Below are 230,686 nucleotides of genomic sequence, written 5' to 3' on the forward strand. Positions count from 1 at the left end.
GATAAAAGCGGAAAGCAACTTTAATTCTCAAAATGTGCTAGATCGTTATATCTTATCAAAACTAAAAATATCAGTAGAAAAAATCCAGTATGGGCTAGATAATTTTGATACTCAAATAGCTTATAATAATGTCGGCAATTTTTTTGAAGTATTAAATAATTGGTATATTAGAAGAAGTAGGAATCGTTTTTGGAAAATTGAAAAAGATCAAGATAAAGAAAATGCTTATAATACCTTATATAGTTGTCTTGAAATAATGTCTATTGCTCAATCTAGTTTACTACCATTAATTTCTGAGGAAATTTATTTAGGACTTACAAGGCTAGAAAAGCAAGGAGGCAGTGTTCATTTAGCGGATTTTCCTAAACTTGATATGATAGAAGTCGATTATGATTTAGTCAGCATCATGGATCAAGTATTAGATATTTGTAGTAATGCTTTATTCATTAGAAGTAACGAAAATATCCGGGTTCGTCAACCACTTAGCAGTTTAACGATCATTAGTAAAAATAATGAATTACTAGTAAAATTTGAAGAATTAATTAAAGATGAGATTAATGTTAAAAAGGTAATTTATAAAGATGATGTAGAAAATCATGCTGATTACAAATTATCTATTAACTTCCCTAATTTAGGAAAACGTCTACCTCATAAAGTCAAGGATATCATAATAGCTTCTAAAAACCATCAGTGGCAACTGATGAATGAGCATCTAGTAATAGCGGGAGAAACATTAAATCAAGGTGAGTTCTCTCTAGTTTTAGAACCTAAAAATGTTAAAGGTACAAAGTCTTTAGCTAATAATCATGGACTAATATTACTGGATTTAGAAATAACAAAAGAACTATACGAAGAAGGTATTGCAAGAGATTTAGTACGCTTTATTCAACAAACGAGAAAAGATGCCAATTTTGCCATGAATGATAGAATCTTCCTAGAAGTCATAGGCAAACCGGATGTTATGCAAATAGTTGAGCAACATAGTACATTCATTCTTGAGCAAACCTTAAGTGAATTTGCTAGCGATTTCACGCTAGAATATATGACTAATGTTGAATTAAATTCAGACATAATAACTATAAGGGTAGCAAGAGTTTCTAAGTAACCTCAAATATAGTCAATTCAGGAGAATTGGATAGCAAGAACGATGGAGCGAAGCCTATAGATAATAGGAGAGTGATCGAAGACGACGTCACTAAATTCTCATCAATGAACTATATAAAACTTGTAAGATTTGTTAAAATAGGTAAGGAAAATGGCTGAACGCTTAAAGCATGATCAAATCTTTCGTAAAGCTATGGAAAATCCACTAGTAGCACATGAATTTTTTGATGCCCATTTACCTAAACATATTAAGGATTTAGTAGATTTCACTAGCCTAGAAATGGACAATACAACTTTTGTTGAACCAAATTTAAGAGATACTATCTCAGACGTGTTGTTTTATACTAAATTTGGTAAGCAAGATGGTTATCTGTACCTGCTCGTCGAGCATCAAAGCAGCCCTGATCATTTCATGGCTTTCCGTCTCTTCAAATATATGATGAATATTTGTGACAGATATTTAACTGAAAATCCTAAAACCAAAACTTTACCGTTAGTCTATCCGTTAATATTTTTAACGGCACAAGAAAATATAATGTGTCTCGTAATTTGTGGAGTTTATTTGACAATAGTAAATTAGTTAGGGATATTTGGGCAAATGATTATCAACTAGTAAATGTGCATGATATTGCTGATGAGGAACTGAAAAAAAGAGTGTGGTCAGGTATTCTTGAATTTTTTATGAAACATATAAAAAAACGTAATCTATTAAAGAAATGGCAGGAAATAGCCAATATTTTACCTGAATTTACCAAAGTGACTATCGGCTATAACTATATTGAAATGATTCTTTCTTACACTTTGACAAAAATAGATCAATCGGATAGAATAGAGTTAGAAAAATTATTAACAAGTAAGTTAAATTAGGAAACAGGTACAAAGCTTATGGGTAGTTTGGCACAACATTGGGAACAAATAGGTGAAGCTAGAGGTGAAGCTAGATTAGTAAAAACGATGATAAAAAGTGGTAGTTCTATTGAAGAAATCTCTAGAATGACAAAATTATCTATTACCAAAATTAGAGAGCTATTAAAAATAAATACTTAAAGCAGCTTCCTTAATTATGACGACCTGATTTTGAAATGACACTGGCTTGCTTTCATCAGCAACAAGCGGCTTAAATTAACTGACTTTAAAAATACAGTCTAGCTTGATTTAATTGACTCTCAAAATTTCTTGGCTCACATTAATTGATTCTATATTTTCATCGGCTCACTTTATTTAGCTCTATCAAGTTGAGATTAGGTAAAAAAGTTAGAGGTTATATTCTTTTATGAACATATTTGCCGGGGGCAAGTTCGATGGATTTTAAACTACCATAATCTATCGATTTTATTAACTCACCACTATTATCTTCTAACCAAGTAAGCCAGTAAGACCACCATGATCCTTGATGCTCGTCAGCATTAATAAACCATGATTCACTAGTAGAGGCTATGTCTTTATTAGTTTTATAATTATATTTAGACGTTGCAGGAGGATTAACCACACCTGCAACATGTCCAGAACTTGTAAGACAAAAGGTTTTGTTACCTTTTAATAGTTTTAATCCTTCATACACCGATCGCCACGGAGCTATATGATCGTCATTTGCAGCAAGGAAAAAAGAATTACAGTCAATCTTGCTCAAATCAACTGGCGTACCAAATAATGATAAGTTACTCGGTTCTTTCAATAAATTATTTAGATACATATTACGTAAGTAATAGCTATACATATTAGTTGGTAAATTCGTTGGATCAGCATTCCAATATAATAAGTCAAATGCTATTGGAGTTTGACCAAGCAGATAGTTATTAACAAAAAACGACCATACTAAATCATTAGCTCTTAGCAAACTAAAGCTATTCGACAAATAACGACCATCAAAATATCCTTTAGAATTCATTTCTTGTTCGATCATGGCAATCGATGACTCATTGACAAAAATACTTACTTCTCCAGGATTTTTAAAGTCTAAAAGGGCAGTAATAAAGCTGACACTATTAATATAATTTAAATTATTTGCCTTCAGATAAGCAATGGCAGTCGCAAGAAAAGTTCCACCAATACAATAACCAATAGCATTAATATGGTTATATCCAAACTGCATTATATATTCACAAGCTTCTAAAACTCCTTCTTTTACATAGTCCTCAAAACTTTTATCAGCTAGAGTTTCATCGGGATTAACCCAAGAAACCATATATACTTGAAAATTATGTTCGACAAGAAACGCTACCATTGAATTATGTTCAGATAGATCAAGTATATAGTATTTATTAATACAGGGTGGAATTATAAGTAATGGTATTGCCCGTGTTTTTTGCTTAGGTTCATAACATATTAACTGTATTAATTGATTCTGAAAAACAATTTTTCCTTTAGTAGTAGCTATATTTTTGCCAAGTAAAAAAGCATTATTATCGGTAGTTTTTATATTGAATATATCACTAGAATTTCTTATATCTGCAAGAAAGTTTTCTAAGCCTTGAACAAGATTTTGACCACCTGTTTCCAAAATTTTACTAAGAACTATCGGGTTGCCAAAAGCAAAATTTGAAGGAGAGAAGGCATTAATAAATTGATGCGTCATAAATGCCAAATGTTGTTTAAGGTCAGGTGCTAGTTCATATTGTTCGATATTATCCTGTAACCATTCTGAAGACATTAAATAGAATTGCTTAACAAAATCAAAATACGCATTATCCTGCCAAGCTAAATCCTTAAACCTTCTATCTTTACTATTTGGTGAAAAAAGAGGAGTGGTTGATTTCCCTACAAATTTCTCTACTGAATTTATGACAAGATTCTGAAATTTTTCAACGTACTGAATATTTAGCTGCCAAAATTTTTCAGGATTTTTTATAAATTGTTCACTTAAGCTTGATAATATAACTTTATTTTTATCCATATCAATAAGAGATGCAGGGATCATATTCCCCCTACCCTGCATAAGACAAAGTATTATCTCTTGGTATTTATCACTAACTTTTTTTATATTTTTGATTATTTCATCACTAGAAATATTATCCATTATACCCAATTCCAATTCTTCAAGTCATTTGAGTATATAATATATACTATAAATTTCTAACACTAAGTGTTTTAAGAAAAAATTATTGGCTTATAGCTAAACCGAAAAAATTTTAGCCAAAAACCGTCATTGCGAGGAGACCGTAGGTCGACGAAACAATTGTAAGTTAAAAGTATGATCTAGATTGCCACGCTCACGTACGTTCGCTCGCTAATAGACGGTTTAAGCCTTACAACAACACTTCACAATAACGGTTTTTTAACTTTCAACAGTTGTACCTGGATTGCCGCGTCGCCGCTTTTTCACGACTTCTCGCAATGACGATTTTTGGCTAAAACCTTTCCAGTTTAGCTATAGCAATATTTCAAGTGGATATACCAAGCATCTCCCAAATTTTATCAATCTTTTCCACAACTTCGCTAGTCATTTCTATTTTCTTACCCCAAACTCTATTAGTTTCTGGGGCTATTTTATTAGTTGCATCTATTCCCATTTTACTACCAAGGCTAGACACAGGTGAGGCAAAGTCAAGATAATCTATTGGTGAATTATCGATAAAAGTAGTATCCCTAGAAGGATCTACCCTAGTCGATATTGCCCAAACCACTTCCTTCCAGTCACGAATATCTATATCATCATCTACCACAATAATAAATTTTGTATACATGAATTGTCTTAAAAATGACCAAATCCCCATCATTATTCTTTTTGCATGACCTGCATAAGCCTTACGAATAGATACCACAGCAACTCTGTAAGAACAACCTTCAGGTGGCAACCAAAAATCAACAATCTCTGGAAATTGCTGTTGAATTATCGGAATAAACATTTCATTTAATGCTTCACCAAGTATAGATGGCTCATCTGGGGCTTTACCAGTATAAGTACTTAAATATATAGGTTGCTTTTTCATGGTAATAGTCTTAACATTAAATACTGGAAAACATTCAACATCATTATAATAACCTGTATGATCACCAAATGGTCCTTCTGGTAAATACTCCTCAAAACTTACATGCCCTTCAATAACAATTTCACTATGAGCTGGCACTTTCATATCTATACTGACGCAATTTACCAGTTCAATTGACTTACCTCTTAATAATCCAGCAAAATTATACTCAGACATATTATCGGGTAGCGGCATAACAGCAGCCATAGTTACAGCAGGGCTCGTCCCAATAACCACTGCAGCAGGAAAAGGATCAATCTTTGCTGATTGCCAACGCTTATGTTGTTGTGCTCCACCTCGCATTTTAAGCCAGCGCATAATAAGTTTGTTACGCTCTACTACTTGCATTCGGTATATACCAAGGTTAAAATTATCTATTTTTTCTAAGCTAGGCCCTTTTGTAACAACTATTGACCAAGTAAGTAGTGGTGAAATATCAAGAGGCCAGCAGGTTTGTATAGGCAATATATTAACATCAGGATCACTAATTATCACTTCTTGACAAGGAGCTTTTGACAACATCTTGGGTGACATGGCTAATATTCTTTTGGCGAGTGGCCACATAGCAAAGGTTTCTTTAAAGGAAGAAGGTAGTTCTGGTGTTTTAAGAAAAGCTAGCAATTCACCAAATTTCCTCAACTCTTCTGTATTTTTTAAACCAAGTCCTAAGGCAATCCGCCGCGTGCTGGCATATAAATTGGTTAAAACTGGCATATCAGACTTAGTCCCATCATCTCTAATAACATTTTCAAACAAAAGAGCCGGACCATCTTTTATTAAAACTCTTCTACTGATTTCTGTTATTTCAAGGTTGGATGATACGGGATAAGATATACGATTTAAGAGACCATTTTGCTCTAAAATTTTTAGGAATTGTGGTAAATCTTGAAAACTCATATAATTTTACGAAAATATAAATACAGGCTTAAAATAATAGCGATAATAATGTTAGCATAACAAGCAAAGATAAAATTTAAATCTTTAGAAGCAAGATTTTGTAATACAAAGTGCAAATATGTAATAATTATTGCAGAAAGTGCCGTAATTAAAATCTGCTTTAGACTAGATTTTTTATTATAAGGCTGTCTTAAAAAAACCGACAATGTTAGAAAAACAAGTACAAAATTATACATTGGCCAAATCAACCTTTGGTGTCCCTCAGCAACTAATTTAATCTTCCTCTGCTTCGATAGATTATTGCTGGGTTTTAATAATTCATGAATATAATATTCATTGATTTCTCGACTATACTCTTCCTTTACCAATCTTTTAGCATCATTACTGACTAATTCTACTGTTAGAACATCAAATGATAAATTAGTTAAATTACCATTATAGTCATATACCTGCCTAACCCCATCTTTTAGCTGAACAAACGAAGAGTTATTATATATTTTAAATATCCCCGATCTAGAAAATAAAATTGCATGATTATCATGTTTACGATTATCAAAAAGGATTAAATCTTTCATAGTACCATCAGCCAATCTTTTATCAAAATAAACTGTGATATCTTTAGAAATTGTATTAAATGTCTTCTCATCTAGTAGAGTGGATGCATAATTATTTTTCATGAAATTAAGATCTGATTTAAGCTTTGCATAAGATAACGGCAATAAACTAGTCGAAATATAATAAGCAAATAACGTAACTGTCAAGGCTACAATCAATGCTGGACTAGCTAGTTGTATATTACTTAATCCCAAATTTTGTAGAATAATTATCTGACGCCTCTCACTTAAAGCATTATAAGTATAAATAATAGTGATAATAGTTGCAAAAGGTAGCAAAATAAATAACAAAGATGGAATAACTAAAATAATTAAATTTAAGAAATCCTGAGCTTTTATTCCTTTATCAATTAAGTATAAAAACTTTAATATCTGAGTAATCCATACAAGGCTAGTGATCGAGAAAATAATTATCACCAAGGATGGTACAATATTTCTTATTATATAACGTTTATATATTAACATTCTGTAATCAATCTATTGTCTTTCAAATATAACTATTTGGCTATTTTATACTATTTATTATTTATTTGCAGCTGCTAATTGATATTTTCTTATAAAGATATACTTGAAATTGTCTTTTATAACTAATTTTCAAAATCAAAGTCTTTCCCTTGTTGAATATATTGCCTTATTCTTGACATTAATTCTTGGAAATACACCAAATTATGCCACGTCATAAGTACCGCCCCTAGAATCTCTTTTACCTTTACCAAATGATGTAAGTAAGCTTTATTATAATTTTTACATGCTGGGCATGAACAATCATATTCTAGCGGTTCATGATCGCTACTATACTTACTATTGCGAATATTTACTATACCATATTTAGTAAAAGCTTGACCATTCCGACCCGAGCGGGTTGGAATAACACAATCAAACATATCTATTCCCCTTGCAACCGCACCAATAATATCAGCTGGTTTACCAACCCCCATAAGATATCTTGGCTTATATTTAGGTAACAAATCCGGAGCATAGTCTAACACATTGAACATTAGTTCTTGTCCCTCACCTACTGCTAGACCTCCAATAGCATACCCTTCAAAATCTAATTCTACCAAATTCTGTGCTGACTGAACACGTAACTCCTGATATATACTCCCCTGTACAATACCAAATTGACCATAACCTTCTCTTTGAACGAAGGCTTTTCTTGACCTCTCTCCCCATCTAGATGTCAATTCCATAGATGATTTTGCTTGCTCAAATGTTGCAGGATATGGGGTACATTCATCAAACGCCATAGTAATAGTGCTATCAAGAAGATATTGTATCTCAGTTGCACGTTCGGGAGTTAACATATGCTTACTACCATCAATATGAGAGTTAAAAATTACACCTTCTTCGGTAATTTTACGTAATTTCGATAGGGACATGACCTGAAAACCACCTGAGTCAGTAAGTACAGGCTTTGACCAGTTCATAAATTTACGCAAGCCCCCAAGCTGAGCAATTCTTTCAGCAGTTGGTTGCAGCATTAAGTGATAAGTATTACCAAGTACTATATCAGCTCCGGTAGACTCCACTGCTTCGGGTAACATGGCTTTTACCGTACCTTTCGTACCGACTGGCATAAAAGCTGGGGTACGTATCTGACCGTGCCTAGTAGTAATAACACCAGTTCTTGCTTTTTTATGTTGAAATTTTAAGTCAAATGAAAATTTTTGCATTATTAATTTACCTTTTCAATACACATAGCTATCCCCATCCCTCCACCTATACAAAGTGTTGCTAGCCCTTTTTTCGCGTTAATTTTTTGCATTTGATGAATTAATGTTACTAAAATTCTTGCCCCACTTGCTCCTATTGGATGACCAAGAGCAATAGCCCCTCCGTTCATATTGACTTTATTAATATCCCAATTCATCTGTTGATTTACATAAATAGCTTGAGCGGCAAAAGCTTCATTAGCTTCTATTATGTCCAAATCTTCTACTTTCCAACCAGCTTTATCCAAAGCCTTCTTCGATGCTGGTATTGGACCTGTTCCCATAATATTTGGATCTACCCCTACTTCAGCATATGATACAATTCTCACAAGAGGTTTTAGATTATATCTCTTTAATGCTTCTTCAGATACTACCATTAAACAAGCTGCACCATCATTAATAGAAGAAGCATTACCAGCTGTTACAGTACCTTCTTTGTCAAAAGCTGGACGTAGTTTAGCTAGAACTTCTAATTTAATATCAGCTCTAATTCCCTCATCTTGATCAAACACTAATGTAGCTTTTTGCATCTTAACTTCTACTGGTAAGATCTCGTCTTTAAAACGACCTTCTGCTTGTGCTTCACGTGCTTTTTGGTGTGATTTTAGTGCAAATTCATCTTGCATTTCTCTAGTAATATTAAATCTTTTAGATATATTTTCGGCGGTAATTCCCATTAAATTATTAGAAAATACATCGGTCAAACCGTCATACTGCATCAAATCTACCATTTGTGTGCTACCTAACTTATGGCCAGCACGAATATACGATCCATGTAAACCCAAAGACATATTTTCTTGCCCGCCAGCTATCACAATCTCATTATCACCTGCAATAATGCTACTTGCCGCTAAACATACCGTTTTTAACCCAGATCCACATACTTTATTAACTGTGAAGCCTGTAACTTCTTTAGGTAATCCAGCTTGGATTAGAGCTTGCCTAGCAGGATTTTGTCCTACGCCACCAGTGATTACCTGCCCCATTATTACTTCATTAATAATGGCTGGATCTAGTTTACTATCTTTTAAAATTGATTCTATAATGATAGCTGCAAGTTTGGTTGCTGGAATTGATCCTAGGCTTCCTAGCAGAGATCCTACTGCTGTTCTTTTTGCATGAGTTATATAAACTGCCTTTTTACTCATCGAGTATACTCCTTAAATAAGGTATCTAAATTATTATTAATCAAATAGCTAATATGACCACTTGGTACTTCGAAGATCATAGATTCTCTAAATAATTTGTGTAAGGATAACATAGATGATTTTGGTACTATTTTGTCATTACTTGCAATTATTTGATATACTGGTTTATTTATTAATGTCGGATCAATGATGATATTATTGACTTTCCATTGAAGTTTTGCAAGCATATTATTGCCTACTACATCATCCATAATTTGTATATATGTATTTCTAGACAAAGCAGTTCCAGACATCAACCAATTTTCTACTCTAAAAGATAAATCTCTTATTTTTGGTACAGTTATGGTAAAAAATTTATCAAGTTTTGTACTGAAATAATTTGGCATTAATAGGAAAAAAAGAATCTGAATATGTAGTTTGGGAATCATTGGCAAATTTCGTACATAATAATCTAGACCAAGATATTGATATATATTCCTTGCTGTAGCAAAATGGGAGAAATCCCAAGGAGTTGAAAGTAATGTTAATGTTCTTATCATGTTTGGTACTATTACAGTGGCTGCCATTCCTATAATACCACCGATGCAGTGTCCCACTAAGTCTATTTGATAATTTTTTTGTCTTAAATTGCTAATAATTTTGCTAATAATTTCAACTACCCTCTTTACGTAGTCTTCTAACAAATAATCAGCTTCATCAACTTCAAACCAATCAACTAGAAACACCTCACCACAATGTCTTAAGTTACCAACAAAGCTTTTTGATTTAGCTAAGAAAAGAATTTCCGGGGAGTTAAAGATCGAAGGAATAACTAAAAATATTCTTTTATTACTAATAATGCAATCTTGCGATGCCAGTGTTTTATAATATAAAATTTGATAATATTTTGTTTTAGTTATTTTTTTACCCAAGGAACAATACTTATTACCCAATAAATATTTTGATGAATAATCACTATATTGATCAAAATATTTTTGATATTTGTCATTGTCCAACATATTTTTTTATACACTAATAATTACTAGGAAGAACCAATTTAAAGACCAATATTAAATATCTTGACATAGGGAGGCTAATAATATATAAGTTCCTAACTTTCTTTGGTTTTCATAATAGCCTTAAGCCATTATAGAGAAATTCTTGAACATGTCCTCAAGTTTTTTTTTTGTCTTAGGGAATCCTTATTATGACTAATATACAGTCAAACTTATTTAAAAGCAAATTCAGAACTATATTTTGGCCTATCCATAATCATGAACTTGGAAAATTCATACCTATGTGCGGTCTGATGTTTTGTGTCCTATTCAATCAAAACATATTAAGAATTTTAAAAGATAGTATTTTAATTTCAGAGATTAGTGCTGAAGTAGTAAGTTTTACTAAAGTTTATTGTGTAACACCTGCAGCAACTTTATTCGTTATAATCTATGCTAAGATGCTTAATCATTTTAGTTTTGAAAAGATTTTTTGCTATTTAATCACTTTCTTTGTTGGATTCTTCATTCTTTTTGCTTTCATTATTTATCCAAATGTCGATATTTTCCATATTAATCCAAATTCGCTAGAACAAGTTATGGGGGCTTATCCTCATCTTAAATGGTATATAGCTTTAATTGGTAATTGGAGTTATATGGTTTTCTATACATTATCTGAACTTTGGCCAAATATCTTTTATGTTTTACTTTTTTGGCAGTTTGCTAATGAACTTACTACAACAGAAGAAGCAAAAAGGTTTTACACGCTTTTTTCATTATTTGGCAATTCTTCTTTAATATTTGTGGGCTTTTTGATGATGAACTTATCATCTGAGAACAGTATTGCTAAATATTTCTTAACCGTATCGGACAACAAAACTACACTTATAAAAATATCAACAAGTCTCGTGGTAGTTTCTGCTGTTATATCATGTTTACTTGTAAAATTTATTACTAAAAATGTTTTTACAAATCCAACATTTTATGCAAATGCTAAAAGTGGTAGATCCACTAAAGAAGGAATGGGTTTAATTGAAAGTTTTAAATATATAACAAGATCAAAATATTTATGGTTAATGCTAATTTGCTCTGCTGCCTTTGGTTTATCAATGAATTTGGTAGAAGCAGTATGGAAAGCAAAAATTAAGGAACTATACCCCACTGTTAATAGTTATGCAGAATTCAATAGTCTTTACATTCTTTGGACTGGAGTTGCTATTATGGTAATGACTATAATAGGCAATAATATAATGCGTAGCCATGGCTGGTTTGTTGCTGCAGTAATTCCACCAATTGTCATGATGATTACTGGTATATTGTTTTTTATCTTAATCGTATTTGACCACCAAGTATTATCGATATTTGATAGTAGCATTCTCATGACACCCTTAGCTCTTGCGGTGTCAATTGGTGCTTTACAAAACATTCTAGTGAAAGGTAGTAAATATTCAATTTGGGATACCTCAAGAGAAATGTTATATATTCCTCTTGACCAAGAGCTAAAGACAAAAGGTAAGGCAGCTGTAGACGTCATTAGCTCGAAGGTTGGTAAATCTTCGAGCGGTTTAATACAGTCAATTATTTTCACATTAATACCAACAGCCACTTTTAGCTCTATATCACCATTTTTAATGGTGGTATTTACCATTGTTTGTATTATATGGATTCACTCGGTAAGAAAAATATACTTTGAATATAAGAAAATTGCCTAGCCCACTCACTATGCATACTCAGGTAGAACTTCAAGAATTGGCGTTCCCGCGACCAAAGATCGAAGCTGCTCCGTTACTCATGTACGCCTAGCAGCTCGACTTTGCTACTGCCTAGCTCTTCTTGAAGTATACTATAGTCTACCAACTCTTCATTTACGAGCAGTACACTATTGTTCGCTTATCGAATTCGCGTATAATGTATTGACATAGTATGTACTATTTATTATTATATTAAATAAAATATATGAAACTATGAGCTACAAATTAGATAAATATGAGCAGGAGATAGAGATTAATTTTGAAAAACAACCTAGTATTAAAAATCAAAATGATATTAAACTATTTCAAAATGCAGCTAAAACACACCTAAAGAGAAAGTATCCTATTACTATAAGAGTAGCTGAGCAGGATATTGAAGCTATAAAAATTAAGGCTTCAAAACTTGGGTTAGCATATCAAACATATATTAATATGTTAATTCATAAAGAAGCCACAAAATTGTAGTTATTAGGTAGTTTAAGTTGATTAAATTCAGATATAATTATGAAAAGAATTCAAAATTGTTGCTTGAAAGGGGAATAGGTTTTGAAGAAATAATTCAAGCTATAGCAGATGGGAATCTATTAGATATAACTAAACATCATAATCAAGAACAATATCCTGATCAGCAAATTCTATTATGTAAGGATACTAACTGAAATATATGCTGTACCTTATATAAAAGAAGATGATAACACTATTTTCCTGAAAACACTATTTCCAAGTAGAAAAGCAAGAAAGAAATTTTTAGGTTAAGGGTTATAGGTAAAATTATATTCAGACAAAATTAAATACTAATTTAAAAAAAACTAATTAACCTCATTAGTTTGATGTAAGACATCGGTTTAATAGCCTAGGTGTCATCAACCACAACTGTCGAAAGTTAAAATCGTCATCGCGATGAGCTTTGTAAGCCCTAAACCGTCATCGCGAGGCGTCGACAGACGCCGTGGCGATCTAGGTAAACAGCGAAGCTGTTTTTTAGAGTAACGCTTCGCGTATTCTAGATTGCCGCGTCGCTGTGCTTTGCACAGCTCCTCGCAATGACTCCTATGCACGATGACGATTTTTTAACTTTCAACAATTGCGGGGTTTATTGATAAAAATACGTTGCAACTTATACATTAATTTATTAACTAGAAATAAATTATAATATTTATTTCTATATACTCTAGCACAAAAAAATAATTGAAATTAATCACTTTTCTACTTAGTGGAAGATAATTTTAGAATATAATATTTAAAGACTTAAAGAATTACTTTATTAATTAGTGGGTTTTTTATATACTTCCATTATTCAGATTATTACGCTTACAAAAAGAATATATAAAATTAGCCTCTCAAAAATAGGAATTTATGCTCAATAACATTAACTTTATAAGTAAAGAATTATCAAATAATCAAGCAACTGTAGTTTTTATTAACGAACAACTGAAATTAGACAATGAGTTATTGCTACTTGACCAACAACATCATGGTTTAATTTCTAAAACTATTCAGAATAAATTAGTATTTGCTGGAAAATTTGGACAAATTAAAATTGTTAATTCTATCGGTAAGGATGGAGAGATAAGATATTTAATTATAGTTGGTATTGGTGATGAAACAAAACTAAAGCCCTCTTGTATTGAGGAGATCGGGGGAAAAATTTTATCCAGTAGTACTTGCTGTAAAATTAGAACTATTGGTATAAAAATCTCTCATCATATTGGACAATATGAGCCAGCTGTTGTGGCGATGCTTATAGCTAGCGGCTGTTTGCTTACTTCATATAAATTTGATAAATACAAAACTAAACAAAGCGAAATAGAAAAATTCGTCGTAGAATCTCTTGAAATTTCTACAAACAACAACTCTAAGGCAGAAGAATTATTTAATGATAAGAGATTATTAGCCAAAGCGGTATTTTTTGCTAGAGATATAATTAATGAACCAGCCAATATCAAAACTCCTTTATCTTACTCGGAAAAGATATTAGAGCATCTTGAACCATTAGGAGTTGAAATTACCATTATCGGTGAAAGAGAAATGAAAAACCTTGGTATGGGGGCTTTGCTTGGTGTTGGACAAGGTTCACAGAATGAATCTAAACTGGTAGTAATGCAATATAATGGTTTGGATGATGATACGCCTCCCGTGGCTTTTGTTGGTAAAGGAGTTACTTTTGATAGTGGTGGTATTTCACTTAAACCAGCAGCAAATATGGGAGACATGAAATATGATATGGCTGGCTCAGCAGCAGTAGTTGGAGCAATCATGGCTTTGGCTAGCCGCACAGCAAAAGTTAACGTTGTTGGCGTAGTCGGTCTTGTAGAAAACATGCCTTCAGGTAACGCTCAAAGACCAGGAGATGTGGTAACCACTATGTCCAAACAAACAGTAGTGGTGGATAATACTGATGCAGAAGGCAGGTTAGTCTTGGCTGATGCAATTTGGTATACTCAAGAAAAGTTCAAACCTCAATGTGTAATTGATCTTGCTACCCTTACCGGAGCTATTGTTGTAGCTCTTGGCAAAACTTACGGTGGATGCTTTTCCAATAATGATGAGCTAGCTGATAAACTAATAGAGGTTGGTAATAAAGTTAATGAGAAATTATGGCGTATGCCTCTACATAAAGATTTTGATGAAATGATTAAATCTGACATTGCCGATCTTGCAAATATTGGTAACGTCCCTGGAGCAGCTGGCAGCTCTACAGCAGCTCAGTTCATCGGACATTTTATTAAGGAAAATGTAGCTTGGGCTCATCTTGATATTGCTGGTGTTGCCTATAATAAAACAGGTAATCCTCTTGGCCCTAGAGGAGCAGTAGGTTACGGCGTAAGGCTTCTTAACCAATTTATCCAAGACAGTTATGAAAAATAATCAACCAAATCGCATATTTGTAGTTGGTAATGAAAAAGGTGGAGCTGGTAAAACTACCTGCTCCATGCATCTTATTACTGCCTTACTTTATAATGGTCATACGGTAGCTAGTATTGATACTGATGCACGTCAGGGTTCTTTAACAAATTATTTAAAGAATAGGGCTGACTATAATCTAAAAAATCCGGATAAAACGGTTGCTATTCCTCAGCATGTTCATTTAACTGAAAGTCAAGAACAAGTCATTAACCTTAAAGAAAAGGACGAAAAAACTAGGTTTGAACAAATATTTGAACAGGCAAAAAAAGCAGATTATGTAGTAATCGATACACCAGGAAGCTACTCCTTTTTATCAAGACTAGCTCACTCTTATGCTGATACTATAATTACACCAATTAATGATAGTTTCCTTGATTTTGATGTACTAGGTAAAGTTAATGCTAACAATTTGTCAATTATTACTCCGTCAATCTATAGCCAAATGGTTTGGGAACAAAAAATGCAGAAGGCTAACCGTAATGGCGAAACAATTAATTGGATTGTAATGCGTAATAGATTAAGCAACTTGGATGCAGTAAACAAAAGGAATGTTGCTACTTCTCTTGAACAATTAGCAAAAAGAATTAGCTTTAAAATTGCCCCAGGCTTTAGTGAAAGAGTAATTTTTCGGGAATTATTTTTACAAGGGTTAACATTACTCGACTTAACAACAGCTAATCATGGCAAAACACTTAGTATATCTCACGTAGCTGCTCGACAAGAATTACGAAATTTTTTAAACTTTCTTGAAATTATTTGAGTGTATAATCAATATAACCATTAGTTCGATATCAAAATAAATATTTTTATATCGAACTAACGGTAAAAAAAATCCAAGAGGATAATATGGCAGTACCATTGATATCACAATTTATCGGCTGGAAATACTTGGCAAAGAAATCACTTGGAGCTAATGATGGTGGAGAATTAGGAGGCATATACAAAAGTTCCGATGACCTTCTATCCATGATTAAAAGCGAAGGGGATTCTCGAAAAAATATATCAGAGTTTTTGGGCTCGCAAATTTTTCAAGCAACAAATCCAAATCATGGAGCTAAAGTCTCTCTCACTGTACCTGATCATCTTACCGAAAAAGTACATCAGGAAGGAGGCCTTCAAAGTGATGGCTCTGAGGTATATGTACGGTCTGAATTTTTTAAGAATTATAGTGGTGACATGTATGTAGATATGGATGAACACATGTCTACGAAAACTAAACCAAGTGGTTGGCTTCGAAAAGATGGGGGAAGACCGATTTTCATGGGAACAAGAGAATTATTATCTAATACTTTAAGCAAAGCTTTTGAAGAACTTCATTATAGTTCTTTTGATAAAATAGCTCCAACTAGCTTATTAATAGGTGACTTTGATATTCATACAGGTAACATAGGAGTTATAAGAGACCCAGAAGATTCTACCATTCCTCCCAAACTAGTTCGTATAGATTTTGCTGGAAGTCTTGACAAATTAGAGGATAACATACATCCATATTCTTGGTCTAGACATCTACCATTACTAGGCCCAACTAACCATTTTAGGGAATTCCCAAGTAAATTAAGTCATAATGATTCATTTGTAAAAGGTTTACTTGATACTGCACAAGTCGATTTAAATAAGACTATCGATGACAGTTTTGCAGAATTATCAAAATATTATAGTGACAAAGCACTAGCAAATTGGGCAAAAATGGCAATGAGTCAAAAATTTAAGAATATCCCCCTAGAAAACATAAAGGTTGCCGATATTAAAGATGCCTTTAAGGAAACTATGCAAAAAAGACAACAATCATTAAAAGAGTATGGATTGCAAATTAAATTGGGTCTTTTAGTAACAAAAGGAAAAATTAACACACCAAAATTACGAGAATTAGTCCAAGAACATCCCGATTATTTTAACAATATAATCAACCAAACCAAAAAATTAAAATTAAGAAAAGAAACTAAAATAGAGTATATTTTAGGCTATAAAGCCCGAGAAATATTATTAATTAAAGAAATAGCAAAAATATTACAAGAAGAAAAACAGCTACTGACCAAAAAAATAAGTGATCTCGAACCATCTATGCAAAGTTCTAGAAAAGCACTAGACGTTATGCATACTAGCAAAACAACAACCACTAATGTTCAATCCTCAACCTCCAAAGTGGATTCTATAACATTAGCCTTTAGACAAGAAATTATTGCCAAACAACAGGCAATATTACAAAAAGTCCTTGCTGAAGCAAATATTAAGACAGATAAAGGAGTTGCAGTTGCAGGGCTTGCTACTAATTCTCAGGAGTTTAAAGAATTTGTAGAAAATAACAACGAATTAATAAAAAAGGCTTGGGCTGCCCCTAGTGTAAAAGCAAATATAGCACAAGCCATGCATGATGAAGTACAAAATTACGCTAAAGTCCTGCAGGCTAATCATTTTGAACCTTTAACTTGGAACGAACAAGAAACAGTAACAAACACAACCTCTACTAGGTCAAGGGTTATTAAAGTCAAAGATGAAGAATTATTTAAATTAATAGAAAATAATATAAAGACCTCTACGAAAGTAATGTTAGAAGATGGCGTAACAGAGAGAGAGATTAGTAATTATCGAAATATTAATCTACCATTAACAATCAAGCCATCTAATACAACTGTCCATCTTTCGTTTCCGGTACAAAACGAGAAAGGTGAAAATATTGCAAGCTCGAAAGCACTTTATTTTACTACTCACTATAACGAGCAAGGAAAACTAGTGGAAATAACCAACCCATTATCACTAAAGTTTGCTGGGGATGGTAAAGATGCTATAGGATACATACAAAGAGGGAATAATATCTACACTATCCCTGTAACCAAATGTCAATATGAAGCAATGGTACAAGAAGTAGCAAAAAATAAAGAATATAATATCAATATGTCACAAGCTATTATTCTCCCTGAGGCAAGCGACTCTATAGGTGAATTAACGCAGATTCAGAGTAGCTTAAAACGTCATGTGAACAACACTCCACCTGAAACAGAAACAGTAGTATCAAAAACACAAAAGACATTATCCCGACACCAACAACGTGATAGAACTCATGGTTACATTTAATACTTCATTTTTGCTTTTAGTAATGAACTGATTTTTAGTAGCAGAAGTAGAGAAGGAATTGTGATTATAATAATAAATGTAAAAAAGCTTTTCCATCCGAATTGTACGACAATATATCCTGAAAGAGCTGGAAAAATCGATCTTGAAAATCCCATCATAGAAGAGAAAAATGAATATTGAGTGGCACGAAATTTGCCTGTGCATATTGAAGCTATAAAAGCAATGTAAGCTGTCATAGCCATCCCACAAGTTATACCTTCACAGGCTGCGGTAATAAAGAATAATGGTAAATTCTTGCCATAAATCTCATGCACAATTAATAAGGTGTGTGCAATTGCATGAATTACGCCAAATATCAGCAGGCTATCTAAGATATTCTTTTTTTTCATCACTAAGCTGGCTATTAGTCCGCCAATTATTGTAGATATTATACCAAAAAATTTCCCTGCACTAGCTATTTCAAATTCGTTATAACCAAGATGTATTAAGAAGGGGTTCATCATCATAGTAATAAAATCATCTGGTAATCTATATAAAATAAGGAAAATTATTATTAAAAAGACTAAGGAGAAAGACCCTACAGGTCTTAAGATATTTTGTACAAAGTTTGAAATATTTATTTTATGATTTGGATAAGTTTTTGAGGCTAAGTCGTGTTTTAACCGCAAGATGCTCACAACTAAAATAGCAGAACAAACAAGTACAGAAATGGCAAAAATTTTATATATATTATTCCATCCTAAATAGCTTGATAGATAGATAGCTCCGGAACTTGAAATTAGCATACCGATACGCCAACCAAAAATATAAATTCCAGAAGCTGCTCCTTGAGATTCTTTTGCAATAATTTCGGTTCTGAAAGCCCCTAGTATACTATCTTTAGCTGAACTTAAAAATGATATTATCAAACCTACTAATGCAAACAATATTAGACTGTGGTGAGGATTCATGGTACTTAAAAGAAAAATAGCAAATGCCAACAAAATCTGGATCAGACAAATCCAAGATAATCTGTGACCAAGTAGTTTACTTAACCAACCTAACTGTATCGTATCAAAAATAGGAGCCCATAAAAAACTGATAGAATAAGGTATTGAGATAATAGCAAACATACCAATAGATTGTAAGTCAATATTTTCTTTGGCAAGCCAATAGTTTAAGGTATTACATGTAATCATTAAGGTAAATCCGCTAGTTAGACCAAACAACCAAATAACGAATAATTTTAAAGGAGTTAACATAAAATTAATATTGGAAAAAAGTTAGAATATAGTAATAATTTTTTTTATACAAGCTAGATTTCTCTACATCTATGCTAAGGCAGTTTAAAAATCACACTTTAAGGTTGAAAATCATGTAAACACAACTGCAGATGTCATTGCGAGAAGGCTTCCTAAAGCCGACGAAGCAATCCATAACATGGTTTGTTTATAGATTATTTTTCTAGATTGCTTCGCTATGCTCGCAATGACGTTTGTGATGTTGAATTTATACTTACTCAAGAATTATTTGAGTTTTTTACAATTTTAGGATGCGACTTTTAAATTACCCTAAAGAAGTTTTTAGGTTGACTGAATTGATAAAAAATATTATTATTACTTTTTTAAACTTAAGCTAGCGAAAGTTTTAAGGTTGATTTATCACTTTTTAGGTTTTTGCAAGTAATACCAAGGATAGTTTTATATGAAAGTTGTAAGCTCGTTAAAATCTTTAAAGAAAAGAGATAAAGATTGTCAGGTTGTAAAAAGAAAAGGTAAAATCCTTGTAATAAACAAGAAAATAAAAAGATTTAAAGCTAAGCAAGGCTAAACATAGTACCCTACATTTTTTGTGTAATCGTCATCGCGATGCACCTATAGACACCACAATCGTCATTGCGAGGAGCTGCAACAGCAGCGACGTGGCAATCTTTATGCAGTATTACGCCTCACTTTTCACTAGGTTATACAAAAAATGTAGGGTACTATAGTATTAACTACGAACGATGATATTAACGTCCAAGATGTTGAGTTGTTTTCTTTGTATCTTCTATTCTTTGTACAAATTTGGCAGTTGCAGTAGGAGTTTTCTTTTGTGTTTTTTCCTTAACTTCTTTAGTATTAAGTGTAATAGGTTTGCTGTCTACATGTTCTGAAAGGCCGTATTGTCCAACATTCTTGCCAGTTAATACATAAGTCACATAATCTATCATATGTTTTACAAAATTGCTAAGCCCCCCTATAGAATGAGCTTCTAATTGAAACCATGTTTTTCCGTCTTTCGTTTTTCCAACTAGAAATTCCCTAAATATTTCTCCAGCTTGTACTGATGCATCTGACTCAGCTTTGTTACCTCTATGATGTGAAGAGATTCGTTCTCTAACTAATCCCAAATCTTTTAAGGTATCATACATATCTCCATTGTCTTCAACCATTACATGAGCTCCTTTTAGAAAATCACCCGCATGCTGCAATACAACTTTTTCCATTATATCTATTATTACACCAGCTTTTTCAAGGCTACCCTTTGGATCTATAGAATCTTCAGGTGTTTTGATTATATTATCTATAAGTTTTTCTTTACTGTCTGCTGGATCTATATCAAGACCCAAAACACGATCAACTAAAAGACTTGTTAAATCTTCAATACTTAATTCTGAATATGCAGTAAATATAGTCATAAACATTCCATGTAAAAATATTAAATTGAGCTATTTAATAATATTTGGTTTTGTAACTTGAATAGATCAGAGGCGGCAGACCTCGCCAATTTTAGCATATCATAAAATTGCTCTTCGGAAAAGGGGTTTTTTTCTGCTGTGCTTTGAATTTCTATTATATTTCCATTGCCTGAGAAAACAAAATTGGCATCTACTTCCGCGTTACTATCCTCTAAATAATCAAGATCAACTATGGGCTGCCCTTTATATATACCGCATGAAATAGCGGCTACTTGGCTAATTAAAGGATTAGTTTTAAGTATTTTTCTAGCAATTAACGATCTAATCGCTAAATGAAGTGCAATATAGCTACCAGTAATTGCCGCTGTTCTAGTTCCACCATCGGCATTAATTACATCACAATCAATGATAATTTGTTTTTCTCCTAAGGCTTTTAGATCAATTGCGGCATGCATCGATCTACCAATTAATCTTTGAATTTCTTGCGTCCTACCTGACTGCTTTCCTTGCGTCGATTCACGCTTTATACGCTGGTGGGTTGAACTTGGTAACATACCATATTCGGCAGTTATCCAGCCCTGATTTTGCCCGCGTAAAAATGGCGGTAAACTTGCCTCATAGGTTGCACTACATATTACATGGGTATTGCCACACTTAATAAGGCACGAACCACCAGCATTAAGTAAAACTGATGGTTCAATTGAAATATTGCGTAATTGATTATTCTTTCTATTAAAAGCTCTCATGGATTATTACTTAATTAAAATTGACTTGAAAATACAAAGATTTACACTATATGTTAAGAAAATAGATTTTTGCAAGAAAAAAGGCTGTAAATATGGAAAAACAACAGGAGAAGAATAATGATAACCAAGAAATTAAAGTTGATAATGATGCTCAGCTAGTAAATGAAATAGAGGAAGATACTACAGATACCCTGATTTTGCAAAATAGTTTGCAAGAGATTGCTAGCTTGAAAAGTCAAATTGAAATTTTACAGGATAAACTGTTAAGGACAATAGCTGAATCTGACAATACTAGGAAACGTTTAGAAAAATTAATTGAAGAAGCAAAAGACTATGCAATTTTCTCTTTTGCTAAAGATCTGCTCAGTGTTAATGATAATCTTTCTAGAGCTTTGGAGCATAAACCACAAAATACGGAAGGTGATCTAGCTAGTATTATTACCGGGGTAGAAATGACTAAAAATGAGTTGACTAGCATACTAAAAAAGCACGGTTTAGAATCAATAGAACCATTATTAGGAGAAAAGTTTGATTACAATATACATCATGCGATTTCACAAGTAGTATCAGATGAATATGATCAAGATAGTATTATAGGTATTATGCAATCAGGCTACAAGATAAAAGATAGGTTAATTAGACCTGCTATAGTGCAAGTATCGAAAAAAACATGAATAAAGAAAAGGCATAATCTTGGATAAAGTTATTTTTTGGGTTATTGTTATTGGAACTGTTATAGTAACTTTGACTTTGATCTCTGATATATTGATGCCATTTCTTATAGCTGGGGTAATATCATATATATTACATCCTATAATTGATAATTTCTCATTACGATATAAACTATCTAGAACTATAATAGTTTCGGTAATTTCTTTGCTGTTTTTCAGTATTTTTACTATAGTGGTTGTGGTAGTGTTGCCTATTATATATCAACAAACAACTCTACTTATTAGTAAGATTCCTGCTTATAAAGATTACTTACAAACTGAATTAATACCGGTTATTACGGCAAAAGTTTACTCAATAGATACAAATATTGCCGATAAGATAAAAGATTCTATTAGTAATTTTGTTAATGGCATATTTTTGCTTATCACAGGTCTTGCTAATAATATTTGGCATGTGACAAAGATAACAATCAATTTATTTATGTTAATTTTATTAATACCGCTTATATTGTTTTATTTTTTACGGGATTGGCTAATAATGGCAAAGAATATAGACCTCTTGCTACCTTTAAAAGGTAAAAAGAGAATTCAAGAAATATTATCAGCAATTAATTGTTCCTTATCTGCTTATATAAGAGGACAACTAAATGTTTGTTTATTATTATCAGTTTATTATGGAATCTCTTTATCGATTCTTGGCGTAGATCTAGGGGTATTATTAGGGATTTTATCTGGTTTCTCAATAATTATACCATTCGTTGGAGTTTTTATATCCTTTTCTCTTACCATGATTATTAGTTATTTTGCTTTTGGTATGGTCAATAAATTATTTTATATAATAATTATCTATTTGATTGGTCTAATAGTTGAGGGGTATATTTTATCACCGAAAATCATAGGTGATAAGATAGGATTACATCCTCTTTGGATAATATTTGCGGTTCTAGCACTGGGTAACCTATTTGGCTTTATTGGTATATTTTTTGCTGTGCCAATTGCTAGTATAATAAAAGTTTTGTTTTTAGCCGCTATCGATTTTTATAAATCCAGTAAGTTTTATAAAACTTAAACATTAATTATGCCAAACTCCCAACAATATATATTACCATTATTTAGTAATGATCTATATGCTCTAGATAATTTTATTAATTCACTTTCTAATCAAGTTGCATACAATTCAATCAAAAACTGGTCTGTATCTTGGGGAAGTAAACCGTATGAGTTTACAGTTTTGATTTACGGACCACCATCCTCTGGTAAGACCTATCTTAGTAAAATATGGCAAAATTTGTCGAATGCATTTTTTATAAAAAAAGATTTAGATATACTTAGTGCAGAAGATATAATGCAGTATAATGCTTTTATTATGGAAGATATAGAATTTTGGAATGAAAGGAAAGTTCTCCATTGTTTTAATTTAATAAGTGAGTGTCGTAAATATTTGTTGATGACTACAGGAAGTTTAGCTAGTAATTTTGTGTTACAGGATTTATCCTCAAGAATTAATGCTGTTGTAAGATTAGAAATAAACCAGCCTGATGATGAATTAATGACCAAGTTAATCTTTAAGTATTTTTCTGATCAATCGCTTAAGGTATCTGACTGTGTAATTGAATATTTATTAATTAATTTGCCGAGGCAATTTGATCAAATGATAAAATTATTAGGGGTAATAACGCATTTTGCATTAGTTCATAAGCGAGCTATTACTGTTCCTCTTATAAAACAAGTTCTGAAATAGTATCGCCTTAGTGTGGACTTAATATATATAATTTTGATTATGTGGTAAAAATGTTATAAAAATTAGTTGATTTCTTTTATGTAAGCTATTAACGTATAATTTCAATAATTAGTTTTAGGAAAAATCAATGTCTATAGATGTTCTTGTTGTTGATGATGAAGCAGATATTAGAGATTTAGTCTCAGATATTTTAAAAGAAGAAGGATTTACTACCAAGACTGCTGCTAACAGTATTCAAACTTTTAAAATACTCCAAGAAAGAACCCCCTCGGCAATTATTCTAGATATTTGGCTTCAGGGTAGCGAACTTGATGGGCTTGGGATTTTGGAAATAGTAAAAAAACGCTATCCACTAATGCCTGTGATAGTTATTAGTGGACATGGTACTATTGAAACTGCCGTAAACGCTATCAAAATGGGTGCATATGACTATCTAGAAAAGCCATTTAGTCATGATAAGTTAGTAATTTTATTAAAAAGAGCCTGTGAAGCAGCTAAGTTAAAGCGTGAAAATCTTGATCTGAAATCAAAGGTTATTGATAAAACTGAGCTTATAGGTAACTCTCACATTACAACTAAGCTTAAGTCTGATATTGAAAAAGCTGCTTTAGCTACTAGTAGAGTATTGATTCAAGGTAAGATTGGTAGTGGTAAAGAACTAGCTGCTCGGTTAATTCATAAAAAATCAAAAAGGGCTAATGCTCCTTTCGTAATCTTTAGTCCAGTATGCATGAATCCTGACCGGATCCATCAAGAATTATTTGAAGGAATAGAGAACCAAGGCGTTATACGTCCTTCGATATTAGAAATAGTAAATAATGGTACTTTATACATAGATGAAATTAGTGGTTTGCCAGTTTCGGTACAAGTAAAATTGCTTAAATTTGTGCAAGATCAAATGTTTCATAAGGTAGGGGGAAGCAAAGCAATAAAATTAGATATAAGGATTATTGCTGCAACTTCTAAGGTTATACAAGAAGAAATAAGTAAAGGTGAACTATTGGAAGATTTATATCATCGCCTAAATGTTATTTCCTTAAAAGTACCATCTTTATATGATAGAAAAGATGACATGTCTGTATTAGTCAAATATTTTGTTAAGCAACTTGCTAAGTTTTCTGGTTTAAAAGCACGTGAATTTTCTGATGAAACTATTGCAGCTCTGCAAGTTTATAATTGGCCAAGTAATATAAGGCAATTACGCAATGTGATAGAATGGACTTTAATTATGAATCCACTATCTTCAAATAATAATGAAGTAATAAAACCATCTATGATACCACCAGAAATTCTAGTTAATAGTGCTAGTTCTGCAAAGCAGGAAGATAATGTTGATATGATGACCATGCCACTTCGAGAGGCAAGAGAGATTTTTGAAAGGCAATATTTAGCTGCTCAAATGTATAGGTTTAATAATAATATTTCTAAGACCTCATCCTTTGTAGGTATGGAACGTTCGGCTTTACATCGTAAATTGAAATTGCTCAATTTACATATTCCTAATAATAAATTTAACGAGGAGGAAATTTATGACAGTTACGAATAAGAAAACTCTAGCAAATTTTATAGCTAATAAGCATGCTGTAGTTGTTATTAAAGTGATGATGGGGGTAATAGCTCTCTTTGCTGGAGCTCAGATTATTATTCCTACCCAGCCAGTACCAGTATCTATGCAAACTGTGGTGGTTAGTATTATTGCTTTTACTTATAGCCCGCAACTGAGTTTTGCTACAGTTTTAACTTATCTTACAGCCGGAATAGTAGGGCTGCCAATGTTTACAAAATTATCCAGTGGTTTATATTTTCTTCTTGGTACAACAGGAGGTTATCTTATAGGAATGTTACTGGCAGCTCCTGTTATGGGTATACTTAATAGTAGGTTGTCTGAAAAATTTACTAAGAGATTTTTAGCAGGGTTTTTTAGCTGTCTTATTGGTCACGTTATAATTTACTTTTTGGGAGTTAGCTGGTTGGCAACAATTATAGGAATTAAACAAGCTATTTATAGTGGGTTTATAGTATTTATACCAACTGGTTTAGTGAAGATATTAATATTTTCTTCTTTATATCATTATATAACAGGTGTAAACAGAAAGAATGCTCTGTAATATCTTTAAGCAGCCTCGGTGTCATTCGAGCTACGGCGGGAATGACGTTAAAGGAAGCAAGAGTAACATCTCTTTTGTTGGCGAGTATTTTAAACTAAAATTCTTTATTCTAGCTTTACTTTTATTCCTTACCGGATGTTCGGATTCTCCGAGAGATGCAGATGGTTTGTTATCTAATAGTCAAAGTCTTGTTATTAGGAATTATATAATAGAGCAGAATAAAAATAAGGTACGAGTAAATATTAAAAGTAAATTTGGTTCAAATTTAAGGGGATTAAAATTATTAGGTGTTAAACTGATAGATGAAGATCTTTCTAGTGTTGATTTAAGTTTCTGTGAAATATCACGTGTGGACTTCTCAGGAGCAAATTTTGAGAATGCAGTTCTAACGAAATCTGTAATTCAAGAAAGTGATCTCTCTAATACTAGATTAAAAAATATATCAGCTTATGGCTCAGATTTTCAAGCATCTATATTTGAAAATGCCCATTTGGAAAATAATAATTTTATTCAATCAAATTTTGAGGACACTGATTTTATCAAAGCTAATTTAGAAAATGTTAATTTTGAAAATGCCAATCTTATTAAAGTTGTATTTGATGATAGTATTATAAGTAAATCTAATTTTCAGAAAAGCAATTTAGGAAAAAGTAGTTTTAAAAAGGCAGTTATATCAAACTCTATTTTTTATGGTACAGATTTGCGGCAAATATTAGCTAATTACGCTAGTATCACTGATTGTTATTGTGAATCTGTAGATCTAACAGGGGTGGATTTTACTGGAGCGATTATTAATAATTCAGATTTTACTCATGGTATTATTAATCAGGCTCAATTAAAAAATATAAAGCTTACTAACTCGTTATTCTCTTTTTCTTCTTTTCAGTCTGCGAATTTTACCAATGCAATTATTGAAAGTTGTAATTTTGAAAATACCAATTTTAATAATGCACAATTGCAGCAAGTGCAAATTCAAAAGAGTATTATGGGTAATACTCACTTTAATAACACTAGCATAAAGGACCTATCAATAAAGAATTGCAGTAGCATTTTGCTTAAGTTAAATAAAATTAATATTGTTAATAGCGATATTGAGAATAGTAATCTTACTGGTATATTACTGAATAATAGCTATGTCAAACAAGCAACTGTTATTAATTCTGATTTGACTAATAGTGAGTTAATAAACTCTAATTTCTCTAGTACTCAATTTAATAAGGTGAATTTTACTAAAGTGCTTATGCAGAATACTGTTTTAAATAGTACCAAATTTGTTGATAGTCATCTTTATCAAATGGCTATCATAAATTCAGATTTGTCAAAAGTGACCTTTGATAATTCATCAATTATAAATTCTCAACTAAATAATGTGAGCTATAAAGATGATAATTTTGTTAATTCAGATTTTAATAGAAATATTGTATTAAATAGTCCAGACTTTGATAAGCTTAAGTCAGCAAATATTATATATTCTGTAAAAGATTTAGAGCAGGTAAAAGACTTATCAAATATGAATTTACAAGATTTAAATTTACTAGATCTTGTATTTAATCAAACTATTTTTTCAGGTTCTGTTCTTAAAAGGGTAGATTTATCTAATTCTAAGCTTCAGAGTTGTATATTACAAAATACTGACTTAACTATGGCAAATCTAAATAACACAGATTTTAGTAAATCATCGCTTATCGGTAGCAAATTAGAATCTGCCAAACTTTATAATACAAATTTTAATGATACTGATTTAACAAATGTTAATTTCATTAAAGCCTTTGTTAGTAAAATATCTTTAGTTAATGCAAAGCTGGATGGAACTAAAGGCCTTGATGGTCAGGATAGTAAAAATATAGAATGATATAACATGAATTATCTTGACGACGAAATACGTATTTTATAGTGTCTATAAAATTAAGTCTTAACTTCTTATAAATCAATTAAATATTCTTAGGTTATTATGAAAAATGTCATAGTATTTTTACTTATATTAGTAGTATTTACTGCTTGTACTCCTAGAAAACAGATGCAATATAGCAAAAAAGGCTCTCCTTTAATTTCTGCCAACTTATGTCCTTTAGTAACAAAAAATATATCTATTCTTAAAAATAAGAAGAAAGCTGTTAGAATACTATCAATAGATGGCGGTGGGGTTAAGGGTATTATACCAGCACGTATTGTTGCAGAGTTTGAAAATCGAAGTGGTAAACCTGCCAGTGAGTTATTCGACCTTATGGTAGGTACTTCTACAGGTGGACTTGTGGTGTTAGCTCTCGCTACACCTAATGAATCAGGACAGCCAAAATATAAAGCTTCTGACATTTTAGATCTATATATGCAAAAGTCTAAAGATATTTTTTACGCTTCCATGTTTAGAAAAATATATACTGGTTTTGGTCTTTGGGGACCAAAATACGATCGGAGTCAATATGACAAGATATTAATAGGGCTTTTTGGTAATACTAGGATGAGCCAACTAATAAACCCTACGGCTGTTACTTCCTATAATTTGGATACTGATTTACCACAGGTGTGGACTAGAAAGCAGGCACTTAAAGACCCTAATAATGATTTTCTGATAAGTGATATTGCAGTAGCTAGCAGTGCTGCCCCTATATTCTTTGCACCAAAGCTTCTAACTAATGCGTATAATAACAGCAGTTATCAAGTAGATGGGGGTATGTTTGCCAGTAATCCTGAGTTGATAGCTGCTAATTTAGCTTATGAGCTAGATGATACACTAACTCAAAAAGATATCGTACTTATATCACTTGGTACAGGATTGACAAAACTAGGCATAGAGTCGAAAGATTTATGTAAATCAGGGGTTATTGGTTGGGTACTAAAAGCTAATTTGATTAGTGGAATGATGCAAGCTCAAGGTTTGTATAATGCTGAATTAGGGGAATTTTATGGTAATTCCTGCCGCCTACAATTTGAGCTTGATAAAAAGACAAGTGCTATGGATAATGCTTCTAAAGCCAATCTGCTTGCGTTATTAAAGTCAACTGAAGATTACATTAATGCTAACTCTGATCTTATCGACCAAATTATTAGTATATTACTAAATACATCACCAAACTATTAAATTTAGTTTGGTAAATATGCAGGGAGATTTAAAAATCGTAATCAATAGTTGGTATTTATTTTGTAATCAGAAACAATACGGTGAGAAATAGTGCGTACATGGCAAAAAGATGTCATTCCCGCGTAGGTAGGAATCCATAATATCTAATAGCCTTTACAGACTATTTTTTGGATTCCCGCTTTTAGCTAGGGATGACATCGTTTTTGACCTTGTAAGTACCATTACTTACGTTGGCTTTTTAATCCACGCGGGTAATACCTACGCGGGAATAACATCGGTAGTGGTTAAACTGACGACCTTAATTCTTGAAGTTTACCTAGTATAACACACTTTCTTCACAGCACTAATAACATCTTCTATAGTTGGCAGTGCTAATTTCTCTAGATTAATAGCATATGGTAGAGGAACATCCTTACCTGAGATAATCTCTATAGGAGCATCTAGATAATCAAATGCTTGGTTCATTACCATACTAGCTATAGTTGCACCAACACCTGCAAAAAACCAGCCTTCTTCTATAACAACCAACCGATTAGTTTTTTTAACCGACTCTAATATAGTTTCTATATCTAAGGGCTTGATAGTTCTTAGGTCGATTACCTCACAGTTAATACCACTATCATACAAGCTATTTGCTGCATCTAAGGCCAACTTAACCTGCAAAGAAAATGTTACTATTGTGACATCATCACCTTCAATAAGTTTCTTAGCCTGACCAAATGGAATTGGTTCTATTATTTCTGGGACTTCAAAACTATGACCATAGAGAATTTCATTTTCTAGGAAAATAACCGGGTTATCGTCACGAATAGCAGTCATTAGAAGCCCTTTGTGATCTTCTGCACTATAGGGAGCTACTACCTTAAGCCCCGGAATATGACTATAACAAGCTGTATAATTGTGACTATGTTGGGCAGCGACTCGACTTGCTGCCCCATTTGGTCCACGAAATACTATTGGACATTTAATAGTTCCACCAGACATATAATGAGTTTTAGCTGCAGAGTTAACTATTTGATCCATTGCTTGCATGGCAAAATTAAATGTCATGAATTCAACAATGGGACGAAGCCCAGCAAATGCCGCTCCAATAGCCACGCCAGTAAAACCATGTTCTGTTATTGGCGTATCAATTACCCTTTTTGAACCAAACTGCTCTAATAACCCTTGGGTTATCTTATACGCTCCTTGGTACTGAGCAACTTCTTCTCCCATAATAAAGATACTATCATCTCTTAACATTTCTTCTTGCATTGCTGCGCGTAAGGCTTCCCGTACCGTCGTTTGTAACATGTTTCTACTCATTCAACGTAAATATTCGTATATAGCTCTTTTTCATCCGGTAAGGCTGATCTTTCTGAGAACTCAACTGCTTCTGCAATGACCTCTTTAACCTCTTTCTCAATTTCTTTTAACTGCTCTTCACTAGCATATTTTTTAGCCAAAATTATATTTTTCACTTGTGATAATGGGTCTTGTTCTTTATAGTTTTCCACTTCTTCCTTACTACGGTATTTACCTGGATCAGACATTGAATGTCCTCTGTAACGATAAGCATCCATTTCTAATATTATTGGTCCACCATCATTTCTAACAAACTCCGCAGCCTGCCGAACATAATCATAAACTGACTCTAACGACATACCATTTAGTCTAAATCCCGTAATACCACATGACTCACCTTTCTTGTACAGGTCAGTCATAAAGGTAGAACGAGCTACTGAAGTACCCATTGAATATTGATTATTTTCAATAATATAAACTACAGGTAAGTGCCATAACGCCGCTAAATTAAAAGCTTCATATACTTGACCTTGATTAACTGCCCCATCTCCCAAGAAAGTAAAACATACATTATTAGTATTTCGATATTTCTCAGCAAAAGCTAGACCAGTACCTATAGGCACTTGAGCCCCTACAATACCATGTCCACCGTAAAATTTGTTTTCTACGTCAAACAGATGCATTGAACCACCCTTGCCTTTCGAGCAACCAGTCTCTTTACCCATCAGCTCTGCTAATACGTATTTTGCTTCAGTCCCTGCTGAAATAATATGAGCATGATCCCTGTAACTGGTAATAGTACTATCACCAGCCTGTTTTACTAAATCCACACCAGCAATTATTGCTTCTTGTCCAATATATAAGTGACAAAACCCACCTATTAGACCCATACCATAAAACTGCCCACATTTTTCTTCGAATCTTCTAAGCAACAACATCTTCCTGTAAGACTCAAGATACTGAGGACTATTTAATTTATATTTCCCAAAAACAATCATGTATACTCCTATAAACGCGAATTTGGGATAAGAATTTGTCAATTCTTATCTCAAATTCGGTGGAATTATCGAAACAATCAGATTTGAGACGGCTCTGCATCTGATTGTTAAATTAATATTTTGCTAAAAACATGATTTTAAAAGATTAAAATCATGTTTTTAGCTTTAAAAAGGTTTAAGAATTGGTTTTCCAATTTGGGCATACACTATAATACAAAAATCATCAAGGGTTAACTGCTAATTTATGTTTTAGATTTACTAATTTAATATGACAATTAACGCTACATTTAGGATTGGCTACTTTCTTTTTTGCAATACAATTTTCCTTAGGCTTTAAAGCAATATTATTCAAAAATTCTTTACTCTCCTTATGCATATATTGTACTCTAACCTTTGCTATACCTTGTTTTTTAAATCCTAAAATTTCAGCAGATTTTTCCGAAACATCTATAATACGGTTCTTTTTAAAAGGACCGCGATCATTAACCATAAGAATAAGAGATTTATTATTACTTAAGTTAGTCACTTTAACCAAACTAGGTAATGGCAAACTAGGATGGGCTGCACTTAGCATATGTTTATTATATGTATCACCATTTGCTGTTTTTTTTCCATGAAATTTATGCTTAGAACCATACCAAGATGCTATACCTACTTGGTTGCAATTAATATCTTCCTTAGGTTTATAAGTCTTACCTTTGATAGTATATTTTTTACCTATCTTATAATGCCCCTTATAATGAACATTTTTAGGATCTTCCTGCGATAATTTACGATATAGACTAGGCTTAGTAGAACAAGAGCTAAGCCCTATACAATAAACTAGCAACAAAAGAATATATCTAAGTTTCACTTTCATTTTTATCATATTTAACCTGAATTCGATATGACAAGTTATATCGAATTGAGATTATTTATTATCATTTTCTTCAGTTTCTTTTATTTTAACATGACAGACAACCCTTGCCACACCATTAATCTGGGAAGCAATAGAAGTAACTTTTTCTAATTCTTCCTCAGACCTTGCTATACCAAATATATATACTATATCATTCACTGTAACAATGGTATAATTTACCCATTTTATATCTCGGTTAACAAAAGTTCTAGCCTTGATCTGACTAGTAATCATAGCATCTTTAGTATATTGCACTAAGTCAAAATGATCACTTTTTTTATCTATTATTAGTTCGTTAATAACTTCACGAACTCCTTTTTCACCCCACACAATTTCTACAGCTTTTAATGCATCTTCTTTTTTGTCTATGATTCCAGTCAGTAGTACCCTACCCTGATTTACCTCAACCTTAATCTTAGTATATAATTCCCTGAAATTATTTTTTATAAAAGAAGCTTTGATTTTTGTAGCTATTTTTACGTCATCAATTGTCTCCGCAATTGATTGATCTTTTGCAACTGCAAGAGTAGAGGTAGTTGCTGCAGTAAAAACAGCTGGCAGACAACCTGTAAGCATGAAAGATAAGATTATAATAATAAAGTTAATTCTATACATAACCCTCCTTAAATCTACTAATTTAACCTCAAATATCGATGTAAGACATCGGTTTAATAGCCTATTGTGTCATTCCCATAACTGTTGAAAGTTTACAAACACCTATACCACAGCGTCTATTAGCGAGCGTAAGCGAAGCAATCTAGGAAACAATCTATAGATAAATGATGTTACTGGATTGCTTCGTCGGCCTTACAGCCTCCTCGCAATGACGGTTTTTTTTAACTTTCAACAGTTGTGGTGTTATTCCCACGTAGTTACGTGAATTTGGGATAAGAATTTGTCAATTCTTATCCCAAATTCGGTGAAATTATCGAAACAATCAGATTTGAGACGGCTCTGCATCTGATTGTTAAATTAATATTTTGCTAGAAACATGATTTTAAAAGATTAAAATCATGTTTCTAGCTTTAGAAAGGTTTAAAATGCATTCGCAAAACCGCTTTAAGAATGCATTTTTCCTTATATTAAAGTCAGTAATATTCGTGCCTTAAGATAACCTTGAGTTAAAATAAAGGCTTTAAATAGTTCATTATAATAAAATTCATAATAAACACAACTGATTTCCATTGTTTTAAGTTAGATTTGGGGAGTATACCCATAATGATTTGAAGAATGGAAACAACAAACAAGAGGCGGGCGAACGCAAGTATTACCATTTAATACGTGAATCCATGATATTAAAAAAATAATTATTTAAAGCAGCAGAGTATTACGAAAAAACTCACAAGACTGATCAAACTACAGCTAAAGTAACATGATTCATTCCTGTAATCACATAATTCTTCCCACATACCATTCAGAAGCTACAGTTAAGCCCATGCTTTTAAGGAAATTACGTTTGGGTTCGTCATATGCACCACAAACGACAAGAAACTGAGTAGCATTTTTAGTTTTTGCGAGTTCCTTGATTTCCTTAATCAATTTCTGACCAATAAAATTCCAATCGTGTTTACTTTCCACACAGAAATCATCGATCATAAGCGTTAGTCCACCCGGGTTATAGACTTTTGGTGCTAACATTAATCTACCGATGATGAAACCTAATACTTTTTCTTTGTAAACTGCAGCCAACATAATGTGATCGTCTAACCTCAATAATTCTTTGAACCATTGCTTTTGAGATTCCTCGGATTCAGGACCAGCATATTTCCAGAACTGTGGTTGAGCTTTTTCATAAGCACGACGCTTTTTATATGACAGAGCGACAAATGATGAAATGTCAGTAGTTTCAGCAAGCCGGATTAAAATATTTTCCTGAAACTTTACTGTATTCTTTATTTTGGTATTAATTTGTACCATTGATTACAATCGCTTTACTAAAAAATGTGTTTTGCGTCCAGCAAATACCCCCTCTCCTTCCATAATAAAATCATCGATATATTTAAATCCCACCTTTTCATAAACATGTCTAGCCCTTGGATTTGTGACATCTGGATCGATAAAAAAAGTATCAGCTTGGCTATCATAACTACTTCTAATAAAATCAATAAATACTTCTAAAGTCTTTGCCCCTAATCCTTTGCCAAAATAAGCTATATTACCAATGGTATAATCCATGCTATAGGTGTGACCATGTTTTGAAAGATAAGCTTTTTTCAGTAGTGGTATAGAATATTCCTGCTTTTCTTGTAGTGTCATGACCAAGCAATAAGGTTCGTTATAGATACACCCAATCCAATATGTGTATAGACCATCTGCGTAGCTTGAAGGCTTTATACGACCGTTGATGAAATTTAAAATATCATCTTTATGTTCTTGGCTATTATCCCAAAACTCTTGAACATGGGGTTCTTTTAACCAGTTAAAAATAGTGTCTTTATGACTTAAGTTAGCTTTTTCAAAATGAATATTCATAACATGTCCTGTAACAAGGTTTATCTTATTTTTTCTTGGCTATAACTTCATAATAATGATCAATTTTCCTATCCTCTTTTGGTGTAATCTTCACTTCTTTAAAACTAATAATGTTAAACTCTTTAAAAAGATCAATTGTTTGCTCTTTTGTATGAAAAGTCATATTTTTCTTATCCTCCTTCCAAAAAGCTACAATTTCGGGATCAAAAGTGTTCCCAACAAAATAACCACCTGAATCAATCTTATTTACAATATTACTCCAAAATTTTTTAAAATATTCAGGTTTACAAAACGGTACAGAAAAGCTAGCAACTATGATGTCTACATTTGGTAATTCTTGAGAATCTAACTCTTCAAAAGAAGATATTAAAGTTTTAAAATGATCTTTATATTTAACAATTTCTGGATATTTAATAAGCATAAAATCAAAAGCCATTTTTTGCTTGTCTATTGCAATAACATTGAAGCCTTTTTCTAATAACAAAAATGTTTCATGTCCTACTCCTGCCCCTAAATCAATGGCTGTACCTCGCATTTTTTGATTATCTACTAATTCAACTTTTTTAAAGAATTCAACAACAAACTCTCTTGCTGGTTTATGAAATTTTTCTTTGTAATAAGCCTCCCATGCATTTGGCTTTAAAAGAGATTTTGATTCACTCATTCAATTTCTTTCCTTAAATATAGTTTTGCCATCAGACCATCATTCTGATCACCAAGGCTTTTATAAAACTCATGACTTCCATCCTTGGCACGCCTAAGACCAGAGGTTAAATCAACGATGCTTGGACTAGACTGTTGTGCAACATTCTCTACAAAATCCATCAATCTTTTTCCAATAGCTTGACCTCGGTAACATTCATCAACCACAACTCCTTCAATATGAAATCTTGTTTTATCTGATATAAAAAGTTGAGATTTAGACCATGCAACCCACCCCACAATTTGGGATTCTAAACATGCTACAGCAACGCCATAACCATCTTTTTTGTGAATCTTTGAAATCTTGCTTTTAATTCCTCCTCTGATACCTTATATACTCAAATGATTTGAAGAATTGGATTTGAAAATGAATAGTGAGCAGGCGTAGCGTACATATAGTATAGTTACGCATGCGAATCCATGATATTTTCAAAAAACAATTCTTCAAAGCAGAAGAGTATACCCAAGTTGTTCCATGAGAGGTAACATGCAAGAGATGTCCTCCATTGCACAGTAACGAATTTTGATATTACTTATAAATCTCCTCCTCACAACTAACCTGAGGTTAACTTAGTTCACATATAGACCATGATTGACTCTGTCCGATTGGTGGACTGTGAAAAATAGCAGAACAATTTTTAAGATGTATAATTGGCCATCCTAAAAGTCTTTGGATAGCATAATAAACTCCACCATGTGCAACAATTAAAACTGGCTCTTGAAAGCTGAGCGTACTATTTAAAGCACACAAAACTCTCTTGTCAAAATCATTTACATATTCTGCTCCTTGGTGAGTATTGCCATCTCGCCATCTTTTCCAAATATTATCATCAACGGATTGACCTTCATATTCACCCCAGCAACATTCTGCTAACTCCGGGACAATTGTAATATCAACCTTTAGCTTTTCATTGACGATCTCAGCAGTCCTGTATGCTCTTATAAGCGGGCTTGTGACAATATGCTTTATATCCTTTTTTCCAAGAATATGAGAAGCTTCCCGTGCTTGGTTTTCTCCAGTTTGATTGAGAGGAATATCCTGTGAACCCATGTAAACATGCTGTCTATTCCAATCTGTTTCACCATGACGTAAAAAATAAAAAGGTTTTAAGGGAAGCGTCATAACTGTAATCTCTCATGCATAGTCATAAAACCTTGTGGCATAGGATTCTCCTCTACAAAAGCTAGAATTTGCTTGGCAATCTCAAAAGGTGACTTGCTCGTGGTATCAACTGTTAAATCATATTCTCGCAGGCTACCTGCGTGGACTCTATCTATTTGGTCATTCGATAAACCTATAGCACGATCACAGCGTAAAATTTCTCGCTCCTGCATCACTGAAAGATCACAAAAAACTCCGACAAAATAGACAATATAGCCATTCAAGCTTTTTATATAAGATTTGAGGCAAGCATCTTCAAATAAGACTTCATCAATGATAAGGTTATTATTACGACTTGCAAGTAGATTGGCAAAATCCGGCATGAGACCAAAGAGCTGCTCACCCTTTGGCTTAGTTTCAACACGCATGGTTGGACCACGATCATTCATCCCCGGAACAAAGGTAAAATATCTAGCATCAGGTTTATCATCAGGTGAATGTGGCAACATACTAATAAAAGTATCTATACCAAAAGTAAGCCAAGAATCCTTACTTAAATACTGTATTGCTCTTGCGATAGATGTTTTACCAGCAGAACCACATCCATTTAAAAATATAATTTTACTCATATGTACAGCTCCTCCAAGGTGGAACAACCAAAGAAACAGGTAAGTTTTTTACAGTAATAGCTGTATTTTGTAATGAATAATAATCATCCTCTCTAATTAAAGCTATTGCCATGTTCTGATAAATCGAACATATTGTACCAATTTTTATATTATTGGCAATAATCTCATCATCTTTTGCTATATCTGAACTGCCTGTATTAATGGAATCTATGTTAACGGATAATTTAAATATTTTTTTCCTTACTACTCCTTGGTATTTTGTTCTTGAAATAACTTCCTGTCCAATATAGCAACCTTTGATATAACTTACAGCGTTTAATTCCTCACAGCCATATTCAACCGGAATGGATCTGTTGAAAATTAGATCATCATACCCATCGACTATGGCAAAATTATATTTATCTTGCAGGTATAGTCCTAGTGTTCCTGCAGTTATTGGTATATCTTTACTAACAATAGAACGGAAACCGAGTTGATCATAACGAGGGTCTTTGTATCCATTAAATTCCAGCTGTTGTTTTGAGTAAATAACCTGATAGATATTAGATAAGTCGTTCACTTCAATTTTAGCACGTAATTTATACCGCACTAAGTGATTTTTAAATAAATCAGACTGATTAACATTTATATCAATAAAAAGTCTTGTTGCTGATAGTTTTAATACAAAAAAATCAAATAAATACCTTCCTTGATTACTTAGAGCATAACTATAACAATAATTATTATTTTTTATATCATTAGTTGTCAAATTATGCAAAAAATTCATTGCATCATCACCAGCAACTTCAATAATTGCTCTATTTGTTAATATTTCATGCATAATTACCAACTATGATATTTTAATTGACTTTATAACTTTTATAACTACCATATTATACTGATGCAACAGTTGTTTGCTATAAATTATTTATTATATGAGATGTGCTTCCTACTGTACGACTTCTGAATATAAGATGAATGACTTAGTAATAAATCTCAATAAGATTGGTCTTGAACCTAAACACTTCGATGATGTACTATATATTCAAAAAGAACAAGTAAAAAACTTAGACCCTATAGATGTTTTCTTTTTCCCATTTGGCTGTGTTACTATATGGGGAGCTGAAGAAAGCCAAGAAAAAATGATTCTAGAAGACATAGTAACTCTGCAAGCTAATCAAACTGACGAGATAATGTCTGACTTTATCTATTTTGATTATGATGAAACTACAGGTAAAACCTTTATAGATGAAGAAAAAAACCAAATCATTCTAGCAGATAAATCAACTTTTATAAAATTATCTATATCGCATGCTTTAGCTCAGTCAGTTAAGCTTAGTGTACTAGAAAAATCAGTAAGTAATTTAATTGTAAAAACAACGCCAATTCAACAAGAACTAGCCAGCACTGGCAGTGTATCACTTTCAAAAAAGGAAATATCTCAACAAATTGGCATATTATTTAACGAACGATATTCTATTAATTTACACAGCGATATACTAGATACTCCTGAATTTTTTTGGCGTCGTCCTAGTTATGAACCTTTATACTTAATGACTGCAGAGTTTCAAGATATTCAAATTCGTCAGGATATTCTTAACCATCGACTGAACATGATCCATGAACTCTACAATATTTTGTCAAATGACTTAAACTATAAACACTCAACTAGACTTGAATGGATCATTATAATATTAATTACCATAGAAGTAGTACTATCCCTTATTCACGATAAACTCTTTTTCAAAATAATTGGTTATCTTCTGAATAAAATTTAATTGACTCTACTCACATTAGACCTATGACTTTACACTCGATAATCAAGTTTTTTAGAATATTAAAAAATACGTCTATTAGCGAGAAGCCGCGAAAAAGCGGCGACGCAGCAATCCCACAACTGTTGAAAGTTAAAAAATCGTCATCGCGAGGCGTCGATAGACGCCGTGGCGATCTCATGAAGTAAGCTCTTCTTCACAAGATTGCCACGTCGCTTACAGCGACTCCTCGCAATGACGGTTTAGGGCTGACAACACTCATCGCAATGACGTTTATTGAACTTTCGACAGTTGTGGCAATCTAGGATACGCGAAGCGTTACTCTAAAAAAACAGCTTCGCTGTTTACTTGGATCACCACGGCATCTAAAGAGCCTTGCTATAACGGTTAAGGAAAAACTTGATTATCGAGTTACATATGGATTCTCAGTTTTAGTATAAGTAAATCTTATTGGCACACCGGGTAAATTAAAAGCTTCCCGCAAGTTGTTTACAAGGTATCTAGTATAACTATCCGTGATTTTTTCAGGATTATTAGAGAATAGTTTAAAAGTTGGTGGGCGAGTTTTTGTTTGGGTCATATATTTAATTCTAACACGTCTACCACCTTTTTGTAAGGGCAGTGGATGTTGCTCGAGTGCAAAACCCAACCAATTATTCAGTTTACTGGTAGCAATTTTTTTATTCCATAAAGTATAAATTTTTATAGCCTCATCTAGTACCATATTAATATTCTGCTTTTTTAAGGCTGATATGAATATTATCGGTACTCCTTTAACTTGCGGTAGATTGGTTTCCATCTTATAAAGAAATTCTTCCTTAAATTTATCTTTATTTTTCCCTTCAATTAAATCCCACTTATTAACTACTATGAGCAGGCTTCTGCCCTGCTCTATAACATAACTGGCAATATTCAAATCTTGTTGCTCTAAATTCATTCGTGCATCAACCATCAGAATAACAGTATTAGCAAACTTAATACTATTAATAGTATCAGAAGCTGATAATTTTTCTAAGGACTTGCTAATAGCTCCCTTTTTTCTTAGACCAGCCGTATCAATTAATTTAAATTTATTATCATTATATAGCCAATCAATTTCTATAGATTCCCTTGTTATACCGGCTTCAGACCCTGTTAACAATCTTTCATTATTAATAATACTATTAATAAACGTAGATTTTCCTGCATTTGGTCTACCACTCACCACTATTTGTATATAGTCAGCCTTTATTGGGTCGATTAATTCTTCCTCTAGTTCCTCATCCCCTAATTTCTCAGTTATTGCATCGTGTAAATCTGCCATACCAACACCATGTTCTGCAGAAATTGGCACTACATTATCAAAACCAAGCTTGTAGTATTCTTTAGCAAAATCAAACCGTCCTTCACATTTATTGACAATCAACACAGATTTTTTATCATATCTTCTGATAAAATTAGCAAAAAACTTATCTTCCGGTAATACGCCATCCTTACCATCCACCATAAGGCATAGCAAGTCTGCTTCTAGAATGGCTTCTACAGTCTGTTGCATCATTCTATATTCTAATTTCGCACATTCTGCTTCTTCTAAACCAGGAGTATCAATTACCGTAAAATCAAATGGACCAATTTGGGCATCAGCGTATTTTCGATCACGTGTTACCCCAGGGCGGTCATGCACGATAGCCTTTTTCCTGATAGCCAAACGATTAAAGAGCGTAGACTTCCCTACATTGGGTCTACCAATAATCGCCACAATTTTTTTATGCATCACCTTTATATTATCATAATAATTCATTAGCACTAATACTCAAATCATTTGAATATTGCACTATTTGAGTATATTATTAACACTTAATTATATAAAATTAAAGTATAAATAGACTTCTAAAGGACAAATATTATGCATAATGGCAGTTCTAATAATCTTTATTATGCACTAGAAGGCTTTAAAACTATGCTTATTCCAATGCGAGCAAACATAGAAATTTTAGAACAGTGGTTTAAAAATAGTAATAATCCTATAAAAGATAGCGGCTACACTCACGTTATGTTAGCATATTTGACGCTTGCTGAGAGGATGACTAGAACATACAAGAAGCCAAAATTTAACATTAATGAATGTATTATTTATGGTACGTCTTATGTTGTTAAAGAAAAAACAGTTGCTACTAAAACATTTTGTCAATTAAAGCATTTTAGCAAAATTGGTATTAAGCAAGAAATGCCAAAGTTATTAATAATCGCTCCACTGTCAGGACACCATGCTACCTTACTTAGGGACACTGTAACTGAAATGCTCCCCTACGCAGATGTATATATTACAGATTGGCTTGATGCAAGCACTATACCTAATCAACTTGGTAAATTTAACTTAGATGATTTTATAGACTACTTAATTGAGTTTATGACGCTTCTAGGACCAAATCTGCACACTATGGCAGTATGCCAACCAACAGTCCCCCTTCTAGCTGCCATTAGTATAATGTCTGCCAATAATGATGTAAATGTGCCAAGGTCAATGATTCTGATAGGTGGACCTATTGATGCAAGGCTTAATCCTACAGATGTTGACTTGTTTGCAATCCATAAAAGCATGCAATGGTTTTGCCAAATGATGATTACATCCGTCCCCTTTAACTATCCTGGTTACGGAAGAAATGTCTATCTAGGGTTTTTACAACTTATGGGTTTTATCAGTTTAAATATTCCTCGGCATATTAATTCGCATTTGGATTTACTACAAAATTTGCTAGATGGCAACCTTGAAAAAGCTAATCATACCATAAAATTTTATGATGAATATTTAGCCACTATGGATATAACATCGGAATTCTATCTCCAAACAATACAAGAAGTATTTAAAAATTTTGCTCTTGCCAAAGATGAATTTGTCTCAAAAAATCGTAAAGTTCATTTAAAAAATATAACAAATTGTGCTTTACTAGGTATCGAAGGCGAAAATGACGATATAGCTGCAGTTGGACAAACTAAAACTGCATTAGATTTGTGTTCCGGTATTCCTATGACAATGAAAAAATATCATTTACAAAAGGGAGTTGGGCATTACGGCTTATTTAGTGGTAGCAAATTTAAACAGTTTATTGTACCGATAATTAGGGATTTTATATATAGTTACCCAAATTGAATTAGGTTTTGTTGCCAAAAATAACAGGGTAATTTAAAAAATCACAGGTTAGCTATAAATTATTCAGATCAGGATCACTATTAAAGTTTTGTTCAGGAAATTTAGCATTGTCAGTATCTTTAGCAGGAGAAATTCTACCAACCATTTCGTCTAATGACATTTGAAAATGATCCGCTAGGGCTACTATAATTTGACTATTTAAATTTTTTTGTTCTCGACTTCCGTTAATAAAATTATGAATTGAATAATTAAATCCAATTTCTTTTCCTAAAATATAAAAATTTATATCTTGCTTAACAACTTTATCTTTTAAGAATTTTTTTAAGTTATTATTAATATCATCTAGTGATAAATCCTTAAATCTTCCTTTTACTTGTAATAATGGAATATATTCACTTCTGCCAACAACTTCATCTATAGAACAGTCAAAGTAGTTAGCTATTTTCAGTATAGTATGCATTTGGGGATTAGACCTTAATCCATTCATAATACTAGTAATATTATTATAAGGAATCCCACTACCCTCAGAGAAATCTCTTCTTTTTAATTTGAGTATTTCAAATTTTAATCCTAAAAATTTTTGTATTTCTTTAACAAGAGTCATATCTAAGAATTCATGGATTAAGTAAAAATAAAAAATATATCAACTGTTGACACATTTTTTCTTGACAACCCCAAATAACTATAATAAACTCTCAAAAATAGGATGAGACCAAAAAAAAGAGGTCAGTAACTACTGACTACTTTTTTAAAACCAAAATACACATTTTGGTTTAGCTATCCGATTAGTATTTAGCCATATAAATTGGCGTCATTGCGAGAAGCTACTTTAGTAGCGACGAAGCAATCTAGAAAAATTAAATTTGGATTGCTTCGTCGTGCTTACGCACTCCTCGCAATGACGGAGTAATGCTAATCAGATTAGCTATAAATCTCAAACTAAAAAAGCCAGTATAACACTTAAGCTCTACTCTTAAATAAAGCTCAAGTATTATATTGAATATTATAGCTAACTGGTAAGTACTGAAAAGTTTCACAGGCTCAAAAGTACTTACTAGTAGAATTAATCAAATAGCATCAAATGCTATTTAAATAACAACCCTTTTATTGAAGTATACTATGATTATATACAAATTTCTTAGCCAAATCAACCCCCTTTATTTTTACAGTCCTATAGCAGCAATCAATCAGCCAAGCTTATCTAACGAAAGGCTATAGCAAACAAGCACAATCCTAGGCAACAAAGGAAGTAACATATGAATTACCAAATATTGACCTTGGCTATTTTAGCATTCAGCATAATCATCGGACAGATACTCTTAATCCTCCTCTCAATCAAATTGCTTAATAACATCAGATTAACCTATAGCGAGATCGAGGTTATTTGCAAGGATTTCTCTAACATCTACATCAAAGCACAAAATGAAATAGCAGCTCTATATCAAAAGACCACAGAGCTAGCTAACAGTACAGTTAAGAAAGAACATCACATATTGTATGCTACCTTTCAGTTAGAAGATATAAATCTGCATCTTAAAATACTACTTGATGAGTTTAAAGTATTTGCTAGATATAATACTACGTCACAAACCAAGAAACAAAAATAATCCTGCCCCCTGCCCCTGCATTTCGGTGCGGAATCCATAACATCTAACAGCCTTTAAACTATTTTCTTACTAAGATTTTTGCTCTATCGGTGATGATTTCATCAACAAGTCCAAAAGATTTAGCTACTTCAGGATCCATGAAATTATCACGTTCCATACTTTTTTCAATAGAATCTAGTTCTTGCCCTGTATGCTTGACATATAAGTTATTGAGCATTCTTTTTAATTTCATGGTTTCTTTAGCATGAATTTCTATATCTGTAGCTTGCCCTTGGTAACCACCTGACGGTTGATGGATCATTATACGACTATGTGGCAAGGAATAACGCATACCTTTCTCACCAGCAGTAAGCAACAAAGAACCCGCGGAGCAAGCCTGCCCTATACAAAGAGTAGAAATTTTAGGTTTAATATATTGCATAGTATCATAAATTGCCAAGCCAGAAGTCACAACACCACCAGGAGAGTTAATATACATAAAAATATCTTTTTCTGGATTTTCTGCCTCTAAGAATAGTAATTGTGCAACCACCACATTGGCCATATAATCTTCAATTTGACCACAAACAAAAACGATGCGTTCCTTTAATAACCTAGAATAGATATCATAGGCTCTTTCCCCTCTAGGGGTTTGTTCAATTACTATAGGCACGTACGTCATTAAATTTTCTCCTAAATTTATTGTAACCTACCCCAATTCGGGATAAGAATTAGTTAATTCTTATCCCGAATTGGCTTTAATATAAGGAAAAATGCATTCTTAAAGCGGTTTTGCGAATGCATTTTAAATATTTCTAAAGCCTATGCGTTCGCTCGCTAATAGACGATTTTTTAACTTTCAACAGTTGTAGTTGACATCCGAAGGTGCTTAGAATAATAATTATTTTTATGTCGAATTCAAGTTAAATAAGTAATTACTCACTAGCACTCGTTTGTTTCTTCATAGAAGATTCCTTAGATAATTTTTTATTGCTCACTGATTTTAGCTGATCAAAAATGCTTAAAGCTTGAGTTATAAAACTTCCTGGTTCAGAAAGATTTGCCGGAAGAATTACTGTATTACTATCTTTGGCTAACTCACCAAAAGCATTTATATATTGTTCAGCAATTTTTAAAGATACTGCATCATTACCCCCAGACTTTTGAATAGATGCGGCAATAACTTCAATACTTTTAGCAGTAGCCATTGCTACTAATCCTATTGCCTCAGCTTCACCTTTAGCTCTATTTACTTGGTCAGTATAGGAAGCTTCAGAATTTAATACCACTTGAGCCTTCTCACCTTCTGCATGGTTTATTTTTGCTTGTCTATTGCCTTCTGAATCCAAAATTTGAGCTCGTTTCTGACGTTCTGCTGCAACTTGTAATTCCATCGCTTTAAGTATTGTTTGTGGTGGCTGAATATCTTTAATTTCATAACGCATACATTGTATCCCCCAATTCATTGCAGCTTGGTTAATAGCAGATACAATAGCGATGTTTAACGTTTCTCGTTCTTCAAAAGTCCTATCTAATGGTAATTTACCTATTTCTGAACGCATGGTGGTCTGTGCAAGCTGTGTGATAGCATAATATGGACTATTAACACCATAAGATGCAGCGACTGGATCAACAATTTTTACATATAAAACACCATCTATTAATAACGTAACATTATCATTTGAAATGGCTGTTTGAGCAGTAACATCAATAGCTTCTTCCTTCAAGGTGTGTTTATAGGCTACTCTCTGAATCACTGGTATCAAAATATTCAATCCTGGCTGCAAAACCCTATCAAATTTTCCAAACTTTTCTACAACCCATGCTTGTTGTTGTGGTACAACCTTAACCATCTGTACAATAATAAGAATTGCCACGATACTACAAACTAATAATATATATTCCATTTTAATCCTCTGTTAATTTAATCTTAGTTCGGTGACATCGCTCGCAGTTGATGCTTAACAATATAACTTGTTACATGAATTCAGGTTAATCTAACAATTTGACGACGTTACCATCATAAATCTTAGTAATCCCTTCCAATACCACCATATCTCCTTCCTTAATTTCGTTTGAGATAATCTCTGTTAAACCATTTAAACTAGTGCCAAGTTTAACATAAAGTTGTTGTGCCTTATTGTCATTGACTTTATATACAAAATACTCACCTTTATTATTACTCTGTACCGATTGATTAGGCACAGCTAAATTCCTATGTTTGTTAAGAATTAGATCTATATTTACATAGCTTCCATGCACAATATTACTATTAGAATCAACGATAATTTTAGCACTTATAGTACCATTATCTGAAACATATTGTGAGATTTCAGCAATTTTTCCATTAATTAATCCACCCTTATTATCGGTTATCACTAAATTAGTGGATTCTGATACCTGATTATAAAGCCCCTCAGGTAGCTCTATTAAAATATTATTAGTAGTAGAATTTTGAGCAATAATGCTAAAAAGATAATCTCCTTGTTTTATCTTATCCCCTATTTTGGATTTTATTATACCAATATATCCATCAAATGGAGCTATAAGAACCATATCGTTGTAACTATTCATTGCTTTAGCAAAAGCAAACCTAGCTTCTTCTAACTCGCTGCTAGATTTTTCTAGCACATCACTACTAATATATTTTTTGGCAAGTAATTCCTTGTTACGGCTATAAGAAGCCATGGCTTTTCTTAAAGAGACTTCCGCTTGTGACTTAATTGACATAGCTAAATCTTGATCAATAATAAGCAAAACATCACCTTGATGGATCTTACCTCCTTGGGAAGTAGATACTAAATCAAGTCTACCAGAAACATTTGCATAATAATCACGGCTCATACCACTCTTACATTGTCCTATAACGCTGAAAACATTATATAAATCAACCATTTGTACTGTAGTAGCTTTTACCCCGATAGTTTCTTGTTCTTCAGCTATAGCATAGCAAGAAGTAATGCATATACATAAAAAAATAATTATAGTTTTAAATCTGTTATCCAACGATGTTCCTTCTCTAAAATCTCAAAACGAATTTTTTCACTTTTTTCATCTAGTTCTGTTTCCGGGATCAAAGAAGCTCCATCAAATTCAAAACCATAAAAATTAATCTGTAATTTGCTACATATTTTTGCCACTGACTCAATATTTTCTAAAATATCGTCCACAAATATTATTGTTTTAGGATAGTAGTTTTTTTTATGTAAAATATTCTCTAATACTGCACCTTTATCAACATCGGCTGTCAGAATCACCCCTTCTTTCATCATTGGTACACCACCCCCAATATGTAATTCATCAATTAATATTTCCTCTTTTATCGGAGTAGATTTCATAAAATCTATATTTATCCCTTTAAGCTCTGTAAGACGCCAATTGGTAAAATCCTCAATAACACCAAATTTCCCTGTATATAATTTGGTCAGAGCAGCAGTTGGGATTTGCATCTTCCATAATCTACCTAGTATATCAGTTATATTATAGTCCACTAAGCGAATAGTACGATTTTTTAAAATAATACTGTAAAAAAGATGCCTTTCTTCTCTCGTAAGACGGTTTTTGCTTTCAGCACGCCACTGCCGTCTATAAGGATGAGTTAAGCGATATTCATCTTGATCCATGATAAGTACGTCATCTACATCAAAAAGCACCAAGCTATCTTGATCTAACTTATCTATTACTTCCGATATTTTCAAAAAATCGGAAACTTTAGTTGTTTTAGCAAATATATGTTTATTCATAGTTCTAATGATAAGTTTATTATTTCTTCCAAAGAATTAGCTATTATAGCTAAATCTGATTCTCGTACAAGAGTATGAACTCCGTCTTTTATTAATTTCACCACTACCATATCACTAGTAATCTTTTCTACAAGGTTATTTGAGATGGTATAAGGTACGTCCTCATCTAGCATCCCGTGAATTAAATGAATAGCCCCCTTAAGTTTAATACTATTTGCATTTAGTAACAAGTGATTTCTAGCTTCGAGTATTAATTGATAACTTATTGGATATTTATCGTTGCAATTACGCCCACCAACCTCAAGGTATTTTTGTTGTTGCATTTGTGTTTTTTGCATTTCAGTTAAGTTTTGCCAAATAGTTTCTGTAAAATCTAGGGCAGGAGCAATACAAACAAGACCACAAACTTTACTAGGAAATTTTATAGCAGCAAGAATGGCTAACCAACCACCCATGCTAGAGCCTATGATAATAGCTGGTTGCACTACAAGTTTATTTAAAACTAGTTCAACCCCTGTAAGCCAAGATCCAATCGTTTCATCTAGAAATCTACCTGATGATTCTCCATGACCAAAATTATCAAATGTGATAAAATTATAATCACGTTTTTTACAGTAATTCTCAAGAAATATAGCCTTCTTACCATTCATACCCGACATCAAGCCATGTAAAAAAATTACCAATGGCATATTTTTTTTGCTACTTTTATGATGATTGTAAGTGATAAATCTTTTCTTTTCTGTATTATATATTTTATGCATTTAAATTAATTATGTAAAAGATTAATGATTTCATCAGATTCACCCAAACGATATCATAAACCTACCATTTTGCAAGTAGTTCCAGCTTTATTCTCTGGTGGAGTAGAGCGAGGAACAATTGAAGTGGCTAAAATGTTAAAAAAAGTTAATTATAATGTTATTGTAGTTTCATCTGGTGGTTCATTAGTTGAAGAATTAGTAGCGGCAGAAGTGCCACATATTTTTATGAATAGTGCTACTAAAAATCCTTTAACAATATGGAAAAACGCAAGAATTCTGTCAGAAATAATTAAGGAATATAACGTAGATATAGTGCATGCAAGATCTAGAGCTCCAGCTTGGAGTTGTTATATGGCCGCAAAGGCTACAGGTGCTAAATTCTTAACAACATTCCACGGAGTCTACAACATCTCGAATCCTTTCAAACATTTTTATAATAGCGTCATGGTCAAAGGCGAAAAGATCATAGCTGTGTCTAATTTTGTAAAACATCATATATTAATTAATTATCAAATCCTAGAAGATCAAATTGTTGTAATATATCGAGGGGTAGATTATAATTATTTTGATCCAAAGAATGTTACAGAAGAAAAGTTACTAAAACATAAAAAGAAATATGGTATATCTAACAATACTCCTATAATATTGTTACCATCAAGAATGACCAGTTGGAAGGGGCATCTTACCCTTGTTGAAGCACTTGGCAAATTAAAACATCTAGATTTCTACTGTCTAATGGTTGGAGATTTATCCAAACATCCCAATTTTACCAATCGAGTAAAATCTCTTATAAACTTGTTGAAGCTACAAAGTAAAATTCAAATTTTTGGTAATGAATCTGATATGCTCAGCCTTTACGGTGTTTCAGATATAGTAATATCTACTTCAATTGAACCAGAAGCATTTGGTCGAACTATAACTGAAGGACAATCAATGGAAAAGCTAGTAATTGCTACAAATATAGGTGGAGCTATTGAAACAATATTAGATAAAAAAACTGGATTTCATGTCAAACCAAACGATGCTGTTGATTTAGCAGAAAAAATCGAACATTGCTTATCTATACTTAAAACCAATGAAGGTAAAAAAATACAACAAGCAGCAAGAAAAGCAGTAATCGATAATTTTTCCCTTGATTTAATGCTTAGTAAAACCTTAGATATATATAAAAAAATGCTCAAAAAAACATAATATTTTCCCCAGTTCTTTGTAGTGTCCTTACATCTTTCCACCTGCATCTATGATTTTTAAACTACCATAGAGAAGCAATGAAAATTCTATTCTTGAAATCTACTAATTATACTTTATACTGATCCGTTATTGTATATATATCTTATAAAATTAAAAAGAGAGTATTATGGCTAGGATAACGATTGAAGATTGTGTTGGAAAAATTCACGATAGATTTAAGCTTGTAGCTTTAGCTGCTCAAAGAGCAAATGATATAAATTCTGGTAGTAAAATGACTATTAATAACGTGAAAGGCGATAAGGCAACTGTACTGGCATTACGTGAAATAGCTGCTGGTCATATAACAATTCCAGCCCTAAAGGCACAATTATTAAAACGTCTTCGAACAAAAAGCAGAATCGATCCTATTGATGAAGAAAATACTGATGCTTCCCTTGATACTGCTGTAGAAGAGTTTGATTATTTACCAAGCGGCTCAGATCTTTGTGTTACTGAAGACTACTCTGACTTAGATGATCAAATATTTGATGATAATGTTAGTAATGATGAACAAAAATGATTATTGGTGTTGGTACAGATATAGTACAAATTCCAAGAATAGAACGTATCTTAAAGCTATATGACCAGCGTTTTGTAAACATAATTCTTTCTAAAACGGAAATACAAAAGCTAAATTCTCTAAGCAAAGACCAATATGGCTGCTTTTTGGCAAAAAGGTTTGCTGCGAAAGAGGCAGTTAGCAAAGCCCTTGGTATCGGAATGGGGCGTGGTTTACGATTTAAAGACATATCTGTACTAAATGATGCCTTAGGAAAGCCCTTTGTCCAAATTTGTCACCCTGAAAATCCAAACAAATTTGGACAAATCAAAATCCACTTGTCCATTTCAGACGATTACCCAATTTCTGTAGCTTTTGCAGTCATTACCTCTAAGGTTTAAAGCTTTTTTAATAATTCAAACATAGTTTTACCAATATCAGCTGGCGATCTAGTGATAGTAACACCTGCACTTTGCAACGCCTCCAACTTATCTTCAGCTGAACCCTGTCCATTAGAAATAATTGCACCAGCATGCCCCATTCTTTTACCTTCAGGAGCAGTAACACCAGCAATGAAAGTAACTATTGGTTTTTTAATCTTTGAGCTTTTTATTAATTCAGCAGCCTTTTCCTCAGCATCCCCTCCTATTTCACCAATCATAATAATTGATTCTGTTTCATCATCTTGCAAAAACATTTCAATACAATCAACAAAATCGGTGCCATTAACTGGATCTCCACCAATACCAATACAGGTAGATTGACCAAGACCAACAGCTGTAGTCTGTGCTACTGCTTCATAAGTCAAAGTACCGGACCGGGATATAATTCCTACCCTGCCTCTCTTATGAATATAACCAGGCATTATGCCGATTTTACATTCATCAGGAGTAATAATGCCAGGACAATTTGGTCCAATTAATCTAGTTTTTGATCCGATTAATGCCCTTTTGACCTTTATCATATCAAGTATCGGTATTCCCTCTGTAATACACACTACCAAACTAATTCCTGCATCTATAGCTTCCAAAATTGAATCAGCAGCAAAAGGTGGTGGAACATAAATAACGCTAGCAGTAGCCTTAGTTTTTGCAACTGCCTCATGTACTGTATTATATACAGGTAGATCTAGATGAGTATTTCCACCTTTTCCAGGAGTTACCCCTCCTACCATTTTAGTACCATAACTGATTGCCTGCTCAGAATGAAAAGTCCCTTGAGAGCCAGTAAAACCTTGGCAAATTACTTTTGTATTTTTATCAACTAATATTGACATATATGCATTTTCCGTATTTTTATATGAATTATTTTACTGCATCGACGATCTTAACAGCAGCATCACCTAAATCATTTGCAGCAATTATTTTTAAACCAGAATTTGCTAAAATATTTTTACCTAATTCAAAATTGGTACCAGCTAAACGTACAACCAGTGGAACTGTAATGCCAATCTCTTTCACTGCAGCAATAATGCCTTCGGCTATTATATCACAACGCATTATACCACCAAAAATATTAACTAAAACCCCTTGTACATGTGAATCTGATAAAATTATTTTTAGTGCTTCCGTTACTTTCTCACGATCAGCCCCACCACCAACATCTAAAAAGTTTGCCGGTTCAGCACCATAAAGCTTGATAATATCCATTGTAGCCATAGCTAGCCCAGCCCCATTCACCATACAACCAATAGTACCATCCATCTTAACATAACTAAGACCAAGGCTAGCTGCTTTTATTTCAAGAGCATCTTCTTCATCATCATCCCGCATATTTAAAATATCAGGATGTTTAAATAATCCATTATCATCAAAGTTGATCTTGGCATCAAGTGCCAATAAACTACCATCAGATTTTGTTATTAATGGATTAATTTCAATTTGGTTAGCATCAGTTGCTATAAAAGCTTGATAGGTTGATTCAACAATTTTCATCATTTGTTTTGCCTGCTCATTCTTAAAACCAAGCTTGTATGCCATTCTACGACAATGAAATGGCTGTATGCCTGTTGCAGGATCAACTGATACTTTAATAATTTTCTCTGGAGTATTATGAGCCACTTCTTCTATATCTACCCCACCTTCAGTAGAAGCTATAAAAGTTACCTTGCTATTACTACGATCAAAAACGGCACTAAAATAATATTCTTTTAAAATATCACACCCAGATTCAACATAGAGATAGCGAACCTTTTGCCCAATAGCTGACGTCTGATGAGTTACTAAGTTAATGCCAAACATTGCGTGTGCTGCTTTCTTTGCCTCTTCTTTAGTTCTTACAACTTTTACACCCCCAGCTTTTCCCCTACCACCTGCGTGGATTTGGGCTTTAACCACATATATTTCTGCTTCTAAACCATCAATTAGCCTATCGATATCTTCTTTTTGCAATATTACAACTCCTGTAGAAGTAGGTATACCATATTGCCTCAAAATCATCTTTGCTTGGTATTCATGAATATTCATTTTTATAATTCTTTAAATAATTTAATCCTAGGCTCTTATACTACAAATGTTGCCAATTTGTAAAGCTTCATTTACTACTTGTTAGACGTTAATAGTCTTGGGGATATCTAAAATTCACCAATGTTATCCCTGCAAAAGCATAAGATATATTCATCTTACTCTACTTTTTGCTTACGATTTTTGTCTCCTAGATATATATGCTCCACTTGAGATTATTATTATTGCTCCAATAATTGAAAAACTATCTGGTATTTCCCGCCATATAACTACACTTAAAATTAAAGAAAATACAACGCTGCTATAAGCTAGTATACTCATTTCAGTAGCTAAACCAATTTCTAATCCCTTATTTAATAATATTTGGTGTAACAGCATCAACAGAGCGTTGATTAATAGCAATATCCAATCCTTTGAAGAAACTTGTGTTATATTAAAATCCACTAAAAATGGTAACATAATAAGAGAGGAAATCCAAAAATAATACACTAATACTCTATCTGATGTCTCTGTTTTTAGTAAGTTGTGTAATGATATAATAGTTAATGCCATAAATATTCCGCTAAGTAATCCAAAAATGGCTCCTGAATTTATAATTTCTACTGATGGCTTCAGTATTAATAAACAGCCAATAAAGCCAATTATTGCTAAAAATAATAGATCATTTTTGATAGATTTATCAATAAAAATACCCGTTATTAGTAGTACCCAAATGGGAGACAGATTTGTAAGTGTACTAACATTGAAAAGAGACAAGTAATTTACTGCTGAAAACATGCAATACCAATATGCTGTCCCCAATAATCCCCTTGTAATTAATGCACAATATCGCTGTGATACTATTAATTGACCACGAGACCTAATAACTTTTGGTAAAAAAAAGATAGCACAAAGAAAGAATTGTAAAAATACAACTAGAGAAATAGGTATACTACTATTAAGAGATTTTACTATACTAGCTTTAATTGCTCCAAGTCCAAATGAACTTAAGATATATAATGTTGCTTTCATAGTGGTTCTACTTCATCACTCCTATTGAATCGACAACTGGGGTTATACAAATAATCCTACTTCAATTGGAGCGTAAAACAATCCATAATAGGTAACTCGCATTAATCATTAATCAATAAATTGTCCTGCCACTACCTTTAAAATTCTGATGAGCCTTATCTAATTTTTTGATAAATTCTGGAGAATAAGATTTAAGATCATTTTTCGACCCACCCTCATATTTTTTAGCTAGATCTATCCCCCCTCTAATCATATTATAAGCAAAATTTTCTTCCTTTGTTTCTCCAGCTATTCTTTTAGGGTTCATGAACTTATAAACTTGGTATAAAGCAAAATTTTTCACTAAACGTTTTGCTTCCAATCTAGATTGATTACTTATGCCTTGTAGCTTATCTTTTGATTTTATCAAACCTCGGTTAGCTTCTTTTACCAATTGTGAATGTTGTTGCATTAAGTAATTACTTACTTCAGCAACATTCTTACTAACAAGGTTCTCATCAATTTTAACACCTAATTTTCCTAATTTCTTGTGTGCAAGTTTACCTAAATATTTTTTTATTAATAGGATGATCTGTGTCTGTAATTTTGTTAGATCCATTGTTTGCTCGTTAAGACAAGCCAATATTTGTTCTATTTCCTGTTCGAAAGCATCGTTGTTACTTAACTCATTGAAAATTTCCATCGCCTCATCAGATCCAAGTTCATCATCAGTGATGCCTACTAATGCATCCTTAATTTGGTCTGCCAATTTTCTAGAGTCCTTTGGTTTTTTATCATTTGTTTCCATTTATTAGTCCCCTGTTTATGAAGTCTATTCTTGAGTAGTAAAATGTCCTCTATAAGTTCGGTGCAACGTGGCTCCCCGATGTCTTTCAATTATACTTCGGCACAGTAAGACTGAGTCAATAGATTTTTGTTTTTTAGTAAATTTATGTTCTTTTTCAAGACATAACTCACTTATATTAATATTTTGCCAAACAAGTCCATCAAAAATTTTTGCTTTAATATAACCACTTGACTTTAAGTTATCATAATCTCCTTTGTTAAGACTCAATGCATCATCATTTAATAAAAGCTTAACATCCCCAACATTTGGGGCTGGTATAGGATCAACATATTTAATATAGACTTTACCAGTTAATTCTATCTTGCTAGGTATCATAATGCTCTATCTTATTAAATTAAGCTTCTGTTATACTGCTCGTAAATGGAGAGTTGATAGACGAATATCAAAATCATGATCCTTTTATATCACGACTCTTTGTTATCTTCCATCTCTGATTCTGATGGTTCAATAACTTCTCCCTGAAAATGATGCAATAGTGTTTCTTGTTCATCATATTCTTTCAACATATAACCACGTCCCCATACTGTATCAATGTAGTTTGTACCACCAGCAGCATCAGCTAATTTCTTACGTAATTTGCATACAAATACGTCTATAATTTTAATCTCCGGCTCATCAACACTACTATAAAGATGGTCTAAGAACATCTCCTTATTCAGTACTGTTCCCCTACGTAAGACTAATAATTCTAAAATAGCATATTCCTTATTCGTTAAATGAACCCTTGTTCCATCAACTTCTACAATTCTAGTATCAAGATGAATACTTACCTTGTCAAACCTAACCACTGACTCAGAATGTCCTTTAGAACGACGAACAATTGCATAAATACGAGCAATTAACTCTTCGCGGTTAAATGGTTTTGTGATATAATCATCTGCCCCACACGTAAGTCCTTTAATTTTTTGATCAACTGTAGTAATACCTGATAAAATCAATATAGGTGTTTTTACTTTAGCAGAACGTAATCTCAGTAGGACTTCAAACCCACTAATATCTGGCAACATCAGGTCTAAAATAATTAAATCATAATTATAAATTTTAGCTATTTCTATTCCTTCTGTACCAAACTCCACCACCTCACAAATAATTCCTTCTGAAGCTAACGTTAATTCAATAGAACTAGCTATATCACTATTATCTTCTACTAACAGTACCCTCATGATATTTCTCCCATTAACTTTTCTATAATTATTAATTTATTATTCTTTATTACACATCTATGTTCTCATTTTATCTCTATAAGAGCAAGTAATTTTATCAAAATAATATCCAAGTAACGCGAATTTGGGATAAGAATCTGTCAATTCTTATCCCAAATTCGGTGAAATTATCGAAACAATCAGATTTGAGACGGCTCTGCATCTGATTGTTTCGATAATTTTATGGTTAACTTACCTTACACATAACCCCCATGGCAATTTAAAAGTCATAGGAAAAACAGCCTAGCACCTATTAGCGAAGAGCTGCTTTGCGACGACGAAGCAATTGTAAGTTAAAAGTATGATATAATAGATATTGAAGTCAATTGTAAGTTAAAAGTATCTAATGAATGTGGATTGCCACCACACTCACGTGGTCTCGCTAATAGACATCTTGTACTTTTCTACAATTTTTAAATGCTATACGTAAGGTGAATGGTTAATTATCATTTTCTTGCATTTTTTTATGATATAAAGCACCAAAATCAATCGGGTCAATCATCAATGGTTGGAAACCACCATCCTGAGTGACATCAGCAATAATTTTTCTAGCAAATGGGAAAATCATTGCTGGACAATGAATTGCTAGTATTATTTGGTGTTGATCTTCCTCTATATTAATTAAATTAAAAACCCCTGCATATTTTAAGTCCACTATAAATAGTCTATGCTTTTCACTCATTGCTTTAGCTTCTATACTTAATTCTACCTCATAAAAATTCTCTTCAGGTAAATTAGAAATATTGAGGTCTAGGAATAAGTCAATTTGTGGATTACGTTCCAAAGATACTAAAGATCTCGGAGCGTCTGGATTTTCAAAAGACAAATCCTTTATGTATTGTGCATTAACAGCGATATGAGGCATTTCTTTTTGGTTAGTATCTTTCATAATAATATAGTCCTTTTTTACATTTTAAATTTTAAGTTATTGGAAGGGTAACACCTTTTTGTTTCATATATTTCCCATAACGATCGGCATAAGATATATTACAAGTTTGATCACCTTTTAAAAACAAAAATTGACATGCTCCTTCATTAGCATAAATTCTTGCTGGCAGAGGGGTAGTATTGGAAAACTCTAATGTTACATGCCCTTCCCATTCCGGTTCTAACGGCGTTACGTTAACAATTATACCACATCTTGCATAGGTTGATTTGCCAACACAGATAACTAGCACATCTCTTGGAATTTTAAAATACTCAATTGTTCTTGCTAAGGCAAAACTGTTTGGTGGAATAACACAAACATCAACCTCTCTGTCTACTAAACTATATTCATCAAAATTTTTTGGATCAACTATTGCCGAATTAATATTAGTAAATATTTTAAATTCCTTCGAGACTCTTGCATCATAACCGTATGAAGATAAACCATAAGAAATAATTCTCTCTGAATTATTCAATCTAACCTGCGTATCAGTAAAAGGGGCAATCATATCGTGTTCTATACACATTTTTCTTATCCAATTATCAGACATAATGGTCATATATAATTACACATACTATGTTTAAATTACCGAATATAAATGATATAGTTAAAAATTAAAAGTACTAAAACTTTAATTAGCAGGGCAGCCTCATTAAAATATTTATATATTCTTCTGCTTTAAATAATTAGTTTCACAAAACTGTAGGAGATTCGCGTATATACTCAAATGATTTGAAGAATTGAATTTGAAAATGAATGGTGAGCATGCGAATCCATGACATTTTCAAAAAAACAATTCGTAGGAGCAGAAGAGTATACTCGGATGATCTAAAGAATGGGAACAACAAACAAGGAAGGCTTTGCCAGCGTAGGATGACATCTAGACTATTACCGATACTAGAGTTAACGATAGCTGGCATATAAGGCAAATATCCATTACATTATAAGAACGACTAACTACTTTGTTTTTACTTCTACTTGAACAACTTTCTGCAGCCCATTATCGAAATATAAGAATAAATCAAAGTTATCACCAACTTTTAGTATAGCTTTTAGATCCAAGAGCATAATATGCATACCACCCGGTTGTAAAATAGCACTACTTTTAGCTGGGATGACTAGCTTATCAAGTTTTACCATTTTACTAACCCCTTTTTCATCAACAAAACTTTTATGTAATTCAACCTTGTTAGCTATATCTGAAGAAACATTTACCAAATTGTAATCGAGGTCAGAGTCATTAAAAATCTCAAAATATATTGCAGAATTATTATTTTTGCTAACAGTAGCAGAAGGTCTTGCCCAAGCATTTAGTATTGTAACAGATGCAGTAGGAGCTGATGCTTCTAATGATGCTGCTGGATTGTTATTACTTGGTGTGGTAGTTGCAAAACATATTGATAGACTAAAATATAAAGTAACAGCAATGAAGGTTACTATGTTCTTAAGTAGCATATTATTACCATAAATTAAATTAATTACACAATCGATTCACTTAATTATATAACATATTATACATACACTAAGTATATTTTGCAAAAAAATAATATATTTATAGTGTATAATGCTAACTTTGGCTTACTTTAACAAATCTTTGTTTAAAAGAATCCCAATGATAGTGAACATTTACTGTTTTAATTTCTGTAACTGTAATATCTCCATTAGGTAACTGGGCAACATCAAAGCCTTTTTGTATAGATTCGGTAATTAGAGTCGCTGATTGACAAATATACCTAACATTAAAAAAGGGATTATTATCAGTATCTAATGAGCTTGTAGTGTTCTTAGTTGGGGTATTCAAAATAGGTGCGTTTTTTTCTTTCATTCTAAACAACTTCAGATATTCTGTACGTTTTTATAACAGTTTAGTAATAAGGTGGCAAGAGTTTGTTGTTAGATTAGTTTAGGTTATTTAGTCTAATTAGTTTTTTTTGTAATGAGGTGTGTGCTGTGTTAGAAGGTTTTGATTTTTCAAAGTCTGCAATAAGGTTATTTTTCTATTTTTTAAAGAAAAGAAGAATTAAACTAACTATTTTAGGGTTGTTATGCATAATACGGGGAATGATACCAGCTATTGATAGTGTGTTGCTACAAAGAATTATAAATTTGATTGAGTCTTTTTCTAATGAAACAGTTAAAGACCTACCTTCCTCCATGTTGTTTTGGGCAATAATATATGCATTTTGGTGGGTATGTGTAAATACTATGTGGCGAATTTATGATTATATTTATCTAAAAACCATGCCATATATCAAAGCTCAGATATTAGACGAAATGTATAATTACACTCAGTATCATAATCATAGATTTTTTCAAGAAAACCTTGCTGGTCATATTACCAATCGTATTACTGAAGGGGCTAGATCTTTTGGAATGGTTTTGTCTTTATTTGGAGAGAAAATTCTATACAAACTAGCTATAATTGTTTTTGCTCTTGGAACAATGTACTGGGTACATCAAATATTTGCTACTATATTCCTTATACATATTTGTGTTTTTGTAGGGACTAGCGTTATCTGTTCAAGTACAATAAACAAATATTCAGTAAATTATGCACGAAGCAAATCAATAGTTGCTGGCAGTATTGTTGATGCAATTGCAAATATTGGTGCAATACGGATGTTTACTTCTCATAAATTTGAACGTCAGAATCTAGAAGTAAGGATAGATGATGCTGTAGTTAATGAACAAATTATGCAACTCTTTATGTTTAAGCTACGTATTGTACTAGGCATAGCTTGTTCTATAATGATTTTTATAATGGTTTATTATCTAGCTCAACTTCGTAGTCAAATGCAAATAACTATAGGAGATTGCGTGTTGATACTTACTTTATCTATAACGGTTAGTAGTGAAATTTGGGATCTAACGCAGGAAGTAGGAGATATGTTCGAAGAGTTTGGTTCTTTTAATCAAAGTGTATCATTAATGAAACCTCATATTATAGAAGATATTGAGAATGCCCATCTTCTAAAGGTTACAAAAGGTGAGATAATATTTAAAAATGTTAGTTTTAAATATTATCATAATAATAATTTATTTGAGAATAAATCCGTTACAATTTTGAGTCAACAAAGGGTCGGATTAGTAGGGTTTTCTGGTTCAGGAAAAACAACTTTTATTAATCTTATTACACGGTTGCACGATATAGACCAAGGAGAAATTCTAATTGATGGGCAAAATATTAGATATGTAACTCAAGACTCTTTACGAGAAAATATTAGTATAATACCGCAAGAACCAATCCTATTTCATAGGACAGTCATGGATAATATTAGATATGGAAAAAAAGATGCTAGCTTAGAAGAGATAATAGAGGCAGCAAAACTAGCTCATATACATGAATTTATTGAGAGCCTAACAGAAGGATACCAAAGCTTATGTGGTGAAAGGGGTAATAACTTGTCAGGTGGTCAGAGGCAGAGAATAATAATAGCACGGGCAATATTAAAGAATGCTCCAATATTAATTCTTGATGAAGCAACAAGTAGTCTAGATAGTAAGACTGAGGAGTTGATACAAGATTCTCTATATTACTTAATGCAAAATAAAACTGTATTAGTTATAGCTCATAGATTATCAACTTTGTTGAATATGGATAGAATTTTGGTTTTTAATGAAGGTAGCATAGTTGAAGATGGACAACATGAGGAATTACTAAAAAACAGTAAATTGTACAAAAAACTATGGAAATCACAAGTAAAAGGCTTAATAATTTAAAGAAATTGCTGATTATTTCACCTTACGTATAGCATTTAAAAATTGCAGAAAAGTACAAGACGTCTATTAGCGAGACCACGTGAGTGTAGTGGTAATCCACATTCATTAGATTGCTTCATCGCCACAAAGTGGCTTCTCGTAATGACGCTAGGCTGTTTTTCCTATGATTTTTAAATTGCCATGGGAGTTATGCGTAAGGTGAGTGATTATTTATTACATGACTTATAGTTCTCGTACCATTTCCGATTATGGCATACACTCAACTATTGATTGCAATTTTTAAATTACTCTGCTAATTCATTTAAGATTTGGTATTGTAATACATTATTATTTTGTGTATCATAACTTGAGTTCGATGTAAGGCATCGGTTTAATAACCTAGGGTGTCATCCCATAACTGTTGAAAGTTAAAAAATCGTCATTGCGAAGTGCCGTTAGGCACTGTGGCAATCTTCATGATAGTCAAGACCTCCTTCACAAGATTGCCACGTCGCCGCTTGCAGCGGCTTCTCGCAATGACGGTTTATAGACGTATATGTCATTGCGAACGTACGTGAGCGTGGCAGTCCATGAAGCTGTCATATAGATTGCTTCGTCAACCTTATGGGCTCCTCGCAATGACGGTTTTTTAACTTTCGACAGTTGTGAGGTGACATCACCCCTAATGAGGATAATTACTTGAGCCTAGTATTAATTTGCTACATCGATACTTAAGGTTATCATAAGAAATATTTTTAATCACTTGAAACTGAAGGAATTTAAAATGCAAGTATTCGTTGGAAAAGCTGCACCGGATTTTACAGCTAAAGCTATTATGCCTGATAATAGTATAGAATCTGAATTTAATCTTAAAAATTATGCTACGGGTCATAAAGTTGTATTGTTTTTTTATCCCCTAGATTTTACTTTTGTTTGTCCATCAGAAATTATAGCCTTTAATAATAGATTAGGAGAATTTACTGAAAGAAATACAAAGTTAATAGCAATAAGCGTTGACTCGCATTTTTCTCATTTGGCTTGGAAGAATACTCCTTACAATAAAGGTGGTGTTGGCAATATCCAAATTCCTATGGTGGCAGATCTTAATAAAAATGCCTCACATAGTTATAATGTACTTCATGATGATGGAATATCACTGCGTGGTACTTTTGTTATTGATGAAGAATTCATAGTACGCCATTTGTCAGTTAATGATTTGCCAATTGGTAGAAATATTGATGAAGTAATAAGACTGATAGATGCTCTAGACTATAATGCAAAGCATGGTGAAGTATGTCCAGCTGGGTGGCATAAAGGTGATGAAGGTATTACCCCATCACATAAAGGAGTGGCAGATTACTTAGCTTCCAATGCAGAAAAATTATAGTATATAGCGTAGGTTTTGCCGGATCAGTAGGATGTCATTGCTAGCTACTAACACCAATATACCGTAGCTAGAAATGACGATTGCTTAAGTTGACACACATAGGTTTACGCAGGTTTCCACGACCAGTTGTCATTTTTAAACTTCTCTAGTTAGAAATTAATTGTTTTTTTATTTTTTTACTTAGTGGGAAAAAATTTTGCTATATACTGCAAATATCATCCAAAGGATAATTTATGTCAAAGTAAGCTTAAAGCCAAAGAAAGAGATTTGATGCTTAAGGAGCTATTTTTGGATACTAACCGAGTATCTTATACAAAAGAAACAATTGATATTCTAAGACTAATTAGGAGTGAAAATGTTGGTTCAAGGACTTTTTGGAGTTTAATAAAGCTATTTGGTAGTAGTAGTGCTGCTATTGAAAACATCCAAGAATTTTCGCTGCGAGGTGGACGTTCTAAACCAGTAAAGGTATTTTCACAAAGTGAGGCAAGTAAAGAACTTGAGCTTTTGGAAAAGAATAATGCCAAAATTATTACCTATAAGTCTCTAGAATATTCAAGGTTATTGTTAGAGATTTTTGATTGCCCGCCTATACTAAGTTATAAGGGCAATATCGGGTTATTATCACACGAAAGATGTTTAGCAATTGTTGGAGCAAGAAATGCTTCAGTAAATGGTCGTGCTTTTGCAGCTAAAATCGCTAAGGAATTGACAGACGCAGATTATATAATGGTTTCTGGACTTGCAAGAGGTATTGATACGGCAGTGCATCAAGTTAATATCTCTAAAACAATAGGAGTTATAGCTGGAGGAATTGATCATGTTTACCCCATAGAAAATGTTAAATTATTCGAGCAAATTCAGCAAGAGGGGTTAATAATTGCTGAATTACCAATAGGTTCAAAACCTCTTGGACAACATTTCCCACAACGTAATCGATTGATTTCTGGTATATCTCTTGGAACGGTAGTAATTGAGGCAAGCCTAAAATCTGGATCATTAATAACAGCAAGGTTTGCTTTAGAACAGAATAGAGAAGTATTTGCAGTGCCGGGATTTCCGCTAGATTCTAGGTGTCAGGGTACTAATAAACTCATCAAGGAAGGAGCATACATGGTGGAATCTACCCAAGATATAGTAACTAATCTACCACATTTTTCTAAGGTTGTCAGCAAATCTAAGGATGTGGCAAATGATTCAGCTGAGAATAACCAGTTTAAAGCGTTAGATATAAAATATGCTAATCCAATTACCAACGATATGCGTATGAAAGTTAAGGAGCTTTTATCTTCAACTCCTATAGATTTTGATTGTTTGCATCAAACGCAGCTACCTTTGCAGGTTATATATATGATAATACTGGAGCTAGAACTGGCTGGAAAAATAACTAGATATCCTGGCAACAAGATATCTTTAATTTATAAATAAATATGAAATTAGTAATAGTAGAATCGCCAGCAAAGGCAAAAACAATAAATAAATATCTAGATAATGGTTTTAAAGTTATTGCTTCGTTTGGGCATATTAGAGATTTACCATCTAAAAATGGTTCAGTTCTGCCAAATGAAGATTTTGCTATGAAATATATTATATCAGATAAAGCAGAAAAATATGTTGAAGCAATAACTAAAGATGCTGCCAAGGCTGAAATGGTTTATCTAGCAACAGATCGAGACCGAGAAGGAGAATCAATTGCTTGGCATGTTGCAGAAATAATAAAAGAAAAAAACTTGGTTAAATCTAGTGATTTCTTTAAAAGAGTAGCATTTGATGAAGTTACAAAAAAAGCTATTTTACATGCAATTGAAAACCCAAGAAAGATTGATATTGATTTGGTTAATGCTCAGCAAGCAAGGAGGGCATTAGACTATTTAGTAGGATTTACTTTATCGCCGATATTATGGCGTAAATTGCCAGGATGTAGATCAGCCGGAAGAGTGCAGTCTGTAGCACTGAGACTTATTTGCGAACGAGAAGATGAAATTGAACGTTTTAAATCGCAAGAATATTGGGATATTAGTCTTAATGTTCTTAATAGTAATAATGAACCGTTTTTAGCAAGATTAACTCATGTTAATGGTGAAAAATTAGAGAAATTCTCAATTACTAATGAACTAGCTGCCAATGATCTAGTCGAGAAAATAAAATTAAAGAATTTTCATGTTGCAACTATAGAAAAAAAACAGCAAAAACGTCAACCGCAACCGCCTTTTATTACCTCTTCGCTGCAGCAAGAAGCTGCAAGAAAATTAGGGTTTACTGCTAAAAAGACTATGCAAATTGCCCAAAAACTTTACGAAGGTATGGATATAGGTAATGAAACTATAGGTTTGATCACTTATATGAGAACGGACGGGACAACTCTTGCTAGTGAAGCTGTTGAACAAATACGTCAGTTGATAGATAAGAATTTTGGGGATAAATATTTGCCAGCTAGCCAGCGAGTTTATAAATCTAAAGCTAAAAATGCCCAAGAAGCTCACGAAGCGATTAGACCAACTGATATTACCTTGCTACCAGAAAAGTTAAAAGATAAACTAGATAAAGACTTTTACAAACTTTATGACCTAATTTGGAAGAGAACGGTAGCTTGCCAAATGGAAAATGTTATTATTGATTTGGTAGTAGCTCAGCTTGATACAGAAGATAAAGAATTTACATGCAGAGCAAATGGCTCAATTATTGCGTTTGATGGTTTTTATAAAATCTATCGAGAAGGTCTAGATGATGAAACAGAAGAAGAAAATAGACTTCTACCACCGCTAAAAGAAGGAGAGAAATTAATTACAGATTCAGTAAATCCAGCACAACATTTCACTGATCCGCCACCAAGATATTCTGAAGCTAGTTTAGTAAAGAGGCTTGAGGAACTTGGTATTGGTCGCCCATCTACTTATGCTTCGATTATATCAGTGTTGCAAGATAGAAAATATGTAGTTGTTGAGAAAAAACGATTCTTCCCAGAGGAATTAGGGCGTTTAGTTACAATATTTTTGACAGGTTTTTTTAAGAAATATGTGGAATATGATTTTACAGCTGATCTTGAAAATGATTTAGATGAGGTGGCAGAAGGTAAAATAGAATGGAAGTCTTTACTAAAAAAATTCTGGGATGGGTTTAATAATAATGTAGAAGTAGTTAGTGGAAAAAAAATATCTGATATAATTACTTATGTTGAAGAAGCCTTAGATTATCACTTATTTGGAGAAAAGTCAGAAAGTAACAATTCAAGAATTTGCCCATCCTGCTCTACAGGTCAATTAGGTCTGAAGCTTGGTAAGTTTGGAGCATTCTTAGCTTGTAGTAATTACCCAGAATGTACTTTCAAAAAACAAATTACCTCTAAAAATAGTGATGATGTTGCTACTATGGAAGAGAACAAACTATTAGGAGTAAATAAGGATGGTTTTGATGTTTTTCTAAAGAAAGGCCCCTATGGTTTATATGTACAGACTAGTGAGCAAGTTGCCAAGGGTGAAAAGCCAAAGCGTGCATCATTGCCACCTTCTATTGCCCAAAATGATGTTACTCTTGCTTTAGCTATGAGGTTGCTTGAGTTACCGGTTAAATTATGTTTGCATCCTGAATCTCAACAAGAAATTATACTTGGTATAGGTAGATATGGCCCGTATCTTAAATATCTTGATAGGTTTATTTCAATACCAAAAAGATATGATCCTTTTACCATAGCAACAGAGATCGCTGTAGAAATAATTGAAACTAGTAACAATAAGTTAAAGAATAAACAAGAGAAAGATAATGGCAAGCAGGTAATAGTTGCAAAAAAAACTTCTAAAAAGAATGCTACAGCAAAAAAAACAACAAAAAAGAAAAAAGTATAATAAGCGGTTAAGATAAAATTATGGGAAGGGTTATCACAAGATTCGCACCATCACCAACAGGTATGCTACATATAGGTAATAGTAGAACAGCTCTGATAAATTGGTTATATACTAGAAAGCATAATGGCCTATTCATTTTAAGGTTTGATGATACTGATTTTGAGCGTAGCAAACAGCAATATAAAAATGCTATTGAACAGGATTTGAAATTTCTAGGGCTTAACTGGGATCAAACGTTTTGCCAATCTAATAGACTTGCTAAATATGAAGCTGTAAAGACATTATTATTGCAAAAAAATAGATTATATCCTTGTTTTGAGACGCAAGAAGAGCTGGAACTGAAACGTAAATTACAATTATCAAGAGGACTGCCCCCCATCTATGACCGGGCAGCTTTGAATTTAACTCAACAACAAATAAATGATTATATTAGTCAAGGAAGAAAGCCGCATTATCGATTCTTGGTATCGCATACTCCAATTATATGGCAAGATATGATTAAGGGTGAAGTTAAATATGATGGGAAAAATCTTGGTGATCCGATAGTTATCAGAGAAGATAATAGTATGACTTATATGCTTTGTTCAGTTATTGATGATATTGATTATTCGATTACCCATATTATTAGGGGCGAAGATCATGTAACTAATACGGCGATTCAGCTACAAATGTTTGAAGCCCTACAGGGAGTGCTATACTCACATCAAAAGAGTATATACTCAAATGATTTGGAGAATTGGAACGGAAAACAAGGGGAGAGCGAACGGAGCGTATATAAGGTGCGTGAGTACGCGAATACCCTGCAGTTTTCCGAAGCCAATTCTTCAAAGCAGAAGAGTATACCGAATTTTGCTCATCTTGGTCTAGTTATTAGCCGAGATGACAAAATATCTAAAAGAATCGGAGGGTTTGAGATCGCTGCTCTAAGGGATGAAATTGGATTAGAACCAATGGCAATTAATAGTTTTTTTAGTTTAATTGGTTCGTCATCAAGTATTGCATCGTTTAAGAATTTAGATCAGCTAATAAAAGAATTTGACATTAATAATTTTTCTAAAAGTCCAACAACTTATTTGCCGGAGGAATTAGAACGTCTGAATCATAAATTACTAATTAGCCTTAGTTTTGATGAAGTAAAAGATCGTTTAAGAGAGATTAAGGCTGAGCAAGTAACTGAACAGTTTTGGTTGGCAGTGAGAGCTAATTTGCAAAAATTATATGAAATAAAAGATTGGTGGAATATTTGTTACTCCCCATCTAAAGTTGAAGGCTTAGATAAAGATTTTTTAAAACAGGCAGCTATATTATTACCAGACGACCCAATCACCCTCGACAGCTGGAGCATATGGACTAAAAAAATTATGGTCGTTACTGGTAAAAAGGGCAAGGATGTATTCTTACCTCTAAGACTTAGCATAACGGGAATGGCATCCGGACCGGAAATGTCAGTAATATTACCCTTACTTCGCAGAGAGGAAATTATAAAAAGATTAAGTTGATTTTTGTGTTGATCTAAAAAAATAGCCTGAAAGGCTATTAACCCCAATTCTGGATAAGAATTGACAAATTCTTATCCAAAATTCGCGTGTTACGGATTCTAGAACGAAAATAACGATCGATAAGACCATTAGATAGAAACCTTCACACCTACTAGTTCGGACAGATATCAGCTTTACAAACTCCAATAATAACTCCATTAGTATTATTAGTTATAGTTGCGTTCATACTAGAGCCACATGCTATGAAAGTCATATCTTGACAATTCCTAACTTGAATATGACCTGAAGATACTTCAGTTACATTACATCCTGTTCCTGTAATTTGTGGGGGTTTAGTACCAATCTCATAAGTTATGTCAAAGTTAGCAAGAATTATATTGGTGTGATTATCTCCAAAGCTTGTGCATCTCCACACTTGACCTGTATAACTTATGCGATTCTTCCACTTAAAACTGCATGTATCACCAGGAGCAAAATACCAACCAGCATCGCCCATACTATGGCATTGGTCATCTTGTATATCTGATTTAACTAATGAAGATTTTTGACTTTTTATTTGACTAGAAGAATTATCTAATTTGTTAACATTCACTGGATCGTTTTTTATTTTTTCCATTGCTGGATTGCTAGCAAATGCAGATAAAGTGGTACACAATATAAAAGGTATAAAAAAAGAAAATCGCTGCATATTTATCTCCTTGTTAATGTTAATAATTATATAGTTTGATAGCGTAACATTTTTTCTGTAAATTGCATGTTAACCCGCTTATTTACGTTAAATCTACAGAAAGAATGTTCGCTATCGGGACACAATAGGCTATTAAACCGATGTCTTCTAACAAACTGTTCTAATAGTTTGTGTTTTTACATAATGCGTAGCATTTTGTTTGCTGCTTACATAAAACTTAAGTTAAAGTAAATTAGGATAAACCATGACCTCCTACCTTCCGAGTTTTAAAAGCAAGAGCTGACTTTTGGGATTCTTGATTAATTTCAACAATTCTATCATTTAGGAATTTTTGTAAATTTACATCATCTTTAACATTAACATGTTCTCCTTGCCGTTGGTATCCCATTTTAGGAGATCCATTTATACTTGTTATCCTCTCTTCTGTTCTTAATCTAACCTGCCCTACATTCGCTTCTCTCTCTCCTCCAGAACCAATTTCTTTAACTCTTTCTCCCCTTCCATCCGCTTCAACCTTTGCTAATTCCATTAATAGTTTTATCTGTTCTTGAGGAGTTGATAATTTTTTTAATTCTTCATTGATATATTGTTTCTGCTTTTCAAGTGCATTTTTTTGCAAATTTTTATATATCTCTTCTGCTTGTGCAGTAATCTTAACATTGGTTTTTCGAGATGGAATTACCCGTGTTGCTAGGTTCTTCCTAAGGGATTGTGCTACCTCTTTTGCACTTTCCTTAACAGACTTTGACCCAACTAATCTGCTAGCTGTACGAACATTATCAACTACTTTTGGTGTTAGAACGGGGGCATTCTGAAGAGTGGGCTTAGGTTCATCTATAATATTACCCCTTGGATTTACTTTCACATTTACTTTTTCTGGTTTTAGAACAGGTGTGGGATCTAGGGCATCAAGAGGCTTATCTAGAATATTACCCCTTGCATTTACTTCTTCCTCTTGGGTCGTGTCAGCAAGAGAAACCACAGCCTCTTTTGTTCTACCCAACTCCTCAGTCTTCTGAGGGGAAGTTATAATACGGTCCACAGATAGTGTATCGATAGATTGTGAAATATCCACGCCATGTCCCTTGTTTTTGGCTACTTCTTGCATCATTGCTTTATATTTTTCTTGCGTTACTGGCAAGGTATAGATATGTCCACCATGTTCTATATACCCAACTGCATCAGAGCCAGTTCCATTAAACTTAACTGGACGTGGTGAGCTGACCTCGATTAGCCTACCATCATCATCATAGTGAGCCGTAAAATATACAGCCTTACTTGCAGCAATATTTCTGCCATGCTGATCCTTTACCGCTAGCGATAAATGCATTGGACCACCATCATTAAGTTCTATCGGAAAATCTATCGTCCTATAATTTTTAATTTCTACTGGAGTACCATCACTTTTTTGCACTGTTTGAGGTGGATTTATTTGATGTGTTGCTTCTGTTAATGTAGCAATCTCGTTACCATTTGCATCTCGTACTATCTGCGTTTTAGTAGTAATACCATTAGCACTTCCTCCAACTCCATCCTTCCATTCCATAGTACTAAATCTATCTGCAAACTGAGTATGAACATTCTTGTAGCCGGCAATTTCGACTTGTTCCAAAGCTCTTTTTAACTCAACTCCTCTCAGAACTTCACTGATTTTCTCTTTGTTTTCTTCATTCTCACAGTACGCACGAAATTTAGTTATATCTCCAATTTCTTCTAGTTTTGCTATATTATTCTTTACTAGAGCTTCAACTATTAGCTCCCTCTGCTTGGTTAAGATTTGATTCCTAATTGCTTGGGTTATAGGGTCAACATCTAGATCGGCAGCAGAAAAAGAAGAGGTACGGATAGAGTCAAAAGAAGGACCTTCAGAATGCTCTTCTAATTCTCTAAGATTTTCCTCAGCAGAACCTTGCAATACAAAAACGTCCTGAGCGAGTTCTTCTTGAGCAGGTTCTTCTTTAGTAGAAGCAATGATTGCCTGCAACTTATCTTCATATTTTTCTAAACCACCAAGAGTTTTTTTACTCTGCATGGATTGTTGCAGTTTGTCAGCTAATATATCAAACACTATAAATTTATTAAATGTTAACTTATCTTGTTCAGTTAACTCATCTTTAGTCTTTTCCCCTATCTTTTTACATTCATCAGCATTAGTCTTGATTGCTTCAGCCAAACCATCTAATACATCATTTACTACAACAACCTTGAGTTCTTTTGAAATATAATGATTTTCCAAAACTCTATTTGGAATTTCGAGTAGGTGGTTAAATAGAGGATCAACGACCTCATGTTCAACTAGATCATTTTTTGCCTGAATATCTACTTTTTCTCCAGCTTTATCTATTTCAATCATCAAGTCTGTATAATAATCAAAATACTCTCTAGGATTTTTCTCTTCACTCTTACTCATTTTTACCACCCTATTCTTAAATTCTAATTATATTGATGCTAGATAATATTCTTATTTAAAGCAACTAAAAAAGTAGAGTCCATCACTTTAATTATATCATAAATAATATTAGCACTAAGCATATACGCAATTATATCTTGACATTTTCTTTGCCTAGAGGCAAACTAAGCTCTAACAAGCGGAAGTAACGGTAATTATGATCTTGATATTTATTTTAATGTTTTATGTTTTTACAATTAATAGGCATAGAGATAGCCAAAAGAGCTATAATTTTATCATACCATTATTTTATATTAATCTTTTAATAGCTAATATCTATTTTTACTTACATGCTACTGACCACTTAAATATCTCTTTTTAATTTGTTATGAACCCAGTTTCAAGCCGACCTACAATAATTATATATATTGCTATTGCTATTTTATGTATAGTAACAAATATCGTAGCCTTTATTTTCCAATTTTTTTATTATGAACTACCCTGCCCTTTATGTTTATTACAAAGATTCGGTTTTATTGCTATCGGACTTGGAGCACTACTTAGCATAATATATAATCCTTCTTGGAAATATGATATGATTATATTCATCTCTAGTATTTACACGCTGATGGTAGGGCTTAGGCAGGTTTTGCTGCATATTTTACCCCATGATTTAGGATATGGTAATACTTTCCTTGGGTTACATTTTTATACATGGTCAGCAATAATTTCTTTTTCTTTAATCCTATTAATGTCTATAATTCCTATAATTAGCCTTATTCTAAGTAAATTTAGTATACTACAATTTTATCCTAGTTTTGTACCTACATTAATTGAGATTAGTTTGATAATTATCACTCTTGTTAATGTGTTTGCAACTTATTTTGAATGTGGTTTTGGCATATGTCCTAGCGATCCTACAACTTACTTAGAATGGAAAAATTTACAGCAATTATTTGGTAGTAGTTAAGTAATTTTAATTTATTAGATCTATGTTTAAAAAAGATAACTATTCAAGAAGTTTAATTATATTATTATAATAGAACATCATGAAAATTTTTAATAATAACCAATAAATGGAGGCTACAATGTCAAAAAGCTTTGTAGAAAAAGTAAAAAAAGGGGCAGCAAAATTAGCAGATAAGGTAGAGCAAAAGGTAGAACAATTTGTTGATGCTGTACCAACTGATGATGAGATAATGGACAAACTCCGAGATGGATTTAAAAAAATTAACTCTAAAGTTGCTCAAGTAAGCCCAGAAAGTGCAAAAACTTTGCGGAAGATAGAAGGAAAAATAGGGGTTAAGCCAAGTCCACAAAATCTTGCTGAAATAGTTGATGACTTACATAATCTCAAAGATAATTTTATGAAAGACATGAAAACCCCAAAAGTGATCACTCAATTCGGCGATTTTTTAAAATCTACTATTGCTTTAATAGGATCTATTGGTAAATCTGCAAAAGAACGTGGAAAAGCATATGATAACTTTAGCAAATCAGTAGAAGCTCTAGGTAAAGCGATTAGCAAAGCATTCGAGGGGTCGTCAAAGACACGTTGAGGAGTAAAATATTACCAAGGCGGATTGATTCCTGCGTGGGTTCATTAGTGTCCGGAGCTATCTTTATAGTTAACCCAAGGAGATTCTAGCTATAATAATAGAAGTGCTGTCACCCCTGCTTCAGTGCGGGGTCTAGATTCCCGCCTTCGCGGGAATGACATTAACCCTAGCAGGGATGACACCCACAACTGTCGAAAGTTCAACAAACATCATTGCGAGAAGCGTTGTCAGCCCTAAACCGTCATTGCGAGCGAACGTACGTGAGCGCGGCAATCCATGAAGCTTGTCATATGGATTGCTTCGTCGACCTACGGTCTCCTCGCAATGACGTTTGTTAAACTTTCGACAGTTGTGGGATGACACAATAGGCTACTAAACCAATATCTTACATCAAATTAAAGTGTTAGATTATTTTTTAGTCTCATTTGTTATTTGTGACTTTGGTAACATTATTTTGATATCAGCTTTACTTTCAAGATCAGCAACATACTTTAATATAGCATCTCTACTAAGTTGATTGGTTATACTAGCAGTAGCTTCCTCCTTAGAAGGTATTTGTGCAGGTCTTTTATCAAGTACAGTAATTATATGCCAACCAAATTGGGTTTTAACTGGAGAAGAGATTTCATTTACTTTCATTGATAATGCTTTATCTTCAAATTCAGGTACTAGCTGTCCAGAAGTAATATAGCCTATTTCTCCACCATTTGCTTTAGACCCTTCATCTTTTGAGAAATCCTTAGCAAGCTTAGCAAATTTTTCCCCTTTTTTAAGTCTATTTTGTACATTTATTGCTTCTTTTTCAGTTGCAACCAAAATATGACTTACTTTTACTTCCTCTTTTCCTTTTAGGCTAGCAACTAATTTATCATATTCAGCATTAATCATTTTCTCATCAACATGAGATTTTACATAACGCTCCATCAATTCTTGCTGAACCAATTGGTTTTTTACGATATTCAACTTAGATTGGAATTCTTTTGAAGATTCAATATTAGAATTCTTGGCTTCTTGCTCAAGCAATTTTGCATCGATATAGCCCTTTACTAACATTTCCTGTATATTCGCATCAAAATCAGTAAACTTTTTTCCTTTAGCACTTGGTTGGGTATCTAAAGAAGGTTGGAATTGTTGCATAACCTGTGATTCTTTTACTTCACCACCTTTGTAGGTAGCAACAATTTTATCTTCATCAGCAAAAGCACTACTCGCAAGTAAACTAGCAGCTAAAAAAATTATAGTTGTTCTTTTCATTTGTTATCCATTATTATATATTGTTTATGATAGCTGGATTTTATAAGGATAACCCTTCTACGTCAACAGCTATTTACAATTTGTTTGATAAATATCATAAAATATCATATTTTACAGGATATTTACTATTTGAATCTAGGATATAAATGCTTTCTTTACTTAAAAAATTATTCGGCACAGCAAATGATAGAAGTATAAAAAAACTATCTTTAGAAATTGAAAAAATTAATTTGCTCGAGCCTTCAATACAAAAACTTTCTGATGATGATTTGAGAAATAAAACAGAGCAATTTAGGCAAAGATTAAAAGATGGTGAGTCATTAGATGACTTAACTTATGAAGCTTTTGCTGTTGTACGGGAAGCTTCAAAAAGACTCTATGGGATGAGGCATTTTGATGTTCAGTTAATTGGTGGATTGATATTGCACCGTGGTATGATTACTGAAATGCGTACAGGAGAAGGAAAAACTTTAGTTGCCACATTACCCGCATATTTGAATGCTCTTACTGGTGAAGGGGTACATGTTGTTACGGTAAATGATTATTTAGTAAAACGTGATTCTGAGTGGATGGGAAGAATTCATAATTTTCTAGGGTTATCTGTTGGTTGTATCACTGCTGGTATCAGTGATGATGATAGACGTAACGCTTATAGAGCAGATATTACTTATGCAACTAATAACGAGCTTGGATTTGATTTCCTCAGAGATAACATGAAATATAGTGAAGATTCTAAGGTACTTCGTCCTTTTAAATTCGCTATTATTGATGAAGTTGACTCAATTTTAATTGATGAAGCAAGAACTCCGCTAATTATATCAGGTCCAGTAGACGATCGCTCGGATTTATACAGCACAATTGATAAATTAGTTCGTCAGTTTAAAGATGAAGATTACGAAAAAGATGAGAAATTACGGACAGTTAATCTTACTGAGAATGGTATAACTCATGTAGAATCAATGCTTGTAGCTAATAGTCTTATTGAAAAAGATTCAAGCCTTTATGATTTTGAAAATTTAAGTTTGGTTCATTATATCAATCAATCATTAAGAGCTCATATCCTCTTCAATCGTGATGTTGATTATTTAGTACGCGATGGAAAAGTTATGATTATTGATGAATTTACTGGACGCGTTATGGAAGGTAGACGGTATTCCGAAGGGTTACACCAATCACTAGAGGCAAAAGAGCATGTACAAATTCAAAATGAGAATCAAACTTTAGCTTCTATTACTTTCCAAAACTATTTTAGGAATTATCCCAAATTATCAGGTATGACTGGTACAGCAATGACCGAAGCTGCAGAGCTAAAAGACATATACAATCTTGATGTTCTTGCTGTTCCTACCCATAATCCAATTACTAGAGTTGATTATGATGACGAGATTTATGGCAGTAAACAAGATAAATATGAAGCTATCCTAAAATTAATAAAAGAATGTTATGATCGTGGTCAACCTGTCTTGGTTGGAACGGTTAGTATAGAGAAATCTGAAGAAATTTCTAACTTACTTACCAAAAATAAAATAAATCATAATGTTTTAAATGCAAAATTTCATCAGCAGGAAGCATTTATTATAGCTCAAGCTGGACGATTTAAGGCTGTGACTATTGCCACAAATATGGCAGGTCGTGGTACAGATATTATGCTTGGCGGTAACCCAGAAATGCTAATAGAACAACTATCTCTAAAGAACCTAGCAAAAGAGCAATATGAATTAGAAATAGTAAAAATAAAAGAGCAGATAGCTGAAGAGAAGCAGCGTGTAATAGAGGCTGGAGGATTATTTGTTATAGGTACTGAAAGGCATGAGAGTCGTAGGATAGATAACCAGTTACGAGGAAGAGCTGGTAGACAAGGTGATCCAGGCAATACAAAATTTTTCTTGTCTTTAGAAGATGATCTGATGCGTATTTTTGCCTCAGACCGTATTTCCGGAGTTTTAAGAACGTTAGGTTTAAAAGATGGTGAAGCAATCCATCACCCTATGATTAGTCGTTCACTTGAAAAAGCTCAACAGAAAGTTGAAGGACATAATTACGAAATACGTAAAAATTTATTACGTTTTGATGATGTTATGAATGATCAACGTAAGATAGTTTATGAACAGCGCAGTGACATCATTAAGTCAAAAGATGCACATGATTTTTTAACCAACATGACAAAAGAACTAGTGGAAAAAGTGGTATTAACTTTTATTCCGCCTAGTTCTTATAGAGAAGACTGGGATATAAATGCTCTAACAGGAGAGTTGCAGCGTATTTTTGCTATAAAACTACAGCATGAATCTATAACAAAAGCTGATGTTACCGAAGTACAGGTGGTATCTAACGTTGTACAAATGGTAAATGACTTGTACCAAGCAAAATATGAAGCATATAGCGTTAACTTAATGAATGACGCAATTAAGTATATTTTACTAACAACTTTAGATCAAGTATGGAAAGATCACCTACATAATTTAGATCATTTACGACAAGGTATATCACTAAGAGCTTATGCCCAAAAAGATCCTCTTAACGAGTATAAAAGAGAAGCTTTCAATTTATTTGAACAAATGCTCGATAATTTGAAGGAATTATTTATCCAAAGAGTTTGTCATCTCCATATGGATACTAGCCATATTAAAAAAGAGTCAATGTCTTTGGAAAATAAAAAACTTCAAAAGACAATGCGAGAAACTAGGGAGGACCCAGCTTTTCATAAATATAATGCTGGTGTTAGTATTGAAACTCAACTTAAAACCATCAAAACTCAAGTCAATCCACAGGATAGAGTACAATCAGACCCATCAAGTTGGGGAAAAGTGGCTAGAAATGAGTTATGTCCCTGTGGTTCTAGCAAGAAATATAAATATTGTCACGGAAGTAATGAATAAGCAGGGCAATTTAAATATCTGCATTTAAGGATCTGCATTTGAGAAAATAGCTAGCTTCTATGAAGAAAGTAATAAAAATAGGTACAAGAAGAAGTCCTTTGGCTTTAGTACAGACAAATTTAGTAGTCGACCAAATTAAAATTCATTACCCAAACATAAATTGTGAAATAGTCCCAATAATTACCTCTGGTGATTTGATTAAGGATAAAAATCTGTATGATATAGGTGGCAAAGCTTTATTTTTAAAAGAAATAGAAAATGCTCTTATAAATGACGAAATTGACTTAGCTGTACATTCCTTAAAAGACGTACCTTGCAAACTACCGTCAGAATTGATGATATGTGCTGTACTTGAGAGAGAAGATGCACGGGATGTATTTGTCTGCTTAGATTATAAATCAATAGAAGAACTGCCTTTTGCTAGTAAGGTAGGTACATCTTCAGTGCGTAGAAAAATCCTAATACAAAGAAAAAGACCTGATTTAAAAATTGTTACTTTTAGAGGAAATGTTGATTCAAGAATAAAAAAATTAATGCAAGGTGATGTTGATGCAACTATTTTAGCTTATAGTGGTTTAAAAAGATTAGGACTATTTGATACACAATATTGCCACTTAATAGAGACAAAGGAAATGTTACCACCTGTAGGACAGGGTGTTATAGCGATAGAGATAAGAAAAAATGATAATAAAATGCAAGAAATATGTAATAAAATTAACCATTTTGAAACATGGGAACTAATGCAAGCTGGAAGGGCATTTTTGGAATATTTAGATGCAGATTGTAAAACTCCTATAGCTGCTTATTCAACGTATATAGGTAATGATATTCTTACAGAGTTTATGCTTTCTGATTTTGACGGTAGTAAAATAGTTTTTCATAGTGACATTTCTAATCCAAAAGATTGCAAAAATTCTGGCATACAGGCTGCAAAAACTTTGATGTTAGCTATAGTGAATTGAGGAGAATTTGGTAACGTCGTCTTCGATCCCTCGCCTATTATATACTGCTCGTAAATGAAGAGTTGATAGACGAAGACCAAAATCATGATAGTAGCAGGAGTCAAAGGGTCGAGGTGCTAGGCGTACTACATTAGTACGTGGCTACCTACGATCCCTGAAGACGACAACGCAATTCTTGATTTTCATCGAGTATATATAGGTGTCGCTCCATCGCTCCTGCTACTCAATTCTCTTCAATTGACTATAGGCTAAAACCTTCTTGAGTTAACTTAGAATTATTCTTAATAGCATTTCATTATTAATTCGAACTGGTTATCATTAGAAGGAATAATTTTTGTACTAGTATTGTAAATAATTGGATCATTAATTTGCTCGTGACCAAACCTATTAGTCTTAAATACTGGAATTTTTAAGGTTGCTGCAAAATCAGTAAGAACAGTAATGATATTCTTACCATCACCTCCACAAGTCCCAAATATTATAGCATTTACACGATCTAGCAGCCTTGCTTGTTTTAAATGATATAAAATACGATCTAGCTGATATGGTTTTATGTCAACATCTTCCAAAAAAAGAATCTTATCTGCTGTTTTTATTTGCCATGATGTACCGATAGATGTTTGTACAATGGTTAAATTACCACCAGTAAGATTACCTGTAACAATTTTGCTAGATTTTGCAACAGGGTTGATTGCTGATAACCCTTTAATTTTAGCTAGAGTTTCTTTACCAGAAATTATTTTTGCTATTTTTATAAAATTCTGATGATCTCTTGTTGGATTAAATATTTCAATGATTCCGTTACCATGAATTGTCTTCCATCCCCATTCTTGAGAAAAGAAAATATGTAAAGCCGTCATATCACTAAATCCTATAAAAAACTTTTCCTTTATAGGTTTTTTCATGCGTTGTAAGTCAGGAATCAATTTTGCTGAACCATATCCCCCGCGAAGTGTCCATACTACGTCATTTGATTGATCCAGTAATGCGTTTTCTAAACACGATAACCTTGTTTTATCATCGGCAGAATGGAATAAGCTTTTTCCTCCAAAGCAACTATTTGGAATATCTAGTTTTAATGAAGTAATATTTTTTAAATTAGATAATAATTCACTGCTTGCCCCTGAGGCAGGAGCAACAACAGCAATTTTTGTATCTTTCAATAAGCTAATAAATTCCTTATTATTTTTGTTAAAGTCTAGATTCGAGAATGCTGATAATAACATAAAAACAACTGGTAGGAGGATTATACGAATTGGTAACATAATAACCTTATTTGAAAAATTTATATTATAGTCTGAATTTTATCATTAATTAATTAATTTGATTATACACGATAAAAGTTATGCACTAAGTAAAAATTAGTCAATGGCATCAATATTTTTTCTATTTACAATTAAGATATTAATAAGATTTAATCAATACTTTAAGCAATTATGGTAATATATTTGTTTATTAATAAGACGTAAAATTAAGTTAAACATGGATTTTACAAAATGATTATTCATTTTTTATTCACAAACTTATCCACAATACTTTTATATTATAGAGGACTATACATAGTTATATGCAGCAATTCCAAAAGCTGCCTAATTCTTTATATTTTCAATTATTTCTGTTGTTAAACCACATTCTCTTCAATACATCATCTTTTCTTACAAAATGGTGATAAAAGGCAGCTAAAGTATGCAGAGCAATTAAAGCACAGAGAATAAATGCTGAAAATTCATGCATTTTGTAAAATATTTTGGCAAATAATGCATTCTGAATGAATGAAGTGATAGTAAACAGTCCATATATGTCAATGTTACGACCTGATAGAATGGTCATTAACACACCACTGATTGGCATTATAAACATTAAAAGATAGAGTATATTGATATTTAAGGTAGCGGCATTTTTTTGCCATTTTGGTAAATCACTTGGTAAGATTACTCTGATATTAATTAAACGCCATAGTAATCTTATGGATACTAGTAATAATACCATCACGCCTATAGCCTTGTGGGAGGCGTAAATTTGCTGTTTTACAACAGGATCTTCTATGTTTTGCATAGAAAAACCAACTATAATCATTGACACTATCATAACTCCAACTATCCAATGTAGAAGTTGTGTAACTAAACCATAGGAATCTTCAGTGTTTTTAACAGTCATATTCAAACCTACAACATAGATAAATAATTTTAAGTATATTCAAGTTTCTATCTTAATGTTAATATTTTTTTAGTTAGCAACTGTAAAATTATTATTCACTAAAGCTAATTTTAGTACTTCATCTATATTTGACACTGATAAAATTTCCAAGCTATTCTTTATATTCGGTGGAATATCTTTTAAGTCCTTGATGTTCTCTTCAGGTATTAATACTGTTTGTATACCACCTCGGCTAGCAGCCAATAATTTTTCTTTTAGTCCTCCAATTGGTAACACTGTACCCCTTAGGGTAATTTCTCCAGTCATTGCCACAGTTCTTTTGACTGGTATTTTGGTCATAAGTGAAACAATAGTGGTAAATATTGCACATCCAGCAGATGGCCCATCTTTTGGAATTGCACCAGCCGGTACATGTAAATGGATATCAAGGTCTTTGTAATCTTCGTACTTCAGTCCAAAATTATTAGCTCTAGAGCGGAAACAACTATAAGCTGCTTGAGCGGATTCTTTCATTACATCCCCAAGCTTGCCTGTAGTTTTAATATCTCCCTTTCCAGGGAATGACAATGCTTCAATGGTTAATAGTTCTCCGCCAACTTCTGTATAAGCAAGCCCCGTGGTACTGCCTATTTGGTCTTCTTTCTCAGCTAAACCAAAATTATGTTTTCTAGCACCTAAATATTCTTCAAGATTTTCAGATGATATTGATATGCTTTTTACTTCTTTGTTACTCAGAATCCTTTGCAATATTTTTCTTGTAACAGAGCTAATTTCTCTTTCAAGCGATCTTACCCCTGATTCTTTGGTATAATATCTGATTAACTCTAAAATTGCTCCATCATCAATAGTTAGCTCATTTTTCTTCATTTGATGTAGTTTCAATTGCTTTGGTATTAAATAATTTTTAGCAATTTGTGATTTTTCTTCTTCAACATAACCAGAAACATTAATGATCTCCATACGATCTAGTAAAGCTCTTGGCAAATTATAAGAATTGGCTGTTGCAATAAACATTACTTCTGATAAATCATATTCTACTTCTAAATAATGATCAACGAAATGGCTGTTTTGTTCAGGATCCAAAACTTCAAGTAAAGCAGATGCTGGATCACCTCGGAAATCAGAACCCATTTTATCAATTTCATCTAATAACATAACAGGGTTATTAGTTTTAACTTTTTTAATTAAGTTTATGATTTTTCCTGGCATAGAACCAAGATATGTTTTTCTATGACCTCTAATTTCCGATTCATCTCTAATGCCGCCAAGAGCAAATTTAGTATATTTCCTACCCATTGCTTCAGCAATTGACTTGACCAGTGATGTTTTTCCCACTCCTGGAGGACCAATTAAACATAGTATAGGTCCTTTAATTTTTTTAGAGCGTTGTAATACTGCTAAATATTCAATGATGCGATCCTTGACTTTCTCAAGACCAAAATGATCCCGATTCAAAATTTCTCTAGTTTTATTTATATCAGTTTTACTATTATCAAATTTTCCCCATGGCATAGCTAATATTGTATCAAGATAGTTACGAACAACTGAGGATTCACCTGACATTTGATTCATAAGCTTTAGCTTTTTCAGTTCTGATTCGGCTTTTTCTTTTGCTTCTTTTGAAAGTTTTAAGGTCTTAATCTTTTTTTCTATATCAGAAAAGTCAGATTTATCCTGCTCGAGTTCTTTTTGTATAGCTTTCATTTGTTCGTGCAAGTAATAATCACGCTGAGTTTTTTCAATTTGTTTTTTTACTCGTAGTTGTAAAGCTTGTTCTGCTTCCATTTGAGCCATACTAGATGTCAATGTATCTATTATAGTTTTAATTCGTGTTTGAGGTTTTGTTTCTTCTAATAAAGTTTGTTTTATTAGTAATGGTGCAGTCAGATAAGAGGCTAGCACATTAGTAATATAACTAAAATTTGTCGGATCTTTGGTTATTTCATCAGCTATTGTTTCTATTATTTCTGGATTAATTTTTTTATGATTCTTGGTATATTTCATAAATAACTCAATGACAATTGACGTAGAAACTTTTAAAGCTTCCACATCAATTACCTCTTCATCTTGTAGTATGCTATATTCAGCTTCAAACATTTCTTTATTAGTTATGTTATGAAGTTTAACCTTCTGCATTGCTTCAACAAGAATTTTTGCATTATTTTGTAACCTTACTGTTTGTATAATTTTAGCAATTACTCCTGTAGAATGAAGATCTTGAATATCTGGAGTGTCTTGATCTTGTTGTTTTTGTAACACCAATAATATATATCTATTAGTATCTGTAGATTTAGTATTCAGTAAGGCTTTTAGAGACTTTGTCCTACCGACAAATATGGGAGCAACCATGCCGGGAAATATCACCATGTCTTTTAATGCGAGTAGGGGTAATTTTTCTTTATTTGTCATACTAAAACCTTGAAAAATTTATATACTAAAGGGATTGTTAACTATATAATGTTGCCGTGCTTGGATTTCAAGCTACATTTATTTTGTATATGCATTTATCACCTCAATCTCCAAATATAATATCAATAGCAAGTAATAGGGTAAAACAATATCTTCATTTGACTCCAATAGTCCAGTCTGAAACTTTAAATGAAATGCTGGGGCATAAAATTTTCTTTAAAATAGAATCGTTGCAAAAAACTGGAGCATTCAAGGTTAGAGGGGTATTAAACCATTTATTAGAGTTACAAGAACGAAATCGTTTACTAGATAAAATTGTTGCATATAGTACAGGTAATCATGGAATTGGTCTTGCTTGGGTAGCAAAAATTCTTAATCTGAATGCAAGAATTTATTTGCCCAAAGATACTTCTCCAATTAAACAACAAGCAGCAAGATATTACGGAGCAGAGGTTATACTGACCGATACTAGGCAAGTGGCAGAAGATAGGGCAAAAGGTGACATAGAAAATGATTTCTACTATTTGCATCCTTCTGATAGTGATTCGAGTATAGCTGGAGCTGGTACTATGTGTTATGAAGCCTTGCAACAACTGGGGTTTAGCCCAGATGCTATTTTTGCTTCTTGTGGAGGAGGTGGATTACTTTCTGGATCATATTTAGCAAAAAAATTACTGTCTCCATCCAGCTTGCTTATAGGTTCAGAGCCGGTTAATGCGAATGATGCTTTTTTATCTATTCAGCAAGGTTCAATATACAGATTTGCTAATTCACCACATACTATAGCAGATGGCTTGCGTACTTTAGCAGTTTCACCACGTACATTTAATTATCTAAATAAACTTGATGATTTCTTTCTTGCTGATGAACATTCTATATATTACTGGACCGCTTGGTTAACGCATTTACTAAAAATTGCTTGTGAACCATCATGTGCTTTAAATATGGTTGGAGTAGTTGATTGGTTAAAGAGACAATCAAAACCTAAGAGAGTTTTAGTACTTATATCAGGTGGAAACATTGATCCTGCTCTTTATCAGGAGCTTTGGAAGGGGAACTATCTATCTAATTTACCAAGCCCATTAATGTAACCTAGTTTACACGAATTGGGGCAAAAAGCACAACTGTTGAAAATTAAAAAATCGTCATCGCGATGAGCTTTGCAAGCCCTAAACCGTCATTGCGAGAAGCCGCTGCAAGCGGCGACGCGGCAATCCATGATACGCGAAGCGTTACTCTAAAAAACAGCTTCGCTGTTTATCTAGATCGCCACGGCATCTGACGAGCCTTGCTATGACGGCTGTGTTTAATTTGTTTATACATATTCAATCATTACGCTCTTAAGTAGACGCCTCGCAATGACGATTTTTTAACTTTCAACAGTTGTGCTTCGCATACACAGACGATTGTTATAGAGCAAAAGCAAATTTTAACAACACATTTTGACAACAAAATTACAAAAAAAAATCAGTTCGTAACACTCCCATTTTTTACAGTACATATAAGCACATTACCATCAACTTGTACTATGCGGAGTAGATCTCCTTTATGTACTGATTTGATAGTATCTTTGCTGAGTTTAGCATTCATAATAGTTCCTGACCACAATACCTGTCCTGTTTCCCCTACTAGAAGTTTATTGCTGTATACCACTACTTCCTTACCAACCATATCAGAATATTCGTACTTATCATATTTCTTGTAAACATAAAATTTTAGCGGATACCATAAGGTAATCAGCCACATAAAAGAAGCAAAGCCAAAAATTATATACTGGTATTTTAAAAGACCCGGGTAATTGTTTAATATTATTGCAGTAGATACTCCACCTAGACCCAAAAATAAAAAACCAACATTTGGAATGTTAGCAAATTCTATAATTATACAAATAACGCCAGCAATCAACCACCATTCTACTATTGAAATTTCAGATAGGATCATAGGATACCTTCAACTAATATACTCACCTTACGCATGGCAATTTAAAAGTCATAGGGAAAACAGCCTAGCGTCATTGCGAGGAGCTGCGACGCAGTGACGAAGCAATCCATTTTTGGTTACTTTTATGGATTGCTTCGTCGACCTACGGTCTTCTCGCAATGACGTTGACCATATACAACTTTTAAACTGCCCTGCCTAAAACCCGCTATACCTTCGAACTTTCGACAGTTGTGCTTACGACCTTCTCGCTAATAGACATGATTTAACAATCAGATGCAGAGCTATCTCAAATCTAATTGTTTCGATATAACAAGCTTCCAAGGAGAATTTAGTCATGAACAAATGTCTTTAAAAACATTATAACATTAGCTATATCTTGAGGTTTATTTAAACCAGCAAAAGTCATCTTTGTACCAGGTATATATTGACTAGGTTTATGCAAAAAATGAAATAAACTTTCTTCATCCCAAATTCCCCCTTTACTGGATAAAGCACTTGAATATTTATAATTCTCTGCTTTAGCTTTTTCTGCCCCAACGATATTCCATAGATGTGGTCCAACCTTATTAGCTTTACTCTTATCAAGAGAATGGCACATTAGGCATTTTTTTGCTATCTCCCTTCCTGCTTCAGCATTAGCAGTTTTCATCAATTCTTCTATATTCACTGGTGCTTCTACGGCAACCTTAGCGTCAAGGTCACTATGAGAATCCTCTGTTACTTCTACACTATAACCTCGAGATTCAGGATGTAAAACAGGCTTATACAAAATATTTGTTATAAACCCTACCATCATTGCAATTAAACTGGCTAACAAAATAGAAGCAACAATTTTATTTAATTCTATTCCAGACATATTTAGGTCGTCTCCGTAGAGAGAATATGTATACTCGGTGAACTTCAAGAATTGGCGTTCCCGCGACCAAAGATCGAAGCTGCTCACGTACTAATGTACGCCTAGCAGCTCGACTTTGACACTCCTAGCTCTTCTTGAAGTTATACTATCGTCTACCAACTCTTCATTTACGAACAGTATATTATCTTAGAACCATTTTTATACTGGAGCGGGTGAAGGGATTCGAACCCTCGACTTCGACCTTGGCAAGGTAGCGCTCTACCCCTGAGCTACACCCGCTTTTAAAAGGCTCACTTATATAAAAACAAGTCATGAATATAAGGAAATACTGTAAAAAGATCAAGAAGAAATAACATAAAAAGAAATTTAATTTTAATCGTAGATACTGTTAATTAACCTTTAATTCGATGTAAGACATCGGTTTAATAGCCCAGGGTGTCATTCCATAACTGTTGAAAGTTTACAAATACCTACACCACAGCGTCATTGCGAACGTAAGCGAAGCAATCCAAGAAACAATCTAATAGATAAATGATGTTACTGGATTGCTTCGTCGGCCTTACAGCCTCCTCGCTAATAGACGCATAGGAAAGCTGTATTTACTAACTTTCAACAGTTGTAGCGGCAATCCATGAAGCTTGTCATATAGATTGTTTCGTCGACCTACGGTCTCCTAGCTAATAGACGATTTTTTAACTTTCAACAGTTGTGGGGTGACATCATCCCTAATGGCAATGATTACTTGAGCCTACTATTAATTTTTTACATCGATACTTGAGGTTAATTAGATTACCCTACAGAAATGTAGAAAATCCTTGCTTAAAATAACTAAATCCACTAGAAATTATTACTTTTATCATGGAGCAAATTATGGGGCAAAAAAACAATCCTAATAACAGTTTGTTAGAAAAGCAAACAAATAATATTAATTATGATGATTTTCCTTATGAAAGTTTTCCTTTTACTTATACAAGGCCGGAACATTTAAGAACTATTGGTCTATTATTTAACATGAAACCTCCTGCTATAGAGACCGCTAGGATACTTGAGCTTGGTTGTGCTGAAGGTGCTAATATAATTGACTTTGCTGAAAGTTACCCAAAATCTTATTCTTTAGGAATTGATTTGTCAAATGTCCAAATTGTTAATGGCATGGAAATAATTAAGAGTTTAGGTCTTAAAAATATTGAACTAAAACACTTATCTATACTAAATCTTGATGAGTCAGTTGGTAAGTTTGATTATATAATTTGCCATGGAGTAATCTCCTGGGTGCCTACTATAGTTAAGGACAAGATTTTTGAAATTTGCAATAAATTATTAAACCCTAACGGTATTGCCTTTATTAGTTATAATACTCTGCCAGGCTGGAATATGCAAAAAACTATCAGAGATATGATGATGTTTCACAGTAGCACCTTTACTGACAACCATAGTAAAATACAACAAGCTAGATTATTATTAGATTTTGTTAATGATTCTTTAGAAGGTTCAGATAATTCTTATTCTAAATTCTTACAACACGAAACTAAACTTCTTAAAACTACAAATGATTCATATTTACTACATGAATATCTTGGAGAAGAAAATACAGCTTTTTATTTCCATGAATTCATAAGTACAGCTAGAAAACATAATTTAAATTATCTTGGAGATTCTGCACTTTCTGCGATGTTTGTCGGTAATTTACCTGCCAAGGCTGCAGAGCAATTACAAGCGATAAATGATATTGTTAGAACCGAACAATATATGGATTTTATCACTAATCGTAAATTTAGGACTACTTTGTTATGCCACAATAATGTCACTATAGATAGGAAAATTGAACCAAGTAAGTTAAGTGATTTTTATACTACTGCTAATATTATACCAGTAATACCTGAAAATGAAGTGGATATGAATAATACAGTAGAAAGTTTAGGATTTCATTATAATAATAATTCAGAATCCCCTAATATTTCAACGTCTTCTCCTATAATAAAGGCAGTTTTCTATGTTTATGCTGATAATATTGGTAATCCTTTGACTTTGGATAAAATTTGTAAATTGGCTATGAAAAAATTAGAAAAATTACAGCTTAAAGATATTAGAGCAGAATTAGATAGTGTAATTATAAAACTAATGTTACAAGGGTACGTACAAATATTTGCAACAAAACCTCAGTCAGTATATGAAATCTCGGCAAAACCAAAAGTAAGTGATTTAGCAAGATATCAAGCTCAAAAATTAGACTCAACTAATTTGTTTGTGACAAATCGAGTTAATGCTGTTGTTCCATTGCAATTGCATGAAAAATATATTATTGAGCTATTAGATGGACACAACTCTATTCAGCAGATTGAAGAAAAAATATTTGAAAAATTTGCTTCTGGAGTATTAGTGGCATCTAATGAAAATGGTAAGATAAGCGACGAAAACCTTTTAAAGCCATTTATTAGTCATTATGTAGATGTTTGCTTGCAAAAATGCAAAAGAAATTATTTATTAATTGGGTAAAGTGATGTTAGTTGATAAAATTAAGACCAAAGTCGGTCATGAAGAGATAAATGTGATTATCGAGATTCCAATGCAAGATAGTCCTATAAAATATGAGATGGATAAGGAATCAGGAGCAATATTTGTTGATAGGTTTATGCAAACTGCTATGTTTTACCCATGTAATTATGGGTTTATTCCGCATACCTTATCAGAGGATGGAGACCCAGTAGATGTATTGGTTGTATCACATTATCCTGTCATACCTAGCTCTGTGATTAGGTCACGCCCTATTGGTGTTTTAATGATGGAAGATGAATCTGGATTGGATGAAAAAATTATTGCTGTGCCTAGCTCTAAACTAGATATTACTTTTGATTCAATAAAAGATTTAGATGATCTTTGCCCGATGTTGAAACAACGTATAGTACATTTTTTTGAACATTATAAAGATCTAGAGAAAGGTAAGTGGGTGAAGGTAACTGGCTGGGAAAATGCTCAAAAAGCTAAGGAGTTGATTAATGAAGGTATATTAAGGGTATCTACTAATACCATTTCCGAAAACTAATCATCACGTCGTCGTACTTCATGATCTCCGCTCCTCACGTACTAGTTGTACGCTCCGGTGCTCGACACTCGTACTCCGAGTAGCAATTTAGTTTTGGGAAATAGTATAAGATAGAAAATCAATAATTGGCATTTGCTTTATGACCGAAAACGATAAGGTGAAGAACAGTGCTTACATAACATCGAGGCGGCTTAAATGAAAGGCGAAGGATATACATTATTTCGTTCTGGAATTATAGTATCTGTCTTTACTTTAATCTCCCGTATATTTGGTTTGGCTCGCGAATTATTCATTGCTTCATTATTTGGTGCTGGTAATATTGCTGATAGTGTTAATGTTGCTTTTAAATTACCCAACCTATTTAGGCGTATTTTTGGGGAAGGGGCGCTTTCAGTCGTTTTTGTACCTATTTTTAATACAAAACTCATAGAATCTCGAGAAGCAGCACGCCATTTCACTGGCATTATCTTTACTATTTTACTTATTACTTTAGTGAGTGTGGTAGTGTTAATGCAGATTTTCATGCCATCATTAATGTTCATTATTGCTCCTGGTTTTCATGAAGATCTAGACAAGTTTAATTTGACAGTTATTTTGTGTCGCATTACCATGCCATATTTAATTTTTATCTCGGTAAGTGCTTTACTAGGGGGAATTTTAAATTCAGTAAAAAGATTTGCAGCTTTTGCTTTTTCTCCGATCATTTTAAGTATTACTGTTATAATTACAACAGTAATATTACAAGAACATATATCTACTCCTATATCGATTAGTTTATCTTTGTTGATTGCTGGGTTATTACAAATTATCTTTATGTTTTTTTGTGTAATTAGGGTTGGTTTATCATTCCCACTAGTTTTTGACCCATGTAATAAAGATGTAAAAAAGTTTTTGTTTGGTATGGGTCCAGCGACTATTAGCTCTGGATTTCAGCAACTTAACTTATTTATCTCGCAATCAATAGCTAGCTTCATCGAAGGAACAATTTCAATATTATCCTATGCAGATAGAATATACCAATTTCCTTTATCTATAATAGGGGTAACTTTTGGCACTATATTATTACCAGAATTATCAAAAACATACCAAATGAATGATTTAGAAAAAGCAGCAAGGATTCAAAATAATGCTATTAAAGTTGGACTTTTATTATCTTTGCCAGCTGCGTTCGGTATTATCGCTTTATCAGAATCAATCATTCATGTAATATATGAGCGTGGAGCTTTTACTTATGCTGATACAATTAAAACTGCTGAAGCTATTTCCGGTTTTGCCCTTGGTTTACCAGCTTTTATACTTGCCAAAATTTTGATGCCTATATTTTATGCTAATAGTGATACGAAAACTCCTTTAAAAATAACATTATATTCTCTTACTGTGAATACTATATTAAATATCGTTCTGATGAAACCATATGGTCATCTTGGTATCGCTCTTGGCTGCTCTATTACCGCTTGGTATAATGTTTGGTTGTTATATATATATACAAAGAAGTATGGTCATTCTTTCATTGATTCAAAATTATACTTTTTTTGTGGCAAGATTTTATTCAGCTGCGTAATAATGGTACTAGTAATTTGGGTGATTAAGCACTATTGTTCTGAATATTATTATTCCGAATTGTTATTAGTAAAAACTTTTATGCTGGCAGCCACAATTTTATCTGGAACGATGACGTTTTTTCTAATGATTTATTATTTTAGACTTTATCCAAAATAATATATAGAAAGGTTTAAAATGCATTCGCAAAACCGCTTTAAGAATACATTTTTCCTTACTTTGGCGATGTTTAGCTGAATCAGAAATAAAACGTCATTGCGAGCGTAAGCGAAGCAATCTAGGAAACAATCTATAGATAAATGATGTTACTGGATTGCTTCGTCGACCTTACGGTCTTCTCACTAATAGACGTGTAGAGAAGGTGTATTTACTAATATTAAAGCCAATTCGGGATAAGATTAACTAATTCTTATCCTGAACTGGGGTGTCTATCAACTCTTGAAATCATAGTAGTATATTAATGATGAAAACTGAATCTAATTATCAAGATTTTTTGAAAACTATAGCCATAATAACCATGGTAATAGATCATTTAGGGTTATACTTTTTCCCTGAATACGAGATAATGCGGGTTATTGGTCGTATTAGTATGCCTATTTTCTGCTTTTTTGTTGGCTATAATTTTCATAAAAAACCAAAAATTAAAATTCTTGTAGTCGGAGTTCTACTACATATTTTTACTACTATATTATTTAAGCAGTTCACCACAACTAACATACTTATTCCTATTTTTCTAGGTCAGTGCTATCTTTATTGTTTTCAAAATAGCCTAAATAATTTTTTCTATAAGGGTTATTGTCATGTTGTCTTCCTTGGGACTCTTTGGTTCTGCACTTGGTTCTTGGTTGATTATGGTACCATAGGTTTAGCTATCATGTTACTTGGCTATATAGCTAAACATGATCTAGGTAATCTTAGGCTTACCCTTGCAATATCTATGATTTTGACTGTACTGCATACTATTGCTGTTTTTCCCTTGTCGTATATCTATGTACTTATAGTAGTTATATTTGGAGTTTTGCAATATATATTTATGGTTGCAAGAAATTTTGAGCAAAAAATTGCTATAAATTTGCAGATTATAAGCCATAATGCTTTATATATCTATGCTATACATCTAGCAATTTTACAATTTTTATTTTTCAAATTCTACTTACAGAATTGATAAATCAGTTAATAAACTGTGCTAAAATGTCTATATTTCAAAGAAAAATATAGAATCTACACATAATTGTCTTATCCCTTGTTGACAATTATTAAGAAAAAGAGTAACATGTTTGTTGAGTTTAATAATTAACTCTTTAATAGCATGAAAACCTTGTATCTATCGATTTATTTGGTTTAATTTCTACGGAAGGGTTGCGAATTAAGTTCAAATAAGTAACTCTATACTAAAAGGTTTTTATGGCTACTAAAGTAGGTAAGGTTAAATGGTTTAATACAACCAAAGGTTTCGGTTTCATCCAGCCAGACGATGGGGGGAGTGATGTTTTTGTTCACATCTCGGCTGTAGAGCGTGCCGGTATCCGTAATCTTAATGAAGGTCAAAGTGTTGGCTTTGATCTAGAAGATAATAAGGGGAAAATTTCTGCTGTTAATCTACAAATAAAATAATATTTATTTAAAACTACAAGCAACTACTCAAAATTTATGAGTGGTTATTAAACTAGTGAATTTTGGGTAGTATCATCTTTTTATACACTTCATGGATTATTTTTTGTAATTCAGTGTTTCACTGTAAGTTAAAGTTATAATTTTGTTGGAACATAATACAACAGTTTTTTACTATACAATTAATTGACAACTCACATTATAACGTAAGAACTTAATCATACACTTATTCTTTTAAAGTATAGAATATATGTTTACTCAAATGCTTTGACTAACCTGAATTAGATGTAATACATCGGTTTAATAGCCTAAGGTATCATCCCTACACCTTCGATGTACCACAATTCGGGATAAGAATTAGTTAATTCTTACCCCGAATTGGGGTAAAGCATTTGAGCATTTTTAATTTAAGATAAATAATATTGGACTTATATAATGAAAAGTTTTAATTTACCAAATGAAGTGATTATATCACTTGAACGCATGAACATAACCTCTCCAACGGAAATTCAAAGAAAGGCCATACCGGTTGCTATGCAAGGTAATGATGTTCTAGCTTCTAGTCAAACTGGTTCGGGTAAGACCCTTGCCTATTTGCTACCAATAATCAATTCTTTTATACAGACTAAATCAATGTCTTTGGTACTTGTTCCAACTCGGGAATTAGCTACTCAAGTGCGTGATACTTTAACTAAGGTAACTACTCAAATAAAACTTCCTAGTGCGGTTTTGATAGGCGGTGAACCAATGCATAAACAATTTACACAACTAAAAGTAAATCCTAAAGTTATAATTGGCACACCAGGTCGTATCATAGATCATTTACTTCGTGGTACTTTAAAATTAAATACTATCCAACTGGTAGTACTTGATGAAATGGACAGAATGCTTGATATGGGTATGAAAGAACAATTAGAAGAGATAAATAAATATATACCTGCGAAACGCCAAGTTTTAATGTTTTCAGCTACTATGCCAAAACATATTATTGCATTATCGCAAAAATACGTGGTTAATCCTCATCGTATTACTGTTGGATCAACTACTAAGGCTGCATCTCAAATAAAACAAGAAACTTTGCGTGTTTCTGATAAAGAGAAATTTCCTGAGCTTATAAAGCAATTAAATGAACGTGATGGTTCTATAATTATTTTTGTAAAAACTAAGCGTGGTGCTGATCAGCTTGCAAAAATGTTGAAATTTGAAGATCACAAAGCTGAAGCTATACATGGTGATTTAACACAAGGTAGACGTGATCGTGTAATTTCATCATTTCGCTCTTCTCGTCATAGGATCATGGTGGCAACAGATGTTGCAGCTCGTGGCTTAGATATACCTCATACACAGCATGTTATCAATTATGACTTACCAATGACTCCAGAAGATTATTTGCATAGAATAGGTAGAACTGGTAGAGCTGGTCTCTCAGGTTGTGCATTATCATTCATTTCGCCAGAAGATAATATCAGATGGAAAGCTATTGACCGCCTAATAAATCAAGGTGAAACTACTTCAAGAGCAGATATGAGGGAAAGTAAGAATCGCAGGAAACCATTTAATGGTCATAATGGCAAAAAAAGTTATTTTCCTCGTAATAACAATGATAGAAAACCTTATGCTGGTTCTGCTAGAAATAATAAAGCATTCTAATATCATAGTACCCTACATTTTTCTATAATCGTCATAGCAAGGCTCTTTAGATGCCGTGGCGATCTAGGTAAACAGCGAAGCTGTTTTTTTAGAGTAACGCTTCGCGTATCCTAGGTTGCTGCGTTACCGCTTTTTCGCGACTCCTCACTAATAGACGATCAGCAGCTATTTTAATAGTGGTTATATAAAAAATATAGGGTACTATGGCTAATACCTCTCAACTATCAAAACCAATTCTTCAGATCACTTGAGTATACTTATTTACTCAAAGTTTTCTGAGATTGGGAATATGCTTGTTGTTCAATGCTTGCAACCCTTGATATAACCTGTTGTTTGATACCAAGATCTACTACATGCTCATATCTCATTCCATTATCTAGCAGGATATGACCAAGTTTATTTACTAACTCTACATCCTTTTTAGAGAATTTACTAATAATTAATTCTGTAATTTCATATAAAAACTTCCAAGATAGCTCAACTCTATCATTGAGTGAGAGGTTCTTTTTATTATTTTCTTTATTAAATGGTTCTGCATTATTAGGATCATCAACAAGCGTTCTAACCGGTGTTTTCTTGCTCTTTTTATAAATAAAGAATGTAACAAACACTAGAAATAGACCTATTACAGCGATTATCAAATTAGTATTTTGCATAAAACCCTCAAATATATCTTACTGATACCATTTCCCAAAACTAAATTGCTACTCGGAGTACGAGTGTCGAGTACCTTCGCATACAACTAGTACGTGAGGAGCGGAGATCATGAAGTACGACCGTGATGATTAGTTTTCAGAAATGGTATGATAATGCCCTGCTACTTGACTCTATACCACACGATCTTCTTCTTGTGCTAAAAATTCTTCAAGCTTTTCTTTCGTATAATTTTTTTCCTCTAAAATCACTTCATTGTCAAAAATATGTTGTACTGTTTTTTCTTCTAATAACGGACCTTTTAAGCGTTCAAGAGCATTAGGATTTTTTTTATAAAAATCAAATATTGCTGTTTCTTGACCTGGAAACTTCCTTGCTTGAGCCATAATAGCACTTACAAGATCTTTCTGTTCGATATGCAAATTCTTAATTTTCATATATTCGGATAACATTAGACCTATTCTAACACGACGTAAGACTAGCTTATTATAATACTCACTAATTTCTGCTTCTGATTTATCTTTAAATATCGAATCTGAGTCACTATTGCTCTCCTCAGTTTGAGATTTCAGAATACTTATCTCTTGGTCTATTAAAGATTTAGGAACATTAAACATTAATAGCTTTTCTAATTGATCAAATAAGCTCATTTTCATTAAAGTGCGTATAGGCTCACTATATTCATTTTCTATGCTTTTAGAAATATTATCACGTAACTCTTCTAGTGTTTCACAATTAAATTTCTTAGCAAACTCATCATCAACAACTAGCTCATCAGCAGAATGTGCAGCCTTTACTTGTACAATAAACTTAGCCGGTTGACCTGCGACTTGCTCCATATGGTAATCTTCAGGAAATTTAACGTTGACTTCTACCTCGTCCCCAGTCTTACTTCCAATAAGCTGATCTTCAAAGCCCTCAATAAAAGTTCCACTACCAATTACTAGTTTATAATCTGTAACCTTACCACCTTCAAAAGCCTCATTATTGACATAACCAATCGCATCAATAGTAACTTCCTGCCCTTTTTTTACTTTCCCTTTACTTTCTTTATTATAAATTTTTGATATAGATGCAAGCTTATCTATCCGCTTATTAACATCATCTTCTTTAATTACTAACTTTGGATAAATAATTTTTATTTTTTTAAAATCTGGCAATTCAATATCAGGTAATAGCTCAAATTTTAGAGTAAATTCTATATCCTCATTCTCTTCATTACGTAAATTTTCTAACTGTGGATCACCTACTGTTTTTAGTTTATGATCTTTAATAACATGCTGTACTGCATGATTAATTTCATGGTTTACCACATCAGACCTAACAGATTGCTTATATTTTTTATTAACAATGCTGATTGGCACTTTACCAACACGAAATCCATCAAGCTTAACTTTTTTTGCTAAACTAGCTAATTCTTTTTGTACTTCATTGGCAATTTTAGAAGAAGGAAGGACTACTTTAACTTCAAAATCTAGACCTTCATTTTTAAGTTCTGTGACTTGCATACTAAAAAACTCATTAGCAATATTAAAACCTTACGAAAACTTGAAGAGCTACTAAATTAAATCAAGCTCTCCAGTTTTTGTATTATTATTTTGTGGTGCGGATGGAGGGACTTGAACCCCCAAGCCTTGCGGCGCTAGAACCTAAATCTAGTACGTCTCCCAATTTCGTCACACCCGCATAGCTGTACCCCTGACTACTTAACATAGATTGTTTTAACAACTTAATTAAATAGGTTCAGCTAGGAGTTTTATCAGAGAATTATAATACACATGATACAGACTTTGTAAATCGTTAATTTCTGTGTATTCATTAATTTTATGAGCTGTATTAGATTGTAAACCAAATTCCACAACAGGACAATAATTTTGGATAAACCTCGCATCAGAAGTACCACCACTAGTAGATAATTTTGTATATACTCCTGTTGTATTAGATACTACCCGAACAAAATCGGCAATTAACCCTACTGGTTCTTGGATAAAACAATTAGCTGAAGTTACACTACTTAATTCATATTTAAAGTTATATTTCGCACAATATTTATTAATTATCTGATCTATCAAATCTGTTATGCTCGATGATGAATGAAGATCATTAAAACGAATATTAAACTTTGTTGTAATTTTTGAAGGAATTACATTAGTAACATCATTACCTACATCAATAGACGTAACTTCTAGATTCGACTGTTGAAAAAATTCACTTCCTTCATCCAGTCGATAATTAACCAACTCATTGAGTATCTGAACTAAAGGAGTAATCGGATTACTGGCTTGTAATGGATATGCTACATGCCCCATTGTACCATATAGAACTAGGTTAAAGTTAATACTTCCTCGCCGACCAATTTTTATGGTATCGCCTATTTGACGCTCATTTGTTGGTTCACCTACAATAGCAAGATCAATCAAATTATTACCACCCTTATGCAAATATTTTAACATTTCCACAGTGCCATATTTGGCGTTTCCTTCCTCATCGCTAGTAATTAGAAAACTAATTGAACCATGCGGAGTTGGATTTAACTTAATAAAATCTAAGCTAGCAGCTAGGAAACATGCTATCGCTCCCTTCATGTCAACAACTCCCCTACCATAAATCTTATCACTTACGGTAGTTGCTATAAAAGGGTCGTTAAGCCATAATGCCTTATCACCTGTTGGCACGACATCAACATGTCCAGCAAAACAAATATTAGGTCTTGCATTACCATAAACAGCATAAAGATTGGTTACTTTATAATTATCCTCTCCAAATATTTTGATTTCAGTCTTAAAACCATTTTTTTCTAATAAGTCATTAATATATTCAATACAACCACTACTCTCAGGAGTTATTGATTGAAAACTAATTAAGTCTTCAAGAAATTTTATCAAGATAACCTCCTATAGTCATCAACTTATAGTTCTTCCTAAAAATTCCTCTCTCATATCTAGCCAATGTTTTATTCTCTGACAACCAAAACAGACACACCCGAGTGCCGCACAATCTTGGACGCATTGGGACCTAACATATAATCTCTGAGTTGTGGTCTTACTGCTGAAATAATGATTAAGTCAGCTTTCACTTCATTGGCATATTGTATTATTTCATCATATACTGCCCCTCGACCAATATGCAATTCAACTTCGATCTCCTCCGGCACATATTGTCTAATTAATTCTGTTACTTGTACCCGATATTTTTCTTTTTGATCTTTTGCCCAACTTTTAGGCAAATAATCCTCAACCATTTTCATACCGAAATCCGAGATGATATAAAGAAAATGTAATTTGGCACTAAAAATAGTAGCAAAACTTAAAGCCTTTGGTAATATCACCTTAACTGATTGTTTATCCGACAAATCTATTGGTATTATTATATTTTTAAACACAATTAACACTACTCCGGTGCATTTATATTATTATCTATTTCTTACTACTGAATGTTTTGGCAAAACAAAATTATTGGTATCAGCAAAATGCTTAATATCTATATTATATAACATATAATTAGAATGTTTAAAATGTTTTACGTTTTTGTGAAACATTCCGATAAATTTATCCAATAGTTTAGCATCCATATTGCTATTAGTAACTAAAATTGCTGTTACTGCTACTGTATTCTGATCGAGAGTGATCCCAGGATATAATGTTTTATCCAGTAATGCCTTATGAAAAGCTTTATTAGTGGCGATTAATTGTGCAATTTTATTATCTTCAATAGGTACAAAATCAACTTTACAGCTATTAGCAATAAATCCCACCAAGGCATTAGGATGACCTACCGTCATCATTATCACATCAATTTTACCGCTACAAAATTCTTTTATTGACTCTTCATAATTAATTTCATCAACATCTATTGGTTCTTTAGTAAAATTATATAACTTCCTTATAGCATTGTAGGTAATAGTATTACTAGAGAATGGCAAGCCATTTGATATTCTCTTACCCTCAATATCTGCAAAAGTCTTTATCTCATCCCGATTTTTTACAACAACAGTAAAAAACTCATCATATAGATTAAGTACCTGACGCATTTCTTGCATTTTTTCTGTATTAGAGTAATATCCAGTACCTTCAAAAGCCTCAAGTGCTACATTAGATTGCACTAAAGCTAAATCTATCTTACCTTCTTTTAACAAAGCTAAATTTTCAACCCCTCCACTGGTAGGTACTACTTCACAATTCACACTTTTATCAGCTAAAGTAAAGGTTTTACACAAATCCAATCCGATAGAGTAATAACCCTTCAAAATAGAACCAGACCCAATTCTCACTGTTTTCTGTGAAGCAAAAACGCAATTACTAGTAAAAAATAGGCAAAAAACTACCAATAAAACTCTGAAATTATTCATAAATAACACTATACACTAAAAATAATTGACCACTAATACCTTAAGACTTAAAATTTAATAAATCATTTTCCCTATCCAAAGTACCTTTACTATTATTGATAATCAAGATAATTATTACAATTCATGTGTAAAAAAAATCCTTATTCCTTATAATATTCTTCTCCAATTTCAATTTCACTACGGTTATTTAACTTACGCCAATTATTGGTGTCCCTAAGTGAGTAGATGCAGCCACAATATTCTTGCTTATAAAAATTTTCACGTTTAGCTATTTCGTACATTCTACTGCTACCTCCATTTTTACGCCAATTATAAGTCCAGTAAGTTATTCCATCATAATGAGAAGCAGCCTTGATCCCTGATTCATTAATTTGATCCATATCTTTCCAACGGGAAAGACCAAGAGAGCTGGTAATAACTTTAAAATCATTCTCATAGGCATAAAGAGCTGTTCGTTCAAAACGCATATCAAAACACATAGAACAACGTTTACCTCTTTCTGGTTCATATTCCATACCTTTGCTTCTCGCAAACCAATTCTGCACGTCATAATCTGCGTCAATGAAACTGATACCCATTTTTTCAGCAAAACGGATATTTTCATTTTTACGAATTTCATACTCTTTTTTAGGATGAATATTAGGGTTATAGAAAAAAATAGTTAAATTAATACCGGACATTAACATTTTTTCCATCAGCTCTCCTGAACATGGAGCACAGCAGGAGTGTAGTAGTACTTTACTTTCACCATTTGGTACTTCTAGAATTTCATTCATAATTATCTGTTAATTTTCTTTATAAAATTTTAAAATAACATACAATATAGCTAACTCGATTAGTATTTATCCATAGTTGATCTAGGGCAATGTTGTCATCCCCGCGTAGGCGGTGATCTAAAATAGTGTTCAGAAAACCCTGAAATATTATAGATTCCTGACCGAAGTGGGAATGACATCCTTTCCGTTGAAACAAATGGATAAATGTTAGTCGGGTTAGCATTAAGATATTGTATTGTAGAAAAAAGTATAATAAATTATTATTTTTTATTAACAATAATTTTGTTACTAAATATTGAATATTGGTTTAATTGAGAGATATATTATGTTGAATGAAACAGTCAATTTACCGGAAGGTTTTGTGTATTTGGATCAAATAGATCCTACTATAATTCAACAGATGATGTATTATGATACTAGAAATTTTGTAGGAAAGCAGATTGATGGCTATAAAGCTAATAGAGCTGTACTAACTAAAGAAGCGGCTACTGCCTTAAAAAATCTTCAGCAAGATATAAAAAATGATAACTACTCTTTGGTAATTTATGATGCTTATAGACCTAATAAAGCTGTACAACATTTCGTTAGCTGGGGAGAAGATGTTGCTGATCAAAAAATGCAAGACTCTCATTATCCATATATTAATAAGGCTGAAATTTTTCAATTAGGTTATGTTGCTAAACGATCACCTCATAGTCGTGGAAGTACTGTAGATTTAACTATTATCGAACTTGGAAAACAATTAAATCCAAGCCCTAAAATGATAAGAAGAACTCTAAAAGATGGTCGTCTAATCCCTTATTTTGATGATAATACGGTTGACATGTATAGCTCTGTAGATCTTATGGATCTAGTATCCTCCCATGATAGTAAACTAATTGATGAACTTTACTTACAAAATCGTAATTATCTACGTGAGAAAATGAAAAAACATAATTTTAAGGAATATTCGGTTGAGTGGTGGCATTATACTTTACAAGACGAACCTTATAAAGATAAATATTTTGATTTTGATGTTGAATAAACTTCTTGCATTAAGTATAATAACTTAAAAAAAAGTAATAATTATTTAAGGAGAAATTAAAATGAGTAAAGATAATCTTAATGAAGATAATAGAAAAAAGTTACGAGAGACAGCTCAGAGATTAGGGATTTCTGAAGATGAAGTTTTTAAGCAAATTCCAGACATAATATTATTGGGAGCTGTATTCAACCCAAAGCAAATCGGAGGTTTTCTAAAGAGAATGCAACCGGATATAACTTCATCAAAAGTATTAAAGAAGCAAATAGCCGACGATTCATTTGGCAGTGTACTCTTAGGTTTTTTTAATAAACCACAAGAAAACTCTTCTCAACAACAGGAAGCAACGTCTAGTGCTGTTAGTTGCGAGGTGTCCAAGGATGATTCAAAAAAATCGGATGAAGTCTCAAATTCATTAACAGAAGTTATATCTATAAAACAACTAGAGACATCTAGTGCTGCTAGTTGTCAGGATAGTACTCTTGGTGGTTGGAGTAATGATAATAAAGAACTCTTAGAAACTATAGCTACACTATCACAAAAGTCTAAAGATGAAGTTTTAAATGAAAATCCCCTGCTAAATGAAGATTTACCTAACCCTGAACTTAAAGAGTATCTAGAAGCACTGATAGAGAGCCTAACAATTAATGATTCTTGTACAAACGACAATCCCCCTAATGATGTAGCAGCTGGCAGTTCACATGAAATGTCTAATGTTGCTAGCTGTGCTTTAACGGGTGAAAATCCACCCTTTAACGAGGACTGCAATTAACCTCAGCTTGATGTAAGACATCGGGTTAATAGCCTAGGTGTCATCCCTGCCCCTTCGGATGTCACCCACAGCTGTCGAAAGTTCAATAAACGTCATTGCGAGGAGTCGTGAAAAAGCGCATAGGTGTCAACTTAAGAGCGTAATGATTGAGCATGTATAAGTAAATCAAACCTAAACGTCATTGCGAGAAGCCGCTGCAAGCGGCGACGCGGCAATCTAGGATACGCGAAGCGTTACTCTAAAAAAACAGCTTCGCTGTTTTCCTGGATCGCCACGGCATCTAAAGAGCCTTGCTATGACGATTATAGAAAAATGTACGGTACTAATGGTTTGCAACTCTCAAATTAGGAGAAGTCTATTAATCACTCCCGTTCTTAATTTTATTAACTATAGAATATATTTCTTTTTTGCTGTAGCTTCTTCCAAAATTTTCATTAGCTATATCTGTGACACTTTTTGCACTCCATCCTTTAGATAAGTATAAATCTATAAATTTTTTTAAGTCATCTGCAAGAAGAGCTTTATGAGGTTGAGAAGTACCGGAAATTAGCAGTACTATTTCCCCCTTGATAATGTTCGAGTTATAGAAATTTATTACATCTTCTATTAACCCAGACTTTACTTCTTGATAAAATTTAGTAAGTTCTCGTGCTACACATACCTCCCTATTACCAAAAACAGTAAAAGCTGTATGTAGCGATTGTTCTATTCTGCTAGCAGTTTCAAAAAAAATCAAAGTTGCTTTTATATTAGATAATTCTGTAAAAATCTTCTTTTTACCTTCAATAGTTTTTGGTAAGAATCCAGCAAATAGAAAACGATCTGATGGTAATCCAGAAATGGTTATAGAGGTAGTTAATGCCGAAACGCCTGGCACTACATCTATGTGATAATTCAGTTTCCTTAAATATCTTACTAGTTTATAACCAGGATCAGCAATTAACGGTGTTCCAGCATCAGATATTAGACTAACTATTGCTCCATTATCAATTAATGTGCGGATAAATTCTCTTTCTTGATAATCACTATGATCATTATATATTTGTAACTTAGTCTTTATATTATGTTTTGCTAGTAATTTTCTTGATATTCTAGTATCCTCACACAGTATAATTGTGGAATTTTTTAACGTTTCTAAAGCCCGGAGTGTTATATCATCTAGGTTACCAATAGGTGTTGAGACAATGTATAGCCCTGGTTTGAAGATCATAATTTAATCCTATAAGTAAGCATTATGAGCAGTATAAAAGACTTCCTGCACAAGTCAAAGAAGCTTTCGAGATTTTTAGAAGAAACGAAGCCGAGTCGAGGTGCGTACATAGACGATTGTTCGGAACGAAGGCGAGTTTCGACGACAAAATCACCAACTAGATTGACTTATGCACAAAAATTTTTAAAGGTCACCTTATCATTTATATGTCTTGTCTCTTTATTTTCTTGCCAATCTAATAAGGAGGTTGTTGTTTCTAGGGCAAAAGAAGTTGCTCGGGAAACTCTAGAAGTGGCTATTTTAATGCCCCTAACAGGAGAACATTCTACATTAGGTAAGCAATACAACCAATTAATTAAAATGGGTCTAGAAGATGGCTTAAAAACTTATGTTCATGTTACTTCTTATGATGGTTCTAATGAAAAGCAGGTACTTGCTGCAATGGATAAAATACTGCTACGTAAAACAAAAATTATTCTCGGACCATTATATTCAAATCTTACTTCTCTAATTGCCAATAAAGCTAAAGCACATGATGTTATTATCATTACCATGTCTAATAATCCTGTATTGGCAGACAAAAAACTTTTTGTATTCGGCCATGCTCCGTCAAAGCAACTCATAAAAATAATTAATTACTTTGCCGATCATGATTATAAAAATTTCATTGCACTTTTACCTTCAGGTAGTCATGCACAAACTATAAACCAACTTATCCAAAATATACTAATTCAAAAAAATTCTACCTTAGTGCGGAGTGAATTTTATGCTAATATACCGGAATCAATAGAAAAGGCGGTTTTAACTGTCTCAAATAGTGTTGATAATTTAAATGAAATGGAGGATACGGCAACTAAACCTGTAATTTATCTGTCAGATGATAGTAAAAATTTAGATTTGCTTTTTGATAGTATTCATAAGCATAATTTAGATAAGAAAGCAGTTATAATAGGTGATAACAGAATTGATATCGATCGTTCTGAACCTATAAGTATTATCTTCACCGGTTCATTGAATATTGTCAATAGTAATATAATAGAAAGGGCTAAAAATATAGGTATTAATCATTTGTCTTTCATGCATGCTGTAGCTTATGATCTAGGAAGGATAACATCAAAATATATAGATACCAACTTTACCGAAGAACGATTTTTAGCAGCTATTAATGGCAAAACCCCATATACTGGTATATCAGGTAATGTCTACTTCATCGATTCAATAGCTCAAAGAGAGTATGATATAATTAAGAAAGAAGATGGTCTGTATAGTACCATAGCAAAAAGCGATAACAAATTCTGACTTAGATATAGTTAACTCAAAAATGTTTAAGCCATGGTAATAGAATTGCTATCATCCCAGCTCATCCGAAGGGGCAGGAATGACGTAGAAGATGCTTAAGTTAAGGTTAAATTTAATGATACAGTCTATAAAATATTCAAAAAAAACTCAGTCCAATTTTATCTTCAATTTGTTAACATTTTTGATAATCGCTAGCATCCTTATCTTTATTGCTTGGGGTTTAAAGCAGATGGCAGCACCAATAACTGTATTAGAGCAGCAACCAGTAACTCTAGAATATAGTAATCTTTTTCAGTATTCTCTCAGAACGCTTTTGAGGATGCTAATTGCAGTAATTGTCTCATTAATTTTTACTTTTATTTATGCCAGCCTAGCTGTTAAAAGCAAGAAATGTGAACAAATATTAATTCCGTTACTAGATATTCTTCAATCTCTTCCTATTCTTGGATATATTTCTTTTACAGTTACAGTTTTTTTAGCTCTTTTCCCGTCAAGTATTATGGGAGCTGAATGTGCAGCGATATTTGCCATTTTTACATCGCAAGTTTGGAACATGACATTTAGTTTTTATTATTCGCTTAAGAATATCCCACAAGAATTGCATGATGCAGCATATATTTTTAGAATGTCAAAATGGAGGCAATTTTGGCAGGTCAGCGTTCCATATGCAGTACCAGGATTAGTTTGGAATATTGTAGTATCAATATCTAGTGGGTGGTTTTTCGTAGTAGCTTCAGAGGTTATCACAGTTGGCAATACCCATATAACCTTGCCTGGAATAGGATCATATATTGCTTTAGCAATTACACAGAAAGATCTTTATGCAATTAGCTCAGCAATTATGTCAATGTCACTGGTGATTATATCATATGATCAATTGCTACTTAGACCTCTAGTGGCATGGTCTGATAGATTTCGTTATGAAATGAATGCAGGTAATAACGTGCCACATTCTTGGGCATTCAATTTATTTCAAAGAAGTTTGATTATTCACAAATTATTCTCCCCTATTGCTTATATTGCAAAATTTATACTTTATCTCCCCATACTTAATCGTTATAGCGAAATAAATTCAAGTTCGTCAAATAATTTTTCCAATAATACTTCGTGGAGCGATTATTTATGGTATACTGTACTGGGCGGCATAGCATGTTTTTCGATCTATTACATATATCATTTCTTGCATTACGATATTGGTTGGTCTGAGCTATTGAACGTATTTGTTTTAGCATCAATTACTATGTTACGTGTGGTAGTACTTATAATTCTTGCGGCAATTATATGGGTACCGATTGGTATATATGTTGGACTAAATCCTAAAGTAACAACTATTGTACAACCACTAGCACAATTTTTTGCAGCTTTTCCAGCAAACTTATTATTTCCAATTGTCTTTATAATTATTACTCGTTACGATTTAAACCCTAATATTTGGCTTAGTCCTCTGATGATTATGGGAGCTCAATGGTATATATTATTTAATGTTATAGTAGGAGCATCTACTATTCCCAATGATCTTAAAGATGCCACAAGAATTTTTAAAGTCAGTGGTTGGAATTGGTGGTTCAAAGTCATGTTACCAGCAATTACCCCGTATTTTATAACAGGAGCAATAACTGCATCAGGTGGGGCATGGAATGCTAGTATTGTGGCAGAAATTATTAATTTTGGCGATCGGAAAATAGCAGCAAGCGGCATTGGAAGTTATATAGCTGAAATGACAATAAAGGCTGACTTTAATAAAATAGTCTTAGGTATGGGAGTTATGGCTCTATTTGTGGTATTGTTTAATCGTTTATTTTGGCAACCGTTAAATGAGTATTCTATTAAAAGATTTCAGCTATAATTCTATGAATCTAGAATATCCGAAAATTCTTAAAAAAGTCTATTGCATTTAGCTGTAAAGTGATTATAATGTAATGTTTCGTTTAGCTAGCCTCAATTCGATATAAGGATTATTAATTCTTTATAGAATTGGCTTGTTATAAGAAAAAATGCATTCTTGAAGCGGCTTTTACGAATGCATTTTAATCTATTACCGCTAATAATCTTATTTTTATATTGTATAAAAACTAAGATTATTAGCAAATTAATATTTAACAATCAGGTGCAGAACCGCTTCAAACCTGATTGTTTCTATATGTATCCCTGAATTCGATGTAACAAGTTACATCGAATTCAGGTTAGCTAGGCTAGCAATACAATGAATAATAGAATAAACAATCCATCTACGATAGTAGTTGCAATGTCTGGTGGGGTTGATAGCTCAGTAGTGGCTGCTATGCTCCATGAACAAGGTCATAAAGTCATTGGTATAACTTTACAATTATATGATCACGGTATAGCTACCAAGAAAAAAAATGCCTGTTGTGCTGGGCAGGACATTTACGATGCAAGAATGGTAGCAGATAAGTTGAACATTCCGCATTATATCTTAGACTATGAGTCTAGATTTAAAGAATCAGTAATTGATGACTTTGCTGATAGTTATATTAAAGGCGAAACACCGCTACCATGCGTAAAATGCAATCAGTCAGTTAAATTTAAAGATCTGCTAAAAGTAGCAAAAGATTTAGGGGCTGACTGTCTTGCTACTGGTCATTACGTTCGAAAAATCGAAGGTATAGGTGGGGCAGAATTACATACTGGTATTGATGCTGGAAAAGACCAAAGTTATTTTTTGTTTGCAACTACTTTGGAACAATTAAATTATCTATCTTTTCCTTTGGGAGGATTGAGCAAAGAGCAAACAAGAGATTTTGCTAGCAAATTTAATCTAAGCGTTGCCGATAAACCTGATAGTCAAGATATTTGTTTTGTACCGGATGGCGACTATAGGAAGGTAATTAGTGGTATACGAAAAAATGCTAATGAGCAAGGTAAAATAATTCATGTAGATGGCTTTGAACTTGGGACACATAATGGTATAATAAATTATACTGTAGGTCAACGTCGTGGTCTTGGCATAGCCTTTCAGACACCACTTTATGTAGTAAGAATTGATCCTACTACAAAGATTGTATATGTTGGTCCAGATTCGGCTTTAGACTCAACCGAATTTACTATTAAGGATGTTAATTGGCTTGGTAAAAAAATGACCGAACAAGAAGAAATTGATGTAAAAGTTAAGATTCGTTCGACTCGACCTGCTACCTTTGCCAAGATTAGTAAAATAAGTAATACAGAAATTAGAGTAAAGTTAATGTATGCAGAAAAATCTGTAACTCCTGGTCAAGCTTGTGTCATATATGATAATGATCGAGTTCTTGGTGGGGGGTGGATTACTAGAGAGATTGTATAGATCCAATTTCAAAAAAGTCTATTTTTATAAAATAACCTCAACTATTGATGTAATAAATTAATAGTAGGCTCAAGTAATCATCGCCATTAGGGGTGATGTCCACAACTGTCGAAAATTCAATAAACGTCATTGCGATGAGCGTTGTTAGCCCTAAACCGTCTATTAGCGAGCGAACCTACGTGAGTGCGGCAATCTATGAAGCTTGTCATATGGATTGCTTCGTCGACCTACGGTCTCCTCGCTAATAGACGTTTGTTGAACTTTCGACAGTTGTGGGGTGACATCGTTTTTACTACTGATAGTCTAGTGATACGATAGTAGTATAGTATTAGATTAATACACCCTTCTAGGGTTTTCTATTATTAAAATCGGAGGAATTAATGAGCTTTTTAACAAAAAAAAGTTTTGAATCAATAAAAGAACTAGGTAAGACTAGTGGTCTTAATAAAACTTTAGGAGCATTTGACTTAGTACTACTAGGGCTTGGTGCTATAATAGGCACAGGTGTATTTGTCACTACTGGTATAGTTGCTGCCAAATATTCTGGGCCGGCTGTTACGTTATCATATGCTATTGCAGGTGTAACCTGTATTTTCGTTGCTCTTGCTTATACAGAACTTGCTACAATGTTACCTACTTCTGGTAGTGTGTATACTTATGCTTACGTAGCTTTTGGAGAAGTATTTGCTTGGTTAATTGGTAGTGTTATTATACTAGAACTTGGTTTTGCTGCTGGTACTGTTGCGGCCGGTTGGTCCGGATATGCTCAGGCAATATTGTCAGCAGGCGGAATATATTTACCTAAGGCTTTAACTGCTGTACCTGCCAATGGTGGTATAATAAATTTACCAGCTTTTCTTATCGTAGTATTTATCTCTTTTATTTTATATTTAGGAACAAAAGATAGTAAAAAGCTAAATGCTCTATTGGTATTTGTAAAAATGGCAGCTATCTTTGCTTTTATCATATATGCTGCACCACATTTTAATGCTACAAATTGGCAGAATTTTTTACCTTTCGGCTTTAGTAATATGCTAGTTGGAGCATCTATTCTATTTTTTGCTATGACAGGTTTTGGTACGATAGCTGCTACAGCTGAAGAATGTAAAAACCCCAACCGTGATTTAATGATTGGCATTATTGGGTCACTGGTAATTTCAACAATAGTATATGTTATAATAGCTGGATTGGCTACTAGCATAGCCTCTTTTGATCAACTTAATAATGATCAACCACTTGCTTATGCACTAAGCCTAAATAACAGTAATGTTGGTTCGGCAATTGTTGCTACTGGTGCTGTTGCTGGTATGACTACAGTACTAATGATGAATATTTATGGTACGTCTCGTATCTTTTATGTAATTGCCCGAGATGGGTTACTACCTAAAAGTTTTGCCAAACTACATACTAAATATGATAGTCCTTATATTACTATCTTACTATTTTCTGCCCTTGCTGCTATATTAGGGGGATTTTGTCCAACGGAAATCCTTATACAGCTATCATCTATGGGAGCTTTAATAGATTACACGGCAGTTGCTATAATAGTTATGTTGTTTAGAATAAAAATGCCGGATGCAACAAGACCGTTTAAATGTCCTGCTGCTTTTATCATTATCCCATTTGTTTTAGTAGCTTGTCTATACTTACTAGTTATACAAATAGTTGATGGTGAGTTTAATTTAATGACTGCGGGGAAAGTACTAATATACTGGTTTGTGGCAATGTTTGTCCTATATATTTTTAGGTCATTTTTCATAAAACACCCCAATTCTAGATAAGAATTAGTTAATTCTTATCTAGAATTGGCTTCAATATAAGGAAAAATGCATTCTTAAAACGGTTTTGCGAATGCATTTTAAATCTTTCTAAAGCTAAAAACATGATTTTAAAAAATTAAAATCATGTTTTTAGCAAAATATTAATTTAACAATCAGATGCAGAGCCGTCTCAAATCTGATTGTTTCAATAATTTCACCGAATTTGGGATAAGAATTGACAAATTCTTATCCCGAATTCGCGTTAAAACGAGAGGTCTAATTTGTATGAGTGATAAATTACAATCTTTACGTGGTATGAAAGACCTACTACCTGAGGATTACCTAATTCACGATTACATAATAAACACAGCCAAACATATAGGTGGGCTTTATGGTTATCAAGCCATAAGTACACCTATAATTGAATATACTAAAGTCTTTGATCGTACACTTGGAGAGACTTCTGATGTAATAAGTAAGGAAATATATAGTTTTCTTGATAAAAGTGGTAATCATATCTCTCTTAGACCGGAGTTTACGGCTGGCATTATCAGGGCTTTTATCTCTAATAACTTGCAACAAACATTACCTATTAAATTTTTTTCAAGCGGTCCAGTGTTTCGTTACGACCGACCACAAGCTGGAAGACAAAGGCAGTTCCATCAAATAAATTTTGAGTATATTGGGGGAGAAGGACCTAGCACCGATGCTGAAACTATCAAGCTTGCATTAGATATTCTTCGGACTTTAGAGATAGATAAAGATACAACTTTAGAAATAAACTCACTGGGTTGTACTGCAACTCGTGCTGTTTACCAACAACAGTTGGTAGAATATTTCAATGATTATAAGTCAGAATTATCAGAAGATAGCCAAAAGCGGCTTATCAAGAATCCAATGCGTATATTAGATTCGAAAGATGAGAATGATAAAAAAATAGTTGCAAATAGTCCACTAATATCTCAATATTATAGCAGTGATGCTACAAAATATTTTGACGATTTACTAAAATACTTAGATTTACTCAATATAAAATATATCATTAATCCAAGACTAGTAAGGGGACTTGACTATTATTGTCATACAGCTTTTGAGTTTACTACTAGCAACCTTGGTAGTCAGTCGACAGTTCTTGCTGGTGGTCGTTATGATGGCTTAAGCAAACTTATGGGAGGTCCTGAAGTAAAAGCCATTGGCTTTGCTGCTGGAATTGAACGCCTTAGCCTAATGAGAGAGTACCACATATCTAAACCTAGACCAGTATTTGTCTTTCCCATTAGCGACAATAATTTAGAATATTGCTTAATTTTAACAAATCAATTGCGTCAAAAAAATATTTCTGTTACCTTAGATAATAACGGCAAAATAGCTAAAAGAATAATACGAGCTAATCTACAAAAGGCTAAATATGCTATTTTTGTTGGCGATAATGAACAAATGAGTAATAATTTAAAATTAAAAGATCTTGATAAACAACAAGAATATCTATTGCAATTTGAACAAATTATGGAATTATTAACTCACCTTACGCATAACCCCCATGGCAATTTAAAAGTCATAGGAAAAACAGCCTAGCGTCTATTAGCGAGGAGATGCGTCGCAGCGACGAAGCAATCTAAGAATGTGGATTGCCACGACACTCACGTGGTCTCGCTAATAGACGTCTTGCAATTTTTAAATGCTATATGTAAGGTGAATTATTAGTTAATGTAAACAAATTATAATTATATATGAGCAAATTTGTACGAGCAGATGGTAGGGTTATATATACTCAGACCAGTCTAACTAAACAACAAAAAGAAGCTATTGGATTACTCTCAATTGGCACGTTCTTAGAGTATTTTGACCTGATGCTTTATGTTCATATGGCTGTACTTCTTAATGAGCTTTTTTTTCCGAAAGCTGATACTCATACTACTTCTCTTCTTTCTGCCATCGCTTTTTGTTCTACATTTGTTGCTCGACCAATTGGAGCTTTGTTATTTGGATGGATAGGTGATAATATAGGACGTAAATCCACTGTTATCATCACAACTTCTATGATGGCTATTTCTTGCATTGTTATGGCTAATTTACCAACTTATGCTCAAATTGATGTCACTACTGCTTGAATAGTTACTATATGTCGTATCGTTCAGGGCATGTCTTCCCTAGGAGAAACAATAGGAGCAGAACTCTATATTACTGAAATAACAAAACCTCCTGTGCAATATCCAGCTGTTTCATTAGTTACACTTTCTTGTAGTTTAGGTAGGATGGCGGCTTTAGCTATTGGCTGTTTGGTTACTGAAAATGGTTTTAATTGGCGTATTGCCTTTTGGATTGGGGCTGGCATTGCCTTAGCTGGGTCTGTAGCTAGGACAACTCTTAGAGAGACCCCAGAATTTGTTGATGCTAAACGTTATTTAAAAAGAATTTTAGATAAGGCTTCAGATAAGGTAAGCATAGATAAAAAACATGTGGAAAGTAATCCAATTTATAACGAAAAAGCTAACCCAAAAACATTATTGACTTTGTTTATGATGAATTGTACACGGCCATTTTGCTTTTACTTTACTTATATTTATTGTGGTAATATCCTTAAAAATTCTTTTGGTTATAGTGCTGAGCAAATTATTCATCAAAATTTTACCGTCTCTATAATACAATTATTAAGCATATGCTTGCTGGCATATTTAAGCTATATTATTTATCCCTTAAAAATCCTTAAAGTAATAACATCTATGTTTCTTATTTTCATATTGTTTCTCCCATATTTATTGGATAATATTAGAACTCCTTTTGACTTATTTTTAATCCAATCATTTACTATGTTCTTTGTTATTGCCCCTGTCTCAGCAATTACTTATAAGCATTTTCCTATCTTTAAACGCTTTACCTTAATTAGTCTCATATTTGCTTTATCACGTGCCTTAATGTATGTTATTACTTCTTTTGGGGCTGTTTATTTGGTAGAATATTTAGGTAATTGGGGATTATTAATAATATTACTTCCAACAACTATAGGGTTTATAGTGGGTCTATATCATTTTGAAAAATTGGAGAAAGAAGCTGGGAATTATCCACAAAAATCTGATATAGATTATGTTGGACGAACTGTGGTATAGATAAATTTTGATAACATAATGCTACCAAATCTTGTGTTATCGTTGGTATTTTTAAATGCATAGCAACTATTATAAATTCTTCCATAGTTTCCTTAATGATTTTCTTCACTTTCTCCGGCGATTCAACTCCTAGAATCTGTAAGTTATGCATTCTGTCAAAAATTTTAATCAATACCACATCATATTTTTTTTGTCTATATAACGATTCCATCATCCCCGCCGAGCTAATCTTGCCGTGAGGTTTGTTCCTGCTTAAATCTTCTACTTGATTAGCAACCTGCTCCCCAAAAATATAGGCAATCTTCTCTTCGGTAAGTTCAGTATCTTCGATAGTATCATGTAGTATGCTGGTAACAATAATGTCAGTGCGAAAAAGATAATCAGAGATCATATACGCCACCTCTATTGGGTGAGAGTAATAAGGCTCGCCTGACTGCCTCATTTGGCTGCCATGATATTTCTTGGCATAATAAATAGCCTTTTTAACTTCGTCAATATCTATTGACCGATTTACTTCCTCATTCATCTTACGTAATTTGTTCAGTAACCTAGTAGCATATTGACAAGGTGCATACTTTGAGTTGTCCCAATAATTACTATCTTCCATAAAAAACCATAATATTTTAAATCACTATACAAGTTAAACTAAAAATTAGAATATTACTAGGAATTTATTGTATTTTTTTGAAAAAGATAAATATTTATACCAATTCCCAAAATTACTAATAAAAATTTTTATATTGACCTGCCTATAGATAATTATATAATCCACGCTTTCAATAAGTATAAAATTATAATGAATAAATTACCGAAAATATTATCTATAATATATATATATTCATTATTTTTTGCCAATGCTCAGGCAGAAGAGATTAATGCTGATCAGAGATTTTTTTATATTGGGACGGAAACTGGAATAGTAGAGCCGGTGGTGAAAAAATTTCGCCATAATTCCGGCACTGGTTTTACCTTAAAAAGGTCTAAGATGTATAGCGGTAAGATTGGTTATAGCTTCTATCCGCAAATGGCAATTGAGCTTTCGGTAACACACCAACCAAAATACCGACTACATTATGTTTTACCACAAAAAGAACTAGCTCCCTCTCTAATTATACCACAAACTCCAGGGATCACTAAGGTAATTTCCAATATATATATGATTAATTTAGTATATGATCTCGATAAAGTGCAGGAAATAACTCCTTTTGTTATATTAGGTGCTGGGGTGGCACGGGTAAAAGTTAGCTCTGCTTCTTCTCATTGGGATTTAATGAATGTAGAGTATTTTAGAATTAAAACAACTCGTAGTAATTGTTTTGCTTGGCAAGTAGGTCTTGGATTTTCTAAGGAGTTATCTAGCAATTTTAGCATTGATGCAGCAGTAAAATTACAAGCTGCTCATTCAATAAAGATTAACTATGCTACTTTGGATATGAAAACCCAGCAATTTATACCAGCCACTCCTATTAAAAAAACCATAGGGGTTGGAGAATTTGGTATAGGATTTACTTATAAGTTACCAATTTAATGCAAGAAGACTATTAGTGTATTGAATTTTTTAGTGTATACTAGTAAAAATTTAAAGAATTGACAACAAAATACGGTGTTATCCGTGTTTTGTTTTACGTTATGGAGAATATATGACCACTAATTTAGAACTTACCTCAGCACCTCATAATACATACGATGAAGTGCCTTACGAAAGTTATCCGTACGCCTTAACCAATCCATATCACCTACGGACGCTTGCTGTTTTATTTGGGATGAAACCAACAGCAATTGAAACTGCACGAGTTCTAGAGCTAGGATGTGCTGCAGGCGGGAATTTAATACCTCATGCTGTTAATTATCCTAAAGCACATTTTGTTGGAGTTGATCTATCTAAAGTGCAAATAGATGAGGCTAATAAACATAAAGAAGGATTAGCTCTTAAAAATATAGAATTCCGACATTGTTCTATTACAGATATTGATGAATCATTTGGTAAATTTGATTACATAATTACTCATGGAGTAATCTCTTGGGTACCAAAATTTGTTCAGGATAAGATTTTTGAAGTAAGTAGTAAAAATTTATCAGAGAATGGAATCGCGTATATTAGTTATAATACACTACCTGGTTGGAATATGGTTCGTACCATAAGAGATATGATGCTTTATCACTCAAATACATTTAATAACATTCAAGATAAAATTGCTCAATCTAGATTGTTACTTGAATTTGTTAAGGATAGCTTAGAAACTTCCGACTCTCCTTATGCTCAAGTGTTAAAATCTGAAGCCAGTTTGCTTGCCAAACAAAATGATCATTATTTGCGTCATGACCATCTAGAAGAAGATAATGTACAATATTATTTTCATGAATTTATGGATGAGGCTAAAAAAAATAATCCACAATATCTGTCTGATTGTAGTATAGCTAGCATGTATTTAGGAAATATGCCGGCAAAAGTGGTGGAGAAATTACAAGCAATAAATGATATTGTTAGAACCGAACAATATATGGATTTCATTACCAATCGTCGATTTAGATCAACCTTACTTTGCCATAATAGTGTTAAATTAAATAGATCTATCAATAATGAGGATATTAATAAATTTAATATGACATTTAATATAGTACCAGAAAAGCCTCTTGTTGATATAGATCTTAATTCACTTGAAACAGAGAAGTTTTTTTATAATGGTAATAAGGATAGTAGTTTATCAACATCTTCTCCTTATATGAAAGCAATACTCTATACTTTCTCTGAGAATATCAATAACCCAATGAGTTTTGATAAAATTGCCGTGAGTAGCAATAAAAAATTACATGGAACAAAATTGAATGAAATAAAGGCTGAGTTCTTAGCTAATGCCATGAAATTAGTATTGCAAGGATATATTAATATAACGTTACAGGTAACTCGAAAAGAAGTAGATCTTAATACACCTAAAACATCAAAGCTTATTGCATATCAGGTAGCTCATACACCCAATATGTGGGTGACAAACCAAAGACATGAGGTGGTAGCTATTAACCTTTTTGAAAAATTTGCTCTGCAATATATGGACGGTAAGCATGATAATAAGCAAATAATTGAATCTGTCATGCAGCATGTTAATTCTGGTGAGATGACATTAAGCCGTGACGGTAAAAAAATAGAGAATATTGATGAAGTCAGTAAAGAATTAGAAACATTCTTGCAACCTACACTAACTAGATTCGTGACTAATGCTCTGCTGATTTAAAGATAAGATATACTCTAGAACAGAAAATCAAGAATTGCGTCGTACCCCAATTTGGGATAAGAATTAGTTAATTCTTATCCTGAATGGGCTTTAATATTAGTAAATACACCTTCTCTACACGTCTATTAGCGAGAAGACCGTAAGGTCACGAAGCAATTATAAGTTGGAATCCAAATGAGTTTTCAAGCACTGTCCTGTTATTGATGATTTACTCTCACACACTTCTTGTACCGTACCTCTAGCAACAACTGTACCACCTGCAGTTCCACCTCCTGGACCAAAATCAATTATAGTATCAGCTCTACACATGACATCAAGATTATGCTCAATGACTACTACAGTATGACCTTTAGATACTAGCTCCCTTAAGATATTAAGCAGTAGTCCTACCTCCTCACAATGTAACCCTGTTGTAGGTTCATCCAATAAAAACAAAGTCTTTTGCTTACTACTCATCTTCGAGACGAAAAAGTGCTTGAAACGTCTAAAGAATCAGGTTCGCAGTGGTTTTGGTATGAAGTTTGTAGTCATGTAAACATCACTTTTCTACTTGACATACTAAAAATTAGTCAACATAATGCTTCTTATGTGTATTACCATTGTTTTGTTTCAAATAAAAACTCTTGTCATTAAAGTACACTTTTATCAGTATTTCTTTATTATAAAATTCCACAGGTGAAAAAATGTAGTCAGTAACGAGAATTTAATTCTACACTCCACTCGTCGCATAATACTCACGTTCTATAGCATAATTTCTGCTCATATTTATCTCGAAGATGAGTTACTATCTTTCGATAATTCAGAGGCAAGTTTAATTCTTTGTGCTTCACCACTAGATAACGTTGAAGTGGATTGACCTAACTTTAAGTGTTCCAAACCAACCCGCTGCATTAACTTCAGGACTTCGAGAATTTTCTTCTGCTTACCAAAGACAGGGATCGCATCACTTACTGTCAGGTCTAGGATTTCAGAGATATTATATTCCGCAAACTTCACTGCAAGCAGATCATCATTAAACCGCATACCAGCACAAGAGGGACAATCCATCTCCACTCTAGGCATGAAAGACATATTAACCTGTACTACACCAGCTCCATTACAGTTCTCACAACGCTCATCTGATGCATTGAATGAAAATGCGTTGGCACCAAAATCGTGTTTCTTTGATTCTGGCAAAGAAGCAAACAAATCCCTTATTGAATCAAAAAGATTTGTGTAAGTTGCTACATTGGAGCGAAATGATTTTGAACCTATAGTAGATTGATTGACTGTCACCACTCGCTTAACATTTTCTAATCCCTCGACAGAAGTATGTTGCCCAGGTACTTCTTTCGCTTTATTAAAATGATTCCTCGTTACCTTATCTAAGATGTCAAATAAAAAGGTTGATTTTCCAGAACCGGATACACCCGTTAACACAACCAATTGTTGTGTTGGTATAGAAACATCAATATTCTTAAGGTTGTTTTCACTCGCACCACGAATAGTAATTGCTTTCCCATCACCCCGAGCTGGAGGATCGAGTTTTATAGCTGCCTTCCTAGCTAAGTGCTTACCAGTAATAGATTTTTCGCAAGCCATAACTTCAGTAGGTGTGCCAGAAACCACAATTTCTCCACCTTGAGTTCCTCTTCCAGGACCTACATCTATTATATAATCTGCACTCTTAATAACATCGGGATCGTGCTCAATGATCACTACAGTATTGTCATTTTCTTGTATCCTTCGCAGTGTTTTTAATAGCTTAGCTGTATCATGGGGATGTAAGCCAGTTGTTGGTTCATCTAGAATATATAAAACGCCAGTCAGCAAGCTACTACCAAGAGCATCAGCTAATTTAAGTCTCTGTGCCTCTCCTGCAGACAATGAGGGAAGTGTCCTATCTAAAGTAAGATAGTGCAAACCAACTTCGATTAAGTTTGATGCACGCTCTTGCAATCCGTTTGAAAAGGCGGTATATGCTTGCAATTCATCCTTCGGAAGGATCCTTTCCAGCGTCTCTAACCACTTAAGTAGTTCGCTTAGGCTGAGACCATTGACTTCTGTAATAGTTTTGCCGCCCACGGTTACCTCCCTCCCGAGTTTTCCTAAGCGGGCATTGTTACAGGATGGACACGCACTTCTTACCATAAATTTTGTGACACTATCTGGTGCCTTACTAGGATTTTTCTTATACTGAGTCATTAAATGAGGAACGATGCCTTCAAATTTACCCTCACCAACTTTTTTAGGTGCTTTGAGTCCCTTATGGTTCTTAACAAAATCTGGGTATGTGATTCCGTACAGTAAAAAATTATGCAATTCCTCAGAATAAGACTTTATGGGTAGATCTTGGTCAAAAGGAAAATCATAATATTTGCTAGCAGCTTCAATTACCTTCGTATAATGAGTTGCAACACCTGACTCCCAATACCTAACCCCTCCATTAATGATAGTTTTTTCTCCATCAAGTAAACCGGATATATCAACGTCGAGAGTTTCACCTATTCCTTTACATGACTCACAGATTCCAGAAACTGCATTAGGGGAAAAATGTGACATTTGCAGTATTTCTAATTGCTCATTACAATGAGGACAACCAAAATAACTTTTTTTGCTTTTTTTAGTCGATGAAGAATCGGTATTTCTTTCTTCAGTTTCAACAGTTATCAGTTTATGCTTACCTTGTAATGGTTGCTTAACTTCAGCATTGCAGCTGCTACACTGCTGATTGCCAATAGTAGCAAATAGATTTCTTAGGAGTGTTAAAATGCCTGTTTTTGTCCCCACCAGCGAACGGGAATTAAAATCCGTTTTTCGCTGAGAAATGGTTATTGCCGGAGATAAGCCCAAGATGGTATACACTCTTGGCTTTGGAATGTGATCAGTAACCAAGCCATATCCACCCAAAAGTTGTCTGACGCATTCGCTTGCTAAAACATCAACAGCAATGGAAGACTTACCTGAACCTGACAGACCGGTGAACGCAACTAAGCGTGTTTTTGGTATCTCAAAGCAAACACCTTTTAAATTATGTGCATGTGCACCATGCACAATAATCCGACCGTGCTGCGGTGTGACAGGTAAATGACATTTACTCGAGGAACATACAAAATTGTGCATACGTGAACTCCTATCATTTTGTTTAGAAGGTGGCATTTTATCAGGTTCTGTCACATTTATAAATCATGGTCTAGCAAAAATCGTAAAACCTCGGATTTTGGACATTATTATGCCATGAGTATAACAAAATTTTCAAAAGTAGAAAAATTATTATTAGCTCCAGTAATTTGTCTTTTTTGAATCATACGAATATTTTCTATACCAGTGATAGTAACCGCAGCAGAACGAAAACTTTTAAAACCAAGTTTCTTGATAAAGCGGTGGTCAAAGCATTCTTTCGTAAAGTATTTAAATATAATGGTCGTCCTGATAAAGTAGTACAGTATCTAACATTATGGGTTGGCTTTAATCAACTTCTTTCTACTATCAATACTTCATTATTGCCTGTTTTAGCTCTTAATTGGCATTTGAGAAAGAAAGGAATGAAGGCAGTTATCAGACCTCCAAACCATTCATTATCAGTTAAATTAGAGCTTGTCCGCAAACTAAGTAATAGAAGTAAATATCCTACGAAGAAGTAATCGACTCATAGCCAAAAAAATTATATTTTCACTAGAATCAGTAAGAAAATCATATTCCTTGGAGAGCCTTCTATTTCTATTTATCCAAGCAAAGCTTCTCTCAACAACCCATCGCCTTGGCTGTACTTTAAACCCAACTTCTCTTGTTGACAATAGTTCTGATGGTGTACTTTTTGGTATCCAAAATCTGCACGCTGGTCGTTTAACAATTTCTAAATCTATGTTATACTTTTCCTTAATGAGACCCTTTAAATCTACTTAAAGTTTTTTTACTAACGTCCACACTAATATAAGTTGTTGCCATATAGAGCCTCATGATTTATATTAATAATAGGATATGCTACAGCAAGGTTTAAACCTTATGACATCCGTTCGTAGTCTTTATCCAAACAGGATGGGTCTTTGCTGAGGTACGAAGTCTTTAAAATTCAAAGCTTCAATTCGAGATACAGTTTACCCATCCTACCACCATATATAACTGATCATGTTATATTTATCATGGCTTTTTTATTGTATGAGTTCGATATGAGACATGGATTTAACATTCTCGATGTTTCGGCACAACTGTTGAAAGTTAAAAAATCGTCTAAGCGCCGTTAGGCGCTGTGGCAATCTTCATGATAGTCAAGACCTCCTTCACAAGATTGCCACGTCGCCGCTTGCAGCGACTCCTCGCTAATAGACGCTTTAAGCCTTACAACAACACTTCGCTAATAGACAATTTTTTAACTTTCAACAGTTGTGATACTCACTCCACCGCTCCTGCTATCCAATCCTCCTGAATTGACTATATCTTAGTTTTTGCTTCTGCACTAAAATTTCTACTTTGTTTCTTTGTCATTCGTTTATCCTAAGTATAATTTTTTATTCTATCTTATTACGAAACAAAACTACATGCTTTTTTATCTAAATTTTTTAGCCCATTATATAAGGAGAGAAAACAAATTCTGACGACAAACTTATCAGGAAGAATCAGTTCGTAGGCACTCTTATTAAACAAAAAGGGCTTTCTTTTTTAAAAGAAAACCCTTTTGTTTGAAGTAATAGATAAGTAAACTTAAAAGATTAGTTTAGAAGTTTACACGAACTTTTAAAGTACCTTGGTGACCAACATATTTACTAGCTAAATATGCATCGTAACCAGCTCCATACTCCATATTACCAGCTTTAGCAGTAACGCCTAAACCAAGGTTAAACAATGTTTTTGCCTCTTTGTCAGATCTAGTAGCAAACGAACTAGTCATACCATCTAATTTAGCACTAACTTTCCCTGAACTACCAAATAACTTTTGCGAAACAAAAGCATGTGCTTCAGGCATCACTGTAATACCGCTAGTATCTACAGAAACTGCAAATCTAGTACCAAGCACAGCTTCAACTTTATTGTTAGTCTTCTTAGCAACGACCTTATTTACGTTGTCTGTACCAGTTTCCTTATAACCTTCATCGCTAGATCCTGTATAACGAATTCCAGCCATCGGTATTAATGACATTGAGTCAGACATTTTAGCATTGTAACCAAATAATACTTGACCACCGTAAGACAGAGAATCATAACTAGCTTTAGCAATTTGCTGACCACTAGCATTACGAGAAGTAGGAACTTTTCTAGGATCGCTATTCTTAATTTTATTTGAACCAAGAGAAACCAAACCTTGTACAAAGAAATTTTTATCAAGTTGTTGTGATCCATAAATAGAGAGCATCACAGTATTAATGTTTGTTTTTTCTCCAATTTTATAATCTTTGTATTTCATATCAGTTCTAACAATACTAACAGCAGCACCGATCATTAGATTTTCGTTTGCTAAAGCATCGAAACCAAGGATTCCACCAACAGATTTCGTTTTATAGCCAACAACACTACCTTCACCCTTCTGAACAGCTTGATTATAGTATGGCATAGCCCATGCACCCATTGATTCACCAGCTACATCATCAGAGCCACTAGCTACAGGTTTTTGTTGATCATCAACTTGGGCAAGTCTTGCTCCCACTAAACTAGCAATCCCAGCATTAGTATGTTCGACAGCATCAGTTACTAGTGCATTCTCAGCATTTGTAATTCTTTTTAGTGCTTCACCACGTACTTTTGGGTCTTGTGATAACGTACCAATATCAGTCATAGCAGCTAATGCCTCACGACCAAGCAAAGCAGCATTTTCCTGATCTTTATCATCACCACCAGCAGCTTTCATATCAGCTGGAGCTACAGTTGCAGCATCATTTAAACGCAACAAGTAAACATCTTTATCATCTTTAGTAGAAACAACCCACTTTGCATATGCTTGATTTGTTGATTTTGCTACTGTTAGAGGACCAAATCGTACATCATTACCTAGAATTAGATTTTTACCATTGCTAATCAACTTGTACTCTTGATCCGCCCCTAATTGAGCTTCATCCTTAACGATTATAGCATTAACTGGTACACTAGCAGCCACCTCTATAGGAGTATTAACTTCTATAGAGCCAAGTTTTCCATCTGCAGTTAAGGTAGTTGCAATAGAAGTTTTAGGACCCCATGTAGAATTTACGTCATTTTGCTTATCTTGGAAGATTAACTTACCAGAGTTCAAATTAATATTGGCATTAACATGTGAAGTACCACTAATTATGTTGTTATCAGCAGTAATTACGATATTTTCAGTACCGAAGTTAACTACTTCTGCATACATAGCAGCATTATTCAAGGTTACTTCTTTATTGCCATTAAATGTTATAGTCTTAAAACGATCATTCTCTGTACCAAGCTTAGTACCAATAATAGTAGCCTTATTTGTGAAGTTAATATTATTACCTACTCCCTTACCGGTTACAGCAGCTGTCAAAATAACACCATCTTTAAACTCAGCTACAGAACCACCTTTATCACTACCAACTTGTAGTCCACCAGCTACTGTTCCACCAGCTGTGTACTTCAATTTGTCATTAATAATAGCATTATTGACATAAGTATCACCAAAGTTTTCGGTATTTACTTCAAAAGTTGCAGCTTTTAAGTTGTGTCCGCTAGAACCTAAACCATAAACCTTATCAGAACCAGCCTTAAAGTTAACAGCACCTTGATTATCAGTTGTAGTTGTTACACCAGCAAAGAAGTCTGTAATAGTAACATTTAAGGTATTATCTCCAGCAAATTGTAGATTAACCAAATGATCCTTATCACCTATATGCTTATTGATAGTGTGATCAATAGCTGATAATATAACTGTAGGTCTAGCGTCTTTAGAACTCAAAGTACTATCAACATTTACATCTTTAAGTTCCATATTTGAAGCTAAAGTTAAGCTTGCAGCAGTTGCAAACTTAATATTGCTAAATTTTAGACCGTTATCACCTACTAATTCAACATCACCACCATGCAATTCTAAGGTAGATATAGCGTTAACAGCAGGGTCATTAGCAGCTGCTGTAGTAGTGAATTTTACACCAGTACCAACACCAGCAGCATTAACAAATTTCAGCGTTCCCTTACCAGCAACATTACCAACAACTGCTTTAGCAGTATAATTACCATCTACAACTAATGTAGATCCGGCATCTGCTAATTCTATATTTCCGCTGAAAAAGCCTTGACCAGATGTAATTGCCTTAACATCAGCATTTACTTTGAGACCTTTAAATTTCCTGTTTGATGTTCCTATGTCACCTTTTAGAGCAGCATCCCCAGCAAAAATTAGATTACTTCCATTAGCTCCATTGGAAGCAGTTATACTATTAGCAGTAATATCATTACCTTTATGAAGAGTAAGAGTCTTATTATCTGCTGTAAACTCGATCTCCTTTACTCCCACATCCTTAGAGGTTGTTGTATTATATAAGGCAACATTCTCACTAACTTTAAATGTAGCTTCCCCTGCATTTGTCAAAGCTCCAAAGGCATATTTAGCATCACCAACGTCCATCTTAACTGTTGACGCATCACCACCAAAATCAATTCCAGCAATATTAACCCATTTATTGGCTGCAGCTATGTCAAAGTTAAGTTTTTGTCCTTTCAGTAATAATTTATCTAGAGGCTTTTTATTATTATTATCAGCAGGATTCATACCAATAGAGCCAACAATCTTTAAAGTACCATCTTTTTTCATTTCAGTTGCATCAATAGTACCGCCACCATTAGCACTTATTGTAGATGTAATGGTTACATCACCTGCTTTATTAGTTAATTTCAATGTTCCACCATCAGTATTACTAAAGATACTAGCAGCATTAATCGTAGCACCACCAACTTTTACTGTTTTATCCTTAGGGATGATAATATTACCAACTGTTCCAGCACCAGCAGCACCAATGTTACCAGTAATTTCAGCATTACCCTCAAACGTTAAATTTGAAGCAGCAGCAGCATTAACATTAGCAGCAACTTCATTAATATTACCGATCAGTTTATAACCATCAGTAAATGTAAAATGTGTATTAGCCGCCCCTCCTTGTAGTTCAGTGACAGCATGCTGTCCTGACAATTTCAGAGTACCAACAGCAGTATTGCGAATTGCAACTAATTTGTTTATTATATCAGCTTTTAATACACCTTCACCTTGAAAAATTATTGTTCCAACTTGAGCTGCACTATTGTTTACGTCAGCATGAAAGTTTCCTTCAAGTGTTTTACCAGCTGCCACAGTAATTGTACTATTAAGTACACCATGGAAATCTGTTGTACCAAGATTACTATTGTCGTTTAGAATTACATTCGACTGTGCTGTTATCATGTTTGTAGCACCCTTATCTCCTACATCAACCTCATTTTCGAAAGTAACAGCCCCACCGCGTAATTCAATATCTTTAGCATATACTTTTCCTTCAATTGTTGCACGAGCACCAGCAGTAGCAGTAACTATGAATTTTTTAGCTCTATTCTCCTTATTTATACCAACTACGGCATTACCTACAGCATGAGGAACAAGAGATCCAGCTGCCGCAGTAGTATTGAAGTGAATTGTACCATCTCCATCTTTATTATTACCACCAAGAGATCCATCCCTAAGTCTAAAGCTAGTAGCCGCACCGTTATCAGAAGTAAGTAACAATGTACCATCACCATTAGTACCAAAGTTGATTCTACTACCTGCTCTCTGTTGTAAGTCCAACGTATTAGCAGCACCACCAGCAGTTGCAGTAGAGTTGAATTCAACAGTACTACCATCAGAGATGTTAATTGTGTGGGCTGTGGCAACTTCTGATTTGCTAAATGTTGTCTTAGCACCAGCATTGTTAATATTCAATGTTACACGGTCACCATTAACAACTGTAAGCTCACCAAACACGATATCTGCAGGAGCAAAAGCAAACCCATCAGCAACTGGACCAGTAGTAATATTAAGGATACCACCCCCCGCCGCATCAAAAGTAACAGCACCTAATAAGCCATTACCAAGACCACCACCAACAAGAGCCCTACTACCAGCAACAACATTACCACCTAAAGTTAAACTGCGACCAGCTGCAACTTGAAAAGTAGCGGGAGCACCACCATTTGTTATAGAGTTGATAGTTGTATCGGTAGTAACTGTACTAAGACCTATATCATGACCACCCAAATCAAGATGTGAAATAGTTTGACCACCAGGAAGGTCAAGATTAGGCGTACGACCATCTGCATCAATTGTTAGACTCGAACCTGAAGTAAACAACACATTCGCATTAGCAACACTCTTATTTAACTGAGCACCTGTAGTAAATACAACAGCGTTTCCTGTTGTCTGCCTAGCCTCTATACGCCCAACAGTAGCACCAGCAAATGCCGTATTACTTCCACCGACTATAACTGAAGCAATAGAAGCAGTCGCTAGCAAGTTTTTCAAAAAACTGCTTTTTTTACTTTTATTATTCATAATTTTTTCCTATTTAAGTTAATTCATTTTCTAAATACAGTTTCTTAGAGCAATTAGTTTCAAAAATTATTTCTGCTCGATGTCATTCCCGTGCAGGTAGAGAAATCTAAAAAAACAGCCTAGCAGACTATATTAAACTTTTCTAGACCCATACTTTCGCAAGGGTAACCATCGAATGCACAGGGATGACCCTACGCAATCATAATACCTTAAAACCTTTTTAGAAATATCTAAACACGCAGCTACTATATATGTAAAAATAATTAATTACAAGCTACTTGACTATTTTTTTTATAAATTTCTATCAACTGTGTTATATTTGAAACAGCTATAGAAATTTGTCATATCATGATAGTTTGACTTACTTGACTCCCAAACTTTCTTCCAAGCACCAAACAAACCGCTGTGCATTTGTGATATAGTCAATTGATGAGAATTTGGTGACGTCGTCTTCGATCGCTCGCCTATTATCTATAGGCTTCGCTCCATCGTTCCTAGCATCAAATCCTCCTGAATTGACTATAAACATAAACAAACTGTTGTGGTGATCTATCAATCTTAAGGTATAGGCTAAAATAAATCCTTCTTTAAACCAGTTTGTTAGAAGACGCGAATTCGGGATAAGAATTAACTAATTCTTATCCCGAATTGAGGTAGAAGGCACAAGTGTTGAAAGTTCAACAAACGTCATTGCGAGGAGACCGTAGGTCGACGAAGCAATCCATATGACAAGCTTCATGGATTGCCGCACTCACATACGTTCGCTCGCAATGACGGTTTAGGGCTGGCAACGCTCATTGCAATGACGTTTGTTGAACTTTCGACAGTTGTGGGGCGTAGTGGACAATTTCAGAACCACGATAGACATAAAATTATTAGTTATTCAAGCACTAACGCTCTATTATTAAAGATTTGTTACTTGATATTGTAAATCCATATTTTTACCATAAAAAGCCATGCAGATTTTTAGTATTTGTTTAACATGTTGATGTTCTTTTATTTTAGTATCATATTTCCTATCAATAATTTGTTGTAGACCAGACCCTGCTATAGTCGTTAAATCTTCTGTATTTTTAGCTATCTTATACTCAATAATAATTGCCTTATCTCCTTTACCAGCTTTGGGGATCATGATTACATCAGGGCATCCATCACCTGATTCTTGCTCACTTGATATTATATAGCTCGGTGCTAACATGTTAACAATCCCTAGCATAAAGCCGCTATAAAATAATTCGGCCTTTTTCTCTCCCACTTGATGAAAACTAGTAGCGTTAAGCAGCAACTCCTGCATTTTGTGTTTAAACTCCTCTATTCTGCCATCTATTAACAAGCTAATAAATGAGTAGTACCTAGAACTATCAATGTTTATTTGTTTGCTAACCCATTGGAGTACTCTTTTTTCGTAAATATATTTTACTTCATAATTAGGAATAGATAGTTCATAAATATCCCTTTCTGGCATCTTAGCATGTGGATTTAAATAGCCACTAAATAACAATAAACTAAACAACCCTTCCGGCTGACCAATGTCCATGAAACTGATATGCTTGGTAATGCTAGAAATGATAGGTTTACCAGCAGCTAATAGCTGAATATCCTGCTGCATTTCATCTGACAATAAGATATGGTCGATCCAACCAGTTCCTCCACTATCTAGCCAGTAATGATCAAGCTTACCTTCACTTGATAAACACATCATAATTGACCAAGGATTATAGATGACTTCTTCCCCAAAATTATAGCCATTATACCAATCCTTAATTTCTGCTGGACTGGTAGTAAGTGGTACTTTAGTTAATAACTCATCTACTTCTGTTTGAGTAAATCCATAGCTACTTGCAAATTTTTTATCTAATAAACTATATTCTTTAACATTATTCAAACCGGAGAATAACTCAGCTTTGGCAATCCGCAAAATTCCTGTAATAACTCCCCGTTCAACTGGTAATTCCTGATCGCCAGTTTCCTTTTTAAAGGTAGATTTCATGATGCCACGAAAAATTTCTAACACTTTCTGAAATTCTGCCTCATTAGTACCAAACCATCTGTAAGCACTATTAATGGGCGTATCATATTCGTCAATTAACACCCAAGGCTTTTTATTATAATGTTTGTACAGCAATCGGCTTAAAATAGCCAAACTATTCTTGATATTGTCTAGAGTTACCTCGCCAAATAAATATTGGTTGAAATCAGCTATCTCACTTATTTTAAGTTTGTTACTATCACTTAAATAGCTATGTGCCTGAAACAATTTCCGTAACTGGCTCTTTACCCCCTGTTTGATATCATGATAGCTTGAACCTTCTACGCTTTTAAAGGTGATGAATATTACGGGAAATTGACCTTGGCGTTTCATTATATTTTCATAAGCCGCTATCTTTAAAGGTTGCAATTTTTTTACTTCGTCAAACCCCAAATCTACTTCTCCTCCAACAAATAATTTATAATTTACTCGCTCTTCTGGCGGTAAAGGATTACCCCTATTATCTAGCTCTATTTCTAGAAAGCATCTGACCATATCCATATTAATACTCTTGCCCCAACGCCTTGGACGAGTAATTAGAGTCACTACACTATTATCCTCTAGCAATTCTTTGATCATTAGGCTTTTGTCAACAAATACATCGCTATTTAATAGTAATGTCTTAAAATCATCAGTACCAACAAACATCCTTAGTTGATAATTAATATTATTTTTGCTCTTTTTTTCTGTCATTGTTTTTACTATTTTTTACTAACTATAATATCATTATACACCTGTTTTATTATCCACTAATAGATTATTAGTAAAATTTTTGCTAATAATACTATTTTTTATCAATATTGAAGTCAAACCTTAACTTCCTTAACTTTTGTATTCTGGTCGAAATTAATTATATATGCCTCTTCTACACCTAATAAGTTAAAATGCACTCGCGTCAGCCGCTTCAAGAGTGCATTTTTCCTTATAACAAAGCCAGTTCGATATAAGAATTATTAATTCTTATATCGAGATTTAGGTTATTTACAGTTGCGACTTTTAAATTACCATGAGGCAAGAGCATACTAAAAAAGTATTAGGGGAATTGCACAGTTGCCAATATAATTAGATTTACGCTAATAATTTATACAAGGATCAATGACTATTTTTTTGACAATCATTATTGTTCTAATGATAGGATGTGCCGCACTGCTTTCAGCTACTGAAACAGCCATCACCGCGTCTTCTCCAGGGAAAATACAAAAATTTAAGGCAAAAGGTGTTAAACGTAACACTGTATTACAAGTTCTAAAGAATAAAGAAAAAGTAATTGGCACATTATTGATTGGTAATACTCTGCTTAATACTGTTTGCACTACCATTGCTACCAGTATATTTATCGACTGGCTAGGTGATGGCGGCACTGTCGCAGCTTCAGCAGTTATGGCTTTCGTGATAATTGTTTTCGGCGAAATAATACCTAAAGCTATTGCTGTAGCAAAAGCAGAACAGTTAGCATTATTCACTTCTCCAGCAATTATATTTTTCCTAAAGCTTTTGAAACCAATTAATTCTATTTTTGAAGTTATAGTTAAGCTGTTCTGTTTTATTTTCCGTATTAATCTACAACAAAATATCTCGGGAACAGAAGAAGTCAGAGGAGTTATTGAACATTATCATCAAGAAGGTAATGTTTATAAATCTGACCGTGACATGTTAGGGGGTATATTAGATATTAGGAAAATGACAGTATCTGAAATTATGATACATAGAAGTAACATAGTAGCCATTAATGTAGATTTGCCTAAAGAGGAGATAGTGAAGCGAGCATTATTATCCAGCCCCCATACAAGAATACCATTATGGAAGGATACTCAGGACAATATAATTGGCGTACTGCACATGAGAGATCTACTCCGGGCTCTTTATGAAAAGAATAACGATGCAAAAAAAATTAATATCAAAGAATTAGTAAATCAGCCTTGGTTCATACCTGACAATGCCTTGGTAACTCATCAACTTCATGCTTTTAGGGAAAGAAAGAGCCATTTTGCCTGTGTTGTTGACGAATATGGTGATCTACAAGGTATTATTACTCTAGAAGATATTCTAGAAGAGATTGTTGGTCCTATTATCGATGAGCATGATTATCCTATTAACACAATTGTAAAAAAATCTGATGTGGAGTTTATTATTGATGGATCTGTAACCATAAGAGATGTAAATAGAGAATTAAATTGGAGTCTACCTGATGATGACGCAAATACCATAGCTGGCTTAATTATCCATAAACTTGAGCGTATTCCCAATCAAGGAGAATCTATCAAGATATTTAATTTAAGTATCACCATTAACAAAAAAATAGGTAACAGACTTGATAGCATAAAAGTCATTATTCTACCAAATAAAGAATCTGAAAGTGATAAGTAGTCTTGGCAATTATTTACAAATATCTGCAATCTTATTCAGCATACTAACAGTTGTTAGTTCTTTATATTTATATCGTTCTGCTACTTTTTTTTTCTACCTTAGTTTCCTGTCAACATTATTATCTTTCTTACTATTAGTATATGGATTTATCATATCAGATTTTTCTGTGCAGAATGTCTTTCTGAATTCTAGTACATTAAAACCTCTTGGATTTAAAATTGCTGCTAGCTGGGCAAGCCATGAAGGTTCTATACTGCTGTGGCTATGTTTGTTGCAGATTATAGGTTTTATTTACATCGCTCTATTCAATAGCCGTCCAACTCAAGTATATCACATAATTATACTAGCACTAATACAAATATTATTTGGTAGTTTTATTTATTTTACCTCTAACCCATTTGACAGCCTATCATTCCGTCCCGCCCAAGGTCTTGGTTTAAACCCTATGCTGCAAGATATTGCACTAATAATACATCCACCTATATTATATTTAGGTTACGTCTGTTACGTCGTACCTTTCACATCTGCTTGCGTAATCCTACTTACGTCTAGTTTAGACTTTGTTAATCTCAGAGCAATTAAAATATTTACCAATTTAGGAATGCTATTTTCAACCTTAGGAATAGCCTTAGGATCATGGTGGGCTTATAGAGAACTTGGCTGGGGAGGGTTTTGGTTTTTTGATCCAGTAGAGAATATTTCCCTGTTCCCATGGCTATCTGCTATTGCTCTACATCATTCAGTCTTGGTAACGATAAAATCTGGACAAATGAAGAATTGGACTATAACCTTATCAATCATCACTTTCTTACTTGTAGTATTTGGTACGTTTTTGGTACGTTCAAGCGTAATCACCTCAATTCACTCTTTTGCATCATCACCTAAGCGAGCAATCTACATGCTAGCAATATTTGCTATCCTCGCTACATCAAGTTTAGTTTTACTCATTCTAAAAGGTCAAAATATCGGTATCCTTCTTCCGACAAAATTAGACAAACCTAGACTTATTATTTGGGGTAGTAGCTTTTTCTTAATAGCCTTAGTAGTATTACTATGTGCCACCATTTACCCCATAGTTTATTCTTTATTATACCAAGAATCTATTACCATTAGCGAAAGATTTTTTATCAATAATTTTATAATCTTTATTATTCCAACGCTTTTACTAGCTGGTATTGCTCAAACAAATAATATAAGAACAAAAAACCTACTAGACTTCTTGCATAAATCAAAAAAACTTTCGGGGTTTTTAGGAAAAACGAAGCCAAACACCGCAGCACACATAGACGATTGTTACGGAGCAAGGCAAGTTTCGAGCGAACAAGAATCACCAACTAGATTGATTTATCCAAGAAGTCTACTTATCCTAGCTTTTTCTTTAGTAATAACTTTTACTAGCTCGTATCAAATTCAGTATGGTTTTATTTCAGCATGTACCATGACATTTTCTCTTTTTCTAATAATACAAAATTGTTATTACATACTAGCAAAAAGTAATTTTTTTAGAAAAAAGCTAAAAGCTACTGCCATGATCTTAGGACATCTAGGTTTTGGATTACTTGTTTTTACTATTACTGTTAATTCATTATTACAGAGCGAAGTAGATTTTATAGGAAAAGTTGGAGACAAGGTAGTATCAGGAAATTTTGAAGTTACGCTCAGAGATATTAGAGTATCATCAGCTCAAAATTATTATCGTCAAATTGCTGAATTTTGGATTCAGGATAAACAGAATAATATCACTATATTAAAGCCTGAAAATAGATTATATATAATAGAAAAGCAGCTATCGCAAGAAAGTAATATATATTCTTATTTAACTTATGATCTTTACGCAGTTCTAAGTAAAATTGATGATGATGTAATTCACGCAAAAATATATTACAAACCAATGATGAGTTTTATTTGGATATCTATTATGCTTATGGCTGGAGGATTCTTAATCGGATTATTGAAAAAATGACAGTTTTCTTCTTAATAAGGCATGGTGAAACCGATTGGGCATTAAACGAAAGGTATAAACTAAAAGGTGCAAGTAGAGATTTACCTTGTTTGACAGAAAATGGCACAAGAGAAGCTAACGAAGTATCTAAAGACCATAGATTAAAAAAAGCAGAAATAATTTTATCTTCTCCTTATACTAGAGCCCTTCAAACTTCTGCAATTATATCAAAAAATATTAACCTAGATATTATTGTTGAATTTGATTTAAGAGAATGGCAACCAGATTTAAATTTTATGATAAAAAATCAATACGAATTAAAAAGTACAATTGAGGATTATGAAAGAAATAATGGGGTATATCCAGCTGGTATTAGTAAAAGATGGGAATCAAAAGAGTTATTAAGTAATAGAGCAAATAACGTATTAAGAAGGTACTTAGATTATAAATATGTAATAGTTGTAACTCATAAACAAGTAATAAAAACTTGGATAAACACTATCAAAATAGATCACTGCTTTATTAATGAGTTAAATATGGTTTAAGTTAATAAAAGAAGTGTTGCTAACTTTCATAGCAACTTTGAGAAAATAAATCAATTTATGGTTCAATTATTATTGACTATTTAATATATTTAGTATATGATTGATTTGGAATAAAAAAGCAGTTTTATGAAAACTACCTTACCTGAGCGCTCACTAGTGATTAAAGAAAAGCTAGATAATATTGTTAAAGAAATCCTATATGTAGGCAAATCAAAAATAGCGATGATTATCTTATTTGGCTCTTATGCTAGAGGAGATTGGGTAGAGGATATAGAGAAGGTAGGGGATATTAGTTATTATAAGTATCAAAGTGATTTTGATCTTTTGTTGATTTTAAAGAACGGAGAATATGCTGGCTATCCAGCTATAAACCTACAACATAAGATAGAGAACAGGCTAAGTAAAAAATTCTCATTAGATGAAAAACCACCAATTACTCTGATACTTGAACCTATTAGGTTGGTAAATAGGCAACTGGAAAAAGGTCAGTATTTCTTTAGTGATATCAAGAAAGAGGGAATTCTTTTATATGATAGTAGTGAATTTATACTGTCTGAAGCTAAGGAACTATCATGGCAGGAACGCAGACCAATAGCTGAGAAAGATTTTAAATATTGGTTTAGGAAAGGTATAGAATGCATAATTGACGTCCATAATATCTTACAAAGAAATAATTTTAATAAGTGTGCTTTTGAACTCCATCAAGCTACAGAGAGCTTTTATAATGCTATCCTGTTAGTTTTTACTGGTTACAAGACCAAGTCACATGATATACTAGGACTTGGCGATAGAGCTAGAAGTCATCATTACGATCTCTATAAGATATTTCCACATGAGACTCCTGAGCAAGAAGAGTACTTTACGTTACTGCGAAATGCTTATGTTGATGCAAGATATGATCAAGATTATACAATTAGTAAAGAACAATTACTTTACCTTATTAACCGGGTAGAGGAATTAAAGATAGTGACTGAAAAGATATGTCTAGAAAGGATTAATAAAGAAGAATTAATGTGATTATTTTTCCTGAGGTATTTTTTCAATAAAAACTTTATCAAATTAGGAATATATCATAGTACCATACATTTTTCTATAATCGTCATAGCAAGGCTCTTTAGATGCCGTGGCGATCCAAGTAAACAGCGAAGCTGTTTTTTTAGAGTAACGCTTCGTGTATCCTAGATTGCTGCGTCGCCGCTTTTCCGCGACTCCTCGCAATGACGCTCGGAAGACCTCTTAACAACAGTGGCATAAAAAATATACTATGGGAATATATACTCAAATGATCCTACGAATTGGATTTGAAAATGAATGGTGAGCAAGCGTTATAGTATGTGAACATGCGAATCCATGATATTTTCAAAAAACAATTCTTCAAAGCAGAAAAATATACTCTCATTTGCTAAATAAATAGAATGTAAGCATAGTAATTGAGGTTAAAATAATGGAACTTTTTAATTTAACAGGCAAGACAGCTTTAATTACAGGAGCTAGTAGTGGTCTTGGAGAACAATTCGCACGCCTTCTTTCTAGCCAAGGGGTACGAGTCATATTAGCTAGTAGAAGACTAGATAAACTGCAAACTTTATCCTCTGAGCTTAACAATGCTGTTGCCTTGGAAATGGATGTAGCAGATAAAACCTCTGTTCAAAGAGCCTTTGATAGACTGGAGCAACAAAGAGAACTCATAAATATTTGTATTAATAATGCCGGAATTGCAAAACTCACACCAATCTTTGAGTTAGATGAACTGGATGACTTCGAGTCTGTCATAAAAACTAATGTAGTGGGAGTTTGGTACGTTAGCAAAATGGTTGCCAATCATATGAAAAACCATGAAATCCACGGAACTATTATCAATATTGCTAGTGTCAATGGAGAAAATCGTTTACGTGAAAATATCGCTGGCTACTGTGCCTCTAAAGCATCTGTGATTCAAATGACAAAGGCATTAGTAGGAGAGCTGGCAACTGCACATATTCGAATTAATTGTATTATACCTGGCATATTTCATACACCGCTTACAGATTACAAATTAAGTACAGAGAAACAACGTAAAGAATTAGAAGAACTTATACCACTACATTTTGTAGCAGAACCTACTGACCTTGATGGTGCAATTTTATACCTTGCCTCAAACAAAGCATCTAGGTATGTCACAGGTTCATGTATTACTGTTGATGGTGGTGTTTCGTGGGGAGGCAAATAACTCCACTTACGTCAATTAAGAATAATTATTCTTAATTGACTAAGCAGAATTTTAAGAATCTACGATTATATACTCAATGAAAATCAAGAATTGCTAGGAATTACCAAGTCAAGGTGCTAGGCGTACATTTAGTACGTGACTACCTACGATCCCTGAAGACGACAACGCAATTCTTGATTTTCATCGAGTATATAGCTGCTCGACTTTGCTACTGCCTAGCCTGAATATTGCATGATGACAGCAATTTTCTGTCGTGTAGACCTTATACTAAAAGACATGTAGGTCGATTATCTAAAAATACACTTTGTAAATTTATATTTTTTATAAAATTACTGTACTTCCTGATATTATCAATACTTTGTGGGTATTATGATAATTGATTGTACAATATTCAGGCTAGCTCTTCTTGAAGCTCTACCTGAGTATATAACTAGTATAGTCTAATGACTAATATTACCAACACTCATTGATAGGCTGGCTGAAACGAATTTCTCTAAATCTCCGTCAAGTATGCCCTTAGTATCAGAAGTTTCATGGTTGGTACGTAAATCCTTAACCATCTGATAAGGTTGTAATACATAGGATCTTATTTGATGTCCCCAACCATTTTCAGTCTTGGATGCATTTTGTTCATTAATATCATCGGTACGTTTTTTTAACTCTGACTCATAAAGCCTTGCTTTAAGCATTTTCATAGCTTGTGCTTTATTTTTATGCTGCGATCTATCATTTTGGCACTGTGTTACGATATTAGTCGGTAAGTGGGTAATCCTTACTGCAGAATCGGTAGTGTTTACATGTTGCCCCCCAGCCCCGGAAGACCTATAAGTATCAATTCTAAGATCTTTTTCATCTATTATAATGGAAATATCATCATCAATTTCTGGATATACCCAACTGCTAGCAAAACTAGTCATCCTTTTACCTGCGGCATTAAAAGGTGATATCCTAACTAGCCTATGCACACCAGATTCCGTTCTAAACCAACCATATGCTTGGTAGCCATTAATTTTGATAGTACATGATTTTATTCCAGCTTCTTCGCCATTAATAAGATGAATAATTTCGCTTTTAAAACCCAGCCTTTCTGCGAAGCGTAAATACATACGCATCATAATTGATGCCCAGTCGTGGCTTTCTGTTCCTCCAGCTCCGGCGTTGATTTCTAGAAAGCAATTATTACTGTCAAATTCTCCAGAAAATAAACATTCAGTCTCAAATTTTCCGGTAATAATAGATAGTTTCCCTAAATCTTCTTGAACTTGCTGCAAAACTTGTTGATCATTTTCAGTAAATGCCAAATCCTCAAGTTCTAAACATTCCGTAAAATTAGACTGAAGTTGTTTAAACGAGTTAAGCTTGATCTCTAGAAGTCTTTTTTCTTTTAGAATACTCGAGGCCTTCTCTTGATTATTCCATAGATCCGGATCTTCTGATATATTTTCTAGCTCTAAAAGCCTTTTGCTTGCATTATCGAAATCAAAGCGACCTCCTGAGCAGTTCTAAAGACTGTTCGATTTTTTTTACATAATGTTCAATTTCAGCACGCATTGTTAATTTTCCTACTATAAAATGGAATTTTATTATATAAAGATAAAACTTCTTTCTAATTTTAACATTATACCAAATATACCATGAATAATCAAAACTTTATCAGAAATTTCTCAATCATCGCTCATATTGATCATGGTAAGTCTACTCTAGCAGATAGATTAATTGAATATTGCGGGGGGCTGGCAGCTCGGGAGATGAGTCATCAAGTACTTGACTCAATGGACATAGAAAAAGAACGTGGTATCACTATCAAAGCACAGACTGTTAGATTAACTTACAAAGCAAAAGATGGTAATACATACTATCTAAACCTAATGGATACTCCTGGTCATGTGGATTTCTCTTATGAGGTGAGTAGATCGTTAGCTGCTTGTGAAGGTTCTTTGTTAGTAGTGGATAGTAGCCAAGGTGTTGAAGCACAAACTCTAGCAAATGTTTATCAAGCGATCGATAATAATCATGAAATTATTCCAGTTCTAAATAAAATTGATCTACCAGCTGCTGATCCTGATAAAGTTAAGCAACAGATAGAGGACGTAATTGGCATAGATGCAGGCGATGCATTGTTGATTTCTGCAAAAAGTGGTATAGGAATAGAGGAGATACTTGAAGCAATTGTTAATAGGCTGCCATGTCCAAAAACTAATCAAACAGATATTCTAAAGGCATTATTGGTTGATAGCTGGTACGATTCTTACCTAGGGGTAGTAATTTTAGTTAGAGTTATCGATGGAGTTTTACGCAAGAATATGCGTATTAAAATGATGGCTACCAATTCTACTTATAATGTTGAAAATGTTGGGTATTTTACTCCTAGAAAACATATATCAGATATTTTATACCCAGGAGAAATAGGCTTCTTTACTGCTTCAATAAAACAAGTTGCTGATTGTAAGGTTGGGGACACAATAACTGACGAGAAAAGACCTTGTCAGGAATCTCTGCCTGGTTTTAAGCCGCATTTACCGGTAGTGTTTTGTGGTTTATACCCTTCAGATGCTTCACAATTTGAGCATTTAAAAGATTCTTTAGCTAAATTAAAACTTAACGATGCTAGCTTTGAATTTGAAGTAGAGAGTTCAACAGCCTTAGGTTTTGGCTTTCGCTGTGGGTTTTTAGGGTTACTACATCTTGAAATAGTACAAGAAAGATTGGAACGCGAATTTGACCTTGATATGATAACCACCGCTCCTAGTGTGATTTATAAGATTAATATGCGTGGTGGAAATCAATTAGAAATACATAACCCAGCTGATTTGCCACCTGTGCAAAATATCGACTCAATGTTAGAGCCTTGGGTTAAGGCAACAATATTAGTACCAGATGAGTTTTTAGGTAATGTGTTATCTTTATGTACCGATAAAAGAGGGGTGCAAATTGAATTAACTTATGTAGCCGGTAGGGCTATGGTAATTTATCGATTACCGTTAAATGAGATAGTATTTGATTTTTATGATAAGTTAAAAAGTTATACAAAAGGCTATGCTAGCTTTGATTGGGAAATAGATGTTTATCAGGAGAGCGATTTGGTAAAATTATCTATTTTAGTTAATAGCGAGCCAGTTGATGCTTTATCTACTATAGTACATCGTTCAAGGTCAGAATATCGAGGTCGAGAATTGTGTAAACGCCTCAGTGATCTAATCCCAAGGCAATTATTTCAAATTGCTATTCAAGCTGCTATTGGTAGTAGAATAATTGCTAGAGAAACTGTCAAAGCAATGCGTAAAGATGTCTTATCTAAATGCTACGGCGGTGATATAACTCGTAAGCGTAAATTACTGGAAAAACAAAAAGCTGGCAAAAAACGTATGCGTAATATTGGTAATGTTGAGATACCTCAATCTGCTTTTATAACTGCTCTTAAAATAGGAGATGAGTGATTTAGATTACTTCGCTTACGCTCGCTAATAGACTCTGTGGTATAAGTATTTGTAAACTTTCAACAGTTGTGACCAAAGTGGCTTCTCGCTAATAAACTCTAGGCTATTTTCCCTATGACTTTTAAATGCCATGCGTAAGGTAATGGTATGGATCTCCTGATATAAAGAATGAAAAGCAGTTGTTAATCTTCTAGAGTTAATATTCAATATATTAAAACAACAAACAGGAGGCTAAGATGGAAGTTACCACAATTGGTATAGATATTGCAAAAAGAATTTTTCAAATTCATGGTGTAGATAAAAATGGTAAGACGGTATTAAAGAAAAAATTGATGAGAGATCAGGTTTTAACATTTATGGCTAATACGCCAAAATGTTTGGTAGGAATGGAAGCTTACGGTGGAGCTAGTTACTGGGCAAGAGAAATAACTAAATTGGGACATATAGTAAAACTAATGACTCCACAATTTGTCAAACCGTATGTTAAAACTAATAAAAACGATCAAGCTGATACTGAAGCTATATGTGAAGCTGTGACAAGACCTAATATGAGGTTTGTACCAATTAAAACTATAGAACAACAAGATATTTTGTCAATTCATCTGGTAAGAGAGAGATTGGTAAAAACCGTACGGCACTTGCGAATGAAATTAGAGGATTATTACATGAATTTGGTTTTATTATTCCTCAAGGGATCAATAAGGTTGTGATAAAATTAACTGAGATTTTAGATGAAGGAAATTTAAGTCAGCTAAGTTATCAAACGTTTAGTGAGTTAAAAGAAGAGTTTTTGGATAATGATAAAAAAATAAAAGAGAGAGAAAAGAGATTAAAAATAATAGCTGGATTTAAACATAGTAATAAGGTATTGTAGGCTGAATTTAGTTCGTTATTAAATAATAATTATGCAAAGAACAGCTGCGGTTACCAACAAAAAAACACAAATTAAAGAATATACTTCTTTTATCTTTACAATATTTTTGGCACTGATGATAAGATTTTTTGTCATGGAACTTTTTTTTGTGCCAACAGGTTCAATGAAAGCAACAGTGCTAGAGAATGATTATATTTTTTCAACAAAATATTCTTATGGATATAGTAATTATTCTTTTCCTTTTAGTCCCAATATTTTGAATGGGAGAATATGGGCGTCACAGCCACAAAGAGGAGATATAATAGTTTTTCGCCCACCAAATAATATGGATATTCGATTTATAAAAAGACTAATTGGGCTACCTGGAGATAAAGTACAATTAATCAATGATGTAGTGTATATAAATGATAAAGCCATAGAACGCACTGAAATTGGTACATATACAAGTGGAGAAGGAAAAAATTATATAAAATATAAAGAAATATTACCTAATGGTGTAAGTTATTTTTCTTATAAATTAAAACAAAATAATCATTCATTAGTAAATAAATATGGTAATACGGAGAGCTTTTATGTACCAGAAGGTAAGTATTTCTTTCTTGGAGATAACAGAGATGAATCGAATGATAGTAGGATAGATCTAGGATTTGTACCGTTTAAAAATTTTATAGCCAAAGGACAATTTATTATTTTTTCTACAAAAGAAGAATTATGGCAAAGTGATATTGGGATAATTAATCAAATACTCCGTGTTGGTACTTGGCTGACATCTATTAGATTTAACAGAATATTTACATCCCTTTATACAGATAAAATATAAAATGATAACAAGTAAAGAATCAGCTCTTTCTGCTCCGGAAAATCTTGAACAAGATATAGGATATAATTTTAATAATAAAGATATTTTACTTGAAGCGTTAAGTCATCCTTCCCTTAAGCAACATACCCTAAAGCATGGAATTCAAAAAAACTATGAACGTTTAGAATTACTTGGTGATGCAATAATTAATTTTATCATTACTGAAATTTTATTTAAAAATTTCTCTACTTATGATGAGGGGAAATTAGCAAAAATTAGAGCATATCTAGTCTGTAAAGAATCACTTTGCAAAGTAGCTGCAAAAATCAATTTGTCAGACTATATTATTATGACCCATGGCGAAGCAGTATTAGGGGGAAGACAAAACCCTAATAATATTGAGAATACTATGGAAGCATTAATTGCTGCCATTTATCTTGATAGTAATATTGATACGACCCAAAAAATAGTATATGATTTGTGGTATGAGTTTATATCTATTACTGATTTAACTGATTATGACCCTAAAACTACTCTTCAGGAATTAGCACAAAGCAAGGGAATTGAAAGACCCGTGTATGAAGTGATAAAAAGAGAAGGATCTCCACACGCATCTATCTTCACTGTATTAGTAAAAATGGAAGCCTACCAACAAACTGGTACTGGTCATTCAGTTAAAGAAGCAGAAAAAGTTGCGGCTCGTAAATTAATGAACTACCTCAACAAGTTGTAAGGTTTAATCCGTGGGAATATCTCAAAAGACAATTTCTCTATGTATAATCGGTAAACCAAATGCTGGTAAATCATCATTATTAAACAAACTTATTGGACAAAAAATCTCCATAGTAACGAATAAAGTTCAAACGACTCGCTCCATTATAACTGGAATAGTTACTATAAAAGATACGCAGCTGATAATACTAGATACTCCAGGTATATTTGAGCCAAAGAAACAGCTGGAAAAAGCAATGGTACGGTGTGCATGGTCAAGTTTACATGGTGTAGATTTAGTTTTATTGATAATAGATAGTACGAAACCTATAGACCAATTTACTTTACAAATACTAAAAAAATTACAAAATCTTAAAATAAATTTAATGTTTTTGTTAAATAAGATCGATATTCCTTCTAAATACCTAGAAGAAATAGAAAATATTATAAGGTCTCAGTTCATAAATGCTAATATATTTAAAATATCCGTTTTAAACGGCGAGAATATCAATAACTTACTAAGTTACATACAAAGCCAAGCAGAGCTGTCGCCTTGGCTATACGAAGAAGATAATGTTACTAACCTACCTATGCGGTTTTTAGCAGCTGAGATAACTAGGGAACAATTATTCTTGAATCTCCACCAAGAATTACCTTATAATTTAACTGTTCAAACTGAAATGTGGCAGGAGAATAATGATAACTCTATCAAAATTCATCAGGTAATAGTGGTTTCAAAGAATTCTTATAAGACTATTATTTTAGGAAAAAATGGTTGTAAAATTAAAGAAATAGGATCTAAGGCAAGAATAGAGATGCAGCTAGCTTTTGATTGTAAAATTCACCTTTTCCTTTTTGTGAAAGTACGTGAGCTTTGGGAAAATGATCCACACTCATATAGCCATATGAGATTGCAACAAACCTCAATTTCGGATTAATTTCATTAATCCGAAATTGGAATGAGAATGTAAACAATCAGGCTTAAAGCGGTTTGACGCCTGATTGTTAAATATTTCATTTGCTAATAATCTTATTTTTATTGGTATACTGCTCGTAAATGAAGAGTTGATAGACGAAGATCAAAATCATGAAGTGCTAGGAGTCAAAGGGTCGAGGTGCTAGGCGTACATTTAGTACGTGGCTACCTACGATCCCTGAAGACGACAACGCAATTCTTGATTTTCATCGAGTATATAAAAATAAGATTATTAGCGATAATAGATTAAAATGCATTCGTACCAGCCGCTTCAAGAACGCATTTTTCTGAATATTCTAGCCAGTTTTGGATTAAAATTTTTAAATTTAATCCAAAACTGAGGTAACAAGTTTAAATATGAATTTTAAAGATATAGGTATAATAATTGCCAAAAAACCACTAAAAGAAAATACGGCTATTATTACAGTTTTTACTGAAAATCATGGCTTATATTCCGGTGTAATACGAGAAACATCTAAAAAATTTGGCTCTGTAAATCAACAAGGTAATATTGTTGATTTTTTTTGGCAAGCTAGATTACACGAGCATCTAGGAATGGCTAAATGCGAATTAATAAAATCTTACGCTGGTCTTTTAATAACTAATAAAATTAAGCTTTACGCTTTTAATTCAATTATTAGCCTTATTAAGATGGCATTTCATGAAAGAGAAAAACACAATAAATTTTTCCCAATTTTTGTAAAATATTTAAGTAGTCTAGCAAATAGTTTTATTTTTGAGGAATATATTAAATTTGAATTAGCCATACTTCAAGAATCAGGCTATGGTCTTGATCTGTATAAATGTGCGGTAACAGGTAGTAGGGAGAATCTAGGTTATGTCTCGCCAAAATCTGGAAGAGCTGTATGCTTATCAGAGGGGTTACCGTATCAAGACAGGCTTCTAATCTTACCACAATTCCTAACCTCCACTAATAGCCAAATTACTAATAATGATAAAAAACAAGCTTTTAATTTAACTACATATTTTTTTCACCGGTATTTCTTTCACAACCAACAACAACTACATGCACGAGAGAATTTCATAGAATATATTATTCGATTCGCAACACTCACATTGTAAAAATAAAACTTATAGAAAATCATCCTCCAAAAGCAGAATCTGAAGAATTGTTTTGCTTTCTAGATCCCCCCCGGAAACTACTAAGTTTTTTAGATCTAGTCGGATGCTTCAATTTGCGTAGTGCTTTGGACTCTATTTGCCTAATACGTTCCCTAGTAACGTTGAATTGTTGTCCAACTTCTTCTAGTGTATGATCAGTACTCATTCCTATACCAAATCTCATTCTTAGAACTCTTTCTTCACGAGGAGTAAGAGTTGCTAAAACTCTAGTTGTGACCTCTCGTAAATTCGATTGAATTGCTGCGTCAAGCGGTAATACAGCATTTTTGTCTTCAATAAAGTCTCCAAGATAACTACCATCATCATCGCCTATTGGATTTTCTAAGCTAATTGGCTCTTTAGCTATTTTCATTACTTTTCGTACTTTATCAACTGGCATAGAAAGGCGAGCGGCAATTTCTGCCGGAGTCGGTTCATAACCTAGCTCGTTAAGCATCTGCCTAGAGGTACGAATAATTTTATTGATCGTTTCAATCATATGCACGGGAATACGTATGGTTCTAGCTTGATCAGCTATAGCTCTAGTAATAGCTTGCCTAATCCACCAAGTAGCATAAGTGGAAAATTTATATCCCCTACGATAGTCAAATTTATCAACAGCCTTCATTAACCCAATATTTCCTTCCTGAATTAAATCTAAAAACTGTAATCCACGATTTGCATATTTTTTAGCAATTGAGATAACTAGACGCAGATTAGCCTCTATCATAGCTTTTTTTGCCCTAAGGACTTGTCTTTCACCCTTTTGTATTGTATGCACTAACTTTTTAAATTCAATAATTGGCAAACCAATAGTCATTTCCATGGTTTTTAATTCACTAATCATTTGATCAATAGCATCAGATTCTTTAGCAAGGAAATTTTTCCAATTAGATTGCCTATTTTTTTGCATTTGCCTTTTCCAGCTTTCATCAATTACTGCTCCCATATATTCATTTAGGAAGTTCTGACGACTTATGCCATATTTCTCAGCTAATTTAAGGAAGCTCCCTTCTTTAGTTACTAATTCTCTATTTAGACTATATATTTTATTTAGAATTTCTTCTGTCCTTTTAGAGTGAAAATGGATACTAGAAATTTCAATAATTAGTAATTGTAGATTCTTGGTATATTTTTTGTTATCATGCAATCCTTTAGGCTGAGGATAACGTGTGTAATGTTTTTTTGCCTCAATTAACAACTCTTCAGAAAGTTTAGAAACTTTTTCCATACGCTTGATAACACTAGGTAATAACTGTAACTCAATAGTAGCTATTGATAAATTACTAGCTTCTTCATGTTCTTCATGATCTGATTCTATATAATTATTTTGATTCTCTTCAGAATTACTATCATCCCCGTTGAGCATATTAGCTTCTAGATCAATCAAATCTCGGAGTAGTATTTTTTCATTAACTAAATCTTCATGCCATTTTATAAAGAATTTCATCGATATTGGATTTTCACAAAGTGACTTAACCATTATCTCTTTGCCTTCTTCAATATCTTGGGCTACTTCTATTTCAGTCTCACGAGAAAAAAGTCCAACTCCTCCCATATCTCGTAAATATAATCTTACTGGATCATCGGTCGTACCTAAATTTTCTTCTTCACTTTCGTCTTCAGGCTCACGATCAACATTATTAGATAGTTTAAATTCATCATCTACATTAATATCAAGTTTGATCTCGTCATCATCACCTTCTATAATATCAACTCCAGCCTCAGAAAACTTTGATATTACCTTTTCTAAATCGTTTACTGATATATTATTAGTCATTGGAATGACTTTATTTAGATCATAATAAGTGACTGCAGTGCCTTTTTCTTTAGCTGTTTTAACTAGGTTATCAACTGCAGTACCAACTGCAGTACCTTTCACATCTATTTTCTCTTTTGCTTCTGTCATAATTTATAAACCTTGGGTCAATTAGTAAAAGATTCGTTTAGATTATAAATCTCTTTAGAGATTTTCAAAATTTCTTCTCGATATAATATAGCTTTTTTTAGCTCTTCATCTGAGCCATTTTGAATAATTGAGGTATATTCTTGTTTTAATAGCACTAGGTGATGTTTTTTATGCAACCATTGCCAAAGTAAGTCAGAATCGATATCATCCTTATTAAATGACAAATCTAGAAATAGATTATTGGATTTTGACAATACTGAAAAAGTGTCATAAAATCCAGTTTTTTCTGCCAAACCAATAATATTTTCCTGATCTAATATATCGTTGCTAATAATTTCTGCAAAATACCAATCACGAAAAGCTTCAAGCATTTTATTTTGGAAATTTAACGTTAATAAGAAATCCTTTATTTCTTGCTTTTTGGTCATTTCAGGAAATTTAACCAATATTATACAAAAAGTTTGTTCTAATATTTCGATTTCTGAATAGTTAGGAGTGGTAGATGTAATATTTGAACTTGTTATAGTTACTTTATTTTGCCGTTTAATTAAATTTTGCCATATCTGATCTTTAAAATATCGATAATAATTATTGCTAAGTAGTTTATCCTTTATTTGTTTACAATAATCTCCAAGATTTTTTTCCAAAATAGCTTTGTCTTCTGGAGTTGAGAAAATCTTACCTTCATATTCAGAACGCCAAATCATTTCAGATAGATTAATTCTTTTATCAAAAATTTGTGTAAAACTTCCTACACCATCTTTATTTATAATATCATCAGGGTCACTTCCGCTAGGTAACACCACAAAGGAAATTTTCTTATTGCCATTTATCAGAGGTAGTACTAGATTAATTACCCGATGGGTGGCTTTTATTCCTGCTATATCCCCATCTAAACAGAGTACTATTTCATCTCCGGCACGCCATAATTTTTGTAGGTGATTCTCTGTAACCGAAGTACCAAGACTTGCCATTGCCTCTTTAAAACCAGCTTGGTGCAAGGCAATAACATCCAAGTACCCTTCAACTAAGATTGAATGATTTTTCTTATAGGCAACACTAATCGCATTATTCTCCCCATATAATGTTTCATTTTTTTGAAATAATATGGTTTCCGGAGAATTTAAATATTTAGGTAACCCCTCACTAAGCACTCGCCCCCCAAAACCAACTACTTTATTATAAACATTTTTAATCGGAAAGATTATCCGATTATAAAATATCTCATATATTGTACCATCATCTCGCTTGCCCACTAAGCCTGCTTTTTGAAGTTTTTTCAAAGATATTGATTTTTTTTCAAAAAATTTCTGTAATGCTTTAGCTGGAGGAGCAAAACCGATGGAGAATTCCTTAATTGCTTCTTTACTAATACCGCGGTCATGTAAGTAGCTACATACTTCTTGTGACAATTGTGATGTAAAAAATCTTTCAGCCATCTCTAAGATATCAAATAGTTCATCCGATTCTTCATAGAGTTTCTGTTGTGCTGCTGTTAATTTAGGCAATTCAATGCCATAATCATTAGCAAGTTTAATGGCTGCTTCCTTATAAGATAAACCGCTAAAGTTGGAAACAAACTTTATAACATCCCCGTGAACAGCACAGCCAAAGCAATAATAAAACTTCTTGGCGTCGTTTACAGTGAATGATGGAGATTTTTCAACATGGAAAGGACATAATCCCGAGTAATTTCCAGATTTCTTAGTTAAGACTACTTTTTGTCTAACAACATCTGATAAATTAATCCGAGTTCTAAGAAGTTCATAAAATTCTAATGGAATTCTCATAAACTTAAAATAAAGGTGAATATGATTGTAGAGAAACAGTAGCTAAGAGGTATTAATAAATTATCGTTTATTGATACCTCTTTTGAGTAGAATTCACTAATAGTAGCAACTATAGAACTAATTATGATAACAGTAAAACTAGTGTGATAGCCGATGAAAAAATACACTAATATGCTAATAAAAATTGCAGAAATTAGAAAGGCAATGGAACCTTCCAATGATTTGCCATTTTTTAGAGGCGTACCTATTTTTGTACCCACTAACGCAGCAAGACAATCAGCTATTATCAATATAAGCCAAGATGAAATCGCTAAACCTTTTGAAAATAAAAGAGCAGTTAAGAAAAACCCAACCACCATAAAACTGCTACCACTTAGTCTGAATAAACCACTCTGTTCTTCAGGTCTCATAAACTTTCCAAGAAATTTATCTGTAAATTTCTTAACATATAAATTATAATGCCTTGTAATATCTATATATAATACACATATTATAAGTAGAAATAATAGTGTAGTAACAACTAATTTAGATGAAAATAAATAAAAAAGTGGTATAATCAAGCTGTATAAATGGAAAGTTTTACGTTGTATTTCAAAATTAAAGAGTTTAGTTTGCATAATAACCTAAAAGGCCTATTTGACAAAGTTTGACACAACAAATATACTAGAAAACTTAACTTAGACAAGACATATTATTATGGCAGATTTTCCTATTACACATAAAGGGTTTGATAGTTTAGAAAAAGAAATTAAACATCTTAAACACATAGAACGACCAAAAGTAATTGAAGCTATAGCAACAGCTAGAGATTTTGGAGATTTATCTGAGAATGCAGAATACCATGCAGCACGGGAAAAACAAAGTTTTATTGAAGGTCGCATTGTGGATCTTGAAGATAAAATAGCAAGAGCTAAAATTATTGATACCTCAAAACTCTCCGGTGATACCATAAAATTTGGGGCGTTAGTTAAGTTGATCGATGATGAAACAGAGGAAATAGTTATATATCATATTGTTGGAGAGTATGAAGCAGATATAACCAAAAAGAGGGTATCCATAGTATCGCCAATTGCTAAGGCTCTCATCGGTAAAGGGGTTGGAGATATAGTAGAAGTAACTACTCCTAAAGGTTCAAAATCTTATGAGGTTTTAGAAGTATCCTATCAAGAATTAGTAGATATTTAAGATAATAACTATTAGTGCTAGCTTATTTATATGTTATAACCTGAGCATCCGTAATGGAAGTCAATAAAAAAATAGTAACTTAACATAAATTTTCATTCCAAGAAGAATTATTTTTTACAATAGAGTGCATAAAAGCTAGTAATTTGTGCATAACAACAACAAGAACAACTTTTGCTGGTTTATGTTTAGCAATTAAGTGGTCATAAAAATTGCGTAAGCACTTATTACATCGTAAGGCAGCTACTGCAGCCATATAAAGAACTCTTCGAAGATTACCTAAGATGTTAACTGCCTAAAAGTAATATTGCCAAGCTCCGGTGCTTCACATATTACAGTGCTAGCAAGAATAATGCCAACTGCTGGAATAGAAGTAAGCCGATCAATTTTATCCTTTATTTCTTGAGCTTGAGAAATTAATTCTTTAATACTGTCATCAATCTCTTGTAATTGTTCTGTTAAACTAGCAATATGCTGGTTCAAAGATAAAATGACGACCGCATTAAACTCAGTATCCTGCCTAGCAATTTCTTGATTCTTAAATACTAATAATTGTTCTCTTCTTTTTAATAAAGCATGTAACTGTTGTTGGCTATTACTATCATAAGTAACATTCACTGGTAAAGCAAAGCACGTTGCATAATCATGCAACAATTTACTATCGATATTATCAGTTTTAGCAAGCCATCCTTTAGCTTTAGCATAACTACGCACTTTATTAGGGTGTACTGTAGCAAAAGGCAATTTATTTATTTTTAAAAATTCTCTTAAATTATGTTCATATCCACCAGTAGGTTCAAAGACAACAATTAACTCAGATAAGACAGGATAGTATTTATTAATAGTGCTAAGTATAGTAGTAAAGCCATGTTGATCATTGGTAACTTCAAAAGCCTTGTTGGTAGCTGGCATATAGATACTTAAAGTTTTTTTACTAACGTCCACACCAATATAAGTTGTTGTCATATAGAGCCTCATGATTTATATTAATAATAGGATACGCTACATACTCATACGCAAGGTTTAAACCTTATGACATCCGTTCGTAGTCTTTCTCCAAACAGGATGGGTCTTTGCTGAGGTACGAAGTCTTTAAAATTCAAAGCTTCAATTCGAGATACAGTTTACCCATCCTACCACTATATATAACTGATCACGTTATATTTATCATGGCTTTTTTATTGTATGAGTTCGATGTAACAAGTTATATCAAATTCAGTATTATATATAGAAACAATCAGGTTTGAAGCGGTTCTACTCGATAGTCAAGAATTAACCGAGATTTTAGATGAAGGAAATTTGAGTCAGCTAGGTTACCAAACACTTAGTGAACTGAAAGAAGAGTTTTTAGTTATGGTTTTTGACTAACATATTAGATTTATCTGCAGAGGAGATTGCTGAATCCTATAAGAAACGCTGGTCTATAGAAGTTTTTTTTAGATTTATCAAACAAAATTTACAATTTAAGAATTTTGTCAGTAATAATATGAATGGAATGCAGGTATATTTATATTGCATTTTAATAGCAGCAATTTTGTTTATAATTTTTAAAATTAGTAATAAACTAACAAGATTTAAGATGGTGTTATTAAAGTTTACTTTGCTCATTGAGAAGGAACTTATTAAAGATATTGTATTTTTTTGTGGCGGTAATCCAAACTTGGTGGAACTGAAAATATGATCCCATTCGAACTTTCGACAGTTGTGGGTCTATACTCTTAGGTCTATGGTAAACATGGCTAAAGAATTAGGCTTAAGAAGTAAAAAGAATTGTCACCTAAATAAAACTGTTATACATCGTTTAATACAACAACCATTTTATTACAGTGAAATGAGAGTAAAAGGAGAGATGTGGTCACATGGTTACCAGGCAATTATAACAAAAGAGACCCTATCATACTTAAAAAATACTAATGAGCTAAAAAAAGCTGAACATGACCAAGCAACAGCTTCATTAAAGAAAGAACATACCGAAAATGAAAATAGATTAAATTCATTAATAGATTTGCGACTCAGTGGTGAACTTAGCAAAAAAGAATTTCAAACAAAAAAACAACAATTGAAAGATCGCCAATATGAAATTGATCGTTTACTGAAAACTTATGATGAAGCAGATGATAAATTTACTGATACCGCTACAATGCTGATAACTCTAGCATCGCAAGGTCTATGAAACTTTCAAAGGTTCTGAAAGCCCTCAAAAACGCAAAATGATAAATTTCGTATTTCATAACCTCAAACTAAGAGGCAAAAAACTTGAGACCTCTCTACGTTTCCCTTTCGATATTTAAAAAAAAACGATAACTTGTACTACAGTGGCGGATAGGGTGGGATTCGAACCCACGGTACGGTTGCCCGCACGCTAGTTTTCAAGACTAGATCCTTAAACCACTCGGACACCTATCCAAGGTAATACATATCAGATAGATTGAAAAAATTCAAGTATAAATGTTTATAAGAGGGGTCAGGGTAATTTAAATTTTTTAGTAGATCATTAAAAATTAGTGTTACAAACTCCCATGATCTAAATAAATTAATTATAATTAATTATTTTAGTTATTTACTTTTTGATGGTTATACCTTATTATCTAGAAATATTAATTTTATATATAGAATCTTATCTATGGCAAATTTACAAACCAAACTTAGCTCATTAATGGTGCAAAAAAATATAAATGCTGTAGAGATAGAGAAAAAAACTGGATTAAGTAGAAATACTGTTTATAGCATTTTGTATGGTAGTTCAAAAAACCCTAGTGCTAATAATTTACAATTAATTGCAAAAGCCTTAGATATTAGCCTAGAAGCTCTTGTTGTTGATAACGAAATAAGCCATGAAGTGCTAACTATTGATCAAATGAAAATTTTTAGTAAAGCCACTAGTGCAACAATTAATATGTTAATTGAAAGAAACTTAAATTTTTCATTTACAAATCTTACAGTTCTAATAAAAGAAGTATATGAATATGCACTGAAAAAACAGTCTGTTGATAATACATTTATAGATTGGATGATTGATAAATATCACAAACCTTAATCTTGCTTTACCCATAAATCCATGTCATATTGTTTACAATATTCAAACATGGCGATAGTATTAGGGTGATTTATTCCAAATTCCTTAATTTGTGGTTTACCAAAGAATTTATAATTATATAAATCTTTGTTTTTACAAGCTGCTTTTGCTCCTTTGTTATATAACTCACTTACTTGGACAACATTTTTACTTTTGTCCCCATAGAAATAGTGGTATATAGCGTAAGCTTTTTTATAAGATTCTATACTTTCTTTAATGTTACCTTGATCAAGTAAAATATCACCTTGTACTACATAACCTGCTGCTAAATCTGGATCTTCCAAATGATCTACATTCTTAGGATTTCTACGTTCATCTGCTAACAATATTGTTATAGCTTTATTAATATGATCTAAAGCAATATCTATTTTATTTAATCCCAGTTCACTTTTGGCCATTTGTATATAAATATAACCTAATGCCTCTTGGTTTACAGATTTATGCATATTATATACTTGTTGAGTTTGAACATAAGCTTCTTGATATTTGCCAATAGAGCTTAATATTGCTGCCCTAAGTAAATAATCTCTAGTAAAACCTAGATCATTAAGATCTAACGTCTTCCATACCTCGATGCCTTTATTGACGTATTCTAAAGCTTCATTATATTTACCTTGAATAAAAAATATTCTAGCTTTCACATGATATAATATAAATATATCTCCTTCCTCTATCCTATGTTTAAATAGCTTCTCCATTTCATTAATAATTTCTTCAGCAATTTTTATATTACCTAAATATACATGAGTTAGAGCAATGTTTAAGCTACAGTTAAATTTAGAATAAATATAATCATAATCATCACCTAGGGTATCTAAAACTTTAAGTGCTTTAGTTAAATAAGAAATAGTTTTTTGATAATTTATCGATGTTATTCTATTGTAAAGTCCTACTCCTACTAAATATCTAGCGTAACAGAATTTCTGATAGGTAGACATTTGCCAAAATTTAAACTGTTCGTCTTGTTCTTTTTGCTCAAACCAGTTAACCATTTGCTTTGATTTGTATAGATTCCAAGCATTCATATATGAGGCAAACAATTGCAATCTTAAGTTAAGCATTAAATATATGTTAATATTATATTTTTCAGCATTTTGAAAAATAATCTCTAAATTTTCGGATATAGTCTTAGTAGCTCTCCATACATGGGCAGAATGCACTCCTTTGAGTTTAGGTAATTTTAGAATAATATCCTCTAAACATATTCTATTGTTTTTATCTCCATTCATCTCCATTATTTTGTTGCTAACTACATCATTCATTTCAAAAATAGGATTATCCTGATTAGAATCAATATTGCTAATCAACATAAACTTAGATAATTGGTATATATCATCATCGAGAGTATCTTTGTTATCAGTAATTATAGTAAGTAATTGTTTTGAGAAACTTTGGTTATTTATCAAAGCTATTTTATTAAGTAACTTTACCGCACTAGGCTTTAATTCCTTTATAGCCATGCTGATATTTGTTGCTATTTTATCAGTTGATTGATAAATTTTCTTTTTATACTCTTCTTTATCTAGGCCTTTAATTTTATTTAGTAATTGGATTCCTTGAACTATAAGTATTGGATAACCACTAAAAGATTGCGTTAAAAATTCGATACTATTTTTATCTTTATTATCCAATAAAGTATTAGCCAAAGTTACGATAGTAGGTTTATCAAACAAGGTCATTAATATAACATTAGGTAATATTTCGTTATTTTGAGAACAAAACACCACATTACCATTATGTTCCCAATCAATAAAGTCTTGCACTTTTTTATTTTCATTAACTTTTAAATTATCAAACACCAATAACCATTTACTAGTAGAAGTTAAATATGACATTACTTCTTTTTTGGCTAGAGTTACTGCTTCAGATATATTAGTTTGTTTGACCATATTGAGTTGTTGGGCTAATTTAACAAATTGTTCATTAAGGTCTAGGTTACAATCAAACGACCAAATTAGATCATAATTATTTTTATTCTCATAAGTATACATCCTAATTAACTGAGTTTTACCTATACCACTAGTACCAACTATACTTGCTTGTCTATATTTACCTAAATGTTTCTCAAGCATTTTAATTTGTTGCTCATGACTGACAAAATAACTAACTGGAGTGATCAAATTAGATATTTGTGTATGGGCAAATGAATTATTGACTATAAATAACACCATAAGTGGCAATAAATATTTATTCATTTTTTTTCCTCGTTAAAGAAGCTAGTAGAATCACATTATTTTCTGTTTTTATTGGTTGTTGGTTACTTTTATTTTCCTGTCTTATGCTTGAATCATTTGGATAGATTTCTATAATATTGCTTTGGTTATAACTTATTTTATAGTTGAATCCATCAGCTCTTAATATATTAAATATTTGACTTAAATTAAGTAAAAAAGGGTTAGCATGCGTTTTGAAAAAATGATTTGATGTTTTGAGTAGCTCTTCTGCTGTCATTATAGGATAACCGTCATATTCAAAACGTAGCTCTATTTTTTGTTTTATATTATCGATAGTTAACCTAATATTGTGTTTGGTAGTAGAAGATTGTTTTTTTAACAAAAAAAATAGATAGTTAATAACACTATAAATGATTTGGTACAACGCTGCATTAGAAGCAAAATATAATATTTTTGCTTTGCTTAAAATTTCAATCGATATATTTTCGTCTTCCTGATTAAATCTATCAGTAAATAAGTCAACTAACTTACTGGCATTAATTTCTTCTATTTTATTTTCTTGATACAGAAGTATAGAGCAAGGTACTTTATCACCAAAGTTTTTTAACCTATAATCCTTGATCATATCTTCTTGATTGTTAGAACTCTTATCAAGCAAGGATATTTGATTAGCTTCCTGAGCAAATAAACAATTAATTTCTAAATCTTTTTGTTTATTGAAATCATTATTCCAAATTTTCCTCATTAAAGAGGTTTCGCAATTTTTTAATTCCTGCTGATAATTAAACTTAAGCTGTTCTAATTCTGTAGCATGTTTGTCTTGATAATGTAATGCATACGATTTATTGAAACTCTTAAATAAGCTTTTAAAGAGAAAATATAACAATAGAAGATTAGCAGTAATAAATGCTGTTAATATCCAAAATGGTCTTTTAATATCTGCTTTTACTTTATGCCAATATGTACTATTAATTGCCAAACTAATATTAAGTTGGTTAGAAGCGTTGATAGGATATATTTTATCTATTTGATAATTTTGAGTTTTGATATTTGAATAAAGAAATTTTTTATTAAGTTCTATCTTGTAATAAATGAATTCCGGAACATGCTTATTCAATAATGCTCCAAAATTAAAAAGATTATAGTTTATACATTTTTCTGCCTCATTACATATCTCAAGTTCACTACCATTACTATTGATTGTAACATTTTTTTCCTGAATATTGCTAGATAAATGATACGCTAGAGAAGAGATTTTATTCATACTTACTGCTAGTATTTTATTATACTGGTTTTGTAGAATTTGTGTTTTTTCCATTTCAACTTTAGCATTATAATATTTATACAATGAAGCTATGATTGTACTATAAACTATAAAAATTAAGATAAATATCTGGAATAAATTTTGCTTTAATTTATCTAAATATGGTGAATTTTGCTCCTTCATAACCCAATAAACTAATAGTTAGAGATTACATAAGGTTCTTTAGGCTATGTTGTATTTTTATCATCTTTGTTAATAACCACGTTGCATAGCGTAAATTACCTATCACTTAGTTATATATCATACTTTTTATGCTACACTAAGTTACTATTATATCAATAATTTTATTTTTTTTATTATAACAAATAATTGCTTTTAGATGGTAAAATTTAAATCAATAGTGATATTTTGGCTTAGGAACTAATTTGCTCAAAAATATTTACTACAGGCCTTCAAATATGAATATCCGGTTACTACAGTTAAAAGTGCGGCAATCCATAAAGCTATTTGACCTATTAAATCCATATAAATTATACCTGAACCTTTAGAACCAAGAATTAACGCTGACAAAGCAAACATTTGGGTAAATGTTTTAATCTTAGCTAATCTAGACACAGGAATACTTACTTGAATTAAAGCTAGAAATTCACGTAGTCCAGCCACTAAAAATTCACGAGCTAAAATTAATAAGCACGGTATCTCTCCCGCTGCTCCTTTTTTTACCAACATTATAATTACACAACCTACTAATAATTTATCAGCTATTGGATCAAACATTTTACCAAACCCTGATACTAAATCAAATTTTCTAGCAAGATAACCGTCAAAAAAATCAGTAATACTAGCTATAATAAATAATAACGCTGCAATTCTATGAGCTAGTTTAGAGTTATCTAGATAAAAAGTCATTACAATAATTGGAATAACCACAATACGAGCTATCGTCAGATAATTTGGTATATTTTTGTCAATAGTCATTTATTATATATTTTTACTTCTTGATTTCTTGAAAAAATGACAACGACGGATTATGACCTAAATCCAAGAAAATAGGAACAAATTTTTATAGAATAACTTAAAAGAACTAACCTAGGTTGCCAGTCAAATCCACATCATCATTACGCGAATTTGGTAGGGTAATAGGGAAAGTAGCTAGGTCTAAAAAATGTCATTATTTAAATAATCCTTTTAATCCCTTTTCAATGGTAGATTTTACTTTGTTGGTAGGCTGCTCTTCATTAGTAGAATATCCCCTATCTTTATCATTTTGCACTTCTTCTCCTGTGGATTTTTTATCTTTGCCTACCCCAATAATATCTTTTAGTATGTCTTCAGGTTTTTTACCTTTCTTAACATCGTTAACCACGCTATTTACTAAATTCTTCACAAGATATTGCTGTAGTGCTTTAGTATCAAGTTTATGTTGTGGATTATTAAGATAGCCATAAAAACGAACTTTGAATGGTGGCATTAATTTTATATCGACAGTAATAATGCTATTCGTATCAAATGTATAGGCAGGAAGGTTAATATTGCCAGTAACTGCTACCTTTGACGAGGGGGCATCTAATGTGCCATGTGTTATATTAACTATGCCTTCTGTTATTTCAGTATCTACAGCAAGTTTTTGAAATTTTGTTTCACCACTTGCAAAGAAACCATCGAGCATTTTTAAAATAGTTTGAAGGTCTTTAATGTTTTTAAGGCTATCTAATACTTTTTGTAGATCAAATCCACTAACTTTACCATTGGACGCTGTTAATGTTGTTTTACCAAATAAGTTACTTACATATTGCAATTGGCTCTGACCTTTTGTTTTTAGATCGAGTACACAATTAACAACCCCTTGCGTAACTTTAATTTTACCTCCTTGTGGTACTATATTTTTTAACTCGGCATCCTTAATACTAGCTTTAAAGCTAACAGGTTGATTAACTTGAGAAGAAATTTTGCCAGTAGCGATTAAAGTGCCACCATATAAATTGCCATTTAAAGATTTTATATCCAGCACACCATTTGCTAATAACATAGTAGTTTTTATACTATCAAAAATCAGACTCCCTTTAATAATTTTTTGTATAGTTAAGGTTAAATCTCCATCAAACTTGTTTAAAAATGACAAATCTATCGTATCTTTAGACCAAGGCACAGAGTTGTCTACATTTTGCACCGAGTTAGTAGATCCACTATTAGGAGGTGCATCACTTAAATCATCTAAATTTAAGGAAGCTATTTTTATATCTGATAGAATCTTTGGTTTAGCAGATGTCAAATTTATATTTACTGCCCCACTAAAATTTACAGGGTTCTTTTTTAATGCAACAGTAAATTTATTTATGTTGATTTTTATAATTTCTGTCATATCTCCTTCGACTTGTGTTGAAAGAGAATAGCTACCAAGTATTTTATTAGGCGAACTAGTGGTTAATTGCCCTATAGTTTGACCTAAATTATCACCAAAACTCTCAATAGTAATAGCAGGTTTAATAACCTTATCTAAAGAGATAGTTCCTTTGACATTATTAGTAGTTTTTGCCAACATTATCATGCTATTAGTTTTAAGTAAATTTTGCTGTTTAATAGTCTCACCCTTTAGCAAAACATCGCCAAGATTAACAGGTAAAGTTTTTCCAAACAAACTAGCAATGGTTGGTATATCACTAATTTTTAAATTATAAGAAATAACTAGGTCTTTATCCCAATCCTTAATACCTATATTGCCTGTTATATTAGCTTTATCAACAATTAGATTAATATTATTTAGCAATAAATTTTGATCTAAATATGCAAAGCCTGTGGCAAAAGAGAATGGCTTATCCAATAATTTAACGCTTAAATCTCCCTTATTATCTTCAAAATAAAAATTAGCATTACTTGTAGCTGATAGCTTACCTGCCGTAAAGTCAATACTACTTATTTTAAATGATTTCTTATCACTATTGATGTTAAAGGTTAGTTTGTGATCTAAATCGTGTAGGATAGGTATATCAGGAAAAATACTTTGCAGATTCTTAGCAGCTCCTTCCAGTTTGAGCTGTCCAACAAAAGTCATATTGTCGTAAGCAAAGTCACCTGAGAGATTAACTTTTTCTTGCAGAACATTTAAATTCACTGTTAAAGCTATACTACCATGCTTCTCCTCTATATTACCTTTGATATCATAATGCTTGCCGGAAGAATAGAACTGACAGGCTAAATCAGATGGACCATGGAGGTCTTTGATTTCTAATCTATCAATATCTATTGTTGTTGGAGTAACATTATTACCTTTAGCCTTATCAGCAAAATTAACATAATTTAGCTTAGCATCAACAATTTTAATTAAGTTTATATCTAACGAAAATTCTGCATTTTTATCATGCATTTTATCAGTTGAACTGTTACTAACATTGCTTTGTATTTTAGGAAATTCCCAAGAAGCTACACCATTTCGCATCCGTTCTAAATTAAGTACTGGTTTATTAATTTCAATCTTTGAGATTTCTATATTTCCTCTAAATAGCGATAATATAGAAAGAGAAGCAGATACTTCCTTAACTTCCAATAGAGAAGGATAATGAGCATTAGGTAGAGAAGCAAGCTTTATATCTCTAACTGTAATAGTAGGAGTTGGTAATAAAGATAGGGTGATCTTACCATTGACTTGTAGCTCTCGACCAGTTATTTCTTTGACTTTATCAGTTGCTAGGCCTTTATATGATTCTAAGGAAATAAATAAAGGAATTATTAGCAATATAACGATTATTAAAATAAATAACCCAGCTGAATATTTGAGAAATTTTTGCACTACAATTCCCTTTTAATTATGTAAAGAATTCATTATAGCAGGTTATAACTTTTCCACTAATTAAAAAAAATATTAAAGATAGTACTTAGTGGAGATATTATAACCTGCTATGATAAAGTGCATTTTTGCATAATTAGAAATAAATATTTTATGACTTCTACTAAACAACAAAACTATGAACTAAAATCATACTTATACGCCTTGGCTTACAAATACCGGGTGTACCTAGCTAGCCTTACGCTTATGTCCATTGGTGCTTCACTGTTTAATATGTTCGTTAACTATCAAATTAAAGAAATTATTGATACTATTGCCAAAGATCCAAAAATAGATGTTACCCTACTTCTTTGGTTATTTGTATTATATAAAATGATGAATCATGGTACGTTTTTTATCGTTAGGCTTTTTGATATTAAATACAAGCCAGCGATGCTTGCAGAAATCATCGAAAGCACTTATGGCAAAACTATCAGACACTCTTTACATTGGTTTGATTCTCATTTATCAGGAGAAATTGCCAGTAAAATCACTGATTTTCAAGATGGTATTATAACCATAATTACTGTTCTCAATCGTTCTTTGGTACAGCTTGTAACTATTATAAGTGGCATAATATTTTTGTTCATGATGAATTATAAAATAGCAGGGGTTGTAATTGCTTTTCTTATTGTGTATGTACCAATAATGTCAGTTTTATTAAAAAAACAAGGACAACTGCAAGAAGAATATGTTAAGGCACGACAAGAAGCAGTAGGCATTATCAATGACTCTGTTGCCAATATTTTTGGTATTAAAATTATTGGCAATGTTTGGACAGAGCTGAAATTAAAACTCCTTCCTGCCATTGATAAATGGAAAGGCTGGGATAGAAAAACTAGGCAGTATGATGCTTATTATGTAGATTTGATCGATTCCATATTACTTACTATACTAGCAGCAGCCCAAATATGGCTGTTGGCATATTTATACAAAACTGAACAAATCACAGCTGGTGAATTTGCAGTTACTATAGCGATTACTTTTAACATTGAGTGGGCGATTGATCAGTTATTAGACAGTATAATATTTTCCATAAATCCTAAGATTGCTGCCATCAAATCTTCATTTAACTTTATTCATACTATCTCAGATGTTACTGATGCAGAAAATGCTAAGTTGCTTCCTCGTGTCAAAGGTGATATTAAATATCAAGACGTAACCTTCCGTTATAGTAGTGGAAGTACTATATTTGACAATCTTACATTACACATCAAACCTGGAGAAAGGATCGGTATAGTTGGCACATCAGGTGCTGGAAAAACTACTTTAATTAAATGCTTGCTTAGATATTTCAATTTACAAAGCGGATATATTTTTGTAGATGGATATGATATTTCACAAGTGACGGAGGAGTCGCTAAGAAGCAATATCTCAGTAATCCCTCAAGATATTACGATGTTTCATCGTTCTATTCTAGAGAATCTGCAGCTAGCTAAATATGATGCTACTTTACAAGAGATTGAAGAAGCTTGTAAAAAAGCTAAAATACATGATGATATTCTACAAATGCCTAATGGTTATCATTCGGTGGTTGGCGAACGAGGTGTAAAAGTAAGTGGTGGACAACGGCAACGTATTGCAATCGCTAGGGCTATTTTAAAAAATGCTCCAATCCTTATTTTAGATGAAGCAACATCGGCACTTGACTCACCAACTGAAGCCTTAATTCAAAAATCTATAAATGAAGTTTTGGAAACTACTAATGCTACAACTATTGTCATTGCTCACCGTTTATCAACACTTCTGCATATGGATCGTATTTTAGTATTCGAGCGTGGCAAAATTGTAGAAGATGGCACTCATACTATGTTAATTACTAAAGGAGGAATCTATAAAACTCTGTGGGATGCACAAATTGGAGGATTTCTGCCAGATGATAAAAATAAGAAAGCATGAAAATATAGAGTAACAAGTATATACTCAAATCATTTGGATATATTGTAAAACTTTTGTGTTTCAAGGGAACAAATACTATTTGGAATAATTTTATGCCAAATAGTATCTGCAGGTTTTGTGGTAGAAATACAAAATATACCTGAAATAAATGCCCGATAACCGTAGGCATTATCAGGTAATATTGATATACTTTTTGGCATTAGAACCATCGTTTTTTTAAATCCTAATGCATTGTTTGTATTTGGAATTAATAAATTTGATTTTACAGGAATTTCTTTCAATAACACCCCAGAAGGGAAAGGAGTTCTTAGTAGTAATGTACCAACATGTGGTATTTGTCCTTTTATTTTTAAATCATAATTTTCATCAGAATCATTAACTAATTGTGTAATAAGATGTGTATAAGGGAAATCTTTTTCTTTACACTCTTTAAAGTCTTCAACATATATTGTACCAATAATATTTTTCTCTTCTTTCCCATGAGTAGCAATTACATTTGCAACCAACATATAGAGTCGTTCTACTAGTTTTTCTTCATCTGCTTCTCCTAACTGTATTAATTTTTTCCTAGCAATCTCCCTAGACCACATCAAGTCAGGAATGTCATCTATAGAGTCAGGAAAGCCTGTACTTTGCATGTCATACTTATATACAAAGAACCAAAAAGCCTCTGCAGCAAATTGTTCTATCAACATAGTGTTAATAATCATATTATTTCTCTATATTTGTTTATCAGAACCTTTTTACTTATGTTATAGACTTAACATAGATAGTGCAAGAAGAAAATATCAATAGTAGAAAAAATAAATACAGCTACGTATTTGACTCATAGTTAATAAATCAACTTAATTTGTCCTATAGTTCCTAATATAATTCGCTCCTTCTAGGAAACAAATCACTCAATCCTGTTTCTTCCATTATGAACTTGATCGTAGAACGTATCAAGTGTGAGTTCCTAAGAAACTTATTATTAATCAATTCTTAAAAACATAACAATTGTTATTGTATTCCTATTCATTATTTTTTATAGTCTACATAGTTTAGCGGATCAACAGCTATCTTTCCCTCGCGAATAGCAAAATGTAGCTGAGGATATTTAGCATCTCCAGTACTCCCTACATGTCCTATTATCTTGCCTTGTGAAATTCTTGCTCCTTTTTGAACAAGTAGGTCTTGCAAATGAGCATAAGCAACATAAAGGTCGCTATTATCTAACTTTATTATTAATAAGTTACCAAACTTTGTATCATTACCTGCAAACACTACTTGACCTGTTGCAATAGATTCTACAGCAGTTCCTTCGTCTGCAGCAATATTAATTCCTTTGCTTTTTCCTTTAGATGTTTGTTCACCAAATTTGATAATAATTTTACCTTCAATTGGTTTGATAAATTTTGCTGTATTAGTTTGAACAGTATTTTTCGTTTTTTTTACAAGACTTTCTTGATTTTTTTTATTTAATAACTCAGTACTAATCCTTATTGTGATAATTTGGGATTCGTTAAGATGATATGGTGCAGAGATGTTATTTAGTTCAGCTAATTCTTCAACCTGCTGACCATAATCATTTGCTATTGATACTAATGTTTCTCCTTGTTGTACCTCATGGTAGATTAGCTTACTATCATTTGGTTTCACTTTTGGAACTATTATTACGTCGTCTCGATTTTCAGTTTCTATGGCATTACGATCTTTTAAGAAACCAGTTGGAGCGTCAAAATCTTTTTCTTTCTCATCAATTTCTCTGCTTATTATTTCATCTTCATCGCTTTCTAATATGTTCTTATTTTCGGAATATGCTGTAGTTGGTGAATTGATGGTTGTAGACTTTTTAGTAAAATCCTTTCCATGATTATACTCAATAGGGGCTGGAGGTTGTGTGCTACATCCAGAAATCAAAAAGACTATAAAATAGACAAAAACTATATTACTCTTCATAACTTACCAAAAAATTTGCAATTTTATTATGCAATAAACTAACTTTAATATAGAATCAAGTCTAGTATTTTTTTATCAAAATTAAGTAATTATGAAAACTTACGATCTTATAATAGCCAGTGATCACTCCGGATTTTTACTCAAGAGCAAAATTATCAGTTATTTACACGATAAAAATATATCTATTCTTGATTGTGGTACTTACAATCAAGAAATAGTGGATTATCCAGATTATTCTAAAAAAGTTGTTGATGGGATTTTAGAAAATGTAGCTCCTTTAGGAATTTTAATTTGTGGAACTGGCATAGGTATGTCAATTGCCGCAAATCGTACGTCTGAAATAAGGGCAGCTTTATGTTTTGACTTATTTATGGCAGAAAGATCAAGGGCTCATAATGATGCTAATATAATAGTGTTAGGAGCTAAAATACCCAATGAGGAACTAGCTTGTAAAATGATCGATAAATTTTTAACGACTAAATTTGAAGGTGGAAGACATAGTGCTAGATTAGCAAAAATAAACTAATTTGCTGTTGCTTTCATTATCAAACAGCCCACATTATTATTTTGTTCATCAGAGATGTCCAATGCCGTTCTACAATGATAATTAGTAGCCTTAATGTTTATACCACGCATAATTAACAGTTTTGCTATATAGTAATTATTAGTTTCTGCAGCTTCATGTAAAAGAGTATAATTATCATTCCCCCTTCTTTGGATGATTGGATAATTATCCAAAAGAACCCTAAGAACAAATAAATTATTTTTTCTAACTGCCTCAAATGCTCTATCCGTTGCATCACTTACTATAGTAGTATGGAAATCACTATCATAATTATTAATAAAATTATCTATCATCTTTCTTTGCTGCTTTCTATTGTCACTATCATAAATTTTCTTAAACATTTGAATAAATGAATACATATCCATTTGCTCTAATCTTGCCTCTTCTGTAAGCTCTCCCAATACTACATCATCATTTGGTAAAAGTAACATTTGTGTTTCATCTTGTACAAATTCAGTTATTTTAGGCGATGTTTCTTTGATGGTGCTAGCTTTATCTTTTGTAATTGCAGATTGATGAGGTTGATACTTATTTACTTCTTGCACTTCTTTGATTACATTTCTATCTCTCTCTATGGTATCTTTCTCTAGGGCAGTTTTACTAGAGTCATCTAGTTGCTTATCCTTTTTTACAAATACTGGGATAAGAGTTTGAGGCTTAGTCACTTTAGATTCAGTATTTTCCTTAGGTGATACTATTGGTACGATAGGAGCAGTTACTTGCGGTGAAGCAGGCTTTTTTTCTTGCGAAGAAGGCAATATATCTAGATTAGGAGCAACCACTTCTTTATTATCTGCATTACTTGACTGCTGCAATATTACTGGATCTTTCTCTTTATCAGGTATAGTTACAGAAGGTACAGTAGCTTGTGGCTCAGACTTATTACTACTCGGAATATCTATTTGAGGTTTAGACTGAGCAGATGAATCAAGTGGCTTAATAGGTACAGCATCTTTAACCTCAGTTGTTGGAAGAGTAGGAGAATCTTTGTTGGTATTACTGTCATTCTTACTAGGTGTATCTAAATCAATTTTTTGGTACAGATGTTTATCTAATTGATCCAATTCTTTTGTATTTTCTAAGGTTGGTAATTTATTATTCCCTAAATCAATGAAGGAATCTATCTCACCTTCTTCATTATTAGTATCTTGTGGTGTGGATGATGGTTTGCTTGATCCTGATAATTCATTATCAATTTTCTTAGAATGCATAAATTGTTGTATTTTTTCCAGCAAAGAACCTGCCTCTTCTTTCTGTTGATTCATTTTATCACTTTCTAATTGTGGCAATGCTGGGGGAAGAGGTGGTGGAGCAGCATCAGCCTTATCCATAAACAAAAAGATAGTTATTAGGACTATAAAAAATTTGTTACCTAAGATAATCTCCTTACTCTCCATGTTACAGTACATTTATAATTATTCTCACGTTAAATTTATTATACTAGGTTCTTATATCTTTAAATCATGATATAAGAACCTAAGTAATCAAAAACGATAAATAGCCTAAGTAACATCCCCACAACTGTTGAAAGTTAAAAGATCGTCTATTAGCGAGGAGACCGTAGGTCGACGAAGCAATCTATATGACAAGCTTTATGGATTGCCACGCTCACGTACGTTCGCTCGCAATGACGATCTTTTAACTTTCAACAGTTATGTTGGCAATGCCTACGCGGGAATGACACCGAAGGTGTATTAAGAACTCTATCCCCTATTTATCAAAGCTTATAGCCAAACTTTTAAATTACCCTGTTAAAATAAGACTAACACAAATGACATCCTCCACTAAGTCATTTTTTATCATTTGGTATTAATTTTTGAATTTCTTTTTCTACCAATTGTTTTACTAATAAAGGTAAGTTTTTATTTAACCATTGACTCAATTGTGGTCGTAACATTTCAATAATTATATCCTCTAATGTTTTGACCGTAGGGTTCGAAGCATTTGTACTAATCTCCTGAGCTGTTTTCGAGAAATGCTGGAAAATCTTAGTAGTTTCTGCTGCAGATTTATCGGATACCAAGGATGTCTGCAATAGTTCCTCTTCTAGTTCACTATGCCTATTATTTTCTAACTTATTTGCCTCATCCCCTACTATATTTGTCAATTCTAGTATTTCATCATCGTTAGATTGATTACTATAGTCAATTGAGGAGAAGTCGGTAGCGTCGTCTTCGATCGCTCGCCTATTGCATATAGGCGTCGCTCCATCTCTCTTGCTACCCAATCCTGCTGAATTGACTATACCACGACTATCAATCATTCCTTTAATTGATTTCAATATCTCTTCAACTGACATATCTTGGTTTTTTTTATGATCTTTACTCATTAAAAACCTATAATAAGTTTCTTCTTGAGTCCTTTAAACTCATCTTCAGGAATAAAATATTTAACTTTCAATTTTAAGCTTTTTGCTGTCAATTCCCCAATTAAAGATTTCATTTGGTAAGCTGCTAAAATAGAGTCTCTGTGTGCATCAACTTTTGACACCCTAGCACTATGTAATTTTTCTTCAGCAGTTAAAACGTCTAAGATTGTTTTAGAACCAACAATTTCTTCTTGTATTGTCCCATCGTAAGCTATTTGAGCAGCTTCTACACCTTGTGATGTGGCAATAATTTTAGACTTTGCTGCTTCAAATCCTTCCCAACTACCAATAGCACTTGCCCGAATTTGTTTTATTGTATCATCAAGTTGAATAGCTGCACTCCTAGTACTATTTTTAGCTTTCCTAATTCTTGAATATTCGCTACCCCCGTGAGAATAAATAGGGATATTAACTGATAATGTAGATGTAGTACTTCTATTATTGGTATTATATAGGCTTTCTGGAGTGTAATGGGTTTTACCAGATTGAACTTTAAAGCTTACCTTGGGTAAAAGTTCAGCTTTTGCTGCCAGTTCACTAGCTTTATAACTTTTAACACTATGTCTTGTACTATCTATGTTAGGATTAACATTTATCGCTCTTTGCATTAAATCCTCTAATGAAGTAGGTAAGTTATCAGGTATAGGAGGCATATCAATATCACTTGCTTCTATACCGAACATTCGAATAAAGCTTGCTTTTGTTGCTTGATAATTAGCATATGCTGTTAACTTCTCAGTTTCAGCTTTTGCAAGACCAGCTTTGGCACTAGCTAAATCTATTGATGTTGCCTCACCTAATTTTAGTTTTTCTTCAATGGTTTCTAATTGCTGTTTGTTAGCTTTTACACTAATTTCAGAAATCTCATATTTTTCTTTTGTTTCATAACAATCGAGATAAGTTTTTATTAGGTTAAGAAGAATTTTTTGTTCTTCTGCATAATATTTAGCACGTGATGCTCTAAAAGCTGATTGGGCGGCTTTCAAAGTTGCAACACTACTCCCACCACTAAATATAGGCTGCTCTATTACTAAAGCCCCCTGTTGTGATTTCAGCTCTTTTTTAGTAGAAGTAGCATATTGACTATTCGGTTTATTCGTATTAATAGCAGAATCAATATTATAAGACGCACTGGGCATAAAACCTGAAAAAGCTGCAGAGAACTGTTCAATTTCATTTAAAAAAGTCTGCCTATTGATTTGTAACTCACCATTATTATTATACGCACTAGTTAGAGCATCAGATAAGTTAACAGCATAAACTGAATAGTTTAGTAAAATGATAACGGCGAAGTATAGGAATTTATGCATAATTGGTTTTCTAAAAATATGTTTATGTTAAAAAATTTTGCTAGCTTATGCAAGAAGTTAAAGGTATTCTTGATCTAAAACTTGATTTGTTGTGATAAAGCTAGCACGTATAGCTAAAAAATATTTAATCAGATCAAATCAAGTAGCTATAACATATCAAAAACTAACTGTCAGAGCAATATAACAGTTTTAAAGTGTAGTTTTTATTTGTATTATTTTGAGTAATAATTTAAAAATTTTAATATAATTCAATTATCTATTATGCCTAACATATACTCTTTCCTTTCAAAAGTCGCTTTACCCACTCTTAACAAACTGATTCCAATGACTGCTCTATTTTAACCACACTAAACCCTAGTCGTGTTGCCTGTTTTTGCAGATTTTTTACCATTGTTTCTTGGTATTGTTTTTCGTACGTTTCAATTCCCTGTTCGACGTAGTCTTGACCATATTTTAATAATCGATAAAACATACATGCCAACTTCCTTGCTGTTGCTGTAATAGCTTTTGGTGTACCAGCTCTACTTTTTATCCTTCTGTAAAATCCTGCTAGTGCTGATTTACCTCTACCTAGATTAAGAGCTGCCATCCTGAATGCCATACTTGCTTTATTTTCTACCTTTTTTGTTCTCGTATCAAATACTTTACCACCGGTAATTTTATTAGCAGGACTTAAGCCAAGCCAAGATGTAAAATGTTTCTCTGTACTCCATTTGTCCATATCTAACCCCACTTCCGATACTATCGTTTGTACACTTAGCTCACTTAGCCCTGGAATTGCAGTAAAATCTGCTCCTGCTGCGTTATATAGTGATTGTTGTAAATCAAACTTTGGAGAATTTTTGTTCTTGCGTTGCTTATTTGTTACATCACCATCACCACGTTTATCAAACTCTTTGTAACAGCTTTCTATTGCTTCGTCACACTCCTTGATTTGTTTTAGGTAAAATTCATAAATATCTAATTCTTGCTTTAATACTACAAGATGCTCTTTGCGATAATCTCCCTCCAAAGCTTTGATAATAGTCTTTTTATCACTTTTTATACGACTATCCCTAAATGTGACTAATTTATTTGCATCCCTTTCACCAGCAATAATTGCTTTTATTATACTCATTCCTGTAACACCTGTTATATCACTAATCACATGATGTAATTGGATATTCATTTCATTCAGTGCTTTCTGCATACGGTTTACATGGGTTGCAGCATTCTTTGTTAATCTGTCTCTTTGTCTAGTAAGAGTTCTTAATTCACATATCTGATCTTTTGGACGAAATGAACCACTTAACAATCCATAGCTATGAAGTTGTTGTAACCACTGACAATCAGCTACATCTGTTTTACGTCCAGGTACGTTTTTCACATGCCTAGCATTCACCAATATAACTTCAAAGCCAGTAGTCTCTAAAATCTGAAATACAGGTATCCAATATATCCCTGTTGATTCCATAGCTATCGTCTTAACTCCACATTTTTTTAACCAATCTGCCATTTCTCTTAAATCACTGGTAAAAGCAGCAAATTTTCGTACATTCTTTTCATCCCTATCAGCTGGTACACAAACATAATGTTCTCTAGAACCAATATCAATACCTGCCGCATCAGGATTAATTACAGATAGTTTCTGTTTATCATTCTTTTTATTTGTCATATCATCTCCTACACTAAGAATTAGACCGAGCTAATTTTAAGTTGGAGTATTGAATGAAAAAATTAATCTCTTAAACGAGGTCTCTTACGTATCATAAACACATAATGCCATCAATGATATTACCAACAACTCCAAAACCATGCTATCTTACGGGCTGCCTTAAAGCTGCACCATTGTGGTGGTCGGTTATAGCTCTTTACCAACTCGGCTAACTGTAACTTTAACACACAATAATCGCAAACACTATACCTTGTTGTTGATGGCTTACCACCAAAGTTTGTTTATGTTTTTACAAATGTGCAGCAGTTTGTTTGGTGCTATCTTATCAAATGCATCTATTGCTAGTGCTATAGAACAGTTAAAGTTTGATTCTATGAAAACACTCAAAACGTTTCCTAGGAACTTAAGAGCTATTAAAAAAAGAGTTGACTATATATATAACATATTTCTAGATTCAGAAGATCAACAAAGGGAGCGAGAAATAGCTGAATCATTCAGAGAAACAGTAGGTAATTCTTTAGATGAATTAGAAAAGTACATTGATGAACAGCAACAGGTAAAGGAAGAGATATTATTCTTTGAAGATGCTTTCATTGAGCTAATAATAAAAGTTCTTGAAAGTATTTTGGAGTTTCAAAATAAACTAGATAACTTGTATCCTGGAGCGTCAAAAGATATAGTTGATTATTTAGGTAATTTATTAGTTGGCATAATAGCTGTACAAATGCCTGTAGCTGGTTTAATACTCAAGGGAAGTGGCTTATTAGACTCAGTAAAATCTTTTCTCAGTACTGAAAATCTAACTAAGACAGTAGAGAATTGGCAAGAAAAACTAGAAATAGTTAGAGAAAAACGAACCGAAATAGAAAAAAGTACAAACCTTAAAGAAAAATATTCCAAAGCTACGCAGATTGTTGAAATCACAGAAATAGCAGGGGTGTCACCTGTAGCTGTAGCAGAATTAGGGTTAGATATTGACTCTTTGAAGAAAATTAATAAATTTGGTTGTACAAGATCCAAAAGAAAAAAAATCTTTTAAAAAACTTATTGACTTATCTGAAGAAATCCCTCATACTAAGGATGATATAATGGCAGGTGTTGACCTTCTACGTAAAGGTATGACTAAAATCCTTGGAAATATACCTAATCAAGGAAAAGATCTAAAAAAATCAATTGAAACCGAATTATCTCACATAAAAGAAAACCTCATTGCTGCATTAGATCCCAATAAAAGCATTCTTGAGAAGTTAGGATATTGCCAAAAAGCAGCCAAAAATATATTGATTATTGAGTCAAAAATACAAGAAACAGTCAAATTAATACCTGACAGGGAAAAAATCACCACATCTTTTGCGAATTTAGTTAAGGATAAGACAAAAAATATTCTACCAGCATATTTTTTGAAAAACCTTACATCGTTAAGAACCCCGTTAGAATCGTTGTCTGAACTATTACAAGTAGGAAATGCTATGAAAGTAGTCCTTGAAAATAGTAGTAGTAAAAACCAAGGTGTAGTACGAAAAAGGTAACATTTTTAACAAACTACACGCGAATTAGGGATAAGAATTAACTAATTCTTATCCCTAATTGGGGTAAACTACTTGAAAACTATACACTTGCTGTAATTTTGGTGTATAGTTATTCTTTATCTTTCATTTTATGTATACTCGGTGAACTTCAAGAATTGGCGTCGTCGTGTCTAAAGATCGAAGCTGCTCACGTACTAATGTACGCCTAGCAGCTCGACTTTGACACTCCTAGCTCTTCTTGAAGTTGACCTTCGTCTACCCAACTCTTCATTTACGAGCAGTTATAATATGTCAACTAATCAACAACAATCAATAGCAGAATTAGAATATGGAGCTGACTCCATCAAAGTTTTAAAAGGTCTTGAGGCAGTAAAAAAAAGACCCGGTATGTATATTGGTGATACTGACGATGGTTCAGGATTACATCATATGATTTATGAGGTTGTTGATAACGCAATCGATGAAGCTTTAGCTGATTATTGTAACTTAATTGAAATAATACTAAATGCAAACGGATCTGTAACAGTGCGTGATAATGGACGTGGGATACCTGTTGATATTCATGAAGAAGGTATATCAGCAGCCGAGGTTATTATGACTCAACTGCATGCTGGAGGCAAGTTTGATCAGAATTCTTATAAAATATCTGGTGGATTACATGGTGTTGGTGTATCTGTGGTAAATGCTCTGTCAGAATGGTTAGAACTTAAAATTTGGCGGGCTAATAAGGAGTATTTTATAAAATTCAGAGATGGTGCTACTGAAGTACCATTGTTACTGAAAGGAGATTCATCAGAGAAGAATGGTACTGAAATTACTTTTCTTCCATCTGTTACAACTTTTAGTACGATCGAATTTAATTTTGCTACTGTAGAGCATAGGCTTAGAGAACTAGCCTTTTTAAATTCCGGTGTAAGGATATTATTAAAGGATCATCGTTTTTCTGAACAACAGGAAGTAGAATTCTGCTTCACTGGTGGTGTAGAAGCTTATGTCAAGTATGTTGATAGAGCCAAAACCTCATTACATAAATGTATAGCACTCAATACCAATAACCAAGCAACAGGGATTACTTTCGAACTAGCTATGAATTGGAATGATTCATATCATGAAAATATTTTATGTTTTACCAATAATATAAGGCAGCGTGATGGTGGTACGCACCTTATTGCCTTTAAAGCCGCTCTTACTAGAGTTGTCACAACTTATATTGAGAATACTCAGCTTAACAAAAAAAATAAAGTAAATTTCACTGGTGATGATACGAGAGAAGGTCTCTCATGTATTTTATCAGTAAAAGTACCAGACCCTAAGTTTTCTTCACAAACTAAAGATAAATTAGTTAGTTCTGAAGTTCGACCTATCGTAGAAAGTGCCGTATATACTAAGATTTTGGAATGGTTTGAAGAACATCCTAGTGACGCAAAAATAATTATTAATAAAATTATTGAAGCTGCAACTGCTAGAGAAGCAGCAAAAAGAGCAAGGGAATTAACTCGTCGGAAATCGGCTCTCGAAATTTCTAACTTACCTGGAAAACTTGCTGATTGTCAAGAGAAAGACCCTGCTCTTTCAGAGTTATTTATTGTGGAAGGAGATTCTGCCGGTGGTACAGCAAAGCAGGGTAGAGATAGGAAATTTCAAGCAATTTTACCACTGCGAGGTAAAATCTTAAACGTTGAAAGAGCTAGATTTGATAAAATGTTAAACTCTGAGCAAGTAGGGACTCTAATAACAGCTCTTGGCACTGCTATTGGTAATGAAGAGTTTTCTTTGGAGAAGTTAAGATATCATAAAATAATTATTATGACTGATGCTGATGTTGATGGTTCGCACATCAGAACCTTATTACTTACTTTCTTTTACCGGCATATGCGTCAATTAATTGATAAAGGATATCTATATATAGCTCAGCCGCCTTTATATAAAATAAAAAAAGGTAATAACGAGCTTTATTTAAAAAATGAACAAGCTCTGCAAGATTATTTAATCAAATCTACTATTAGTGATGCAACAATTATGTTGTATAATGGGGCAGAGATCATTGGTAATGATCTTGAGGGGGTAATAAAGGCGGTTATTAGGTTCACTACGTTACTTGACCAAGTAAGCAAAAAATTTAATCGGCAAATTGCAGAATGTCTAGCTATAAAAGATTTATTAGGTAATCAAATATTTGATGAAAATAAAACAAATGAAATAAATCAGGCTTTAAATATTTTAAATCTTGGTGATATTACACCTGATAAGACAGATTGGCAGTTTATAGTTAACGCAAATAATATAGAATTTTTCCGTTTTGTTCGGGGGGTAAAAGAAAGTAAAATTTTATCAAAAGAACAGCTTGAGTCTTTTGAATTTATTCAGCTAGCTAAAGCATTTACCCCACTTGTAAATTTATTTATTGGACAAGCAAAGTTGTTGATCAAAAACCAAGAATTTATGATTACGTTACCTAGTATCTTGCTGAATTATATATTAGAACATGGTAAAAAAGGTATATCTATTCAACGTTTTAAAGGTCTTGGAGAGATGAATTCTGATCAGTTAGGAGAGACAACATTAGATCCACAAAAAAGAACTTTACTGCAAGTTAAAGTACATGAACAAGATAGTGCCGAGGTGATTTTTTCAACATTAATGGGAGATATTGTTGAACCTAGAAGACAATTCATTCAAGCAAATGCTTTGAATGTAGTTAATTTAGATGTTTAAAACTCATAGGCACTCCCTTAAAGGTTAACTAAGTTTTTATAGCAAGAAGTAGAAGTGTATTGGGATACCATTCATCCAAATGGTGACTATTTGTTATTGCATTCGACCTTAATTAACCCGAGTTGCCAATTAATTATACTGGCAAAAGCTATATTTAAAGCTGATTCCATGTGAGGCTCGATACTAAAACATTTTCAATACAAACATATTTCTAAAAAATATAGTTTTTATTGAGTGTTTTAATGTTACAAATTAACCTCAAACGTTCATAAAACCTAGCTCTGCTCTTATAAATTAATTGGCAACTCGGGTTACTTATAAATGTTCACAAAGGCTAATTTTACAATTCACATTTAACCTAATTTTTCTTTACATTATTCAACTTTGGCTTTATTCCTCATTTGTAATAAAACTGAGGCTTGTTTATCACTTAACCAAATAGATTGAGTTTTAAGAAAATTTTGCTGCAAAGTAGAAATAGACTTCTTTCGAAACTCTACTTCTGCTGGTGATTTGTACGTCGATGCGGTACTCGAATCCTCACGTACATTAGAGTACGCTGCGGGTCGAGGTTCCGCGTCTCCTTCACACCCTTGTGCATAAGCGAGTTTCGAAAGAAGTCTAATATTGTTTGTAAATTTTTGTTCTACAAATTTATCATAGCTATATTCTACTAGCACTATTTTACCAATCTGATTTTTTAGGTGTTTTTCAATAGAATCTAAATTTTGAGGTTTATCGTCTATCACCACTCTTAACAAACTGATTCCAATGACTGCTCTATTTTAACCACACTAAACCCTAGTCGTGTTGCCTGTTTTTGCAGATTTTTTACCATTGTTTCTTGGTATTGTTTTTCGTACGTTTCAATTCCCTGTTCGACGTAGTCTTGACCATATTTTAATAATCGATAAAACATACATGCCAACTTCCTTGCTGTTGCTGTAATAGCTTTTGGTGTACCAGCTCTACTTTTTATCCTTCTGTAAAATCCTGCTAGTGCTGATTTACCTCTACCTAGATTAAGAGCTGCCATCCTGAATGCCATACTTGCTTTATTTTCTACCTTTTTTGTTCTCGTATCAAATACTTTACCACCGGTAATTTTATTAGCAGGACTTAAGCCAAGCCAAGATGTAAAATGTTTCTCTGTACTCCATTTGTCCATATCTAACCCCACTTCCGATACTATCGTTTGTACACTTAGCTCACTTAGCCCTGGAATTGCAGTAAAATCTGCTCCTGCTGCGTTATATAGTGATTGTTGTAAATCAAACTTTGGAGAATTTTTGTTCTTGCGTTGCTTATTTGTTACATCACCATCACCACGTTTATCAAACTCTTTGTAACAGCTTTCTATTGCTTCGTCACACTCCTTGATTTGTTTTAGGTAAAATTCATAAATATCTAATTCTTGCTTTAATACTACAAGATGCTCTTTGCGATAATCTCCCTCCAAAGCTTTGATAATAGTCTTTTTATCACTTTTTATACGACTATCCCTAAATGTGACTAATTTATTTGCATCCCTTTCACCAGCAATAATTGCTTTTATTATACTCATTCCTGTAACACCTGTTATATCACTAATCACATGATGTAATTGGATATTCATTTCATTCAGTGCTTTCTGCATACGGTTTACATGGGTTGCAGCATTCTTTGTTAATCTGTCTCTTTGTCTAGTAAGAGTTCTTAATTCACATATCTGATCTTTTGGACGAAATGAACCACTTAACAATCCATAGCTATGAAGTTGTTGTAACCACTGACAATCAGCTACATCTGTTTTACGTCCAGGTACGTTTTTCACATGCCTAGCATTCACCAATATAACTTCAAAGCCAGTAGTCTCTAAAATCTGAAATACAGGTATCCAATATATCCCTGTTGATTCCATAGCTATCGTCTTAACTCCACATTTTTTTAACCAATCTGCCATTTCTCTTAAATCACTGGTAAAAGCAGCAAATTTTCGTACATTCTTTTCATCCCTATCAGCTGGTACACAAACATAATGTTCTCTAGAACCAATATCAATACCTGCCGCATCAGGATTAATTACAGATAGTTTCTGTTTATCATTCTTTTTATTTGTCATATCATCTCCTACACTAAGAATTAGACCGAGCTAATTTTAAGTTGGAGTATTGAATGAAAAAATTAATCTCTTAAACGAGGTCTCTTACGTATCATAAACACATAATGCCATCAATGATATTACCAACAACTCCAAAACCATGCTATCTTACGGGCTGCCTTAAAGCTGCACCATTGTGGTGGTCGGTTATAGCTCTTTACCAACTCGGCTAACTGTAACTTTAACACACAATAATCGCAAACACTATACCTTGTTGTTGATGGCTTACCACCAAAGTTTGTTTATGTTTTTACAAATGTGCAGCAGTTTGTTTGGTGCTATCTATAAAGTCTAATAAAGCTAAGGATTATGATTGGCAATCAAGAATAGCCCAAATCCATAATACTGAGATTATAGAATATTATGGCTTTAAAAAGCTTGAGCAAGCTGATTTGTCATCAATAAAGGAATTTATTGAAACTGATCTATTAACTCAAGGCTTACAGGTAAGCCAAATTAATGACGAGGTATACAAATTCCTGAAAAAATCTAAAATTGAGCCTTCTGCTGCTAATGAGCTAAGTAGGTATATCAGTAGTATTTATACCCAGTATGAGAGGCGATTTTTTACTGAATGCAAACAACATTTGCCATTAAATAGTCAGCAGGAACTAAATAAGATTTTAGGAATGTATGATAATGATCAAACTATATTAAACTTTATTAGAATGCCAGTGGGTAAGGTATCAACGACAACTATTACTGAAGAACAAGAAAAGTTAAGCTATCTTGAAAAAACAGGAGTACTTTATAAATATTTCTTCAATAATATCCCAAGGAAATTATTGAAGAAATATCACGACAGAGTGGCTACCTTTACCCCTTTCCGATTAGTTGAGATTAAGGATAGTGATCCAAATAAATTTTATGGTTTACTAGCCTGCTTTTGTAAATATAAAGGGGCTAGAATTATTGATAATTTTATTGAGATATTAGTCAAGAAATTAAAGAAGTTAGAGCAATTCGGTAAAGTTAAAATTAAAGAAGAGCTTTGGGAAGACTATACAAGAGAGAATAAAGACGACCTACTGGATAATTTAGTGGATATTTCATTAGCCCACCTAGATGATATTATTAAGGAAAAGATTTACCCTGAAGTCGGAGGAAGAGAGAAATTAGAACAAAGCAAATTATCGCACGCCAGTCATTTAAACAAGCTCGCAGAGAATCAGAATACAAGCACTTACGCTCCCTTTATGTACATGGTTACCGCAAAGAGATATTTTTAATACTGAATAGGTTAAGATTAAGAGCAAATAGCAATAATTTAGCCCTAGAAGCTATGAACTTTATTGTAAAACATCAAAATGATGATGCTTATAAGGCTGAGTATTATCCAGTGGATTGTGAAATTATTACTAAAGGGCTTATTTCACCATTAGACTTAAAGGTTATACAAAACTCTGAAGGAAAAATTAATAGGCTGTATTATGAGATTGCTATATTAAGTTTACTAAAAAAAGAACTAAGATGTAAAAATATTTGGACTGAGAGTACGTTTAAGTATTGTGATCCTGAGAAAGACTTACCAGTATATTCTCAAAAGGTTAAAAGCTTACACTGTAAGATGTTAAATATTTCTGAGAATCCACACAAGGAAGTATTAGTTCTTAAGCACAATATGCTAAAAGCTTTAAAGGAGTTTAACTCCAGTATTGCTAATGATTCAGAAGTTAGAATAGGTATAAAAGCTAAGAAACCTCATATTTATCTAACTCCATATGTTGCACAACCTACTCCTATTAACATAGAATTATTAAAAGATGAGATAGCCTGTCTATGGTCTAATACTAGCTTACTTGACATCTTAAAAGAGGCAGACTTAAGAGTTGGTTTAACCTCAGAACTTATAGAGATTCATGGTAAGAGAATATTAGATGATAAGTTATTACAACAAAGACTATTACTTTCTTTATTTGCTATAGCAACCAATACTGAATTTAACAAGGTTTGTTCTAGTATTCCAAATATCTCAGAGTCTGATTTACGATATGTTAGAAAGCGTTTTATTACCCCAGAATTTCTCAAGTATATTATTAGAAAGTTAGTTAACGCTACTATTGCCATTAGAGACAAACAAATATGGGGAGAGATAGTTAATAGCTTTGCTTCTGATTCTACTAAGTTTACTGCTTGGAGTGGGAATTTAATGACTGAATACCATATACGCTATCAAGGTTATGGTATTATGGCTTATTGGCATGTAGATAAGAAAGCATTGTGTATTTCATCACAAATAATTAGATGCGGTGCTTCAGAAATTGCCGCAATGCTTGCTGGAATTATTCATCACGCTACCAATGCAAAAGTAGAACATCATTCAACTGATACTCATGGCCAAAGCTTGGTAGCGTTTGCTTTTGCTTACCTACTTGGTGTTGACCTTAGGCCAAGAATTAAAGGTATAGGACGCATAAAGTTATATAAAGCCGATGGCAATATAGCTAAATCTAGTTACTCTAATCTTGAAGAAGTAATGACTAGGCCAATTAACTGGCAGTTAATTATCGAGAATTATGATCAGATCATCAGGTATGTAGCGGCTTTAAAGCTTGGCACTGCCGAACCAGAAGTATTACTAAAAAGATTCATTAGCGATAATATCCAAAGCCCAGTATATAAAGCTATTTTGGAGTTAGGAAGAGCAGCGAGGACTATTTATGTATGCAGGTACTTATCATCAAAAGAATTACGTATTGAAGTTGAAGAAGCTTTAAATGTAATAGAAAACTGGAACTCTGGTAATAACTTTGTCTTTTTTGGTAAGAGAGGGGTTATCTCGTCAAACGATGAGATAGATCAAGAACTTTCTATCTTATGTTTACATTTACTCCAGTCATCGTTGGTATATATCAATACATTAATGCAACAGAAAGTTTTAAAAACTGATGAATGGCAACAGCGTTTAATACTTGAAGATAAGAGAGCTTTAACCCCATTATTTTATAAGCATATCAATCAATACGGTCTTTATAAGCTTGATATGAACGAACGCATTAAGATAGAGGGACTGTATGCTTGAGAGTACAACCACTGTACCGCAAAAGGCAAAACAAGTTGCTAAATTGCTTAGAAGTGAAAGACCTGATTATTTTTACTTGAAGGAATTGTTTAGACAGCTTAGGAAAATATTGGATGTTAAAGTGCAAACTAAATCTAAGAAATTGCCATATGTACCTTCAGATGAAGAGATAAAAAAATATTACGAGATTTCTAGCTCAAAACACTCTTTTTGTTCAGATTGAGCTTGCAATAAAGCTGATAAAGTATTTGCTGTTTCATGAATTTGATATAGTTCCTGTAGATGCGTTTGTTCTAAAATAATAGCCTCACGCAAATTGGCTAATTTTTGAAACTCATCCAACAATTGTTCTGATAAATTATCAATTTTTTTAATAGTTTTTGATTTTAAAGTACTTAAGTCAGCTAATATATCATCCGATGAATTATTGATTGCTTTGGTTACTATTTGTTGTTTCTCTTCCTGCTTTTTATGTTCTTGAGGACTCGCAACCTGTTTTTCAGTTAATTTTGTTACCACCTCATTATAGGCTGCTAAGATCTGATCCTTAGTACTTTTAACCGAAACTTCTTGAATATTCTGTTTTTTTGTCATCTTCTTAAAACTACTTATAATTTTTTACTATAAACACACGCATGGTAAACTTTTCTCTATTTCTTATAATTGTAATAGCAGATTAGATTGTAAACTAATATCAACCATTACACAAGTTAGATATAAAATACTTTTCTTTTTGAAAACGTATTATTTTGCTAAAATAGGAGACCATTCAAAAGCAGGGGCAAAGCTACATTTTGCTAAAAAATATGCCTAGCTTTTTATAAAAATATATTACAAAATGAATCTATAACACCTGAAACATATTTTACCCTATTTGATGTAACTGATAAACTGATAAATTGCTTTTATTATGTCTGACAATACTAATACTAATTGTCTTGCAATATAGAATTAACAGGTATAATTAATATTAGGTCTATCACCAGTTGGAATAGAATTAATAATTCTATCTTAAAAAATAATCAGTATTACTCGCTTTTATGCACTCTATTGTCAAAAATAATTCTTCTTGGAATGAAAATTTATGTTAAGTTATTATTTTTTTATTGACTTCCATTACGGATGCTGAGGTTATTATACGATTAGATTTCTTAGCTTTAGTTGTTCCAAGGTATATATCTCAAGGAATGCATAGATGGGACGTTATAATTTATGTTATGATATGTTTTATAAAAAGAAGTTATTTCGGGCAAATTTCATGCTGCTAGTTAGCTTTTGCCCCGTTTCTGTAATTTGACCCCATATTTGTTTTTTAGAAAAACCGCGTTGGTTAGAAATAAACATTTTTGTAAATGCATTTAAAATAATTAGGAATATCTATGAATAAAATGCAAAATAATCAGTTAGTTATTTATCAAACTGAAAATGGTGAAACCAAAGTTGACGTACAAATATATGATGACACGGTATGGCTTACTCAACAACAGATAGCAGAACTTTTTGATAAAGATAGAACAGTAATTACTAAACATATTAATAAAATCTTAGCAGAAGAGGAGCTTGATAACACAGTATGTGCAAAAATTGCACATACTGCATCAGATGGTAAGAAATATGATACGAAATATTATAATTTGGACATGATAATATCCGTTGGATACCGGGTAAACTCTAAACGAGGAGTGCAGTTTAGGAAATGGGCAGCCAAAATATTAAAAGATTATCTCATTAAAGGGTATAGCATTAATCAAGATAAAGTCGTGCAAAATAGACTAGTTCAGTTAAAGCAAACAGTTGAGCTATTATCAACGACTTTGATCAATCATAATTTAGTTAATGATACTGGTAGAGAACTAGTTAGTCTAATTAAAGCCTATAGTAAAACATGGGATATGCTGATTAAGTATGACGAAGATAATTTAAATATGCCAACGAACTTGCAGGAGGCAAGTAGTGGTTTACTAAATTACCAAGAATCAATACAGGCAATACTAGTATTAAGACAAGAATTACAACAACAAGGAGCAGAAGCCGGCAATTTATTTGGAGTTGAAAGGGATGATGCCTTGAGTGCTATTTTAGGTAATATAGATCAAACATTTGGCGGAGAGCAATTATATCAATCATCGCAATCTAATACTGATTATCTTTCAAAATAGAATTAATAATTTAATTCCAACTAATGATAGACCTAATACTAAATTATACCATGATACCATGTTAATTCTATTTTGAAAGATAATCAGTATAAGAGCTTGTCCGCAAACTAAGTAATAGAAGTAATCCTACGAAGAAGTAATCGACTCATAGCCAAAAAAATTATATTTTCACTAGAATCAGTAAGAAAATCATATTCCTTGGAGAGCCTTCTATTTCTATTTATCCAAGCAAAGCTTCTCTCAACAACCCATCGCCTTGGCTGTACTTTAAACCCAACTTCCCTTGTTGGCAATAGTTCTAGTGGTGTATTTTTTGGTATCCAAAATCTGCACACTGGGCGTTTAACAATTTCTAAATCTATGTTATACTTTTCCTTAATGAGACCCTTTAAATCTTTAGACTGATACCCCATATCAGCCCACATTTGTTTAATAGTAGTGTACTCTTTTTGCATGTTACTGAGTAGCACTGTAGCTCCGTATCGATCATTCTCATTCGCAGAACCGACATAACAACCTAATACAAAGCCTTGTGTATCGGTAATAATATGCCTCTTTCTGCCCTTAATTTTCTTAGCTCCATCATAACCTTTAGCTCCCCTTTTTCTGTTGTCTTGACAGACTGACTATCTATTATGCAAGCACTAGGATACTCATTTCTACCTAATTTTCGTCTAACATCCTTGATAAGTTCATGGTTCATACGTTCAAATACACCTTGCTTCTTCCATCTTCTAAATTGTTCATATACTGTCTTCCAAATTGGAAAGTCATGCGGCATATATCTCCACTGACACCCAGTACGTAATACATAAAAAATTGCATTCAAAATCTCTCTTTTGCTATGTTTTAAAGGTCTACCTCCCTTTACATACGATACTTGAAACAAACCCTCTATCCTTAACCATTCTTCATCTGTTAAATCTGTTGGATAATTTTTTCTGCTCATTCTTCTATACTTCTTACTAATAATACTTTGTTCACTTCATCATACCTTAATTTTAGTTTGCGGACAAGCTCTTAAGGAGATTACCACAATAAATATAGGTAAAATAAAAACATATTGGTCACCCACATTGTATTAAAAATAAAGCTATAGCTGTTTGTGTTTTTACTTTCTCATATAAAATGGGATCATCTTTTAACGTAATAATATTAACGTTCAATTTATCTAAAGTATTTTTTAACCTACGTTTTGCATCTGCAAAGTCCGTTGTTTCTTTTAATGCAGTTCTAGCAACACCCCCTACCATCGCAATACATGCTCCAATCCAAAATGCGATACGCCAATTAAATTCGTACTTAGTTGCAACGAAGGCAATGCCTAAAGCTGTTGTTCCCCCTAAAATAGAAAAAATTGCAATTAACATTACAGCAGGATATTGCATAGGGGGTCTTACAAATTCAGTTAAATAAATCTCTGCCCCTACTATTTCTCCCATGGAAGAAATACCTTGTAGCATACGACATAGGGTAACTATCCATGCTGCTGCTATACCTATTTGTTCATATGTCGGAAGAGTAGCTATTATAATACATGAAAGAGACATTAAAAATGTTGTAATAACAACAGTTATTTTTCGACCAATCTTATCGCCTATTTGACCAAAAACGAATGCACCAACTGGTCTTAAAACAAAAACGGAACAAAATGCAAAAGCAGACTGTAATGAAGCACTAAAAGGATCAGCTTTTGGAAAAAACAACTCATTCAACAATACAGCCATGTGTACGTATAGCATCAGATCAAAATACTCTAGGAACGTACCTATCGAAAGCAACCCAACTGCTTCTTTTTGTTCTTTAGTTAGACTAGTCTGATTATCAATAATTCTTATATCTGCTTGGACAAATTTGCTCATAATTATCTAACCATATATTTTAAGTAGTTACTCAATAACACTATGTACTTTGTATTTCACGTAAGTTGTCTTGATAAATTTGATAAAGATTTTCAATTGTTTGCTCATAATCAATAGGTTATGCTATAGTCCAATTAAACTGGTTAAAGATATTATATGTTTTATTTAACTTTAACGCTGAACTAAGTTTTCCTTTATCTAATGCATGACTACCATGTATTTTACCTTTTAGTCTAGCAGTGTTTATGCTTTCCTTAGTACGCTCTGCAATTAGAATTTTATCATCAATCGTGGAAATATTATCCATAGCCATCTTGATTTTTATACATATTGAACTTGTCTATGATAAAATTGAACTTCACTTTGATAATTTTAGAATGAATTTATAAGGTTTTTACACAATCTGCTGAATTCAACTTTGAAAAATGACATAAATGGCGTAAATATTTAATAGATAAATGACGCAAGCAAACTGGTTAGTTTTGGATAACTGTAATTTTTTTGTAAAATGAAGTCCAGCTAAAAATGGGGGGTACGTCTTGATGGGTATCTGTTCAGGTGAACGGTTAGTGACAATTACAATGATATCTGTTGACAAAAGGCATATATTGTCATACCATGATTGAATGATAAAAAAATATATTTACAATTTTTCATCAGAAAAAAATCAAAAACTTATACTGGAAAGGGGGATAAGTTTTGAAGAGATAATTTCGGCTATTGAAAGTAATTGTATATTAGACGTAATTGAGCATCCTAATTCGCAAAAGTACGCTAATCAACGAATGTATATTGTTAAGTTTAATCATTATATTTATCTTGTCCCTTTCGTTACTGGAGATGACGGAATAATTTTTCTTAAAACAATTTTTCCTAATCGTAAAGCAACACAAAAATATTTAAAGGAGGTGAAGAGCTATGAAAAAAAATGATTTCTCAGAAATATTACTTGATCAAGAAGAACTGCTATCTAATTCTTTTGATAATGAAGAATGGCAAACAGTAAAAAACATTCAGCAAGAAAAAAAAAGAGCTTTAGAAGCAGCAAACAATTATTTACAAAAGGATATGAGAATTAATATTCGTATTTCTAGCAGCGATTTGAATCGTATCAAACAAAAAGCTGCTTATGAAGGATTACCTTATCAAACTCTTATAGCTAGTATTCTTCATAAATATTCTGCAGGACATTTATAAATTGAAGATGTGTAGCCACAAATGAATAAGCTATTATGTTGTATTTAGGTTTTGGTTTTAGTACAGTCAAAGTAAAGTATTGTTGTACTAGTTGAACTCTAAAAAAATATTTTATAAAAGAATTTAGGGCATTAAGAGATATATTAAGGCATTTTGAAGATAATTTAGATGTTATGGCATTCGAAACTCCAATAGAACAGAGTTATATATATCATGCAATAAAATATGTACAAAAAATCGAACCTAAGATTATTAGGCATAAGTTAAATCAGGACTTAATTTGCATTACAGATTCTTATGCACCAAACATACAACAGATACAAAAATTATTAGAAGAAGGAGCTAATCCATTTGCAACAAACAAATTTGGTAATTCAGCCTTTTTTGCAGCATTAAGATCAGAGACAATAGATATTGCTAATTTGTCTTTAATCTTAATATTGGTCTATTATACATAATATATCTTATCATTGGTAAGCGATATAGATGGAATTATCTAGAAGATTTTAGTTTTTGGATTTCTTCAATAGTTCAACATCTAGTCGCTTATTAGATTTATAATTAAACTAATCATTAATTCTTTTTGCATTGGATCACTTTCTGCAATAAGCAAGGCAAGCGATGTCATGCTATTTGTTCCCATAGTGTTAAGCCCAATTTTTGCTTTACTCAAATAAAGCAAAAATAATAAACTACCTATTCTCTTATTACCGTCACTAAATGGATGATCCTTGATAATGAAATATAATAGATGTGCTGCCTTAGAGCTTGTCCGCAAACTAAGTAATAGAAGTAATCCTACGAAGAAGTAATCGACTCATAGCCAAAAAAATTATATTTTCACTAGAATCAGTAAGAAAATCATATTCCTTGGAGAGCCTTCTATTTCTATTTATCCAAGCAAAGCTTCTCTCAACAACCCATCGCCTTGGCTGTACTTTAAACCCAACTTCCCTTGTTGGCAATAGTTCTAGTGGTGTATTTTTTGGTATCCAAAATCTGCACACTGGGCGTTTAACAATTTCTAAATCTATGTTATACTTTTCCTTAATGAGACCCTTTAAATCTTTAGACTGATACCCCATATCAGCCCACATTTGTTTAATAGTAGTGTACTCTTTTTGCATGTTACTGAGTAGCACTGTAGCTCCGTATCGATCATTCTCATTCGCAGAACCGACATAACAACCTAATACAAAGCCTTGTGTATCGGTAATAATATGCCTCTTTCTGCCCTTAATTTTCTTAGCTCCATCATAACCTTTAGCTCCCCTTTTTCTGTTGTCTTGACAGACTGACTATCTATTATGCAAGCACTAGGATACTCATTTCTACCTAATTTTCGTCTAACATCCTTGATAAGTTCATGGTTCATACGTTCAAATACACCTTGCTTCTTCCATCTTCTAAATTGTTCATATACTGTCTTCCAAATTGGAAAGTCATGCGGCATATATCTCCACTGACACCCAGTACGTAATACATAAAAAATTGCATTCAAAATCTCTCTTTTGCTATGTTTTAAAGGTCTACCTCCCTTTACATACGATACTTGAAACAAACCCTCTATCCTTAACCATTCTTCATCTGTTAAATCTGTTGGATAATTTTTTCTGCTCATTCTTCTATACTTCTTACTAATAATACTTTGTTCACTTCATCATACCTTAATTTTAGTTTGCGGACAAGCTCTAAGACATCATATTTCTTCTCTTTATATAATAATTCTACCATTTCTGCTGAGCTAATCTTTCTGTTTGGTTTAATCCTAGTTAAATCGTCTACTTGTCCAGCGATTAGCTCTCCAAAAATACTAGCAATCATGCTTTTGGTAAGTTTAGTATCTTCTAGGCAATCATGAAGTATGGAGGTCACAGTTAAGTCAGTCCTAAAGTAGTTTTTAGCATTATCTGCTGCATATTCTACCAGCAGATACGCTACTTCTATTGGATGCGAGTAGTAAGGTTCTCCTGACTGCCTCATTTGCTCAGCATGATATTTTCTAGCATAGTAAATAGCTTTAGTTACTTCATCAATATCTATAGGTCGATTTACTCTGTTGTTTAGCTTCAAGAGCTTATCCAACAACCTATCAGAGTAATAACAAGATTGAAATTTTGATTGCCAACAACTAATATCATCCATTAAATACCTAACACATTATTTTAATTCTTATAATTATATACTCAATTAACCTGAAGAGTTGCAGAAATGGTTAACGGTAATAGTTTGGAAATTATCGTTTATTAAGGTACGTAACCTATCTTTATAATCGGCGATGTTGCTGAAAAATTTGTTTATTGCTTCCGAAAATTGTTCAAAATTATGATAAAATTTATTATTAGTTGTAATACTGTGCATAAACTTCCATAATCTCTCAATGGGGTTACTCATCTTCGAGATAAATATGAGCAGAAATTATGCTATAGAACGTGAGTATTATGCGACGAGTGGAGTGTAGAATTAAATTCTCGTTACTGACTACATTTTTTCACCTGTGGAATTTTATAATAAAGAAATACTGATAAAAGTGTACTTTAATGACAAGAGTTTTTATTTGAAACAAAACAATGGTAATACACATAAGAAGCATTATGTTGACTAATTTTTAGTATGTCAAGTAGAAAAGTGATGTTTACATGACTACAAACTTCATACCAAAACCACTGCGAACCTGATTCTTTAGACGTTTCAAGCACTTTTTCGTCTCGAAGATGAGTCACGATAGGAAGTACGAAGCAATATTGCAGGACGAGAATTTCTATTTGGAACAGTTGTAATATACATGAAAGAGATTATATCTCTAAATTCCAGCATTGTCAAATAAAAAATATCATTTACATGACTACAAATCTTATAGCAAAATCCTTATAAACCTCATTCTTTAGGTGTTTTAAGCACTTTTTCGTCTAGAAGATGAGTAACGATTGTGTAAGTTGAAAAAAGTAGTAAAAATAAGATTACTAAAAAACACTTACATGAGGTTGCCATGAAAGTACTTAACAAAGTGCTGGCTATAGCCACTTTCATCGCTGGGGGTAAGAATTCTCTATCTCATGGGTGTTAACATGATATAGTTGTTGACCATAGTGAAATTAATGGTTTAATAAACATATCAATAATAATTAATTCCTTGTTAATCTTTTTGTCATGTACTGATGAAATTCTTGGATAATGCAAAAATAGAAATCGACAACAATACCGCAGAGCGTGCAATGAGATCAATTGCCATAGGGCGAAAGAATTGACTTTTTGCTGGATCAGACAGTGGTAGTCATACTGCCACTATTATCTATTCCATTATCGAAACTGCTAAATTAAATAACATCAATCCTTGGAAATATACGCAAAAAGTGCTTGCAACAATTCAGGATTATAAAGCCCATAAAATTGCAGACCTCCTCCCTTGGAATATTATACTAGAATAAATAATAATTCTAGACCACCTTTACTAGATGGTTAAGATGTAGTCACTAGATGTAATCTGTATTTGCTTAAATTACTAGTGATGCTAGCTTATTTGTGCTATAATTTGTTAGATATAAGGCTTTACGGTAATTTTCAAATATAATCAACTAGTATGATAGTTAAACTTTCGGATACTAATACACAATTTAAAGATACTGATCCTGTTAAGGATAATAGTAATCCACCTAGAATGAGGGTAGATACTGATGATTTTAAAACATTATTGTTAAATAGTGATGTATTTGTTGATAAAAGCTTAATGATCAAAGAATTACTAGAAGACAGTGGAGAAGTAATTCTAATCACCCGACCAAGACGTTGGGGTAAGAGCTTAAATATGGATATGATTAGGAGATTTTTTGAAATAGAAATAGATGAGCATGGCAATCCCTTATCATTAGAGAATCAGAACAATATCAAATTATTTACAGGCGGAAAAATAGATTTAGGACTTGCAACTGGTAGAAAAAAATTACTTCAAAAGCTTAAAGTAACGGAGTATCCACATATTATTTTGGAATATCAAGGTCAATTTCCAGTAATATTCGTCACCTTTAAAAGCATAGAAGGTTCAAACTATTACGATATTGAACAAGGTGTAAAAAGCCAGTTACGGAAATTATTTCAGGCTCATAGCTATTTAAGTGATAGTAACAAACTGAAAACAAGTGAGATAGCTGATTTCAACCAATATTTATTTGGCGAGGTAACTCTAGACAATATCAAAAATAGTTTGGCTATTTTAAGCCATTTGCTTTACAAACATTATAATAGAAAGCCTTGGGTATTGATCGATGAATATGATACGCCAATTAATAGTGCTTACCGCTGGTTTGGCACTAATGAGGCAGAATTTCAGAAAGTGTTAGAAATTTTTCGTGGCATCATGAAGTCTACCTTTAAAAAGGAAACTGGCGATCAAGAATTGCCAGTTGAAAGGGGAGTGATTACGGGAATTTTACGGATTGCCAAAGCTGAATTGTTTTCTGGGCTAAATAATGTTAGTGAATATAGTTTGTTAGATGAACCATTTGCCAAAGTTTACGGATTCACTGAAGCAGAAGTAGAAGAGTTATTAACTAAAGTACCACTTGATACTAGTCCAGAAAAAATTAAGGATTGGTATAATGGTTATAAATTTGGTGGCGAGATCATCTATAATCCTTGGTCAATTATGCGATGCTTAGCAAGCAAAGGGAAGCTAGATCATTATTGGATTGATAGTGGCGGAACTGGGTGGATCGACCACATCTTGTTATCGGATGAGATGCAGCAGGATATTCAAACATTAGCCGCTGGTGGAGCTATCACCTCTAGCATTACCAAACATATTAGTTTCATGGACATTGGTCAGCCGGAAGGGTTGTTTAGTTTATTGTTATTTAGTGGCTATTTAAATCCACATGCTAAGATGCCAGAAAGGGATATTTATGAACTATCTATTCCTAATTATGAAGTAAAATATATTTACGAGAAAAGAGTACTCCAATGGGTTAGTAAACAAATAAACATTGATAGTTCTAGGTACTACTCATTTATTAGCTTGTTAATAGATGGCAAAATAGAGGAGTTTAAACAAAAAATGCAGGAGTTGCTGCACAGTAGCACTAGTTTTCATCAGGTAGGGGAGAAAAAGGCAGAGTTATTTTATAGTGGCTTTATGCTAGGGATTGTTAATATGCTAGCACCGAGCTATATCATATCAAGTGAGCAAGAATCAGGTGATGGACGCCCTGATGTAATCATGATCCCCAAAGCTGGCAAAGGAGATAAGGCAATTATTATTGAGTATAAGATAGCTAAAAATGCAGAAGATTTAACGACTATAGCAGGGTCTGGTCTACAACAAATTATTGATAGGAAATATGATACTAAAATAAAAGAACATCAACATGTTAAACAAATACTAAAAATCTGCATGGCTTTTTGCGGTAAGAATATGGAGTTACAATACCAAGTTAATGAACCCTAATAATAGAATGTAATGGCTTAAATAACTAATAATTTTATGTCTATCGTGGTTCTGAAATTGTCCACTACGCCCCGTCACTGTGGTACATTAAGTAGCCCAAAGGGCTGCCATTGTTAATTAAAATTCTCCTGTTTCGTCAGAACCTAGACTATCAAGTTAACCCCAGCATCGATATGAGACATGGATTTAACATTCTCGATGTTTCTGCGAAGGCACAACTGTTGAAAGTTAAAAAATCGTCTATTAGCGAAGTGCTGTTGTAAGGCTTAAACCGTCATTGCGAGGAACTGCTGCAAGCGGTGACGTGGCAATCTTATGAAGGAGACCTTGACTATCATGAAGATTGCCACAGTGCCTAACGGTGCTTCGCTAATAGACGATTTTTTAACTTTCAACAGTTGTGACTAGCAGGGGGGTGACATCAAAAGGGAATCAATGGTTCAGCCCTAATGGGGATTATACTGATAATTTATTACATCGAAATTTGTGTTTTTTTACTTAGAGTCCTTGACTTCGTTAAATTAATAACGTTATATTGTATACTTAAGAAATGTTAATTAAGTAGGAGTAGTTGTATGACAAGTGGTAAAGAAAACTTAAGGTTTGCCAATGAATCTGTGAATAAGCTAGCTGAGGCTGCAATTGCAGCCTATGTTAGCTTACCACCATCTTCTCCTGATAAGAAAAATTTAGAAGATGTTGCTGAGATTATAACTAGTACGATAAATGTTGCGGATGGAAGTAACTTACAGAAAAATCTAGAAGCGTTAACCAAAAAGGTTGAAAACAGTAAAAATCGTTCCCCAATTGTTATTAAAGCAAGGGAATGGACTCGTTCTCTTATTAAGTTTTTAAAATTTTCATTTAGTAAACAACATAAAGAAGAGTTAAAACAAGTAGAATCAGATTTTATTAAAGAGCTTGAACTTATAAAAAGTTACTATAAGGCTGTTCCCCCTGTGCAGGAGCAAATATCTACAAGCATTCCAGCAAAAGAAACCGGGGTTTTGCCCCCATCTTTGGTAGAAACTCAGCAGAAACCTCATGTAACGACGGCTACCACAGCACCGGTAGTAGTACATGAAACTGCACACTTTACTATCTCAGTGCAGGCAACAGTTACTCCTCCTAACGATCCAGTTACGCCACCACCACCGCCACCGCCACCTCCTCCGCCTTCACCTCTTCATTCTAATATAGTGCTGCAACAGATATCTCAAGCTGATTTGTTGGCGGCTATAACAAAAGGTAACTTTAAGTTAAACAAAGTAGAAGATCGAACATTAAATGAATTACCTGCAGACCAAGCAGATGATCCCTTTATGAATGAGTTGCAGAAAAAGTTGGCAGTACGTCGAGGATTTATTGAGAGACAAGGCGATAAGAAGGTATCTCCAACATATGCTAAAGACGCTGCTGAATTTGAAAGGCTGGGAAGAGAAGAAGAAGCACGCCAAAAAAGACAGGAGGAGATAGATGCTCCAAGGATAGCAGCAGCACTGAGGGAAGAGGCGGGAAAGAAGTTAGCAGCTGAAAAGATACTATCTCCTCCTAAGGTTCAATCTAAGCTTGGAGAAATTCCACCACCACCTCCTCAGCCACTTTCTCTGCCTAGTACAAACTCGCTACCTAATATTAGAAAATTAGAAACAGCTGTAGAAGAATCCCCAACAACCAAGCCACAGACTGAGCAAAAGAGACCGGGGTTTGCTGTCGGTTCAGCAGATATCACAAATGCACTAGCAGGGTTAAGAAAAGCAGTTATTTCTCCTCAAAAAGAAACAGAAGCACCTACACAAAATTTGGGAGTAAAACTTAAACAAAAAACAGATGCACATACTAGGTAATCGACAAAACAGTGCAATCCAGCTCAATAGGCTTCGATGTCATTCCTAGCTAAAAGTGGGAATTCAAAAAATAGCCTGCAAAAGTTATATGGTTATGATATACTAAACCTCAATTTCGGATTAATTTCATTAATCCGAAATTGGAATGACAACGAGAGTGCTTAATAAAAAAGTAAGTATTTTATACTAAAATTGAGGAAATTATGATATATTGCAAACAATCTAACCAAACATCTTATCCTTTTGTCTTGCCGGAATTACCTTATGGTAAAAGTGATTTTGTTCCGCATTTTTCCCCTGAAACTTTTGACTACCACCATGGGAAACACCACCAAACATATGTAACTAACCTGAATAATCTTTTACAAGATAATCAGGAATTGCAGAAAAAAAGTTTGGAAGAATTAATAATTTCTACAAGCATAAAACCAACTGAAGCAGCCATATTTAATAATGCAGCACAAATATGGAATCATACTTTCTTTTGGCATTCTATTAAGCCTTCAGGTGGAGGAAAGCCTACTGGTAAGATATTGGAACAGATAAATAAAGATTTTGGCAGTTACGAGAATTTTGCTACTGAATTTAAGCAAGCAGCAGTAAGCCAATTTGGTAGCGGCTGGGCGTGGTTAGTCTCTAATAATGGGAAATTACAAATAGTAAAAACGAGTAATGGTGAAACTCCTATTACTAAATCTATGAAACCTCTGCTTACCTGTGATGTTTGGGAGCATGCATACTATATAGATTATCGTAATAAGCGTCCAGACTATGTCTCAGTTTATATAGAACATATGATTAATTGGCAATTTGCTGAAAGTCATCTTTGAAACTGAATTTTAGAAAAAATACAATCAATAATTAAGGTAATTAGTTATGAAAAGAAAGCATACTGATATAGAAAAATCATTAGTAAACGTAAAGGAATATCAAGACCTTTGTTCCTGTGCAGATTCACAACACTACAGCAAACTAGAAAAGCATGATAAGAGATATCTTAAAACAGCACTAAGAGAAGTACAAGATTCATTAGACATAAAGAAAAAGAAAGAACTCTGCAACAATTATGATCCAAACTACTACGGTGTCGTAGGCATATTAAAGGTTATTAAAGTAGCCCAAAAACATAAAATAGAACTACCAAATAGATTAACATTCTGTAACTCTATGAATAAAAAAGCAAGTTGCTCAGAAGATGAAGCTAAAAATGGCTTTGTTGCATAAATAGGATTTGAGATACATTACTCACCAAATTGTAAAAAATGGTATCATGATTCTCTACAAGACTGTTAGGAGAAGTTAATATTTGTGTCATATTCCCTCCCCCTGAAAATCAGTTAGAAAGAAAATTTGTCTAATATTTTTGTGACTATAAATTGGTTGCAAAGTTGAATAAAATCGCCTGACTACAATTAGGAATCCCCCTGAAACCCTGATAAGTATTTGGCGAAACCGGGGGGATTCGAACCTCCGACCTAGCGATTAGGAATCGCTCGCTCTATCCTGCTGAGCTACGGCTTCTTTTTTACTGTTTTTGAAGATTAATCATTAGACAATGAGGTCTATTATAGCAAAATTTTCAACAGTTACAAGCGTGTGACACAAAATCAAAAGGATTGACATGTTTATTATTAAGCCAAATCTCAAAATGTAAATGTTCCCCAGTACTATTGCCACTATTCCCTTGAAGCCCAATCATTTGACCTTTTATAACCATATCTCCTTCTTTTACATGTATTTTTCTCAAGTGAGCATATTTAGTGATAAATTTATTTGAATGTTTTATTTCTATTAAATTTCCATAAGCACGTTCTCGCCTTATGGTAGTAATTATTCCATCAGCAGAGGCATAAATAGGAGAGCTACTATAGCCTTTTAAGTCTGTCCCACAGTGGAATTTTTTTTGTTTTTTCCTAGGGTGTTTGCGTACGCCGTAATGACTGGTAATCTTTACGTTATTATATTGTGGTAACATTATAGGAATAGTAGTAGTTAGCTTATTTAATTGTGCTAGCTCATTAATATTATGGGAACTATTTTTATTACTAGCTTTTTGAACAAGTCGTAATTCTTCTTGGGATAAGAACTTATACTTACAATTTAATTTTAGTAGCAAGTCCTTAATCTTGGTTGACCTGATCATTGCTTGGTTATTAATATTCTCAGCACAGCTGGCTTTAAATTTTTGTAAAAAAACCTTATTATATTGGCTATCATTAATAATAAGACCAAAATCTTTTGCATAGATGCAGTTATTTTTACTTAGTGCTGCTAAATTATATTGTATAATTAAAGTGCCGTGATTTAGTTTATGATCTTTTTGTAATTGCTGAGCGGTAACAGTTAAAAGCGTCTTGTTGGTAGATGAAGAGCTACATCCTTGTAATAATAGTATAGTTAACAACAATATACAAAATTTAAGCATTTATTGCCTTTTATACCAAAGAAAATAAACCGGTATTCCGCTTAATATAAATGAGATAGCTGGTATTATGACCTTTAATGGTGTCTCACAAATAATCCATAGGCAAAAAGCAATTGATCCGAAGGCAATTAACCATTTATATAGTGAAGATTCTTCTAACTTTGCTAGCAGTAATTTTAAAAAAGCTACACTACAGGCTAGATATACAAATAAAAAAGAGATAACTGAAAAACTAATTATTGCGGTAACTTGTTCTGACAAATCTTCATTTGTTGTACTAATCAATAATAATAATATTCCAATGCAACTTACAAACAAACTCCAAATTGGCGCTCCATTTTTATTTTTCTTAGCAAAAAAAGATGGCATTAAACCGTCTTGTGCTAATCCTAAAGCAATTTGTCCGCTGATTAATACCCAAGCATTTAACGTTCCAATGCAAATAATTGAAGCAAGCAAAGAAATAAGTAGATGCCACTGACCGCTAAAAATTATTTGAGTAGCATCTACATAAGGGGCGTTAGAATGTATCAAATCTTCTCGTGGAATTAAACCAATTATTCCAATACTATTAATAAGGTATAAAATAGCCACACAGAGTGTACCCATTACTATTGCTCTTGGTATTGTTTTTGATGGGTTAATTACTGAACCAGCCTGAGCAGTTGCTGACTCTACACCAATAAATCCCCAAAATGTCAGTAACGTTACTTCACCAAGAATTTGAGAAAAAGTTAAATTAGTTATTCTCTTATCCATAACAAAATTATTACTATCAAACTGATATAATGCTACAACTGGTATTATTATTAATGGAATAAATTTTAACATTGCTAGTATAAATTCAGCACGCCCCGCTACTCCTATACCTTTAAAGTTTAGTAACATAACAGCAAATAACAATAATATTTGCAGAATTAAGCATATAAAACTATTACGCACACCAATTAAAGGTGTTAAATATGTAACAGCTGAAATAACTACTACAGCTGTACTAACCCATGAAATAATCCAATAAGTCCAGCCAGTAAAGAATGCTACATCATTGCCAAATGCCTGCTTTAAATAAACATGAGGTCCACCTGTTTGTGGAAATCGTGCACAAAGTATACCAAATAAAAGTGCTATTATTATGGCACCACAGGAAGATACTATCCATCCAACTAAACTAAAAATACCAAATGGGGCTAAACCTGCTGGCAATATCAAAATAGCAGTGCCAAGTTGGCTACCAATAACTAAACCCAAAACTGACCAAAAACCAAGCTTTTGTGACATGTAATCTTGTGACATATAATCCTTAAGATGTAATAATCATAAACTTTACATAAAAAAATAAAAACTTGAAAACTGATCTATCAATTTTCAAGTTTTTGCAAGCAATATATTATATTCGACAATTATATTGTTGTTTCTTATGATCGCATATAGCTTTGCCAGCGTAGATCATGAGTAGGTCATTCCTAGCTAAAAGCAGGAATCCAAAAAATAGCCTGCAAAGGCTATTAGATATTATAGATTTCCGCCATTGCTAAAAATGACATACTAGTGATCCACGTTGGCAAAGTCTACGCAAGGATGACATCATTTTTACCACATCAAGATACTGGTGACCCCTACGGGACTCGAACCCGTGTTTTCACCGTGAAAGGGTAACGTCCTAACCACTAGACGAAGGGGCCATAAACTTTTTGGCATAGCTAACTAGAGAAGGTTTTAGCCATAGTAATGGGGATAGCCTTAATGTCATTCCCACGTAGGTAGCGGAATCTAAAAAAATAGCTTAAAAGACTATTAGATATCCCGCTACCTACGCAGGAATGACATACTTTTAACTAAGATATCAACATGCAACTAAAACATTCTCGGGTTAGCTATAGCCTATCTATATTCTCAGAATCAGAGCGTTCTAGTTTATACAGTATCTATGAAATATTGCAAGTATGATTTTATCGTTTTTTCTTATTTTTTCCGTCGGTAGTTTTATTGAACCTACCAATATTTTTTACAAACTTTTGTAGCCCATTTAATTCTGTACCATAAGTTTTCGTATATTCTTTAATTAACATTATATCATCTTTATGTGAGTCATTAAGTACTAAAACTTCTTCAATTATATCATTTTTATTAAAAGTAATTCTTACTATTCTTTGTTCAATCACTTTTGGTTTAAACCATGCTCTCCTAGCTAAAGAACGTTGAACATAATACCAAGTATTAGGTGTATAGTCAGGTATAATTGTTGGTGTGCCAATTAAATCTTTTACCTCGGATTTACTAAGCCTCCTCTCCTCAAGCGTAGGTAATAAATTATCATCCACATACTGCCCTCTTGATTCTATAGTTTGACAACTACATAATGTAAAGAATATTGATGAAACAAGAAAAGTCCGAATTATAAAAAATTTCATAAAATTTATGTTTGAAATACCTAGATTTTGCAATGGAAGTATAATATACTGCTTCATCGATTTGACAAACACTTTTTCACAGATTAAGTATAATTTTTAAGAGGCTATATGGCAGTTCCAAAGAAGAAAACATCAAAATCAAGACGTAATATGAGACGCTCTCATCTTGCACTTGGTAAGATTAATGTAGTAGTAGATTCTCAAACAGGAGAATATAAACTTCCTCATCATATATCTTTAGCTGATGGCACATATAATGGTCGTCAAGTTATTGTGAAGAAAGAAGAAAAAGATGAAGAAGTAGCATAAACCAGTATGGCTTGTAAAATTCTTGGGTGCGGTGCATATTTGCCGGAACGTATTGTTAGCAATGCAGAATTATCGTTATCGGTTGATACCAACGATGAATGGATTCGCTCAAGGACGGGTATATTACAAAGGCACATTGCCGGGAACGATGAATATACGTCACATTTAGCTCTTAAAGCCAGTCAGAATGCTCTAGATGATGCTGGGTTAAAGGCATCATCTATAGATTTGATAATTACCTGCAGCACTACTCCAGATAATAGTTTTCCTTCTATAGCTTCTAAGTTACAAGGTTATCTTGGGCTTAATAATGTACCTTCATTTGATCTCCAAGCGGTATGTTCGGGTTTTGTATATGGTTTACATGTTGCTGACTCTTTGATTAAATCTAGAAAATATAGGACAATATTACTGGTCGGTGCTGAAAAAATGTCGTCTCTACTAGATTGGAGCGATAGAACTACTTGCGTCTTATTCGGTGATGGTGCTGGTACTGTAATTCTGCAATATAGTGAGGATAGTTCTGGTATAATAGATAGTAATATTTACTCGGATGGTCGTTATTTTGATATTCTTTACACTGATGGTGGTGTAAGTACAGATGGCAAAAGCGGTAAAATAAAAATGAAAGGGCGAGAAGTTTTTAGGCATGCAGTAGAAAAAATGAGCAAATCAGCTGAAGACATATTACATAATAATAATTTTACCATAGATGATGTTAACTATTTTATTCCACATCAGGCAAATATAAGGATTATAGATGCAATTATAGAGAGACTAAAAATTAATCCAAGTAAAGTAGTAAAAACGGTTGCAGAACATGCCAATTGTTCTGCTGCTTCAATCCCTTTAGCCCTCGCTTCTCTTAAATCTTATGCTAATATCAAAAAAGGTGATATACTCCTTTTTACAGCTATCGGTGCTGGAATAACTTGGGGATCGGTTTTAATCAGATGGTAACAACTAAGACTATTACTAGAGAAAAAATTGCTCACATATTAAAATCTAATCTAGGGCTATCAAGTATTATATGCGAGGAAATAGTCGATCAAATATTTAAGAATATTCAGCTAATGGCAAGCAATCAAAGATTGACGTTAACAGGTTTTGGAAGCTTTTGTACTAGCACAAAAAAACCTAGGCCTGGCATAAATTTTCATACAAAAGAGACAGTGATAATTCCAGCAAAAGAGGTAATGCGTTTTATACCAGCTAAAAAGTTAAAATTATTAATTAACTAAGACATCGGTTTAATAGCCTATTGTGTCACCCCACAACTGTTGAAAGTTAAAATCGTCATCGCGAGACGCCACAGGCGTCGTGGCGATCTCATGATAGTCAAGCTCTCCTTCACAAGATTGCCACGAAGCCGCTGTAAGCGGCTTCTCGCTAATAGACGGTTTAGGGCTTGCCTCATCGCGATGACGATTTTAACTTTCAACAGTTATGCGGATGCCACCCCTGCGTAGGTAAGGGGTTAAAAAAATAGCAGAAGAGTATACCAGCAGAAGTAGAATTATGCAAGAGGTCTATTAAAAATGCAGAATAAAAAATATTACTCCATTGGTGAAGTAACAAAACTTCTAAATATTCACTCTCACCAGCTAAGATATCTAGAGCGGCTACTACCAAATCTAACTATACATAAGATACGTAACAGACGATATTATACAAGACAAGATATTGAATATTTGAGAGTCCATATGACAACCAAGAATATACAGATAGAATCGCAGCCTATTATCTCAAAACTATCCCATAATCAAATAAATAAAATTGATTGCCTGATCAAAAATTTTTATGACTTATCGTTGACTATCCAGCGAATTACTTCTAGATAAAAATTAATAATTCTTACATCGGTTTAATAGCCTATTGTGTCATCCCATAACTGTTGAAAGTTAAAAAAATCGTCTATTAGCAAAGCACTATTGTAAGGCTTAAAACGTCATTAGACTTCTTTCGAAACTCGCTTATGCGCAAGGGTGTGAAGGAGACGCGGAACCTCGACCCGCAGCGTACTCTAATGTACGTGAGGATTCGAGTACAGACGTCGCGTACAAATCACCAGCAGAAGTAGAGTTTCGAAAGAAGTCTATTGTGAGCGAACGTACGTGAGCGTGGATCCCCATGAAGCTTGTCATATAGATGCTTCATCGACCTACGGTCTCCTCGCTAATAGACGATTTTTTTAACTTTCAACAGTTGTGGCAGCAATACGCGGGGATGACATCGCTTTGACGTTAGTAACCTCAATTTTGGATTAATGAAATTAATCCAAAACTGAGGTTTGAAAAGACTGAATACGATTAATAATCATATTACAAAAAAGCTGGCATAGAAAAACTCCACACCAGCCTTAGAAAACAGGGATTTATTTCTTCACTTCTTCTTTCTTCGTTTCTTTCTTGTTCATGTTGTTTTCATCCACGTTCACTTCGTCTTGCTGCGGGTCTTTTTTCTCAGGAGTCGCTGCAGCAAAAGCAGAAATAGAGAAAGCTAAAGTTAGAATAATAGTTAATAAATTTTTCATAATAAACCTCATTTTTTGTATTGGTGATTCTAGCTTAAACTCCGTAATATTCAAGTCAAATAATAAGTAGAATTACCCTTTATTATAAAATATATTATTAATGTAATAACTCTGTGTCATTTTGGTTCACATTTTTACAAGTTTATTGACTGTTCTTTGCAAATTATTTTATAAGTTTCACATTTCTCAAGCAGTTTAGCGTGAGTATCCCTTGCAATTAACCGTCCATGATCAATTACCAAAATTTCGTCAGCCTGCTCTATACTTGAAATACGATGAGCGATAGATAATATCGTTTTATCTTTCATTATTTTTTGTAATCTATCTAGTAATTTTTGTTCACTCTCGCTATCTAAAGCACTCATTGCTTCATCTAGAAGTAAAATCTCCGGGTTATATAGAATTGCCCTACTAATAGCTATTCGTTGTTTCTGTCCTCCAGATAATTTAATGCCCTTCTCACCAATTTCAGTATCTAGTCCTTCTTGAAGATTTTGAACAAAATCCATTATTCCGGTATTATTAGCTGCTTTTATTATTTCTTCTTCACTAGCATCCGGTTTAGCAAAAACGATATTTGACCTAATCGTACCAGAGAAAATACTTGAATCCTGTGGCACATAGGCAATCATACGCCTTATCTGCTGGTCATTAGTCTTTGATATATCTTGCTTGGCAATTCTAATAATCCCTTTTTTAGGAAAATAAAATTTTAACATTAACTGCATCATGGTACTTTTACCAGCACCTGATCTGCCAACTATACCAATAAATTTACCTCTATCTATTTTAAATGACAGATCATCTATAACTAAACTATCTAATCTTGATGGATATATAAAGCTTACATTTTCAAACTCTATAATCCTAGAAGTCTTATTATCTTGATAATCACATATTTGGATATTGGTGTGTTGATTTTTAGAAGAATAATCTATAAGAGCAAAAACCCTTTCTGAAGCTACAAGAGATGAGTGTACCTCACTTAGAAGCTCAAAAATACCCCCGCTGCTCATACCGGCGATTATAGCGTAATAAATAAATGATATCATCTGACCTGATGATAAATCGCCATGTACTATATCTCTGCTACCTACCCATATAACTATAGTGATAGAGAATAGTATAACTGAAATAGCTATCGCGAAAAATATAGAACGGATTTTTAAGCGATCTGCCGTATGCTTTAAATAATCAGAAATTTGCCTATTGAAATCAGCTATTTTATTTGCCTGCTGATTAAAAGCTTGTATCGTGCAAATATTTGATACAGTTTCTTCTAAATTAACTGCAATATTGGCTTGCGACTTAAGAGCATTTTTTGATAAATTTCTTACATATTTGCCAAATTTTATTAGTGGTAACAATAATAATGGTATAGTGGTAATGACAATCACAGAGAGTTTAGGACTCTGAAAGAACATCAATATAATTCCACCAATTAGCATTATTGAGTTACGAACAAAGAAAGAGAGAAAATTGATAATCAACTTGGAGATAAGTTCTATATCTATAGTCAGGCGGGAGATGATATCACCAATTTTTAGCTCTTCAAAACAAGCAATATCAAAATTAATTATATTACTGTAAGCTTCTTGCCTAATTGTACTCACGATTTTTTCAGCAATATTATTAATGAAATAAGAACGGAAAAAACTACCTACACTAAAAATTACTATTAAAATAGTAATATATAATATCGATTGATCAATTGACTGCAGATAATGTGTTTTTAGACCATTATCAATTAACTGTCTAAAACTACTACCTATTGCTAGCAACGAAATTGACACACATAATAAGGCCAACATAACAATTGCTAGATCTAATTTATAGAGCTTTAAGTAACTGATAAATCTATAAGGAATTGTCTTATGTATTGCAAACATAATTATTAAATAGCTGGTGCCGGATGTCGGATTTGAACTGACGACCTACCGCTTACAAGGCGGTTGCTCTACCACTGAGCTAATCCGGCAAATAAGAAAAAGCTCTAAAGTCAAGCACCTATTACTCGATAATCAAGTTTTTTTCTGAAGGCTACAATTCATGGTAGTTTATGTCATCCGAGCTACGGCGTGGTTCTCAAAAACCTTTAAGTCTAAGGTGTTTTTGTATTTTTAGATTCCGCTACCTACGCGGGAATGACATATTTTCGACTTCTTTTCATGACTTTTAAACTGCCATGAATTATATAACTTAATAAAAACTTGATTATCGAGTTATATGTACACCATAACTGTTGAAAGTTTAAAAATCGTCTATTAGCGAGGAGACCGTAGGTCGACGAAGCAATCTATATGACAAGCTTCATAGATTGCCACGCTCACGTACGTTCGCTCGCAATGACGGTTTTTTAACTTTCAACAGTTATACCTTACGGGGAGCATGTTTTTATCCACCCTAAGCTTTTTTTGACTCTTTCTTAGGAGGTTTTATTTTACGATTCTTAATTTTAACTTCCATTTTCTTTTTGATTGATGCCGGAAGTAATATACCAGCTTCTTCAATAAACCTAGCAACACGATCTGTAGGCTGAGCACCCGTACTTAACCAATATTCTATACGATCAGATTTTAGAACCACACGATTTGCATCACCTCTGACAAGCATTGGGTCATAAGTACCTACTTTCTCCAAAAAATCACCATCCCTAGGAGCTGTTGCATTAGCTACAACTACTCTATAATGAGGACGCTTCTTTGCCCCACCTCTTGCCAAACGAATTTTTGTTGCCATATACCTCTATTTCACTATTTAATCTTTTCTTCTTTAAAAGGAACATGCTTCCTGACTACAGGATCATACTTCTTAAATGATAACTTCTCAGTTTGAGTTTTAGGGTTGCGTTTCTTTACCAAAAAATACCCTGTACCAGCTGTACTAACAAGTCTTACCAAAACATTCTTATTTTTTTTAGCCACAACTATCAGACCTTTTTGTATTATTTATAAAATAAACTGCTGGTCATAATAAAAGTAAGCTGGCAAATAGTCAAGAGTAAAATAGCTTTTGGTTTAATTGTTTGTAGTCCTTAATTTATCCCAAGACCGAATTCAAGAAGCATAAAGCAATATACCAATCACCACCATTATCATTCCTACTAATCCAACTATTTGAGCAACAATGATTGTAGTGTTATGGTGGATTATACCATAAATTAACCAACTCAAAGTAACAATAATTATCACAAGAAAACCATCAAGAGATAAGTCATCTGCACTCTTAGTAGTAAAAATTTTATAGGCCTGAGTATAAAATAAATATTGACCCATTGTACCAGCAAATATCATATATCTATCAAAAAAAATAACTAGTTTATTTTTTGTTTTCTCTGTATATGCCATATATGCACCTATTTAACTATTAGAACCTAAATATCTATATGCTGTTTCTCATAACTCTCATGTCGCTCTTGTGCTTCAATACACAAAGTTGCAACTGGTCTTGCTTCTAGACGTTTTAAGCCAATTGGCTCTCCAGTTTCTTCACAATAACCATATTCATTTTTTTCTATCCTTACCAAAGCTTCTTCGATTTTATCAAGAAGCTTACGATACCTATCTCTTGTTCTAAGTTCAATTGCTGTATCCGTTTCAATTGACGCACGATCATTTAAATCCGGCTCATTCCAATTTTCTTCCTTGAGATGGGTTAAGGTTTCTCGTGATTCCTCTAGTAAAGAACTTTTCCACTCAAGGAGTTTTTGTCTAAAATATTCTAACTGTTGAGGATTCATATATTCTTCATCATTGGAAGGTTTATACCCTTTTAGCAAAATAATTTTAGACATACAGGCTTCTCATATTCAAACATGGGATAATATAACCTATAATTAAAAAGCATGGCAAGAAGATTATAATACTTCCCCTTTAGATTTTGATATTGGGTGAGCATTATTATAAATATTTTCCAAATGTTTTAGACTAATTTTAGTATAACGCTGGGTAGTTGACAAACTTTTATGCCCAAGTAATTCCTGAATAGACCTTAACTCTGCTCCATTCTCAAGTAAGTGCGTGGCAAAACTATGTCTAAAGGAATGAGCTGATAAATGTTCTGATAATCCATAGAAGCGACGTAATTTTATCAGTTCACGATTAAATACTGGAGCTTGTAAATTTTTACCCATTTTACCTCGAAATATCGGGTCTTTTTCATCTATACTATAAGGTAATTTACTCAAATATTGTTCTATTAGATCTCTAGCAAATGGCGTCCATGGTATTATCCGTTCTTTTCTGCCCTTCCCTGTTATTTTTATAAAATCTAAGTTTTGTAAATGAGATGTAGTCATAGATAATGCTTCGGATATTCTAAGACCAGCAGCATAAATAAGCACTAAAAGGGCTTTATTTCTTAACTCCACCCATTCTAAATCAGCAAAATCATCAATATGTTCAATGGATAATTGAGCATCTGACTGCGATAAAGATTTCGGTAATATTTTAGCTTTCCTAGGGTTTTTGACGGAGAAAATTGCATGACAAGTGATATTAGCAGTCTTCTCTAGATATTTATAAAAATTCTTTATAGCAGATAAACTTCTAGAATTAGAAGCTGTTAGGTAATTATCTTGTTGTCTTTTAGAAAGCCAGCTCCGTACTAATCTTATGTCAACTTGCCTTATAGAACTAATGGTTATGATTTCAGAATTATAGTGAGTCATAAAATTCAGAAAATGTTCTAAATCATTCTTATAAGAAATTATGGTATGTTCTGAACAATTTTTTTGTAATTTCAGATATTTTTGCCATTTATCTATTAGCTCTAATACTTCTTGTGCTTTTTTCTGAATCATTGATCATTTACCTATACAAAAATTACTAAATATCTCTCCTAACACTTCTTCAACACTAATCTTACCAGTAACATTACTTAAACTTCTGATAGCCATTCTAACATCTTCTGTGGCTAGCACTAAGTCATTGTCAATATTAAAATTTTCTAAATATTCCAACGCTTTTTCTATACAATCTCGTTGACGTTGTCTAGTAATATGCGGCGATTCAGTTAAACCTGCTATATTATGAGCAATATTTTCGATTTCCTTTAATAAAATATCCAGTCCTATTTTTTCTTTTATAGAGATTTTTAAATAATTTTTGTTTAATGGCCGCAATCTATCTTCCATGATATCATTCCCGCGTAAGCGGGAATCTAGATCCCGCGCTGAAGCAGGTTGACAATACCCCAAACTTTTATCCAAAAGATCAATTTTATTGACCAGCATTATGGTATTATCATCTATTAAATCTATAATATCAGCCATCTCCTCAAAATATGAGGGTGAGTTGCTTAACTTTATAGCATCAAGCATAATTATTTTGATATCAGCCATTTTTGCTGACTCAATTGCACGTTTGATACCTTCTAGCTCTATTAGGTCATTACTAGACCTTATACCAGCCGTATCTTGTAATATAATTGGGTATCCTCCTATATCTAGATGCCCCTCAATTATATCACGAGTTGTGCCTTCAATGTTTGATACAATAGCAACGTCTCTTTGCATCAAAAAATTAAGTAAACTAGATTTACCAACATTAGGAGTTCCTAAAATAGTCAATTTGATTCCAGTTCGTAGTAACTCCCCTCGTCTATTATCGTTAAGGTGTTTTATTATAGCATATTTAAGATCAGCACTAATAGTCATAACCCTATTTAATATTTCTTGTGGAATATCTTCATCAGGGAAATCGATATAAGCTTCAAGTAAGCCAATAATGGTAAGTAAAGTTTGTCTCCATCCATTATAAAGTTCTTCAAGTTCTCCACCAACTTGCTTAAGTGCCTGCCTATGTTGCCAAACAGTTTCAGCTTCAATTAAATCGGCAATACCTTCTGCAGCAGTTAAATCAAATTTGCCATTTAAAAACGCCCTACGGGTGAATTCCCCAGGCTCTGCAATCCTTAAACCATCTATGGTTAACAATGCTTCACTTAACATGACAGCAATTGCTATGCTGCCATGTGTGTATATCTCCACTACATCTTCTCCAGTGAAGCTAGCTGGAGCTTGAAAATATGCTACAACTGCATCATCAATTAATTCTTGATTTTTAGGATTTATGAGCTTTTTACAGTACATAATTCTCGGAACAAACTCTATATTATTATTCTTAAGCAGGTGTTTTAAGGCAAATAGGCTTTTAGGCCCAGAGATACGAAAGACTGCAACACCAGCTTTTCCTGGTTTAGAGCTTTGAGCAAAAATAGTTTCCACGATGGCAGTGATCCTCTTGCTTAAGTAATTTATTTAATTATACTATACTCAAATGATTTGAAGTATTGGATTTGAAAATGAATGGTGAGCAAGCGGAGTGTACATATTAGTACATGAGCATGCGAATCCATGATATTTTCAAAAAACAATTCTTCAAAGCAGAAGAGTATATCTCTATTGCAACAATTATAAAGTTTGGTAACAACTATGACAATAGAAAAGACATCTTTAGCTTTGAGTAAGCTTACTTGTCAAGTGCCTAATTATAAATCAGAAATTTTATCACTAAGTACAACAAAAAGTGGGAATCCACTTTATAGCACCCCTCTTTATAGTAAGTTTGTACAAAAATTTCTAGTTTATATCCCTGTAGACTATAGATTTAGAGATAGACAAGAATTATTTGGTGAGTTTATAAATAATGCCTTTCAGTTCTTTCAAGAAAAACAGCCTGATAAAAGAAAGTTGCAGATTGTCAGTACAGTAATTGAAAATGATCCTGCAATTAATATTCTGCTACTGAATGATGACAAATCATTTATAGTTGATTCGATCATTTGTTTATTAACAAGCCTAAGTTTAAAAGCTAAATTTTTACTTCATCCTATTATAGCTTGTGTAAGGAACAATGATGGTCACTTACAAGAAATATTGGATATAAAGAAAGATAGAGTGGAATCTTTAGTCCATATCACTATTCTAGGGGGTTTTGATCAAAAAGATATTAGCTCTTTGGAAATGGCTTTAAATGAAGTTCTAGATCAGATAGATACTACTTATAATGTATGGTCTAAAATCTTAAACAGAGTGACGTTAATTTCAAACGATATCCAAAATAATCAGCAATTATATAATGACAATCATTTAGATTATCATGAATCTACAAATTTCTTAGATTGGTTAAAAGATGATAATTTTACTTTCCTAGGTATGATTAACTTTGATCTCACCTCTAAAGACTTCTCATCAGAAGATGGAGTCAAAAAGATATGGCAAGATAGTGGTGAGGTTATTGATATTATCGAACGCTCAGCAAATTCATTACATGAAAATAAACTAATTATTTTAGGTAAAATTAATATCTTATCAAAGGTACATAGAAGTAACTTAGTAGATTATATTTTAATTAAGAAAATTGATCAGGATAAAAAATATCACTCAGGTAGTATAATTTTTGGCTTATATAGCTCTGCAATGTATTATCAATTAGTTACTGATATTCCTATACTGAGACAAAAACTAAAATTTGTTGTAGATAAAGCCGCTTTCCCGATCGGTGGATATAATACCAAGAAACTTAAAAATATAATTCAATCTCTGCCTAAAGAAGCTTTGATACAGATTGATGAAGGTGATTTATACTGTATGTGCTTACATGTACTCTCAGGGATAACGAGTAAAAAACTTAAATTATTTATTCAACAAGATTGGTCTGGTTCGTTTATTAATATCATAATATTTCTACCAAGAGATCGTTTGACACTAGAAGTACATAGTAGCATAAATTATTATTTATCAAATATACTTAGTGGTCTAATACTTTCAGATTATACTGCAGAAGTGGTAGAAAATTTTTCATATTTATTTGTTACGTTGGAGGTACAGGGTAAAAAGAATATTGATTTTGATGTTGAACTAATAGAGCAAGAATTAGATAAACTCTCCACTCGTTGGAGTGAAGATTTCTACCAAGAGTTATGTAAAAAATTTGGTGAATACCAAGGTGGGGTAAATTTTAAGCTTTTTGACCCAATTTTTCCTATCGACTATAGAGAAAAATTTAATGGACAAACAGCTTTAATAGATATTGAGTATTTAAAAGAGGCTAGTATTTATCACAAACCGATATTTAATTTAATTGTTATAAATAATACAGAGTTCCAGCTAAAAATTTACAGCCCGACGCCTAAATTAGCTCTCTCAGACTTACTACCATCTATAGAAAATTTAGGATTCAAAGCTATAGATGAACAAAGCTTTGCCATAAAAGGAGCAGGAGATATAGTCAATTCAGGATTTGGTGCTAGGAGCGATGGAGCGACGCCTATATGTAATAGGCGAGCGACGAGTGACGACGTCACCAACTTCTCATCAATTGACTATATTGAAGAAAGTTGGATATATGAATTTACTCTCGAAGCATTGATAACTATTGAAAGCGATATTGATTTACTTAAAGCAAACGTAGAAGAGGCTCTAGATAAGATATATCTTGGACTTTTGGCTAATGATTCTTTGAGCAAATTAATAGTATTATCGGGTTTTAATTGGTGGCAAGTTAAATTGGTTAAAGCATTAACTAGATATTTACATCAAACTGGCTTTATCTATGGCAAGGGCTATGTTCAGTTGACCTTAATAAAGCATTTTTTATATACTAAAATGTTAGTTGATTTGTTTGATACTAAATTTAATCCAACAAATTTCTCAGATATATACTCAAATGATTTGGAGAATGGGGACAACAAACAAGGGGTGAGCGAACTAGGCGTACATGAAGTACGTGAGTACGCGAATACCCCGCAAGTATTTGCAAAAACCAATTCTTCAAAGCATAAGAGTATACGTTCAAAAACTATAAAAGATAGTATCTTTAACTATCTTAATACAATTACTAGCAGTAGTGAGGACAAGGTTCTAAGACAGATGTTTGATATTATTGAAGCTATTGTTAGAACTAACTGTTATCAGCCTAGCTCTAATGACTTAAAAAATTCAGCTCACAACCATAGTACAGTCAGTAAAAATTATTTTTCTTTTAAATTTGACTCGCAAAAAGTTCCTCACCTGCCTTTGCCAGTACCATTTGCCGAAATATTTGTTTACGATAATGATTTTGAAGCTATCCATTTACGAGGGGGCGTCGTCGCTCGCGGAGGTATTAGATGGTCTGATAGAGGTGAGGATTATAGAGTAGAAGTATTAGGACTAATGAAAGCACAAATGACCAAAAATTCAGTTATTGTACCTGTTGGCTCAAAAGGTGGATTTTTCGTTAATTTCACTGATGATAATATGACTCGCCAAGAATATATGGCAAGAGTGGTGCAGTGTTATAAAAATTTTCTTCGTGGATTACTTGATATCACTGACAATATAATTGATGGTAAAGTTATTCAGCCAAAAAATACTATTATCTACGACCAAGAAGATCCATATCTAGTGGTTGCAGCCGATAAAGGTACGGCAACGTTCTCGGATTATGCAAATAGTGTGTCGGCTGAATATAATTTTTGGTTAGGCGACGCTTTTGCTTCCGGTGGATCAGTAGGTTATGATCATAAGAAAATGGCTATTACCTCAAAGGGAGCTTGGATTTCTGTAGCAAGCCATTTCCATGCTATGGGTATTGATGTACAAAAAGACCCTATTACTGTTGTTGGTATTGGCGATATGTCTGGGGATGTTTTTGGTAATGGCATGCTTAGGTCTAATACCATAAAACTTGTTGCGGCATTTAATCATAAACATATATTTATTGACCCACAACCTGATCCAATTATTAGTTTCAATGAACGTATGCGACTATTCAATTTACCGACATCAAATTGGTCTGACTATAATCAACAATTAATTTCAAAAGGTGGAGGAGTTTTTGAGAGAAGCAGTAAGTCTATATCATTATCCCTAGAAGCCAAGTTATTGCTAAAACTAGACATTAACGAATCATCTCCTGAAGATATGATTAGAGCTATCCTACAAGCAGAAGTTGATTTGCTTTGGAATGGCGGTATAGGAACCTATATAAAAGCTTCAACGGAAAATCACCTAGAGATAGGCGATAAGGCAAATGATAATCTTAGAGTCAATGGTAAAGATATCAGAGCTAAAGTAATAGGAGAAGGTGGAAATATTGGTGTATCACAACAAGGTAGAATAGAGTATAGCAAGCTAGGTGGGAGAATAAATACTGATTTCATTGATAATTCAGCTGGCGTTGATTGTTCGGATCATGAGGTAAATATCAAAATTGCTCTTAATCAGGCTATGTCCTCTAAGAAGATTAGTTTAGAAGAACGTAATAAGTTCTTATTTACTATGACAAAACACGTCGAAGAACTGGTTCTAGTTGATAACTATAAGCAAAATCAGGCACTTGATATAATGCAATTATCTAGTACTTCAACTATCGGAATATTTAGCCAATTTATTGATACTTTAGAAGAAGAAAAATTAATTAATAGAACTGTTGAGTTCTTACCAACTCAGGAAGAACTCAGTAAAAGGACAGTTAATAAGGAAAGTATGACCCGCCCCGAGCTTTGTGTATTACTTTCTTATAGTAAACGCTCAGTCTATCATGATTTAATAACAGCAACATTTTCAAAAGATAAGTATTTTGAATCTTATCTGATTAATTATTTTCCAAAACTAATGCAAGAAAAGTTCCGTGAGGAAATTTTAGCTCATCCGCTTAAACATGAAATTATTCGAACCGTTGTAACAAATAAAATTGTCAATCAATTAGGCGGACCATCACTTAATCTTATAAAACGTGAAACTCAGGCTGCTCTTTGTGATATAGTTCGTTCGTATACTATTATCTGTGAAATTTTTGATTTAGATAATCTATGGACTATAGTAGAATCTCTAGCAAGTAATATAGATCATAAAGTTAAAATTGACATGTTCACTGAGCTTGCTAAAATTATGCGTAGAGGTATCTCTTGGTTTCTAAAGCATAAAAAACATCCTATCAATATTAGCAATACCATTGATGAATTTTATGAACCAGCTAGAATGCTTAGTAAAGTGGTTGGTAATCTTCTTTTAGGAGAAGCAAAAAATAAATTCGATAATAAAGTTAAGCAATATACTTTATCAGGAGCGACAGATGAAATAGCTCATAGGATTGCAACTCTTGATAGCCTAGTGTCTGTCTTTGATATAATATATATTGCAAAAAAGACAAAAGCTAAAAATAATGATGTTGCTAATTTATATTTCACTACTGGTAATAAATTTAGTATTGATTGGCTTCGTAAATCTTGTGATAAACAACTAAATGATTCCTACTGGAATAGATTATCAATTCAATCATTAAAAGATGACTTATATGATAAACAAAGACAATTATTGACTAAAATAATTAACAACTCTAAATTAAATATTGATTTAGAGTTATGGATTGATAATAATATAGATGCCGCATGTATTTTTTTAGATTTTGTAAAAGGAATTAGATTGCAAGAAACTATTGACTTAAATATTTTAATTTTAGCAAACAAGAAATTTGAAACTTTTTTGCGTAAGCTTGAGTAATGCGTTATGTCGTCATCCCTAAAACAAACGAGAATAGAATCTGGTAAAACTCTTGAAGAAATATCTAGCTATTTGAAGATTAGGAAGCAATATTTGGTAGCTCTTGAAGAGGAGGATTTTAGTTCGATGCCAGCGGAAGTTTATGTAAAAGGTTATCTTAAATTATACTCAAACTATTTAGGGATAGATGTAAATCTCAGTGAAAAAGACAAGCAGGAATCTTCAAAAGATATTGACCTCAGAAATAGGTCAGATCCAATGATATTGGACTATAAATGGAAAAAACAACTAATTATTATTTCTGTTTTAATATTAATAATAATTCCAATAATTTATCACTTAATATTATCATCTGAATGAAAATAACTAATGATTTATTACTTAAGTTAATGCAAGAAGTGGACCAAGGTCTTGAAGGTCTCTTGTCAAAGATCGCTAGGCAACATGAAGAAATCAATAAACTGCAGGATGAAAATAAACAGCTCAGGGATAATTATGCAAAAATACTTGAGCAAATAGCCGTATATATTGCTGAACTTGAAGCAATAAAACATAAAAATACATAAAATAAAGATGTCTATAGTAACAATACTACTTGGTAACAAAACTTTCCAACTCGCATGTAGTGAAGGATCAAGAGAAGAATTATGCAATCTTGCAGCCAGATTGAATGAAAATATTGCTCTGATAAAAAAAGTTAACCCATCAGCATCATTTGAACTATTATTAGTTATGTCTGCATTGAGTTTACAGGAACAAGTACAAAACTTGACTAACAAAATTGCTAAAATTGATGGTGCTAATATACCTCCCGAAGAAGAAAAATTTGCAGAAACGTTAAGTACTATAGCAGGATATTTAGAAGACCTTGCGAGAAAGATTGGAAAGTGATATTATATAATCCCGTGTATGAAACATCAATGTTTGAAATATAATGGGCTGCCTGGTTCGTGAGCTTAACGTATTGCCCCGGGACTATAATTTTTATTATTAGGAAACCGTCCCTGTCTGAATCTATTATACAGATATATGGATTCCACCTTACATACAGGTTCTTTGAGGATTTTAGGCAACGACCAAAGTGGTTCATTTTTTTAGGCAACTTTTGTGCTATATTACATAAACAAGATTTTTACTAATCATAGAGTGCAGTCTGCTTTATTAATGCTGGTGGGCTGTTCTACTGCTCTATTACTAGTGACTTATAATCCAAATGATCCTTCCTTTAATTCTGTCACAGACAAATATCCTAGCAATTTATTAGGTCATTTCGGTGCTTATTTGGCAGATATTTTTTACCAATTTTTTGGTATAGCGTCCTTTATTTTACCAATTTGTTGTATTTTTTGGTCTCTGAGTGTATGGCGTTTAAAGAAAAAATGGGCTACCGTTAGGATAATTGTGATGCTGCTGTCAATTATATCATTATCGATAGTCTGCACTAATATAAAAATTAATTATTTACCGGCAGGTGCAGGTGGAACAACAGGTACTATTATTTATCCAATAATCAAGCAATTGGATGCTAGAGCCGATTATGCTTTAATTATTACTACATTTATTTTATTATTTTTATTGACTGAAATAAAATTTTCAGTTTTTGGGATCGCTATAATTAAATTATTCAAACTAATACCTTATAAAAAATTTATACTTTTACCTACAATATCGACAAATACCAAGTCAACGAAACAAGTTTTGATAAAAAAGATACCTTTTATTAATCAAGAAGAAGCAACGTATGCTCATAAAATAGATGCATTACAAGAAAAAAATAATGACATACACTCCCATTTTTCAAAACAACAATCTCCATTCAAAAAAGAAAATGGCGAATTACCATACTTGCCCCCTATCGAATTATTAAAACAAGCTGACAACCAAAATATCAAAGTAGAAACTTCATCAGAACTACAACATAATGCCCAAGCATTATTAACTGTTCTAGGTGATTTTGGGGTTAAAGGTCAGGTAATTAATATTAGCCAAGGTCCAGTGGTAACGTTATATGAATTTGAGCCAGCTGCAGGTACTAAATCTTCTAGGATTATCGGTTTATCAGATGACATTGCTAGATCTTTATCGGCAATATCAACTAGGATAGCCGTAATACCAGGTAGAAACGTTTTAGGTATTGAATTACCAAATAAACAACGAGCATTCTTTTGTCTAAGAGAATTAATCGAAACACCGGAATATCAAGATAGCAGTATTATGCTACCATTGATTTTAGGAAAGGATCTAGCTGGTAAACCTTTTGTTGCAGATTTAGCAAAAATGCCCCATCTGTTAGTTGCTGGTACGACAGGTTCCGGTAAATCAGTGGCAATTAACGCTATGATAATTTCCCTACTTTACCGCTATACCCCGGAAGAATGCCGTTTAATAATGATCGATCCCAAAATGCTTGAATTATCTACCTATGATGGCATACCACATCTTCTAACTCCAGTGGTTACTGAGCCAAGCAAAGCAGTGGTAGCCCTCAAATGGGCGGTAAAAGAGATGGAAAATCGTTATAGGGCAATGTCAAATATTGGGGTAAGAAATATAGCAGGTTATAATGCTAAAATTTCAGAAGCTACATCGGCAGGTAAAATATTAGAGCGTACTATTCAAACAGGATTTGATCCGGAAACTGGTAAGCCTATCTATGAAACAATTGAAATGAATATGGAGAAATTACCATTCATTGTAGTAATTGTTGATGAAATGGCTGATTTAATGTTGGTAGCTGGCAAAGATATTGAATTGTCAATACAGCGTCTAGCTCAAATGGCAAGAGCAGCAGGTATTCATATCATCATGGCAACTCAAAGACCTTCTGTTGATGTTATTACTGGGGTAATCAAAGCTAATTTCCCAAGTCGTATCAGTTTTAAAGTAACTTCTAAGATTGATAGTAGAACTATTCTTGGTGAACAAGGCTCTGAGCAGTTACTAGGTATGGGAGATATGCTTTATATGGGTAATTCTTCAAAGATTACTAGGGTGCATGGTCCATTTGTTGATGATAAAGAAGTAGAGAAGGTTACCCAATATTTAAGATCCACGGGAGTGCCTGAATATATTTCAGCAGTGACCCAACAACTAGATGATGATGAAGTAAATGGCGAAAGTCTAGGAGATGATTCAAGCAGTGATGAAACTTTATATAAAAGAGCAGTACAAATCGTACAATTAGAACGAAAAGTATCAATTAGCTATATACAAAGATGTTTACGAATTGGCTATAATAGAGCGGCTACTCTTGTTGAAAAAATGGAACAAAATGGGGTAATATCTCCTCCTAACCATACTGGTAAGAGAGAAATATTATTGCTAGAAAATTAAGTTCACTGCCATATATTATTTCCCCATAACATATCTAGAAACTCTCTTATAGGCCAAATAGTAATTTCTTTATTTTCTAATATGATTACACGTTTTGTTTTTTCTAAGCTAATAACATGTAATTTAAAATTATGTTCTTTTGCAAATTCTAAAAGTCCTTTTAAATGATTTTTTTGTATAGAAGAGGAAATTTTAACTTCAAATGCATTATCCTGTACGATAAAATCAACCTCGTAACCTTCTTTCGTACGCCAATAACATAACTGATCTCTTTTATCATTGAGATATTTATATGCTATAAATTCTAGAAACACATAATGCTCAAAAGCTTTACCAGCTTCAAATCCTATCATTTCTTGATACTCATATTTTCTTAAATAATTAACAAGAGCAGTATCAAAAAGATAGAATTTAGGTGTTTCTGTAATAATTTGTCGTTTAGTACGTGATCTATAAGGATATAAATGATACCCAAGATACATATCCTCTAATATTTCAAAATATGTTTTAACAGTTTTTGCATCTACTGCACAATCCCGAGCAATATTACTATAATTGATCATCTCACCATTAGAAATTCCTATAATTTCTAAAAATCTAGCAAAAGCCTCTCTTTTCCTCAGACTTGCCTCAAACTGGACTTCCGGTAAAATATAATCATATAAATACGAAGCTAAATATTTATGAATATTCTGCGAAGCTATATAATGGTCTGGAATAAGCCCATGATTACATATTTTATGCCAATTCAGTTCTTTTAGTTCAGGATAACATAGTGGTAAAAACATATATCTCCAAGCTCTACCTCCAAGTAAATTAGCTCCAGTTGATTTTAATCGCCTTGCACTCGATCCACAAAGAATAAATTGTAGAGAATTATTTGCCAAAAACTTATTTGATTCTATTAAATGATGCACTTCATCAAGAAGCAAAGGTACTTTTTGTACTTCATCGATAATGATAGTAGATACTTTATTTCGTGCATTTATTTCTTCTCTTAAACGTTCCGGATGTTGGAAATAAATTTGATATATATCTGCTTGCAGTAAGTCTATATAAAGAGCGTTTGGAAAGCATTTTTTTAAATATGTTGATTTGCCAGTTTTACGAGCCCCCCATAAAAAACAAGATTGCTTCTCAGGTAATTTTAAATTTAAAAATCTCTTGATAATCATGAATATATTCCTAATAAATCTGATATTTAGAAGATTATATTCCTAATATATCTCTTTGTCTCTTATTTTTATATATATTGAGTTAGGGTATACCCCACAACTGTTGAAAGTTAGTAAATACAGCTTCCCTATACGTCTATTAGCGAGGAGGATGTAAGGCCGACGAAGCAATCCAGTAACATCATTTATCTATAGATTGTTTCCTAGATTGCTTCGCTTACGCTCGCAATGACGCTGTGGTATAGCTATTTGTAAACTTTCAACAGTTGTGGGGTATATACTTGAATGAATCTTGAACATACAAGGATTATTATAAGAATTATTTTTTCTCCTTGGTCTGTGACGTAGTATTAGTAAGCTCTCTAAATTCATTAAGTAGCATTTCTATGCATATATGCATCTCTTCTAAACGAAACGTCATATGTAATATACCTTGCTCTTTCTTAGTAGTTAGAGTAATTAACTCTATTATTTCTTTATGCAATAGTGCTATTTCATCTTTTGCCTTGATGTAGGTATTGGGGAAGTCTTTACTGATGCTAATAATATTGTTATAGCTTAGCTGGATATTACTAAACCCCCTGACAGATAACAGAATTAACAATATCTGCCCTATGATTATGCTGAATAATAGAATGACTAATAGTGGGTAATACATATTCTACTTCCATTGTATTGTTCTAAGATTGATATCATTTACATTATAGAATTATGGTATTACTAGGATTGTGAAAATAAATGAGGTTGAAATAAGTTGATTTGGGGTTGATTTGGCTAAGAAATTTGTATATGATCACAGTAATACCTCAATAAAAAGGTTATTATTTAAATAGCAGTTGATGCTATTTGATTAATGCTACTAGTAAGTACTTAGAAATTTTGCGAACTTGAAAGTACTTACCAGTTAACTATAATACTTGAGCTTTATTTAAGAGTAGAGCTTAAGTATTATATTGGTTTTTTAGTTTGAGATTTAGAAAAGTATATTCTTTGCTTTAAAAAATTAATCAATAATCATTGATCTCTTTTTTAATAATCTCATTCTATTTTGCTAGTTTATTATAGTTATTTTGAGGTGTCAAGAAAAAATATTTCTATGGTGGGAGTATTTAAATTTTAATTGTTCTGAGTATATGGCTCTTGTTCACCAAATACAAGAATTCCTCAAAAAAAAGTTTGATGAATTAAAATTAACAAGAAAAGATTTTGCTGAACAAAGTGGCATTCCTTATTCTACTGTAACTAATATTATGCAATGTCTGAAAGCTAACCCAACTATTAGTAATATATTGAAAATTGCTGACTACTTTAAGTGTTCTATGGATGAAGTTGTAGGAAGAAATGAATATATTTCTTTACCTAATATAGAAAGTCTAGAATTTTATAAAATTACATCAAGTGACATCACTTCTAATATAAAGAAGTTTTTGATTGATAAGGTAAAGAAACAAAATTTAAACTTATATAAATTAGGCATGACTATAGGTTTTAGTAATAACTCTTTACATAGTTTTGTTAATAGTAATAGGGAACAAAAAACTTTAAATAGTCAAATTGTAGTAGCCCTAGCAGATTATTTTGAAATATCACTAGATGAAATGGTTGGTAGAATTGCCCCTACTAAAGATACTGACAATGGTAAATCTTCTGATTGAATTTTTAGTTGCTGCTGACAGGCATACTCAAATGATTTGAAAATGAATGGTGAGAAGGCGTAGCGTATATATAGTATAGTTACGCATGCGAATCAATGATATTCTCAAAAAACAATTCGTAGGATCAGAAGAGTACACTATAAATTTATTCATCTGACAATTATCTTGTAACCGTGTCTATAACCACACAATTAAGGTTTATGATATTTATCAATTATCCAATCTATAAATATATTATCAACAGACTGCTTCTTCAAAGCATACTCATATACTTCTTTTATTAGAGCTGTAAGGTTTCTCAATGAGAAACTTAAGTTTCTTTCAATTAATATATTAATTGTTGCACTAGTAGCTTTGCTAAAAATTTTTATCTGATCAACAGTTAGTATCTCGAGGTTTATTTCATTATCAATAACAAGAGCTTCCAAGTTAATGTCTAAGGCTTTTGCAATTAATTGTAAATTATTAGCACTAGGATTTTTTGAACTACCATACAAAATGCTATAGACAGTATTTCTACTTAGTCCAGTTTTCCTCTCTATATCTATAGCATTTATGTTTTTTTGAGCCATTAACGAATTAAGTCTAGCCTGTAAATTTGCCATAAGTAATACTTTGTATATAAAATTAATATTTTTAAAATATAAGGTATAATAATCAAAAAGTAAATACCAATTACATTATTTTTTCCGTGTTAATTCTAATTGTTCCTGCTGCTCTAGCTGTTGTTTTTGTCTATATATAAATTAATAGTAGGCTCAGTATGCCATTAGGGGTGACATCCATAACTGTTGACAGTTAAAAAAACCGTCTATTAGCGAAGTGCTGTTGTAAGGCTTAAACCGTCATTGCGAGAAGCCGCTGCAAGCGGCAACGTGGCAATCTCGTGAAGGAGACCTTGACTATCATGAAGATTGCCACAGCACCTAACGGCACTTCGCTAATAGACGGTTTTTTAACTTTCAACAGTTGTAGGGGCTAGGCGTACATTTAGTACGTGGCTACCTACGATCCCTGAAGACGACAACGCAATTCTTGATTTTCATCGAGTATACTACTATGATTTCAAGAGTTGGGTAGACGATAGTATAACTTCAAGAAGAGCTAGGCAGTAGCAAAGTCGAGCGGCGTAGCGTACATGAGTAACGGAGCAGCACAGACCTTTGACACGACGCCGACAATTCTTGAAGTTCTACCTGAGTATATATATGTTTCATCCATTTTCCAGTTGCTACTTGCTTCATTAAGAATCAAAAGATAGTCCATCATCTACCCCTGACAATGGAACAGACACTGCACCAATACCACGATCAAGTACATTTTGGTATATAGTAGTACATTTATTATTAAATGAATAATCCGTAGTGTCATGACTTGTTGCTTCATATAAGGATTCTACAATATCACTTATCTTTTTTAAATGAGCATCAGATGATAAACCCATTGATTTGTTCAATAATTCCCGAAAATCATTTATATCTTTCTGTATATTCTTATCTAGCTGTGCCTTAAACAAATATGGTTTTTTAATTCTAGCACCATATGCTTCTAATAGACAAACATTTGGATAATTACCATTTATAGAAGCAATGTCTAATGGTGTATTAGTGTCCTTATTAGCTATATTTGGATCTGCTGCCATTTCTAATAACATTTCAGTGATCTTAGTACTATTAGGATTGTTTTTATGTTCTGTTGCATAATGTAGTACAGTATTACCGTCTTTATCTTGATTATTTACATTACCTTTTGTAACTAAATGATTTACTAATTTTACATTACCTGTCTTTACAGCTGTAAATAAAGGATTTTTATCAAATAAAGTAGTTAAACCACCATAGCGTACTTTAGCAACAACTTGTTTACACACTGTTCCAAACATCATATTTATTCCTCCAGTTAGTTTTTATATCACAAATATCCGTTTCAAACGGATATTTGTGGTCATACTACAGTAAAATTCCATTACATGCAAGCAATATTTAAAAAATTTTTAAGTTGAATAAATAGAATCAAAGGTTTATATACTCGAATGTGACTCCGAATTGGCTTTAATATAAGGAAAAATGTATTCTTAAAGCGGCTAACGCGAATGCATTTTAAACCTTTCTAAAGCTAAAAACATGATTTTAGCACAATATTAATTTAACAATCAGATGCAGAGCCGTCTCAAATCTGATTGTTTCCATAATTTCACCGAATTTGGGATAAGAATTGATAAATTCTTATCCCGAATTCGCATAAAATGAGGTTAACTTAACGTGACAATCTAGTGCGAATAGTGTATGGTAGCATTTGAAAATAAAATTGACTATAGCATTTTTTATCAAAGAAGTCTCTTATCACCTCAATTTCGGATTAATGAAATTAATCCGAAATTGGAATGAGAGTGTAAACAATCAGACTTAAAGCGGTTTGACACAAAGTAACAATATGGAATTCGATCCTAATCTACTATCTCGTATACAATTTGCCTTTACCATAAGTTTTCATATAATTTTTCCGTCCTTTACCATTGGTCTTGCTAGCTGGCTTGCTGTCGTAGAAGGGTTATGGATTAAAACTGGTAATAATATTTATCAAGAAATATATAAATTTTGGATTAAGATTTTTGCTATTACTTTTGGTATGGGAGTGGTATCAGGCGTTGTTATGTCTTATCAATTTGGTACGAATTGGTCAGGTTTCTCTGATAAGGTAGGTAATGTACTTGGACCACTTTTAGGTTTTGAAGTGCTTACTGCATTCTTTTTGGAATCATCTTTCCTTGGAATTATGCTATTTGGCTGGAATAGAGTCAGTAAAAATATGCATTTCGCTGCCACTTTAATCGTGGCAGTTGGTACAATTATCTCTGCTTTTTGGATTATTGCAGCTAATAGCTGGATGCAAACTCCTACTGGTTATGAAGTACGAGCAGATAATATTTTATACCCGGTAAGTTGGTTGAAAATTATTTTTAATCCTTCATTTCCATATCGTTTTTGTCATATGATTGTAGCAGCATATTTAACTACAGCTTTTGCAGTTGGTGGTGTTGCTGCCTGCTATCTTTTACATAAAAAATTTGTTAACCATGCTAGAATCATGTTTGGCATGGCAATGTTGATGGCAGTAGCTGTTGCCCCTATACAACTTTTTATTGGTGATCAACATGGGTTAAATACTCTAAAACATCAGCCGACAAAAGTTGCTGCTATAGAAGGTATATGGGACACAGAGAAAGGAGCAGACCTTAGACTCTTTGGCTGGCCTTCATCAGAAGAAGAGACGACAAAATATACTATAGAAATACCAAAAGTTGCTAGCTTATTACTGACACACAGCTTAGATGGAGAAGTAAAAGGTTTAAAAGAATGGCCAAAAGAAAATCGACCTCCTGTATTAATAGTATTTTTTTCCTTCCGAGTAATGGTAGGAATCGGTATATTAATGGTAATTACTGGGGTTATTGCATTAGTGTTATACTTACGTAAAAGATTATTTGATACAAAATGGTTTCAATATTGGTGCATGTTGATGACTCCATCTGGTTTTATAGCAATATTAGCAGGTTGGTTTGTTACAGAAGTTGGTAGGCAACCTTATGTAGTATATAATATACTCAGAACATCTGAAGTATCTTCACCAGTATTAGGTCAATATATCTTTGCCTCACTAATTGCTTTTGTTATAGTGTATGCTTTTATATTTGGCGGAGGCATTTATTATATTATAACTTTAATAAAAAAAGGACCTAGTACTATAGTCAATTCAGGAGGATTTGATGCTAGGAACGATGGAGCGAAGCCTATAGATAATAGGCGAGCGACGAGTGACGACGTCACCAAATTCTCATCAATTGACTATACAACTATAGTACTAGGAAATCCAACCAGTAAGGGATAATATCAACCATGCTTAATTTTGCTCCCTATATAGATTTACCTTTGGTTTGGGGTGGAATAATTGCCACAGCAATCTTTCTTTATGTATTATTAGATGGGTTTGATCTAGGCATTGGTATATTATTCCCATTTGCTCCTACTCAAGATTGCCGCAATAAAATGATGAACTCTGTAGTACCATTTTGGGACGGTAATGAAACTTGGTTAGTTTTAGGTGGTGGTGGGTTATTTGCCGCATTCCCACTAGCTTATTCAGTTTTGATGTCAGCCTTCTATATACCAATTACCGCAATGCTTTTGGGATTAATCTTCCGCGGAGTAGCTTTTGAATTTAGATTTAAAGCCTCTCTAAAATATTGTTTCATATGGGATTACTCTTTCCATTTTGGCTCTATCATCGCTGCATTATTTCAGGGAATTATGCTAGGAGCTTTTATACAAGGAATTAAAATTGATGGCAGAATATTTGTTGGCAATGCTTTTGATTGGCTAACACCTTTTTCTATCATGACAGGTATTGCTCTAGTATTTGGTTACGCTCTTCTTGGTGCTACTTGGCTGATAATGAAGACTGACGAAAATACCCAAATATGGGCTCGTAAATCCGCATCATACGTGTTAATATATGTTATGTTATTTATGGGTTTAGTAAGTTTATGGATACCGTTTTTAAATGAGCGAATTCGTATATTTTGGTTTAGTATGCCTAATTTTATATATCTCTCATTAATCCCCATTTTAACTATTTTTACATTATTTAGGTTACTTTCAACTCTTTATAAGAATAAAGAATTTCAGCCTTTTTGTTACTCAGTTTTACTTTTTATTCTAGGCTATTTGGGGCTTATCTTAAGTATTTGGCCTTTTATAGTACCATATCAAATATCTCTGTGGCAAGCGGCAGCGGCAGCAGAATCACAATCTCTAATGTTGGTAGGGGCGGCAACACTTTTACCAATAATATTGGGTTATACAACTTATTGTTATTATATATTCCGTGGAAAATCGACTCATCACCCTATGTATTAGTAAGTTGAGAAAAATTTTTATTTCTCAAAAATCCAAACAATGGTTTTGGTTTGTAATATTATACTTAGTGGGGTTAATATTTGTGCTATCATTATCCTGTATAATTAAAGCTATCTTTTATATATTAAACTAATAGCTTTTACTACTGCTCCCTAGCTCTTCTAACTTTCGACAGTTGATGAAAACCAACATAAAGCAAAGGTGTTACATAAAGTGTTAATATCGACCCAACAACAATCCCTGTTACCAAAACTATAGCCATTTGAAAACGACTATTGGCATAGTTGCCATTATCAAAGAAAAGTGACAACAAACCAATACTCATAGCTAAAGAAGTAATTAAAATTGCCCTGATTCTTGATGTTGCCGCTGTTAATATTGTTTTTAGAGTTCTTTGTCCCTTCTGATGCATTGCACTACATAACAACACACTATGCTTAGTCATTAATCCTGCTAATGTGATAAGTGATATTTGCGTATATATATTTAATCCCCCTTGAGAAAAATATAAGCTTAATAATGCTACACTTAAAGCGGCTGGAATTCCCCCAACTAAAATAAACAGTGATAGAATTGAGTCGTTAAAACGTGCAAACATTAATAAGTAGAGTCCAAGTACAGATAGTAAAATTAGTACTGTAAATGATGATGTTGAATCAATAAGTATTTGCGTTTGCTCACTATAGCTAATATCACTATCATTTGGTAACTTGCTGTTTAACTGATTAATAAAATGAACTGCATCCTGCAATTTAATACCATGTTTAGCAGTGGCAATTACTTCAATGGAATATTGCTCATTATAACGCATAATTTGATTAACGGTATTCACCCTATTAATATCACATATATCCTTAAGCTGAATAAGGTTTTCTCCATTTTTCTGTGTTGTAATGAACATATTTTGTATATTACTTAGTGTTTTGCCAAATTTAGGATCTGATTTAGCGATGACATCATAGCTATTATCATAGTGCTTAAAGCTCCCTATCTTCCTAGCATTAAACAGAATGTCTAACGTACTTGATATATCTTTCTGACTTAAACCATATTTAAATAACTTATCTTGATTACACCAAATTTTATAATCTTGTACAGGTGAAGCCTCAATAGCTATAACATTAGTAAATAAATCTTTTGAGTTAGTCTGTATAAAATGAACAGCCTGCCAAGCATTCTCCATGGATGATTGGTTATTGACATAAAAGCTTAACTCAACGTTACCCTTTGCTGAACCAGCATTTTTCCCTTGAGCAAATTTCACTGAAATATCTCCACCCACTGCTATTTTTGCTAGTTTAGCTTCAATTTCATGCAATGTTTGTACTGCTTTAGTTTTATCTTTTAATATCAACCAAATCGTTGAACGTGGTGATTCTTCAATACTCAGAGTATATTTAATATTATCATTATCCTTGATTACTTTAGTAATTTTCTCCATATAGTGATGGATGTAACTTAAATTGGTATTAACCATAAAGGTGTTAGTAAGTATAAGCATATCTTTTTTTTCAAATGGCTCAATTTCTATTTTCATATTGTTAACTGCAACATATGTACCAGCCGCTACAACGACAGCCACCAAGGATAAAAATATTTTGGCATGGCGTATAATAAAAAATAAAGACTCCTGATATTTGTATGTAATCATATCCAATGTCTTATTAACAATTTGAACAAATTTGCTTTCATGCGTATTATTTGCTAGTTTTAAAAACAATATGGGTGTTAAGGTAAATGCAACGATAAAGGACATCACTAAACAAGCAATTACTGACAAAGCAAATTCCTGCAAAATTTTTCCTACTTCTCCTTTAATAAACAAAATAGGGACATATATTACTACTAGCGTAAACATCAATATTAAAACAGATAAAAAAAGACTATAAATTGCTTGCAATATACTAGTTAAAGCATCTTTATTCTTCCGATAATAATGTTCAGCATTTTCAATCACTACAATAGAGTCGTCAACCACTAACCCTATAGCCAGTACCATAGCCAACATTGTTATGGCATTGAGTGTAAAACCACATAAGTACAGCATAACAAAACAAGCTGCAAGCGAAACTGGAATTGCACAAATTGCGATAATTGAATATCGCAATGATCCCATTAGCAGTAAAACAATTACTGACACCAACAAGACCGATTCAAGCAAAGTTTTTCTTACTTCTTGAAATGCTTGTAAAATATCTTGGCTATCATCGATAATAACCTGAAAGATAAATTGGGGATTGGCTTTTTCATAATGTTCTAGGAAATGTTTTACACTCTTTGATACATCGATTGGATTTGCATCCGACTTAGCAAAAATACCTAATAAAACAATTTTATCCATACCAAAATAAGCAAGGCTAAGTGCTTCTTTATCTGATATTGTAATGCTGGCAATATTTTTTAATTTTATAGCAACATTATTACTTTCTAAATTGATTTCACCAAAATCACTCAACTTATTAATTGCTGTACCAAAAGAAATATACTCTGTTTTATATTGATTTGATAACTTACCACCAGAGAAATCACTGTTTTGTAGTGTTAACGAAGCAAGAATACTATCTAACGGAATATAATATTTTGCAATCTTTTCAGGATCAATATCGATATTGATCACTTTTTCAGTCATACCAAAACTAGATGTATTGGCTACACCATCGACATATTTAAGCTTTTTTTTGATCAACTCAATATCATCAGCAGTAGCTGATACATTGTTCTTAGAACTCACCGCAATATACATCATTGGTAAAACAGAAAAGCTTTCAGTAGATATTATAGGCTCTTTAGCCCCCTCTGGCAGGAGAGCCTTATTTTTTAGTATCAAATCTCTAACTTGATTAATTGCTTGTTCTATAGGAACTTTTTTGACAATGCTTAGAGTTATTTTACTCTCTCCTAACTGACTAATAGCAATAATCGACTTAAGACCATCAATGTGTGAAAAAACTTCCTCAAAAGGTTTGGTAGTATATTTCTCTATCAGGTCCGGCTTTACATTCGGGTTAACAATAGAAATGTAAATATTTGAAACAGGAATGTTTGGTAAAAGTTGAATTTTCAGCTGCAAATATGAGTATATACCAAATAGCACAACCACAATATTTATCACAATAAAGAAGCTACTATGTTCCAACAATTTTTTTATCATAAGAGAGTCCAAAGATTCATAGTAGTTTAAAATCTATAATTAAAAGTTGTAAAAAAATTTCATAATAATTCTTTATTAGACTTCTTTCGAAACTCGCTTATGCGCAAGGGTGTGAAGGAGACGCGGAACCTCGACCCGCAGCGTACTCTAATGTACGTGAGGATTCGAGTACAGACGTCGCGTCTCATCTTCGAGACGAAAAAGTGCTTGAAACGTCTAAAGAATCAGGTTCGCAGTGGTTTTGGTATGAAGTTTGTAGTCATGTAAACATCACTTTTCTACTTGACATACTAAAAATTAGTCAACATAATGCTTCTTATGTGTATTACCATTGTTTTGTTTCAAATAAAAACTCTTGTCATTAAAGTACACTTTTATCAGTATTTCTTTATTATAAAATTCCACAGGTGAAAAAATGTAGTCAGTAACGAGAATTTAATTCTACACTCCACTCGTCGCATAATACTCACGTTCTATAGCATAATTTCTGCTCATATTTATCTCGAAGATGAGTCGCGTACAAATCACCAGCAGAAGTAGAGTTTCGAAAGAAGTCTATTATATTCTCAACTCGATGTAACAAATTAATACTAGATTCAGCATCATCCTTATTAAGGATGTCACCTCTACATCTACTTCAATGTCACCCCACAACTATCGAAAGTTTACAAACACTTATACCACAGCGTCTATTAGCGAGCGTAAGCGAAGCAATCTAGGAAACAATCTATAGATAAATGATGTTACTGGATTGCTTCCTCGACCTTACAGCCTTCTTGCTAATAGACGTATAGGGAAGCTGTATTTACTAACTTTCGACAGTTATAGATGTCACCCCTGCGAAGGCAGGGGTCTAAAGAAATAGCCTAGAAGACTATTCAACATTTTTAGATCCCGCTACCTACGCAGGGATGACACCCTAGGCTATTAAACCGATGTCTTATACCAAGGTTATTATAATTTAATACTGCCGTAAATTTCTTCATATTACTGCCTAATATTCTTAGTAGAACCCTGCACCCCTGTTCTCCTCGGTAGTGAGTGCTGGGTGTTGGGTTGCGGCTTAGCATTGTTTGTGCTAGTTGCAGCTGGGATTGTAACTTTAGCTTTAGTTACAACAGTACTTGTTTTTACTACCGCTGGATCAATTACCTTAGACTGCTTTGAGGTTGCAAGTTTAGGAATATTCTGTTCTCTTAATACGTTACTAGCTTCAGGTATTACTCTTTTTACTGCACTCTCTCCCTCAGTTGGGGATGCTTTTGGGATTACAACTGGAGTTTTGTTGCTCGATTGTTTCACTAGTAGGTTATTTGCAGCAACTTTCTGCTCTAATGGATCGGATGACTTTGTTAAATCACCTACACTACCTATACTACTTACACTAGATATACTAATTGAACGATTGCTTCTAGAGGTTACACTGTTATTATTACTATTCAATGGTGTACTGCTCCCCTGTACCTTTCTCATTTCATTTCGCACATTAGTTAAGCCTTGATTTGCTGTTTTTACTCCTGATGAGTTTCGTTGATTAACGAAACTACCTCGGAATTTCATAGCCTGTGTATGCCCACCCTCAAGGTTTTGTTTCTTCTTAGCTACATCCATCTCTGTTGTTTGTAATGCCGTCACAGCCTTTTTACGATCTTCCTCAAGGTTTTGTTTCTTCTTAGTTACATCCGCCTCTGTTGTTTGTAATGCCGTCACAGCCTTTTTACGATCTTCCTCAAGGTTTTGTTTCTTCTTAGTTACATCCGCCTCTGTTGTTTGTAATGCCGTCACAGCCTTTTTACGATCTTCCTCAAGGTTTTGTTTCTTCTTAGTTACATCCGCCTCTGTTGTTTGTAATGCCGTCACAGCCTTTTTACGATCTTCCTCAAGGTTTTGTTTCTTCTTAGTTACATCCGCCTCTGTTGTTTGTAATGCCGTCACAGCCTTTTTACGATCTTCCTCAAGGTTTTGTTTCTTCTTAGTTACATCCGCCTCTGTTGTTTGTAATGCCGTCACAGCCTTTTTACGATCTTCCTCAAGGTTTTGTTTCTTCTTAGTTACATCCGCCTCTGTTGTTTGTAATGCCGTCACAGCCTTTTTACGATCTTCCTCAAGGTTTTGTTTCTTCTTAGTTACATCCGCCTCTGTTGTTTGTAATGCCGTCACAGCCTTTTTACGATCTTCCTCAAGGTTTTGTTTCTTCTTAGTTACATCCGCCTCTGTTGTTTGTAATGCCGTCACAGCCTTTTTACGATCTTCCTCAAGGTTTTGTTTCTTCTTAGTTACATCCGCCTCTGTTGTTTGTAATGCCGTCACAGCCTTTTTACGATCTTCCTCAAGGTTTTGTTTCTTCTTAGTTACATCCGCCTCTATTGTTTGTAATGCCATCACAGCCTTTTTACGTTCTTCCTCAAGGTTTTGTTTCTTCTTCATTATATCCGCCTCTGTTGCTTGTAATGCCGTCACAGCCTTTTGAAGGTCATCCTCAAGGTTTTTTTTCTGTTGTTCCACTGATGCTTTGTTGTTGAGTCCATTCTCTTTCACACCATAAAGGTTTTGTTTCTTCTTAGTTACATCCGCCTCTGTTGTTTGTAATGCCATCACAGCCTTTTTACGATCTTCCTCGAGATTTTGTTTCTTCTTCATTATATCCACCTCTGTTGTTTGTAATGCCGTCACAGCCTTTTGAAGGTCATTCTCGAGGTTTTGTTTCTTCTTCATTATATCCGCCTCTGTTGTTTGTAATGCCGTCACAGCCTTTTGAAGGTCATTCTCGAGGTTTTGTTTCTTCTTCATTATATCCGCCTCTGTTGTTTGTAATGCCGTCACAGCCTTTTGAAGGTCATCCTCAAGGTTTTGTTTCTTCTTAGTTACATCCGCCTCTGTTGTTTGTAATGCCGTCACAGCCTTTTTACGATCTTCCTCAAGGTTTTGTTTCTTCTTAGTTACATCCGCCTCTGTTGTTTGTAATGCCGTCACAGCCTTTTTACGATCTTCCTCAAGGTTTTGTTTCTTCTTAGTTACATCCGCCTCTGTTGTTTGTAATGCCGTCACAGCCTTTTTACGATCTTCCTCAAGGTTTTGTTTCTTCTTAGTTACATCCGCCTCTGTTGTTTGTAATGCCGTCACAGCCTTTTTACGATCTTCCTCAAGGTTTTGTTTCTTCTTAGTTACATCCGCCTCTGTTGTTTGTAATGCCGTCACAGCCTTTTTACGATCTTCCTCAAGGTTTTGTTTCTTCTTAGTTACATCCGCCTCTGTTGTTTGTAATGCCGTCACAGCCTTTTTACGATCTTCCTCAAGGTTTTGTTTCTTCTTAGTTACATCCGCCTCTATTGTTTGTAATGCCATCACAGCCTTTTTACGTTCTTCCTCAAGGTTTTGTTTCTTCTTCATTATATCCGCCTCTGTTGCTTGTAATGCCGTCACAGCTTTTTGACGTTGAGTCTCATTCTCTTCTTTCTGCTTACTTATTTGTCCCTTTAATTCTTTTTGTGCTTGCCCGGTCGCCAGTGCATACTGATCCTTAAGGTCTTTTATCTGCTTATTTCTTTTCTCCTCTCCTTTTACAAACTCTTTCTGAGCTTGCACATGCTCCTCATCAATATCCTTCCTCTGGTTGTTTATTATCTCTTCTTCTGTTACGAAGGCTTCCATATTCTTAGCATGTTCATCATCAAGAGCCTTTCTTTCATTGTTTAGTGTATCATCTTTAGCATCTGCTAACTTTTCTTCCAACTGATCCTTATATTGTGCCAATTCTTCTATCGCATCTTGAGCCCTTTGTTTTTCCAATTTATTAGCTTCAAGCATTTGAGCAAACTCAACTAACTTAGCTTGTGTATCATCATTTTGTTGAGTCAAAGCAAGTACTTGTTGTTGTAATTTTTCATTAACATCCGCTAATTCCTTGTCCCTCTCTGCTATCGTAGCTGCGTGCTTCGTAGTCACTCCATCCAATGCATCTCTTTCTTTAGTCAAAGCCTCTATCTGTTGTTGTGATTTTTCATTAACTTCTGCTAACTTCTCTACCGCTACCTTATTCTCTTGCTCTAATCTTTGTTTATCTAATGCGTGAGCTTTTTGCAAATCATCCAACTTAGTTTGCTCAGTTTGTACAAGTTGTGTAGCATCTGCTAAGCTTTTCTCCAACTTATCCTTATCCTGAGCTAACTTTTTACTTTCTTTTTCAAATTTGTTCTTTTCTGCTGCTAATTCATTCTTAAACGATTCTAATGCCTGTTGATTCCTTACTATCTCAGCCTGTGCAGCTTCGTGAGCTTGCTCCAATGCAACAAACTTATCCTGTGCATCCTTTGCTTGTTGAGTCGAAGCTGCTATCTTGGCGTCTAAGTCCTCATTATCCTTATTAGCATTTGCTAATTCTGTTTTCAACTGTTCCTTTTCTTGAGCAAACTTCTTACTTTCTTCCTCAAATTTGTTCTTATCTTCCACTAATTTTTGCTGAGCGTCAGCTAAAGCTGCAATTTGCCGTTCTCTTTCTATCTGAACTTGATTCAAATCTATAACTTTCTGCTGTTGTTCTTTCAAATCTTGAGCTACCTGCTCTTTTTCTTGTTTTAAAGTTGCTAAGCTCTGTTCCATCTTCTTCTTATCTTCTTGCAGAATCTCAAATTCTTTCCCCCTATCTTCCTTAGCTTGATTCAAAGCTGCAATTTTTTCTTCTAGAGCTTTCTGACCTTTATCCGCCTGCTCTTTTTCTTGCTTCAAAGCTATAATTTGTTCTTTCTGAACTTCTAAATCTTTAACTGCCTTCTCGTTTGCTTGATTCAAAGCCGCAATTTGTTTTTTATGAGCTTCAACCTCTCCATCCAACTTAGCCTTGTCTTTTAATGCCTCATCTTTTGCGTTAGTTATATCTGATATTTGTGCTTTATATTCCTGTTGATTCTTTGCTAACGTATCTTGCTGAGCCGCAAGTGCTTCAGCCAACTTACCCTTCTCGTCTAATGCTTTATCGTTTGCTGCAGTCAAATCTTCTGCTTTTCTTTCAGCATTTACTAAATTCTGTTCCAACTGTTTCTTACCATCCTCTAAATCTGTTATATTTTTTTGTAGCTTCTTACTTTCTTCCTCAAACCTGCTCTTCTCTATTTCTAATTCTTGTTGCTTATTTACTATCTCAACCTGTGCAGCTTCGTGAGCTTGCTCCAATTCAGCAAACTTATCCTCTGCCTCCTTTGCTTGTTGAGTCAAAGCTGCTATCTTGACGTCTAAATCCTCATTATCCTGATTAGCATTTGCTAATTCTGTTTTCAACTGTTCCTTTTCTTGAGCAAACTTCTCACTTTCTTGCTCAAATTTGTTCTTCTCTATTTCTAATTCTTTCTGAGCTAATTCTAATGCCTGCTCGTTTGCTTTATGAGCTTCAACCACTTCATCTAACTTCTCTTGTACCTTTTGTAATTTCGCATTTTGCTCCTGTTTTTCTTTAGTTAAAACCGCCATTCTTTCTTCCTGAGCTTTAATAGCCTGATCTTTTTCTGCCTGAGCTTTAACCGCTTCAGCTAACTGAACCTGTGCTACTTTAAGTTCTTCCTCTTTTACTTTATGAGCTGCGGTTAAATCTGCTAAATCTTTATCAGCCTTCTCTTTTGCCTGTTTTTCTTCAGCCAATGTTGCAGTCAACTCCTCAATTTGTTTTTCATGAACTTTAACCTCTTCATCCAACTTAGCCTTGTCTTTTAATGCCTCATCTTTTGCTTGATTCAAAGCTACCATTTTTTCTGCCTGAGCTTTAACATCTTCAACCAACTTAGCCTGTTCTGCTAATGCATCATCCTTTTCTTTAGCCAACTTATCCTTCTCTACTAATGCATCATCCTTTGCTTTAGTCAAATCTTCTATTTGCTTATCTTTTCCTGTCTGAGCTTGAGTCAAAGCTGTTACTTTCTGCTGTTGTTCTTTTAGATCCTCAGCTGCCTGCTCTCTTGCCTTTTGAGTTTCAGTCAAAGTGGCATTCAAAGCAACAGTTTCTTTAGTCAAAGCTTCTGCCTTATTTCTAGCATCTACTAAATCCACCCCCAAGCCATCCTTATCTTTACCTAAGGTTGTTATCTGCTCTTGCAAACTCTCATTTTCCTTCTCCTTTTCTACTAATTCTTGCTGAGCTAATTCTAATGCCTGTTGATTCTTTGTTATCTCAACCTGTGCCAACCTTTCTAATTCTTCTGCTTTAGCAAATTTAGCTTGAATAGCATCTTTTTCATTATTAGCAACTTGTAAACTATTCTCCAACTGCTTCTTAACTTTAGCCACTTCATCTTTTTGTTCCATCAAAGTTGCTATCTCATTTTCTGCCTTTGCAAACCTCTCACTTTCTTCCTTAAATTTATTCTCCTTTTCTACTAATTCTTTTTGAACTGACTCTAATGCCTGTTGGTTCTTTGCTATCTCAGCCTGTGCCAACCTTTCTGATTCTTGTGCTTTAGCAAATTCATCTTGAATAGCATATTTTTCATTATTAGCAACTTGTAAACTATTCTCCAACTGCTTCTTAGCTTTCTCTAAGGCTGCCATCTTTTCTTGTAGGTTCTTACTTTCTTCCTTAAATTTGCTCTTCCCTATTTCTAATTCTTGTTGCTTATTTACTATTTCAGCCTGTGCATCCTTTGCTTGTTGAGTCAAAGCTGCTAGCTCTTTAACTGCCTTCTCTTTTGCCTGTTTTTCTTTATCCAAAGTTGCCATTTGCTTAGCCCTCTCTTCATGATCTTGCTTCAAAGCCGCTAAATTCTTTTCTAACTCTGTCTTACTTGCTTGTAACTGTCCATTTTCTTCCTGAGCTTTAGTCAAAGCTGCCATTTTTGCTTCATTCTCCTGCTTTTTTTCTTCTAGATCTTTAACCATCTCATCTTGTTTTGCATTCAAATCTGTTATTCTTTGCTCTCTTTCTGCTAGATCTTGATTCAAAGCTGTTACTTTCTGCTGTTGTTCTTTTAGATCTTCAGCTGCCTGCTCTCTTGCCTTTTGAGCTTCAGTCAAAGTGGCATTCAAAGCAACAGTTTCTTTAGTCAAAGCTGCTACCTCTTTAGCGACCTTCTCATTTGCTACTTCAAATTCTTGCTCTCTTACTTTCCACTCTTCAATCAACCCCCCTATTCTCTGCTCATTTTCCTGTTTTTCTTTAGCCAAAGCTTCCATCTGATCTTTTAAAGCTGTTATATTCCCTTGCAAATTTAGAGACTTACCACTTTCTTCCTTGAATTTATTCTCCTTTTCTATTAATGCTTGCTGAGCTAATTCTAATGCCTGTTGATTCTTTGTTATCTCAACCTGTGCCAACCTTTCTAATTCTTCTGCTTTAGCAAATTTAGCTTGAATAGCATCTTTTTCATTATTAGCAACTTGTAAACTATTCTCCAACTGCTTCTTAACTTTAGCCACTTCATCTTTTTGTTCCATCAAAGTTGCTATCTCATTTTCTGCCTTTGCAAACCTCTCCACCACTAACTTATTCTCTTTCTCTAAGTTTTGTTTGTCTAATGCGTGAGCTGCTATCGTTTCAGCCAACTCATCCTTTATCCCTTTTAATTCGTTATCTTTTTCCTGTTGTACTTTAGTCAAATCTGCTAGATCTTTAGCGACCTTATCATTTGCTTCTTTTAATTTTTGCTCTTTTGCTTTATGATCTTCAACCTCTGCATCTAACTTAGCTTGTACCTTTTGTAATTCCGTATCTTGCTGCTGTTTCTCTTTAGTCAAAGCTGCTATTTGTGCTGCAAATTCCTGCTCTTTCTTTGCTTGAGCTTCAGTCAAATTTTTTAGCTCTTTAGCTATCTTCTCTCTTTCTTGATTCAAACCTAGCAGTTCCTGTTGATTCTTTGCTAACGTATCTTGCTGAGCCGCAAGTACTTCAGCTAACTTACCCTTCTCGTCTAATGCTTTATCGTTTGCTGTAATCAAATCTTCTGCATTTTTTCTAGCATCTGCTAAGTTTTTTTCCAACTCCTTATTACCATCCTCTAAGGCTTGTTTGTCTAATGCGTGAGCTGCTATCGTTTTAGCCAACTCATCCTTTATCCCTTTTAATTCGTTATCTTTTTCCTGTTTCTCTTTAGTCAAAGCTGCTGCCTTATTTCTAGCATCTACTAAACCATTCTCCAAGCCATCCTTATCTTTACCTAAGGTTGTTATCTGCTTTTGCAAATCCTCATTTTCTTTCTCCTTTTTTACTAATTCTTGCTGAACTAGTTCATGATCTTTTTTATCTTTATTCAACTTAGATTGGAAATCTGTATTCAACTTATTATATCCTAAATCTTTTGCTGCACTAAGTGCTGTCAGCTGATTTTTTGTATTTTTTTCTGTCTCTTCTAACTGAGTCTTTAACTCTTCCTTAACAACCCCTTTCTCTAACTGCAAATCACCCTGTAAAGCAGCCACATTTTTTTGAGCTTCTTGATTTTGCAGCTGATTTAATGAATTATCTTTTATCTCTGGTTGTTTAGGTAATTGTGATTGTAATTGCTCTAGTTTTTCAAATGCTAATTCTTTCTCCATATAAGCATTATTCAAATCATTTAATTTTGCTTCAGCTTCTTCAATATCACTCTGCAATAGTTCAAATTTCAAAGTATTTTCACGTGTTTCCAGCGGTTCACCATCTGAGTCCAATTGGTCAATTTGACTATTCGATTGCTTCTTATCACCTAACATTATTTCTTGTTGGTTCGAATTTCCAGTTATATCACTTTGTGATTGATTAGTTTGTGATTGATTAGTTTTCTGCATAGAATCAGCAGTATTTGGAACTTTTACAATATCAAGATTTTTGTCATCATTTACAGATAGTTTAGAATTTATTTGAGAACTTGCATTATCTTGAGTATTACGATTATTACTACCAATATACTGTTCTGGAGCAACATTATTGCTTCCTGTAGTTCTTTGCCCTGTATTTGATGAAGAATTTGAGTTATTTGAAGTACCACTACCATTAATATTTTGAGATTCCTCCAGTTCTTGCTCTTTTTGCTTCAACTCTTCCTGAAGCTTAAGTTCCTTTCTCCTCAGGTCCTGTATAGCACCTGCTTGAATTTTGTTTAATTGCTTAAGTTTAGCTATGTTATCATCATTATTCTCAAGAGCATTAACAGAACTACAGAATAACAGTATCATAAAAAAGTATAGTTTTTGAATTTTTTTACTCATTTATATTTATTTCTCCAACAATGAAAAAAAGTATTAATATATTGTAAATTAAATTGAAATATCCTCGATTTACCAAACTATTATTATAATTTGTCAAGTTTCGATTCCGGTACGTCAATAAGTTATGGTCTATTTCGTATTGTTGAGTGAGTTGTCTCATCTTCAATCAAAACCTTGGCTTCGTCATGCAATCCCTTCTTGCCTGAAATAACCACTTGGTCATTGGGTTTGATGCCACTAACTACCTCTACACTTTGGCTATCACTATCACCTATTTCAATCCTTACTTTTTTAGCTGTATTATTCTCAATAACATAGACATAGTAATAAGAGTCAAAAAAAACAGCTGAGTTTGGCAATTTTATCCGTTGCTTGTTGCCATTGAAAATAACATTTACGTTAACAAATAAGCCCGGCATGATTGAATTATCATCATTTGGAATAAATGCCTCAATATAGACTGAGTGATTCTTATCTTGGGCAATTTCTGAAGTTTTAAAATCACTTAGTTTAAGGGCTAAGTTTAAAGCGGGAATATAGATGTTGACATAACTTCCTCCCGAACTTTTAAATTTTTGATAGTCGCTTTCATCAAGACCAAACGCAACCTTGATAATATGAATATCATAAAGAACGACTATTTTATCCTTTTGTGTAACAAGCTCCCCCACAGTAACAAGTTTTCGTTCAACAATTCCACTTAATGGTGCAACAACATAATGATTGGTTTTTTCATCAAGTAATGTATAATATTTTTGTTTAGCATCAAGGTATTCTATGTTATGGTTCACATACTCTGTATATCTAATGAGGTTCTTATCCAATAACTGCTTCATCGCATTAGCTTTTTTCTCTTTAAGACGATACTCTTCATTTGCTAGTTCAATCAGATAGTCAATTTGCGTGGTATCTAATACCGCTAAAATATCACCTTTTTTAACATAGCTACCTATAGGCAAGTCAAGTTCTTTAATTCTTCCTGTTGTATTGACTTTAACTGCATGTGTTTCATAGGCTAAGGTTTTACCTGTTGTAACCAATATATCATTTGTCTCCTCTGAATATTGAGCCTTAACCACTTCTACAGGAATTACGACAGCTTGATTGTCCACTTGCTGTGTTGGGGCTTGTCTACTGACTACTTTTTTGATAGAAACTATCACTACAACAATCGATACTGCAACAAATAATAGTCCATATATATAGGATCTTCGACTTATTAATATCTTCCCTAGGGTCATTTGAATTTTACCATATTTTTGATTAGATTGCTAATCTTCTCTTTAATCTATTCATTTTCAACCTCGATTATACTCAAATCATTTGAGTATAATTTCTGATAACAAAAGAACCGTAACAAACGGTTTTATTGTTTTCTAGTCACATATACAGTAAAATTTTATTTTATGCAAGTAATTATTTTAAAATTTTTTAATTTTGTTTACAGAAAGTAGTAATGTAGCTAACATGGAAATGTTTCAACCATAACTAGCGTGTAGCCTTATATACATTATAGCTAATCTAGAAATGTTTGAG

General features: G+C 33.1%; 192 protein-coding genes, 6 tRNA genes and 11 pseudogenes (1 of these 209 only partly in view). 97 read left to right on the forward strand and 112 right to left on the reverse strand.

Going from position 1 to position 230,686, the window contains the following annotated elements; all coding sequences use genetic code 11:
* The 3 genes and pseudogenes from ileS to AAGD53_RS04995 all read left to right on the forward strand — a co-directional run.
* A protein-coding gene (gene ileS / locus AAGD53_RS04985; RefSeq protein ID WP_341762424.1) for an isoleucine--tRNA ligase crosses the window boundary here: on the forward strand, positions 1-1,105 show its 3' portion. The gene continues 2,066 nt to the left of window position 1, outside the view; the window shows 1,105 of its 3,171 coding nt (coding positions 2,067-3,171); its start codon lies off the left edge, out of view; it ends in the stop codon at positions 1,103-1,105.
* A gap of 26 nt (positions 1,106-1,131) precedes the next feature.
* Positions 1,132-1,263, forward strand: a complete 132-nt coding sequence (locus tag AAGD53_RS04990) for a hypothetical protein (protein ID WP_341762425.1) — start codon at positions 1,132-1,134, stop codon at positions 1,261-1,263.
* Positions 1,256-2,151: pseudogene (locus tag AAGD53_RS04995) on the forward strand (Rpn family recombination-promoting nuclease/putative transposase). The gene AAGD53_RS04990 and the pseudogene AAGD53_RS04995 overlap by 8 nt, the downstream one beginning before the upstream one ends.
* A gap of 214 nt (positions 2,152-2,365) precedes the next feature.
* Here AAGD53_RS04995 and AAGD53_RS05005 read toward each other — a convergent pair.
* From AAGD53_RS05005 to AAGD53_RS05030, 6 genes are all read right to left on the reverse strand, one after another.
* Positions 2,366-4,120, reverse strand: a complete 1,755-nt coding sequence (locus tag AAGD53_RS05005) for a PHA/PHB synthase family protein (RefSeq protein ID WP_341760814.1) — start codon at positions 4,118-4,120, stop codon at positions 2,366-2,368.
* A 364-nt stretch (positions 4,121-4,484) separates the two neighbouring features.
* The gene (locus tag AAGD53_RS05010; RefSeq protein WP_341762427.1) at positions 4,485-5,969 is read right to left on the reverse strand and encodes a UbiD family decarboxylase; all 1,485 of its coding nucleotides are present in this window, start codon (positions 5,967-5,969) and stop codon (positions 4,485-4,487) included.
* Positions 5,966-7,048 carry an LptF/LptG family permease gene (locus AAGD53_RS05015; protein ID WP_341760812.1) on the reverse strand — a complete coding sequence of 361 codons (1,083 nt, stop codon included), beginning with the start codon at positions 7,046-7,048 and terminating at the stop codon, positions 5,966-5,968. The genes AAGD53_RS05010 and AAGD53_RS05015 overlap by 4 nt, the downstream gene beginning before the upstream one ends.
* 122 nt (positions 7,049-7,170) lie before the next feature.
* The gene (gene tgt / locus AAGD53_RS05020) at positions 7,171-8,256 is read right to left on the reverse strand and encodes a tRNA guanosine(34) transglycosylase Tgt (RefSeq protein WP_341762428.1); all 1,086 of its coding nucleotides are present in this window, start codon (positions 8,254-8,256) and stop codon (positions 7,171-7,173) included.
* Positions 8,257-8,258: 2 nt separating this feature from the next.
* Positions 8,259-9,443, reverse strand: coding sequence for an acetyl-CoA C-acetyltransferase (locus tag AAGD53_RS05025; protein WP_341762429.1), 1,185 nt, complete (start codon positions 9,441-9,443; stop codon positions 8,259-8,261).
* On the reverse strand, positions 9,440-10,441 hold the full coding sequence (locus tag AAGD53_RS05030; RefSeq protein WP_341762430.1) for an alpha/beta fold hydrolase: 1,002 nt from the start codon (positions 10,439-10,441) through the stop codon (positions 9,440-9,442). The genes AAGD53_RS05025 and AAGD53_RS05030 overlap by 4 nt, the downstream gene beginning before the upstream one ends.
* Before the next feature lie 188 nt (positions 10,442-10,629).
* Here AAGD53_RS05030 and AAGD53_RS05035 point away from each other — a divergent pair, with 188 nt between their 5' ends.
* The 6 genes and pseudogenes from AAGD53_RS05035 (at position 10,630) to AAGD53_RS05060 (ending at position 18,147) form a co-directional block, all read left to right on the forward strand.
* On the forward strand, positions 10,630-12,129 hold the full coding sequence (locus tag AAGD53_RS05035; protein WP_341762431.1) for an Npt1/Npt2 family nucleotide transporter: 1,500 nt from the start codon (positions 10,630-10,632) through the stop codon (positions 12,127-12,129).
* A 252-nt stretch (positions 12,130-12,381) separates the two neighbouring features.
* Positions 12,382-12,633, forward strand: a complete 252-nt coding sequence (locus tag AAGD53_RS05040; protein WP_341760806.1) for a CopG family antitoxin — start codon at positions 12,382-12,384, stop codon at positions 12,631-12,633.
* Between the two features lie 17 nt (positions 12,634-12,650).
* A pseudogene (locus AAGD53_RS05045) lies at positions 12,651-12,924 on the forward strand (hypothetical protein).
* Positions 12,925-13,524: 600 nt separating this feature from the next.
* On the forward strand, positions 13,525-15,036 hold the full coding sequence (locus AAGD53_RS05050) for a leucyl aminopeptidase (protein ID WP_341762432.1): 1,512 nt from the start codon (positions 13,525-13,527) through the stop codon (positions 15,034-15,036).
* Positions 15,026-15,835, forward strand: coding sequence for a division plane positioning ATPase MipZ (locus AAGD53_RS05055; RefSeq protein ID WP_341762433.1), 810 nt, complete (start codon positions 15,026-15,028; stop codon positions 15,833-15,835). The genes AAGD53_RS05050 and AAGD53_RS05055 overlap by 11 nt, the downstream gene beginning before the upstream one ends.
* An 86-nt stretch (positions 15,836-15,921) precedes the next feature.
* A complete protein-coding gene (locus AAGD53_RS05060; RefSeq protein WP_341762434.1) occupies positions 15,922-18,147 on the forward strand; it encodes a Sca4 family protein in 2,226 nt (741 codons plus the stop codon).
* Here the strand turns inward: AAGD53_RS05060 and AAGD53_RS05065 are convergent.
* The gene (locus AAGD53_RS05065; RefSeq protein ID WP_341762435.1) at positions 18,144-19,388 is read right to left on the reverse strand and encodes an AmpG family muropeptide MFS transporter; all 1,245 of its coding nucleotides are present in this window, start codon (positions 19,386-19,388) and stop codon (positions 18,144-18,146) included. The genes AAGD53_RS05060 and AAGD53_RS05065 overlap by 4 nt on opposite strands.
* A 442-nt stretch (positions 19,389-19,830) precedes the next feature.
* Here AAGD53_RS05065 and ykgO point away from each other — a divergent pair, with 442 nt between their 5' ends.
* Positions 19,831-19,956: a type B 50S ribosomal protein L36 gene (ykgO, locus tag AAGD53_RS05070; RefSeq protein ID WP_094648811.1), complete on the forward strand. Its 126-nt coding sequence runs from the start codon at positions 19,831-19,833 to the stop codon at positions 19,954-19,956.
* 181 nt (positions 19,957-20,137) lie between these two features.
* Here the strand turns inward: ykgO and AAGD53_RS05075 are convergent, their stop codons facing one another.
* Positions 20,138-20,806, reverse strand: a complete 669-nt coding sequence (locus AAGD53_RS05075; protein WP_341762436.1) for a hypothetical protein — start codon at positions 20,804-20,806, stop codon at positions 20,138-20,140.
* A 20-nt stretch (positions 20,807-20,826) separates the two neighbouring features.
* On the reverse strand, positions 20,827-21,552 hold the full coding sequence (gene rph, locus AAGD53_RS05080; RefSeq protein ID WP_341762437.1) for a ribonuclease PH: 726 nt from the start codon (positions 21,550-21,552) through the stop codon (positions 20,827-20,829).
* A gap of 92 nt (positions 21,553-21,644) precedes the next feature.
* Here rph and grpE point away from each other — a divergent pair, with 92 nt between their 5' ends.
* The 7 genes from grpE to AAGD53_RS05115 all read left to right on the forward strand — a co-directional run bounded on the left by grpE (position 21,645) and on the right by AAGD53_RS05115 (position 29,151).
* Positions 21,645-22,226 (forward strand): nucleotide exchange factor GrpE, encoded by a 582-nt coding sequence (gene grpE, locus AAGD53_RS05085; protein ID WP_341762438.1) that lies wholly within the window; start codon positions 21,645-21,647, stop codon positions 22,224-22,226.
* 19 nt (positions 22,227-22,245) lie between these two features.
* Entirely contained in the window at positions 22,246-23,292 is a 1,047-nt protein-coding gene (locus AAGD53_RS05090) for an AI-2E family transporter (protein ID WP_410521094.1), read from the forward strand.
* Positions 23,293-23,301: 9 nt separating this feature from the next.
* Positions 23,302-23,964: an HdaA/DnaA family protein gene (locus AAGD53_RS05095; protein WP_341762439.1), complete on the forward strand. Its 663-nt coding sequence runs from the start codon at positions 23,302-23,304 to the stop codon at positions 23,962-23,964.
* A 127-nt stretch (positions 23,965-24,091) separates the two neighbouring features.
* Positions 24,092-25,510: a sigma-54-dependent transcriptional regulator gene (locus AAGD53_RS05100; protein ID WP_341761336.1), complete on the forward strand. Its 1,419-nt coding sequence runs from the start codon at positions 24,092-24,094 to the stop codon at positions 25,508-25,510.
* Complete coding sequence (locus AAGD53_RS05105; RefSeq protein WP_341762440.1) at positions 25,494-26,072, forward strand: biotin transporter BioY; 579 nt, start codon at positions 25,494-25,496, stop codon at positions 26,070-26,072. The genes AAGD53_RS05100 and AAGD53_RS05105 overlap by 17 nt, the downstream gene beginning before the upstream one ends.
* Positions 26,062-27,924 carry a pentapeptide repeat-containing protein gene (locus AAGD53_RS05110; RefSeq protein WP_341762441.1) on the forward strand — a complete coding sequence of 621 codons (1,863 nt, stop codon included), beginning with the start codon at positions 26,062-26,064 and terminating at the stop codon, positions 27,922-27,924. Before AAGD53_RS05105 ends, AAGD53_RS05110 begins: the two co-directional genes overlap by 11 nt.
* 99 nt (positions 27,925-28,023) lie before the next feature.
* A complete protein-coding gene (locus tag AAGD53_RS05115; protein ID WP_341762442.1) occupies positions 28,024-29,151 on the forward strand; it encodes a patatin-like phospholipase family protein in 1,128 nt (375 codons plus the stop codon).
* A gap of 312 nt (positions 29,152-29,463) precedes the next feature.
* On the opposite strand, the gene AAGD53_RS05120 is transcribed toward AAGD53_RS05115, so the two are convergent.
* The 11 genes and pseudogenes from AAGD53_RS05120 to AAGD53_RS05170 form a co-directional block, all read right to left on the reverse strand.
* Complete coding sequence (locus AAGD53_RS05120; protein WP_341762443.1) at positions 29,464-30,444, reverse strand: pyruvate dehydrogenase complex E1 component subunit beta; 981 nt, start codon at positions 30,442-30,444, stop codon at positions 29,464-29,466.
* An 8-nt stretch (positions 30,445-30,452) separates the two neighbouring features.
* Positions 30,453-31,433, reverse strand: coding sequence for a pyruvate dehydrogenase (acetyl-transferring) E1 component subunit alpha (gene pdhA / locus AAGD53_RS05125; protein WP_341762444.1), 981 nt, complete (start codon positions 31,431-31,433; stop codon positions 30,453-30,455).
* Between the two features lie 223 nt (positions 31,434-31,656).
* A pseudogene (locus tag AAGD53_RS05130) lies at positions 31,657-32,271 on the reverse strand (septal ring lytic transglycosylase RlpA family protein); the annotation flags it as partial.
* A 72-nt stretch (positions 32,272-32,343) separates the two neighbouring features.
* Complete coding sequence (locus AAGD53_RS05135; RefSeq protein ID WP_341762445.1) at positions 32,344-32,946, reverse strand: BON domain-containing protein; 603 nt, start codon at positions 32,944-32,946, stop codon at positions 32,344-32,346.
* A 774-nt stretch (positions 32,947-33,720) separates the two neighbouring features.
* Positions 33,721-34,248 (reverse strand): GNAT family N-acetyltransferase, encoded by a 528-nt coding sequence (locus AAGD53_RS05140; RefSeq protein ID WP_341762446.1) that lies wholly within the window; start codon positions 34,246-34,248, stop codon positions 33,721-33,723.
* 3 nt (positions 34,249-34,251) lie between these two features.
* Complete coding sequence (locus AAGD53_RS05145) at positions 34,252-34,803, reverse strand: GNAT family N-acetyltransferase (protein WP_341762447.1); 552 nt, start codon at positions 34,801-34,803, stop codon at positions 34,252-34,254.
* Positions 34,804-34,828: 25 nt separating this feature from the next.
* Complete coding sequence (locus AAGD53_RS05150; protein ID WP_341762448.1) at positions 34,829-35,467, reverse strand: class I SAM-dependent methyltransferase; 639 nt, start codon at positions 35,465-35,467, stop codon at positions 34,829-34,831.
* On the reverse strand, positions 35,464-35,745 hold the full coding sequence (locus tag AAGD53_RS05155; protein WP_341762449.1) for a GNAT family N-acetyltransferase: 282 nt from the start codon (positions 35,743-35,745) through the stop codon (positions 35,464-35,466). Before AAGD53_RS05155 ends, AAGD53_RS05150 begins: the two co-directional genes overlap by 4 nt.
* Before the next feature lie 325 nt (positions 35,746-36,070).
* Entirely contained in the window at positions 36,071-36,628 is a 558-nt protein-coding gene (locus AAGD53_RS05160; RefSeq protein ID WP_341762450.1) for a histidine phosphatase family protein, read from the reverse strand.
* Entirely contained in the window at positions 36,625-37,236 is a 612-nt protein-coding gene (locus tag AAGD53_RS05165; protein ID WP_341762451.1) for a phosphotransferase-like protein, read from the reverse strand. The genes AAGD53_RS05160 and AAGD53_RS05165 overlap by 4 nt, the downstream gene beginning before the upstream one ends.
* On the reverse strand, positions 37,229-38,056 hold the full coding sequence (locus AAGD53_RS05170; protein ID WP_341762452.1) for a YgfZ/GcvT domain-containing protein: 828 nt from the start codon (positions 38,054-38,056) through the stop codon (positions 37,229-37,231). The genes AAGD53_RS05165 and AAGD53_RS05170 overlap by 8 nt, the downstream gene beginning before the upstream one ends.
* Positions 38,057-38,189: 133 nt before the next feature.
* Here AAGD53_RS05170 and AAGD53_RS05175 point away from each other — a divergent pair, with 133 nt between their 5' ends.
* Positions 38,190-38,993, forward strand: coding sequence for an RMD1 family protein (locus tag AAGD53_RS05175; protein ID WP_341762453.1), 804 nt, complete (start codon positions 38,190-38,192; stop codon positions 38,991-38,993).
* A 400-nt stretch (positions 38,994-39,393) separates the two neighbouring features.
* Here AAGD53_RS05175 and der read toward each other — a convergent pair whose 3' ends face one another.
* Positions 39,394-40,743 (reverse strand): ribosome biogenesis GTPase Der, encoded by a 1,350-nt coding sequence (der, locus tag AAGD53_RS05180; protein ID WP_341763427.1) that lies wholly within the window; start codon positions 40,741-40,743, stop codon positions 39,394-39,396.
* A 132-nt stretch (positions 40,744-40,875) separates the two neighbouring features.
* Here der and phaZ point away from each other — a divergent pair, with 132 nt between their 5' ends.
* Positions 40,876-42,120 carry a polyhydroxyalkanoate depolymerase gene (gene phaZ, locus AAGD53_RS05185; protein WP_341762454.1) on the forward strand — a complete coding sequence of 415 codons (1,245 nt, stop codon included), beginning with the start codon at positions 40,876-40,878 and terminating at the stop codon, positions 42,118-42,120.
* A gap of 52 nt (positions 42,121-42,172) precedes the next feature.
* Here the strand turns inward: phaZ and AAGD53_RS05190 are convergent, their stop codons facing one another.
* A complete protein-coding gene (locus AAGD53_RS05190) occupies positions 42,173-42,724 on the reverse strand; it encodes a helix-turn-helix domain-containing protein (RefSeq protein WP_341762455.1) in 552 nt (183 codons plus the stop codon).
* Positions 42,725-43,376: 652 nt separating this feature from the next.
* Between AAGD53_RS05190 and AAGD53_RS05195 the strand changes: the two genes are divergently transcribed.
* Entirely contained in the window at positions 43,377-43,727 is a 351-nt protein-coding gene (locus AAGD53_RS05195; protein WP_341762456.1) for a hypothetical protein, read from the forward strand.
* 58 nt (positions 43,728-43,785) lie between these two features.
* On the opposite strand, the gene clpP is transcribed toward AAGD53_RS05195, so the two are convergent.
* From clpP to AAGD53_RS05220, 5 genes are all read right to left on the reverse strand, one after another.
* Positions 43,786-44,388, reverse strand: a complete 603-nt coding sequence (gene clpP, locus AAGD53_RS05200; protein WP_341762457.1) for an ATP-dependent Clp endopeptidase proteolytic subunit ClpP — start codon at positions 44,386-44,388, stop codon at positions 43,786-43,788.
* A gap of 253 nt (positions 44,389-44,641) precedes the next feature.
* Positions 44,642-45,613 carry an SPFH domain-containing protein gene (locus AAGD53_RS05205; RefSeq protein ID WP_341748025.1) on the reverse strand — a complete coding sequence of 324 codons (972 nt, stop codon included), beginning with the start codon at positions 45,611-45,613 and terminating at the stop codon, positions 44,642-44,644.
* 85 nt (positions 45,614-45,698) lie between these two features.
* Positions 45,699-46,712 carry an efflux RND transporter periplasmic adaptor subunit gene (locus AAGD53_RS05210; protein ID WP_341762458.1) on the reverse strand — a complete coding sequence of 338 codons (1,014 nt, stop codon included), beginning with the start codon at positions 46,710-46,712 and terminating at the stop codon, positions 45,699-45,701.
* Positions 46,688-47,449, reverse strand: a complete 762-nt coding sequence (locus AAGD53_RS05215) for a DUF2608 domain-containing protein (protein WP_341762459.1) — start codon at positions 47,447-47,449, stop codon at positions 46,688-46,690. Before AAGD53_RS05215 ends, AAGD53_RS05210 begins: the two co-directional genes overlap by 25 nt.
* The gene (locus tag AAGD53_RS05220) at positions 47,446-48,210 is read right to left on the reverse strand and encodes an alpha/beta hydrolase (protein WP_341762460.1); all 765 of its coding nucleotides are present in this window, start codon (positions 48,208-48,210) and stop codon (positions 47,446-47,448) included. Before AAGD53_RS05220 ends, AAGD53_RS05215 begins: the two co-directional genes overlap by 4 nt.
* 24 nt (positions 48,211-48,234) lie before the next feature.
* On the opposite strand from AAGD53_RS05220, the gene AAGD53_RS05225 reads away from it, so the two are divergent.
* The 3 genes from AAGD53_RS05225 (at position 48,235) to acpS (ending at position 50,340) form a co-directional block, all read left to right on the forward strand.
* Positions 48,235-49,401, forward strand: a complete 1,167-nt coding sequence (locus AAGD53_RS05225; RefSeq protein WP_341762461.1) for a glycosyltransferase family 4 protein — start codon at positions 48,235-48,237, stop codon at positions 49,399-49,401.
* A 166-nt stretch (positions 49,402-49,567) separates the two neighbouring features.
* A complete protein-coding gene (gene rpoZ, locus AAGD53_RS05230; RefSeq protein WP_341762462.1) occupies positions 49,568-49,960 on the forward strand; it encodes a DNA-directed RNA polymerase subunit omega in 393 nt (130 codons plus the stop codon).
* Positions 49,957-50,340: a holo-ACP synthase gene (acpS, locus tag AAGD53_RS05235; protein ID WP_341762463.1), complete on the forward strand. Its 384-nt coding sequence runs from the start codon at positions 49,957-49,959 to the stop codon at positions 50,338-50,340. Before rpoZ ends, acpS begins: the two co-directional genes overlap by 4 nt.
* Here the strand turns inward: acpS and sucD are convergent.
* The 10 genes from sucD to AAGD53_RS05285 all read right to left on the reverse strand — a co-directional run bounded on the left by sucD (position 50,337) and on the right by AAGD53_RS05285 (position 58,214).
* A complete protein-coding gene (gene sucD / locus AAGD53_RS05240; RefSeq protein ID WP_341755931.1) occupies positions 50,337-51,215 on the reverse strand; it encodes a succinate--CoA ligase subunit alpha in 879 nt (292 codons plus the stop codon). The two genes, acpS and sucD, sit on opposite strands and share 4 nt — an antisense overlap.
* 28 nt (positions 51,216-51,243) lie before the next feature.
* Complete coding sequence (gene sucC, locus AAGD53_RS05245; protein WP_341762464.1) at positions 51,244-52,404, reverse strand: ADP-forming succinate--CoA ligase subunit beta; 1,161 nt, start codon at positions 52,402-52,404, stop codon at positions 51,244-51,246.
* Positions 52,405-52,575: 171 nt separating this feature from the next.
* Positions 52,576-53,412 carry a DMT family transporter gene (locus tag AAGD53_RS05250; RefSeq protein WP_341762465.1) on the reverse strand — a complete coding sequence of 279 codons (837 nt, stop codon included), beginning with the start codon at positions 53,410-53,412 and terminating at the stop codon, positions 52,576-52,578.
* Between the two features lie 112 nt (positions 53,413-53,524).
* The gene (locus AAGD53_RS05255) at positions 53,525-54,199 is read right to left on the reverse strand and encodes a DUF5394 family protein (protein ID WP_341762466.1); all 675 of its coding nucleotides are present in this window, start codon (positions 54,197-54,199) and stop codon (positions 53,525-53,527) included.
* Between the two features lie 24 nt (positions 54,200-54,223).
* Positions 54,224-54,574: a hypothetical protein gene (locus AAGD53_RS05260; RefSeq protein WP_341762467.1), complete on the reverse strand. Its 351-nt coding sequence runs from the start codon at positions 54,572-54,574 to the stop codon at positions 54,224-54,226.
* Between the two features lie 89 nt (positions 54,575-54,663).
* The gene (gene ctrA, locus AAGD53_RS05265; RefSeq protein ID WP_341762468.1) at positions 54,664-55,422 is read right to left on the reverse strand and encodes a response regulator transcription factor CtrA; all 759 of its coding nucleotides are present in this window, start codon (positions 55,420-55,422) and stop codon (positions 54,664-54,666) included.
* A gap of 478 nt (positions 55,423-55,900) precedes the next feature.
* On the reverse strand, positions 55,901-56,350 hold the full coding sequence (secB, locus tag AAGD53_RS05270; protein WP_341747230.1) for a protein-export chaperone SecB: 450 nt from the start codon (positions 56,348-56,350) through the stop codon (positions 55,901-55,903).
* Between the two features lie 31 nt (positions 56,351-56,381).
* Positions 56,382-56,948 carry a dCTP deaminase gene (gene dcd / locus AAGD53_RS05275; RefSeq protein ID WP_341761370.1) on the reverse strand — a complete coding sequence of 189 codons (567 nt, stop codon included), beginning with the start codon at positions 56,946-56,948 and terminating at the stop codon, positions 56,382-56,384.
* A gap of 398 nt (positions 56,949-57,346) precedes the next feature.
* Positions 57,347-57,844, reverse strand: coding sequence for a copper chaperone PCu(A)C (locus AAGD53_RS05280; protein ID WP_341762469.1), 498 nt, complete (start codon positions 57,842-57,844; stop codon positions 57,347-57,349).
* A gap of 112 nt (positions 57,845-57,956) precedes the next feature.
* Positions 57,957-58,214, reverse strand: coding sequence for a DUF2671 domain-containing protein (locus AAGD53_RS05285; protein WP_341762470.1), 258 nt, complete (start codon positions 58,212-58,214; stop codon positions 57,957-57,959).
* A 125-nt stretch (positions 58,215-58,339) separates the two neighbouring features.
* Between AAGD53_RS05285 and AAGD53_RS05290 the strand changes: the two genes are divergently transcribed.
* From AAGD53_RS05290 to AAGD53_RS05310, 5 genes are all read left to right on the forward strand, one after another.
* Complete coding sequence (locus tag AAGD53_RS05290) at positions 58,340-60,109, forward strand: ABC transporter ATP-binding protein (RefSeq protein ID WP_410521095.1); 1,770 nt, start codon at positions 58,340-58,342, stop codon at positions 60,107-60,109.
* A 763-nt stretch (positions 60,110-60,872) separates the two neighbouring features.
* Positions 60,873-61,475 (forward strand): peroxiredoxin, encoded by a 603-nt coding sequence (locus AAGD53_RS05295; protein ID WP_341762471.1) that lies wholly within the window; start codon positions 60,873-60,875, stop codon positions 61,473-61,475.
* A gap of 183 nt (positions 61,476-61,658) precedes the next feature.
* Positions 61,659-62,903, forward strand: coding sequence for a DNA-processing protein DprA (gene dprA, locus AAGD53_RS05300; protein ID WP_341762472.1), 1,245 nt, complete (start codon positions 61,659-61,661; stop codon positions 62,901-62,903).
* 2 nt (positions 62,904-62,905) lie between these two features.
* Positions 62,906-65,317 (forward strand): type I DNA topoisomerase, encoded by a 2,412-nt coding sequence (topA, locus tag AAGD53_RS05305; protein WP_341762473.1) that lies wholly within the window; start codon positions 62,906-62,908, stop codon positions 65,315-65,317.
* Positions 65,318-65,337: 20 nt separating this feature from the next.
* Positions 65,338-66,816, forward strand: coding sequence for a glutamate--tRNA ligase (locus AAGD53_RS05310; protein ID WP_341762474.1), 1,479 nt, complete (start codon positions 65,338-65,340; stop codon positions 66,814-66,816).
* A 151-nt stretch (positions 66,817-66,967) separates the two neighbouring features.
* Here the strand turns inward: AAGD53_RS05310 and AAGD53_RS05315 are convergent, their stop codons facing one another.
* Positions 66,968-67,504: a hypothetical protein gene (locus tag AAGD53_RS05315; protein WP_341762475.1), complete on the reverse strand. Its 537-nt coding sequence runs from the start codon at positions 67,502-67,504 to the stop codon at positions 66,968-66,970.
* 232 nt (positions 67,505-67,736) lie between these two features.
* Positions 67,737-69,914, reverse strand: coding sequence for a Sca4 family protein (locus AAGD53_RS05320; protein WP_341762476.1), 2,178 nt, complete (start codon positions 69,912-69,914; stop codon positions 67,737-67,739).
* Positions 69,915-70,281: 367 nt separating this feature from the next.
* Here AAGD53_RS05320 and AAGD53_RS05325 point away from each other — a divergent pair, with 367 nt between their 5' ends.
* Both AAGD53_RS05325 and AAGD53_RS05330 read left to right on the forward strand, forming a co-directional pair.
* Positions 70,282-70,863, forward strand: a complete 582-nt coding sequence (locus tag AAGD53_RS05325; protein WP_341762477.1) for a disulfide bond formation protein B — start codon at positions 70,282-70,284, stop codon at positions 70,861-70,863.
* A 118-nt stretch (positions 70,864-70,981) separates the two neighbouring features.
* Positions 70,982-71,452 carry a hypothetical protein gene (locus AAGD53_RS05330; protein ID WP_341762478.1) on the forward strand — a complete coding sequence of 157 codons (471 nt, stop codon included), beginning with the start codon at positions 70,982-70,984 and terminating at the stop codon, positions 71,450-71,452.
* Between the two features lie 408 nt (positions 71,453-71,860).
* On the opposite strand, the gene AAGD53_RS05335 is transcribed toward AAGD53_RS05330, so the two are convergent.
* Positions 71,861-72,706, reverse strand: a complete 846-nt coding sequence (locus tag AAGD53_RS05335) for a peptidylprolyl isomerase (protein WP_341762479.1) — start codon at positions 72,704-72,706, stop codon at positions 71,861-71,863.
* A 146-nt stretch (positions 72,707-72,852) separates the two neighbouring features.
* On the opposite strand from AAGD53_RS05335, the gene secA reads away from it, so the two are divergent.
* Both secA and hemC read left to right on the forward strand, forming a co-directional pair.
* Positions 72,853-75,585: a preprotein translocase subunit SecA gene (secA, locus tag AAGD53_RS05340; protein ID WP_341762480.1), complete on the forward strand. Its 2,733-nt coding sequence runs from the start codon at positions 72,853-72,855 to the stop codon at positions 75,583-75,585.
* Between the two features lie 59 nt (positions 75,586-75,644).
* A complete protein-coding gene (gene hemC, locus AAGD53_RS05345; protein ID WP_341762481.1) occupies positions 75,645-76,547 on the forward strand; it encodes a hydroxymethylbilane synthase in 903 nt (300 codons plus the stop codon).
* Positions 76,548-76,828: 281 nt separating this feature from the next.
* On the opposite strand, the gene AAGD53_RS05350 is transcribed toward hemC, so the two are convergent.
* The 3 genes from AAGD53_RS05350 to lon all read right to left on the reverse strand — a co-directional run bounded on the left by AAGD53_RS05350 (position 76,829) and on the right by lon (position 81,113).
* Positions 76,829-77,797, reverse strand: a complete 969-nt coding sequence (locus tag AAGD53_RS05350; protein ID WP_410521127.1) for an LD-carboxypeptidase — start codon at positions 77,795-77,797, stop codon at positions 76,829-76,831.
* A gap of 355 nt (positions 77,798-78,152) precedes the next feature.
* Positions 78,153-78,704 (reverse strand): cytochrome b, encoded by a 552-nt coding sequence (locus AAGD53_RS05355; RefSeq protein ID WP_341762483.1) that lies wholly within the window; start codon positions 78,702-78,704, stop codon positions 78,153-78,155.
* Between the two features lie 69 nt (positions 78,705-78,773).
* Positions 78,774-81,113: an endopeptidase La gene (gene lon / locus AAGD53_RS05360; RefSeq protein WP_341762484.1), complete on the reverse strand. Its 2,340-nt coding sequence runs from the start codon at positions 81,111-81,113 to the stop codon at positions 78,774-78,776.
* Positions 81,114-81,202: 89 nt separating this feature from the next.
* Between lon and AAGD53_RS05365 the strand changes: the two genes are divergently transcribed.
* Positions 81,203-82,204, forward strand: coding sequence for a serine/threonine dehydratase (locus AAGD53_RS05365; protein ID WP_341762485.1), 1,002 nt, complete (start codon positions 81,203-81,205; stop codon positions 82,202-82,204).
* Between the two features lie 376 nt (positions 82,205-82,580).
* Here AAGD53_RS05365 and AAGD53_RS05370 read toward each other — a convergent pair whose 3' ends face one another.
* The 3 genes from AAGD53_RS05370 to AAGD53_RS05380 all read right to left on the reverse strand — a co-directional run bounded on the left by AAGD53_RS05370 (position 82,581) and on the right by AAGD53_RS05380 (position 84,189).
* Entirely contained in the window at positions 82,581-83,054 is a 474-nt protein-coding gene (locus tag AAGD53_RS05370) for an NfeD family protein (RefSeq protein ID WP_341762486.1), read from the reverse strand.
* Between the two features lie 328 nt (positions 83,055-83,382).
* Positions 83,383-83,910: a c-type cytochrome gene (locus AAGD53_RS05375; RefSeq protein ID WP_341762487.1), complete on the reverse strand. Its 528-nt coding sequence runs from the start codon at positions 83,908-83,910 to the stop codon at positions 83,383-83,385.
* A 204-nt stretch (positions 83,911-84,114) separates the two neighbouring features.
* A tRNA-Gly gene (locus AAGD53_RS05380) sits at positions 84,115-84,189 on the reverse strand.
* Positions 84,190-84,780: 591 nt separating this feature from the next.
* Between AAGD53_RS05380 and AAGD53_RS05385 the strand changes: the two genes are divergently transcribed.
* The 6 genes from AAGD53_RS05385 to AAGD53_RS05410 all read left to right on the forward strand — a co-directional run bounded on the left by AAGD53_RS05385 (position 84,781) and on the right by AAGD53_RS05410 (position 91,774).
* Positions 84,781-86,406 carry a class I SAM-dependent methyltransferase gene (locus tag AAGD53_RS05385; protein WP_341762488.1) on the forward strand — a complete coding sequence of 542 codons (1,626 nt, stop codon included), beginning with the start codon at positions 84,781-84,783 and terminating at the stop codon, positions 86,404-86,406.
* 4 nt (positions 86,407-86,410) lie between these two features.
* Entirely contained in the window at positions 86,411-86,953 is a 543-nt protein-coding gene (gene ppa / locus AAGD53_RS05390) for an inorganic diphosphatase (RefSeq protein WP_341761391.1), read from the forward strand.
* 195 nt (positions 86,954-87,148) lie between these two features.
* Positions 87,149-88,672, forward strand: a complete 1,524-nt coding sequence (gene murJ, locus AAGD53_RS05395) for a murein biosynthesis integral membrane protein MurJ (protein WP_341762489.1) — start codon at positions 87,149-87,151, stop codon at positions 88,670-88,672.
* A 301-nt stretch (positions 88,673-88,973) separates the two neighbouring features.
* Complete coding sequence (locus tag AAGD53_RS05400) at positions 88,974-89,678, forward strand: TraX family protein (protein ID WP_341762490.1); 705 nt, start codon at positions 88,974-88,976, stop codon at positions 89,676-89,678.
* Positions 89,679-89,917: 239 nt separating this feature from the next.
* The gene (locus AAGD53_RS05405) at positions 89,918-90,127 is read left to right on the forward strand and encodes a cold-shock protein (RefSeq protein WP_341751689.1); all 210 of its coding nucleotides are present in this window, start codon (positions 89,918-89,920) and stop codon (positions 90,125-90,127) included.
* A 432-nt stretch (positions 90,128-90,559) separates the two neighbouring features.
* Positions 90,560-91,774 (forward strand): DEAD/DEAH box helicase, encoded by a 1,215-nt coding sequence (locus tag AAGD53_RS05410; RefSeq protein WP_341762491.1) that lies wholly within the window; start codon positions 90,560-90,562, stop codon positions 91,772-91,774.
* Positions 91,775-92,031: 257 nt separating this feature from the next.
* Here the strand turns inward: AAGD53_RS05410 and AAGD53_RS05415 are convergent, their stop codons facing one another.
* From AAGD53_RS05415 to AAGD53_RS05445, 7 genes are all read right to left on the reverse strand, one after another.
* Positions 92,032-92,430, reverse strand: coding sequence for a DUF2660 domain-containing protein (locus tag AAGD53_RS05415; RefSeq protein WP_341761387.1), 399 nt, complete (start codon positions 92,428-92,430; stop codon positions 92,032-92,034).
* A 171-nt stretch (positions 92,431-92,601) separates the two neighbouring features.
* Positions 92,602-93,936 carry a trigger factor gene (gene tig / locus AAGD53_RS05420; RefSeq protein ID WP_341762492.1) on the reverse strand — a complete coding sequence of 445 codons (1,335 nt, stop codon included), beginning with the start codon at positions 93,934-93,936 and terminating at the stop codon, positions 92,602-92,604.
* A 93-nt stretch (positions 93,937-94,029) separates the two neighbouring features.
* A tRNA-Leu gene (locus AAGD53_RS05425) sits at positions 94,030-94,114 on the reverse strand.
* A gap of 47 nt (positions 94,115-94,161) precedes the next feature.
* Positions 94,162-95,316, reverse strand: coding sequence for a succinyl-diaminopimelate desuccinylase (gene dapE, locus AAGD53_RS05430; protein WP_341763429.1), 1,155 nt, complete (start codon positions 95,314-95,316; stop codon positions 94,162-94,164).
* 65 nt (positions 95,317-95,381) lie between these two features.
* Positions 95,382-95,810, reverse strand: coding sequence for a universal stress protein (locus AAGD53_RS05435; RefSeq protein WP_341747208.1), 429 nt, complete (start codon positions 95,808-95,810; stop codon positions 95,382-95,384).
* Between the two features lie 30 nt (positions 95,811-95,840).
* Positions 95,841-96,776, reverse strand: a complete 936-nt coding sequence (locus tag AAGD53_RS05440) for a TAXI family TRAP transporter solute-binding subunit (protein WP_341762493.1) — start codon at positions 96,774-96,776, stop codon at positions 95,841-95,843.
* A 140-nt stretch (positions 96,777-96,916) separates the two neighbouring features.
* Positions 96,917-97,552 carry an epoxyqueuosine reductase QueH gene (locus tag AAGD53_RS05445; RefSeq protein WP_341761383.1) on the reverse strand — a complete coding sequence of 212 codons (636 nt, stop codon included), beginning with the start codon at positions 97,550-97,552 and terminating at the stop codon, positions 96,917-96,919.
* A gap of 325 nt (positions 97,553-97,877) precedes the next feature.
* Between AAGD53_RS05445 and AAGD53_RS05450 the strand changes: the two genes are divergently transcribed.
* A complete protein-coding gene (locus tag AAGD53_RS05450) occupies positions 97,878-98,576 on the forward strand; it encodes a M15 family metallopeptidase (protein WP_341762494.1) in 699 nt (232 codons plus the stop codon).
* Between the two features lie 61 nt (positions 98,577-98,637).
* Positions 98,638-99,345 (forward strand): hypothetical protein, encoded by a 708-nt coding sequence (locus AAGD53_RS05455; protein ID WP_341762495.1) that lies wholly within the window; start codon positions 98,638-98,640, stop codon positions 99,343-99,345.
* Positions 99,346-99,703: 358 nt separating this feature from the next.
* Here the strand turns inward: AAGD53_RS05455 and rsmI are convergent, their stop codons facing one another.
* Positions 99,704-100,555: a 16S rRNA (cytidine(1402)-2'-O)-methyltransferase gene (gene rsmI, locus AAGD53_RS05460; RefSeq protein WP_341762496.1), complete on the reverse strand. Its 852-nt coding sequence runs from the start codon at positions 100,553-100,555 to the stop codon at positions 99,704-99,706.
* Positions 100,556-100,579: 24 nt separating this feature from the next.
* On the opposite strand from rsmI, the gene AAGD53_RS05465 reads away from it, so the two are divergent.
* From AAGD53_RS05465 to AAGD53_RS05490, 6 genes and pseudogenes are all read left to right on the forward strand, one after another.
* A complete protein-coding gene (locus AAGD53_RS05465; protein ID WP_341762497.1) occupies positions 100,580-101,854 on the forward strand; it encodes a penicillin-binding protein activator in 1,275 nt (424 codons plus the stop codon).
* 115 nt (positions 101,855-101,969) lie between these two features.
* Complete coding sequence (locus AAGD53_RS05470; RefSeq protein WP_341762498.1) at positions 101,970-103,700, forward strand: ABC transporter permease; 1,731 nt, start codon at positions 101,970-101,972, stop codon at positions 103,698-103,700.
* Positions 103,701-104,057: 357 nt separating this feature from the next.
* Positions 104,058-105,155, forward strand: a complete 1,098-nt coding sequence (mnmA, locus tag AAGD53_RS05475) for a tRNA 2-thiouridine(34) synthase MnmA (protein ID WP_341762499.1) — start codon at positions 104,058-104,060, stop codon at positions 105,153-105,155.
* 380 nt (positions 105,156-105,535) lie between these two features.
* On the forward strand, positions 105,536-106,936 hold the full coding sequence (locus AAGD53_RS05480; RefSeq protein WP_341762500.1) for an amino acid permease: 1,401 nt from the start codon (positions 105,536-105,538) through the stop codon (positions 106,934-106,936).
* Between the two features lie 264 nt (positions 106,937-107,200).
* Complete coding sequence (hisS, locus tag AAGD53_RS05485) at positions 107,201-108,490, forward strand: histidine--tRNA ligase (RefSeq protein ID WP_341762501.1); 1,290 nt, start codon at positions 107,201-107,203, stop codon at positions 108,488-108,490.
* Positions 108,491-108,645: 155 nt separating this feature from the next.
* Positions 108,646-110,022, forward strand: a pseudogene (locus AAGD53_RS05490) (MFS transporter).
* On the opposite strand, the gene AAGD53_RS05495 reads toward AAGD53_RS05490, so the two are convergent.
* The gene (locus AAGD53_RS05495; RefSeq protein WP_341762502.1) at positions 109,925-110,629 is read right to left on the reverse strand and encodes an HD domain-containing protein; all 705 of its coding nucleotides are present in this window, start codon (positions 110,627-110,629) and stop codon (positions 109,925-109,927) included. The pseudogene AAGD53_RS05490 and the gene AAGD53_RS05495 overlap by 98 nt on opposite strands.
* Positions 110,630-110,818: 189 nt before the next feature.
* Between AAGD53_RS05495 and AAGD53_RS05500 the strand changes: the two genes are divergently transcribed.
* The gene (locus AAGD53_RS05500; protein WP_341762503.1) at positions 110,819-111,550 is read left to right on the forward strand and encodes an outer membrane protein; all 732 of its coding nucleotides are present in this window, start codon (positions 110,819-110,821) and stop codon (positions 111,548-111,550) included.
* A 145-nt stretch (positions 111,551-111,695) separates the two neighbouring features.
* Positions 111,696-113,252, forward strand: a pseudogene (locus AAGD53_RS05505) (methyltransferase regulatory domain-containing protein); the annotation flags it as partial.
* Between the two features lie 156 nt (positions 113,253-113,408).
* On the opposite strand, the gene AAGD53_RS05510 reads toward AAGD53_RS05505, so the two are convergent.
* From AAGD53_RS05510 to AAGD53_RS05520, 3 genes and pseudogenes are all read right to left on the reverse strand, one after another.
* On the reverse strand, positions 113,409-113,708 hold the full coding sequence (locus tag AAGD53_RS05510) for a hypothetical protein (RefSeq protein WP_341762504.1): 300 nt from the start codon (positions 113,706-113,708) through the stop codon (positions 113,409-113,411).
* A gap of 309 nt (positions 113,709-114,017) precedes the next feature.
* Positions 114,018-116,021, reverse strand: a complete 2,004-nt coding sequence (locus tag AAGD53_RS05515; protein ID WP_341762505.1) for an ATP-binding cassette domain-containing protein — start codon at positions 116,019-116,021, stop codon at positions 114,018-114,020.
* A 440-nt stretch (positions 116,022-116,461) separates the two neighbouring features.
* A pseudogene (locus tag AAGD53_RS05520) lies at positions 116,462-116,620 on the reverse strand (IS6 family transposase); the annotation flags it as partial.
* Between AAGD53_RS05520 and AAGD53_RS05525 the strand changes: the two are divergent.
* Entirely contained in the window at positions 116,615-116,875 is a 261-nt protein-coding gene (locus AAGD53_RS05525; protein WP_341762506.1) for a hypothetical protein, read from the forward strand. The pseudogene AAGD53_RS05520 and the gene AAGD53_RS05525 sit on opposite strands and share 6 nt — an antisense overlap.
* On the opposite strand, the pseudogene AAGD53_RS05530 reads toward AAGD53_RS05525, so the two are convergent.
* The 4 genes and pseudogenes from AAGD53_RS05530 to AAGD53_RS05545 all read right to left on the reverse strand — a co-directional run.
* A pseudogene (locus AAGD53_RS05530) lies at positions 116,840-117,130 on the reverse strand (transposase); the annotation flags it as partial. The gene AAGD53_RS05525 and the pseudogene AAGD53_RS05530 overlap by 36 nt on opposite strands.
* An 815-nt stretch (positions 117,131-117,945) precedes the next feature.
* Positions 117,946-122,715: an autotransporter outer membrane beta-barrel domain-containing protein gene (locus AAGD53_RS05535; RefSeq protein ID WP_341762507.1), complete on the reverse strand. Its 4,770-nt coding sequence runs from the start codon at positions 122,713-122,715 to the stop codon at positions 117,946-117,948.
* 361 nt (positions 122,716-123,076) lie between these two features.
* Positions 123,077-123,244 carry a palindromic element RPE2 domain-containing protein gene (locus AAGD53_RS05540; RefSeq protein WP_341762508.1) on the reverse strand — a complete coding sequence of 56 codons (168 nt, stop codon included), beginning with the start codon at positions 123,242-123,244 and terminating at the stop codon, positions 123,077-123,079.
* Positions 123,245-123,619: 375 nt separating this feature from the next.
* Positions 123,620-125,437 carry an AAA family ATPase gene (locus AAGD53_RS05545; RefSeq protein ID WP_341762509.1) on the reverse strand — a complete coding sequence of 606 codons (1,818 nt, stop codon included), beginning with the start codon at positions 125,435-125,437 and terminating at the stop codon, positions 123,620-123,622.
* Between the two features lie 402 nt (positions 125,438-125,839).
* Between AAGD53_RS05545 and AAGD53_RS05550 the strand changes: the two genes are divergently transcribed.
* The 5 genes from AAGD53_RS05550 (at position 125,840) to AAGD53_RS05570 (ending at position 131,807) form a co-directional block, all read left to right on the forward strand.
* Positions 125,840-127,111, forward strand: coding sequence for an HlyC/CorC family transporter (locus AAGD53_RS05550; protein ID WP_341762510.1), 1,272 nt, complete (start codon positions 125,840-125,842; stop codon positions 127,109-127,111).
* Positions 127,101-129,074, forward strand: a complete 1,974-nt coding sequence (locus tag AAGD53_RS05555) for a heme lyase CcmF/NrfE family subunit (protein WP_410521096.1) — start codon at positions 127,101-127,103, stop codon at positions 129,072-129,074. Before AAGD53_RS05550 ends, AAGD53_RS05555 begins: the two co-directional genes overlap by 11 nt.
* The gene (locus tag AAGD53_RS05560) at positions 129,071-129,598 is read left to right on the forward strand and encodes a histidine phosphatase family protein (RefSeq protein ID WP_341762511.1); all 528 of its coding nucleotides are present in this window, start codon (positions 129,071-129,073) and stop codon (positions 129,596-129,598) included. The genes AAGD53_RS05555 and AAGD53_RS05560 overlap by 4 nt, the downstream gene beginning before the upstream one ends.
* Before the next feature lie 126 nt (positions 129,599-129,724).
* Entirely contained in the window at positions 129,725-130,615 is an 891-nt protein-coding gene (locus tag AAGD53_RS05565; protein ID WP_341762512.1) for a HEPN domain-containing protein, read from the forward strand.
* A 427-nt stretch (positions 130,616-131,042) separates the two neighbouring features.
* Positions 131,043-131,807, forward strand: a complete 765-nt coding sequence (locus tag AAGD53_RS05570; protein WP_341762513.1) for an SDR family NAD(P)-dependent oxidoreductase — start codon at positions 131,043-131,045, stop codon at positions 131,805-131,807.
* Positions 131,808-132,247: 440 nt separating this feature from the next.
* On the opposite strand, the gene prfB is transcribed toward AAGD53_RS05570, so the two are convergent.
* Positions 132,248-133,358, reverse strand: a protein-coding gene (gene prfB / locus AAGD53_RS05575; protein WP_341762514.1) for a peptide chain release factor 2 whose coding sequence is annotated in 2 segments (ribosomal slippage) — positions 132,248-133,288 and positions 133,290-133,358 — 1,110 coding nt in all. Because the reading frame shifts where the segments join, the coding sequence is not laid out codon by codon here.
* A gap of 83 nt (positions 133,359-133,441) precedes the next feature.
* Between prfB and lepA the strand changes: the two genes are divergently transcribed.
* From lepA to recO, 7 genes and pseudogenes are all read left to right on the forward strand, one after another.
* Complete coding sequence (gene lepA / locus AAGD53_RS05580) at positions 133,442-135,244, forward strand: translation elongation factor 4 (protein WP_341762515.1); 1,803 nt, start codon at positions 133,442-133,444, stop codon at positions 135,242-135,244.
* A gap of 236 nt (positions 135,245-135,480) precedes the next feature.
* Positions 135,481-135,977: pseudogene (locus AAGD53_RS05585) on the forward strand (IS110 family transposase); the annotation flags it as partial.
* Entirely contained in the window at positions 135,951-136,118 is a 168-nt protein-coding gene (locus AAGD53_RS05590) for a hypothetical protein (protein WP_341763456.1), read from the forward strand. The pseudogene AAGD53_RS05585 and the gene AAGD53_RS05590, both read left to right, overlap by 27 nt.
* Positions 136,119-136,149: 31 nt before the next feature.
* Complete coding sequence (gene lepB / locus AAGD53_RS05595) at positions 136,150-136,938, forward strand: signal peptidase I (protein WP_341762516.1); 789 nt, start codon at positions 136,150-136,152, stop codon at positions 136,936-136,938.
* Between the two features lies 1 nt (position 136,939).
* Complete coding sequence (rnc, locus tag AAGD53_RS05600) at positions 136,940-137,650, forward strand: ribonuclease III (protein ID WP_341762517.1); 711 nt, start codon at positions 136,940-136,942, stop codon at positions 137,648-137,650.
* 10 nt (positions 137,651-137,660) lie between these two features.
* On the forward strand, positions 137,661-138,566 hold the full coding sequence (gene era, locus AAGD53_RS05605) for a GTPase Era (protein WP_341762518.1): 906 nt from the start codon (positions 137,661-137,663) through the stop codon (positions 138,564-138,566).
* A 395-nt stretch (positions 138,567-138,961) separates the two neighbouring features.
* On the forward strand, positions 138,962-139,687 hold the full coding sequence (gene recO, locus AAGD53_RS05610) for a DNA repair protein RecO (RefSeq protein WP_341762519.1): 726 nt from the start codon (positions 138,962-138,964) through the stop codon (positions 139,685-139,687).
* Between the two features lie 19 nt (positions 139,688-139,706).
* Here recO and rpoD read toward each other — a convergent pair whose 3' ends face one another.
* The 3 genes from rpoD to AAGD53_RS05625 are packed head-to-tail and all read right to left on the reverse strand — an operon-like array spanning position 139,707 to position 144,042.
* Entirely contained in the window at positions 139,707-141,635 is a 1,929-nt protein-coding gene (gene rpoD / locus AAGD53_RS05615) for an RNA polymerase sigma factor RpoD (protein WP_341762520.1), read from the reverse strand.
* A 17-nt stretch (positions 141,636-141,652) separates the two neighbouring features.
* Positions 141,653-143,425 carry a DNA primase gene (gene dnaG, locus AAGD53_RS05620; protein WP_341762521.1) on the reverse strand — a complete coding sequence of 591 codons (1,773 nt, stop codon included), beginning with the start codon at positions 143,423-143,425 and terminating at the stop codon, positions 141,653-141,655.
* Positions 143,422-144,042, reverse strand: a complete 621-nt coding sequence (locus AAGD53_RS05625) for a diacylglycerol/polyprenol kinase family protein (RefSeq protein WP_341761429.1) — start codon at positions 144,040-144,042, stop codon at positions 143,422-143,424. The genes dnaG and AAGD53_RS05625 overlap by 4 nt, the downstream gene beginning before the upstream one ends.
* A gap of 76 nt (positions 144,043-144,118) precedes the next feature.
* On the opposite strand from AAGD53_RS05625, the gene greA reads away from it, so the two are divergent.
* Entirely contained in the window at positions 144,119-144,610 is a 492-nt protein-coding gene (gene greA, locus AAGD53_RS05630; RefSeq protein ID WP_341752303.1) for a transcription elongation factor GreA, read from the forward strand.
* Between the two features lie 79 nt (positions 144,611-144,689).
* Here greA and AAGD53_RS05635 read toward each other — a convergent pair whose 3' ends face one another.
* On the reverse strand, positions 144,690-144,863 hold the full coding sequence (locus AAGD53_RS05635) for a hypothetical protein (protein ID WP_341762522.1): 174 nt from the start codon (positions 144,861-144,863) through the stop codon (positions 144,690-144,692).
* Between the two features lie 23 nt (positions 144,864-144,886).
* Entirely contained in the window at positions 144,887-145,573 is a 687-nt protein-coding gene (locus AAGD53_RS05640) for an IS110 family transposase (RefSeq protein ID WP_341762523.1), read from the reverse strand.
* A gap of 394 nt (positions 145,574-145,967) precedes the next feature.
* Between AAGD53_RS05640 and AAGD53_RS07775 the strand changes: the two genes are divergently transcribed.
* Complete coding sequence (locus AAGD53_RS07775; RefSeq protein WP_410521097.1) at positions 145,968-146,288, forward strand: transposase; 321 nt, start codon at positions 145,968-145,970, stop codon at positions 146,286-146,288.
* Positions 146,289-146,342: 54 nt separating this feature from the next.
* The gene (locus AAGD53_RS05650; protein WP_341762524.1) at positions 146,343-146,780 is read left to right on the forward strand and encodes a hypothetical protein; all 438 of its coding nucleotides are present in this window, start codon (positions 146,343-146,345) and stop codon (positions 146,778-146,780) included.
* Between the two features lie 143 nt (positions 146,781-146,923).
* On the opposite strand, the gene AAGD53_RS05655 is transcribed toward AAGD53_RS05650, so the two are convergent.
* Positions 146,924-147,013 (reverse strand) — tRNA-Ser (locus AAGD53_RS05655).
* 217 nt (positions 147,014-147,230) lie between these two features.
* Between AAGD53_RS05655 and AAGD53_RS05660 the strand changes: the two genes are divergently transcribed.
* Positions 147,231-147,644, forward strand: coding sequence for a helix-turn-helix domain-containing protein (locus AAGD53_RS05660; protein WP_341751650.1), 414 nt, complete (start codon positions 147,231-147,233; stop codon positions 147,642-147,644).
* Here AAGD53_RS05660 and AAGD53_RS05665 read toward each other — a convergent pair.
* The 4 genes from AAGD53_RS05665 to AAGD53_RS05680 all read right to left on the reverse strand — a co-directional run bounded on the left by AAGD53_RS05665 (position 147,641) and on the right by AAGD53_RS05680 (position 154,908).
* Positions 147,641-149,878, reverse strand: a complete 2,238-nt coding sequence (locus tag AAGD53_RS05665) for a tetratricopeptide repeat protein (RefSeq protein ID WP_341762526.1) — start codon at positions 149,876-149,878, stop codon at positions 147,641-147,643. The genes AAGD53_RS05660 and AAGD53_RS05665 overlap by 4 nt on opposite strands.
* Positions 149,871-151,304, reverse strand: coding sequence for a hypothetical protein (locus AAGD53_RS05670; RefSeq protein ID WP_341762527.1), 1,434 nt, complete (start codon positions 151,302-151,304; stop codon positions 149,871-149,873). The genes AAGD53_RS05665 and AAGD53_RS05670 overlap by 8 nt, the downstream gene beginning before the upstream one ends.
* Positions 151,305-151,550: 246 nt before the next feature.
* Complete coding sequence (pgsA, locus tag AAGD53_RS05675) at positions 151,551-152,099, reverse strand: CDP-diacylglycerol--glycerol-3-phosphate 3-phosphatidyltransferase (protein ID WP_341761443.1); 549 nt, start codon at positions 152,097-152,099, stop codon at positions 151,551-151,553.
* A gap of 193 nt (positions 152,100-152,292) precedes the next feature.
* Positions 152,293-154,908: an AsmA family protein gene (locus AAGD53_RS05680; protein ID WP_341762528.1), complete on the reverse strand. Its 2,616-nt coding sequence runs from the start codon at positions 154,906-154,908 to the stop codon at positions 152,293-152,295.
* Between the two features lie 150 nt (positions 154,909-155,058).
* On the opposite strand from AAGD53_RS05680, the gene AAGD53_RS05685 reads away from it, so the two are divergent.
* Positions 155,059-156,843 carry an ABC transporter ATP-binding protein gene (locus tag AAGD53_RS05685; RefSeq protein WP_341762529.1) on the forward strand — a complete coding sequence of 595 codons (1,785 nt, stop codon included), beginning with the start codon at positions 155,059-155,061 and terminating at the stop codon, positions 156,841-156,843.
* Between the two features lie 29 nt (positions 156,844-156,872).
* Here AAGD53_RS05685 and AAGD53_RS05690 read toward each other — a convergent pair whose 3' ends face one another.
* Both AAGD53_RS05690 and AAGD53_RS05695 read right to left on the reverse strand, forming a co-directional pair.
* Positions 156,873-157,553, reverse strand: coding sequence for a hypothetical protein (locus AAGD53_RS05690; RefSeq protein WP_341762530.1), 681 nt, complete (start codon positions 157,551-157,553; stop codon positions 156,873-156,875).
* Positions 157,554-157,860: 307 nt separating this feature from the next.
* Positions 157,861-158,781, reverse strand: a complete 921-nt coding sequence (locus tag AAGD53_RS05695; RefSeq protein WP_341762531.1) for a murein hydrolase activator EnvC family protein — start codon at positions 158,779-158,781, stop codon at positions 157,861-157,863.
* A gap of 91 nt (positions 158,782-158,872) precedes the next feature.
* Here AAGD53_RS05695 and rpiB point away from each other — a divergent pair, with 91 nt between their 5' ends.
* The gene (rpiB, locus tag AAGD53_RS05700) at positions 158,873-159,307 is read left to right on the forward strand and encodes a ribose 5-phosphate isomerase B (protein ID WP_341747329.1); all 435 of its coding nucleotides are present in this window, start codon (positions 158,873-158,875) and stop codon (positions 159,305-159,307) included.
* On the opposite strand, the gene AAGD53_RS05705 is transcribed toward rpiB, so the two are convergent.
* The 4 genes from AAGD53_RS05705 to AAGD53_RS05720 all read right to left on the reverse strand — a co-directional run bounded on the left by AAGD53_RS05705 (position 159,304) and on the right by AAGD53_RS05720 (position 164,678).
* On the reverse strand, positions 159,304-160,755 hold the full coding sequence (locus AAGD53_RS05705; RefSeq protein ID WP_341762532.1) for an ankyrin repeat domain-containing protein: 1,452 nt from the start codon (positions 160,753-160,755) through the stop codon (positions 159,304-159,306). The two genes, rpiB and AAGD53_RS05705, sit on opposite strands and share 4 nt — an antisense overlap.
* Positions 160,756-161,135: 380 nt before the next feature.
* Positions 161,136-161,675, reverse strand: a complete 540-nt coding sequence (locus AAGD53_RS05710) for a DUF2497 domain-containing protein (protein WP_341761450.1) — start codon at positions 161,673-161,675, stop codon at positions 161,136-161,138.
* Positions 161,675-163,024, reverse strand: coding sequence for a TolC family outer membrane protein (locus AAGD53_RS05715; RefSeq protein WP_341762533.1), 1,350 nt, complete (start codon positions 163,022-163,024; stop codon positions 161,675-161,677). The genes AAGD53_RS05710 and AAGD53_RS05715 overlap by 1 nt, the downstream gene beginning before the upstream one ends.
* 307 nt (positions 163,025-163,331) lie before the next feature.
* Positions 163,332-164,678, reverse strand: coding sequence for an IS110 family transposase (locus AAGD53_RS05720; RefSeq protein WP_341762534.1), 1,347 nt, complete (start codon positions 164,676-164,678; stop codon positions 163,332-163,334).
* A gap of 259 nt (positions 164,679-164,937) precedes the next feature.
* Here AAGD53_RS05720 and AAGD53_RS05725 point away from each other — a divergent pair, with 259 nt between their 5' ends.
* The 3 genes from AAGD53_RS05725 (at position 164,938) to gyrB (ending at position 168,922) form a co-directional block, all read left to right on the forward strand.
* The gene (locus AAGD53_RS05725; protein WP_341762535.1) at positions 164,938-165,717 is read left to right on the forward strand and encodes a hypothetical protein; all 780 of its coding nucleotides are present in this window, start codon (positions 164,938-164,940) and stop codon (positions 165,715-165,717) included.
* Positions 165,680-166,207 carry a hypothetical protein gene (locus AAGD53_RS05730; RefSeq protein ID WP_341762536.1) on the forward strand — a complete coding sequence of 176 codons (528 nt, stop codon included), beginning with the start codon at positions 165,680-165,682 and terminating at the stop codon, positions 166,205-166,207. Before AAGD53_RS05725 ends, AAGD53_RS05730 begins: the two co-directional genes overlap by 38 nt.
* Positions 166,208-166,495: 288 nt before the next feature.
* Positions 166,496-168,922 carry a DNA topoisomerase (ATP-hydrolyzing) subunit B gene (gene gyrB, locus AAGD53_RS05735; RefSeq protein ID WP_341762537.1) on the forward strand — a complete coding sequence of 809 codons (2,427 nt, stop codon included), beginning with the start codon at positions 166,496-166,498 and terminating at the stop codon, positions 168,920-168,922.
* Between the two features lie 374 nt (positions 168,923-169,296).
* Here the strand turns inward: gyrB and AAGD53_RS05740 are convergent, their stop codons facing one another.
* Positions 169,297-169,671, reverse strand: coding sequence for a palindromic element RPE1 domain-containing protein (locus AAGD53_RS05740; RefSeq protein WP_341762538.1), 375 nt, complete (start codon positions 169,669-169,671; stop codon positions 169,297-169,299).
* A 5-nt stretch (positions 169,672-169,676) separates the two neighbouring features.
* On the reverse strand, positions 169,677-171,023 hold the full coding sequence (locus AAGD53_RS05745) for an IS110 family transposase (RefSeq protein WP_341762534.1): 1,347 nt from the start codon (positions 171,021-171,023) through the stop codon (positions 169,677-169,679).
* 311 nt (positions 171,024-171,334) lie between these two features.
* Here AAGD53_RS05745 and AAGD53_RS05750 point away from each other — a divergent pair, with 311 nt between their 5' ends.
* The 3 genes from AAGD53_RS05750 to AAGD53_RS05760 are packed head-to-tail and all read left to right on the forward strand — an operon-like array spanning position 171,335 to position 174,307.
* On the forward strand, positions 171,335-172,291 hold the full coding sequence (locus tag AAGD53_RS05750) for a hypothetical protein (protein WP_341762539.1): 957 nt from the start codon (positions 171,335-171,337) through the stop codon (positions 172,289-172,291).
* A 53-nt stretch (positions 172,292-172,344) separates the two neighbouring features.
* Entirely contained in the window at positions 172,345-174,084 is a 1,740-nt protein-coding gene (locus tag AAGD53_RS05755) for a transposase (RefSeq protein WP_341762540.1), read from the forward strand.
* A complete protein-coding gene (locus tag AAGD53_RS05760; protein WP_341762541.1) occupies positions 174,077-174,307 on the forward strand; it encodes a hypothetical protein in 231 nt (76 codons plus the stop codon). The genes AAGD53_RS05755 and AAGD53_RS05760 overlap by 8 nt, the downstream gene beginning before the upstream one ends.
* Here AAGD53_RS05760 and AAGD53_RS05765 read toward each other — a convergent pair.
* Positions 174,265-174,678: a hypothetical protein gene (locus tag AAGD53_RS05765; protein ID WP_341762542.1), complete on the reverse strand. Its 414-nt coding sequence runs from the start codon at positions 174,676-174,678 to the stop codon at positions 174,265-174,267. The two genes, AAGD53_RS05760 and AAGD53_RS05765, sit on opposite strands and share 43 nt — an antisense overlap.
* A 785-nt stretch (positions 174,679-175,463) precedes the next feature.
* Between AAGD53_RS05765 and AAGD53_RS05770 the strand changes: the two genes are divergently transcribed.
* Positions 175,464-176,243 carry a virulence RhuM family protein gene (locus AAGD53_RS05770; RefSeq protein WP_341762543.1) on the forward strand — a complete coding sequence of 260 codons (780 nt, stop codon included), beginning with the start codon at positions 175,464-175,466 and terminating at the stop codon, positions 176,241-176,243.
* A gap of 107 nt (positions 176,244-176,350) precedes the next feature.
* Here the strand turns inward: AAGD53_RS05770 and AAGD53_RS05775 are convergent.
* The 3 genes from AAGD53_RS05775 to AAGD53_RS05785 all read right to left on the reverse strand — a co-directional run bounded on the left by AAGD53_RS05775 (position 176,351) and on the right by AAGD53_RS05785 (position 178,412).
* Positions 176,351-177,192 (reverse strand): IS5 family transposase gene (locus AAGD53_RS05775; RefSeq protein ID WP_341762384.1). Its coding sequence is split into 2 segments (ribosomal slippage): positions 176,351-176,820 and positions 176,820-177,192, totalling 843 coding nucleotides; the frame shifts between segments, so codons are not numbered across the junction.
* A gap of 118 nt (positions 177,193-177,310) precedes the next feature.
* Entirely contained in the window at positions 177,311-178,105 is a 795-nt protein-coding gene (locus tag AAGD53_RS05780; protein ID WP_341762544.1) for an MFS transporter, read from the reverse strand.
* Between the two features lie 118 nt (positions 178,106-178,223).
* Positions 178,224-178,412 carry a hypothetical protein gene (locus AAGD53_RS05785; RefSeq protein ID WP_341762545.1) on the reverse strand — a complete coding sequence of 63 codons (189 nt, stop codon included), beginning with the start codon at positions 178,410-178,412 and terminating at the stop codon, positions 178,224-178,226.
* 319 nt (positions 178,413-178,731) lie between these two features.
* Here AAGD53_RS05785 and AAGD53_RS05790 point away from each other — a divergent pair, with 319 nt between their 5' ends.
* From AAGD53_RS05790 to AAGD53_RS05800, 3 genes are all read left to right on the forward strand, one after another.
* Complete coding sequence (locus AAGD53_RS05790; protein ID WP_341762546.1) at positions 178,732-179,037, forward strand: toxin; 306 nt, start codon at positions 178,732-178,734, stop codon at positions 179,035-179,037.
* Positions 179,024-179,302, forward strand: coding sequence for a CopG family antitoxin (locus tag AAGD53_RS05795; protein WP_341762547.1), 279 nt, complete (start codon positions 179,024-179,026; stop codon positions 179,300-179,302). The genes AAGD53_RS05790 and AAGD53_RS05795 overlap by 14 nt, the downstream gene beginning before the upstream one ends.
* A 173-nt stretch (positions 179,303-179,475) precedes the next feature.
* Complete coding sequence (locus AAGD53_RS05800) at positions 179,476-179,760, forward strand: hypothetical protein (RefSeq protein WP_341762548.1); 285 nt, start codon at positions 179,476-179,478, stop codon at positions 179,758-179,760.
* Positions 179,761-179,840: 80 nt separating this feature from the next.
* On the opposite strand, the gene AAGD53_RS05805 is transcribed toward AAGD53_RS05800, so the two are convergent.
* From AAGD53_RS05805 to AAGD53_RS05825, 5 genes are all read right to left on the reverse strand, one after another.
* The gene (locus AAGD53_RS05805) at positions 179,841-180,080 is read right to left on the reverse strand and encodes a Fic family protein (RefSeq protein WP_341762549.1); all 240 of its coding nucleotides are present in this window, start codon (positions 180,078-180,080) and stop codon (positions 179,841-179,843) included.
* A gap of 1 nt (position 180,081) precedes the next feature.
* Positions 180,082-180,923, reverse strand: a protein-coding gene (locus tag AAGD53_RS05810) for an IS5 family transposase (RefSeq protein ID WP_341762384.1) whose coding sequence is annotated in 2 segments (ribosomal slippage) — positions 180,082-180,551 and positions 180,551-180,923 — 843 coding nt in all. Because the reading frame shifts where the segments join, the coding sequence is not laid out codon by codon here.
* Positions 180,920-181,447 (reverse strand): HD domain-containing protein, encoded by a 528-nt coding sequence (locus AAGD53_RS05815; RefSeq protein ID WP_341762550.1) that lies wholly within the window; start codon positions 181,445-181,447, stop codon positions 180,920-180,922. The genes AAGD53_RS05810 and AAGD53_RS05815 overlap by 4 nt, the downstream gene beginning before the upstream one ends.
* Before the next feature lie 45 nt (positions 181,448-181,492).
* Entirely contained in the window at positions 181,493-181,663 is a 171-nt protein-coding gene (locus AAGD53_RS05820) for a hypothetical protein (RefSeq protein ID WP_341762551.1), read from the reverse strand.
* Between the two features lie 330 nt (positions 181,664-181,993).
* Entirely contained in the window at positions 181,994-182,119 is a 126-nt protein-coding gene (locus AAGD53_RS05825; protein ID WP_341762552.1) for a hypothetical protein, read from the reverse strand.
* Between the two features lie 341 nt (positions 182,120-182,460).
* Here AAGD53_RS05825 and AAGD53_RS07780 point away from each other — a divergent pair, with 341 nt between their 5' ends.
* The 6 genes from AAGD53_RS07780 to AAGD53_RS05845 all read left to right on the forward strand — a co-directional run bounded on the left by AAGD53_RS07780 (position 182,461) and on the right by AAGD53_RS05845 (position 187,813).
* A complete protein-coding gene (locus AAGD53_RS07780) occupies positions 182,461-182,550 on the forward strand; it encodes an IS66 family transposase (protein ID WP_410521098.1) in 90 nt (29 codons plus the stop codon).
* A gap of 78 nt (positions 182,551-182,628) precedes the next feature.
* Positions 182,629-182,730 carry a hypothetical protein gene (locus tag AAGD53_RS07785; RefSeq protein ID WP_410521128.1) on the forward strand — a complete coding sequence of 34 codons (102 nt, stop codon included), beginning with the start codon at positions 182,629-182,631 and terminating at the stop codon, positions 182,728-182,730.
* A gap of 152 nt (positions 182,731-182,882) precedes the next feature.
* A complete protein-coding gene (locus AAGD53_RS05830) occupies positions 182,883-184,742 on the forward strand; it encodes an AAA family ATPase (protein WP_341762553.1) in 1,860 nt (619 codons plus the stop codon).
* Between the two features lie 575 nt (positions 184,743-185,317).
* Positions 185,318-186,589, forward strand: a complete 1,272-nt coding sequence (locus tag AAGD53_RS05835; RefSeq protein WP_341762554.1) for a hypothetical protein — start codon at positions 185,318-185,320, stop codon at positions 186,587-186,589.
* 203 nt (positions 186,590-186,792) lie between these two features.
* Positions 186,793-187,419: a superoxide dismutase gene (locus AAGD53_RS05840; protein WP_341762555.1), complete on the forward strand. Its 627-nt coding sequence runs from the start codon at positions 186,793-186,795 to the stop codon at positions 187,417-187,419.
* Between the two features lie 46 nt (positions 187,420-187,465).
* Positions 187,466-187,813 (forward strand): hypothetical protein, encoded by a 348-nt coding sequence (locus tag AAGD53_RS05845; RefSeq protein ID WP_341762556.1) that lies wholly within the window; start codon positions 187,466-187,468, stop codon positions 187,811-187,813.
* 220 nt (positions 187,814-188,033) lie between these two features.
* Here AAGD53_RS05845 and AAGD53_RS05850 read toward each other — a convergent pair.
* The 5 genes from AAGD53_RS05850 to AAGD53_RS05870 form a co-directional block, all read right to left on the reverse strand.
* Positions 188,034-188,110 (reverse strand) — tRNA-Arg (locus AAGD53_RS05850).
* Positions 188,111-188,168: 58 nt separating this feature from the next.
* Positions 188,169-189,014, reverse strand: a complete 846-nt coding sequence (locus tag AAGD53_RS05855; protein WP_341762557.1) for a M23 family metallopeptidase — start codon at positions 189,012-189,014, stop codon at positions 188,169-188,171.
* On the reverse strand, positions 189,015-190,292 hold the full coding sequence (locus AAGD53_RS05860) for an APC family permease (RefSeq protein WP_341763431.1): 1,278 nt from the start codon (positions 190,290-190,292) through the stop codon (positions 189,015-189,017). It abuts the gene before it with no gap.
* A gap of 329 nt (positions 190,293-190,621) precedes the next feature.
* Positions 190,622-190,696, reverse strand: a tRNA-Glu gene (locus AAGD53_RS05865).
* Positions 190,697-190,963: 267 nt separating this feature from the next.
* A complete protein-coding gene (locus AAGD53_RS05870; protein ID WP_341762558.1) occupies positions 190,964-191,425 on the reverse strand; it encodes an outer membrane protein assembly factor BamE in 462 nt (153 codons plus the stop codon).
* Between the two features lie 108 nt (positions 191,426-191,533).
* Here AAGD53_RS05870 and rpmF point away from each other — a divergent pair, with 108 nt between their 5' ends.
* From rpmF to AAGD53_RS05890, 4 genes are all read left to right on the forward strand, one after another.
* Positions 191,534-191,734 (forward strand): 50S ribosomal protein L32, encoded by a 201-nt coding sequence (gene rpmF, locus AAGD53_RS05875; RefSeq protein WP_341751317.1) that lies wholly within the window; start codon positions 191,534-191,536, stop codon positions 191,732-191,734.
* Between the two features lie 6 nt (positions 191,735-191,740).
* Positions 191,741-192,694, forward strand: coding sequence for a beta-ketoacyl-ACP synthase III (locus AAGD53_RS05880; RefSeq protein WP_341762559.1), 954 nt, complete (start codon positions 191,741-191,743; stop codon positions 192,692-192,694).
* Entirely contained in the window at positions 192,688-192,975 is a 288-nt protein-coding gene (locus tag AAGD53_RS05885) for an HU family DNA-binding protein (RefSeq protein WP_341762560.1), read from the forward strand. The genes AAGD53_RS05880 and AAGD53_RS05885 overlap by 7 nt, the downstream gene beginning before the upstream one ends.
* 297 nt (positions 192,976-193,272) lie before the next feature.
* Complete coding sequence (locus tag AAGD53_RS05890) at positions 193,273-193,575, forward strand: MerR family transcriptional regulator (RefSeq protein ID WP_341762561.1); 303 nt, start codon at positions 193,273-193,275, stop codon at positions 193,573-193,575.
* Positions 193,576-194,108: 533 nt separating this feature from the next.
* Here AAGD53_RS05890 and AAGD53_RS05900 read toward each other — a convergent pair.
* The 9 genes from AAGD53_RS05900 to mnmE form a co-directional block, all read right to left on the reverse strand.
* Positions 194,109-194,267 (reverse strand): hypothetical protein, encoded by a 159-nt coding sequence (locus AAGD53_RS05900; protein WP_341762562.1) that lies wholly within the window; start codon positions 194,265-194,267, stop codon positions 194,109-194,111.
* Between the two features lie 134 nt (positions 194,268-194,401).
* Positions 194,402-196,147: an ABC transporter ATP-binding protein gene (locus AAGD53_RS05905; RefSeq protein ID WP_410521129.1), complete on the reverse strand. Its 1,746-nt coding sequence runs from the start codon at positions 196,145-196,147 to the stop codon at positions 194,402-194,404.
* A gap of 23 nt (positions 196,148-196,170) precedes the next feature.
* Positions 196,171-196,245: transfer RNA gene (locus AAGD53_RS05910), tRNA-Thr, on the reverse strand.
* Between the two features lie 425 nt (positions 196,246-196,670).
* Positions 196,671-197,006: a 30S ribosomal protein S16 gene (gene rpsP / locus AAGD53_RS05915; protein ID WP_341747616.1), complete on the reverse strand. Its 336-nt coding sequence runs from the start codon at positions 197,004-197,006 to the stop codon at positions 196,671-196,673.
* Between the two features lie 14 nt (positions 197,007-197,020).
* Positions 197,021-197,191 carry a 50S ribosomal protein L33 gene (gene rpmG / locus AAGD53_RS05920; protein ID WP_341747615.1) on the reverse strand — a complete coding sequence of 57 codons (171 nt, stop codon included), beginning with the start codon at positions 197,189-197,191 and terminating at the stop codon, positions 197,021-197,023.
* 132 nt (positions 197,192-197,323) lie between these two features.
* Entirely contained in the window at positions 197,324-197,614 is a 291-nt protein-coding gene (locus tag AAGD53_RS05925; RefSeq protein WP_341762564.1) for a SemiSWEET family sugar transporter, read from the reverse strand.
* A gap of 26 nt (positions 197,615-197,640) precedes the next feature.
* Entirely contained in the window at positions 197,641-198,060 is a 420-nt protein-coding gene (gene dksA, locus AAGD53_RS05930) for an RNA polymerase-binding protein DksA (RefSeq protein WP_341747613.1), read from the reverse strand.
* Positions 198,061-198,123: 63 nt separating this feature from the next.
* Positions 198,124-199,068 (reverse strand): tyrosine-type recombinase/integrase, encoded by a 945-nt coding sequence (locus tag AAGD53_RS05935; protein WP_341762565.1) that lies wholly within the window; start codon positions 199,066-199,068, stop codon positions 198,124-198,126.
* Between the two features lie 3 nt (positions 199,069-199,071).
* On the reverse strand, positions 199,072-200,493 hold the full coding sequence (gene mnmE / locus AAGD53_RS05940) for a tRNA uridine-5-carboxymethylaminomethyl(34) synthesis GTPase MnmE (RefSeq protein ID WP_341762566.1): 1,422 nt from the start codon (positions 200,491-200,493) through the stop codon (positions 199,072-199,074).
* A gap of 207 nt (positions 200,494-200,700) precedes the next feature.
* On the opposite strand from mnmE, the pseudogene AAGD53_RS07790 reads away from it, so the two are divergent.
* The 6 genes and pseudogenes from AAGD53_RS07790 to AAGD53_RS05965 form a co-directional block, all read left to right on the forward strand.
* Positions 200,701-202,428 (forward strand): annotated as a pseudogene (locus tag AAGD53_RS07790) (glutamate dehydrogenase); the annotation flags it as partial.
* 168 nt (positions 202,429-202,596) lie between these two features.
* Positions 202,597-205,755, forward strand: a pseudogene (locus AAGD53_RS07795) (NAD-glutamate dehydrogenase domain-containing protein); the annotation flags it as partial.
* 6 nt (positions 205,756-205,761) lie between these two features.
* The gene (locus tag AAGD53_RS05950) at positions 205,762-206,115 is read left to right on the forward strand and encodes a helix-turn-helix domain-containing protein (protein ID WP_341762568.1); all 354 of its coding nucleotides are present in this window, start codon (positions 205,762-205,764) and stop codon (positions 206,113-206,115) included.
* On the forward strand, positions 206,112-206,321 hold the full coding sequence (locus AAGD53_RS05955; protein ID WP_341762569.1) for a hypothetical protein: 210 nt from the start codon (positions 206,112-206,114) through the stop codon (positions 206,319-206,321). The genes AAGD53_RS05950 and AAGD53_RS05955 overlap by 4 nt, the downstream gene beginning before the upstream one ends.
* A 7-nt stretch (positions 206,322-206,328) precedes the next feature.
* On the forward strand, positions 206,329-206,646 hold the full coding sequence (locus AAGD53_RS05960) for a cell division protein ZapA (protein WP_341762570.1): 318 nt from the start codon (positions 206,329-206,331) through the stop codon (positions 206,644-206,646).
* A gap of 216 nt (positions 206,647-206,862) precedes the next feature.
* Complete coding sequence (locus tag AAGD53_RS05965; protein WP_341762571.1) at positions 206,863-209,088, forward strand: DNA translocase FtsK; 2,226 nt, start codon at positions 206,863-206,865, stop codon at positions 209,086-209,088.
* A gap of 2 nt (positions 209,089-209,090) precedes the next feature.
* Here AAGD53_RS05965 and AAGD53_RS05970 read toward each other — a convergent pair whose 3' ends face one another.
* From AAGD53_RS05970 to AAGD53_RS05980, 3 genes and pseudogenes are all read right to left on the reverse strand, one after another.
* A complete protein-coding gene (locus AAGD53_RS05970) occupies positions 209,091-209,666 on the reverse strand; it encodes an ATP-binding protein (RefSeq protein WP_375331535.1) in 576 nt (191 codons plus the stop codon).
* Positions 209,667-209,906: 240 nt separating this feature from the next.
* Positions 209,907-210,263: pseudogene (locus AAGD53_RS05975) on the reverse strand (AAA family ATPase); the annotation flags it as partial.
* Between the two features lie 319 nt (positions 210,264-210,582).
* A complete protein-coding gene (locus AAGD53_RS05980; RefSeq protein WP_341762572.1) occupies positions 210,583-210,921 on the reverse strand; it encodes a hypothetical protein in 339 nt (112 codons plus the stop codon).
* Between the two features lie 475 nt (positions 210,922-211,396).
* Here AAGD53_RS05980 and AAGD53_RS05985 point away from each other — a divergent pair, with 475 nt between their 5' ends.
* Positions 211,397-211,918 (forward strand): helix-turn-helix domain-containing protein, encoded by a 522-nt coding sequence (locus tag AAGD53_RS05985; protein WP_341762573.1) that lies wholly within the window; start codon positions 211,397-211,399, stop codon positions 211,916-211,918.
* Positions 211,919-212,109: 191 nt separating this feature from the next.
* Here AAGD53_RS05985 and AAGD53_RS05990 read toward each other — a convergent pair whose 3' ends face one another.
* Both AAGD53_RS05990 and AAGD53_RS05995 read right to left on the reverse strand, forming a co-directional pair.
* Positions 212,110-212,523, reverse strand: coding sequence for a helix-turn-helix domain-containing protein (locus AAGD53_RS05990; RefSeq protein ID WP_341761512.1), 414 nt, complete (start codon positions 212,521-212,523; stop codon positions 212,110-212,112).
* 638 nt (positions 212,524-213,161) lie between these two features.
* Positions 213,162-213,803 carry an ankyrin repeat domain-containing protein gene (locus AAGD53_RS05995; protein ID WP_341762574.1) on the reverse strand — a complete coding sequence of 214 codons (642 nt, stop codon included), beginning with the start codon at positions 213,801-213,803 and terminating at the stop codon, positions 213,162-213,164.
* 548 nt (positions 213,804-214,351) lie between these two features.
* On the opposite strand from AAGD53_RS05995, the gene AAGD53_RS06000 reads away from it, so the two are divergent.
* Together AAGD53_RS06000 and cydB are read left to right on the forward strand one after the other, a co-directional pair.
* The gene (locus AAGD53_RS06000; RefSeq protein ID WP_341762575.1) at positions 214,352-215,806 is read left to right on the forward strand and encodes a cytochrome ubiquinol oxidase subunit I; all 1,455 of its coding nucleotides are present in this window, start codon (positions 214,352-214,354) and stop codon (positions 215,804-215,806) included.
* An 8-nt stretch (positions 215,807-215,814) separates the two neighbouring features.
* Positions 215,815-216,834, forward strand: a complete 1,020-nt coding sequence (gene cydB, locus AAGD53_RS06005) for a cytochrome d ubiquinol oxidase subunit II (RefSeq protein WP_341761515.1) — start codon at positions 215,815-215,817, stop codon at positions 216,832-216,834.
* 142 nt (positions 216,835-216,976) lie between these two features.
* Here cydB and AAGD53_RS06010 read toward each other — a convergent pair whose 3' ends face one another.
* The 3 genes from AAGD53_RS06010 to AAGD53_RS06025 all read right to left on the reverse strand — a co-directional run bounded on the left by AAGD53_RS06010 (position 216,977) and on the right by AAGD53_RS06025 (position 230,391).
* Positions 216,977-219,985, reverse strand: coding sequence for an efflux RND transporter permease subunit (locus AAGD53_RS06010; protein ID WP_341762576.1), 3,009 nt, complete (start codon positions 219,983-219,985; stop codon positions 216,977-216,979).
* A 987-nt stretch (positions 219,986-220,972) separates the two neighbouring features.
* Positions 220,973-229,150 carry a hypothetical protein gene (locus tag AAGD53_RS06020; RefSeq protein WP_341762577.1) on the reverse strand — a complete coding sequence of 2,726 codons (8,178 nt, stop codon included), beginning with the start codon at positions 229,148-229,150 and terminating at the stop codon, positions 220,973-220,975.
* Between the two features lie 122 nt (positions 229,151-229,272).
* Positions 229,273-230,391 carry an efflux RND transporter periplasmic adaptor subunit gene (locus AAGD53_RS06025; protein ID WP_341762578.1) on the reverse strand — a complete coding sequence of 373 codons (1,119 nt, stop codon included), beginning with the start codon at positions 230,389-230,391 and terminating at the stop codon, positions 229,273-229,275.
* Positions 230,392-230,686: the final 295 nt, after the last annotated feature.

The organism is Candidatus Tisiphia endosymbiont of Melanophora roralis (assembly GCF_964026575.1).
Lineage (GTDB): Bacteria > Pseudomonadota > Alphaproteobacteria > Rickettsiales > Rickettsiaceae > Tisiphia.

Excerpts from the sequence above, each read along its gene's own strand:
- AAGD53_RS05375 (WP_341762487.1), bottom strand. The coding sequence starts at position 83,910 with ATGTCTGGAATAGAATTAAATAAAATTGTTGCTTCTATTTTGTTAGCC.
- AAGD53_RS05100 (WP_341761336.1), top strand. The coding sequence starts at position 24,092 with ATGTCTATAGATGTTCTTGTTGTTGATGATGAAGCAGATATTAGAGAT.
- AAGD53_RS05050 (WP_341762432.1), top strand. The coding sequence starts at position 13,525 with ATGCTCAATAACATTAACTTTATAAGTAAAGAATTATCAAATAATCAA.
- AAGD53_RS05800 (WP_341762548.1), top strand. The coding sequence starts at position 179,476 with ATGGCATTCGAAACTCCAATAGAACAGAGTTATATATATCATGCAATA.
- AAGD53_RS05845 (WP_341762556.1), top strand. The coding sequence starts at position 187,466 with ATGAAAAGAAAGCATACTGATATAGAAAAATCATTAGTAAACGTAAAG.
- hemC (WP_341762481.1), top strand. The coding sequence starts at position 75,645 with ATGAAGAAAGTAATAAAAATAGGTACAAGAAGAAGTCCTTTGGCTTTA.
- AAGD53_RS05705 (WP_341762532.1), bottom strand. The coding sequence starts at position 160,755 with ATGTACTGTAACATGGAGAGTAAGGAGATTATCTTAGGTAACAAATTT.
- AAGD53_RS05120 (WP_341762443.1), bottom strand. The coding sequence starts at position 30,444 with ATGTTACAAACGACGGTACGGGAAGCCTTACGCGCAGCAATGCAAGAA.
- AAGD53_RS05825 (WP_341762552.1), bottom strand. The coding sequence starts at position 182,119 with ATGCTGGAATTTAGAGATATAATCTCTTTCATGTATATTACAACTGTT.
- AAGD53_RS05220 (WP_341762460.1), bottom strand. The coding sequence starts at position 48,210 with ATGCATAAAATATATAATACAGAAAAGAAAAGATTTATCACTTACAAT.
- AAGD53_RS05745 (WP_341762534.1), bottom strand. The coding sequence starts at position 171,023 with ATGACAAATAAAAAGAATGATAAACAGAAACTATCTGTAATTAATCCT.
- AAGD53_RS05250 (WP_341762465.1), bottom strand. The coding sequence starts at position 53,412 with ATGAAAGCAACATTATATATCTTAAGTTCATTTGGACTTGGAGCAATT.
- AAGD53_RS05790 (WP_341762546.1), top strand. The coding sequence starts at position 178,732 with ATGATAAAAAAATATATTTACAATTTTTCATCAGAAAAAAATCAAAAA.
- AAGD53_RS05570 (WP_341762513.1), top strand. The coding sequence starts at position 131,043 with ATGGAACTTTTTAATTTAACAGGCAAGACAGCTTTAATTACAGGAGCT.
- AAGD53_RS05760 (WP_341762541.1), top strand. The coding sequence starts at position 174,077 with ATGCTTGAGAGTACAACCACTGTACCGCAAAAGGCAAAACAAGTTGCT.
- AAGD53_RS05195 (WP_341762456.1), top strand. The coding sequence starts at position 43,377 with ATGAATTACCAAATATTGACCTTGGCTATTTTAGCATTCAGCATAATC.
- AAGD53_RS06020 (WP_341762577.1), bottom strand. The coding sequence starts at position 229,150 with ATGAGTAAAAAAATTCAAAAACTATACTTTTTTATGATACTGTTATTC.
- AAGD53_RS05540 (WP_341762508.1), bottom strand. The coding sequence starts at position 123,244 with ATGTTTATAGTCAATTCAGGAGGATTTGATGCTAGGAACGATGGAGCG.
- AAGD53_RS05670 (WP_341762527.1), bottom strand. The coding sequence starts at position 151,304 with ATGAAGGAGCAAAATTCACCATATTTAGATAAATTAAAGCAAAATTTA.
- AAGD53_RS05450 (WP_341762494.1), top strand. The coding sequence starts at position 97,878 with ATGTTGAATGAAACAGTCAATTTACCGGAAGGTTTTGTGTATTTGGAT.
- lepB (WP_341762516.1), top strand. The coding sequence starts at position 136,150 with ATGCAAAGAACAGCTGCGGTTACCAACAAAAAAACACAAATTAAAGAA.
- lepA (WP_341762515.1), top strand. The coding sequence starts at position 133,442 with ATGAATAATCAAAACTTTATCAGAAATTTCTCAATCATCGCTCATATT.
- rpoD (WP_341762520.1), bottom strand. The coding sequence starts at position 141,635 with ATGACAGAAGCAAAAGAGAAAATAGATGTGAAAGGTACTGCAGTTGGT.
- acpS (WP_341762463.1), top strand. The coding sequence starts at position 49,957 with ATGATTATTGGTGTTGGTACAGATATAGTACAAATTCCAAGAATAGAA.
- AAGD53_RS05330 (WP_341762478.1), top strand. The coding sequence starts at position 70,982 with ATGTCAAAAAGCTTTGTAGAAAAAGTAAAAAAAGGGGCAGCAAAATTA.
- AAGD53_RS06000 (WP_341762575.1), top strand. The coding sequence starts at position 214,352 with ATGGAATTCGATCCTAATCTACTATCTCGTATACAATTTGCCTTTACC.
- AAGD53_RS05385 (WP_341762488.1), top strand. The coding sequence starts at position 84,781 with ATGGGGCAAAAAAACAATCCTAATAACAGTTTGTTAGAAAAGCAAACA.
- AAGD53_RS05840 (WP_341762555.1), top strand. The coding sequence starts at position 186,793 with ATGATATATTGCAAACAATCTAACCAAACATCTTATCCTTTTGTCTTG.
- AAGD53_RS05465 (WP_341762497.1), top strand. The coding sequence starts at position 100,580 with ATGAGCAGTATAAAAGACTTCCTGCACAAGTCAAAGAAGCTTTCGAGA.
- AAGD53_RS05780 (WP_341762544.1), bottom strand. The coding sequence starts at position 178,105 with ATGAGCAAATTTGTCCAAGCAGATATAAGAATTATTGATAATCAGACT.
- AAGD53_RS05550 (WP_341762510.1), top strand. The coding sequence starts at position 125,840 with ATGACTATTTTTTTGACAATCATTATTGTTCTAATGATAGGATGTGCC.
- AAGD53_RS05720 (WP_341762534.1), bottom strand. The coding sequence starts at position 164,678 with ATGACAAATAAAAAGAATGATAAACAGAAACTATCTGTAATTAATCCT.
- AAGD53_RS05625 (WP_341761429.1), bottom strand. The coding sequence starts at position 144,042 with ATGCAAACTAAACTCTTTAATTTTGAAATACAACGTAAAACTTTCCAT.
- AAGD53_RS05820 (WP_341762551.1), bottom strand. The coding sequence starts at position 181,663 with ATGCACAGTATTACAACTAATAATAAATTTTATCATAATTTTGAACAA.
- rpsP (WP_341747616.1), bottom strand. The coding sequence starts at position 197,006 with ATGGCAACAAAAATTCGTTTGGCAAGAGGTGGGGCAAAGAAGCGTCCT.
- AAGD53_RS05510 (WP_341762504.1), bottom strand. The coding sequence starts at position 113,708 with ATGAGTAGTAAGCAAAAGACTTTGTTTTTATTGGATGAACCTACAACA.
- AAGD53_RS05900 (WP_341762562.1), bottom strand. The coding sequence starts at position 194,267 with ATGAAAAATTTATTAACTATTATTCTAACTTTAGCTTTCTCTATTTCT.
- AAGD53_RS05110 (WP_341762441.1), top strand. The coding sequence starts at position 26,062 with ATGCTCTGTAATATCTTTAAGCAGCCTCGGTGTCATTCGAGCTACGGC.
- sucD (WP_341755931.1), bottom strand. The coding sequence starts at position 51,215 with ATGTCAATATTAGTTGATAAAAATACAAAAGTAATTTGCCAAGGTTTT.
- AAGD53_RS05815 (WP_341762550.1), bottom strand. The coding sequence starts at position 181,447 with ATGGATGATATTAGTTGTTGGCAATCAAAATTTCAATCTTGTTATTAC.
- secB (WP_341747230.1), bottom strand. The coding sequence starts at position 56,350 with ATGAAAGATACTAACCAAAAAGAAATGCCTCATATCGCTGTTAATGCA.
- topA (WP_341762473.1), top strand. The coding sequence starts at position 62,906 with ATGAAATTAGTAATAGTAGAATCGCCAGCAAAGGCAAAAACAATAAAT.
- rpmF (WP_341751317.1), top strand. The coding sequence starts at position 191,534 with ATGGCAGTTCCAAAGAAGAAAACATCAAAATCAAGACGTAATATGAGA.
- AAGD53_RS05560 (WP_341762511.1), top strand. The coding sequence starts at position 129,071 with ATGACAGTTTTCTTCTTAATAAGGCATGGTGAAACCGATTGGGCATTA.
- AAGD53_RS05690 (WP_341762530.1), bottom strand. The coding sequence starts at position 157,553 with ATGATTATTAACACTATGTTGATAGAACAATTTGCTGCAGAGGCTTTT.
- pdhA (WP_341762444.1), bottom strand. The coding sequence starts at position 31,433 with ATGATTGTTTTTGGGAAATATAAATTAAATAGTCCTCAGTATCTTGAG.
- AAGD53_RS05685 (WP_341762529.1), top strand. The coding sequence starts at position 155,059 with ATGACTTCTACTAAACAACAAAACTATGAACTAAAATCATACTTATAC.
- AAGD53_RS05795 (WP_341762547.1), top strand. The coding sequence starts at position 179,024 with ATGAAAAAAAATGATTTCTCAGAAATATTACTTGATCAAGAAGAACTG.
- rph (WP_341762437.1), bottom strand. The coding sequence starts at position 21,552 with ATGAGAGCTTTTAATAGAAAGAATAATCAATTACGCAATATTTCAATT.
- AAGD53_RS05315 (WP_341762475.1), bottom strand. The coding sequence starts at position 67,504 with ATGCAGCGATTTTCTTTTTTTATACCTTTTATATTGTGTACCACTTTA.
- AAGD53_RS05990 (WP_341761512.1), bottom strand. The coding sequence starts at position 212,523 with ATGGCAAATTTACAGGCTAGACTTAATTCGTTAATGGCTCAAAAAAAC.
- AAGD53_RS05405 (WP_341751689.1), top strand. The coding sequence starts at position 89,918 with ATGGCTACTAAAGTAGGTAAGGTTAAATGGTTTAATACAACCAAAGGT.
- AAGD53_RS05710 (WP_341761450.1), bottom strand. The coding sequence starts at position 161,675 with ATGAGTAAAGATCATAAAAAAAACCAAGATATGTCAGTTGAAGAGATA.
- AAGD53_RS05060 (WP_341762434.1), top strand. The coding sequence starts at position 15,922 with ATGGCAGTACCATTGATATCACAATTTATCGGCTGGAAATACTTGGCA.
- AAGD53_RS05010 (WP_341762427.1), bottom strand. The coding sequence starts at position 5,969 with ATGAGTTTTCAAGATTTACCACAATTCCTAAAAATTTTAGAGCAAAAT.
- AAGD53_RS05365 (WP_341762485.1), top strand. The coding sequence starts at position 81,203 with ATGCATTTATCACCTCAATCTCCAAATATAATATCAATAGCAAGTAAT.
- recO (WP_341762519.1), top strand. The coding sequence starts at position 138,962 with ATGAATTTTAAAGATATAGGTATAATAATTGCCAAAAAACCACTAAAA.
- AAGD53_RS05545 (WP_341762509.1), bottom strand. The coding sequence starts at position 125,437 with ATGACAGAAAAAAAGAGCAAAAATAATATTAATTATCAACTAAGGATG.
- AAGD53_RS05335 (WP_341762479.1), bottom strand. The coding sequence starts at position 72,706 with ATGAAAAGAACAACTATAATTTTTTTAGCTGCTAGTTTACTTGCGAGT.
- AAGD53_RS05640 (WP_341762523.1), bottom strand. The coding sequence starts at position 145,573 with ATGACAACAACTTATATTGGTGTGGACGTTAGTAAAAAAACTTTAAGT.
- AAGD53_RS05410 (WP_341762491.1), top strand. The coding sequence starts at position 90,560 with ATGAAAAGTTTTAATTTACCAAATGAAGTGATTATATCACTTGAACGC.
- rsmI (WP_341762496.1), bottom strand. The coding sequence starts at position 100,555 with ATGATCTTCAAACCAGGGCTATACATTGTCTCAACACCTATTGGTAAC.
- AAGD53_RS05215 (WP_341762459.1), bottom strand. The coding sequence starts at position 47,449 with ATGAATAAACATATATTTGCTAAAACAACTAAAGTTTCCGATTTTTTG.
- AAGD53_RS05445 (WP_341761383.1), bottom strand. The coding sequence starts at position 97,552 with ATGAATGAAATTCTAGAAGTACCAAATGGTGAAAGTAAAGTACTACTA.
- AAGD53_RS05835 (WP_341762554.1), top strand. The coding sequence starts at position 185,318 with ATGACAAGTGGTAAAGAAAACTTAAGGTTTGCCAATGAATCTGTGAAT.
- AAGD53_RS05005 (WP_341760814.1), bottom strand. The coding sequence starts at position 4,120 with ATGGATAATATTTCTAGTGATGAAATAATCAAAAATATAAAAAAAGTT.
- ppa (WP_341761391.1), top strand. The coding sequence starts at position 86,411 with ATGTTAGTTGATAAAATTAAGACCAAAGTCGGTCATGAAGAGATAAAT.
- AAGD53_RS05255 (WP_341762466.1), bottom strand. The coding sequence starts at position 54,199 with ATGGAAACAAATGATAAAAAACCAAAGGACTCTAGAAAATTGGCAGAC.
- AAGD53_RS06010 (WP_341762576.1), bottom strand. The coding sequence starts at position 219,985 with ATGATAAAAAAATTGTTGGAACATAGTAGCTTCTTTATTGTGATAAAT.
- AAGD53_RS05950 (WP_341762568.1), top strand. The coding sequence starts at position 205,762 with ATGTCGTCATCCCTAAAACAAACGAGAATAGAATCTGGTAAAACTCTT.
- AAGD53_RS05770 (WP_341762543.1), top strand. The coding sequence starts at position 175,464 with ATGAATAAAATGCAAAATAATCAGTTAGTTATTTATCAAACTGAAAAT.
- AAGD53_RS05205 (WP_341748025.1), bottom strand. The coding sequence starts at position 45,613 with ATGGAATATATATTATTAGTTTGTAGTATCGTGGCAATTCTTATTATT.
- AAGD53_RS05635 (WP_341762522.1), bottom strand. The coding sequence starts at position 144,863 with ATGGCTGCAGTAGCTGCCTTACGATGTAATAAGTGCTTACGCAATTTT.
- AAGD53_RS05095 (WP_341762439.1), top strand. The coding sequence starts at position 23,302 with ATGCCAAACTCCCAACAATATATATTACCATTATTTAGTAATGATCTA.
- AAGD53_RS05665 (WP_341762526.1), bottom strand. The coding sequence starts at position 149,878 with ATGAATAAATATTTATTGCCACTTATGGTGTTATTTATAGTCAATAAT.
- AAGD53_RS05370 (WP_341762486.1), bottom strand. The coding sequence starts at position 83,054 with ATGATCCTATCTGAAATTTCAATAGTAGAATGGTGGTTGATTGCTGGC.
- AAGD53_RS05985 (WP_341762573.1), top strand. The coding sequence starts at position 211,397 with ATGGCTCTTGTTCACCAAATACAAGAATTCCTCAAAAAAAAGTTTGAT.
- AAGD53_RS05715 (WP_341762533.1), bottom strand. The coding sequence starts at position 163,024 with ATGCATAAATTCCTATACTTCGCCGTTATCATTTTACTAAACTATTCA.
- phaZ (WP_341762454.1), top strand. The coding sequence starts at position 40,876 with ATGCATAATGGCAGTTCTAATAATCTTTATTATGCACTAGAAGGCTTT.
- AAGD53_RS05495 (WP_341762502.1), bottom strand. The coding sequence starts at position 110,629 with ATGGAAGATAGTAATTATTGGGACAACTCAAAGTATGCACCTTGTCAA.
- dnaG (WP_341762521.1), bottom strand. The coding sequence starts at position 143,425 with ATGAGAATTCCATTAGAATTTTATGAACTTCTTAGAACTCGGATTAAT.
- AAGD53_RS05500 (WP_341762503.1), top strand. The coding sequence starts at position 110,819 with ATGAATAAATTACCGAAAATATTATCTATAATATATATATATTCATTA.
- AAGD53_RS05870 (WP_341762558.1), bottom strand. The coding sequence starts at position 191,425 with ATGAAATTTTTTATAATTCGGACTTTTCTTGTTTCATCAATATTCTTT.
- AAGD53_RS05150 (WP_341762448.1), bottom strand. The coding sequence starts at position 35,467 with ATGAGTGAATCAAAATCTCTTTTAAAGCCAAATGCATGGGAGGCTTAT.
- AAGD53_RS05285 (WP_341762470.1), bottom strand. The coding sequence starts at position 58,214 with ATGAAAGAAAAAAACGCACCTATTTTGAATACCCCAACTAAGAACACT.
- AAGD53_RS05695 (WP_341762531.1), bottom strand. The coding sequence starts at position 158,781 with ATGAAGAGTAATATAGTTTTTGTCTATTTTATAGTCTTTTTGATTTCT.
- AAGD53_RS05565 (WP_341762512.1), top strand. The coding sequence starts at position 129,725 with ATGAAAACTACCTTACCTGAGCGCTCACTAGTGATTAAAGAAAAGCTA.
- AAGD53_RS05065 (WP_341762435.1), bottom strand. The coding sequence starts at position 19,388 with ATGTTAACTCCTTTAAAATTATTCGTTATTTGGTTGTTTGGTCTAACT.
- AAGD53_RS05175 (WP_341762453.1), top strand. The coding sequence starts at position 38,190 with ATGAATGACTTAGTAATAAATCTCAATAAGATTGGTCTTGAACCTAAA.
- AAGD53_RS05295 (WP_341762471.1), top strand. The coding sequence starts at position 60,873 with ATGCAAGTATTCGTTGGAAAAGCTGCACCGGATTTTACAGCTAAAGCT.
- AAGD53_RS05650 (WP_341762524.1), top strand. The coding sequence starts at position 146,343 with ATGGCTAAAGAATTAGGCTTAAGAAGTAAAAAGAATTGTCACCTAAAT.
- AAGD53_RS05830 (WP_341762553.1), top strand. The coding sequence starts at position 182,883 with ATGATAGTTAAACTTTCGGATACTAATACACAATTTAAAGATACTGAT.
- cydB (WP_341761515.1), top strand. The coding sequence starts at position 215,815 with ATGCTTAATTTTGCTCCCTATATAGATTTACCTTTGGTTTGGGGTGGA.
- AAGD53_RS05115 (WP_341762442.1), top strand. The coding sequence starts at position 28,024 with ATGAAAAATGTCATAGTATTTTTACTTATATTAGTAGTATTTACTGCT.
- AAGD53_RS05955 (WP_341762569.1), top strand. The coding sequence starts at position 206,112 with ATGAAAATAACTAATGATTTATTACTTAAGTTAATGCAAGAAGTGGAC.
- dcd (WP_341761370.1), bottom strand. The coding sequence starts at position 56,948 with ATGACCATTATGTCTGATAATTGGATAAGAAAAATGTGTATAGAACAC.
- clpP (WP_341762457.1), bottom strand. The coding sequence starts at position 44,388 with ATGACGTACGTGCCTATAGTAATTGAACAAACCCCTAGAGGGGAAAGA.
- hisS (WP_341762501.1), top strand. The coding sequence starts at position 107,201 with ATGAGTGATAAATTACAATCTTTACGTGGTATGAAAGACCTACTACCT.
- AAGD53_RS05030 (WP_341762430.1), bottom strand. The coding sequence starts at position 10,441 with ATGTTGGACAATGACAAATATCAAAAATATTTTGATCAATATAGTGAT.
- AAGD53_RS05145 (WP_341762447.1), bottom strand. The coding sequence starts at position 34,803 with ATGAATATTCATTTTGAAAAAGCTAACTTAAGTCATAAAGACACTATT.
- AAGD53_RS05280 (WP_341762469.1), bottom strand. The coding sequence starts at position 57,844 with ATGCTACTTAAGAACATAGTAACCTTCATTGCTGTTACTTTATATTTT.
- rnc (WP_341762517.1), top strand. The coding sequence starts at position 136,940 with ATGATAACAAGTAAAGAATCAGCTCTTTCTGCTCCGGAAAATCTTGAA.
- rpoZ (WP_341762462.1), top strand. The coding sequence starts at position 49,568 with ATGGCTAGGATAACGATTGAAGATTGTGTTGGAAAAATTCACGATAGA.
- AAGD53_RS05855 (WP_341762557.1), bottom strand. The coding sequence starts at position 189,014 with ATGCTTAAATTTTGTATATTGTTGTTAACTATACTATTATTACAAGGA.
- AAGD53_RS05165 (WP_341762451.1), bottom strand. The coding sequence starts at position 37,236 with ATGAGTAAAATTATATTTTTAAATGGATGTGGTTCTGCTGGTAAAACA.
- tig (WP_341762492.1), bottom strand. The coding sequence starts at position 93,936 with ATGCAAGTCACAGAACTTAAAAATGAAGGTCTAGATTTTGAAGTTAAA.
- AAGD53_RS05400 (WP_341762490.1), top strand. The coding sequence starts at position 88,974 with ATGATGAAAACTGAATCTAATTATCAAGATTTTTTGAAAACTATAGCC.
- AAGD53_RS05040 (WP_341760806.1), top strand. The coding sequence starts at position 12,382 with ATGAGCTACAAATTAGATAAATATGAGCAGGAGATAGAGATTAATTTT.
- AAGD53_RS05995 (WP_341762574.1), bottom strand. The coding sequence starts at position 213,803 with ATGATGTTTGGAACAGTGTGTAAACAAGTTGTTGCTAAAGTACGCTAT.
- secA (WP_341762480.1), top strand. The coding sequence starts at position 72,853 with ATGCTTTCTTTACTTAAAAAATTATTCGGCACAGCAAATGATAGAAGT.
- AAGD53_RS05225 (WP_341762461.1), top strand. The coding sequence starts at position 48,235 with ATGATTTCATCAGATTCACCCAAACGATATCATAAACCTACCATTTTG.
- AAGD53_RS05310 (WP_341762474.1), top strand. The coding sequence starts at position 65,338 with ATGGGAAGGGTTATCACAAGATTCGCACCATCACCAACAGGTATGCTA.
- AAGD53_RS05480 (WP_341762500.1), top strand. The coding sequence starts at position 105,536 with ATGAGCTTTTTAACAAAAAAAAGTTTTGAATCAATAAAAGAACTAGGT.
- ctrA (WP_341762468.1), bottom strand. The coding sequence starts at position 55,422 with ATGAGGGTACTGTTAGTAGAAGATAATAGTGATATAGCTAGTTCTATT.
- sucC (WP_341762464.1), bottom strand. The coding sequence starts at position 52,404 with ATGAATATTCATGAATACCAAGCAAAGATGATTTTGAGGCAATATGGT.
- AAGD53_RS07780 (WP_410521098.1), top strand. The coding sequence starts at position 182,461 with ATGAAATTCTTGGATAATGCAAAAATAGAAATCGACAACAATACCGCA.
- AAGD53_RS05135 (WP_341762445.1), bottom strand. The coding sequence starts at position 32,946 with ATGTATAGAATTAACTTTATTATTATAATCTTATCTTTCATGCTTACA.
- AAGD53_RS05660 (WP_341751650.1), top strand. The coding sequence starts at position 147,231 with ATGGCAAATTTACAAACCAAACTTAGCTCATTAATGGTGCAAAAAAAT.
- AAGD53_RS05320 (WP_341762476.1), bottom strand. The coding sequence starts at position 69,914 with ATGAGTAAGAGTGAAGAGAAAAATCCTAGAGAGTATTTTGATTATTAT.
- AAGD53_RS05860 (WP_341763431.1), bottom strand. The coding sequence starts at position 190,292 with ATGTCACAAAAGCTTGGTTTTTGGTCAGTTTTGGGTTTAGTTATTGGT.
- AAGD53_RS05440 (WP_341762493.1), bottom strand. The coding sequence starts at position 96,776 with ATGAATAATTTCAGAGTTTTATTGGTAGTTTTTTGCCTATTTTTTACT.
- AAGD53_RS05935 (WP_341762565.1), bottom strand. The coding sequence starts at position 199,068 with ATGATTCAGAAAAAAGCACAAGAAGTATTAGAGCTAATAGATAAATGG.
- grpE (WP_341762438.1), top strand. The coding sequence starts at position 21,645 with ATGGAAAAACAACAGGAGAAGAATAATGATAACCAAGAAATTAAAGTT.
- AAGD53_RS05355 (WP_341762483.1), bottom strand. The coding sequence starts at position 78,704 with ATGACTGTTAAAAACACTGAAGATTCCTATGGTTTAGTTACACAACTT.
- AAGD53_RS05325 (WP_341762477.1), top strand. The coding sequence starts at position 70,282 with ATGAACCCAGTTTCAAGCCGACCTACAATAATTATATATATTGCTATT.
- lon (WP_341762484.1), bottom strand. The coding sequence starts at position 81,113 with ATGACAAATAAAGAAAAATTACCCCTACTCGCATTAAAAGACATGGTG.
- gyrB (WP_341762537.1), top strand. The coding sequence starts at position 166,496 with ATGTCAACTAATCAACAACAATCAATAGCAGAATTAGAATATGGAGCT.
- murJ (WP_341762489.1), top strand. The coding sequence starts at position 87,149 with ATGAAAGGCGAAGGATATACATTATTTCGTTCTGGAATTATAGTATCT.
- AAGD53_RS05105 (WP_341762440.1), top strand. The coding sequence starts at position 25,494 with ATGACAGTTACGAATAAGAAAACTCTAGCAAATTTTATAGCTAATAAG.
- AAGD53_RS05015 (WP_341760812.1), bottom strand. The coding sequence starts at position 7,048 with ATGTTAATATATAAACGTTATATAATAAGAAATATTGTACCATCCTTG.
- AAGD53_RS05960 (WP_341762570.1), top strand. The coding sequence starts at position 206,329 with ATGTCTATAGTAACAATACTACTTGGTAACAAAACTTTCCAACTCGCA.
- dksA (WP_341747613.1), bottom strand. The coding sequence starts at position 198,060 with ATGTCTAAAATTATTTTGCTAAAAGGGTATAAACCTTCCAATGATGAA.
- pgsA (WP_341761443.1), bottom strand. The coding sequence starts at position 152,099 with ATGACTATTGACAAAAATATACCAAATTATCTGACGATAGCTCGTATT.
- AAGD53_RS05785 (WP_341762545.1), bottom strand. The coding sequence starts at position 178,412 with ATGGATAATATTTCCACGATTGATGATAAAATTCTAATTGCAGAGCGT.
- AAGD53_RS05170 (WP_341762452.1), bottom strand. The coding sequence starts at position 38,056 with ATGCATGAAATATTAACAAATAGAGCAATTATTGAAGTTGCTGGTGAT.
- tgt (WP_341762428.1), bottom strand. The coding sequence starts at position 8,256 with ATGCAAAAATTTTCATTTGACTTAAAATTTCAACATAAAAAAGCAAGA.
- AAGD53_RS05765 (WP_341762542.1), bottom strand. The coding sequence starts at position 174,678 with ATGACAAAAAAACAGAATATTCAAGAAGTTTCGGTTAAAAGTACTAAG.
- rpiB (WP_341747329.1), top strand. The coding sequence starts at position 158,873 with ATGAAAACTTACGATCTTATAATAGCCAGTGATCACTCCGGATTTTTA.
- AAGD53_RS05880 (WP_341762559.1), top strand. The coding sequence starts at position 191,741 with ATGGCTTGTAAAATTCTTGGGTGCGGTGCATATTTGCCGGAACGTATT.
- AAGD53_RS05470 (WP_341762498.1), top strand. The coding sequence starts at position 101,970 with ATGATACAGTCTATAAAATATTCAAAAAAAACTCAGTCCAATTTTATC.
- ykgO (WP_094648811.1), top strand. The coding sequence starts at position 19,831 with ATGAAAGTTGTAAGCTCGTTAAAATCTTTAAAGAAAAGAGATAAAGAT.
- AAGD53_RS06025 (WP_341762578.1), bottom strand. The coding sequence starts at position 230,391 with ATGACCCTAGGGAAGATATTAATAAGTCGAAGATCCTATATATATGGA.
- AAGD53_RS05980 (WP_341762572.1), bottom strand. The coding sequence starts at position 210,921 with ATGTATTACCCACTATTAGTCATTCTATTATTCAGCATAATCATAGGG.
- AAGD53_RS05160 (WP_341762450.1), bottom strand. The coding sequence starts at position 36,628 with ATGACGCTTCCCTTAAAACCTTTTTATTTTTTACGTCATGGTGAAACA.
- mnmA (WP_341762499.1), top strand. The coding sequence starts at position 104,058 with ATGAATAATAGAATAAACAATCCATCTACGATAGTAGTTGCAATGTCT.
- AAGD53_RS05885 (WP_341762560.1), top strand. The coding sequence starts at position 192,688 with ATGGTAACAACTAAGACTATTACTAGAGAAAAAATTGCTCACATATTA.
- AAGD53_RS05725 (WP_341762535.1), top strand. The coding sequence starts at position 164,938 with ATGGCTTACCACCAAAGTTTGTTTATGTTTTTACAAATGTGCAGCAGT.
- AAGD53_RS05025 (WP_341762429.1), bottom strand. The coding sequence starts at position 9,443 with ATGAGTAAAAAGGCAGTTTATATAACTCATGCAAAAAGAACAGCAGTA.
- AAGD53_RS05190 (WP_341762455.1), bottom strand. The coding sequence starts at position 42,724 with ATGACTCTTGTTAAAGAAATACAAAAATTTTTAGGATTAAAATTTGAA.
- AAGD53_RS05455 (WP_341762495.1), top strand. The coding sequence starts at position 98,638 with ATGAGTAAAGATAATCTTAATGAAGATAATAGAAAAAAGTTACGAGAG.
- der (WP_341763427.1), bottom strand. The coding sequence starts at position 40,743 with ATGCATAAAAAAATTGTGGCGATTATTGGTAGACCCAATGTAGGGAAG.
- AAGD53_RS05415 (WP_341761387.1), bottom strand. The coding sequence starts at position 92,430 with ATGCAAAATACTAATTTGATAATCGCTGTAATAGGTCTATTTCTAGTG.
- AAGD53_RS05535 (WP_341762507.1), bottom strand. The coding sequence starts at position 122,715 with ATGAATAATAAAAGTAAAAAAAGCAGTTTTTTGAAAAACTTGCTAGCG.
- AAGD53_RS05075 (WP_341762436.1), bottom strand. The coding sequence starts at position 20,806 with ATGACTATATTTACTGCATATTCAGAATTAAGTATTGAAGATTTAACA.
- AAGD53_RS05890 (WP_341762561.1), top strand. The coding sequence starts at position 193,273 with ATGCAGAATAAAAAATATTACTCCATTGGTGAAGTAACAAAACTTCTA.
- AAGD53_RS05055 (WP_341762433.1), top strand. The coding sequence starts at position 15,026 with ATGAAAAATAATCAACCAAATCGCATATTTGTAGTTGGTAATGAAAAA.
- AAGD53_RS05925 (WP_341762564.1), bottom strand. The coding sequence starts at position 197,614 with ATGGCATATACAGAGAAAACAAAAAATAAACTAGTTATTTTTTTTGAT.
- AAGD53_RS05140 (WP_341762446.1), bottom strand. The coding sequence starts at position 34,248 with ATGGTACAAATTAATACCAAAATAAAGAATACAGTAAAGTTTCAGGAA.
- AAGD53_RS05755 (WP_341762540.1), top strand. The coding sequence starts at position 172,345 with ATGAACTTTATTGTAAAACATCAAAATGATGATGCTTATAAGGCTGAG.
- AAGD53_RS05260 (WP_341762467.1), bottom strand. The coding sequence starts at position 54,574 with ATGATACCTAGCAAGATAGAATTAACTGGTAAAGTCTATATTAAATAT.
- AAGD53_RS05035 (WP_341762431.1), top strand. The coding sequence starts at position 10,630 with ATGACTAATATACAGTCAAACTTATTTAAAAGCAAATTCAGAACTATA.